Consider the following 230,686-nt stretch of genomic DNA (forward strand, 5'->3'; position numbering starts at 1 on the left):
TGTTCGTTTTTTTTTGATCTACCGTTGAAATAGTTTCTACAAATAATTTTGATTTGTTTTTTGGTATTAAAATGGCATTTGAACCATCAAATGAACAAAAAACAAAACCTTGCTCGGTAAATTCCGAAGTAGTGTAGCAAGTAGTATCTTGTTGAAACATCCCAACCATTTGATTTGAAAATGGTTTTTTGTACAATACAAATGGGCGTTTATTTTTGAACTGAATGGCTGCATTTTGCAATAAATGATCCATCCTTTTTATTTTTCATTAAGATATTGTTTTCTTTTTGAAAGTACCATATTAGTTAGTTTGCAAATAGAAATTAATTGATTTTGTTCGTCGGTAATTTTGATTTCCCAAAGGTGAATACTTTTACCTTGATGTATGATGCGGGCAGTTGCAGTAACAAGTCCTTCTTTTTTGGACTTCAAGTGGTTTGCGGCAATTTCTATCCCTCGAACTTCGCTAACCTCTGGATTGACAAAAATCATCGAAGCGGCACTCCCAACACTTTCTGCCAATGCTACGGAGGCACCGCCATGCAAGAGTCCCATGGGTTGGTGTACTTTTGAATTGACGGGCATGGTGGCTACCAAAAAACCTTCGCCTGCATCAATATATTGGATGTTTAGGGTTTCCATTAAGGTGTTTTTAGCATGTTGGTTGCACCAATCGAGTATTTGTTGTTTATTAAACGTCATTATACTTATTTTTAATGCAAATTTACAGTTTTTTTATGAAACAAAATAAAAAACGTCTATTTAAAAATTGCTTTCTAAATAGACGTTCAACCAACTAAAAAAACTTAAAATTATTATCTTTCTCTGTTTCCTCTGTCTAATTTTTTTGATTTTTCCTCGCTAATCAATTTGTTTTCTTTTTCAAAATTGATGTTTTCAAAAGATTCTCCTTCAGAAACGTTGTTGTTATCGGCTTGTTTGTAATAGTACCCTCCGTTGTTTTGGCTTGGTGATTGGTAACCATTTGGTCCATAATAGGTGTTGCTTTGACTATAATTGTTGGCATATCCATGGTTTGGAGCATAGCCGTTGTAAAATGCTCTTGGTTTTATGGTTCCAATTTGACTTACAATATTGCCATATCTGTCATAAATGAGGCGTAAACCACCAATTTGTTCTAGTGCAAAACGGTTGTATCTTAAAAAAATACTTCCAATACGATTGACTCTATCATAAGCATCATAATTGATGAATGTGTTGCCCACTCTTCTTACTCTTCCAAAGTTGTCTTGCTCTATATATACTCCTGCTGGCTCTGGACGAGGGGTTGTAACTCTACGTCCCGCAGATTTGTAATAGTAGCTACCGTTTCCGCAGTTGGCATTGGTGTTGAAATCAAAAGTGCCGTCGGGAAATACATAAAAGTCGATGCCTTTTTCGTTGAATGTAAGGGGTTGTATGCTGTAGCTTGGTGTATTTTGGTTGCATTTTGATATGGTTGGAGCCACATCTGCGGCAAAAATACGGCTATTGGCAAGTAGTAATAATGCTAAAAATGTAAAATTTTTCATGGCTATTTGATTTAATGGTTATTAATTTTAAACAAGTAAGTAGGACTATTTTTATCGTATTACTTGTTTTTTTTGATTGTAAAAAAATCATGCTTACTCTTTCGATTTTCGGCTTGCTCGTATCCAATTGGTTTGCTGATAAGCATCTTTCAAAAGGTGTGCCAAAGTGTGATGTTTGATGACTGTTTTTTTTAATAAAAAATAAATCTTGTTGAAAATCAATGGTTTGCATCAAAAAAAGAATTGTTTTTTTTGAATTCATCAAGTGAAAGGTTTTTGTATTGGCTAAATTTTACATAAAACAACCAATAGCATTACGTTTTTTGGGCATTACCACAAGGGTCGTATCGGTTTCAAACAACGTTCATTGAACTGCAAAAGAAATGAAATATTGTGAAATAATCCTTTAGATTACCATTTTCATAAACTAAATTCGTGCAATACAACACCCCCTTTTTGGGTTGAAAAAAAAAGCTTTGGAATAGGCACGAACCCCGCACCCCGACTTGAACGGAGCTCTTTTTTTCTTGCCGCTATGGGGTTATCATTGTTGCGGCAAGAAAAAAAAGCGGGAGTGGAAGGCGGAATAGGTGCCCAAAAAGAACAATTGAAGCTCTTTTTTTTGGGGGTTATTGGAGGTAACTTATTGATAGGTTGAATTTTTTTTGGAATTTTAGCATGAGTTAAATGGTTGTTTATTGAATATTAATCATTAATTTTGCATCGTTTTAACAATTTTTATAAATTATGGTAAAAGATTTATTTGAAAGAATACAAAATAATAAAGGTCCGTTGGGCAAATGGGCTTCGCAGGCAGAGGGTTATTATGTTTTTCCTAAATTGGAAGGCGAGTTGGGGCCCAGAATGCAGTTTCATGGCAAAAATATATTGAATTGGAGTTTGAATGATTATTTGGGCTTAGCCAATCATCCGGAAGTGCGTAAGGCCGATACCGAGGCTGCAGCGGCTTATGGAGCGGCTTATCCTATGGGAGCAAGGATGATGAGCGGGCACACAAAATACCACGAACAATTGGAGCAAGAATTGGCTGCTTTTGTGATGAAAGAATCGGCTTATTTGTTGAATTTTGGTTACCAAGGGATGGTGTCTATTATAGATGCTTTGGTTACTAGAAACGACGTGATTGTGTATGATGTAGATGCTCATGCTTGTATTATAGATGGTGTTCGATTGCATAGTGGCAAACGTTTTACATACAGACATAATGATGTGGAAAGTATGGAAAAAAACTTGCAACGAGCTACAAAATTAGCCACAGAAACTGGTGGAGGTATTTTGTTTATTACCGAAGGTGTTTTTGGGATGCGAGGACAGCAAGGCAAGTTGAAGGAAATTGTGGCTATGAAAGACAAGTACAATTTTAGATTGCTGGTTGATGATGCACACGGATTTGGAACACTTGGCAAAACAGGAGCTGGAGCAGGCGAGGAGCAAGGGTGCCAAGAGGGTATAGATGTTTATTTTTCGACTTTTGCAAAATCGATGGCCAATATTGGTGCTTTTGTAGCGGCAGACAAAGATATAATTGATTATTTGAAATACAATTTACGTTCGCAAATGTTTGCCAAAGCCTTGCCTATGATTCAAACAATTGGATCGTTGAAACGATTGGAATTGTTGAGAAATTCGTCGGAATTGAAAGATAAATTATGGGTAAATGTAAATGCACTTCAAAACGGATTGAAAGCCAAAGGATTTAATATTGGCGATACCAACACGTGTGTTACTCCTGTATATTTGGAAGGCTCTATACCAGAAGCTATGGTTATGGTGAACGATTTGAGAGAAAATTACGGTATATTTTTGTCGATAGTAGTGTATCCTGTAATACCAAAAGGGATGATCTTATTGCGAATGATTCCTACGGCCACACATACATTGGAAGATATTGCAGAAACCTTGTTTGCATTTGAAGCTATAAGGGAAAAATTAGAAAACGGCACTTACAAAAAAATTGCAGAACAAACAACGGTAGATGTATCGTAAACAAGATATTTAAGTATCAATAAACCATTTTCTGAAACGGAAAATGGTTTTTGTTTTTTATAAAAATTGAGGCAGCATTGGCACCCGAAAACAATAGAAAAATCAATCAAAACACAACGCATACTATGGATAAGTTGATCCCTTTTTCAACAGCAGATTTGGCAAAAGTTACCCATTTTAGAATAGGCGAAGTAAAATTTGGCGAAAAAATGTTGGTTGTTCCAAAAGGAGCTGATGTATATGAATTTATAAAAAAATCTGAGGCAAAATTTGTGATAATTGGCATTCCAGAAGACATTGGCGTTAGGGCCAATTATGGCAGGCCAGGAGCCGCCTCGGCATGGAGTAGTGCCATTAGCAGCATAGCCAATATTCAACACAATCGATTTTGTAAAGGGAGTTCTCTATTGGTTTTAGGTCAGTTGGACGTAATGGAAGAAATGAAAGCCGTAGAAGGCTTGGATTATAATCAAAGTGCCGACAGAAAAACTTTGAACCAATTGGTAGAAAAAATAGACAAAGAAGTGGCCCATATCATATCAAAAATAGTCAAAGCCAATAAAATACCCATCATCATTGGTGGCGGACACAACAATGCTTATGGCAACATCAAAGGGACGGCGCTAGCAAAGGGCAAACCTATCAATGCCATTAATTTTGATGCCCATTCCGATTTTAGAATCCTTGAAGGCAGACACAGCGGCAATGGTTTTCATTATGCGTATGACGAAGGATTTTTGAAAAAATATTTTATCTTTGGACTACATGAAAATTATACATCCAAAAATGTTTTAGACATTTTGAAAAAACTTGAAAACAGAGTGCGTTTTAATACGTATGATGAAATCAACATCAGAAAAGTTAAAAATTTTGAGCAAGAAATGCAGTTGGCCCTCAATTTTATAAAAGACGATACTTTTGGACTTGAAATAGATTTAGATGCCTTGCCCAATATTGCTTCGAGTGCCATGACGCTGAGTGGTTTTTCTGTTGAAGAGTTGAGACGATTTGTAACTTATTTTGGACAAAATCAAAATGTAGCTTATTTGCACATTTGCGAAGGGGCACCAGATTTGGGTGAAGCCAAAAACAACCACTTGATAGGTAAATTAATAGGCTATTTGATAACCGATTTTGTTAAAGCATACCAATCTATTTTAAACAAATAATATGGCACAGCTGATATACGACCAAACATTTAACAAACAAACCACATCAACTGTAGCATTTGAACAAACCGAATTTGAATGTTGTGTGTTTGAACATTGCGATTTTTCTGAAGCACAATGGACACAAACAACCTTTGTCGATTGTGATTTTATCCACTGCAATTTGTCGATGGTAGGTATCCATCAAACGAGTTTGAAAAACGTTCGATTTGAAACGTGCAAAATGCTGGGATTTGCTTTTCATCGGTGTCAAGATTTTTTGTTTGAGGTGTCGTTTGCCAATTGTATTTTGGATTTTTCCAATTTTACTAACAAAAAAATGCCCAAAACCCGCTTTATATCTTGTACACTCAAAGAAGCAACCTTTGACCACACCGTGCTTACAGGTGCTTTGTTTGAATCGTGTATATTGACCAACGCCCTATTTTACAACACCCAATTGGATGCGGCCAACTTTGTAACCGCCCAAGATTTTAAGATTGATCCCGCCATCAATAGTTTGAAAAAAGCCCAATTTGCCGCCTACGGTTTGATAGGTTTGTTGGACAAATATGATATTAAGGTGGTTTGAGAGGGGGGAAATAACCTAATTATAAAAAAATCTTAATAATATTTATTAAATTAAATATTATATTTACAATCCAATGTCGTTTAGATAAGCATTAATTTTACGACATTTAATCTTATACCAAATATACATATAAAATAGTCCAATCTACTTGTTCTTTTTTGCTAAAATGAGTCAAAAAAAATAGTTCCGTAGCCCAGCTATGCAACGATTTTTCTTGAAAATTTTTTTTAAAAAATAACTACGCATCTTTGGACTATTTTATAAATATATTTGGTATAAATTAAAAATTTAAAACAATGAATTTTCAAATAGAAAATAGTAATAGTAACGACATTGACGAAATTTTCCGTTTGTATCAAATGGCAACGAATTTTCAAAAAACAAGGTTTACTGTTCATTGGCCTGATTTTGACAGAAAAATTATAGAAAGTGAGATTTCAGAAAACAAACAATGGAAAATAATTATTGATGGAAAAATGGCTTGTGTTTGGGCAACTACATTTAATGATCCACAAATTTGGGAAGAAAAAAATGAAGATCCAGCAGTTTATATTCATAGAATAGCAGCAAACCCTGAATTTAGAGGACAGAATTTTGTATTACAAATTGTAGAATGGGCAAAAAGGTATGCCGAAGAAAATCATAAACAGTTTGTTAGAATGGATACAGTGGGTAACAATCTGGGATTAATTACTTATTACACCAAATGTGGTTTTGAATTTTTAGGATTGTTAAAACTTAAAAATACGGAAGGACTTCCTGCACATTATGACAACGCAACTGTAAGTTTATTTGAATTGAAAATATAACCACAATAGTACATGTTTCTTAAAATTGATATGATTTAAAATCACAAAATTTGATTTTTTATTTATAAAATTAGATATTATGTGTAAAAAATTAAACTATAAATCCATCTGAAAGATTAGAATTACCTATAACTCTTAGAATTGCATTGCCAAACGAAGTACCAATGGACGAAACGATATTAAAAAATATTGAAAGAAGTACAACTGCAAATTTAATTGAAGGCTATACCCTTACATTGAATGAAGGAAATCCTGAACATGTAAACTTGGGTTTTGATTTTTTTTCTGAAATTAATATTGACAATTCTAAACTATGGATGCTTTTTGTGGAACTTGCTTCCCTTTTGCCTGATGAGGTTATATTTATTGTAGCCTCTATAGATGATGATGAAATGTATTATAGTAAATATAAAAATAATATTTTAAAATTTTTAGGTAAATATAAAAAAGAACTAACAAAAGATACTTTTTTAAAATTTGGCTTGTTATATCATTCAGATAATGAACTTATCGAAGTGTTTATAGACGAATCAAAATACATTAAATTTTGGGGCACAAACAGCAAACAATTTGAAACGGTTATACAAAAATTGGGATTGTCAAAAATAGCAGCATTGGCATTTATTGATGAATTTCCATTGGTAAGACTACCTTTATGTAGTTTAGACCATTCGATGCTTGAAACAGAAAAATTGTTAGAAATATTAAAAAATAATTTTCAATAAATGTTATGTGTAAAGTATGTAATACTATTATATAATTTTAAATAGGATTGTAAATATAGATTATAACGTTTAAAAAAATATTAATAAATGATTTTTAATGTTAAAATTATATTAAATAACGAATGTAATTTATTTTGAATGTTTTTATTTATTAATTTTGAAAAAAAAGGAATCAGTTATTTTTTATTATAAATAATTATTTTTAAATATTTATGATGATAAATACTATTTTTAAATCATTATAAATTTAAAAAATATTATGAAAAAATTATTTTTTATTGCTATAACAATAGCATTTGCCTCTTGCAAAACCATCAAAGTAAGTGAAAAATCAGCTTTTCAAGAATCAAAATATAAATTAGAAGCATCTTCAAGTTATATCAAGCTGTCCAACAAATCTGAAAACGAAAAAAATAGGCTCATATAAAATAATTGGGGAGAATTTGTAAATTTGCAATAAAAAAGCAATGGATTTTTCATTTTTTTCACACTTTCTACCTGATGGTTTATTAGATCATTTTGATGTTTTGGATTTTAAAGAATTAGGGGATATAGCAACCAAAAAGGATTGTTTTTATATTTATTTAGATGAGAAGAATATACTTCCAAATGGCTATGAAAGTGAACAATATGAATCAAAAGGATTTTATAATCGAACCATAATTCAAGATTTTCCTATTCGAGGAAAAGCCGTTTATTTAGGTATTCGTCGTAGGCGATGGCGGAGTAAAACAGATAAATCTGTTGAAATTAAAAGCGATTATTCGTTCATCACTGAAGGTTCAAAACTAACTATTGAATTGGCAGCTTTTTTAAAATCTACAGGTTTCGACCCGAGAAGATACGATAAGTAATATTGCTAGTTATTATGGTGTTAAGGCGGATTTAGTGAGAAGACATTATAAAAAGACAAGTGGTTTTAAAATTTGGAATCAATACTCTCATGCTGAAGATTATTTGATATACCAAGAAAACATAGGTGAAAATTTAAGTATTGATGAAGTAAGTTTGTCAAAAGGAGAGCTTTACACATTTGTTACTAATAAATCAGGAAAAGGTAAAAAACGAACATTAGTTGCTAGTATAAAAGGCACTAAGAGTCAGGATATTATTGATGTTTTACAAAAAATACCGTTAGAAAAACGCAAATTAGTTAAGACAATTACTCAAGACATGGCAAACAACATGCAACTAGCATCAAAGATGTGTTTTCCAGAGAGTTATTTGATTACGGATCGTTTTCACGTTGTAAAAATGGTTATGGAATGTTTGCAACATCTTCGAATAAAATATCGTTGGGAGGAAATTGAAAAAGAAAATCAAGCCATAAAATTAGCCAAAGAACAAGGTATAAAGTATATTCCATTTGTTTTTGAAAATGATGATTCTCCCAAGCAATTACTTGCTCGAAGCAGATACATTATCGCTAAAAAACAAAGTGAATGGACAGAAAATCAAAAACAAAGAGCCGAAATTTTATTTAAAAATTATCCGCTTTTACACGATGCTTATAAACATACAATGGAATTTAGAAATATTTATGAAGAACAATCAAAAGAGTTAGCAAGAGAAAAATTTTTAAACTGGATTGAGAAAACAAAATTATTAAAATTAACCACTTTTAATACCGCAGCAAATAGTCTAAAATATCATTTAGAAACAATATTAAATTTCTTTACTCAAAGACTCACAAATGCAAATGCAGAATCTTTTAATTCCAAAATAAAACTATTTAGAGCTAACCAAAGAGGTGTTATAGATGTGAAGTTCTTTCTGTTCAGGATGGAAAAATTATTTGCTTAATCCCCATAAAATTCATGTGAACCTGTTATAGATGTGAAGTTCTTTCTGTTCAGAATGGAAAAATTATTTGCTTAATCCCCATAAAATTCATGTGAACCAAAAAATACCGCAATTCAAGCATTGAATAAAGTAATTGAAACTCAAGATACTTTAATTTTTAATAAAAATGAAGTCGAATTATTACGAAATTTTATAAACCATGATAACATAAATATGGAATATTTTGTTTTTAAACCAAAAAACATTCAAAAAATAGGAATTTATTTTTTAGGAAACACCACCAATATTCTCAATGTTACTGATTACTTGATTGAGTTGAGTGCTCAAACAAATGCTAAAATTTATGTATTGCATTATCGAGGCTACGGCAAATCAGAGGGTACACCTTCATTTAAAACACAATTTGACGACAACAATTATTTTTTTAAAACGCTTTTGGCATCTAATCAACAAATTGATTTTGTATTGGGATATTCTTTAGGAAGTGTATTTGCAACTTATGCAGCAATAGATAATAATATTCATAATATATTTTTATTGTCTCCATTTTCTGAAACAAAAGATTATTTTACCCATTTTAAAAATCAAAGTATGAAAGGGGGCAAATCTTTATTGAAACCTTTTGTAAAAATTACAGCAGATGATTACCTACTTACTATATCAAATATTAATAAATTAAAAAGTTTTAAAGGCAAACTTGTAATATTTCACGGAAAATCTGATAATATACTGCCTTATAGTATGGGCAAAAAAATATACAACAGTTACATATCTAATACTAAAAAATTATATACAATTGAAGGAGGTAATCATAGCGCTGCATTTCAACAAGACCAATGGGAACAATTGATAAATGAAATTAATACACTATAATTAAAATACAATTCTAAATGAAAATTAAGTAATTAAATTATGTAATTTTATTAATTTTAGATTATCAAATTCGATTGGAGTAAACTAATAAAATGGATTGTTTTTTATTAATTAAAAATATAATATGTAAATAAATTATTGTTTAATGCTGTCTTTATTTATTTTTATAAAAAAAAACTAATTTTACAGAGTATTTTAATGCCCCCTTATAATTATGATGCACAACATCAAACAAAAAGCCTCAAAAATCGTTAAAATTTTTGAGGCTTTTTTAATTTTAGACTCCTTTTTATTTTACTATTAAAAATTCAGATCGTCTGTTTTGTGCATGGTCTTCTTCGGTGCAGGTGTCTTTGCAATCTACTTTTGGTTCTGATTCGCCAAATCCTTTGCCCGATATACGGCTTTCGGCTATGCCTTTAGACAATACATATTGCACAGTGGCTTTGGCTCGTCTATCTGATAAATTCATATTAAATACATCGCCACCTCGGTTGTCGGTGTGCGATTTTACAAATACCACCAATTTGTCGTTGCTTTTCATGGCTTCGACAAGTTTGTCTAACTCAAATGCTCCTTCTTGTGTAATATTACTTTTGTTGTATTCAAAAAAGATGGGGTTCAAGACTACTTCCGTTGGAGTAATGATGTGCTCGATAGGGTTCAAGGCGGCATCAATTCTAGCTTTGCTGGCTTTGCTAACTTTGGCTACTGCAAATGTATTGCTTTCAAAGCCTTCTTTGCTGGCTTGTATTACATAAGCTTTTTCGCACTCTACCTTATAGCTTACCTCTCCTTTTTCGTTGGTGGTTTGGGTAGCAATGATGTTTTTGCGATCGTCCAAAATGGCTACTTTAGCATTGGCCAATACATCGCCTGTTTTGGTATTGCTTACAATTGTGGTTACATCCAAAGCACATACTGGGGTAATGCCATAAATATCATCGTTGCCAGAGCGGTTGCTCGATAGGAATCCAGTGTTTTTTTGAACATGAAAGGTTAATGCAAAATCGTCTTTTTCAGTATTTACGGGTTTGCCCAAATTGACTGCTGGCCCTGGATTGTTCAAATCGATTTGAAAAACATCTAATCCACCAAATCCTTGACGACCGTTTGAAGCAAAATACAAAATGTTGTCGTCGCTTACAAACGGAAATTGTTCTTTGCCTTCTGTATTGACGTTTGGCCCCATGTTTTCTGGGGTTCCATAGCTACCGTCTGGTTTTATGGTCACCTTCCAAATGTCTGAATCGCCTTTGCTACCAGGCATATTGGAGGTAAAATAAAGGGTTTTTCCGTCTTTTGAAAGGCTCGAACTACTGTTTGAATAGGCCGTACTGTTAAACGGAACAGCACTAATGTTGCTCCATTTGCCATTTTCGTTATTGGCTTTATATAGGTTTACTTGTCCAAATTTGGCATTCAAACTTTTATCTTTTTCAAAACTGTTTTCGTCATGACTGTCTTTGGCAAAATACATAGTGGTGCCATCTGCCGAAATACTCACAGGGCCATCGTGCCATTTGGTATTAAGCTCCGTTACGGGTTCTGGTTTTGTATAACTGCCGTCGGCATTGCGTTGGGTTCTATAAATATCCAAAAAAGCCTCTTTGTTCCAGCCATCTGTGCGTCTGGATTTGTTGCTAGCACTTACAAAGTAAACTTGGTCGTTTTGAGTTAAAACAGCAGCAAAATCGGCAGCTTCAGAGTTGAAATCGAGTTTTTGTACGTCAAACGATTTTTGTTGCGATGCCAATTTTGGCAAATAATTTGGATCGGCCAAAAAGGCTTTGGCTCTTTGATCATTTGGTGCTAATTTGGCAAATTCTTGCATTTGTTTGTTGGCCAATTCATATTTGCCCGTGGCTTTTAGCATTTGTGCATAGTGGTAGTACACCTCGGCAGGTTGTTTTTCGGCAACGGCTTTGGCATACCAATTCACTGCCTCTGGAGCGTCAAATACGTTGTAGTAACTCTCGGCCAATTGTTTGTAAACATAAGCATCGGCTTTTTCCTGATCGACTAATTTTAAATAATTTTTTGCAGCTGCCACATATTCAAATCGGTTAAACAATTTGTCGGCCGTTTTGGTTTGCTGATTTTGAGCAAACATACCACTAGCCAATAGGGCAACCCCCATCGAAATATATATTTTTTTCATAAATGTAATATTAATTTTTTACAAGCATATATGTTGTCGTTGTTTATCAATTGGTGTTTTAAACCAAGTCGTAATGAAGCTCCTTGTCATATATGTCAAATTTGATGTTGTTTTTATAGAATTGTATAAAAGAGTTGGATTTTATTTTTGATTTTTTAAATTTTTCAATCTTTCAATCTTTCAATCTTTCAATCTTTCAATCTTTCAATCTTTCAATTTTTAAATCTTTTCAATCTTTTCAATCTCTTCTATTTATACTATGCTAGAAATATCTTGGCGAACGAGAAATCTTTTTTGGAAAATTCAAGTCGAATAACAATATAACCTCGTGCGACGACGGTGTGCTGATTTTTAAGTCAGATACAATATGGTCGTAAGCATAACCCACTCTTAATGAAGGACTTATTACAAAATTTACCATCGCTCCAAAGCTGTCTTGAAGGCGGTATGTAGCTCCTAATTCTAATTTGTCGTGGATTAAGAAATTGGTCGAAAAATCTACCGAAACTGGGGCATTCAAAGCAGATTTGATCATTGTAAAAGGTTTGAATTTTACATTTGGCGACAAATCAAATACATACCCTCCCGTTAAAAAATAGTGCATTACCTCTGTTCCATAAGCCCTGCCATTGTAGTCTAAATATTTGGTTTTTAACATATTTGGTACAGAAAAGGCAACATAATATTTGTTTGTATAATAAAACAATCCCGATCCAATGTTCATCCGGCTGCTGCTCGGGTTGCTTTGTGCAAATGTAGGGTCGGATTGGATAGGCAAAGTGGGTCTGATGACATTAAAGTCTATTTTGTGCATTGTAATTCCTCCTTTTACCCCAAAGGCCAAGCGGTGATCGCCTCCTAAATTTAGGGTATATGAAAAATCGGCATAGGCATTGGTTTCTTCTACGGGGCCAATTTTGTCGTTGAGCAACGAGAGTCCTACACCCACGTTTTTGCCAACAGGCATAGAGCCAGAAAGCGAAAATGTTGTGGGAGCATCCTCTATTTCTACCCATTGCTTACGGTACAACAATCCAAAGGATAAGTTCTCTTTTGAGCCTGCATACGCTGGATTGATGATGTTCATGTTATACATGTATTGCGTATAATGTGGGTCTTGTTGTGCCGTGGCATCAACAATTCCTAAAAATAAGGTCAAGGCTACTAGGTATATTTTTTTCATTTATCTGAAATTTATGGGTTAGCGGTCATATCTTTATGGTTGCTTTTTTTGCAAATTATCAATTTAATTTTGATTGATTCACAACAATGGTTTTATTTCAAATTTGAAGCGGTATTGCTGCAATTTTGCAAGATCTCCTCTTCAATTTCGGTTTAATTTTTTCTAAAAGATATGCTGTTTGTGATTGTTTTTTTGTTTTTAAAATAAATTCAAAATACCAAAAAACAACCTATTTACTGTTTTATTCTGTTTTTTAAAAAATGAAGCTGTCGTATTTCAAACAGCTTCATTTGTAAGGTAAATGGATATATTATTTGTTTTCTCTATTAATATATACCCATCCTGTTTTGGTTTCTTTACCATCACTTTCTATTACATAATAGTAAGCACCATCTGGCAATTCTTCGCCTGCATCTGATTGTCCAAACCACTCTTTTTTGTAATTGGTTCGGCTATATACTTTGATGCCATATCTGTTAAAAATGCCTAATTCTTTTACATTCAAGCCCGTTAAATCAAAGAAATCGTTTTGATCGTCGTTGTTAGGCGAAATCCCTTTTTGAATGATACATTGGGTACTGGTAATTGTAATGTTGCTTTGTACAATACAACCACTCGCATCGGTAATGGACACGTTGTAAACACCCGCTTGAGTAATAATTGGCGTTTGAACCCCCATTTGATTGGTAGCAATGCCCGGACCACTCCAACTGTATTGAGCTGTTGTTGGGTTGAAAGAATTATTTACTGGTTCTGCTTTTAATTTAAAGGTATTGCCCTCGCATCCACCAGATAATACAACGTTAAATGGTGCTGTTATGGTAACAGGAGTTGTTTTTTCTAACAACGGACATCCACCTGCGGCGGCAATCGTATATTTTACAGTATAAGTGCCTGGTGTACTGGTACTTGGTGTAATACCTCCTGTTGTTGCATTAAGGGTTAGTCCCGTTGGGCTAGCGCTAAAACTACCTCCTGTAGTACCCGTAAAGGTTACAGCTTGTACATTACTTTCAGATGAACAGAAAGGAGTTCCATAGGCAATACTAGCTTGTGGTGCTGCCGTAATAACAATAGTTGCTGTTTTGATAGAAGCCGCACAGCCGCCTGTAGCTGCAATAGTATTGGTAACTGTATAAGTACCTGGGGTACTTGACGCTAAATTAACAAGTCCTGTACTAGAATTGATGCTCAAACCTGTTGTACTACTAAATACTCCTGCACTTGAACCCGTTGCCAATGTAGGGCTTGGATTGGCCGCATTTTGACAATATGGTGTTCCTGTATAGCTAAAAGTAGCGTCTTGAGGTGCCGTAATGGTTAAATCAAATGTGGCACTAACTGCCAAACAACCTCCCGCAGCAGCAATACTATTGGTAATCGTGTAGGAACCCACACTACTAGCCGATAAATTGATAGCACCAGTACTTGCATTGATGCTTAAGCCTGTTGGAGAAGCGCTAAATGTACCCGCAACACCACCATTGGTATAACTCAATACAGGATTGGTTCCTGTTTTGCAATAACTTGTTGCATTGTATGCAAATGTAGCAACTGGTAAAGTAGTTACTGTAACTGTTATTGAGGCAGTTGCAATACATCCTGTTCTATTTACAGACACTTGATATGTTCCTGCTTGTGTAACATTTATAGAATTTGAATTACTATTTGCAATTGCATTTCCATTCAATGTCCAAGAATAAGTAACTTCAGAATCAGTGTAATTTGTAGGTGTTACAGTAATTGTACCTGTACCACCTGCACAAATAGCTACATTTTGAATTACAGTAAATGTTGGCATATTATTTTGAACAGAAATGGTAAAACTTTTTACAACAAAACATCCTGTTGATGTGTTTTGCACTCTAGCCCAAATAGTTTGAGGATTGGAAGTATTTGTATAATTTGAAGGTGATGCTATCGCATTAGTATTACTATTTGCGTTAGCCGATGATGTAAAATAACTTACAGTATAACCTGTTAAACTACCTAAAAGAGTGGTGTTGTTTTGAGTCAGATCAAAGTTGGCAACTCCTGTTGTATTGCAAGCTACTAAATTGTTTGGTGTACCAGCCGAAATTGGTGGATAAAATTCAATAGTTACACTGTCTGTTCCAACACAACTTGAATTATTATAAGTTGCAGAAACAGTATATGTTCCAGAATCGGTTACAGTTAAAGATGGTCCTGTTTGACCAGCAATGACAACATTATTTTTTTTCCAAACAAACGTATATAATGACGCATCAAGGCCAGTATTGATTGTTTGGCTCGATCCTGCACAAATGGCATTTCCAGTAGCTTGTAAAAGGTCGTTTCCTAATTCTAAGTTTCCTATACTAAAACTACCCCCTTTTAAAAACACAGCTGAATCATAAAGTGAATCACTTCTATCTGCAACTACTAATTTAATGTGGTATAACGTATTGCTTGTTACAGGCGAAGAAGCAGTCATTACAACAGTTTGCCCATTGAAATTTAAGGCCGAACCCAAAGGGTTAATACCTGTTGGTAAATTATTAAATTGTGCAAAATAATTTGGATTTACTGAGGTACAGCTATTATTATACAATTGATTTCTAACTGTTACAACAGAAATTGGATCTGTCGTATTTGGAACAACAGCTAAATTAGTAGTAACTCCTGTTGCAGTGTTAGTTAGTAAAAATGCAAAAGCGTCAGAATATTCACACTGAAAAGTACCGTACTCTTCTGAAGCGAAGATAAAATCAAAACTAATACTATTAGATATTGGAATAAAGTCAAATTCTAATTTAGTTGCATTACGTGATGTCATTGGATTTCCTGTAGCACTTAAAATTATACTTTCCAAATCAGTATCACCCGTCCATGCAGTATTACCATCGCTCAAAGTGGTTGTATTAGGCCCTTTTGCTTTTAAGGCATCGCCTGTTGAAAGTACTATACCATTTGCAAATGGAAATCCTGATCCGTTTTGAGTAAATGAAGCCAATCCATTAACAGATCCAAAGTTGGAACCTGTGGACGATGTAATATTAGAAACTGTTGCACAAGTTGAATTTAATAACACATCTTGAACTAATTGTTGTGTTGTATATTGTGTATTGTTAGTTTGAATTGCTGGTGGAATTGTACCTATACAAAGATTGAAAGCTGTATTTTGACCAGGCGTGGCTGTAGCTGAAAATATTCTAACAAAATATGTTTGCCCTACAATTAATCCATTTGCAACACCGCTTCCTGCAGTATTACAAAGTACTTGAGTAAGGCCCGTGCAAGTACCACTGTAAACACCAAAATTTAGAGCTGTAGTTGACCCAGTTACATTGGTTAAACTAACCGCATGTGTAGTGGCAGTAGCTACAAATTGGAACCAAACATCATCATCTGCTGTGCCACCACAACCATTGGTTTGGCTAGATGCTGTGGCGCCAATTAATATTCCCGCTCCAAAATTGGTACATGTCATGTTTGAATTGGTTAATATTGTAGTTGCATTTGCACATTCATCGTTTGCAATTGCGGTACAAAATGTTTTTGGTCCTGCCCAAAAACTAGAATCTGTTGTACTACAAACCGCTCTAACATAATAATCATAGCAAGTTGCAGATGTTAATCCGCTTGCAATATATTGATTTGAAGAGGCACTCAATGCTCCTGTTGTTGTAGCTGTTGGAGCTGGAGAACCTGCTGGCAATATGAGAACCTCCCAAGCTGTAGCAACAGTATTATTGGGGTTTGGTAATTGTGTCCAACCTAAAGTTGCTCCTGTTAAGTTGATTGATGTTGCTGTTAAGGCATTTGGTTTTTTACAAGTAGGAGCTGGAGCGCAAGTTACATTGGCCACCCATCCTGGTCTGTTTACAGAGGCATCACTTCTAAATCTAAAAGTCAAACAGCCATCGGTACTACTAGAGGTGAATGGTCCAGGAATGGTAGTACCCCAGAAGGCACCAGCCAAACCACCAGGTACGTTACCCGCAGGATTGGTACTTGCAATTTGTGGTGCTGTTGTACTATTTCCATCAAAAACATACAATCCGTCCCATGAAGCTTCTACATCAAAGGCAGTAAAAGTTACGGTAACCAAATCACCAGGTGTTGTTGGACAAATGGTATAGGTAGTATTGGAACTATTTGGATAATTATTGGTAGCTCCTCCAGCATCTACAAATGTACCCCCGCAAACTGGTGGTGCTATTAAGGTAGTAGCCGTTTTTGGCCCTGCCCAAGTACTCATATCGGTAGTAGAACATACCCCTCTAACATAAAAATTATAACAAGTATCAGGTGTTAATCCTGTGATATTCAAAGAATTGGCAGTAGCCGAAACCCATCCTGTACTTGTAGCCGTTGGTGCTGGAGCCGTACATGGCAATGCCAATACTTGCCAAGAAGTAGATGGTGTTACTGTGTTCCAAGCAAGAGTCAAAGTTGTCGAAGTGATGGCCGAAGTAACCAATCCTGTTGGTGCAGGACAAGTTGGTGGCAAGGCACAAGTTACGTTGGCCACCCACCCTGGTCTGTTTACAGAGGCATCACTTCTAAATCTGAATGTCAAACAGCCATCGGCACTGGTAGAGGTAAAAGGGCCAGGAATTGTAGTACCCCAGAAGGCACCAGCCAAACCACCAGGTACATTTCCTGCGGGGTTGGCACTAGCAATTTGTGGAGCTGTTGTACTATTTCCATCAAAAACATACAATCCGTCCCAAGAAGCCTCAACGTCAAATGCTGTAAAAGTAACAGTTACTTTTTCGCCAGCAACGGTTGGGCATATCGTTGTTACGCTATTAGAACTATTTGGGTAATTAGCTGTTCCGCCCGCATCTACAAAATTGCCACCACAACCTGGTGGTATAGCGGTTGTAGTATAGGCAAAAGGCCCAGCCCAAGTGCTGTAATCAGAGCCACAAACCGTGCGAACATAAAACTTATAATTGGTCAATCCCGCTAAACCTGTTTGGGAAAAACTTGTAGTAGTAGCTGTTCCAGTAGCCACACCTGTTGGGGTAGCAGTAGCCAGCATATTTTCCACTTCATAACTGCTCGCACCTCCAGGACTTGTCCAGCCTAAAGTAGCCGTAGTTCCTGCAATAGCAGTAGCTGTAAGCGCAGTTGGGGGCAAACATTGGGCAATAATTCGAGCATTATCTACCAACCAACGATCGCCAGGAACGGTTCCGGTAGCAGGTTGGGTATATTTCATTACAAAAGCCACATATACTTGTTGGCCCGAATAAGCACTCAAATCTACCGTTTTTTCTTCGTAAATATTAAAAGTTGTATTTAGCGTAGTTTCGTCCCATTGTTGCACTTGGGTATAACCCGTAGTAACATTTTGGGCACCAGCACTTACTAATTTGACTTTGATTTGATACAGTGTACCTAAATTAGTAGAAGTAAAAGATCTAGTAAAAAACTTCAACTGACCATTTGAAGGAATCGTTACGGCAGGCGTAGCCAAATAGTCCTCGGAAGTGTTTCCAGCTCCAATGTTTTCTCTTGTCATATAAGCCGAATTGGTGCCAGCATAAACAAAAGGTGGAGTAGAAACCGAGCTGTTGATGTTCCAACGTTCTGCGGTACCCACTCCATTATCAAAAACGGCCCAGCTGCCTGTGCCTAAAGTCCAATTTGTAGCTGGTAAAGCATCAGGACCCGTGGTGTTTTCAAATCCTTCGAGGGCCATTTGTGAGTAGCCCAACATCGAACTTAAAAACAATAATAGTAAGATAATTTTTTTCATAAAATGAAAATTAAAAGTTGATAAATAATAACAATTAGTTTTTTTGTTGCATCAAAATTACTAAAAAATAGTTAAAATTCATAAAATATCAAAAAATATTTTATTTTACATGATAATTAATTAAATTTGTCGTAGATTTAATATTATGTTAGAGAAAGAAATAATAACTTTTGAGAAAACAGTTTTAGTAGGAATTGTTACTCAAAAACAAGATGAAGAAAAGTTAAAGGAATATTTAGATGAACTAGAATTTCTAACTTATACTGCGGGAGGCGAGGTTGTCAAAAGATTTTTTCAAAAAATGGATAAACCAAATCCTAAAACATTTTTAGGAACAGGAAAAATAGATGAAATTAATTTATATGTCAAAGAAAATAATGTTTCAACCATTGTTTTTGATGATGAACTATCTCCATCACAACAAAAAAACATTTCAAGAATTATTGATTGTAAAATTTTAGATCGCACCCATTTGATATTGGATATTTTTGCACAAAGAGCCGAAACTTCTTATGCAAGAACTCAAGTTGAATTGGCACAATGTATCTATTTATTGCCGAGACTTTCTGGTATGTGGACGCATCTTGAACGCCAAAAAGGAGGTATTGGGATGAGAGGTCCTGGTGAAACCGAAATTGAAACAGACAGACGAATTGTAAGAGATCGAATTGCTTTATTGAAAGATAAAATTAAAATTATCGACAAACAAATGTCGGTTCAAAGAAGCAATAGAGGAGCCATGGTAAGGGTTGCTCTTGTGGGTTATACCAATGTAGGCAAATCTACTTTGATGAATACTGTAGGAAAAAGCGATGTTTTTGTCGAAAACAAACTTTTTGCAACATTAGACACTACTGTAAGAAAAATAGTTATTAAAAACTTGCCGTTTCTTTTGTCTGATACGGTTGGTTTTATTAGAAAATTACCTACTCAATTGATTGATTCTTTCAAAAGTACTTTAGATGAAGTTCGTGAGGCTGATTTGTTATTACACGTGGTTGATATTGCCCATCCCGATTTTGAAGACCACATAGCATCTGTAAATCAAATTTTAGCCGAAATTAAATGCGATGACAAGCCCGTGATTATGGTTTTTAATAAAATTGATGCCTATCGGTTTTTGACTATAGAGGATGACGATTTGATTACAGAAAAAACATCGAAACATTATACACTAGAGGAATGGAAACAAACGTGGATGAATAGGGTAGGAGTTTCAAATGCTTTGTTTATTTCGGCTACAAATAAAGAAAATTTTGAAGATTTTAGAGCTTGTGTTTATCAAGCTGTACGAGAAATTCATATTACCCGATTTCCTTATAATAATTTTTTGTATCCAGATTACAAAGATGCTGTAGAAGATTAAATGATAAAAGCCACAAATTTTATTTAAAAATTGTGGCTTTTGAATTGGTAATTATTCTGAAATTTTATCCTCTTTTTTCTGGGCTACATCGTCCTTTGCGGCATTTTTAAATTCTTTAACACCGCTTCCAAGACCTTTCATGAGTTCTGGAATTTTTTTACCTCCAAATAGTAATAAGATTACTGCCAATACCAAAATGATTTCCGTTGGGCCAAATTCACCTAAAAATATTGCAAATGCTGTCATGCGTATAATATTTTAATTTATGTTGTTATTTGCTTGATTTATCTTCTTTATTATCGGTATCATCTTCCCCTTTTGCAGCATTTTTAAACTCTTTCACACCACTACCTAAACCTCTCATTAATTCAGGAATTTTCTTACCTCCAAAAAGCAATAAAATAATTGCTAATACCAAAATAATTTGCATTGGTCCCACTTCGCCCAAAAATATTGTTAATGCTTTCATGATTTTTAAATTTTATGTTGCAAATATAATAACAAATTCACAAAACATGACTTAAATTTAGTTTAAATTTATATATTTGTCTGTAAATTTTATATCATGTCCGAAAAAAAGCTCAAAAGACAAATTCTTAAAAAGAAATTGTACACTAAAAGTCGTTTGATAATCCTTAATGAAGATACCTTTGAGGAAACATTTTCGATGCGTTTGACATTGATGAACGTATTTGTTGTAGCTACTTTGAGTGCCATTGTTATCATTACGTTTACTACTTTTATTATAGCTTTTACACCATTGAGAGAATTTATTCCAGGTTATGCCTCCTCTGAACTTAGAAAAAATGCAACGGAATTAGCATTAAAATCAGATTCATTGTCTAATGCTTTGAAAAAAAATGACATTTACTTACAATCTGTTTTGAAAGTTATGAAAGGTGAATTGGAATTTGAAAAAGTGAATAAAGATTCTATTTTGGCAAAACCCTTAGAAGTTCCTAAATTAGAACATGTAAATCCTAGTGAAGCAGAATTGAATTTAAGAAAAGAGGTACAAAAATCGGAAAAAAAACCAAAATAACGTTGTCAAACTTACATAAAATCATGTCGTTTAAATCAATTGCAGCACAGATATTGGCACAAATTGTTCATATCAAAACACAAAAATGGGCACAAAACCCTGTTGAAACACAACAAAAAGTTTTTAAAAGTTTAATTAAAGAAGCAACAAACACAACATTTGGTAAAAAACATCATTTTAGCAACATTAAAAACTACGATGATTTTGTAAATCAAGTGCCTATAAACGATTACGAAGAAATAAAACCTTACATAGAAAAGATAATTGCGGGTCAAAAAGATGTTTTATGGAAAGGAAAGCCGTTATATTTTGCCAAAACATCGGGTACAACATCAGGAGCAAAATACATTCCGCTTACAAAAGAATCATTGCCCTACCACATTCAGGCAGCTCGGAATGCGATTTTGAGTTACATTTATCATACAAAAAAAAGTAAATTTGTAGATGGTAAAATGATATTTTTGCAAGGAAGCCCCGAGTTACATCAAAAAAACGGCATAAATTTTGGTAGATTATCAGGTATTGTTGCACATTATGTACCAAAATATTTACAAAATAATAGAATGCCATCGTGGGAAACCAATTGCATTGACGATTGGGAAACTAAAGTAAATCAGATTGTAAAGGAAACAGTAAACCAAGACATGACGGTAATTTCAGGAATACCGTCGTGGGTTCAAATGTATTTTGAAAAAATAAATGAAAAAACTGATAAAAATATTTCAGAGGTATTTAAAAACTTTGATTTATTTATATATGGTGGTGTTAATTTTGAACCTTATAAGCATAAATTTGAAAAATTAATTGGCAAAAAAGTCGATTCGATTGAATTGTTTCCGGCTTCAGAAGGATTTTTTGCATACCAAGATAATCCTTCAGATGATGGGATGTTGCTATTGTTAAATTCAGGTATTTTTTATGAATTTATCAAATTAAATGAATTTTATGATAAAAAACCCAAAAGGTACCCAATTGGAACCGTTGAAATAGGAGTGGATTATGTATTAATTATTTCTACTAATGCGGGGCTTTGGGCCTATAATATGGGAGACACCGTTCGATTTACATCGCTTTCCCCCCATCGGGTGGTGGTTTCGGGAAGAGTCAAACATTTTATTTCGGCTTTTGGCGAGCATGTTATTGGAAAAGAAGTCGAATGTGCTTTAAACGAAGCGCTTTTACATTCAAATATTAGTATCAACGAATTTACTGTTGCCCCTCAAATTACTCCAGATCAAGGACTTCCGTATCATGAATGGCTTATTGAATTTGAAAATATACCCGAAGATATAGTAGAATTTGCTTTACATATTGATACTGCTCTGCGTAAGCAAAATATATATTATGATGATTTAATTACAGGAAAAGTTTTAAGAAAATTAATAGTTACACCAGTGCCCAAAAACGGATTTCAACATTATATGAAATCTATCGGAAAATTGGGTGGACAAAATAAAATACCCAGATTATCTAACGATAGAAAAATTGCTGATATGATTTATATGCAAAATAATATTCAAAAGGCAACTCCAATTTAGATATAATGCTTATTTTTGAATATTATTTTAATTTTATATCAAATACCAATGTTAAGAAGAATTCTATATGCTGTTGTAGGAATTTTAATAATAATTTTATTATTTAAATTTTGCGAATTTAAAAAAACAGATAGTAGCACTTTTGATGATAGTGCAAAATTGTTGCAACAAAAAATTGTAAATGTAGGGAAATTAGTTGTTACAGAAGGCCATTTTTCGGAAGTGATAACCTATAAGGATCAAAAAAAATACCTTATGGATTTGGTTTCATTTGAAAAAAAAGCTTTAATTGTTGTTAATGCAGATGTTACAGTTTCCTATGATTTACATTTGATGAAATACGACATTAACAATGAAACCAAAACCATAACGATTGTATCTATTCCAAAAGAAGAGATTAAAATCAACCCCAATATTCAATTTTATGATGTGGATCAAAGTACTTTAAATCCATTTTCGGGCGATGATTATAATAAAATTAGCGAATCGGTAAAAGCCAGTTTAAGTAAGAAAGTAGCTCAATCTACATTGAAATCTAATGCACAAAACAGACTGATAAGCGAATTATCTAAAATTTTAATCATGTCCAATGCTATGGGCTGGAAGTTGCAATATCAAGGCAACACCATCAACGAAAACACCCTACAAAAAGTGATTAACTAATAGTAAACTATTTTGGATAGAAAATCAGAAATTATACAAGTAGCCTCAAAATTGTTTCACGAAAAAGGTTATAGTGCTGTTACCGTAAGGGATATTGCACAATATATGGGCATAAAAGCCTCTAGTTTATACAATCATATCAAATCTAAACAAGAAATCTTAGTAGAAATTATTATTCAAACGGCTCAAAAATTTACTTTTGGTATGCAATCGATTATAGCATCTGAATCAAATGCAATACAAAAGTTAGAGCAAATTATAGCTTTACACATCGAAATAAGTGTGGAAAATTCTGATTATTTGGCTTGCCTTAACAACGATTGGATGCATTTGCATGATCATGATTTGCAAGAATTTATAAAAATGCGAAATTTGTATGAACAAAATTTACGACAAATTATAAAAAACGGAATCGAAAAGGGTGAAATTCAAAACTTAGATGTAGAAGTGATATTATTCAGTATATTATCTACATTAAGAAGTATTTATTTATGGTATTACAAAAATAATTCCATAGATACTCTTATATTAACTCAAAATATTACAAAAATATTGTTAAAAGGAATAGTATAATGTTTCAACATTTATTTAAACCATTATTTTTTATTCGGTTGATGTATTTGACATTGGCAATTGCTATCAATTATCAAGCTATTTATATATTAAATGTATATTTGTTTGTATTTATTGTATCTTTAGAATATTTAAATCATCAAAACATATATATACATGATCAAAGTAGCCAATATGCTAACATTTTTTTTGTGTCCTATTTTGTATTTATTTTTTTAGTTCGATCTCATGCCATTAATGACCAATGGTTTTCTCGTTTTTGGCAAAATATATGCGAACATCTACTATTTTCAATTTTTGTATGTATGCAGCTGCATTACGTTTTACAAATTTTCAACATTTTAAGCAATAAAACAGTTTTAAAAAGTATTTTAATCTTTCTGATATTCAATATTTTAGGAATAATAAACGAACTTTTTCAAAACAAATTTCAGCATTTGCCTATAAGTACATGTAGTGCAGACAGTCAAAAAGATGTATTGATAAATATGATTGGAGCATTTTTGTTTTTAGGTTATGTAAATTTTTGGAACATTGCTAAAAGTGTACAAATTAAAAATTTGATTTTTTTCAAAAAATAATTTCCAAAAAGGCATCACTTTTTTTTTAAAAATCAACTATATTTGTAACATCAAAAAATTAATAATCAAATGATATGTCAGACGATAAAAAAGTAATATTTTCGATGCAAAAATTGAGTAAAACTTACTCAAGTAGCGACAAACAAGTACTCAAAAACATTTATTTAAGTTTTTTTTATGGAGCTAAAATTGGTATTTTAGGACTTAATGGCTCTGGAAAATCTAGTTTATTACGAATAATTGCAGGTGTAGATAAAAATTATCAGGGAGATATAGTGTTTCAGCCTGGTTATTCTGTGGGCTATTTAGAACAAGAACCACAATTGGATGAATCCAAAACTGTAATTGAAATTGTAAGGGAAGGTGTTGCCGAAACAATGGCTATATTAGATGAGTTTAATACTATAAACGATAGTTTTGGACTTCCAGAAGTATATGAAAATGCAGATAAAATGCAACAATTGATGGACAGACAAGCCGATTTGCAAGATAAAATTGATGCTCTTGGGGCTTGGGAAATTGATACCAAACTCGAAATAGCTATGGATGCTTTGCGAACTCCTGATGCCGACACCCCTATAAAAAACCTTTCTGGTGGCGAGCGTAGAAGGGTAGCATTGTGTAGATTGTTGTTGCAACAACCTGATATATTGCTACTTGACGAACCTACAAACCACCTTGATGCAGAAAGTGTTTTGTGGTTGGAGCAACATTTGGCTCAATATTCGGGTACAGTAATTGCCGTAACACACGATAGGTACTTCCTTGATAATGTTGCAGGTTGGATTTTAGAATTGGATAGAGGAGAGGGCATTCCTTGGAAAGGAAATTATTCTTCGTGGCTCGATCAAAAATCAAATCGGATGGCAATGGAAGAAAAAGTAGCTTCTAAACGTAGAAAAACGCTTGAAAGGGAGTTAGAATGGGTAAAACAAGGTGCAAAAGGCCGCCAAACTAAACAAAAAGCCCGTTTGCAAAATTATGATAAATTGCTTAATGAAGATCAAAAACAATTAGATGAAAAACTGGAGATTTATATTCCAAATGGCCCTCGATTGGGTACAAATGTTATTGAAGCTCAAGGAGTTGCAAAATCTTTTGATGATAAATTATTGTATGACAATTTAAACTTTACTTTGCCCCAAGCAGGAATTGTGGGTATCATTGGGCCTAACGGTGCAGGAAAATCAACCATTTTCAAAATGATAATGAACGAAGAAAAACCTGATAACGGTAGTTTTGCCATTGGCGACACGGTAAAAATAGCTTATGTAGATCAATCTCACAGCAATATTGATCCTAATAAATCTATTTGGGAAAATTTCGCAGACGGTCAGGAACTTATCATGATGGGCGGCAAACAAGTCAATTCTAGAGCTTATTTGAGTCGTTTTAACTTTGGTGGAAGCGACCAAAATAAGAAAGTATCCATGCTTTCTGGTGGCGAAAGAAATCGTTTGCATTTGGCCATGACGCTAAAGGAAGAAGGTAATGTATTGTTGCTAGATGAGCCTACAAATGATTTGGATATCAATACCTTACGAGCTTTAGAAGAAGGATTAGAAAATTTTGCGGGCTGTGCTGTTGTTATTTCTCACGACAGATGGTTTTTAGACAGGATTTGCACACATATTTTAGCATTTGAAGGCAATTCTGAAGTGTATTTCTTTGAAGGCAGTTTTTCAGAGTATGAAGAAAATAAAAAGAAACGTCTTGGGGGTGATTTAACTCCTAAACGTATCAAATACAGAAAGTTAATTAGAGATTAACCTATAAAAAAAGCCTCAAATGTCTAAGCATTTGAGGCTTTTTTTTAATCCTTTTTCTGGTAAGTTGTTACAAATAAATCCACTTGATCTGGACTGATCAAAATTTTTGAATTGGAAATAGTTGTAATCATGATCATGGCATTTCTGCGGGTCAAATACCAGGTCATTGTGCCATATTTTTTATTCCAAAATGCACCATAATAACCAAAAAATCCACCAATTCCAAAGGTTCTAACACTCCATTTTAGGTCATTTTTTTTTAATATTTGAATCGATGTAATGTTGGTTCGTTTTAATATTACATTTCCAATTGGTCTTTTGATAATGATTTCGTTGTCATGAATTGCTATTGCTTTGGGTTTATAATATAGCGTTGCAATAGTCATTACGGTTAGGATAAATAAAAGTATAATTGCGGGTACTATTTCAAATGTATCAAAAAAAAGTGTAAAACAAATAAGGCCCAAAAACAAGGCATATACCCCCGCAGTTATCCATTTGGTTTGATTATCTAACGTTGTATGAAAATCCATAATACTTATAATTTATTAATAAATGTAATGATAGTTTTTGCTAATTCTGTGTCAATAGGCAAATCGGAGTTGGAATAAGAGGCTATATTTTCGGCATCATCGCCTTTGATGTGTCTAAATATGTGGTTCATGTTGTCAATAATTGCCAATTGAGCGTCGGGTTTTGAGGCCTTTAACAAATTTGCATCGGTGCTATTTACTTGAATATCTTTTGTTCCATTAATTATTAATGTAGGAATATTTAATTTTTTTATTTCATGTTGTGGGTTGTATTTGATCCACGAAATCATATACGGCTGAAAACTTTCTCTAAATAGCGAGGCCAACATTTGATTTTTCAGTTCAAATGTTTTACCTTGTTTCAATATATCTAAACATTGTCTCACTTCGTTTTTCATGCTAGGGGCCTGTTTGTCTATTTGTTCTACTATAATATCGTCTATTGTGCGTCCAGCACCAGCAATAGAAATATAAGCTTGTGCCAATTTAGGTGCCGCTAACATCCCAATCAAAGCCCCTTCGCTATGGCCGGCAAGGATTATTTTGCTGTATTTTTTTTGCTGTATAAAATATTGGCATACGTCTTTTGTATCTGCAACAAAAGTATCAATGCTCAATTCTTTTTCGTTTATAGTTCCATTTTTCATTTGGGCAATAATCCGTTTGTCAAAACTAAAACAAGCTATTTTATTTTTTGCCAATTCTTGGGCTACATATTTCAATGAATTATTAGTCATGCCTGGAGCATTGCCGTTTCTATCGGTTGGTCCAGAGCCTGCAATTACTATAACTAGCGGTGTTTGACTAGTTATTTGGCTCGGCTCAAATAAGGTACCATTTATCAATGGATTGATTGATATTTCAACTGTTTTAAGGTCTTGTGCATGTGTGTTTTTTACAACAAAAAGCAGTATAATTAGTATAATTTTTTTCATTTTTTTAAGTTTTATATGTAATTATTAAATATTTTGAAATTATTTCGGATATAAAAATTGCAATTATATAATAGATAATATGTAATTTATTTTTCAAATTTGTAGCTATTTTAAAACCATTATAAGATAAAACAAAAAACCAAATCAAACTCAAAATGACTAAAAACGATACAACCAACAATACAGCAGCGTCGTTTGAAGTCAAAGTATTAGTATTGCCTTTGGTAATTAATTTTTGAGATATAGTATAAAAACGATTGTTAAAATTACACATGGTGAGCAAATAAAATGGAAATCGAGCAATAAGGCAACCTATAAATACATCTAAAATTCGTGTTTTTTTGTTAATTATTTTGCCAAATATATATAAAAATAAAGTAATTACACCAATATCGATTATCAAATCAAGACCAGTGGTTTTTAGATTGGTTTGTCCAACAAAATGCAAATCAATAGCACCATCGTATCTGATATTAAAATAATTGCCTAATATAATACCAATAAACGTAGCAATAAAACCAAATAAAAGTAGTTTATTGTCTGTAAATTTGGTATAAGGATTGATTAAAGTAAGAAACATTTTTTTGGTTGTATTTAAATTTATAATTTTGATATTTTTTCAATAATATCATCTAATTTATTTCGTACTGTTGGGTAACTAATCGACATTTTTGCAGCCATTTCTTTTAAACTGCCACTCGAAATCAAAAATTGTAAAATAAACTGTTGCTCCTCTTCCGTCAACTTCAAAAAAACAGGCAGCATATAGCGTCCAGAAACGGTTGTATCGCAGTTTTCGCATATCAGTTGTCTAACCAACAGCACGTTTTCGCAACTCGGACATTGTATGGGAAGTTTCGGAATCATATTTGAATATTATTTATACAAAGTTAAACAATATTCAAATACAAATTAATATAATGTATAATTATTTTAAAAAAAATCACTTTCAAGCACAAAAAAACTCCCAAAGTAGGGAGTTTCGTTTAATCAAATTTATTTTTGATATAGTATTTACCGTCTAGTTCATCATCAAAATCGTCAATTTTTATTGGTTTTGGTTTTGGTTTAGCAGCGTTTGCCTTTTTTTTCCAAACTTCAAATTTATCAGCTGGCAATTTTTTCTTCATGATTTCCAAAACATCTTTTTCTTGAACACCAAGTTCTTTTTTGATAATCTCGAAAGGGTTTCTTTCTTCTAATGCCAATGAAATCAATTTTTCTTTTTGATCCCAGGTCAATTCTATGGTTTTACTCTTTTTCATTTTGAAAGTTAATTCAGGATATTTCTTTTTTTTTAGGGGTTATAAATTCAATTCAATATTAAGAAAAAAAATAATAGGTTCTTTAAAATTGTTTAAAAAAAATTAAATTAATTTATTTTTTGTTAAAAAACGGCATTTTTAACAAATAAATTATGCTATTATTGTTGTTTTTATCCATATCTGTATCAATTCCAAACACAATTGCACCACCCTCAAGCTCACTAAAAGTTCCAAAAAGCCTGTCCCAAACCGAAAAAATATTACCATAATTAGAATCGGTGTAAGGCATTTGATAATGATGGTGAACTTTGTGCATATTGGGTGTAACGATAAAATAACTCAAAAACTGATCTATTTTGTCTGGCAATGCCACATTGGCATGATTAAATTGGGTGGCTACAACAGACAGCGTTTGATACAAAAACACCATCCAAATAGGGCTTCCAACCACAATCACAGCCATTGTTGTAAACACAAATCGCACCACACTTTCGCCAGGATGGTGTCGGTTTGCCGTTGTCGTATCTACCCATGGATCAGAATGATGGATCAGGTGCAAACGCCATAAAACAGGAACTTTATGCTCTATATAATGCACTAAATAAGCACCAATAAAATCCATCAGCAGCAGTCCCATCACGGTATAAACCCATATATTTTCAATTCCAAGTACTGCCAACAACCCCAAATGCTGTTGGGTTACCCAACTCGATGCCATAATTAATATAAATGCTAATATAAAATTAACAACAATTGTAGTTATTGTAAAAAATATATTAACTAACCCGTGCGACCATTTCAAATAATCAAAGGCTTGAAATGGCTTTATATTTTCAATAATCCAAAAAATAGCTATACCAAATGCAAGTATAAATCCTCTATGACTCGACGGTATGCTTGAAAAATAGTGTATAATTTCATTCATGTTTTTTATTTCAAAAATAATAAAAATTTAATTATATACACCTTTTTTTCTCAAAAATAATATAATCAATAAAAAATAATCCCTTTTAATATCAATCATTCTAATAGTACGCATACCTCAAAAAAAGTCAAACCTAAAATCAACTTTTTGCAAAGGACTCATTTTCAGTTTTCTTTTTTTGAAAAAATAATTGACTAATCAAAACCATCAAATAAATAAATTGGGTATTAGAAGCCAATCCAGCTCATATCTTTGCATCCGATAATAATTTACGAAAAAATTGTATTTTTGAAAATTAAAAATTGATAATAGATAACAAAACAAAGTTGCATAATTGTTTGCGGGCTAAATACATTTAATGATATTCATGTGAAAGGAAAATCCACTTTGTTTTTATTACAAAATAACCACAATTAGTACTTAAGCACTATACTATTTAGTTTAGATGTTGTATAAAAAATGAGCAAAGGTAAATGTAATATTTTGTTATCCTAAAAAGAAATAATTATGAGCATTAAGTATTCAGTAGGATTGGATGTTGCAAGTAAAAAAATTGATATTTGCATGTCTGTAATTGATTGTAATCAAAAGGTAACTGTAGTAGCAAGTACTTCATTTCCAAATACTTTGAAAGGATTTCAGAGCATGGACGAATGGATTGTCAAAAAGAAAAAGTTGCAAGAAATTCCCTTGGTTATGTGCATGGAGGCTACAGGTGTTTATCACGAAAATTGTGCCCTTTATTTTTCAGAAAAAAAATATGCCGTTTCTATTATTTTGCCAAATAAGGCAAAGCATTACTTAATTTCTTTGGGATTAAAATCAAAAAACGACAGCATTGATGCCAAAGGATTGTCAAAAATGGGAGCAGAACAATGTTTGGAACTTTGGCAACCCATGGGTAAGTTGTATTATGAATTGCGACAATACACAAGACAGTATCAAAATTTACAAGATCAAAAAACAGTCATTAACAATCAACTCCATGCTTTAGAAAACAGCATGTATATGAGTGAAATGATGATAAACCAACAAAAGGCAATCATTGAATTGATCGAAGAACAGCTTAAGGAGCTTGAAAAATTAATGAAAAATTTGATTAATTCAGACCAGGTTCTAAAACAAAAAGTGGACAACATTTGCAAAATAAAAGGGATTGCATTGCTTAGTGTATCAACCATTATAGCTGAGACAAATGGCTTTGAATTGTTCAAAAATTACAAGCAATTAGTGTCGTATGCTGGATTTGATGTTGTAGAAAGGGAGTCTGGAACAAGTGTTGGTAAGACAAAAATTTCTAAAAAAGGAAATAGTCGTATTCGTAGGGCTTTGTTTATGCCAGCATTTCTAGCTATAAAATATAAAGAGAAACCATTGGTGGATTTATATGAAAGGACATTTGCAAAACATGGCATAAAGATGAAAAGCTATGTAGCAGTTCAAAAAAAACTATTGGTTTTAATATATCATATTTGGAAGAAAAACGAACTTTATAATCCTGATTATAAAAAAGATAGCCCCGAAATGAATTCCGAGGCTATACAAGATAACAGCTTAAAAAGCGGTTTCTCTGAGTTGCAAAATTATGAAAAAAAAGAAGATAATGAAACAAAAGATAAAAAAAAAGAAAAAATACATAGCCATTGTGAAGTTGCGTAACAACGCTGATGGAACAGCAAAATGTCTAAAATACAGGTTCGATGATTTAATAAAATTCACACTATTTTTAGACACAAATTGGTCAGAGTGGAAGTGGTTTAATTTATATTCAAATAAAGAAGAAAACAAAGGAATGCAGATTGGCAATTATACAAAAAATAACAAACCGACAACAAGAAATGTCTAATTCTTTTTTAAACTTTTATAAAAAAAAACTGCCCAATTAATAAATTAAAGGGGCAGTAAAATGAATTTCATTTTTGCATGGCAAAAGTACAAAAAAATAGAAAGTATGACCTGAAATGATTCAATTAATGACATTCATTTTTGCACCATCCATCAAAAAAACAATATTAAAAACGAATTAAATGAAAATAAAAAAAAGTCAATTTTTTATGAAAATTATGGAAAAAAAATTTGGATTTTAAGATAGTACCTTTTCGTTTCAAATCCTCGGTTCCAAAAGGTTTTTTGTTTGCTACAAAAGGAGCTTCCGCTGGTCGCTCTTTTGTAGCAACAAAAAATCCATTTGGAACCTCCGGGTTTTCCACTTCAATCTGGGCTACAATCCGTTTTCAAATATTGTTTTTCTTAAAATTTCATCAACCAAGTGCCATTTTAAAGTTTAAAATTCAGTTCAAACTAAAACCCAAACGGTAGCAAACAGCTGAAATAATACCAAATATATTTATAAAATAGTCCAAAGATGCGTAGTTATTTTTTAGAAAAAATTTTCAAAAAAAATCGTTGCATAGCTGGGCTACGGAACTATTTTTTATGAATAATTTTAGCAAAAAAGAACAAGTAGATTGGACTATTTTATATGTATATTTGGTATAAGTTTTCTTGAAAAAATAATTAACATGGATTTAAAATAAAGTTTTTTGTACTAATTTTATAAAAAAATATTATATTATCTTAAATTTGAATGTGTATTATTGCTATTTTTGGTCTAAAATGTCATTTGAATACAATATCCTAAATGTCAAATTGACTCTGTCGGCAACAGGTTTTGACGTTTTCGGAATTTGATGCTTCCAAAAATGTTGGGTAGTACCTTTCATAACCAATAAGCTCCCATGTTCTAAATTCAATTGACATTTTGCATCCTTAATGGTATGGTGTTTTAGTTGAAAAACCCTAGTGGCTCCAAAACTTACCGAAGCAATAATGGGGTTTTTGCCCAACTCTTTTTCATTATCTGCATGCCATCCATTGCTGTCTTTTCCATTGCGATACCAATTGAGCAATACAGAGGTAAATGCAGTATCTAATAGATTATCAATCCGTTGTTTGATAGAAAGCAATACAGCATCCCAGGCGTTGGGCTGCATTTCAATAGTCGAATACCGATAGGTTTTATCCAAATCACCATAAAAAGCAGTCAATCTAGGCTGCCAATGGGTTTTGTTAAAAACCCTTATGGTATCTTGTTGCCATGCTATATTTTTTAGCAAATAAGCCATCAAAAAATCGGATTCTTCTGCCGAAAAAAAATGAGGATAATAGGTAACATCTGCATCTGGAAGCTCAAATTTCATTGGGGTATCGTCAATAAAAAGCATCCGATTTTTATTTTTTTAAGTTAATATTCATCCCAATTATGGCTACAATTATCAATAAAATGCCTATCCATTGAAGCAAAAATACATTTTCATGCAACAAAAAATAAGCCATTAATACCGAAACAGGCAGCTCTAATGCTGCAACTATACTACCCAATCCAATACCTGTCAATGGAAATCCTACGTTCATTAATAATGGTGGTATGATGGTTCCAAATAGCGCTAATAAAATGCCCCATTTTGTAAAAATTGTATAATTAAACGGAGTATTTTGTGTTATGATTAAAAAAAACAGGATTACAATACCGCCTCCAACAAGCATATATAAACTTCTTTTTGCAGAGGGTAAGTGATTGGCTATCCTATTGGCCGTAAACATTGTAGTAGAAAAGGATAGGGCAGAGAGCAATCCCCAAAACAAGCCACGCCAATCTAATGCAATAGAATGGTTTAACACGTTGGTTGCCAGCACTGTACCTATTAAGACCAAAACCACAGCAGCTATTTTTTGATTAGATGGCCGTTTTTTTTCTACAATCATTTCTACCAAAACACCTATCCAAACGGTTTGCATTAGCAAAATAATAGCTATGGAAACATTAATATATTTGACGCACAAATAATAAAACACACTTGTCATACCTAGTGATGTGCCTGCAAGAAGGAGTTTGAGCCGATCAGTTGTATGTACTACAACTGTATTTGAACCATTTTTGATGTTTTGAAATGCCACAACAAGCCAAACGCCAAGAAGCCCATAAACGAATTGAGATGTAGTAATTTCTGCTGTTGTATAGCCTTCTTGGTATGCTAATTTTACAAATGTAGCCAACATGCCATAACTTGCCGCTCCAATTCCTACTAAAAAAACGCCTTTAAGTAAACTTTTATTGTGCATATTTTGATATTTATTGGGAACAAAGATAATGGAATTGCAAGTGTATTGATGCAAAAAAACCTTCAAATATGAAGGCTATTTTGTTTTATAAAAAAAAATTAATATCAGGACTGTTTTGTTTTAGAGTTTGAAAATACCACCAAAAGCAATGATTCTTTGCAAAAACCAAAAATGCTGCGAGGCTTTGTCTTCGTTTTCAAAAGTTGTTTTAACATCGGGCATGTTGATATAGCCTCCTTTTAATTCTGCTTGTATAAAGAAATGCTTGTAAAAAGTTAAATTAATACCCGCTTTTGCTGATAATCCGTAACCAGATATATGAAAATCATCATGTCTGGCTTTGCCCATAAGCATAGTATTGGTTTTTGGATATAAAACACCAGCCCCAACGCCTTCTGTTATATTGACTTGAAATGTATCTGTGTTTGTAAGATGTAAATATTTTGATACATCATCAACTCTCGAAAATTCAGTATTTACATAGTTCAATCCGTCTGTATGTTCAAAGGTTAAGAATTTTTCATCTGCCAAATTAACGATACCGTTATTGATTTGATTTCCGTTGAAACTTGCTGGATATGTACCGTTTATGGCCACACTTTGGTTTTGTTCCATTACATATTTCATGTGATCTACACCAATAGAAATGTTATAATGATCGTTGATAAAATAGCCCATTCTAAAATTGGTTTGTGGAATGGTCATTCTACCTGGGTTGATATAATCAACATGCCACCCTTTGGGTTTGTCTATGGCGGCCACATTTGACAGGGTAAAATCATAATCTTTACCTGTAAAATGTATGTCAGATTTGGAGTAACTTTCTCTATTTCCTCCCCAAAATATAAAAAATTTACCTTTATTGTGAGCAGTGTATGTGTTTGATTTTACATCCTGTGCATAAATATTACATATCTCTAAAAACAAAAGAGATATAGCTGCTATTTTTTTCATTATTTTTTTTAAAATTGATTAATAGTTTGTCTGATGGCGACTAATTTTTTCATTAAGTCTTCAAAATAGTCCAAGTGCAACATATTGGCACCATCGCTTTTTGCATTTGCTGGATCAAAATGGGTTTCTATAAAAATGCCATCTACACCAACCGCTATACCCGCTTTTGCAATAGTTTCTATCATGTCTGGTCGCCCTCCTGTAACACCAGCCATCTGATTGGGTTGTTGTAAGGAATGGGTTACATCTAAAACAGTAGTTGCATATTTTTGCATGGTAGGGATGCCTCTAAAATCGACAATCATATCCTGATAGCCAAACATACTACCTCTGTCTGTAACCATAATATTATCATTGTGGCAATCTAATACTTTTTGAACGGCATGTTTCATGCTCTCGGGGCTCATAAATTGCCCTTTTTTCAAATTGACGGTTTTACCTGTTTGAGCGGCAGCAACCACAAGGTCGGTTTGTCTTACTAAAAATGCGGGTATTTGCAACACATCTACATAGGCAGCTGCTTTTGCAGCATCTTCATTGGTGTGGATGTCTGTAATGGTTGGAACTTGAAAACTTTCCGATACTTTCCGAAGAATTTTAAGTGCTTTTTCGTCACCAATGCCAGAAAAACTATCAATTCTTGAACGATTGGCTTTTTTGAAAGATCCTTTAAAAACAAATGGAATTTGTAAATTATTAGTTATAGTAACTAATCTTTCTGCAATTTTCATTGCCATTTCCTCTCCTTCGATAGCACACGGACCGGCCAATACAAAAAACTGTCCGCTTTCTGTATGTTTGATTTGGGGGATATTATTTATATTCATCTTTTATGCAATTAGTTGAATTTTTTTGGCAAAGGTAAGCATCCCTTTTTTATTATTAATGACTTTTGTCATTTTTTAGAAAATATTGTAGGAGTTTTATTTTATTGAAATTTAGAAGCAATGTTTAATCCTTTTGGTGCCAAAAGTGCCCCTTTTTCATAATGATTGAGGTATAAAATGAGGGGTTTTTTGATACCTTCATAAGTAATTTCATATACACTTATAAATCCAGCTCCTGTTTTATCGTTTTTTGTTGGAAATGGACAGCAAATTCCTGTTTTTGTATAGTTTATTTTTTCGCCATTGGGTCCACATAAAGCGTTCAAATACCTTTTATGATTCAATTCTTCGTTGTTGGTGTTTTGGTAAAATACATTGATTGGAAAATCTTTGTCATAACCATACCTATCATCATTACTTACAGCGGTTAATTCAAAAACGTATTGTTTCGTAATTTTAGGTTTCATGGCATTTGAATCTACATTTTTCAATGTTGATTTGGTACTTATACAAGAAAGTATGCTAAAATTTATAATTATTAATAAAAAGTATTTAATTTTATTCATTTATGTAATATATAATGGTTATAATTATTGTGTATTTACGTTTTTTGTTTATTGCTATTGGTTTGCAAAAAACAAGTTGTTCTAGCTGATGTCAAAAATTAAAATTAGAAAGGGTTGCAAAATTATTAATAAAAATAGGTTTTTAGTAACTAAATTTAATACTTTTGGCTCAAAAAACAATATGAATTTACTTTTTGAAACATGGCATTGGGCTATATCGGGTTTTTTGATAGCAATAATCATGCTACTTTTAAATTATTTTGGAAAAGTTTTTGGTATGTCGTCCAATTTAAGGACGTTATGTTCTATGGCTGGAGCTGGTAGATGTGCCGATTTTTTTAAATTTGATTGGAAAACTCAAAAATGGAATTTGGTTGTACTTATTGGTACTATGTTTGGAGGATTTTTTGCTACTCATTTTATGCAAAGTCCCAACAATGTAACGCTCAATCCTAAAACCATTTCGCAATTAACTGCTATGGGAATAGAGGCTCCAAACGGCAAGTTGCTACCAGAGGCACTTTTTTCTGAATCTTTTTCAAATAACCCAAAACAAGTTTTAATATTATTACTAGGCGGTTTACTCATTGGTTTTGGATCTCGTTATGCAGGCGGTTGTACTTCGGGTCATGCCATTGCTGGTTTAAGCAATTTGCAAATTCAATCTTTAAAAGCTGTAATTGGTTTTTTTGTTGGTGGTTTGATCATGTCGCATTTTATCCTCCCTTTAATTTTCACTAAATCATGATGAGTAACATACCTTTTCAAATTATTGATTGGTCTCAAATTCAAGAGACTTTTCATCCTGGTTTTACGGGTACTTCAGATTGGAAAACAATCCAGTTTGATGGATTTAAGGTACGAATTGTAAAGTATAGTGCTGGTTATTTGGCCGATCATTGGTGTCAAAAAGGACATATTGTTTATTGTTTGGATGGTGAATTTGAAAGCGAATTAGAAACAGGCGAAATATTTCGTCTATCAAAAGGAATGTCTTATATTGTTTCAGACGATAGCAGTTCTCATCGTTCAATTTCCAAAAATGGCGTTAGTTTATTAATTATTGATGGCGATTTTTTAAAATAAATAGTGTTTTTTATGAAATATATAAAGTTTTTGCTAGTAGGTTTTGTTTTTGGAATTGTTTTAACAAAGTCTGAAGCCGTTTCTTGGTACAGAATTTATGAAATGTTTCAGTTTCAATCATTTCACATGTTTGGTATCATTGGAGTTGCCGTTATTACAGGCATCATTGGAGTGCAATGGATCAAAAAAAGTGGTGTCAACGCTATAGATGGTGAAGCCATTAGTATTCCAAATAAAGAAAAAGGACTATACCGATATTGGATAGGCGGAGGCATCTTTGGTTTAGGTTGGGCTTTAGTAGGATCTTGCCCAGGCCCCATATTTATTTTGCTTGGTGCGGGTTTTAAAGCGGTTGGGTTTGTACTTTTAGGAGCACTTTTAGGTACTTTTTTATATGGTATTATCAAAGATAAATTGCCACATTAATGTTTGTTTTGTTTTATAATTCCTGATATTAATAAATATTGTGCTAAAATATATGACAACATGATGATGAAATTGCCATTCTGAATTGGTGTGGCAAATTTATTGATAGCTAAAATTGAATCTGAAAATACAAATAATACAGCTCCAATAGTAATATTAAAATGATCGTTTTTGTAAACATACAAACTGATTTTTAAGCCAAAAAATCCCATAAAAGTTATAACCATAGCGTACACAATTACGGGAATTTTTAAAGTGCCTAAATAGGGATATAAAATAGACAAAATGTAAAAGAAATATATTGTAAAGCAAATGGCAACCATTAATTGTAATTTTAATGGTAGTACAGCAGCATTTTTTTGTTGAATAAATGTAAGGCAATAGAAAACATGGGAAATTAAAAAACCTACTAAACCAAAAATAAAAAACAATGCTGATTTAGTATTAAAAATTAATAAAACATCGCCCAACCACGAGAAAAACAAGGCATATAACACTATTTTTTTTGTAGGGAATGGCTCTTGAAAAACTACTTTTGCCATTAATATCAATACAATCAAAGCTTTAAAAAATGGTGCAAATGGACATTCAATAGATAGCAATATCAAATAGACAACGGCATTTATAAAAAATAATTTTTGAATCAGGTTAATAGTTTTCATCATTTGGTTTTTCAAAGTTATTCCAAACAAAATATAAGGTTGCACCTAATGAAATTATTAAATACAAATACATGAATTGAGTTGCATATTCAAAATATTTTTCAGCAGCAAACCAACTTTTGTTTAGGATTAAAACGTATATACCTAATACAAATTTTAATATTTCAGGAAATAGTACCCTTTTGTTACAATTTAATAATTCTGTATAGCTGTAAATACTTATAAAAATAAATATACCATAAATATAGATATTAGTATGACCAATTTCTGAAATAAAATAATATAAATAGCTCGAAAGAGACAAGATGAAAATAATTTGCAAAAAACTCCATACAACCAATTTATTAGAATAATAAGTGTTGTATTTTTTGAAATTATAAATATCATTTATTTTTTGAATAGGATATAATTCATCAAAGTTTGCTGGTCTCCAACCTGTGGGTTTAAACCAAATCAAAAATGTATCTTTCCAGCTGGGTGCCCTCCAAGCATCTTGTATCAATAACCACAAATGTTGAAAATTTATCCAAAATGGATTCCAAGTATTTGCGGGCCTAGTAATGCCATAAACAGCTGGAACATGGTCTAATTCTTCCTGAAACGTACCAAAAAATTTATCCCAAACAATAAAAATCTGTGCAAAATTTTTGTCCATATACTCCGGATTTATGGCATGATGAACCCTATGATGTGAGGGGGTAACAAGGATGTGTTCCAAAACACCCATTTTTTGAATGTGTCTGGTATGATACCAAAATTGCAGAAACAAATGAATAGGCATAGTGGTAGCTATTACTTTTGGATCTATGCCTAAAAGAGCCACTGGTAACAACAAAAAGGAATAAAACTTGAAAATAACCGCAAAAGGCTGTCGCAAGGCACATGCCAAATTAAACTCTTCACTACTATGATGTATGGCATGAGAATTCCACAAAATATTGATTTTATGAGCCCAGCGATGCGAACAATATCCGTAAAAATCTATTACTATAAATGTAATAATATAGGTATAAATATTGGTTTTCAGATGTGTAATTGCTAGTTGATGAACTAAAAATTCATACGACAAAACAGTAATAGACATTCCTAAAATATCTTTTAATGTATTTATTAATCCTGAACTTAAACTAGATAAGGTATCAATTAACGGTACAGTATCATTTTTAATTATCAGGCCATAAATTTTTTCAATAAAAATTAAAGTTAAAAAAATGGGCATTGCAATTACTAATATTTTACCATATTCTGCCATATTCTTATATTTTTTTAATGAAATTTATTGCATTTTCAAAAATAACATTTGTTTTTTAAATAAACTAAAATTATTCAAATAATTTCAGCACTTAATCCTGCTTCTAATAATTGTAAACATTGTGGTTTTAGTTCTTTTAAACTGCCTGTTTTTACAGTACATTTTCCTTTATAATGTACTAAAATAGCACATTGTTCAGCTTGTTCGGCAGTATGTTTACAAACCGCAATTAGTGTATCTATTACATGATCAAATGTGTTCACATCATCATTATACAATACTATTTCATTATGTGCCGCTAATTGTTCTGAAACAGCTTTCTTTTCTTTAACTTTTTCAATCGTGGACATAAACAAATTTTAATTTAATTTTTAATATACTTCAACGAAACCCAATTGTTTCTTTTTAATTGATTTACAAATTGCAATCCATTTGCAATACAGGCAGCGTCTATATATGGAATATCCTCTTCATAAAACCCACTAAATAAAATGATGCCTTTGGAATGTAAACTGTTGCAATAGGCTTCCATATCGTTCAAAAGGATGTTTCTATTGATGTTGGCTATTATCAAATCATATTTTTTATCTGCTAATAGGGCGGCATCTCCTTCATAAACACTAATGTGTTGGCAATCATTTCGCTCTGCATTTTCAATAGAGTTCAAGTAGCACCAGTTGTCTATATCTATGGCATCAATGGGTTTTGCTCCTTTCATTTCGGCCAAAATAGCCAAAATGGCAGTGCCACATCCCATATCTAAAGTTTTCAATCCAACTACTTCCATGGCTAACAAATGCTGAATCATCATGTGAGTCGTTTCATGATGTCCTGTCCCAAAACTCATTTTGGGCTCTATTACTATATCATATTTAGCCTCCGTTTTAGGATGAAAGGGGGCTCTTACATGACACATTCCATCCACTTCAATTGGCTCAAAATTTTTCTCCCATTCTTCATTCCAATTTACTTGTGCAATTTCTTCTAACGTATAGGAAATGGTAAAGTCTTCGTTTTTCAATACCATGACCTCATCCAAAATTTGTTCATTCCAAAACGATTTCTGAATATAAGCCGTCATGCCAGCCTCTGTTTCTATAAAACTTTCAAATGGCAGTTCGCCCAATTCGGCTATTAATATTTCCGATCCCAATGCTTTTGGGCTCACCTCAAAATGATAACCCATATAAATATTTGACATACAAATGTGATTTATTATTTAATAATTAAAAAAAAAGAAAAGCGACAATTTTCATTACCGCTTTTCTTTTAAGCTGGCTTTTATGGCCTAAATGCCATTTACAATAGCCACAAAATCCGAAGCTTTCAAAGCAGCACCACCAATCAAACCACCATCAACATCGGGTTTAGAAAATATTTCTTTGGCATTATCTGGCTTTACACTGCCTCCATACAATATCGAAACACCCTCTGCAATATCTGCTCCAAATCCTTTTCTAATTGTTGCTCGTATAAACTCGTGCATTTCTTGTGCCTGTTCCGGACTGGCCGTTTCTCCTGTACCAATGGCCCATACGGGCTCATAAGCCAAAATAATATGTTCCCACGATGATTTTTCTATATGAAACAAGCCATCTCTTAATTGATTTTCTACCACATTAAAGTGTTGCTTGTCTTGACGGTCTTTCAACTCCTCTCCAAAACAAAAAATCACATCCATTTCATGCTTCAGTGCCGTATCTACTTTATTGGCCAACAACGCATCGGTTTCATGACAATAGGCTCTTCTTTCAGAATGACCCAATATCACGGTGTTCACGCCAATACTTTTTAGCATATCTGCCGAAATTTCTCCCGTAAATGCCCCGCCCTCGGCTTGGTGCATGTTTTGTGCCGCAACCGTAATGTTTGTAAAATTCAAATGCTCAACTGCCGATGACAAATTTACAAATGTCGGAGCCACTATAATTTTTACTTCTTTGTCCGATGGCAATTGGTCTATCAATTCATTCAACAAATCTTCCGTTTGCTCGGCATTTTTGTTCATTTTCCAGTTTCCTGCTACAATTTTTGTTCTCATGTTTAGTGTATAGTTTTTAGAATAGTACTCATCTTTTCAAAATCAGTCTCTACAGCGCGATACAATACTACTTTTCCCGTTTTGTCCACTATAATATACCTCGGAATCCAATCCAAATCTATCATCTGTCCAAAAACACCTTTCATACCATCGTTTGCCATATAATGATCGCCAACCAATTCATGTTTGTCAATCCCTTGCTTCCATTTTTCAACCGTTTTGTCCATAGACAAAAACACAAACGAAACCTCAGGATTTGCAGCTTGCAACGTTTTTACTTTTGGCATGGCTTTCACACAATCAGAGCACCATGAAGCCCAAACCTCTATAACCAAAGTCTTTCCTTGATGTTTTTTTAAAATATCCGAAAACTTTACTTGTTTTTCAGCACTGTTCATCAGTGTCGCTTCTAAAGCTCCCGCCGCAAATTCTTCTTTCTGTGCCTGGCATCCCCATGCTAAAACACCACACAATAGCATTAATATTTTTTTCATAATTGATAGTTTTTTGGTTTATTTTTTCAATCTACTTTACATTGCAAACGCAAAAATAATTATTTTAATTTTGAAATCACATTTTTTTTCAATTATCTTACCCTTTTATTTGCAACCACCATTCACAAAAAAACAACAACGCCCTTTTTTTCTCAAAGCACAACACCCCGTTTTCAATCTACACCCGTCCCGCTATCCATTACAATCTTTTGTTTTTTTGTCGTTTTCAAAACAAACTAATTCACAAATAAGGATGACGCCACTTCCAATTGAAGTCCATCCCAAAAAAACAAAAGGATTTCCATTACTATCGGGGCTATACAAACAACTTCAATCTTTCAAAAAACACTTCAATAAAATCAAAAAAAAAGCCATTTATCCCTAAAAAACAACCTTTCAACCTTAATTAATCTATTTTTGATCCAACAAAATGTATTTTCAATTCATTTTTTTTCTTATCTTCGCCTCCTAATTAACTCTAAATTAAAAAACTATGGGATTTTTTGCAGATTTTAAAGCCTCTCTTATGAAAGGCGATATTGTAAGCCTTTCAACAGCCGTTGTTATTGGCGGCGCTTTTGGCAAAGTGATAACCTCTGCCGTAGAAGATAACATCATGCCAATTATTGGTTTAATAACTGGTGGTGTTGATTTTACTCAAAAATTTATTTCACTCGACGGCAATGTTTACGAAAATTTAGAAGCCGCCAAAAAAGCAGGAGCTGCCGTAATAACTTATGGCAATTTACTTCAAGCACTTCTTAATTTTATCATTATTGCTTTCTTTATTTTTGTATTATTAAGAGCCGCTGATAAAGCCAAAAAGAAAGAAGAAGCTGCTGCACCAGCACCAACTGGTCCAACTCAAGAACAACTTTTAACCGAAATTCGCGATTTATTAAAAAAATAATTTAATTTTAAAAGCCCACATTTCAAAAGGCTGAACCCATTTTTTGGGGCAGCCTTTTTTATTTGAACATTTTTTAATTACACAAAATGTTTTAAATATAACATTTTGTTATTTTTTGTTAATCCCCTTGTTACTCTAATTTTATTATTTACTTTTGTACCATCAAATAGTAAAATAAAAAACAAAACATAAATTATCATGAGAATAGCAGTTGTAGGGGCAACCGGAATGGTTGGCGAGGTAATGCTACAAGTTTTAGCAGAAAGAAATTTTCCAGTAACAGAATTAATTCCAGTAGCATCTGAAAAATCCGTTGGAAAAGAAATTGAGTTCAAAGGCACAAAATACAAAGTAGTTGGCATGCAAACAGCCGTAGAGATGAAAGCCGATATTGCAGTTTTTTCAGCAGGAGGCGATACCTCCTTGGAGTGGGCTCCAAAATTTGCAGCAGCGGGCACAACTGTTATAGACAACTCGTCGGCTTGGAGAATGGATCCTACAAAAAAATTAATCGTTCCAGAAATTAATGCCAACCAATTAACCAAGGAAGATAAAATTATTGCCAATCCCAATTGCTCTACAATTCAAATGGTTATGGCATTAGCACCATTGCATCAAAAATACGACATAAAAAGAATCATTGTTTCTACATACCAGTCCATTACAGGAACTGGCGTAAAAGCTGTAAAACAATTAGAAAACGAATATGCGGGTATTCAAGGCGATATGGCTTACAAATACCAAATACACCGTAATGCAATTCCTCACTGCGACAGTTTTGAACCCAACGGTTATACTAAAGAAGAAATGAAACTGGTTCGTGAAACTCAAAAAATTTTGAGCGACAATACGATTGCTGTTACTGCAACTGCCGTGCGAGTTCCAATCGTTGGAGGACATAGCGAAGCCGTAAATGTTGAATTTACAAACGATTTCGATGTTGCAGAAGTACGATCTATCTTGAGCCAAACCGATGGCGTAATAGTTCAAGACGATTTGGATGCTTTTTCGTACCCAATGCCATTGTTTGCCCAAGGGAAAAACGAAGTTTTTGTAGGTAGAATCCGTAGAGACGAAAGCCAACCCAACACATTAAATTTATGGATAGTTGCAGACAACTTACGTAAAGGGGCAGCTACCAACACCATTCAAATTGCAGAATATTTGATCGCTCATCAACTGGTTTAATAAAAATGATTAATTTGTATTAGGAGGGGCTAATATTAATAGCGTATTTATTTATAAAAAGCTATTTTTTAAATACCAAATATATTTATAAAATAGTCCAAAGATTCGTAGTTATTTTTTAGAAAAAATTTTCAAAAAAAATCGCTGCATAGCTGGGCTACGGAACTATTTTTTTTGAATAATTTTAGCAAAAAAAAACAAGTAGATTGGACTGTTTTATATGTATATTTGGTATAATATCTATTTTTTCTAAATACATCACGAAAATTTTTTTTGAATAAAAAAGGCTGTCCAAAAATAATTGGACAGCCTTTTTTAATTATAAAAAAAATTAAAAGCAATAGCTATTTTCGGCAACCAATTTGGCTGTAATTTGCTCTCTTAATCCAACAATATTTGGCATGTTGGTGTATTTTGTAAATCGGCGTAAGCCCATCAACATCATACGTTGTTCGTCTCCTTCGGCAAAAGAAATAATACTTTCTTTTCCTCTTTGAGCTACAATATCAACTGCTTTGTACAAATAGAGTTTTGCCATTGCAATTTGCTCTTTTACAGCTGCTTCGCCTTGTTTTTTAGCCATTTTTTCTGTTCTCAAAATGGTGCTTTCTGCCATATAAATTTCAATCAAAATATCGGCAGCAGCCATCAATAATTGTTGGTGAGCGTCAAGATCCATTCCATATTTTTGAACGGCACCACCAGCAACCATCAAGAAGGCTTTTTTCAATTTGCCAATCATTTCTTTTTCTTCAGAGAATAATTCAGAATAATCAGGGGTGTCAAAAGATGGAATCCCCATTAATTCTTCTTGAACTTTGGAAGCAGGACCTAATAAGTCTATATGGCCTTTCATGGCTTTTTTGATTAACATTCCAACAGAAAGCATTCGGTTGATTTCGTTAGTCCCTTCATAAATACGGGCAATTCGAGCATCTCTCCAAGCCGATTCCATCGGAGTATCTTCTGAGAATCCCATTCCGCCATAAATTTGAATTCCTTCGTCAGAGCAATTTTGAACATCTTCTGAAACGGCTACTTTCAAAATGGAACACTCAATAGCAAATTCTTCTACGCCTTTCAATTCGGCTTCTTGATGCGAAGTGCCCTCTGCTTCTCTAATTTTGATTCTATTTTCAATGTCTTTTGCAGCTCTATACGTGGCACTTTCTCCAGCATAAGTTGATGTTGCCATTTCGGCCAATTTGTATCTGATAGCACCAAAAGAAGCAATTGGAGTATTAAATTGAATTCTTTCATTGGCATAGTGAATTGCATTAGATGTTACTCGACGTTGTGCATCCAAACAAGCAGCTGCCAATTTGATACGACCTACATTCAAGGCATTCATCGCAATTTTGAAACCGTTTCCTCTTTCAGACAGCATATTTTCAACAGGTATTTTAGTTTCATTAAAGAAAACCTGACGAGTTGATGAAGCACGAATTCCTAATTTGTGTTCTTCTTCTCCAAAAGAAATTCCGTTGTCAGCTGTGTTTTCTAGGATGAAACCGGTAATATTTTTGTCGTCTTCAATTCTAGCAAAAACGATAAATAGCGAACAAAATCCTGCATTTGAAATCCACATTTTTTGTCCTGTGATTTTGTAATGTGTTCCATCTTCAGACAAAACCGCTTTTGTTTTCCCTGAATTTGCATCACTTCCTGCTCCTGGTTCAGTTAAACAATAAGCTCCAAACCATTCGCCTGATGCTAATTTCGGAACGTATTTTTGTTTTTGTTCTTCTGTTCCATATAAAGTAATTGGCATGGTTCCAATTCCGGTATGTGCACCAAAAGCAGTTGAAAATGAGCCTGTTGCTCCTGAAATATAGTCGCAAACCAAACAAGTATCCACAAATCCCATTCCCATTCCGCCATAAGCTTCAGGAACCGAAATGCTCAAGAAACCCATTTCGCCTGCTTTACGCATGGTTTCCTCAGTTAAGGCATAATCTTTCTTTTCAAAACGATCTTTGTACGGCCAAATTTCTTTGTCCACGAATTCTTTAACAGAATCACGCATCATGATTTGTTCTTCAGAAAAATCTTCAGGTGTGAATACATTTTCACATTTTGTTTCTTTTACAAGGAATTGTCCTCCTCTTGTGATGTCTTCCATATAGTTTTTTTTAGATAAAAGAAGAAAGAAATTAGAAAAAAGATAAAACTTAAAGTTTATTAATGAATCCCACTGTCATTTTTTGGAATTCAATAATCTTGTTTTCAATTTCATTCGACTTTTCATTTGATAAATATTTATTTTGATTAGCTATTAATAATTGTGTTTGCAATTCGAACGATGACCCTAAACTGATATTCAAATAATGTTTAAAATGAACATTTTCTCTATTTGAACCTTCTGCAATATTAGAAGGCATAGAGACCGCAGCGCGATTCATTTGACTTACAAGTCCATAGGTTTCACTTTTAGGAAAATCAAGACATATTTTATGAATATCTGAAGTTATTTCCAATGATAAAATCCAAATTTTAAGATTTTTAAAATTGTGTTTCATTACTTAAATTTTCTTCTTTAAATGAACTTGAATCTCACATCTTTTTTCTTGCCTCTTTTTTCTTGCCTTACAATACCTCGTAAATCCCCGCACTTCCTTGACCTGTTCCAACACACATACTTACGATACCATATTTGCTACCTCTTCTTTTCATTTCGTCAAATAATTGCACCGATAATTTAGCACCTGTACAACCTAGTGGGTGACCTAAAGCAATAGCACCACCGTTCACGTTTACGATTTCAGGATTTAAGCCTAATTCTCGAACAACCGCTAATGATTGTGATGCAAAAGCTTCGTTTAACTCAATTAAGTCAATATCGTTTAAAGTCAATCCTGCTTGTTTCAACGCTTTCGGAATGGCTTTTACAGGGCCAATACCCATAATACGTGGTTCAACTCCTGCTGAAGCATAATTAACCAGGCGTGCAATTGGAGTAACGCCCAATTCTTTAACCATTTCTTCACTCATAATTAAGACAAAAGCAGCTCCATCACTCATTTGTGAAGAGTTACCAGCAGTAACACTACCATCCGCAGAAAACACAGGCTTCAATTTGCCTAATGCAGCTATGTTCGTATCGGCTCTTGGTCCTTCATCTTTCGATATGGTATAAGTTTTAGTTTCTTTTTTACCGTTTTCGTTTATAAATGTTTGCTCTACATTAATAGGAACAATTTGTTTGTCAAATTTACCTTCAGTTTGAGCTTTCAAAGCCTTTTGGTGTGAGTTGAAAGCAAATTCATCTTGGTCTTCACGAGAAATTGAATATTGTTTAGCAACAGCTTCAGCAGTCAATCCCATACCCCAATAGTAATCCTCGTTTCCTGCAGCCGCTACAGCATAATCAGGAGTAGGTTTGTAACCTCCCATCGGAATAAAAGACATACTTTCAGCTCCACCAGCAATGATACAATCCGCCATGCCACTTTGAATTTTGGCTGTAGCCATTCCAATAGTTTCCAAGCCTGAGGCACAATATCTATTTACGGTTACGCCAGGAACATCCGTCACTTTTAATCCCATCAAAGAAATTAATCGACCTACGTTTAATCCTTGTTCGGCTTCGGGCATGGCATTACCTACCATCACATCGTCTATTCGTGTTTTGTCAAAATCAGGCAATTCATTCATCATAAATTGAATGGTTTCTGCTGCCAACTCATCCGGTCTTTTGAATCGAAAAACCCCTTTTGGCGCTTTGCCTACGGCAGTTCTGTATGCTTTTACTATGTATGCTGTTTTCATATAAATCCCCTAAATTTCCTATTAGGGGTCAATAGGTTTTATTGGTTGTTATTCATTAATTTTTTAATTGATAAGTTCTGTTATTCCAGTTGCATGCTACACTTTCATTCAAATAATACCATTTTTTGTCCTCTGACTCAATGCGGGAAAGCAAGCGATAATGCGTCCAACTCAATTCGGTACGCAATGCGTTCCAAATTGGAAAGCTTTTATAAAAAGCCCTCATATTGTTTAAATTTCTCTCGTCAAACCCTTTACCAAATTCAAGAGTCAATTCGTTTGCCAAGTTTTTTAACGTTGCTTTTCCATAAACAGCCTTTGAATTGCCTTGTTGTTCATCTTCAACAATTAATTGACCTATTTTCCAATACGTTTCCAGCAAAGCTGCATTAACCATTCGGTAAACCCGTTGTCGAGATTCCTGAATAATTTCTTTGACGGATTGAAATAATAGAGTGTTTGTTGGTTGCATTTTTCTTAAATTTTTCTGTCTATTTTTTAATTACTAAAACTTTTCATTAAATTTCTAAAACCTCGTAGAGGTTTACTGTTTGTAGCCCCAATCGTTTTTGCGTTCTTTTTAGCTCCGTAGGAGCCGACCTGTTTGTTATAAATTATTCTATCCAATCAAATAGATATTTTTCATTATATTCAATTTCAAATTTTTTTAAAAAATCTATATATTCCTCTTTAAATGTTCTTTTTTTATGATGTTCCTCTTGATTTAAAATGTATTTTATTACATTATCTAAATTGCTTTTGGAATATGAAAATGCTCCAAATCCTTCTTGCCAATTAAATTTCCCGTTAATCCATTTACTATCATTGATAAATTTAGACGAGCCTGCTTTTATATCTCTAACTAAATCAGAAATTGAAATGTTTGGTTTTAAACCTACTAAAATATGTACATGATCGGGCATTGCAAATATTGATAACAATTTTTGTTCTCTATTTGTTACAATCCCAGTGATGAATTTATGTAATTCTTCACGATTTTCTTTCATTATCAAATTCTGCCTGCCTTTTACCGCAAAAACAATTTGAATATATATTTGAGAATAGGTATTTGCCATTTTCACAAACAATAATCTGGTTTATAATTTAATTAAACAATCTACAATCAGGTCGCTCCTAAGGAGCTATATTGTTTTTTTTTTACATTTCTACAATCAGGTCGCTCCTACGGAGCTATATTGTTTTTTTTTACATTTCTACAATCAGGTCGCTCCTACGGAGCTATATTGTTTTTTTTTACATTTCTACAATCAGGTCGCTCCTACGGAGCTATATTGTTTTTTTTTTACATTTCTACAATCAGGTCGCTCCTACGGAGCTATATTGTTTTTTTTACATTTCTACAAATAGGTCGCTCCTAAGGAGCTTCTAATTTCTCAAAGGCTTCCCTTTAGTCAACATAAACTGAATTCTTTCCAATGTTTTTCTTTCTGTACAAAGTGATAAAAATGCTTCACGTTCAATATCTAATAAATATTGTTCGCTCACCAAGGTTGGTTCGGATAAATCGCCACCAGCCATTACATAAGCCAATTTGTTTGCAATTTTTCTATCGTGTTCAGAAATGTATTTACCAGCCTGCATTTGGTCAGTACCTACTAAGAACATTCCCAAGGCTTGTTTTCCAAGCACTTTTACGTCTTTTCTTTGAATTGGTTGCGTATAACCTTGCTCAGCCATTTGTAATGCCACTTGTTTTGCAACTGCAATTTGTCGGTCTTTATTGACTACCACAATATCTTTTCCTTTTTGTAAAACGCCCATATCAAAAGCTTCATAAGCAGATGTTGCTACTTTTGCCATTCCAACGGTTAAGAAATATTCTTGCAATACATTCAATTCAACATCATTTTTGTGGAATAAATCAGAAGCACGCAATGCCATTTCTTTAGAACCTCCACCGCCTGGAATAACTCCAACGCCAAATTCTACTAATCCAATATAGGTTTCAGCTGCTGCTACTACTCGGTCGGCGTGCATGGTCATTTCGCAACCACCTCCTAATGTCATGCCGTGTGGAGCAACAATTACAGGTGTTGCCGAGTAACGCACACGCATCATAGTATCTTGAAACATTTTAATAGCCATGTTCAATTCTTCATATTCTTGCTCCACAGCCATCATAAAAATCATTCCGATGTTGGCACCCACAGAGAAATTTGCCCCTTGATTTCCAATAACCAAACCGTTGTATTCTTTTTCGGCTAAGTCAATGGCTTTGTTGATAGCTTGTAGCACATCACCACCAATGGTATTCATTTTGGATTGGAATTCTAGATTCAAAATTCCATCACCCAAATGCTGAATCACAGCACCGCTATTACTCCATACTTTTTTGCTTTCGCGAATGTTATTTAAAATGATAAAAGCATCTTGTCCAGGAACCTTAGTTTGTGATTTTGATGGAATATTGTAATAATAAGTAGCACCTTCTTTTACAGAATAAAAACTGCTACTTCCAGAAGCAAGCATTTCGCTTACCCATGTTGCTGGTTCATATCCTTCGGCTTTCATTAGTTCGATTCCTTTGGCAACACCTATGGCATCCCAAATTTCGAAAGGCCCATTTTCCCAGCCAAAGCCAGCTTTCATAGCATCATCAATTTTATAAAAATCATCTGAAATCTCAGGAATTCTATTGGAACAATAGGCAAACATGGCTGCGAAATTTTTTCTGTAAAATTCTCCCGCTTTGTCTTTTCCTTTTACCAATACTTTGAAACGATCAATAGGTTTATCGATGGTTTTAGTTAATTCTAATGTAGCAAACGAAGCTTTTTTTGATGCTCTGTACTCTAATGTATTTAGGTCTAAAGATAAAATTTCTTTACCTTCTTTTTTATAAAAACCTTGCCCAGTTTTGCTTCCCAACCATTTATTTTCCATCATTTTGGAAATAAAATCTGGAAGTTGGAACAAATCATGTGCTTCATCATTCGGGCAGTTGTCATAAATTCCGTTGGCAACATGAACTAAAGTATCTAAACCAACCACATCCACCGTTCTGAATGTAGCCGATTTTGGGCGACCAATAACAGGTCCAGTTAATTTATCTACTTCTTCAATAGTTAGTCCCATTTCTTTTACCAAGTGGAATAAACTTTGAATACCGAAAATTCCAATACGGTTTCCAATAAAAGCAGGAGTGTCTTTGGCAACAACCGATGTTTTTCCTAAAAATTTAGAACCATATTCCGTTAAGAAATCCAATACTTCAGGATTGGTTTTTGGACCAGGAATGATTTCGAATAATTTTAGATAACGTGCCGGATTAAAAAAGTGTGTTCCACAAAAATGAGCTTGAAAATCCTCAGAACGACCTTCACTCATAAACTGAATAGGAATTCCAGAGGTATTCGAAGTCACTAATGTACCTGGTTTTCTATACTTGTCGATTTGTTCAAAGACTAATTTTTTAATATCTAAACGTTCTACAACCACTTCAATAACCCAGTCGCAAGAAGCGATTTTAGACATATCGTCTGTGGTGTTGCCGGTTGTAATTCGGTTGGCAAATTTCTGACTATAAATAGGAGAGGGGTTCGATTTTAAGGCATTCGCCAAATGGTCATTAACAATTCTATTTCTAACCACTTTACTTTCTAAAGTTAATCCTTTTTTCTCTTCAGCTTCGGTCAATGTATTTGGCAAAATGTCAAGAAGCAAAACCTCTAAGCCAATATTGGCAAAATGGCATGCAATTCCAGACCCCATGATGCCTGAGCCCACAACGGCAACTTTTTTAATTATTCGTTTCATTGTTTTAGTTATTTTGTTATTTTTTTAATTGTTATTTTAAAATATCTTTTTTTCACTAATCAAATGGTTGATTTCTTCAGTTACTTCTATAAAATGTCTTAATTTTTCTTCAGAAATATGTTGTTTAATAATGTCATTAAATTTTAAAACTGTTTGTTTTGACAATTCACGTTTTTGTTTTCCAAAATCGGTTAAATAAATCAACACCCCTCTTCCATCTTTTGGATTTCGTTTTTTGTAAATGAGTCCCTTTTCTTCCATCGATTTTAATGTACGTGTCAAACTTGTAGCTTCTACCCCAATTTTTGGCCCTAAGGCTGTTGATGGTGTTCCTTTTTCTTTATCTAAACTTAAAAGTAAAAAACCTACGGACATAGTTGCATCATACTTAGAGGCTTCCTCGTTATACATTCTCGAAACGGCTTGCCATGTAGTTCGAAGTATATAGTCAATTGTTTTTTCTTTTAGTGTATTCATTGTTGTTTTGATTTCGAATTCAAAGATAGTAAAAAAATATTATGCAAGCATAGTATTTTTTAATTTTTTTTCAAAAAAAAAAGAAACTTCAAAAAATGAAAGTTTCTTTTTAAAAAATTATGCTCTGCGATGTTTCCATCTTTTATGTGTCCATAAATAAAATTCGGGAGCTTCATATATTTGATGTTCTACTTTTTTTATAAATAAATCAGAAATTTGATAATCTGGAGTACCAAGAATGGTATCAGATAAGCGTTCAAAAGTAGCTACATAATGGCCTCTTTTTACTTTTATTGTTTTCAAAAAAAGAATATTCAAATCATATTTTTTTGCTAAAGATTCGGCACCAACATGAATGGGCACCTCTACACCTAAAAATTTGGTCCAATGCACTGCATTGTGTAAAGTAGGCGATTGATCACTTGCAAAACCATAAAGAGACAATACATTGTTATTTACATTCTCTATAATTGTAGGAATAGTTTCTTTTGTAGAAATTAATGTAGCGCCAAAACGGGCTCTTATTTTTTTTACCAATTGGTCAAAATAAGGATTGTTTATTTTTTTGTAAACTCCAAATCCTTTAAAAGCTACTTGCTGATTTAAAGAAACCAACCATTCATAACTGGCATAGTGTCCGCACATTAAAATGATGCTTTTTTTTTCGGCTTCAATTGATTTATAAAAATCTAAATTGGCAAAATAATAGCGTTTGTAAATCTCATTTTTAGAAATAGTCATGGTTTTTATCATTTCTAAAAACATATCGCACAAGTGGCTATAGGATTTTTTTTCAATGATTTTTCGCTCTGCTTGTGATAGATGAGGTAGTGTAAGTGCTAAATTGTCTCTAACAACATTTTTTCTATAACCAATGATATAATAAACAATTATATATAATAAATCTGATAAGATATATAGTATTCTAAATGGTAATATAGATACCAGTATCAAAATCGGGTATATAATAATATAAATGAGGAATTGCATTTTATATAAAAATTTGTCATGCAAATATAGTTTATTTTTTTGTGAATAAAAATATACTATGTAAATTAAATTCCAAATATTAATTTGTTAGCAAAATGATTACACTTTATTTTTTTTGTTTCAAATTGGGTAAGAAATAACAAATGACACCAATTAATGGCAAGAATGAACAAATTTGATACACAAAACCCACCGAAGTTTTATCGGCTAATATGCCTAACAATGCCGATCCTAAAGCACCCATTCCGAATGCAAAACCATAAAATAATCCTGAAATCATACCTAATTTTTTGGGTAATAATTCTTGTGCATAAACAATAATGGCTGGAAATGCCGACGAAATAATCAAGCCAATGATTACCATCAAAATATCGGTATAAAATAAATTTGCATAAGGCAACAGCAATGCAAAAGGGGTTACGCCAAAGACAGAAAACCAAATGACGTATTTTCTGCCAAATTTATCACCCAACGGCCCTCCTGAAATAGTACCAATGGCATAAGCAATTAAATAAATAAACATGTGAAATTGTGCATCTTGAACTTTGAGATGGAATTTTTCGATTACATAAAAAGTATAATATGTTGATAGACAAGCGGTATAGAAAAATTTAGAAAATATGACGGTTAATAAAATTCCTATAGCAATTGTTACTTGTTTTGAAGTAAGTTGGTGGTTTTCTGAAAAAACTTTCGCTTTTTGCTGGCGTAATGCCAACTGTTTGCTATACCAAAAAGCGATTCTGGACAAAATAGCAAGTCCAATTACGGCCGCAATTACAAAATATAAAAGGTGTTTTTGTGAGTTTGGCACAACAATCAATGCAACCAACAAAGGCCCTAAAGCGGTACCAAAATTGCCTCCAACTTGAAAAATAGATTGTGCCAATCCTCTTCTTCCTCCAGATGCCATATTGGATATTCGAGCAGACTCGGGGTGAAATATTGACGAGCCCGTGCCAATAAGCATTACAGCAATGACTATGCTATAAAAATGAGATGCATAAGCCAAAACGATTATTCCTGTTAATGAAAACAACATCCCATAAATTTGCGAAAATGGTTTTGGATATTTATCGGTATAATAACCTACAAAAGGTTGAAAAATAGAAGCGGTAAGTTGAAATGCAAATGTTATAAGCCCAATTTGAGAAAAACTCAAATGATAATTTTCTTTTAAAATAGGATACACGGAAGGTATCATGGATTGAATCAAATCGTTTAATAGATGAGCAAAACTAATCGAAAAAAGGATCAAAAAAATGGGTTTTTGAAGTGTATTTGAATTGTTTTGATCGGAATTTGAAGTGGTATTCATGGATTTTAATTTGCTGCAAAAATACAAAAATCAATACTATAAAGAGATGTAAAAGTACTTAAAATTTTAATTTACCATAAAATTGCTAACAAACGACGAATTTTTTTGATCATTTTTGAAAAAAAGTTTAAATTTGTGAGACCTAAAATAAACCAAAATTGGAATCAAAATCCCATGAACCAACCGCACTACACGAAGTGCCTGGAATCAATCAACCCGACACTTTAAGCCTCAAAGTGGTTTCGACTATACAACAATTTAGAAAAAAACAACCCACGGCTAATGAACTGATAGAAGGCATTTTAGCTCAAAATATTACCGCTTTGAGTAGGGCCATTACCCTGGTAGAAAGTACCAATAGTTCCCATTTAGAAAAAGCAAATGAAGTAATACATGCTTGTTTGCCGTATGCCAATCAATCTGTACGAATAGGTATAACTGGTGTGCCTGGCGTAGGAAAAAGTACTTTTATTGAGGCATTTGGAAAATATTTGACTGGTATTGGAAAAAAAGTAGCTGTTTTAGCTGTCGATCCTAGTAGTTCGATGAGTTTTGGAAGTATTTTGGGTGATAAAACACGAATGGAAGAACTTGTCAAGGATCCAAATGCTTACATAAGACCCAGCCCGTCTGGAGATACACTTGGCGGTGTTGCAAGAAAAACAAGAGAAACTATTACACTTTGTGAGGCTTTTGGCTATGATACCATAATAATAGAAACTGTAGGGGTTGGTCAAAGCGAAACTGCGGTGCACAGTATGGTGGACTTTTTTTTATTGTTAAAAATAGCTGGTGCTGGCGACGAGTTACAAGGCATTAAACGAGGCATAATGGAAATGGCCGATGCCATAGTGATTAATAAAGCCGATGGTGATAATATTAAAAAAGCCCAAATGGCAAAAGTAGCATTTAATAGGGCGTTGCATCTTTTTCCTGCCAAAAAATCGGGGTGGATACCCACAACGGCCACTTGTAGTGCATTGGTTCAGGATGGAATTTCGGAGGTTTGGGACAGCATTTTGAATTATTTGGACCTTACACAAAGTAATGGCTATTTTGAAGAAAAACGTCGTGATCAAAATCAATATTGGATGCTTGAAACCATTAACGAAAGTTTGAAAAATAGTTTTTTTAATAAAGAAAATATTAAAAATTTACTTACTATTAATAAAAAAGCCGTGCAAGATGGCACAATATCTCCTTTTGCTGCAGCTCAAATTTTATTGCAAGCTTATTTTGAATGAAAAAAAAATTGAAAGATTGAAAAATTGAAAAGGATTGAAAGATTGAAAAATTGAAAAATTGAAAGATTGAAAAATTGAAAGATTGAAAGATTGAAGTGAAGATATTAAAAGATAAATATTATAAAATTAAAAAAAATTAAACACAAACGAAATATTATAAAAAAAATGACCAATTCACATGATATTTTTAATCGGATGTTGACAGGTGGTACTATTAGTAGTACTGATCCGGAATGGGTTAAAGTTTGGGAAATGGTAGCTGATACCAAAAAACTATCAGTTATTTTGCAAAATACCCAAACGATCGATGAGGCTCGGCAGGTATTGAGTTCTATTTTTGGATATGAAATAGACCAATCTACCACAATATTTACGCCTTTTGATACAAATTTTGGGAAACATACCCGAATTGGGAAACGAGTTTTTATCAATCATGGATGTAGTTTTTTGGATTTAGGAGGTATTACCATTGAAGATGATGTGCTTATTGGGCCAAAAGTAAATTTGATAACCGAAAACCATCCTACCGCTCCAGAAGAACGTAAGTCGTTGATATTGAGTAGTATAACTATTCAAAAAAAGGCTTGGATTGGAGCTGGTTCCATCCTTTTGCCAGGAGTTACTGTGGGCCAAAATGCTATTGTAGCAGCTGGAAGTGTGGTAACTAAAAATGTAGCTTCAAATACCATTGTGGGCGGTGTTCCTGCAAGGTTTATTAAAAATATTGAATAAAAAACATAAAAAATTATAATTTTTTTAAGGTTTCTAGTACATAAGAATGCATTACTTCTCTGTAATCCAAATGGGTAACCATTCTTAGTTTGCCGCTTCCCATGGCACTTATGAGGATGTTTTTTTGTTTTAATTTTTCTATTACGATTTGTTCGTTTATGGCTGGTTTTACAGAAAAAATAAGGATATTTGTTTCAACAGGCTCTACTTTGTCTATCCAAACTAATTTTTCTAAAACGTTGGCAATTTCTTTGGCACGGCGATGGTCGTTTTCTAATCGGGCTACATGGTGGTCTAAGGCATATATGCCGGCAGCAGCTAAATAGCCTACTTGTCGCATACCGCCGCCTAAAATTTTTCTTATACGTAATGCCTTTTTAATGCTTTTTTGGTCGCTTAATAGCACAGACCCTACGGGAGCTCCCAACCCTTTTGACAAACAAACAGAGATGGTATCAAATATTTTGCCAAATTCTTTAGGGTTTTGTTTTTTGGCTATTAATGCATTCCAAATTCGGGCTCCGTCTAAATGAAATTTCAATTGATTTTTTTTGCAAACTTTGCTTATTTCGATTAAATTTTCTAGTTCGTAGCAGGCACCTCCTCCTTTGTTTGTTGTGTTTTCTACACAAACTAAACTGGTGAGTGGGCTGTGGTAAAACTCTGGGTCGTTGATGGCATTTTCTACTTGGTTGGCGGTAATCATCCCTCGGTTACCGTCTAGCAAACAACAAGATACACCGCTATTGAAGGCTACTCCACCGCCTTCATAATGATATACATGTGCCCATTTGTCGGCAATGAGTTGTTCGCCTGGTTGGGTGTGCAATTTGATGGCTGTTTGGTTGGCCATGGTGCCTGATGGAAAAAAAAGACCCGCTTCCATTCCAAACATTTTGGCAATTCGATTTTCGAGTTCGATAACAGTTGGGTCTTGTTTGTACACATCGTCGCCCACTTGTGCTTCAAACATATATTGTAGCATTTCGGGCGTTGGTTTTGTTACCGTATCGCTTATCAAATTGATTTCCATGGTTTTATATTTTGATGAAAAAAATATTTTAATTGATTACAACAAGTAATTCTTTTTATTGAAAAATAAATTACTTATTGATTTCCTTATTTTAAGGGTACTATCTGCAAAATTAAGTAATTAAATTTTAATTCAGTTTAAAATTGGTTGTAAGTCTGTTCTTTTTTTTTGAAAAGTTATTTGAAAGCAGGTTTTTTGTTGAATAGCCCCGATAGTAATGGAAATCCTTTTGTTTTTTTGAGAAAAAAGCTGCTTAATATAACGAAATTTTGTGGTGAAGAGATGGTTTGTTTTGAAAACGAAAAAAAACAAAAGATTGTAATGGATAGCGGGACAAGTGTTGTTTGAAAGGGTGGTGTAGTGCTACAAAAAAAAAAGACTATCTGTTGCGGAACGATAGTCTTTTTATTTATATGTAAAAAATGAGCTACTAACTGTTGATCATAACAGGCATTACGAGCATGGTTACGGCTTCGCCATCTTCTAAACCATCTACGGGTGTTAAAATTCCGGCACGGTTTGGTAAAGACATTTCTAACAAAATCATGTCGGATTGTAAGCTATTTAGCATTTCGAGTAGGAACCTTGAGTTGAAACCAATTTGCATGTCTTCTCCTTGGTAGTCGCAAGTTAATCTTTCTTCGGCTTTGTTTGAATAATCAATATCTTCGGCAGAAATATTTAATTCAGATCCTGCAATTTTGAGTTTGATTTGGTGTGTAGTTTTGTTTGAAAATATTGACACACGACGTACAGAGCTTAAAAATAAAGATCTATCAATCATTAATTTGTTTGGATTTTCTTTTGGAATTACGGTTTCGTAATTAGGATATTTTCCATCGATTAATCTACAAGTCAACACGTAATTATCAAACGAGAAGGTGGCATTGGATTTGTTATACTCAATTTTTACTTCGGTGTCTATGGCTCCTAAATTGTTTTTGAGGATGTTGAGTGGTTTTTTTGGCATGATAAAATCGGCCACTTCGGTTGCTTTTACGTCTTGGCGGGCATATTTTACTAATTTGTGAGCATCTGTAGCTACAAATGTAAGGCCTTCTGGCGAAAATTGAAAGAAAACGCCTGACATAACAGGTCTTAAATCATCGTTTCCTGCTGCAAAAATGGTTTTGCTAACTGCTGTTGACAATACATGCGAGGGAACAAGCGTAATGGAAGGATCCTCGAGCACAACAGATTTTGGGTACTCTTCGCCAGGCAAATAGGCTACGGAGTAATTACCGTTGTTTGAGCTCAACTCGATGGTGTTGTTGTCTTGTACAGAAAAAGTTAGCGGCTGTTCTGGAAAAGTTTTAAGGATTTCGAGCAATAATTTTGCGGGTACTGCTACGCTGCCTTGGCTGTCAGAATCTATTTGTAATGTGGCCGACATTTTTGTTTCTAAATCCGAAGACGAAACGGTTAGTTTGTTGGCTTCTATTTCAAACAAAAAGTTATCTAAAATTGGCAAGGTATTGCTGCTGTTGATGACACTACCTAATACTTGCAATTGTTTTAATAAATACGAACTTGATACAATAAATTTCATTTTTTTTTATTTTAATCCAAAATCATTTTTGGCATTGACTTTGATTTTGTTATTTTCTTTTTGAGCGTACAAATATATCTTAATTGTTTGAATAAAAAAACATTTTTTTTTGAACTCTTTTATTTTGCATATTTTCTTTTTCGTAAATAGCTGAATAACAGCCCAAATAGGGCTAAAATAAGCAATGGCAATCCTAGAATTAGGACTTGTAGGCTGGTATAATTGCTGTAAACTTTTTCTTTGTCTAATAATGGCAAATGAACTTCTTTGCTACGGATATTGATGAGTCCGTTGTCGTCTAGGAGGTAGTTTACGGTATTCATCATCAGTTCTTTATTGCCATACAATTTGTTGGTCCATTTGTCAAAACCCAGTTCGAGTGGCATGCCGTCTTTGTCCAATTGATTTTTGATAACGTCGCCATCTGCAATCACAATGATTTTGGATGTTTTGTTGCTTTTGGCAATAAACGTTTTGTCGTCAAAGGGCAACACTCGGTTTTCAAAAACCGATTGAAAAGTACCTTCAATTAATACAGCTACCGGCAGCGATCCTTTGTTTAAATACGCTCTCATATCGGTTTGTTCTTCAACCATTTTGAGGTTAATTTCTGTTGGTGTACCAATAGCGGTAGAGTAGGGTGAGGAGCGGAGTAAGATGGTTTTTTGTAAATTATTTTTTAAAATTTCTATAGGATTTGCAAATTCAAATTTAATTCCTTCCATATTTTTTACAATAGGATGGTTGGTTTCTGGATAAATGTAAGGCGACAGTTTCCATAAATATTCTTGAAACTGTGTGCCACTTCCGGCTGTTCCTGTTGCTAGTTTGATTGGAATACTTTGTTCGTCTTTGAGGAGTACGGGTTGAATTCTGATGCCATATTTGAAAAAAAGTTCCGAAAGTCCTAAATCGTTTGGAAAAGCAAAGGTGCTACCGTTTTCAGTTAGGGCTTGCATTTCGGCTTTTACTTGGTCGATAAGGAAAATGGCTTTTCCTCCATTTAATATAAATTGATCTAAAACTTGTTTTTCTTCGTCAGAAAAAGTTTCTTCGGGTTTGGCTACAATTGCCAAATCATATTTTTTTAGATAGGCTAAACTTTCTTGGGGTTTTTTGGCAACAGAATCCAAAGTAAACGGTCCAATGTAATAATTGTTTCGAACCTCTTTGATAAAATCGGCTATATATACATCGTCCAATTCGCCATTTCCTTTTATAATGGCTATTTTTTTTTCTTTGTCTTTAGAAATGGTGTTGATGCCGTTTGCAAAAGCATATTCAAGATGTTGAACAGAACTTACAATTTTTTCTTCAGTTGATTGCGTCATCGTGTTTTTTAACAAAGGAATTTTTATTTCTTTGTTTTTATATCGTGCTATTGCCCACGGAAAAACCATTTCTTGCGATTGTTTGCCTTTGTCGTCCACGGTTATGCTAATGGGAGTAAGCCCTTTGCCAAATAATTCTTTGGCCTTGCCCATCCCCTGATTTTCAGCATCTAATGGATTTATAAACTGAAAAATAATGTTGGAATTATAAGCTTTGAACTCTTCGAGTAGTTGCTGGGTTTCTGTTTGCAATTTTTTAAATTCGCCAGGAAAATCACCTTCTAAATATACATCTATATACAAGGGTTCTTGTACTTGCTGAATGATTTGCATCGAAGTTTTGGATAGGGTATAGCGTTGGTCTTGAGTCATGTCAAAACGATGAAAAAATTGGTATCCTAACAAATTGACAATCAATACGATCAGTAAGGTAAATGCTACTTTTTGAAAATTTTTATTTTTCATTACAATGTATAATTAATAAATATAATTGATGATAAATTTTGTTTAATGATGACTGTTTTTTAGTTGATTTACACTAAAAAATAAAAACAGATAGGTAATACTTACAAAATACAATACGTCTCGAGAATCAATAACGCCACGTCCAATACTTTTAAAATGTGCTTCCATGCCCAATGCTACTATAAAAGATTCAATATAGGGAATGTAGGAAGCTATACCTTGAAATCCAAAGTACAATACAAAACACAAAAACACCGAAATAATAAATGCAACTATTTGATTTTCAGTAAGTGTAGATGAAAAAATTCCAATGGAGGCATAAGCGGCTATTAAAAACATGAGACCAAAATAAGAACCAAAAGTACTGCCTAGATCCAAATTTCCTTCTGTTTGTCCCATTAAATAAACTACATATACATATAACAAAGTAGGAATAAGTGCCATAAGTATCAACAAAACCGAAGCTAAAAACTTGCCAGATACAATTTGCCACACACTCAATGGTTTTGTAAGTAACAATTCGAGCGTACCCATTTTTATTTCGTCAGAAAAACTTTTCATGGTTACGGCTGGTATCAAAAAAATCAAAATCCAAGGGGCCAATGTAAAAAATGGGCCTAAGTCTGCAAAACCACTATTCAATATATTGTATTGTCCTTCAAAAACCCATAACATCAACCCGTTGATAATCAAGAATAAGGCTATGACCAAATAGCCAATGGGAGAACCAAAAAAAGATTTAATTTCTCTTATTAATATTGCTTTCATTTATAATTATTGTAAAATATTTTAAAAAAAAAAAGTTTATTTGTCTAATATATCAGGTCGTCTTTGTAAGGTATGTTGGTATGCCATGTCTTCTCGCCATTGGTCTATTTTTGCAAAATGACCGCTCAACAACACCTCTGGAACTTTCCACCCTTTGTAATCGGCTGGGCGGGTATAAATGGGTGCCGAGAGTAAATTGTCTTGAAAGGAATCCGTTAGTGCCGATGTTTCATCGCTCAAAACACCAGGTATCAACCGAATTAAAGCGTCAGAAAGTACTAATGCTCCTAGTTCGCCGCCAGACAATACATAATCGCCAATAGAAATTTCTTTGGTTATAAATTGGTCTCTAACCCGCTGATCCACTCCTTTGTAATGCCCACACAAAATGATGATGTTATCATACATCGACATCGAATTGGCCATTTGTTGGTGTAAAGTTTCGCCATCGGGCGACATATAAATGATTTCATCATATTGCCTTTCCGATTTCAAATGCGAAATACAAGCATCAATGGGCTGAATCATCATTACCATGCCAGCCCCACCACCATAAGGATAATCATCTACACTTTTTTGTTTATTACTCGTGTAGTCCCTCAAATTATGAATGTGAACCGTTACCAAACCTTTGTCTATGGCTCGTTTCATGATAGAGGCCTCAAAAGGACTCCTTAATAATTCGGGCAGTAATGTTATAATATCTATACGCATTTTATTATAAAAATTATAATATTTAATTTATTTTCTTAATTAATTATGATCTGATTTGAGCTATTTAAAACAACCTATTAAAGAGTTTGTTTTTGGGCGTTCCCCAAGGGTCGGGCTATCCGTTACAATCTTTTTTGAGGCAGAAAAAGCCTCAAAAAAGGATTTCCACTGCTATCCCTAACGCAAAATATCTAACTAACAACATTCGGATACAATATTTAAACACCAAATTGTGTCAAATGATGGTTCAAATGTTTCCACATTAAAACATCCCATTCGTCATAAGTCATGTTGCCCCAAAACGGATGTTGCAAATCTTTTATGGCATGAGGCCCTTTGATAGCAAACTGTTGGAATTTCTCTATCAATTCTTGCTTAGAGGCATCAAAGTCATATTGGCCTGTAAACACAAATTCTTTGGCTGTTGCTACATTTTTTTTAAAATTTGGAGCGTTTAAAACTATTTTTCTCATCATCGAACCTAAAAATCTCAAAACAAAATTAATTTTCAAATCCTTATTGCCCAAAGCAACATCAATAGCCGCAGCACAATGTTTAAACATTTGATTAACAGTCATTTTGCCCCACAAAGCACTACTATTTGATGACAATTGTTGGATACGATCAATCATTTTTTGGTTGTCCGCTTGATTAAAAATGGAAGGAGTCATTATATTATTTTTAAGATGTCAAAGATACAAACTTAATTCTATTTTTTTTATTAAAAATTTATTATTCTAATATAACTCAAATCAGATATTAGAATTTTTTTACAATCTAAAAATTTTAAAAACAAGCACTTACTTCCTTTCTAAAATGTTATAATTTTAATTGATGCTATATTTTTTAAACGTCTGTGAGTACTTATTTTTATTTTTTAGATAGGGTTTATGAAGTACTTTGCCTTTGGATTTTGAAGTTTCATAACGAAGTATAGCTTATTATTGGAGTTTAATTAACATAAAACACTCTTGATATAAATTAGTTTTTTTATTAATTTTAAATATAAATATCTAAAAAAAATATTATATATGTAGATTATAATTAAAAATAAAAGAGAATTTTTTTTCAATTATTTCAATTAATAAAAAACAGTACAAATAAAACAACATTGCCATAGTAATTTTACAAGTATTTGATTATCTTTGCTTTAGTTTTGAAAATGAAAACAACATCATTACATTTGTTTTTTTTTGTTACATAAAAAAATCAAAATGCAATAGTTGTAATACAATAAGGAATCCATGAAATCTAAAAATACGACAGACAAAGTACCCATGCATCCACGAAATAAACACCGAGACGGTTATGATTTTGAGTTGCTTATGTCTCAATGCCCAATGCTCAAAAAATTTGTGTTTGTCAATGAATTCAATACCAAAACCATCGATTTTGCCAATCCAGAGGCCGTAAAGTGTTTGAATCAATCGTTACTAATTACCTATTATGATTTGCAATACTGGGACATACCCCCATTCAATTTGTGTCCACCCATACCTGGACGGGCAGATTATATCCATCATTTGGCCGATTTTTTAGGCCAACATTGTGGTGGCACCATTCCCACTGGCGATGGTGTTTTGGGGCTCGATATTGGTATTGGTGCCAATTGTATATACCCAATTTTAGGACATCATTTGTACCAATGGAGCTTCGTTGGCACCGATATTAACGAAGAAGCCTTACAAAATTGCAAACGAATTATTTCTAAAAATCCCAATTTAGTAGATTATATTAGCCTTCAATTGCAAACTAATATAAAATATATTTTCAAAAACATTATTTTGCCCGAGGATAAGTTTACGTTTAGTATTTGTAATCCACCTTTTCACAGTTCAGAAGACGAGGTTTTGCAACACAACAACCGTAAAACTACCCATTTGAATACAGCAAAAGGTCAGAATTTTAGTGGCAATCAAAACGAACTTTGGTGCGAAGGTGGCGAGCTAACTTTTATCAATCAAATGATTTATGAAAGTGCCAAATACCCTATGCAATGCTTGTGGTTTACTACTTTAGTGTCTAAAAAAGTCCATCTAAAAACCATCTACAACACCCTAAACCGCGTGAATGTTGCCCAACACCACACCATTTCCATGGCCCAAGGCCAAAAAAACAGCCGTTTCATAGCTTGGACATTTCAAACCCCACAGCAAATTAAGGATTGGAAGTTTGAGTAGGGTGTAGGTATTGGAAATATCCAAAATTGATGTTTTGTTTATAAAGGTGTTAAAATATTTAACATATTGCAATCCAAATATTTAAATTGTAAAGATAATTCTTTTTTAAGTGATTTTGTTTTAAAAAAAAGTATCAGTAAATATATTTTTTAATTATAGAATTATTTGTGTAATTTTGTAAACTAATTTTAAACAAAAATAAAATGAAGAAAATGATTTTACTTATTACTTTACTTTTTACTGCAATCAATTTTGCTCAGGAAATTAAAGTAAGTGGTGTAGTGTCTGATGAGTCAAACACTCCTTTAATTGGAGTTTCTGTGGCAGTAAAAGGCACTACAAAAGGCACTACAACCGATTTAGATGGGAAATATGTCATAATGGCCAAAGTGGGCGATGAATTAAAAATGTCTTATGTTGGGCTAGAAACAGTCCTAATTAAAGTTACGGGAGCCACACAAAACGTAACCCTAAAAAATTCGGGAGTTTTGCAAGATGTTGTAGTTTTAGGTTCTAGAAGCCCTGCCCGTACTGTAACAGAATCGGCCGTGCCTATTGATGTAATTGGGATGAAAGACATTGCCTCTCAGGGGCCACAAGTCAATTTGAACCAAATCATGAACATGGTAGCTCCATCATTTACATCAAACACTCAAACTGTAGCCGATGGAACCGACCACATAGACCCTGCACAATTAAGAGGTTTAGGGCCCGATCAAGTTTTAGTTTTAATCAATGGAAAACGACGTCATACGTCTTCATTAGTTAATATCAATGGAACTCCAGGTAGAGGGGCTGTGGGTACCGACTTGAATGCCATTCCTGCTTTTGCCATCGAAAAAATCGAAGTATTAAGAGATGGTGCTTCTGCTCAATATGGTTCAGACGCTATTGCGGGAGTTATTAACTTGAACTTGAAAAAAAACACCAACAAATTTGATATTGCCATGTTTGCGGGCAGTAATTATTCCAAAAATGCCAATGACCACCGTGGCGGACACGATGGAAACAATTACCAATTGGATATGAACTGGGGATCCCGTTTAGGCAAAGAAAAAGGATTTATCAACATGACGGCTAGTTTTCAGTTAAGAGACGCTACAAGTCGAGCTAATAATGAGAATAATACAATTTATAATGCCTATAATGCAGTAGAATTTAGAGCAGCTCAAAATGGTTTTAACATCAACAGCTTGTTTGGAAACATCAACAATACTCCAAATACCGCTCAAATTATTAGTGCTATTCATACTTATGCTCCACAAGTAGCCTATTTTACGCCTACACAACAAGCCGCAATTGCGGGTGCTAGTACTATTGCGGGATTACAAACTGCATTAAACTTTGATGTAACAGATAATGAGTTGGTATTTAGAGGCAAAGAAAGAAAAGATTTTAATATGAGAGTAGGGCAATCTTCTTTGCAAAGTGCTCAATATTTTTTGAACGCAGCTTATCCTTTAACAGATAAATTAGAGCTTTACACCTTTGGTGGTGCCAGCTTTAGAGATGGAGAATCTGCGGGATTTTATAGAAAACCAAATCAAAGCCGTTCTTATACAGGCTTGTATTTGGATGGGTTTTTGCCAGAAATACACTCGACCATTCACGATGGATCTATTGCAGGCGGTTTGAGAGGTAAAATTTTTGACAAATGGAACTTTGATTTGAGTAATACCTCTGGGATGAACTACTTTGGATACAGTATCGAAAATACGGTAAATTCAACTTTAAGAGAAAATTCTAAAACCAGTTTCAATGCGGGTGGTTTGCGATTTTTTCAAAATACCTCAAATTTTGATGTAAACCGAAAATTGGGTGCTTTGAATGTGGCTTTTGGTGCCGAATATCGAGTAGAAAATTTCAAAATCATTGCTGGAGAACCAGATTCGTATAACAAATACGATATCAATGGTGGAATTGTAACAGGGACAACCCCAAGTTTACTTCAAGTTTCTGACTTTTTTGGTTCATTACGTCCAGGCGGTTCACAAGTATTTCCAGGTTACAAACCAGCAAATGCAGTGGACAAAGGAAGAAACAGCTATGCATTTTATACCGATTTAGAATATGATGTTACCGACAAATGGATGGTAGATGCAGCAGTTCGATATGAAAATTATTCGGATTTTGGAAACACTACCAATTTTAAAGTAGCTTCAAGATTCAAAATTACAGACAAAATCAATTTAAGAGGGGCTGTATCTACTGGATTCAGAGCACCATCGTTACATCAAATTTACTTTAATTCAACTGCAACTCAATTTGTTGGAGGTGTACCATTTGAAGTAGGGACTTTTGCAAACGATTCGCAAGCCGCACAACTTTTAGGGATTCCAAAATTGAAACAAGAAGAATCTCAAAGTGCTAGTTTAGGTTTTACGGCCAAAATTCCTTCGGTAAACATCACCCTTTCTGCCGATGCTTATTATGTTAAAATCAAAGACAGAGTAGTGCTAACAGACCAATTTTCTCGACCTGGCGGAACACCAGCGGCAGGAACCCCAGCAGCTACTTTGAACGCTTTGTTTGACAGTGCCAATGCTACCGCTGCAACTTTTTTTGCCAATGGTATCGATACTCAAACTAAAGGAATTGATGTAGTTTTGAGCCACAAAGCTCATTTTGGCGATTTAACTTTGAAATCAGATTTGGCCGCCACTTTTTCAAAAACAAACCGAATTGGAGATATTCATGCTTCATCAATTTTGGAAGCAAATGGACAAATCAACCGTTATTATTCTGAATCAAGTAGAGTATATTTGGAAGAAGCCGTTCCAAGAGTTAAAGCCAATTTAACGAACACCATGACTGTTCATCAATTTGATTTCTTTTTAAGAAACGTATATTTTGGACAAGTTACAGATCCAAATACTGCCGACGTTAATGGCGATGGCAAAATTGATGGTGCCATCATCAATGGTCAGGTAGTGGAAACCGAACATCCTATTTGGGGTGCCAGAATTATTACTGATTTTTCTGTTGGATACAATGTAAACAAACATGCTAAAATTGTTTTGGGAGCCAATAACTTATTAGACATTTATCCAGATTTGAATTTAACAACTCAAAAAGCCATTAAACCTTCGTTATCTGGCGGAAATATTGTTTATACAAACGCTCCTGCAACTATCGATTTGTCTAACAACAATCAATTTGCTTATTCAAGAAACGTGTCGCAATTTGGTCAAAATGGCCGATTTGTATTTGTAAGATTGAGCTACAAATTTTAATATTAAAGGTAGCATACCATTATTTAAAGTTGTTGCGTTAGGGATAGTAGTGGAAATCATTTTAGAAGCCCCCCAGCCCCCAAAAGGGGTGTTGTCTTGCACGAATATAGTTTCTGAATGTGGTAATCAAGAAAGTTTATTTCACAATATGATATTTCTTTTGGAGTTCAATGAACGTTGATTGCAACGGATAGCCCGACCCTTGGGGAACGCCCAAAAATAATATAGTACTATTGGGCTGATTTATGTAGCCATCCTTAACAAAGAATATTTTAAAAAGACTTTTGCTTGTTTTGCAAAAGTCTTTTTTTATACATTATAATTTTTTGTAGGACAGTATCAAAATTAAAAAACAAGTCAATAAAAATGTGTTTCGTAAACAAAAAACCGATATATTTGATACAAACAAGCAGACTATGAATTTTTTGGCTCATATTTATTTATCAAACAACAACGATTTGATTAAAATTGGCAATTTTATGGCCGATGGTATTCGTGGCAAACATTTTGAAACCTATCCAAAAGACATACAAATTGGGATTGTATTGCACAGAGCCATAGATACTTATACAGATGCTCACCCCGTGTTTAGACAAAGCAAACACCGACTGCATCAAGACTTTGGGCATTATTCGGGCATTATTGTCGATATATTTTACGATCATTTTTTGGCAAAAAATTGGTCGCAATTTTCCGATGAAAAACTCAGCGATTATGTACAAAATTTCTATCAATCGCTCTATACACATTGGGATTTTTTGAATGATAAAACAAAACATTTGTTGCCCTATATGAAAGTTCAAAACTGGCTCGAAAGCTACCAATCCCTCGAAGGTTTGCATCAAATTTTAGTTCAAATGGACAAACGAATGCAAAACGAATCCAATATGAGTGCTGCAATTGCAGTGTTAAAAAAATATTATAACGAATTTGAAACTGAATTTTTTGAATTTTTTATAAATTTGCAATCATTTTCTAATGAAAAATTAAATTTACTATGTCTAGAATTTCAAAAATCATAATAGTTTTATTGTTTGTAAGTAAAGCTGTATATGCTCAAAAAGGGCTACAAACGTCAAAAGCAATGGTAGTTGCTGCCCGAGAAGAAGCCTCCAAAATTGGAGTCCAAATCATGCAACAAGGCGGCAATGCCTTTGATGCTATGGTAGCAACCGAGTTGGCACTTGCCGTGGCCTATCCGCAGGCAGGCAATATTGGCGGGGGCGGTTTTATGGTATATCGAAAAGCCAATGGCGAAACTGGGGCTTTGGATTATAGAGAAAAAGCCACTTTATTGGCAGACAAAGACATGTTTTTAGACGAAAATTGCAATGTAGTGCCAGGCAAAAGTACCGAAACCGCCTACGCAGTGGGTGTTCCAGGAACCATAGCAGGGCTTTTTGCCGTACACGAAAAATGGGGTACATTACCCATCAAGCAAATCATGGAACCCGTAATCCAACTAGCCGAAAGGGGAGTGGTTGTTACCGCTTTTCAGGCCGAAAGTTTAAACGAATACCACGACAAGTTGATAGAAATTAATGGCAATCAGAGCCTTTTTTCTAAAAAATACAAGCAAAACGATACCATCAAATATGCAGCACTTGCCAAAACACTCAAACGAATAGCACAAAACGGAAAAAAAGAATTTTATGAAGGAGAAACGGCTATAAAATTAATCAATTTCCTACATAAAAAAGGAGGCAATATGACTTTTAGCGACCTAGCCAAATACCAAGCCGTTTGGCGAAAACCTATTACTTTTTCTTATAAAAATTTAAAAATAACCTCCATGTCTCCACCCAGTAGCGGTGGCATTTGTTTGAACCAAATCATGAAAATGATTGAGCCTTATCCTGTGGCCGAAATGGGACACAACAGTTTGAAAACCATTCAGTTACTTACCGAAGCCGAAAGAAGGGCTTATGCAGATAGAAACCACTTTTTGGGCGACCCCGATTTTGTACAAATCCCCCTCGACCAACTGCTCAACAACACCTATATTGCCCAACGGATGCACGATTTTTCATTTGACAAAGCCACTAAATCTTCAGAAATTGCTGCTGGTCGAACCCAAAATACCGAAAGCAAACAAACCACACATTATTCCATTGTAGATCCCTTTGGCAATGCCGTTGCCGTAACCACAACCCTCAACGACAATTATGGCTCCAAAATATATTGCGAAGAATTAGGTTTTTTCTTAAATAATCAAATGGACGATTTTAGTGCAAAACCCGGAATACCCAATTTATATGGGCTTACAGGCTCGGAGGCCAACAGCATTGCACCACAAAAAAGGATGCTCAGCTCCATGTCGCCAACTATTGTAGAAAAAAATGACAAATTGTATATGGTAGTAGGAACTCCAGGCGGTTCTACCATCATTACGTCGGTTTTGCAAACAATCCTAAACGTGTATGAACACCAAATGACCATGCAACAAGCCGTAGATGCCCCTCGTTTTCACCACCAATGGCTGCCCGATGTGGTAACATTTGAGCCCAATAGCTTCAATCCTCAACTGCTAATTGACTTAAAATCAAAAGGATATAACATCAACGAAAAAGAAAACCCCATCATTGGCGAGGTCGATGCTATTTTGGTGCAACCCAACGGCACACTCGAAGGCGGTGCCGACAAGCGTGGCGATAATGCAGCCGTAGGATTCTAAATTAGTCTAACACCAAAATGGATACTTTAGTCCACTGTTGCCACCCGAGCAATAGTAAACTAGCGTAGCCCATTATATTTAACAAAAAAACAAGAAAAAAAGTATTAATATTATATTTTAATAAAAAATAAAACAAAAAATAAACCAATAAATATGACTAATGTATAAATATAAGTAGCACAACACCCCGTTTTCAATCAACACTTGTCCCGCTATCCATTGCAATCTTTTGTTTTTTGCCCATTTCTATTAGAGGCCCATGCACAAAAACAGCCCTTATGGAACAAACAACCCCACGAAACAAAAAACAAAAGGATTTCCATTGCTATCGGGGCTAAACAAGTCAATACCAACTTTCAAATATTCGATCAAAAAAAAACAGCATTTATTTACAAATTTTCATAAAAAAAGAGGCACCAAATCCTCTTGAAATACTAACAAAAAACTTTTCGATAACACCATAAGGGGTGTGCATATAATCGGTTCCGTACAACTGGAGTTTCATTGCTAGGCTTTCAGCCGCAACGAAACCCTAGCTGTTGGTGGCTGGCAGTATTGAGTTTTTCATTATTCCAGTCCGATTTATTGATTCTGAAAATGTTTACTTTGCTATTATTATAAGACGTTGTTTTGTCAAGTCTCATTCCATTTTTTATCGCAACTGTTTCAGATTCTTTATTGTCAATATGAATTATTGAGATTAAAGAGTCTGATAGGTCGTTCGCAAAAGCATAGTCTTTACACTTATTTGCTGCTTCAAGTGCAAAACCTTTGCCTCTATATTCAGGCATTAATGAATAACCTATTTCAAGTTCTTCAACAGCGTCAACAGTATGAATAAGAATTCCACATTGTCCGACAAATTCATTGTTGTCTTTTTTAATAAGAGCATTCATTCCGCCTAAATGATTATTATATCTGTTAAAAACCCTGTCAAACCAAACTTTACATTTTTCATTGGCAGAGTCATTGTCTGTTAACCAAATGTATTTTAATGAATTTGGGTCTTCACAAAATTTCAACCATTCATCAAAATCACTTTGTTCAAGTCGACGAAAAGTGAGCCTTTCAGAGCTTTGCCCGAACATTAGTAATTTTGTATTGTCTTTCGATATTTTCATTTTCTTAATTGTTGTTATCCCACGAATAAAAGTTGTGTTCCTTATCTAATGAAAATCCAGCTTTAGGATAAAGTTTATTTCCAATTTCATTTGATTTGGCTGTTTCTAAAATAAGTCCGCAAGCATTGGTTTCTATACATAATTTTTTAGATTCTTCAATAAGCAAAACCGAAACGCCTTTTCCTCTTTGATTTTCTTCTACAAATAAGTCATTTAGTAGCCAAAGTTTTTGCATTTTTGTTGAAGAAAAAATTGGATATAACTGAACAAATCCAACTAATTTTTCATTATAATTTTCAGCAACAAAAATTTCAGATTCATTATATTTAACTCTTTCATATAAAAATTTTTCAGAACCCTGTAAGTCAGATTTCTTTCCGTAAAAAACCCGATAATTATCAAAAAGTTTCGATAAATTCTTTATGTCTTTTGTTTTGATTTTTCTTATTTTCATTTTTAAGCGTTTTGTTTGTCAATACTTACCGCTAACGTCAGTCTGTTAAAAAACTGTTGTTAAATATTTTTCAAAAATAATAAAAACCATTGAAATAAAAAAGCATTTATTTACAAATTTTTCAAAAAAAGAGAAACCAAATCCTCTTAAAATGCTAACAAAAACTTTTCAATAAACCCATAAGGGGCGTGAATGTAATCGGTTTAGGTTATGGATTATTATAAGCATTAGTTGATTTTAATTCATTGCTCGGCTTTCAGCCTCTGGAAACTCTAGCTGTTGGTGGCAGGTGTTCTTCCGACTGTTTTCAAAATCTTTCTTTCGAGTTTCCCAAATCCCAAACCTTACCTTTAAGTTCAAATTCTCCGAATATTCGTTTCGCTTCTTCAACAGTCCATTTTGTCCATTCTGGATTCAGATGGTTACCATACCACTTTTTTGAAAATGTCCAAATTTTCTCGATGGGTTGAATGTCTCCTTTTGGAATGTTGTGTCGTTTTGTCCAACTGTCTATTTGTTCTTCATTTTCAAACACTAACATATTGCTACAAGTGTAAATTACATTGTCCCATGCATTTTTCATTGGTATTGGGAAGTGAATGAAATATTGTTTCTCTTGAATTTGTCCATTTACAATATTGATTTCAACTTGTTTTGTTTCTGCTCCGATTGTGGTCGTTATTTTTACGTCTTCATTAAGTAATGCAGCTACTCCTAATGAACACCAAGCACAATTTCCCCACCATTGTCCTTTTTTTGTCTGAACATAAAAATTTGTAGGAGCAAGTGAAAATGGATGTATTACCCAAACTTTCGGTTCATTTGGATGTAACACTACACCATGATAGTCTTGCAGTTCGTAAAGTCCCTTTGTTACTTGTTCTTTGTCTGCTTGCAAAAGGTTAGCAAGGTCGTCAACATTAGGTGCGAAACCATTGTCAATAATTTCTTTAATTATTTGATAATGTAGATTTGAATTTGTTACCATACTTGTTTTGATTATCGTTTTAAACATTTGCCACTAACGTCAGTATGTGAAAAAACTTGCCGTAAATATTTTTCAAAAATAATAAAATAAGAAAAAATACATAAAAAAGAATATTGTAAAAAAATATTTTTTTTATTGTTAAAATTCATAAAAAAAAATTTTAAATTTAAAAAAAATTTAGTACTTAATTTATTATTCATTGGCTATAGTTTCATAATAAACACTATTGAAATGTCTAGTATATTGATCAAACAATTTTTTATTTTCGTTATATAATTTTAATGCTATTTCTTTATGTTTTTTATATTCTGCTACGTTTTTTAGTAATTTATAGATTTTACATTTATAATATTCGTTGTCAGCAAATTCGTTTATTTTGCTTTGTTTATCAAAATATTTTAAAGCATTTTTCACATCGTTTGTTTCATAATAAGTTACTCCGAGTTGAAAATAATCATACAAACCAGCGGAATAACCTTTTGTATTCAATTGGTCATGGAATATTTTTATTGCTTTTTGCTTTTGATTAATTGCACTATAACACATTCCTTTTGCAAAATTCAAATGATAATCGCCATTTATTGAATATCCTATATCATAATTAACTAAACTGTCAAGTTTTTCAATGTCTTTAATTGCTCCTTTATAATCTCGAAAAAATTGATAACGACACCAAGCACGATATCCTAAATTTAAACCAAAATCTAATGCTACGGCTTTGTCTATTAAGTTTTTCCAAGTTAAAAAATCGCCACTTTTTAAATATGCTGTTGATTTTTCTCTATAAGCGTATGCAAAATTAGGGCAAATTTTAATGGAATTATCTAAAATTTCATGAAATTCTTTTTGAAATTGATAAAAATTTTCAATTTTTTCTGCTTCAATACAGGCTTTGTATTGTAAGGTATCTCCTTTGTATAAAAAGGCATTACAATTGGGTTGAGAAAACAAATAAATGGGGAAGAATATTAGTAAACAAATTAATTTTTTCATGGTAATATTTCTTTTAATTGTCCATTTTCAATTTTAAAAATCAAATATTGATAATAATCTATATCTTTTCCTTTGTATTTTTTTCCTTTCCAACCGTTTAGGTTTTTTGTAATACGCATCAATTGATCAGTTATAGTTGGAGCAAAAAATTTTTCTTCATAATTTTCGTCCATTGATATCAATCGAAATCGGTCTGTTTTTCCTTTACAATTAACAACAAAATTAATTCTTATTAACCCCGTTTCATTTATAACTATTTCAGATTTGTATTTTTCAGTAAACTCTTTTTCAATCGCCAATTTTTCTCCTTCGTATTCTAAACCACCAGAATTATTAAAGTATTGAAAAATATGTTTTGAATTGCATAATTCAAAATCTTTATTGTCAATTGTTGCATTAAATTCGATATCTCCAACATAATTTGGATAAACAGATTTATGCTCGCTTTTTTCTTGAGCTAATGAAATTAATGGAATAAATAAAAGAAAATTTAATAATTTAGTCATTGTAATTTTATTTCTTAATATGTAATTTTTTTGGTAAAATTATTATAAATATCAGTTGGTTATTCGGATGTAGTAAATTATTCTTCAAAAATAATAAAAAACTATGAAATAAAAAGCATTTATTTACAAATTTTCATAAAAAAATAGGACCAAATCCTCTTGAAATACTAACAAAAACCCTTTCGATAACTCCATAAAGTGTTTACGGTATGTAATCGGTTTAACTCATGTATTTTTATTTTTTATAGGTATTCGTTGATTACAATTCATTGCTCGGCTTGCAGCCGCAACGAAAGGCTAGCTGTTAGCAGATGGTGCTTTATTTAGTTTCAATTGATTTCAATATTTCTACAATCTTTTTTAATTCCATTTCAATTTCGCTTTTTCCATTAAGATTTCCAATAGTAAAAGAGCAAATGTAAAGTTTGTTCTTTTCTATTAAACACCAATAATTTATTTCTTCATTTTTTACATTTTCAACATAGTAAACTCCTTGTATATTTTTCCAATCTATATTTTGGCCGTTTTCTTCTCTTAATATTTCTCTTAAAAATCCCTTTGCATTTTTGATTTCATAATTCATTGGAGTTATTCTTAAATTTCCTGTCCATTGAGCTGTGTCAAAAAAAGCATTTGTGTTTTTTTCATCAGTTTCATATTCACTCCAATTTTCAGGAATGTTTACTGAATAATTATATTCGGAATTGAATTTTTTCATTTTTATATTTTTTCCGCAATTACTAAAAGAAACAAGAATTATAAGAGTTAAAATTTGCTTCATTTCTGTTTTGTTTTTCTTTTTCTACTGATTTTTTCTGCACTATCTGCTAACGTCAGTCAGTGAAAAAACAGCCGTTAAATATTTTCAAAAATAATAAAAAAATTAAATAAAATTGTGTTTTTTATTATTATTTTTTTACCCAAACCCACCTCAAAACATCGTTTTACAGCCCACATTATTTGGCAACAAAATAATGCTGCTTAAAAATAACCCTTTCGCAAATGGCTTCTATTACATTCAAAAACCAGCGTTTTTTTGGTTTTTTGGATAATAAACAGGGTTTTTTCACAGCCTGACGTTTTTCGGCTTGGCGATGTGGCGGATTTTTATCACAAAAATTCAATAGAATTACTGTTGTTGAACCTTGTACAAATGTTTCATAGAAGCAGTTAAACCCTGCTTTTGGCAATATCTTGTTGTGAGTTCGTGCTTTTGGTTTTATGGATTTTTATTTCAGAAATGCGTTTTTTGTCGGCTTTGATAAATTCACTGATTTCTTTTTTTTGTTTGTCTGTTAAGGGTTTTCCGTTTATCACGAAGTCAACTCCTTCAGGTTCTTTAATATATCCCATAACTATTCGTTTTTAAAATATTTATCAATTAATGTATTGGCTGACAAGGTGTTAATTATCATTAATTGTCCACCAATGTTTATTGCATTTAATGATTTTTGATAATGCTCAATGAGTTGCGTTTTTGCAGTAAATGAAACGTACCCTTCAAATCCTTTTTGAAAAGAAATTTTACAAGCATAAGCAACTAAATTTCCAGCAACACCTTCATAGAGTTTGTTTCGTCCCAAATTAAATGGTGCATTTTCAAGCAAGTCCATATAAACATGGTCTGAATTTTTTGTTAAACTCACTAAACCTTGAACAATATTTGGGTTACCAACTATTGTAAGCTTATAAACTTCTTTGATATTGTTCTCTAACTCGGTTTTCCAATTGAAGTTCCAACCATTCTTTTTAGTAATTTGCTTCAAATCGTTTTTTGTCAAACGTAAAACTTCTGTTCGGAAACTGTCTCCCGAAATCGTATTTCTGATTGAGTTTGTTAAAGCATCAACCACAAAATCAAGTTCTATTTTTTTTTGTTCTATCACTTTACAAATTTACTAAAATATTTGTTGTTTTACAAATGTTTCTTTGGTTTTGAGTATTCTGACAGGATGACCTACAACGGCAGCCTGTAAAAAAACTGCCGTTAAATATCTTTTAAAAATAATAAAAAACTATGAAATAAAATAGTGTTTTTTATTATTATTTTTTGTACAATTAACCATGCAACATATTAAAGGAATTTCTGATAAGCATGCGAAGGGATTTGTGTGGGAGTGGCGAACTACATTATCCCACCTGCAAGGTTTCCAAAACCTTGTAGGTGTAAATAAATAGATATAAAAAAGAGTAACTAAATCCTCTTGAAATCCTAACAAAAAACTTTTCGGAAAACCCATAAGGGGTTTGAATATAATCAGTTTAACTCATGGATTTTTATTTTTTATAGGTATTCGTTTTCTTTCAGTTCGTTCAACATGAGTTTAACTCATTAACTATATTTTTTATAGGTATTCGTTGATTACAATTCATTGCTCGGCTTTCAGCCGCAACGAAACTCTAGATGTTGTACGCAGTATTTTTTATCTTCCATACATTTCATACATCGTATTTAAACATAATCCATTATTATCATGTTCTGTCCAAAAATCACTTATTGTATATATAATTTCTGTTTTCCCACGTTCTGGACCAAATTGATAGTCAGTTAGAAAACATATTTTTTTAATTGGGGAATTGTCAAGTGCGATTTTCAATATTTTGTCTATGTCTATTTTATACTTGTCTAAAAACTTAAATAAGTATTGTTGATTCGCACCCCAATTGTCAGTCGGGTCATTTGGGTCTATTTGCGGAATTTCAATATCACAAGGTTCAAAATCCCAGTCAATTATTTGACCAGCGAAAAAACCACCATCTTTATCGTTTTTCATGTCTGGATTTCCAATATGTATTATTACACCTCTTTGTTTTTTTAATTCAGCATAAAAAAGTCCACGATGGCTTCTAAGTTTTTTTTCTTCAATGAATGCAATATCAAATTCGTATTGGTTTAATCCAAGTCCTGTTGAGTTCATTGAAGTTATTTCTATTGTCGGCATGGTTGTCTTTTAAGGTTGCACACAACGGGCGGGTATTGCCGAAGGCGGGGTTAAATTTGCACTATCGCTTGGCTAAAGTACAAAAGTTTTTAGAACTACCAAAACTTTGTTTAAATACCGAAGCCCCGCTTTTGGCAATACCATGTGTGTGCCCTGCATCCGCAGGGCACATCCCGTAAGCATTAGAAAAAACTCAAAAATACAAATTTTTGATTAAAATACAAATTTTTTTCTAATAAATTATGGGGTGTGTCCGAATTTTTCCAGAGGGTGCAAGTCCCTTACGAGCGGTTGAAACCCGAATCGTTAGCACGTGGCAAAGTGGTTTATCGTGAGGTATGCACTGAAGGAAGCCAAATGCGAAGCATTCATGAACTCCAAAAAAAAAAATGAAAACTTCCTGAATAAACGGCAAAAGTCTGTACCGACGAACAGAATTTAGCGAAGCGATATCACGAACACCAAAAAAATAATAAAAACTTGTGAGTAAATTGCATACGAGGCATTTAGTAGGGGATGATCGTCCACAGCAACGTAAAGTCCGAAGAATACAAAATCTACTAGATGTAGATGCAGCGGGGATAGACGGAAGGAAAAAGCGTTTACCAGGGGAGGTCTTGGCAACCACGAGCTGGTTAGGTCAAGAAGTCAGCAGAGGTCATAGTACTTGTGGCAAACGAGGTGCAAAAGAAATGCACAGGTCTCACAAGCAAGGAAGGACTGAACGTAAATCTCCAAGAAATTCGACTAGGAAAGTTATCTTAGCCTAGTCTTAAAGTAAATTATGGATAGCTCAAAAAGTGTAAAGAGCTTTTGATTGATGATTTGCGAACCGCCGAGTACGTGACCCGTATGCTCGGTGGTGTACTCAAAGTTTTATTTGTTTTTTAAAGGATTTCGTGAATGTAAACATTTGAGAGGCTCTCCCTGCTAGTTTCTGGCAGGGTAGTCTACTCGATTATGGGCTGCCCTTCTTTCCATCAAGTTAAAATTTGTCTTTATTTTTCCTTACAAATTCAATATTCAGCGTGTTCAAGTCGTCTTCGTAACTAAAAAACTTTTGGTCAAGTGTTTCCCAAACAAGGTCTGCCGTTTCTTGTATTTGCTCTAAAATATCTTGTCGTTCTGTTCTGTCTTCTGGAACAATACTATTCGGAAATTGGTCAATTGCTTTTTGCAAAATGGCAGCCGTTTTGTTTGCACCTATTGTCTGCAAGGACTGAACTGTCTTATGAGCAAAGTCGCCACTTGAGTTAAAAAAATATTGGTTAAACCCACCATTGTTTATTTCTCTTTCCAAACATTGATTATAATAAAATTGCTTCTGTTGTTCCGTTAGCTTGTCCATTTCATCTCCGTATAAGCAAAGGTCACCGATGTAATTGTCAACTTCGATTATGCTACCGTTTAAGTCGTCAGAAGATAGCAGTTTTTCAAGGTCGAGTTTTTTGTTCTCGGAGTTGCAGTCTGATTTGTCAGAACCACCAAATAGTTTTTTAAATATACTCATTGTATGGTGTCGGTTTTAGGGTTGCCCATAACGTTGATGGTATGGTGTCGTGCGGGAGAACGAAGCGATTTCCTATCAATTTACACCGACCTTTTTTACGAGCCACAAACGCTCGAATACCTCTAAAACCCGCATGCACTATACCATGTGTTAGGCAAAGTAGTTTTTTATGTATTCATCTTATTTTCAAAATCTTTAATCACTTTATCAAGACTATCACCGAAAACTAATTTCGCATTTTCATAAGTCTGATTACCAAAAAACTCAATGAATTTTTCCTTACCAAATTTATCAAGCAATTCTTTTACAAATAATCCAGAAAGCGGATATGTTAAATCCTCAGGATAATTTTTCCAGTTGACCCAAATCTCTCCTATTGAAATTTTTTTGTCGTTTGCTTTTATCCAATCCTTAACAATTTGCTCTTTATTCTGATTTGTTTGGTCAAAACATACTGCCGTACCTTCATTTATCAATCCAGTTTTATTAATAATCTTGGTCGAATAGTTTGATATAACATGGGTCATTTCATGTCCTTTTGTTTGCTGATAATGAGAATGTACAATACAAAATCCAGGGTCAGCGAATCCTAAATTAGCTTTTAACAGGTTCTTTGCATCCTCTCTTGATTCCCAAACGAAAAAATCAATCTTTTTTGGCAATTTGCTATTAAAGAATTGATTTATTTTCAAAAAAGTCTCTTCTCTTGATGATACATAGCTTTTTATGTCAGAATCACTCATGTTCTGAAAATGAAATCTAAAACTATCCGATTCAACAATTTTCCAATTCTTGTAAAAATCGTCAAATCCAAACAACAAGATTCTTTTGTACGCATATTGTGTTACATTTTTAGTAACATTTAAATCAAAACATTCTTTAGTAGTTTTTTTTGAATTGGCATAATCTTGGAGCATAAAATAACAAGTACCTAAATATCCAAGTGCCCAAGCTTTGCACCAAGAATTGTTATTATCATTTTTTACTGTCGATTCAAGATAAGGTATCGCATTTTTATAATCTGTTTGGTCAGTGTATGAACGCCCCATTAATAAATTTAAGTCAATATTATTAGGGTCATTTTCAAGAAGTGGTTTCGCTTGTTCAATTACCGATTTTAAATCTTGTGAGTTGTACAATTTCCATAAATCGTCAATTGCAGAATTTTGTCCAAATGAAATCAGACTTGAAAGAATAAAAATCGATGTGAAAATTTTGCTCATAGTTTAATGTATTATATGGTTGAAGGTGTCTTTTTTAATATTTTGCCTAACGTCAGACTGTGAAAAAACTCAAAATGAGTCCTTGAGAATTGGCTGTATGGAATTTTTCTCCGGCAGGTATCCGAATTCTTTCTCTTTTTGAGTTGGTTTTTTCACAGACTGACGTTTGGCAGCTTCAAGAAGGCTGGGTTAAATTTGCCTTAACTTTCGGTTAATCACTTAACATTCAAGTACAAAATAAACATTAAATTTAGCCTTTTGCCCAGCTTTCTTGAAACTGCGGTTGTGCGATTGTGCTTCATTCGTTATCATATTTCAACACAAATTAGTTTTGGTAAATTTTCTTTTTTGTCAAATACTCGTGCAAAAATTTTATTCCCATCAACTAATATTGGTGAATAATATGATATTTTATTTTTTAGTTTCAGTTCTTCAATTGTTTCTCCACTTTTAGCGTTTATTTTTGCTAAATTTCCTTTAATGTCTTTGATTATTATATTTTCCTTAAACCAAGAAAATTCAGAAGCATCTCCATTAATATATTCAGTTAGTTTTTCTCCTTTGTCTAAACTTATGCAGTAAAATGCTCCGCCCTTTCCAGCTGTTCCAAAAAAAATAAAATTTTCCCATTGTTCAATTTCGGTATAAATATAACCCTTAATTTTTTGTTCCCAAATTAGTTTTTTTGATGATTTGTCATAACACTCTAATTTTGAGCGTTGATTATATTTCAACACTTTATTCTCAAATTGATATTCAGATTTAACTTTAAATTCTTCCAATTTTGTTTGTTCATAATCTGGTATAATTTCATTATCGGAAATGTTTAACATAATTCCAATGTCTAACTTTAAAGTGGTTTCTGATATAATATATTTCCAATTTTCTGAACTATAAATTTTTACTTTTTTAATAATGTGTGAAATTGAAAATTCTTTATAATTGGTTTCAGTATTTTTTAAGTTGACTTCCAAAATACAAATTTTTGTTGTATAAAGTCCGTTTAAGTCAATTTTACTTTTATCGATAGTTTTAAATGTATAAAACAATTTATTCTTCCAAATTACAGGTTTTAAATTGTGATTTGGTGGAAAATAATCTTGGTCATTAATATTAATTGTCCATAATGTTTTCATTCTATACACTTTCGATTTAGCATATCGCACAACGAGTTTCGGCTTGGCGATGTGGCGGATTTTTAGCACAAAAGTTCAATAGAATTACTGCTGATGAACCTTGCACAAATGTTTCATAGAAGCACTTCAGCCGCCATATTGCCAAACTGCTGTGTGTGCCCTGCATCCGCAGGGCATACCCCGTAAGCATTAGAAAAAACTCAAAAATACAAATTTTTGATTAAAACACAAATTTTTTTCTAATAAATTTTGGGGTGTGTCCGAATTTTTCCAGAGGGTGCAAGTCCCTTACGAGCGGTTGAAACCCGAATCGTTAGCACGTGGCAAGGTGGTTTATCGTGAGGTATGCACTGAAGGAAGCCAAATGCGAAGCATTCATGAACTCCCAAAAAAAAAGAAAATGAAAACTTCGTGAATAAACGGCAAAAGTCTGTACCGACGAACAGAATTTAGCGAAGCGATATCACGAACACCAAAAAAATAATAAAAACTTGTGAGTAAATTGCATAAGAGGCATTTAGTAGGGGATAAGCGTCCACAGCAACGTAAAGTCCGAAGAATACAAAACCTATTAGATGTAGATGTACCAGCGATAGACGGAAGGAAAAAGCGTTTACCAGGGGAGGTCTTGAAAACCACGAGTTGGTTAGGTCAAGAAGTCAGCAGAGGTCATAGTACTTGTGGCAAACGAGGTGCAAAAGAAATGCACAGGTCTCACAAGCAAGGAAGGACTGAACGTAAATCTCCAAGAAATTCGACTAGGAAAGTTATCTTAGCCTAGTCTTAAAGTAAATTATGGATAGCTCAAAAGGTCTAAAGAGCTTTTGATTGATGATTTGCGAACCGCCGAGTACGTGACCCGTATGCTCGGTGGTGTACTCAAAGTTTTATTTGTTTTTTTAGGATTTCGTGAATGTGAACATTTGAGAGGCTCTCCCTGCTAGTTTCTGGCAGGGCAGTCTACTCGATTGGTGGCAGTTTTTTATTTTTTGTAATCTATTTTAAACAAATTTAGGTAGTTTGTTGGGATGTTCAATTTGGGATTTTTATTATCTAATAGAGATATTATCTTATTGTTATTATCATCCATTATTTCGATTTGGTATCTAATAATTCCTTTGTTCTTTCTGTCATATTGTTTTACTTTATAAGGCGTTTTAAACATAAAAACATAATTATTATTGTCTAGGTAGCTTACAACATTTAGCCCTTCTATATTTTCAATCAATAAAAATTCCTTTCTTTCTTGTCTTTCTGAATAAGCCATTGGACTTATTGTATATTCTGCCAATTCTACATCTATTGTTTTACTGCTTATTTTTAATTTTTTTTCTATGGCATCTTCTAACTCCTGAGAAAATCCTTCTCTATTTTTAGTATAATTGAATGAATTTTTGCTTTTGAATTGACTGTCAAATAGAGAAATAGCAGGTTCGATAAAATACCAATCATCACATAAAACCAAATAATCAAAATTTTCATATAAAAAATGATCCCAAGGGTTTATATTTTCATAATTTTCTTGTGAATTATAGGCTATGCTGTCATAAGTTTTTTTATTTTCTTTTGTTACAATTTTATATACTTTCGCTAAACTACTTTCTGCATTTAATTCTTTTATGAATTGTAGCTTTTTTGAATTTGTGTATATAAAGAAATTTTTGCGATATGTTATATTCTTTATTTCTTTTTTTATCACTTTATTGTACGCAATTGGGTTTTTTTTAGGATCTGGTGGAGGTAATGGATACCCTTTTTTATCCTTACTAGAAACATAACCCTTTTTCAACTCAAATTTTTCTACATTAACAGTTGTTTTCTTTGTGACATCAGTGTCAGATGTTACTATAACATAATTGGGACCTAAATTTTTAATAGACGTGAAATTTTTATCTAAACTAATAATTGTGTTTGTTTTTTCACCTTTCAAAAATTGTTTTCCATTATTTTTTATTAATGAGAAATACTCATTTTCTAAATACACTTCATTTGTTGAGATCTGGTCATATTCTTCAAATGTGCCATTAAATAAATGAAACAATAGTGTCTTTCCTTTTTCATTTTTAAGAATTGCCAAGCTATCTATCGTCTTATAATCTTCTAATTCCTTATATTTTGAATCAATGATACTAGTTCCATCATTAGAAACAATCCCATATTGTTTATTATATTCATAAATGAAATATTTCTGTTGGGAAAATACTAAAAATGGAGAAAGGAATAGGTATGTTAAAATATATTTCATAAATGTATTAATTATTTATATTTTGGTTTTTAAAATTCTAACTAACGTTTTATTAATGTTTTGTAAATCAATCATTTACAATATTTATTTTTTTATTATTCCTCTTAATTTTTTCGCTTTCGTACCGTTAGCTTACGGGGTCAGGGCGTGAGTCTAGGGGGAATTACCACCAACGTTTCGCATATTTATGTAGTGGCGGCTTTTGAAAACGGATTTTTCTTTTTAGCACTTAACTTACTTTGATGCACAAAGTTTACTTTTAGCACTAAACCCGCCATTTTCATAAATATGCTGTGTGTGCCCTGCATCCGCAGGGCACACCCCGTAAGCATTAGAAAAAACTCAAAAATACAAATTTTTGATTAAAATACAAACTTTTTCTAATAAATTTTGGGGTGTGTCCGAATTTTTCCAGAGGGTGTAAGTCCCTTACGAGCGGTTGAAACCCGAATCGTTAGCACGTGGCAAGGTGGTTTATCGTGAGGTATGCACTGAAGGAAGCTAAATGCGAAGCATTCATGAACTCCAAAAAAAAAGAAAATGAAAACTTCGTGAATAAACGGCAAAAGTCTGTACCGACGAACAGAATTTAGCGAAGCGATATCACGAACACCAAAAAAATAATAAAAACTTGTGAGTAAATTGCATAAGAGGCATTTAGTAGGGGATAAGCGTCCACAGCAACGTAAAGTCCGAAGAATACAAAATCTACTAGATGTTGATGCAGCGGGGATAGACGGAAGGAAAAAGCGTTTACCAGGGGAGGTCTTGAAAACCACGAGTTGGTTAGGTAAAGAAGTCAGCAGAGGTCATAGTACTTGTGGCAAACGAGGTGCAAAAGAAATGTACAGGTCTCACAAACAAAGAAGGACTGAACGTAAATCTCCAAGAAATTCGACTAGGAAAGTTATCTTAGCCTAGTCTTAAAGTAAATTATGGATAGCTCAAAAGGTGTAAAGAGCTTTTGATTGATGATTTGCGAACCGCCGAGTACGTGACCCGTATGCTCGGTGGTGTACTCAAAGTTTTATTTGTTTTTTTAGGATTTCGTGAATGTGAACATTTGAGAGGCTCTCCCTGCTAGTTTCTGGCAGGGCAGTCTACTCGATTGTATGATGTGCTTTATTCTATTTTGATTGTCAATTTATTTGATTTGATTTTCAATGTTGTTGAACTATTTTCAGTTATCTTATAACTTCCTTTGTCATTAGGAACAAATTTATTGAAATAGTCAGTATTACTTTTGTTAATAGAAAAATCGTAATCACTTGGACCTACATCAAATGCATCCTTTGTTTTTGGTAGAAGACTTAATTCTAAAATTAATGTTTTAATATAAAGTTCATTTTCTACTTTTTCCATTGATTGTCTGTTGTTAAACATATTCCAATCAACATTTAAAATTTCAAATTTTTGGTCTATCATTTTTTCAAAATCATCTATTCCTGCAATATTGTCGATGGTTTCTTCAACACTTACATTTATTTGGTTTTCCTTTCCTGTTAGCGAAAGGTTTTTTGCAGATGAATGTGTTCTTTTTGTTTGTGAAAATTTTGAATATTCATAAAGACTGATTTTTATAGTATCTGTTTCTTTATATGTCGTTTTTTCTGTCGACCAAATTACTTTTATAGCATCTTGGTTGACTTTAATTTTCTCCACAACATTAATTGAAAATGGCAAAGTCTTATATACTTTTCCTTTATATTTTACCGACAAAATCGGGAACTCTATTTTACCAAGTTTTGTAGGTGTAGCATAGGTGTAGAAAGAATAAAATGTTTTAATGACTTTATGGTTATCATCTGTCATTTCACTTTCTTTTATATTATTTAATGTTTCGTCTAATTTGTCGGTTAACTCCAAGCCATTAATTTCGACATTACTACTCCAAATACTGTCTGGTTTTTCCTCAAAATGAATGCTAAAGTCAATAGATTTTCCAATCTCTACTTCGGGTTGCACAACAAACTGAACAAATTCTTTTTCATTTTTGCTTTGACAAGAAACAGATGTAAAAGGGATAATTATAATTATTAGATAAAGAAAAAAAGTATTTTTTATTTTAGTCATTTGTTTATTTTTTTTGTGTTTTTTCGTTTCGGTTTGGCAGCATAGCATACAACGTTTGTGGCTTTGCGTTCGGGCGGGATTTCGAAGCACAAAAGCTGGTTTTATTACTAAAGTTCAATTGAAAAACTGCTGTTGAATTTTGCACTTCAGCCCGCCTGACGAAAAACCTTGTTAGCAGCTGGCATTTTTTCAAACTTCTGATTTAACTATAAAATCATAGGCATGTTCGGTAAAATAAATTGGAATATTTCCCCAATCTAGTTTTCGTTGTTTCGCAGTTTCGTGAGCTTTCTTCATTAATTCCATAAACCTTGAAATTATAATTTGTTCACACCAATCTCTTGCATCTTGCATTTCATCTGTCCATTCGTCATTTTCTTCCTTTTCTTCAATCGTTTCAAATAACCCTTGAAATTTTTCGTAACCTGTCAACACAAATTCTTTTGTTGTCATTAAATCTCTTTTACAATCTGAAAGCCATTCCATATCTTCAAGGTCTAGACCGCCGTCTTCTTTATAAGCTATTCCGTCTATATACCAAACATCAGTATTTATGTCAAATTCGTTCATTTCAAAGTACATTGTTTTGATTTCAATTTTCTTCGAAATTTCTTTGTAAAAACTGTCAATCCAATTTACTAAATCGTCGATAGGATTTGCAAATGTTTTACCAATAATGTCGTGAAACTCTGTCTTAGTAATTTCGCTAAGCTCTTTTTCCGCTAAATTAATTGCTTTTTCAAAGTCAAGATTTTCAAGGTTCAAATTTATTTTTTCTGCAAAGTCAAAATTCATTCTTATTAGTTTTTATACGTTAATATTTAATTTGTTATGTAAATATTTTATGTTAATTTATAATAGAAAAATATAATTAAACTCAATATCAATGCAATTGCTGATATTACGGTAACATACAGTCTCACTAGTTTTTCTCCAAAAATATTTACCCAAAATCCTGTTCTTCGCTCATAATATTTTCCACTTTTGTTAATAATCCAATCCCATTTTCTAATACTTCCAATAAAAAACAAAAGCGAAATAGCAGAAATAATCAGATAAAAATATTCTGGGTTTTGTTTTATGAAGTTTGTGAAAATGTTACTATACTTTGTTAGAAATTCATTCATTTTTAAATTCTAAATTTTATTATCGTTCGTTTATGCTTGCTGCTAACGTTTGTGGCTTTGCGTTCGGGCGGGTTTTCGAAGCACAAAAGCTGGTTTTATTACTAAAGTTCAATTGAAAAACTACCGTTGAATTTTGCACTTCAGCCCGCCTGACGCAAAACCCTTGTTGGCTGCAGGCTTTTTTGTGTTTAATCGAATAAGTTTAAATCGGATTTCATTCTGTCGAGTACGTAAAGATTATATTCAAATTCTTCAACATCTTCTTGTTCCGCAACTTTATTCTTTATGTTGTCAAGTTGAAATTGGGTTATAATTTTTTGCCTGTCAATCGCAATTAATGTAAGACGTTTAAATTCTGGATTTAGTTCTCCTGAAATTTTATATTGTGCAAATGAGACCGCTATTAAAACATTGTCCATAACCAGAATAGTGTCTTTTTTATCGTTTTTGAAAATTTTCAAAATTTCAGCTCTGTCTGTTACTTCCATATGCTCTGTTTCGTAATCCATTTCCGTCTCAATAACATATTTTAAAAAGTCTATTGGCTCATCACAATTTTCATTACTGTAATACCATTCTTCTAAAAGTGTTAATGTGTCTGCACCTTCTGCATTAGCAAATGGTGAATACCCATCTTCAAGGTCAAAATAAAATTCGTCTTCTCCACAATATTTTAGAAACTTAGGGTGAGAAGTTTCTCTTGCGGGTACTTCTGTATCTTCATCGTCATAATAATATTTTTTTTCTAACATATTTTTTAAGTTTTAATTTAGTACTGTTTTGTCAGCTTGCAGCCAACTAGTAGATATACGAAAGTTTTTTCGTTTTTAACATTCTATATCCACATCACAAAAGTACAATCAAAAAAACATTTTGCAACTTTTTTTATTAAAAAAAATTACAAGAATAAAAATGAGAAGCAAGAAATTAGAGGCAAGAGGTTAGAAACAAGAGGTTAGAAGCAAGAAATTAGAATCAAGAAATTTGAAGTGGGAGAACGAAAAGCAAGAAGTTTAAAAAAAATCTTTGGTGAGTGGAAACTGCCTATTGGAGGTTGCCCGCATGAGGGATAGAGCAAGGCACCATGTGCTCGTGATAGCCCGACGCCAAAAAAAGGAAGCCCCGCCTGAAGGGTTTGGGGCGTGGGGGCTTTCTTTTTTTTGGCGGCATGCCCTAATGGTTTTGGTGTTTGTTGTTGTATTGGATTTTGTACTTTTTATCTATTGTTTGGCTTTTGGCTGTATGAATTACTTCGGAATTCAAATAATTAAATGTTGTTACAGCATCACGATACCTTATCTTTTGTGAAATGGTTATTTGTTTATGAATATTACTATTTGGTACTTAATTTTTTATTTTTTATAAAAATATAATAAATAATATATGGTATAGTGTGTGAAAATTATAATACTACACCACTGTATGCTGCTAAATCCAAGCCCTAAAACTTCGTGTGGCTTGAGGTATTCTATTACAAATCGATACAAAAAATACAAACTCATCCATAATTTGAATACATTTCCGTGTGGCCATTGGTTGAAACGATAGGTACTAAAAAAGAGTAATAAGAGGAGTAAATAAATAATTTCGTATAATGAAGTGGGGTGTCGCAGTATGCCATCTCCTAAATTTAAACCCATAAAAAAAGTGGTTTTGTTGCCAAATGTGGGTTCTGCGACACCCATGGAAAAACAGCCTATTCTGCCAATAATGAGGGCCACAATCATGGGAATGACATATAAATCGCCTGAATTTTGTTTTTCGTTTATGATTTTTTTTACCAATTCTACGCCAAATATGCCTCCCAAAAAACCTCCTGCCACTGTTTTGTTTTGGTAAAATGTAAGCCATGTTTGCTGGCCAATTGTGGAGGGATTTTCTAACAATGCCACAACTCTGGATCCTATTAGTGCTCCTATCATGGCTCCAATGAGTATCCAAAGCCGGTGTTGGTTTGATATTTGATCGGTAATTTTGCTTTTTTTGTAGTAATATATTCTCATTCCTACAAAAAAAGCAAGAAATTCTAGGACGTTGTGCAAATAAAAGTTTGTTCCTAAAAATGAAAACTGAACGGGGAATTGTATCATAAATAATTTAAAAGTGATTGAACAAAAAAATAAAACAAATTCTAGCAAAACACTAAACTCTTTTAATTACTTTTGCACCAAATATAATAAAAATTATTTCATGTTAACAGTTAATAATTTATCCGTTCAGTTTGGCAAACGCATTTTGTTTGACGAAGTAAACACTGTTTTTACTCACGGCAACGTATATGGTGTAATTGGTGCCAACGGAGCAGGAAAATCTACTTTTTTGAAAATCATTTCGGGCGAAATGGATCCTACGTCTGGCCATGTTCATCTTGAGGTGGGCAAACGAATGTCGGTTTTAAATCAGAACCATAATATGTTTGACGAACACACTGTTTTGGAAACCGTGATTATGGGTAACAAAATTTTGTATGCTGTAAAGAAAGAAATGGATGCCCTATATTTGGATTATACAGATGAAAATGCTGACAGAATAGGCGAGCTACAGGTGCAGTTTGAAGAGATGAATGGTTGGAATGCAGATTCTGATGCAGCGTCTTTATTGTCAAATTTGGGTATTTCAGAGGATAATCATTATACTTTAATGTCTGATTTGGAAGGAAAACTGAAAGTAAGGGTGTTGCTTGCCCAAGCTCTTTTTGGAAATCCTGATTTGCTTATAATGGATGAGCCAACAAACGATTTGGATTTTGAAACTATTGCATGGCTCGAGAATTTCTTGGCAAATTATGAAAATACAGTAATTGTTGTGTCTCATGACAGGCACTTTTTGGATGCTGTTTGCACCCATATTTCTGATATTGATTTTGGAAAAATCAATCATTATTCTGGAAATTATACATTTTGGTATGAATCGAGTCAGTTAGCCGCAAAACAACGAGCCCAACAAAATAAAAAGGCAGAAGAAAAGAAACAAGAATTAGAAGAATTTATTCGACGATTTTCTGCCAATGTAGCTAAATCCAAACAAGCTACATCTCGTAAAAAAATGATTTCAAAATTAAATATTTCTGAAATTAAGCCTTCAAGTAGAAGGTATCCAGCCATTATTTTTGATCAAGAGCGTGAAGCTGGTGATCAAATTTTGAATGTTCAAAATTTAAGTGCTTCGGTAGATGGAGATGTTTTGTTTACAAACGTGGATTTGAACATGGCCAAAGGCGATAAAATTGTACTTTTTTCTAAAGATTCTAGGGCTACAACCGCTTTTTACGACATATTAAATGGCAAAATTCAAGCAGCAGCTGGTCAATTTGATTGGGGAATTACTACAAATCAAGCTTATTTGCCAGTGGATAATCACGATTTTTTTGAAAGCGATTACAATCTTGTCGATTGGTTAAGACAATGGGTAAAAACGGAAGAAGAACGGGATGAGGTGTATATTAGAGGGTTTTTGGGTAAAATGATTTTTTCTGGCGAAGAAGCGCTCAAAACGTGTAGGGTATTGTCTGGAGGCGAAAAAGTGCGTTGCATGTTATCGAGAATGATGATGCAACGGGCCAATGTATTGATGATAGATGAGCCAACAAACCACCTTGATTTAGAGTCGATTACGGCGTTTAACAATTCTTTGAAAAACTTTAAAGGCTCGGTTATTTTTACAACACATGACCACGAGTTTTCGCAAACGGTTGGGAATCGTATTATCGAATTAACTCCAAAGGGTGCCATTGATCGATACATGACTTTTGATGATTATTTGGACGATCCTAAAATTCAAGAACTCAGACAAAAAATGTATTCTTAATAGGTTAAAAAAAAGCGTAAAACAAATAGTTATTACGCTTTTTTTATATTCTAATAATAAAATGCTCTTTGGCCTGTTCTTTTCTAAAAAAAACGATGCCCCATTGGAATGTATCTATTGTAACTTGTACTTCGGGGTGTTTTTGTATCGATTTCCAAGCTTCTGTCATGTCTTTGCTCCAATAAATATCGTCAAAAATCCAAACAGAATCATTGGATTTATAGGGCAATAACAAGTCGACATATTTTAAGGTAGCGTCTTTGGAATGGTTGCCATCAAAATAAATAAAATCATATTTTTTTGTATTATTTTGTTCTAAAAATGCTGCAAATTCTTGCTGAATAGCCTCAACGTGGGGTTTATCTTTTTGAAAAAAATAGTTGCAAAAGTGCTTGTATGTAGCTTCGCAACCTTCTACAGTTGTGATTTTATGGCAATTATTTTCTGACAATGCCAAGGTCGAAAGCCCTAAAGAGCTTCCAAGTTCTAATGTATTTTGTGGATTGAAATATTGTACCATCCGCCACAATAGTTGGGCTCTTTTTTTTGAAATCCCTGCATTTTCTGCCATTTGTCGGACACTTCTTTTATTATCTTTAAAAATTTTGGAGCCTGCACCAAAATCGGTAATTTCTATAATGTTATTATTATTATATAACTGTTGTCTATAATTATTGAATATTTTATAAAAAGGATACTTTTTTTTATCATAAAAACATTGGGTAACCAAATTAAAAACAAAAGGCGAATGTACGGCATGTTCGTTTTTTGATTGCCATAAAAAATGGATGTAAGATAAAAAAAAATAATGCATAATTTATTCCATTTTGCTTGATAATTCTAGCCATCTTTCTTCTTTCACTTCAATTTTTTCAATTATTACTTGAAGTTCTTTAGCTTTTTGTGCAATTTCCGTTTCTTTTATTTGATTGTCTGAAAAAAGTTGTTCGATTTTGGCTTTTTCTATTTCCAAATCTTTCAAATCTCTTTCAATTTTTTGAAACTCTTTTTGTTCATTAAAAGTTAAATTGCCTTTTGGATTGTTTTGTTTCCATTCTTTCTTTTCGGTTTTGTTTTCTTCTTTTAAAACTACATCAGCACTGTCTTCATAAGCCCTAAAATCAGAATAATTACCTGGAAAATCTTCTACTTCTCCTTGTCCTCTAAATACAAATAAATGATCGACAATTTTATCCATAAAATACCTATCGTGAGATACTACCAACAAACAACCTGGATAATCCAATAAAAAACTTTCTAATACGTTGAGAGTTACAATATCTAAATCGTTTGTTGGTTCATCTAGTATTAAAAAATTTGGATTTTGAATTAAAACTGTACATAAATACAAACGTTTTAATTCTCCGCCACTTAATTTTTCTACAAAATCATATTGCTTTTTTCTGTCAAATAAAAATCGTTCTAATAATTGACCAGCCGATATCATCCTGCCTTTGGCAAGCGGTATGTATTCGCCATATTCTTTGATAATGTCTATCACTTTTTGACCAGGCTTTGGATTGATGCCACTTTGTGTATAATATCCTATTTTTATGGTATCGCCCACGACCACTTTGCCCGCATCTAGGGGTAATGTTCCTGTAAGTAAGTTTAAGAAAGTAGATTTTCCTGTTCCGTTTTTTCCTATAATTCCTATTCGTTCGCCACGTTGAAAATCATAACTAAAATTGTTTAAAATAATCAAATCTTTAAATTGTTTTGATATTTTGTGCAATTCAATAATTTTGCTACCCATCCTTTCCATGTTGATTTCCAGTTCCACTTGGTTGTCTCTTCTTCTGCTTTGGGCCTTTTCCTTAATTATATAAAAATCATCTTGTCTGGATTTCGATTTTGTAGTTCTTGCCTTGGGTTGCCGCCTCATCCATTCAAGTTCTTTTACAAATAAATTTTGAGCTTTATCTACACTGGCATTTTCAGAGGCAATTCGTTCTTCTTTTTTCTCTAAATAATAAGAATAATTACCTTTGTATTGATACAGTTTGCCATTGTCCAATTCGATGATTTCGTTGCATACACGCTCTAAAAAAAAGCGGTCGTGTGTAACCATAAATAAGGTTATATTTTCTTTTGCAAAATAGCTTTCTAGCCATTCAATCATTTCTAAATCTAAATGATTGGTTGGTTCGTCAAGAATCAATAAATCGGGTCTGTTAATTAGAATGATAGCTAAAGAGAGCCTTTTTTTCTGACCTCCAGATAAATTTTTTACTTTAAGTTTGAAGTTTTCTAGTTTAAGCTTAAATAAAATCTGTTTGTATTGAGTTTCAAAATCCCAAGCATTCAATTGGTCCATTCGGTCAAATGCTTTTTGATAAGCTTCGGCATCTTCGGGGGTTTCTAGGGCTTTTTCATAAGCTTCTATTACTTTGAGGGTTTCATTATCAGACGCAAATATACTTTCTTCTATAGTTAATTCTTCTTGAAGATTATAATCTTGTGAGAGAAAAGCCATTTTGATATCTTTTCTAACTACTACTTGCCCAGAATCGGGTTCGTCTTCGCCATTAATAATTTTCATAATACAGGTTTTTCCTGAACCATTTTTGGCTATAAATGCGATTTTTTGGTCTTTATTGATGCCAAACGAAATATTTTCGAATAAAGTTCGTTCGCCAAATGATTTTGAAATGTTTTCTACTGAAAGATAATTCACGATATAATTATTTTTGATGCAAAAATAGACTTTTGTTTGCCTATTTGACGTATTTATGCCATCAAATTTAAAAAAAATCAAATGGCACACATTATTTTTTATAAATACTCAACCTAATGTTGATTAGTTTAATCTTATTATTTTAAAAATCAATAAATTTTGAACTCCTATTAATGATTTTGAATTTCCAAAACTAAAATATTAGTTTTTCCATTTTTATTATTAAATGTACAGCTCGTTTTTAGAATATTTATTGCATTTTTGCGTTATAAAATGGAATTTTAATATAATGAAAATATCTGTCGTCATTCTTAACTATAATGTTAGCTTTTTTTTGCAACAATGTATATTAAGTGTAAAAAAAGCATTGCAAAATATAGATTCTGAAATCATTGTGGTCGATAATCACTCTCAAGATGATAGTTGTTTGATGGTCAAATCTCGATTTCCTGATGTGATTTTAATTGAAAACACTACTAATTATGGTTTTCCAAAAGGAAATAATATGGGGGTAGCCCTTGCAAAAGGAGACTATATTTGTATTTTGAACCCAGATACTGTGGTTGCCGAAGACACTTTTGAGAAAATATATCATTTTGCTAATTCTAAAGCAAATTTGGGCATTGTAGGATGTAAACTATTAGATGGTACTGGGCATTTTTTGCCCGAAAGTAAACGAGAAGTTCCTACACCATGGGTTGCTTTTACAAAAATGGCGGGACTTTATAAAATATTTCCTCATATACAATGGTTTAATCAATATTATGCTGGTCATTTGAAGGACAATCAAACAGGAAAAGTGTCGATTTTAGTTGGTGCGTTCTTGTTTATGAAAAAAGAATTATATGAAAAAGTTGCAGGATTTGATGAACAATGTTTTATGTATGCAGATGATATAGACTTGAGTTACAGGGTTTTATTAGAACAAAAAGACAATTACTATTTTCATGATACCGCTATTATACATTACAAAGGTGAAAGTACAATAAAAGACATGACATATATGAAAAGATTTCAAGAGGCTATGCTTTTTTTTTACAAAAAACATTTTAAGGTAAATTATATATTTAATATTTTTACTACTTTTGCAATATCTTTTTTTGCAATATATAAAACGTATTTCTATCAAAAAAAAATATTAAGTAAGGCAAATCATTTTATAATAGTAAGCCAAAATAGGGCATTAATAGAAAAAATGTCTCAGAAATATCAAAAAAAATTTCAAATTACTTCTTTTGAAAATATTAATAATGTAATTTCGCAGTTAAAGGATGCAGAGGCCGTTTTTGAAATTGTGTTTGATGCCGATTCGATTGATTTTAAAAGTATTATTGATTTTATGAACACACCAAAAAGCAACAAAGTGTTTTATAAAATAATACCACCAGAAAGTCCTTTTGCAATTGGTTCCAATTCCAGTTCGGATAGGGGAGAAGTAATCCAATTTTGAAACAAAATAAATTTAAAAAAATTAGCAAATTAATTATTTTAGGTAATAATTTTTATTAATTTTGTAAAATAAAAATAGATACCACCTTATAAGTTATCAATATGGCAAAATTTGAATTGAAACTTCCAAAAATGGGAGAAAGTGTTGCAGAGGCAACCATTACAAATTGGTTAAAACAAATTGGCGATACCATTGAAGCCGATGAAGCCGTACTCGAAATTGCCACAGACAAAGTGGATAGCGAAGTGCCAAGCGAAGTTTCGGGTATATTAATAGAACAATTATTTCAAAAGGACGATTTGGTACAAGTGGGACAAACCATTGCTATTATTGAAGTTCCGGGTGATGAAGTGGCAGATTCCGATAATGTAAAGCCAGAAATTGTTGCCACACTCGAAAAAAACATTGAAACTGTAATTGAGCAAAAATCAGCTTTTACAAACCCCGTTGTATCAGATAAATTTTATTCGCCATTGGTCAAAAATATTGCCAAACAAGAAAATGTTAGTTTAGCAGCATTAGATCTTATAGTGGGTTCTGGCAAAGATGGTCGGGTTACAAAAGAAGATATCTTGACTTATGTTGCCCAACGAGGCATTAATAATCAAAATATTGAAAATGAAGCTGTTATACATGATCTTGTTTCAAAACCGATACAACAATCGATACAAAATGATGCCATTCAATCAGCTGTTGTTCCTCCTTCAGTAAACGGAGGAGACGAAATTGTTGAAATGGATCGCATGCGAAAGTTAATTTCAGGTTATATGGTTGCCTCTGTGCAAACTTCTGCACATGTTCAATCATTCATAGAAGTTGATGTTACTAATATTGTAAAATGGCGAGACAAAAACAAAGCCAGTTTTGAAAAAAGAGAAGGCGAAAAACTTACTTTTACGCCAATTTTTATGGAAGCTGTAGCCAAAGCATTGAAAGATTTTCCTGGTATGAATATATCTGTGGAAGGAACATATATTATCAAAAAGAAAAACATCAATTTGGGTATGGCAGCAGCATTGCCTAATGGCAATTTGATTGTTCCTGTTATTAAAAATGCCGATCAATTGAATTTAGTAGGTATGGCTAAAGCGGTTAACGATTTGGGTAATCGTGCCAAAATGGGCAAACTGAAACCAGATGATACCCAAGGCGGCACCTATACAGTTACAAATGTTGGTACCTTTGGCAGCGTTTTTGGCACTCCAATTATCAATCAACCACAAGTGGGCATTTTAGCTTTAGGTGCCATTAGAAAAGTGCCTGCGGTAATAGAAACTCCAGAGGGCGATTTTATAGGCATTCGTCAAAAAATGTTCCTATCACACAGCTACGACCACCGTGTTGTAGATGGTGCTTTAGGTGGTAGTTTTGTAAAAAGAGTTGCAGATTATTTAGAAGCTTTTGACATCAACAGAACGGTTTAAATCATTTTGATTATATTTCAAAAAACACTCTTTTTTAAGAGTGTTTTTTTTTTATTTAAATCCAAGCTTTTGTTAGATATCTAACAATTTTTTATAATATTGAAACCTATTTTTGCTTCATAATTATTTAATTTAACAATCATGACTAGTAGAAATTTAGTTTTAGTATTTAATAGTATTGTATTTACATTATTATTGATGGGGTGTAACAAGGATAGCGACCCAGTAGCCGAAAAAGTGTACGAAGAAAAAGTAGTTGTTGCAAACAGAGGCAATGGAACAATTAGTTTAATTGATGCCAATACAAATGCTGTTTCTAGTACAATCGCTATAGCAGGTTCCGAGCCCATGTATGCAGTTTATGTGCCTACGAAAGATAAAATATATGTAGGTGATAGATTGGGAAAAAAAGTGCATATTGTAAATCCACAGTCAAAAGCGGTTGAAGGTTTTGTAAATGTGGGTAATGGTGTTTTTCACATGTGGGCCGATGGATTAGGCAAACAACTTTGGGTTAATAATGATGTGGATAACACGATTTCTGTTATCGATTTGGCAACACACACCGTTGTACAAACGATAAATGTAGGGGCAAAACCACATGATGTGTTTTTGACAAAAGACGGAACAAAAGCTTATGTTTCTATTATTACATCTAGTACAACAAATGACAAAGTTTATCTGTACAATAGTTCTAATTACACCAAAACTGCCGAAGTAAATGTTGGTAAAGATCCTCATTTATTCCACCTGCAAGGGTCAAACAGATTATTTGTACCCTGCCAATCAGGCCAGATATATACTTTGAACGGTACAGATTTGACAGTAATTTTCAATTCAAATTTTGTAGGAGCACACGGTATTTTTGCAACTAATGATCAGAATTATATTTTTGCTACAAACATTGCTGCTGGGCAATTGTATGGACTAAATGCTTCTAATTCAAGTCAAATAGGAGCAGCAACTGCTACACCAACAGGAACTCCACACAATATTACGATTAATGAATCGGGAACAAAATTATTTATCTCACATTCTGGTGCTGCCGCAACTGCCGTTACAATTTACAACTTAAATGCAGGTGCCGCTACTTATAGCAGCACAACTACCGCAGGAACCAATCCGTTTGGCATCACATATTACAAACGTGAAGTTAAATAAAAAATGAAAATAATACCAAATATATTTATAAAATAGTCCAAAGATGCGTAGTTATTTTTTAGAAAAAATTTTCAAAAAAAATCGTTGCATAGCTGAGCTACGGAACTATTTTTTTTTGAATAATTTTAGCAAAAAAGAACAAGTAGATTGGACTATTTTATATGTATATTTGGTATAAGTTCCTGAAATTTATTTTTTAATAATTTAAAAATATTTGTTTAAAAAAAAAATGGTTTATCAAAACAGAAATGTTTATTGATATTCCATTTTTTATTTTTATTTGTTTTTTTATCAATAATAGAAATATTTTAGAATAAAAAAATGAAATTGGAAATTTTGTGCTATTTTTTGAATGAAAAATGCTATTGTATATAGAATTTTGCAACTAGTTTTGTCCAAACTAAAAATGAATTTAATATGAGTAATGTAGCACAAAGACCTGAATTTAAGGCAAAGTATGATAATTATATTGGTGGACAATTTGTAGCACCTGTAGGAGGTGAATATTTTGAAAATATTTCGCCTGTAGATGGAAAAGTATTTACTCAAGCCGCACGATCTACAAAAGCAGATGTAGAGCTGGCATTGGATGCCGCTCACGAAGCTTTCAAAACATGGGGTAAAACATCGCCCACATACCGAAGCAGTGTTTTGAATAAAATTGCCGATAGAATTGAGGCTAATTTAGAATACCTAGCCGTGGTAGAGGCTATCGATAACGGTAAAGCCATAAGAGAAACCCGTGCAGCAGATTTGCCTTTGGTAATAGATCATTTTAGATATTTTGCAAGTGTAATCCGTGCCGAAGAAGGAACAATTTCAGAGCATGACGAAGATACTGTAAGCATCTGTTTGAGCGAACCATTGGGAGTAGTTGGTCAAATTATACCTTGGAATTTCCCGCTCTTGATGGCCACTTGGAAAATAGCTCCAGCCCTTGCCGCAGGAAACTGTTGTGTGGTAAAACCTGCAGAACAAACCCCAACCTCCATTATGATTTTATTAGAAATTATTCATGATTTGTTGCCTCCTGGTGTTTTAAATGTTGTAACGGGTTTTGGATTAGAAGCGGGTAAACCATTGGCACAATCAGAACGAGTTGCAAAAGTTTCTTTTACGGGCGAAACCACTACTGGGAGACTTATCATGCAATATGCTTCAGAAAATTTAGTTCCTGTAACGATGGAATTAGGAGGAAAATCACCAAATATTTTCTTCAGCTCGGTAGCCGATGCCGATGATGCTTTTTTTGACAAAGCTGTAGAAGGAGCTGTATTGTTTGCACTCAACCAAGGAGAAGTGTGTACATGTCCCTCTAGAATATTAGTACAAGAAGATATTTACGAAAAATTTATGGAACGTGTTATTCAGCGAACCAATGCCATAAAAACAGGTCATCCTTTAGATGGAACTGTCATGATGGGGGCACAAGCTTCTAATGATCAATACGAAAAAATACAATCTTATTTGAAACTTGGCCGAGAAGAAGGAGCCGAAGTTTTATGTGGAGGTGCTGTAAATCAGCTCGATGGTGAGTTGCAAGGCGGTTATTACATCCAGCCAACCATTTTTAAGGGGCATAATAAAATGCGTATATTTCAAGAAGAAATTTTTGGACCAGTAACATGTGTTACCACTTTCAAAACGGTAGAAGAGGCTATTGAAATTGCTAACGACACCCTTTACGGCCTTGGAGCAGGAGTGTGGACACGAGATGCACATCAAATTTATCAGGTACCAAGAGCCATTAAGGCAGGAAGAGTTTGGGTAAATAATTATCATGCTTACCCAGCTCATGCTCCTTTTGGTGGTTATAAAAAATCAGGTTTTGGTAGAGAAAATCACAAAATGATGTTGGATCACTACCGTCAAACTAAAAATATGTTAATTTCGTATAACAAAAACAAACTAGGTTTCTTTTAACAAATAACAGTTTTTTTAAGAAAAAATCCATAATTACGATTATGGATTTTTTTTATCAAATAAAATCAATGTTTCCTTTGCCTTCTCTCAAAATTACTGGTTCAAAACCCGATAAATCCACAATAGTAGAAGCCACATTGCTGCCATAACCTCCATCTATTACCAAATCTACTTTATTTTGCCATTTTTCAAATATCAATTCGGGGTCTGTGGTATATTCTATCAGTTCATCTTCATCTCGAATAGAAGTTGAAACAATTGGATTTCCTAATGTTTTAACAATTTGACGGGCAATATTATTATCAGGAACTCTAATTCCAACCGTTTTCTTTTTTTTAAATTCTTTGGGCAAATTATTATTGCCAGGCAAAATAAAGGTATAGGCACCAGGCAAAGCCCTTTTCAAAATTTTGAAAGTAGCAGTATCTATTTGACGAATATAATCTGACAAATTACTCAAATCATGACATATAAACGAAAAAGGAGCTTTTTCCAGTTTGATTCCTTTTATTTTAGCAATTTTTTCTAATGCCTTTGAATTTGTAATATCGCAACCCAATCCATAAACGGTGTCGGTTGGATAAATAATCAAACCACCATTTTGAAGTACTTTAACTACTTTTTGAATTGCCGCCTCGTTGGGATTGTCCTCGTATATTTTTATTAATTCACTCATTTTGAAGTTTTTTGTATTCAAAAGTACCATTTTTTTTCAATAAATTTGAAAAACAAACTAATTTTTTAAATTTACCTCAATTCATGGAATGTTTTTTAAAGAAAATATAATTGTAATATTCTCATGTTCTATTATAATTTTAATAGCAATACATGTATAATATAATATAATTTAAAAAAAATACTAAAGTAAATTAATTTATTTTAAACTAATATATATTGTTACATATTTTTTTAATAATTAATTTACAAAAAAATAATTTATTGCAACTCTAAATAATCGATTGAAAAACATCATTTGTATCGATAAATAATTCATTGATGGTGTACCGTGCAAAACAACATGCTAGCATTCGACGGTTGTTCTTTTTTTAAACCCATTTTTCTATTCCTTGACTATTCAATATTGATCTTAATACACAATACAGAACATAAGTATTCCAATCGTTTAAATAACTATAACCTCTATTTATTTTGCTAGGATCTTCTGCAGAATATATTGAGAAATAAGATATATAATCTTTAGTTCTAATATTATTCCACGCAATCATTTTTTCAGAATGGTTTATAATTCCGCTAACTTGTATTGTAACGCCATCAACACTAAATTTAACTTCACCAATTGTAAATGCTTCTTTGTTTTCGTACCTTTTGATATATTCGACTACTCTATTATCAAAATAAAATTTTATGATGTTTTGAATTATGTTACCATACAGGTTGTGATATTCTGTTTTTTTTCTACCAAAATATGTTCTGAAATTTATTTTAATTATTTTGTTTTGATTGTTTTTTATATAAATAAAATATTCTCTTCCAAAAGTTAATTTAAAAGTAATCCATTTCATTCCATATCGGAATTCTAAAATTTCATTACTTTTGAAAGTTGTGTAAGGATTTGAAACCCTATCGTTACTTTCAAATTGAATGAATTCTTGTTTTAAAATTAATTTTCTTTGAGCATTATCTATTATACCACGTATTATTGTAAACTCTAATGCGTCTTTTTCCATTTTATTCATGATTTTTTTTAAAATACACCCAACGGTACTATGTAAAAAAAGGGCAGTCAATATTTTTCAAAAATAATAAAAAACTATGAAATAAAAAAGCATTTATTTACAAATTTTCATAAAAAAAAGAGGCACTAAATCCTCTTAAAATGCTAACAAAAAACTTTTCGATAAACCCATAAGGGGCGTGAATGTATTCGGTTTAACTCATTTTATTTTTATAGGTTTTAATTCATTGCTCGGCTTTCAGGTGCAAGGAAAGGCTAGCTGTTATATGCTGTGAGTTTTTACTAGATTTTAGTCTATTTTCTGTTTTTTAATTCATTTTTGTCAATTACTACATATATTGTGTCTACAACTCTACCTCCAGATTTGTCATTATTTGAATTATGAATATTACTTCCAATTCCGTTTCTGTCTAATACTTCAATAGATTTTATGAAGTAGTTTGTTTCACCTCTGTTTTGTAGCCAATTTTTAAAGTATGTTTCGTGATATGAGACTTTTATTTTCCACCCGTTATTTACTGCTGAATCAATCATAGTTACTAAATAGTTTGATTCTTTGTCGTTGTCAATAGAAAATTCAAAAAGTGAGCTTGTATTCATTCCTGTTTGAGTAAGATTTAGTTCTCCCTCCCAAGATTTCCAAAATCTACCTTTTTTTGAAAATTTAGTTAAATAACCAATTCTCTCACCTTCAGAATAAGTTTCAGTTGAATTTATAATGCCAAAAATAAAGAATATAATTAGTCCAATAATCCAAAAATTATTTTTTAGTGATTCAATTGAAAATTTTGATTTGTTTGCGTTGTTTTGGTTAAAATTTCTACTCATGATTTTGATTTAAGGTTTTTGTTTTAATGTCATTTCTGTCTAAATTTTTGAGTGTGCGGTCTCATAGCATATAACGTCAGTCTGTAAAAAAACTGCCGTTAAATATTTTTCAAAAATAATAAAAAACATTGAAATAAAATAGCATTTATTTACAAAATTTCATAAAAAAAGAGGAACCAAATCCACTTAAAATGCTAACAAAAACTTTTCGATAAACCCATAAAGAGGGTTAATGTAATCGGATTAACTCATGGATTTTATTTTAATAGGTTTTAATTCATTGCTCGGCTTTCAGGTGCAAGGAAAGGCAACTGACATTCTTTTCGTTCGTTCGTTACTCATTTATTTTTCTTTACTGTCACACCAAATATAACTCCAAAATTACCGTCTGTTTGTGTCCAATTTTTTTCTGGTAAATACGTCCTTGAAACAAAACCGTCAAGATACAAAGCGTTTTTACAACCCAAGCTTTGGAAGTATTTTGCGAAGTCATAAAAGTTAATTTCTGTCTTGGACATTGCAAACACAACTCTGTTGTCAGGCAAAATGCCAACACCGTTTCTTATGTTTAAATTTGTTGAGCCGTCTTTAAAAGCAGAGTGAACTTGTCCGTCAATAATAAGCATTGGTCCTGATTGCGTGGCATATTTTATTTTACCGTTGTAATTAAAGTTTGTAGTCTTGCAAACAAATGGTTTGTTGTCTGTCGTAATGTAAAAAATGCCGTTGGGTTTTAAATAAAAATTTCCGTTTCCGTCCGCTGTGTCCAAAATCATACGTATTTTTTTGTTTTGTATGAAAAGTCCTTGGGGTGAAAAATCTTTATTAAACATTCCTCCATTCATTGCAAAAGTCAAGGTTAAAGTTTTACTCTCAACATAATTTTTTAGATTTTGAATACTTTTAAAGGTTTCGCCTTTGTCGTTTTTCCAAAAGAGTTGCAAATCTTGTGTTTTAGTGTCAACCGTATAAGTTAAAATTTGGTCGTCAATTGCATTTTGGTTTGTTTTAAAAGCAATTAGTCCAGCAGTCAGCAGAAGTAACAAACCCATTAATAATATTATTCCATTACGTTTCAATTTCTGTTGTTTATTGTTTGCAGTTTAGTATGTTTGGAGCTAACGACAGTCTGTGAAAAAACTGCCGTTAAATATTTTTCAAAAAGAATAAAAAACTATGAAATAAAATAGTTTTTTTTACCCAAACCCACCTCAAATCATCGTTTTACAGCCCATGTTTTTTGGCAACAAAATAATGCTGCTTAAAAATAACCCTTTCGCAAATGGCTTCTATTACATTCAAAAACCAGCGTTTTTTTGGTTTTTTGGATAATAAACAGGGTTTTTTCACAGCCTGACGCATTCTAATATGTCTTTAAAAAAGCTTATCGTTGTGCTATCAACTATTTTGACCTTTTTCCTAAAGCTATCTCAATTCGACTGTTCGACAAAACAAAGCTATATTTCTTGAGTAGGTTGTTATATATTTCTTCAAAAAATTCTACTTTCCTTCCCTTGCTTGTATCTGCCAAAGTACTCTTTTTTGGAAAATGATTGATTCTGACGGTTTCCTCTTTGCCTGATAAACCTAATATTCCTACCGAAACTTCACGCAATGAATTACATTTTTCTAGACAGCAAAAAACCATGCTAAACAAATGAACTTGACATTTGAAATGTTTGACATACCTATCCGAATCATGCTTTTTACGGCTTTCTGAATCATAGAATCATCTAATAAATAAATCAACTGTCCGAAAACAGTTTTTGTTGAAAAATACTTATTATTGCCCATCGATATTTTAGTTTTGCAACACAAAAATACGATGTTTTTTAAGTAGCCATTAATTTGTCTTCTTTTTTATCGGACAACAATGTTATAAAATAAAGTTTATTTTAAATTTGAAAAAATATATTATCTTATTTTTTAAATTTTTATTCCAAAGTTTGTTTTACATTCTAATGCACTAGCCCAGACAGCAATGAAAAGGTACTATCTTAAAATCCAAATTTTTTTTCCATAATTTTCATAAAAAATTGACTTTTTTTTATTTTCATTTAATTCGTTTTTAATATTGTTTTTTTGATGGATGGTGCAAAAATGAATGTCATTAATTGAATCATTTCAGGTCATACTTTCTATTTTTTTGTACTTTTGCCATGCAAAAATGAAATTCATTTTACTGCTCCTTTAATTTATTAATTGGGCAGTTTTTTTATAAGAGTTTAAAAAAGAATTAGACATTTCTTGTTGTTGGTTTGTTATTTTTTGTATAATTGCCAATCTGCATTCCTTTGTTTTCTTCTTTATTTGAATATAAATTAAACCACTTCCACTCTGACCAATTTGTGTCTAAAAATAGTGTGAATTTTATTAAATCATCGAACCTGTATTTTAGACATTTTGCTGTTCCATCAGCGTTGTTACGCAACTTCACAATGGCTATGTATTTTTTCTTTTTTTTTATCTTTTGTTTCATTATCTTCTTTTTTTTCATAATTTTGCACCTCTGAGAAACCGCTTTTTAAGCTGTTATCTTGTATAGCCTCGGAATTCATTTCGGGGCTATCTTTTTTATAATCAGGATTATAGGGTTCATTTTTCTTCCAAATATGATATATTAAAACCAATTGTTTTTTTTGAACTGCTACATAGCTTTTCATCTTTATGCCATGTTTTGCAAATGTCCTTTCATATAAACTCACCAATGGTTTTTCTTTATATTTTATAGCTACAAATGCTGGCATAAACAAAGCCCTACGAATACGACTATTTCCTTTTTTAGAAATTTTTGTCTTTCCAACACTCATCCCAGATTCTCTTTCAACAACATCAAATCCAGCATACGACACTAATTGCTTGTAATTTTTGAACAATTCAAAGCCATTTGTCTCAGCTATAATGGTTGATACACTAAGCAATGCAATCCCTTTTATTTTGCAAATGTTGTCCACTTTTTGTTTTAGAACCTGGTCTGAATTAATCAAATTTTTCATTAATTTTTCAAGCTCTTTAAGCTGTTCGTTGAACAATTCAATGATTGCCTTTTGTTGGTTTATCATCATTTCACTCATATACATGCTGTTTTCTAAAGCATGGAGTTGATTGTTAATGACTGTTTTTTGATCTTGTAAATTTTGATACTGTCTTGTGTATTGTCGCAATTCATAATACAACTTACCCATGGGTTGCCAAAGTTCCAAACATTGTTCTGCTCCCATTTTTGACAATCCTTTGGCATCAATGCTGTCGTTTTTAGATTTTAATCCTAAAGAAATTAAATAATGCTTTGCCTTATTTGGCAAAATAATGGAAACGGCATACTTTTTTTCTGAAAAATAAAGGGCACAATTTTCGTGATAAACACCTGTAGCCTCCATGCACATAACCAAGGGAATTTCTTGCAACTTTTTCTTTTTGACAATCCATTCGTCCATGCTCTGAAATCCTTTCAAAGTGTTTGGAAATGAAGTACTTGCTACTACAGTTACTTTTTGATTACAATCAATTACAGACATGCAAATATCAATTTTTTTACTTGCAACGTCCAATCCTACTGAATACTTAATGCTCATAATTATTTCTTTTTAGGATAACAAAATATTACATTTACCTTTGCTCATTTTTTATACAACATCTAAACTAAATAGTATAGTGCTTAAGTACTAATTGTGGTTATTTTGTAATAAAAACAAAGTTGATTTTCCTTTCGCATGAATATCATTAAATGTATTTAGCCCGCAAACAATTATGCAACTTTGTTTTGTTATCTATTATCAATTTTTAATTTTCAAAAATACATTTTTTTTGTAAATTATTATCAGATGCAAAGATATGAGCCCGGAGGCCCAAAAAGTAGTTTTTCTTGGTATAAAAAAGCGACCAACGGAAGCTCTTTTTATACCATAGAAAAACACTTTTTTGGGGTGAGGACTTGTAATGGATGGCTGGAAATAGCTTCTAGAAAGGAACAGCTTATTTAATATATATATTTTTTTATTAAAATAAGAAAAAAAATAAATGCAATTCAAATTTTTGCTGTATTTTTGTCTAATGTTTTTAGATAAAGATTAAACACATGGTAAGTAGGACAACAAGGCAATGGAATGAAGTTGCCCAAGATAGGATTATAGAAATGGCTTGGGAGGACAGAACACCCTTTGAGGCTATTGAATTTCAATTTGGTTTGAAAGAATCCGATGTTAAAATATTGATGAAAAAATCATTAACATGGAAGAGTTATGTGCTATGGCGGCAAAGGGTAGAAAATTGTAAAACCAAGCATGCAAGCAAACGCAATGGAGCCATTTGCAGATTCAAATGCAGTCGTCAAAAAGCGATATCAAATAATACAATATCCAAACGGTAAATGGATTGTAATTTATATAAAATATTAAAAAAATCATTATGAATAAGAAATTACCTGATCAAGTTGTATATGATACTGCATTAGGGTATCATGCCAATAGGTTGTCTTATCCGACTCAAGTGGGGGCACCCGTCATTCAAATAGATGATGTGGCGGCATGGAAAACAAGGGGAGTAAGACAAGTAAATAAAGAATTTGAACAAAAGTTTAGTGAGCTCAAATTGCAATTTGAAAAGCTCATGATGGAGTTTGAGTGGAATGAAGTTATATATAAATCTAAGTTTTCGTTTGAACCCGTTATTGGCGAAATATATCATTTGTATGAAAACAAACATGGCGAACATTTTTTGTCATTAATAGGACCAAAGGATTGGAATAAGGAACATGTAGGGAGTTTTCAATTAAATAGCGAAAAAAAATGGATCAAAATAGATTGATACCCCAAAAATACCTTTCTCAAAAAATGCTTTTAGACATGGAGCAGCAACAAAAGGTACAGTTTATAAATAGTGTTATTGGTTTTAAAAGTGTATGTTTAATAGGTACACAGAACAAAGCACAACAAACAAATGTAGCTATTTTTAGTTCGTTGATACACATTGGCAGTAATCCGCCATTGTTTGGCATTGTTTTTCGACCAAACACCGTTGAACGGCATACACTTGAAAATATTTTGAACACGGGGTGTTATACCATAAATCATATTCATGAACAGATGCACCAACAAGCCCATCAAACAGCTGCACGATATGATAGAAATACATCTGAATTTGATGCAACAGGATTGACACCCGAATACAAAAACGATTTTTTTGCTCCTTTTGTTCAAGAAAGTAGGGTGCAGCTGGCAATGGAATTGCGAGACAAAATAACCTTATCGATAAACAACACCGAGTTGATCATTGGAGAAATCAAAGAGATGTATTTTCCAGAAGCAGGATTGCAAAAAGATGGATTTTTGGATATCGAACAATTAGGCACTATCACTTGCTCTGGATTGGATAGTTATCATAAAACCACACAAATTGCAAGATGGAGTTATGCAAAACCCGACAAACCAATTTCATTAAAATAACCCATGATAGGTACAAAGCACAATTTAGTTACCTTTACAATACATTTGAGCCATTTTTTATAACAATTTGGCTTACTATAACTTAGCGTTTTGGTATTTTTTAATGGAGTTTTTGATTATTACCAAAAAAAATAATTAATAGAATAATAAACAGTATTTTATTTTGATAAAAAAATGATTATGTAGTTAATAAAAGTAAGTATTATATGGTAATTTTTCATAATATGTAATTTGAAATTTATTAAATAAAAAGTTATAAAAAAACTAAATTTATCAAAAAAAAGATTGAAAGATTGAAAAATTTAAAGATTTAATAAATTTAAATTATAATTTTAACCTCTAACCTCTAACCTCTAACCTCTAACCTCTAACCTCTAACCTCTAACCTCAAACCTTTAACCTCTAACTTCTAACCTCTAACCTCTAACCTCTAACCTCTAACCTCTAACCTTTAACCTCTACCCTCTAACCTCTAACCTCTACCTTCATACTTCATACTTCATACTTCATACTTCAAACCTTCTCCCCCCTCAAGTTTTGAATTTTAATTTTTTAGATGTACCTTGCCAAAAAATTATTCACTATTTAAAAATCCATGATGAAATTCAAAGTGCTTTTCCTTTTTTTATTGCTAACACATTTATTATCAGCCCAAATGAAATCTGTTATAGGGCAAACACAATATCCGTTTTGGATCCATTTGCCAACTGCAGAAGTTGTAAACAACAAGCCACCATTGTTGGTTTTTTTGCATGGGCGTAGCCTTTCTGGAACAAATTTGAATCGGGTAAAAAGATATGGAGTGCTAAATGCTATCGAAAAAGGGCTTCAAATTCCTGCCATCGTTATTGCACCACAAGTAGCTTCTGGCTCGTGGAATCCCGACAAGGTTTTGGAATTGATCAATTACATCAAAAAAAATTACGACATCAACGAAAACAAAATATATGTTTGTGGCATGAGCCTAGGGGGTTATGGCACGTTGCATTTTGCGGGCAAATATCCAGATAAAATCACGGCAGGAGTAGCCATTTGTGGTGGGGGCAATGTGCCAGATGGATGTAGATTGTCCAAAGTTCCCCTTTGGATAGAACACGGCACCAATGATAGGGCGGTGCCACTTTCTGAATCGCAAAAAGTAGTCAATGCTATCAAAAAATGCAATCCAGAGGCCGAATTAAAATTTATAGTCGTTCCAGGTGGCACACACGGCAGCGTCGAACGTATTTTTCATCGATCGGAGATGTATGATTGGCTATTGAGCCACGAAAAAAAATAATACCAAATATATTTATAAAATAGTCCAAAGATGCGTAGTTATTTTTTAGAAAAAATTTTCAAAAAAAATCGTTGCATAGCTGGGCTACGGAACTATTTTTTTTGACTCATTTTAGCAAAAAAGAACCAATAGATTGGACTATTTTATATGTATATTTGGTATAAGTTATAAAGCCAAAAAAAACTCAAAAGATATTCTTTTGAGTTTTTTTTATTCCAAATATATTTTATAAGTATATTTGGTATTAATCCTAATGTTTTGTAGTTTGGGTTGTGTCAAGATGCTTTTTCCAAGTATTGTACCAAGGTTTCTAAATCAACCAAAACTTGATCGCCTGTAATTAAATTTTTCAAAGCATATTGATTATGAGCCATTTCGCTTTCGCCCACAATTACCGCATACGGTATTTGACGTTTGTCGGCATACATAAATTGCTTGCCCACTTTTACTTTATCTGGATACAAATCTACTTTTATACCCTTAGCCCTCAAGGCTTTAATGGCTTTCATGGCATACAAAGCTTCTGTTTCGCCATAATTTACAAACAAAGCCACAACAGACGAGGTAACCGTTTCTGGAAACAATTGCAACTCATCTAAAACCAAATAAATACGGTCTAAACCAAATGAAATTCCAACGCCACCAACGTTTTTTAAACCAAAAATACCCGTCAAATCGTCATATCTGCCACCACCTCCAATAGAGCCCATCGAAACCGTTTTTGGAGCCGCAACTTCAAAAATGGCACCCGTATAATAGTTTAAACCTCTTGCCAAAGTAACGTCCAACTCTAATGTAGCGGCCGATAATCCAAGAGCAGCTATTTGATTGCCAATAAAAGTCAATTCGTCAATTCCTTTCATTCCAATTTCAGATTCTTGCAAAAGTAAAGAAAGTTGGGCCACTTTTTCATTAAAATTTCCCGAAAAAGCAAACAATGGTTGCACTTTATCTAGGCTTTTGGGTTCTATACCTTTTTCAAGCATCTCTTTTTTTACACCTTCTTCGCCAATTTTGTCTAATTTGTCCAATGCAACAGTAAAATCAATCAATTTCTCCGAGGCTCCAATAACTTCAGCAATGCCCGACAAAATTTTTCGGTTATTCATCTTAATTGTAACACCATGTAGCCCCAAGTCAGCAAATACTTGATCATATAACTGTATCAATTCTACTTCTTGCCAAAGCGAATTGGAACCAACAACATCGGCATCACACTGAAAAAACTCTCTGAACCGTCCTTTTTGAGGTCGATCTGCCCGCCAAACTGGCTGAATTTGATACCTTTTAAACGGAAATTCAATATCATTTTGGTGTTGCACCACATACCTTGCAAAAGGAACTGTCAAATCATATCGAAGGGCTTTTTCAGAAATTTTAGGCGTCAGTTGTTTGGCATTCATGGTTGGCAACGTTGCGGCATCTATTTTACTCAAATAATCACCACTATCCAAAATCTTAAAAATCAACCTGTCGCCTTCTTCCCCATATTTCCCCATCAACGTGTCCGAATTTTCAAACGAAGGAGTTTCTATAGGTTGAAAACCAAAACGCTCAAATTGGGCTTTGATTTTTGAAATAATATATTGCCGTTTCAAAACTTCCGACGGCGAAAAATCTCTTGTGCCTTTTGGAATGCTCGGTTTTGTTGCCATTTTACTAAAATTTATTTTTCTATTTTTAAAATGCAAATATCTAAATTTTTAAAATAAAAAAATCAAATTTTAATTGTTATCTTGTAACAATTTGTGTAATTTCGTGACAAATCTAGTATGATGCTAAAATTATTCAAAGAAAATATCAAAATCGCCTTGGGTTCCATTCGAACTCAAGTATTACGTACCGTACTAACGGTATTTATTATTGCCATTGGAATTATGGCTCTAGTAGGAATTCTTACTGTAGTAGCCGCTCTCGAAAACAAAATTTCTACAAATTTTGCCTCAATGGGTTCTAATACTTTCAATTTTACACAATACGATTTTGCACAACGCAACAGAGGCTCCAACGAAACCGAAACCATCAACCCCATCATCAGCTATTCAGATGTGGTAGAATTTAAACGAAAATACAACTACCCCCTTACACAAACCGCCATTTATTTTACAGCAACTACAAATGCCAAAGTAAAATTTGAATCACAAAAAACAGATCCAGAAATAGCCGTACTAGGAGTAGATGAAAATTACATGCAAAATTCAGGACTTATTGTCGATAAAGGACGTAATTTTGCTCCTTTCGACATTCAAAATAATACCTATTCAGTAGTAATTGGCTCCGATTTTTTGAAAGGAATTTTCAAAGATGTACCCAATCCTCTCGATAAAATTATAGCCATACGTGGGGCAAAATTTAAAGTAATTGGAATATTGAAAGAAAAAGGTTCTACTTTTGGACGCAGTCAAGATTTGAGAGTTTTCATCCCCATTCAATTAGCCCGCTCCTTGTTTACAAAACCCAACATCAACTACTCCGTAAGTTCGATGGTTCAAAAACACGAAATTTTAGACCAAGCCGTAGATAATGCCACCATCACCATGCGAAAAGTACGTGGTCTCAACCCAACCCAAGACAATAATTTTGCCATTTCTCGCAGCGACGATTTATTACACAAAATTGCCGACATGACGGGCTATCTCAATGTAGCAGCCATCGTTATCGGATTAATCACCATTTTTGGTTCCTCTATCGCCCTAATGAACATCATGTTCGTTTCTGTAACCGAACGCACCCGCGAAATAGGTGTAAGAAAAGCACTTGGTGCCAAACGTTCCACCATTGCCACTCAATTTTTTATGGAAACCATCATCATCGGACAGCTCGGAGGCATTTTAGGCACTATTCTTGGAATCCTCATTGGCTTTGCCTTTGCAAAAGCCCTCGATTTTACCTTCGTAACCCCCTGGAAAGCCATCTTCGGGGCCTTTGGTATCAGCTTTTTAGTAGCCATCATTTCTGGTTTAATACCCGCCCTAAAAGCAGCAAAACTCGATCCAATAGAATCCTTGCGATACGAATAAAAAAGAAAATTATTTTTATTTGGGCACCTTTTCCGCCCTCCGTTCCCGCTTTTTTTTCTTGCCGCAAACCTATCTAGCCGTTCAGCGGCAAGAAAAAAAGAGCTCCACTCAGGTCGGGGTGCAAAACTTGTGCACATTGGCAACACCTCGTTTTTATAGTAGGTATTGACGTGTTTTATATATTTGAGGTATAAATATTTTTTTATTTCAAATAATTCTAAATGGTATTAGACTATTTTTATATGTCTAAATGGTATTATATTGAAATCAAATCATAAAAATAAGTATTAGTAAATAGGTTTTTTATATTTTAACCAAAAGGCAATAAAACCCATTCCAATAAAGTTGGATATCAAAAAGAAAAGTGCATTGTCCAATAATTCGGGCGATTTCAGTTCGTCCCAATTGGTATCATATCCATAAGTGTAGCCTAAAAATTTTTCAAGTAAATAACCAACTACTATCAATACAATACACGGAATTAAGGCTGCATATAAAATTTTTTCAACTAAAATTAATTTATTTGTAAAATAAATATTAATAAATAAAATAAAAAAATTTATTTTAAAATATATAAAATAAGAAGGTTCCGCATAATAGTTCACATGGTAAGGTGATGGCATATAAAAAACAGATAATAATATCAGTAATACACTAATATAAATTTTATATTTAAATATTTTATTGCATATCATAAAAGTATGTTTATCAAATGGTTTACAATAATTAATTCAAAAATCGTTGTTTTATACCAAATATATTTATAAAATAGTCCAAAGATGCGTAGTTATTTTTTAGAAAAAAAAATTTCAAAAAAAATCGTTGCATAGCTGGGCTACGGAACTATTTTTTTAGAATAATTTTAGCATAAAAGTACAAGTAGATTGGACTATTTTATAGGTATATTTGGTATTAGTCAATATCTAATAATTTTAAAAATAAAAATAAAAAAACCTACCATATAATAAAATACAGCAGGTAAGTTTTAAAAATAGATGTTCCCATCTGCTAACAGAAATGATATAGCGATTAATCAAATTCTATTTTACACACAAATATTCAAAAAATATTTACGTTGCTGATCGACAAAATATTTTTTTATATTTTATTTTCAGCAAAAAAAACACTGTAGATTGGCTATATGAGATCCTCTTATTTTATTCCCATTCTATAGTTGCTGGGGGTTTAGAGCTTATGTCATATACCACTCTATTAACACCTTTAACTTTATTAATAATATCATTTGATATTTTCATCAAAAAATCATAAGGCAAGTGTACCCAGTCGGCAGTCATTCCGTCAGTAGATTCTACAGCTCTTAGTGCAACTACTTTTTCATAAGTTCGTTCATCGCCCATAACTCCAACACTGTTTACTGGTAGTAAAATAGCACCCGCTTGCCATACTTTATCATATAATCCCCACGATTTTAAACCTTCAATAAATACGGCATCAACTTCTTGTAAAATAGAAACTTTTTCGGGAGTAATATCTCCTAAAATTCTTATAGAAAGTCCTGGACCTGGAAACGGATGACGCCCCAAAAGCTCTGGATCTATTCCTAAAGTGGCCCCTACTCTTCTTACTTCGTCTTTAAACAACATACGAAGGGGTTCTACTATTTTCAACTTCATATAATCAGGCAAACCACCCACATTGTGATGCGATTTGATTGTTGCCGATGGGCCTTTTACCGAAACAGATTCAATAACATCTGGATAAATGGTTCCTTGTGCGAGCCATTTTACATCTTCAATAATTTTTGATTCGTCGTCAAAAACTTCTACAAAAACCCTTCCAATGATTTTGCGTTTGGTTTCAGGGTCACTTACACCCGCTAACTCATTCAAAAATCTGCTGCCTGCATCAACTCCTTTTACATTGAGCCCCATGCCTTTATATTGGTCTAGAACTTTTTGAAATTCATTTTTGCGAAGTAAACCATTATTTACAAATATACAATACAAATTTTTGCCAATTGCTTGGTGCAACAAAACAGCTGCCACCGTAGAATCTACACCACCCGATAGCCCTAAAACCACTTTGTCATTTTGAAGTTTTTCTTTCAATTCTGCAACCATATCGGTTACAAAAGCATTTGGTGTAAAATTTTGCGGTACTTCTGCAATTTTAACCAAAAAATTCTCTAACATTTTAGTTCCTTCTGTAGAATGATATACCTCTGGATGAAATTGTATGGCATAAGTCATTTCGCCTTCTATACGAAAAGCTACATTTTCTACGTCATGAGTACTGGCCAGTTTTATAGCATTTGTAGGCAACGATTTAATAGTATCTGAATGACTCATCCAAACTTGAGAATTTTCAGAAATTCCTTCAAAAAACAATTCGTTTTCTTTGATATAATGCAAATGGGCTCTACCATATTCTCTAATATTGGATGCAGCCACTTCGCCACCACTAAAATGAGCCAAATATTGTGCTCCATAACACACAGCTAACAAAGGCAAATGTCCTCTTATTTGAGACAAATCGGGGTGCAAAGCATCTGCTGCTCGAACAGAAAAGGGGCTTCCGCCTAATATTACTGCTTTGTAGGAAGACAAATCACTTGGTATTTTGTCATAAGGAAATATTTCGCAGAATATGTTTAATTCGCGAACTCGTCGGGCAATCAATTGGGTATATTGCGACCCGAAATCTAGGATAAGTACGTTTTCTTGCATGGTCGCAAAATTACTTTTATTTTTATTTAATTAAAAAAATGAACCCTTTTTTTTATCATTTTTTTTCAAAATTTGTTACAAAAATCCAAGAACAATCGATTTAGAGGTATTATTTGCATTTTTAATCCATAAAATAGGTTGGGTTTAGCATTTTTTTTATTCATTTGCACAAAATTAAAAAATACATTAAAAATGAAAAAAATTATATTACTAACCTTTGGTTTGTTTTTATTTTGGGCTTGCAACGAAAAAAAATCTGATACTAATTTACATATTACAGGTAAAATAAAAGGATTGAAAAATGGAACTTTATACATTCAAAAAGTAGTAGATACCAGCTTGGTTGTTTTAGATACCATTAAAATAGATGGAAATGATACATTTGAAAGCCATTTAAAAATTGACTCGCCAGAAATGTATTACTTATTTTTAGACAGAGGCGTTACCAATTCAAAAGATAATAATTTGTTGTTTTTTGCAGAACCAGGCAACATTACTATCGAAACTACTCTCGACAAATTTTTGTATGATGCCCAAGTAACGGGGTCTAAAAACAATGATTTATTTGTTGAACATAAAAAAATAACATCAAAATACAATGAAGAACATTTGAATTTGTTAGAAGAAAAATTTTTTGCTACCAAAACAAAAAATACCAAAAAAGTGGACAGTATCAATGCAGTTCAAAATGCAAACCTGATTAGAAAATATTTATATACCGTAAATTTTGCCATCAATCATCGTGATTATGAGGTAGCACCTTATATAGCACTTTCTGAAATTTATGACGTCAATATGAAATATTTGGACACCATTCAAAAATCGATGACACCAAAAGTTGCCCAATCTACTTACGGAAAAAAATTAACTCAATTTGTAGCAGACCGCAAAAAGCAAGAACAAGGACAGTAATCTTATCCAAAATAGCAAGAAATACATCCTGTTTCTGCCATTTTTTTTAACTTAAATTAAGCGTTAGACCTCATAATGAAATCTAAAATTTACAATAAATTTTAAATTGTATGTATTGATAACGCTTAATTTGTGTTTTAAATCTTTTTATTACATCTTACACAATAATATAATATTGGTATTTTGGAATGATATTTAAAATAATAATATATTTAATTACAATTCCATTTAAAATTAGAAATTTTTTCTGAAAATCCAGTTTCCAAATTGTAATGCCACCATTCCGATTCAAAAATTTTGAAACCGTGTAATTCCATCCCTTTTTTCAACATTTTTCTGTTACACAACGCTTCTTCTGTCAATAATTGATAATCATGTGCCGCTTCTGGACCAAAAAAATCGAAAGCTGTACCCATTTCTAACTCGTTTCCACAAAAATCTACCAAAGTCAAATCAACTGCTGCACCTCTATTGTGCACAGAACCTCGAGCTGGATTGGCAACATAATTGGAATTTGGTACAATTTTCCACATTTTTTTTTGAATATCCAAAGGTCTGTAACAATCAAAAAGTTTGATTTTATAGCCTCGTTCCATAAAATAACGTTGTGCTTGGAGCAAGGCAACAACTGTTTTATATCTCAATAAACAAACTTCACAATCATATACTTGTTGTTTTAAAAAATTATCATGGGTAGCATATTTCATTTCCAACACAAAATCTTTGCTAAAGTCCCATATATTGACAAAAGTAGAATCGTTTTTTGGAATTTTAAGTAGCTTTTCTGCCGATTTAGTTTTGGAATTTGATTTTTTGATTTGAGAAAGCACCAAAAAAGGCAGCATAATAAGGGATATCAGTAAAAAAGATTTGATTTTTTTTAACATATATAAGCTTGTAAATGAGTAAGTTCGTTTGAATAAAGAACAAAATTACAAAAAAAAATGATTTTTTTGTTGTTTCAAACAAAAAAAGTATATATATTTGCAACCGCTTAAAAGAATTACGATCATTGAGTTTGGAGAGTTGCCTGAGAGGCCGAAAGGACATGTTTGCTAAACATGCGTATGGGAAACTGTACCAAGGGTTCGAATCCCTTACTCTCCGCAAAAAATTAATATTCGGGGTGTAGCGTAGCTCGGTTATCGCGCCTGCTTTGGGAGCAGGAGGCCGCAGGTTCGAATCCTGCCACCCCGACTTTTTTTAAACTAAATGGAGGCATAGCTCAGCTGGATAGAGCACCTGCCTTCTAAGCAGGCGGTCGAAGGTTCGAATCCTTCTGCCTTCACAAAAACCTTCTCATTTTGAGAAGGTTTTTTTGTTATGGGTGGTCTTTATATTTTACCAATAAAAAATTCCTATCATTCTAGGTTAAATTGATGTTTTTTTTATTAAATTCGCAATTCAAATAACCAAAAAATTGCATTATGATACTATTAACAGTATTGTAAATAACCTATAACATTAAATTAGAACATGATGAGTAAAAAAATTGTAATCGTTTCAGCAGTAAGAACACCAATTGGTAGTTTTATGGGGGCTTTATCAACAGTTTCGGCACCACAATTAGGAGCAGTAGCTATAAAAGGAGCTTTAGACAAAATCCAATTAGACCCACAATTGGTAGATGAAGTTTTGATGGGCAACGTAGTGCAAGCAGGTGTTGGACAAGCTCCAGCCCGACAAGCGGCACTTTTAGCTGGGCTTCCAAATACAGTGGTTGCTACAACCATCAACAAAGTGTGTGCTTCTGGAATGAAAGCTGTCATGCAAGGTGCACAAGCCATTTTAGCTGGCGATGCCGACATCATTGTGGCGGGGGGCATGGAAAATATGAGTCTTATACCACATTATGTTGCTATGCGAAATGGAGTGAAATTTGGCCCTACATCAATGGTCGATGGCATGCAAAAAGATGGATTAACAGATGCTTATGATCAACAGGCTATGGGGGTTCATGCGGATAGTTGTGCAACTGAATACCAAATTAGCCGACAAGATCAAGACGATTTTGCTATTACATCATACAAACGGTCGGCAGCAGCCTGGGAAGCTGGTAAGTTTGACAATGAAATTGTTCCTGTCAGTATTCCACAACGCAAAGGGGAACCCATCATTTTTGCAAAAGACGAAGAGTTTACCAACGTAAAACTTGATAAAATTCCGCAGTTAAATCCTGTTTTCACAAAAGACGGTACTGTTACAGCGGCCAATGCTTCGACTATTAATGATGGTGCAGCAGCCGTTATTTTGATGACAGAAGAAAAAGCTTTAGCATTAGGCTTAAAACCTTTGGCCTATATCAAAGGCTATGCAGATGCAGCACAAGAACCAAAATGGTTTACTACTGCTCCTGCAAAAGCACTTCCAAAAGCCTTAGAAAAAGCAGGTATTACAATGAACGAAGTAGAATATTTTGAATTTAACGAAGCTTTTTCTGTTGTTGGACTTGTAAATGCTAAAATTTTAGGCCTTCAAGCCGATACTATCAACGTAAATGGTGGGGCAGTATCATTAGGTCATCCGCTGGGCTGTTCTGGTGTACGAATTATTGTAACTTTATTGCATGTTTTAGAACAAAATAATGCAAAAATTGGTGCAGCAGCCATTTGTAACGGTGGTGGTGGTGCTTCGGCAATTGTTATTGAAAGATATTAAATGTTTAAATAAAAATTTTATGTAATGTTTGGAATTTGTAATTTATCAAACGTCCCATTAAGATGTGAACCCAACGACAGAAGCGAAATGGTTTCGCAAGTGTTGTTTGGCGAACATTTTAAAGTATTAGATATTCAAAATCAATGGGTTAAAATTCATTTGGCCTTTGATGATTATGAAGGATGGATAGACCTAAAACAATTCCAAATCATTACAGAATTAGAATATAAAACATTAACCAAAAAAAAATTAATACTAAACGCAGATTTGGTCGAATATATTTCTAGCAATAATGGATTTTTGACACCGATAACTTTAGGAGCTTCATTATCTTTTTTAGACGAACCTTCGATTAATACGGATCAATATGAATTTACAGGCAATAAAATTTTCGGTAAAAAAGCTAAAAAAAATATCATCAAAACTGCGTATATGTATTTGAATGCCCCTTATTTGTGGGGAGGCAAAACACCTTTTGGCATAGATTGTTCTGGATTTACTCAAATGGTATATAAACTCAATGGACATAAGTTAAAAAGAGACGCTTCGCAACAAGCCAAACAAGGCGAAGCTTTAAGTTTTATAGAAGAGAGTCAAGCAGGTGATTTGGCTTTTTTTGATAACGATGAAGGAAATATTATCCATGTTGGCATCATCATGGAGGGCAATTATATCATTCATGCTAGTGGCAAAGTAAGAATTGATCGTCTTGATCATCTTGGTATTTTTAATGCTCAACAAAACAGACATACACATAAATTAAGGGTCATCAAAAAAATAATTTAAAATTACATTATTTTTATTTATAATGAATTAATAATAAAACTTCATTATTTTTTTAGTTTGTTTACTTAAAATACATAACTTACTATATGAAATATTTTACAACTTTTTGTTTATTAATCCTTTTAGCGTGTAGTAATGAAAATAATCCAGAAGTTACACAAGCAGAAGAGTCATTATATTTTCCGCCAATAGGCGAAAATAATTGGGAAACCAAATCTTTAACCTCATTAGGTTGGAATACCCAAGCCGTAGTGCCTTTGTTGGATTATTTACAAAGTAAAAATACCAAATCATTTATCATTTTAGTTAACGGACGTATCGTTTTAGAACAATATTTTGATGGCCATACCTCAAGTTCATTATGGTATTGGGCTAGTGCTGGCAAAACACTCACGAGTACCCTAACGGGTATAGCCCAACAAGAAGGCTATATCAACATCAACAACAAGGTGTCTCAATATTTGGGTGTAGGATGGACCGCTGCACCTGTTGCCAAAGAAAATTTAATCACTTGCAAGCACCTGCTGAATATGACATCTGGGCTAGATGACAGCTTAGGAGATGTGGTTTTGCCAGCCAATTTGCAATATGTTGCAGATGCTGGAAGCCGGTGGGCATACCATAATGTGTATGTAAAACTGCAAGATGTTGTAAGTAATGCAACAAATACCAGTTGGAATAATTATTTTAATATAAAATTACGGAATAAAATTGGAATGAGTACCACTGGCTTATGGAATAATACAGCCGATGGATTAAGAATATATTGGAGTGATACCCGAAGTATGGCCCGTTTTGGCTTGTTGATGTATAATCATGGTAAATGGCAAAATGAAACCATTGTCCATGAATCTTTTTGGTCTGAAGCCATCCAACCATCTCAAAATATCAATTTGTCTTATGGTTATTTGTGGTGGCTCAATGGCAAACCAAGTTACCATTTACCACAAACCCAATGGCAGTTTACGGGAAGTTTAATACCAACAGCACCAACCGATTTATACATGGCTTTGGGCAAAAATGACCAAAAAATATATATTGTGCCAAGTAAAAAAATGGTAGTGATAAGAATGGGAAATGCTGCAGACAATGTGAATGCAGCACTTTCTGATTTTGATGCTGTATTATGGCAAAAAATCAATACATTATTTCCATAAACATACAAATTTTTATAAATTTGCAAGTTCTAATGCATCTATCTCACTATGAGATGCGTTGAAAATGGCTTTTCCGTTTTCAATCAATATAATTTGCGGTGATTGATGTTCTACGGAGTAATCTTCAGCAATTTGATTAGAAATGTGACGGTTTGCTATCAAATCCAAAAAATAAGGTGTAATGCTGTTGTCTAAGTTAAAATCTTTTTCAAATTGTTTTAAAGCCATTTTACTAACGATACAACGTGTACTATGCTTAAAAACAAGCATTTTTTTTTCAAATGATTCTTGTTTAATTTGCTCTAACTGAGTTAAATTTTCTAAAATATTCCAATTCATTTTGTATTTATTTATATATTGTATTTTATTATTATTTAGAAATATAAGACTATTTATAATAAATTAAATTCAGAATTTATTTATTTATTTTACATCTAAATTCTACACAAAAATACATTTTAAATAATAAAGTAAATAATATTAAATGTTAAATAAAAAATTTAATTACTTTGCCGTTTTTTTCAATAACCAATGCGAGTAGAACAACTAACCTTTACTAGATTTTTAGCAGCCATTTCAATAGTGATATACCATTATGGTAAAAATGTATATCCATACAATATTCCGTGGGTTTGGCAAGTCTTAGGTCAAGCTAATGTAGGCGTTAGCTATTTTTTTATCCTATCGGGTTTTGTTTTGATTATTGCCTATCAAAACAAGAATAATATCGGTTATTTCAAATTTTATAAAAATAGATTTGCTAGAATTTTTCCGATTTTTTTTATAGGAATATTATTGCTTTTAACATATAAAGCTATAAAAAAACATCCCATTTTTTGGGACGAAGTAGCTTATAATGTTCTAGGAATTCAAGCCTGGATACCGTCTAAAGCATTGTGTTTTAATTCGCCAAGCTGGTCAATTACAGTAGAAATATTGTTTTATTTCCTATTTCCATTTGCTTTCAATCGTTTTTATACTAAAACAAAATATTTACATAAAATAGCAATTGTTGCCTTTATCTTTTTTGTAGTAAGCCAAATATTTTTTCATTTATACGTAACTTCTACCTATTACAAAGGCTATCCTTCTATAAGTCATTATTTTGGGTTTTATTGGCCTCCTTTTCATTTGAATGAATTTTTAATGGGTAATGTTGCAGGTTTATATTTTATCAAATACCTACATCGATTACCGAAAAATGGGGATTTAAAATTGATGTTATTAGTTTTGGTTTTGGTACTTTTTTTATACTACAATACTTATTTTCATCTACATAACGGATTTTTAACGGTCCTATTTGTCCCTATAATCATTTTAATGGCCAATAATAAAGGTAGTTTGACAAGTATTTTTTATAATAAAATTTTTATTGTTTTAGGTGAAATTAGTTTTAGTATTTACATATTACAACAACCTATTTTCAAGTTTTGTGACTATTATTTTGATATGCAACAAATTAGCAATACAAATTTGCGGTTTCACTTTTCGGTATTGGTATTGATTTTGGTTGCCTTTTTAAGTTACTATGGAATAGAAAAACCATTAAAAACAAAAATAAGCAACATAAAAATAACAAAATAAGAACCTATTTTATATGAATTTATAATTTTACAACTCAAATAAAGATAATTTAATAAAATCATATAACAATTCTTAAAAAAAACAAATTAAAAAATAATTTAATAAAAGTAGTCCATTGAATTGATTTGAATATTCAAAAGCTAACATTCCATTCTGTTAATTTTTTAATTATTTTACAATAAATATGTTTGGTTTTTAGTAACAATACAGTCAAACTAGCTGTTTAGGTTGTGAATTGACTAGAAAAAGCAAAATTAAAAACTAAAAAATTAAATTATTTCAACAAATTTAGTTTAAAATATAATTTATTGAATAAAAAATCGACAAATAGATTAAAATAAACGTTCATTAAACAATTATCAATCATTTGCAGAAATTATTAAACAATTATTAAATAATTGAAGTTATTTTATTCTGTTTTAGATTTAATTCATATTTTTTGCATTTTAACTTATATATATATCATTTTATCGATTAAAACAAATTATTAAATACCATTTATAGCTTGTATTTTATATTAAAATCATAAATAATGAACAAGATTATTTATATTTGTTTTTCATTTTTAACTAAAATATTGAAAACAATGATTTTAATAATGGGAGGAGGCATTGCAGGTTTGACCATGGCAAATTTGTTACAAAAATCTGGTATTGATTTTAGAGTGTATGAAAAAGCACCATTAAATAATGAGAAGGGACATGGATTTATCATTCCTAATGATGGTTTAAAAATTTTATCTACCATAATAGATTCAGACAAACTGGTAGATAAAGGCAACTTTTTAACCCATTTTACAGCCTATAATCATGAAGGAATAGCCATTAAAACGCAGCAAATGAACGAGGATTTTGTAATATCAAGGCGAGATTTAGTTGCTTTATTAGAAGAAAATATTTCAATAACATCTATTGTACATCATAAAAAAGTAAAAGATATTACAATTTCTGATAAAGGAATTGAAACCATCTTATTTTGCGACGGAGAAACCATAAATCCACCATCGTTGGTGCTTTGTTGCGACGGTATTTACAGCACAATAAGACGAAAATTAATGCCCGAAAAAAAATTAGAGGCCAGTAGAGTACAAGAAATTGTTACTATATTCAAGTCGGAACTTCTTTTGAAAAGTTTGGGGCATCAATTCAAAAAATTCAAACATCAAGACGGCGGATTGGCATTTGGTATATTCAAATTAAATGAAAGTGAAGTCCTGTGTTATGCTCAATTTGACACCCATAAACACCCCCTGTTAGACGAATCTATTGGCGGAATAGTTTCGTTTATGCAACAACATTTTGGTACGTGGGTTACTGAAGAGACTGATTTTTTTAATGTTTTGAATTTTCAAAATGCCCATTATTGGAAAGTCAATGAATTGGATCCATTAGACGCTTACTACTATAAAAATGCTGTTTTTGTGGGAGATGCCGCTCATTCATTATTACCTTTTACAAGTCAAGGTGTTTGTGCTGCAATAAATGATGCTCATATTTTAACAGATTGTTTGTTGGCCAACGAAAATAATTACGATAAAGCCTTACAAATGTATTCAGACATACGAAAATTAGATATTGCTATACACAAAAAAAATGGTTCCATATTAAGAACAGAATTTTTAATGCCTATACACAAACAAAAAAACCAATCTATTCCCATATCTGTAAAATCATGATGTTTTCTAATGAATCCATTAATATCGATGCCTTAAAGCATAAAGCTTTTAATGGCAGATGGGCCACTGTTTTAGATGGCGTTATTCCATTGACCGCTGCCGACCCAGACTTTCCAATTGCATCAGAAATTACCGAAGGTGTTATTAAATACTTACAAGATGGCTATTTGAGTTATGGCCCGTTTTCAGGTTTAGAAGTTTTTAAACTGCAGGTTGCTGCTTTTTTCAATGCCCGAAAAAATGGTTGTTTTGAGCCTGAAAATGTAGTAGCCATTAACAGTGCCGCACAAGGTATGTATTTGATTGCTAAGTATTTATTAAAACCAGGAGACGAAGTCATTATTTTTGATCCTGTTGATTTTTTGTTTAAAAAAACAGTTGAAATTTGTGGTGCAAAAGTGCAATGCTGCCCCATTGACTACCAAACTGGTCAAATAGATTTTGATCATTTGCAATCATGCATCAATCCAAAAACCAAACTCATTAGTATTTGTAATCCGCATAATCCTTATGGCAAAATTTTAGGTTACGCTGAATTGAAAAAAATAGCCTCAATAGCAGAAAAACACGACTTATGGGTTATGAGTGATGAAATTTGGAGTGATATTTTGTATGAAAAAGCACCATTTACTACCTTTTCGAGTGTATCAGATTATGCTGCCCAAAAAAGTTTTACGGTATATGGTTTTTCGAAAAGTTTTGGACTTGCGGGGTTACGAATTGGAGCGGTATTGTGTAAAAATCAAGTGGTTTTGGATGATTTTATCGAAAAATCGCAATTTAATAGTACTATCGAAGGAGTGGCTACTTTGAGTCAAATTGCGGCAAGTGTGGCATTGGACAAAGGATTGGATTGGTTAGCCTTATTTTTGAAACATTTAGAATCCAATAGAGACTTTGCTGTTGCAAGTATCAATCGATCGGCTTTATTACAAACCACAATTCCCGAAGCAACTTATGTTATCTTTCCTGAAATAAAAAATGAATACACGAGTGAATCATTTGTACATCAAGCACTTGATGTTGGAAAAGTAGCATTGGTTCCAGGATCTGAAAGATGGTTTGGGACAAGGGCTTCTGGCCACGTAAGAATATGTTTTGCTACATCAAGAGCCATTTTAGAAGAAGGATTAGAAAGAATTTATAAAAGTTTTTAGATATTTATTTATACAAATAATAATTAATTTAAAAATAAACTTTTTATTTATTAATTTTAAAATTATTCATTTATAAAAAATACAAAAAATACATTTGATGGTTAAAATATTGCCAAATACAAATAAGACCATATTTGTTTTGTGTATATTTGCGAACTGAAAAATGTATATATGAAGTTTGATTTATTAAAAACAGACCCTCAATCTAAGGCACGTGCGGGCAGTATTACTACCGATCATGGTATGATTGAAACACCTATTTTTATGCCAGTGGGCACCGTTGCATCAGTAAAAGGGGTGCACCAGCGGGAGTTGAAAGAAGAAATCAACCCCGATATTATTTTAGGAAATACCTATCATTTGTATTTAAGACCACAAACTGCTATTTTAGAAAAAGCGGGAGGATTACATAAATTTATGAATTGGGACAGAAATATACTAACCGATTCAGGAGGTTATCAAGTATATTCGTTATCGGCAAACCGAAAAATTAAAGAAGAAGGTGTAAAGTTCAAAAGTCATATAGATGGTTCCTACCATTTTTTTACGCCCGAAAATGTAATGGAAATTCAACGTACAATTGGTGCCGATATCATAATGGCATTTGATGAATGTACCCCATACCCTTGCGATTATCGGTATGCACAACGATCGATGCACATGACCCATAGATGGTTAGACAGGTGCATCCTACATTTGGAAAAACTACCTTTTAAATATGGCTATGAGCAAACTTTTTTTCCGATAGTTCAGGGCAGTACTTACAAAGATTTGCGAAAACAATCTGCCGAATATATTGCCAATTCAAACCAGCAAGGCAATGCCATTGGAGGCCTATCTGTGGGCGAGCCAGCCGAAGAAATGTATGCCATGACCGAAGTGGTGTGCAATATATTGCCCGAAGACAAGCCCCGCTATTTGATGGGAGTTGGAACACCTATTAACATCCTTGAAAATATTGCATTAGGAATAGACATGTTTGACTGTGTGATGCCCACCAGAAATGCCCGAAATGGCATGTTATTTACGGCATACGGTACTATAAATATTAAAAACAAAAAATGGGAAGCCGATTTTAGTCCAATAGATCCAATGGGCATTACATTTGTAGATACAGAATATACCAAGGCATATTTGCGACATTTGTTTGCTGCCAATGAATATTTAGGCAAACAAATTGCCACTATTCATAATTTAGGGTTTTATATGTGGTTGGTACGTGAGGCCCGAAAACACATTATAGAAGGCGATTTTAGATCCTGGAAAGACAAAATGGTGGTTCAAATGAGCCAAAGACTTTAACTGTTTTAATTTGAAAAGTAGTTTTATTTATTGCTAAAAATATACTATATACTATTAAAAATCTTTAAAAAAAGTAAAATAAAAATATGCTTACAATTTTAGATAAATATATTTTAAAAAGGTATTTAACCAATTTTTCGGTAATGCTTTTGTTATTTATTCCAATTGGGATTATAATAGACGTGTCTGAAAAAGTCAATAAAATGCTGGCCAACAAAGTGCCATTTGCGGCAATTGCAAAATATTATTTTTATTTTACCATTCATTTTGCCAATTTTTTATTTCCCATTTTTTTATTTTTGTCTATTATATGGTTTACTTCAAAACTGGCCAACAACACCGAGATTATTGCCATGCTAAGCTCTGGTATTTCATTCAATCGTTTTTTAAAACCCTATTTAGTTGGTGCTACGATTGTGTGTGTTTTGGCACTGGTAATGGGATTTTTTTTAGCACCAAAAGCCAATGATGAATACAATAATTTTCGATACATGTATTTGATTGGGAATGGACAAAATGAAATGAGGCAAAACAGCGATGTATATAGACAAATATCTGATGACGAATATATATACGTAAGCAATTTCAACACCATTTCGCAAATGGCATTTAATTTTTCGCTAGAAAAATTCAATAAAGACAAAACACTCGATTATAAAATAACAGCTTCGAGAATCAAGTTTAACCCAAAAGACAGTAGTTATACGATGTATGATTACGTTCATAGAAAAGTGGGGCCGTTGAACGATATTATTGAAAAAGCTGATAAAAAAGAAGCTCATTTTGATTTTGAATTAGAAGATTTAACTCCCGTTGTTTACATTGCAGAAACATTGCCCCTTTTGGATTTGATCGAATTTATAGACAAAGAAAAAGCACGAGGAAATGCCAATATTAATATCTATTTGGTTGTTTTATACAAAAAATTTAGCGTACCCGTTTCTGCTTTTATTCTTACAATTATTGCGGTAGCTGTGTCCTCTATGAAACGTAGGGGCGGCATGGGCATGAACCTAACAATAGGAATTTTACTTGCTTTTTCGTTTGTTTTTTTTGACAAAATATTTGGTGTTTTGGCCGAAAAATCAAGCTTTCCTGCCATCATTGCCGTTTGGATTCCAAACATTGTATTTGGAATACTGGCTATATACTTATTAAAAAATGCAAAACGATAATTTAAAAAACTACCTCCACCTTCATTTTATAGTGTTTATTTGGGGGTTTACTGCTATTTTGGGGCAATTAATTTCATTGCAAGCCATTGATTTGGTTTGGTATAGGGTTTTATTTGCTTTGATATTATTAGTTATATACACGTTGGTGTATAAAAAACCTTTAAAAATTAAAGGTAAATTATTACAAAATCTTTTGTTTTTAGGTGGCTTAATCAGTATCCATTGGATAACTTTTTATGAAGCCATTAAGGTTTCAAATATTTCTATAACGTTGGCCTGTTTATCTACGGGAGCTTTTTTTGCCGCTTTTTTAGAACCATTGTTTTATAAAACCAAAATAGTTTGGTATGAAATGGTTTTAGGGTTGATTGTAATTTGTGGTTTATCAATTATTTTTAATGTAGAAACCCGATACAAAACTGGCATTGTTTTAGGAATTATAACGGCTTTTTTATCTGCATTATTTTCTGTGTTAAATGGTAGATTTGCAAAAAAATATGACGCAAGCTATATTGCAATTTATGAACTTGCTGGCGGTTTGGGATTTATGACATTGTATATGATAGTTACTCAAAAATTTAGTCCTGCATTTTTTCATATTTCTATTAGGGATTTCATTTTATTGTTCCTTTTGGCCTCCTTTTGCACTGCTTATGCTTTTGCTGCATCGATAAAAGTTATGAAAGTTTTGTCTCCTTATACGGTGATGCTAACCATCAATTTGGAACCTATTTATGGCATTGTTTTGGCCTATTTAATTTTTCAAGACAAAGAAAAAATGAGTACCGAATTTTATTTTGGTGCAGGAATTATCTTGCTAACGGTGGTAGCCAATGGAATAATAAAAAACAAGTTAAAGAAAATAAAAAAATAAAAGTTTTTTCAGTAAAAAAATGGTTCATAGGGCAAATAATTTGTCATAGTGAATCTGGTACTAATCAAAGAGGTGGGTGCGTTAGGGATAGTAGTGGAAATCCTTTTTTGTTTTTTTTTTAAAAACAAAAAAGATTGAAACGAATAGCCCGACCCTTGGGGAACGCCCAAAAAAAGAAATGAAAACAGGGGCTAATTTGTAGAAAATTGGCAATTTTAATTAAAAATATTTTCAAAATTAAAATTTAAAACTATCTTTGCTTTTCAATCCAAACAAAAACCAATACACATGGAATATTTAGATTTTGAACTTCCAATCAAAGAATTAGAAGAGCAATTAACCAAATGTCAAATCATTGGAAAAGAATCAGATGTAGATGTTTCTACAACATGTAAACAAATTTCTAAAAAATTAGAAGATACTAAAAAAGACATTTACAAAAACCTAACTGCTTGGCAACGGGTACAATTGTCCAGGCATCCAAGCAGGCCCTATACGTTAGAACACATTACGGCCCTTTGTGGCGATACTTTTTTAGAATTGTTTGGCGATAGAAATTTCAAAGACGACAAAGCCATGATTGGTGGATTGGGCAAAATAGACGGCCAATCGTTTATGATAATTGGCCAACAAAAAGGAATAAATACTAAAATGCGACAGTACCGCAACTTTGGAATGGCCAACCCAGAAGGGTATAGAAAAGCCTTACGACTGATGAAAATGGCCGAAAAATTTGGCATACCTGTACTGACACTTATTGATACTCCGGGAGCTTATCCAGGGCTAGAAGCCGAAGAAAGAGGACAAGGAGAAGCCATTGCCCGAAACATTTTTGAAATGGTACGTCTTAAAACCCCAATAATATCAGTAATTATTGGCGAGGGAGCCTCGGGGGGTGCCTTAGGAATTGGGGTTGGAGATAGAGTTTATATGATGGAAAACACTTGGTATTCTGTTATTTCGCCAGAATCTTGCTCGTCTATACTTTGGAAAAGTTGGGAATACAAAGCACAAGCTGCCGAAGCACTCAAACTGACATCGGCCGATATGAAAAAACAAAAATTAGTAGATGACATTATTCCAGAACCACTTGGTGGCATCCATTTTGACAAGCCAACTGGTTTTAAAAACGTCAAACAATACATTTTGAAAGGATTTAGCGAACTCAAAGATTTGTCTCACACCGAACTTGTGATGCAAAGAATGGATAAATACTCTAAAATGGGAGAATTTAAAGAGTAATTCCCTACATAATTATGGTAGTTAAAAAATCCGAAACATTAAGTTTCGGATTTTTTTTGACTTATCAACAATTGGCACCCAGTTATAAACAAATCTATTGTAAAACTAAAATTTTTTATTTTTTTATTATTTCATACCTTCGCACCTATGGAGAATATCAAGAATTTAGCACCCGTAAAACCCGAAAAAACACCCATTATTGGACTCGAAAAAGGCAAAATACCACCACAGGCATTAGACCTAGAAGAAGCTGTATTGGGTGCCATGATGATAGACAAAAAAGGAGTTGATGAAGTGATCGACATCCTGCAACCCGATGCTTTTTATAAAGACAGTAACAAATACATTTTTGAAGCCATTTTTCAGCTCTTTACAGACTCGCAACCGATAGATTTACTGACCGTTTCTGCCCAATTGAAAAAAAATGCCAAACTCGATTTGGCAGGCGGCGATATGTATTTGATACAACTTACCCAAAAAATTTCATCGTCTGCACACATCGAATTTCATTCCAGAATTATACTTCAAAAATACATTCAAAGAAGTTTAATTCGTATATCATCTGAAATTATAGAAGAATCTTATGACGAAACTACCGACGTTTTTGACCTTTTAGACAAAGCCGAATCCAAGCTTTATGAAGTAACACAAGGCAACATCAAGCGAAGTTCCGAAACGGCACAAAGCCTTGTAACACAAGCCAAAAGACGTATCGAAGAAATAGCAGGAAAAGAAGGATTGAGCGGAGTGGCCACAGGATTTGACAAATTGGACAAGCTCACCTCGGGCTGGCAGCCCTCCGATTTGATTATCATAGCAGCCAGACCTGGTATGGGTAAAACCGCATTTGTACTGTCAATGGCACGAAATATTTCTATAGATTTTGGTCATCCTGTAGCTTTATTCTCACTAGAAATGTCATCTGTACAATTAATTACCCGTTTAATATCGTCCGAAACAGGTTTGTCATCAGAGAAATTACGTACAGGAAAACTCGAAAAACACGAGTGGGAACAACTTTCTATCAAAGTCAAAAACCTCGAAAAAGCCCCATTATATATAGACGACACCCCATCGCTTTCTATTTTCGACCTTAGAGCCAAATCCAGACGGTTGGCATCCCAATACGGCATCAAATTAATCATAGTCGATTACTTACAATTAATGACCGCAGGAGGCTCAAATGGCAAAGCGGGAGGCAATAGAGAGCAAGAAATTTCTACCATTTCCAGAAACTTAAAAGCCCTTGCCAAAGAGCTCGAAGTACCCGTAATAGCCCTTTCGCAGCTTTCACGTGCCGTAGAAACCCGTGGCACCAGCAAGCGACCATTGCTGTCGGACCTTCGTGAATCGGGAGCCATTGAGCAAGATGCCGATATTGTGTCGTTTATATACCGTCCAGAATATTACAAAATCGAAGAATGGGACGACGACGAAGCCTCGCCAACCGCTGGGCAAGCCGAATTTATTATAGCCAAACACCGTAATGGATCGTTAGAAAACATCCGACTAAAATTTATAGGAAATTTAGGAAAATTCGACAATCTCGACGATTTTAGTGGTGGCTACGACGATTTGCCCTCCAAAATGAACAACGACAACCCCTTTATAACCAAAAACCTCCCCTCGGCAAACGAAGCCTTTGGAGCTCCAACAAGTCGCTATACATCAGACAGCGAAGACGAAGAAGTGCCGTTTTAAACCCCACCTACAAAACCCAACACACCAAAAACACTACAACACAACCCTTTGTATGAATCAAAATGACCAACAAAGAGTTCGTAAAAAAACATATTGGCTTACAAAAAAACTCCTATAAAACACCAAAACCATTAGGGCATGCCGCCAAAAAAAAGAAAGCCCCCACCAAGCCAAACCCTTCAGGCGGGGCTTCCTTTTTTTGCCGTCGGGCTATCACGAGCACATGGTGCCTTGCTCTATCCCTCATGCGGGCAACCCCCAACAGACAGTCTCCACTCACCAAAGTTTTTTTCAAACTTCTTATTTTTCGTTTTCCTACTTCAAATTTCTTGTTTCTAACTTCTTGCTTCTAACTTCTTGCTTCTAACCTCTTACTTCTCATTTTTATTCTTGCAATTTTTTTTATAAAAAAAGTTGCAAAATGTTTTTTTGTTTGTACTTTTGTGAAGTGGATATAGAATGTTAAAAACGCAATAACTTTCGTATATCTACTAGTTGGCAGAAATCTTTGAGCAACTAAACGCTTAAATTTTAATAACGTTCGCCATATGAAATTACTAAAAAAAATGCTATTGCAAGAAAATAGCCCACCAAAAAGAAAACAGAATTATCATCATTTAACAATTTTTAAACCTTATTCAATTATGAAAACAATTAAATTATTTTTTATCGCTACCATTTTATTTACACTTTCTGCAAATGCCCAAATTACAAAAGGTAATTGGATGGTTGGAGGCAGTGGAAACTTTACTAATTACAAAAGTACAATTGAAAACAATAATACAGAAACAACTCAAACTGGTAGTGCATTAACTATTGCTCCAAATTTAGGGTATTTTGTTGTAGAAAATGTTGCACTTGGAACTATTGTGAGTTTTAGCTTTTCAAACCCTTCTGGTGACAACAATAATAGTCAAGGTTATGGTGTATCACCTTTTATTAGATATTACTTTAGAAAATCTGATAAAATGATTAATCCTTTTTTACAAACGAGTTATAATTTTAGTGAAGGTAAAAGCGATTCAGGGGGAACAAATAAAAGTACTGGATATACTATTAAAGGAGGTTTAGCTATTTTTTTTAATAGTAGCGTTGCACTCGAACTTTCGCTTAATTATGATTCATCAAAGTTTAATTCAAATGTAAAATCTAATAATTTTATAGTTGGAATTGGTTTTCAAATACATTTAGTAAAAAAATAAAAATCATTTAAAAATAATTAAGATGAAAAATAAAATACAGTTTTTACAATTTGTTGCAATACTATTTATTAGTTTTAGCTCATATTCTCAAGTATCCGTAAATGTACAAAATTTGCAATACACAAATAATGGTCAATCAACAATTTCGCCAGCAAATTGCGGAAACATAGATTTAGCATCAAGTACCAGTACTTCAATAAATTTAGGAATAAACTTAAGCAAGCCAAATGCTCAAGTTGTTGGTTTAAGTGATTTGCGTGTTTATACTCAAAAATCTTCCTCAGATTCGAGAGTACAAAGAAGTTGGGTACAGATTCAAGAATCATTTTGGACTCAACCTTCAAGTGGTAATGGCACATATTCAACAACAGCAAGTTTCTCGATAAATTCTTCCGAATTTAATGTTTCAGGAGGTACTTTATTTGTAGTTTTTAAGTCTAGCGGAGGAGTAGAATATCAAACAAATTGTAGTTTTACAATATCCAAAACCCCACCACCAAGTTTCACATTCTCACCAACAAGTTTAAGGGCATCTCTAAAAACTCAACATTCTAATCTAAATCAATTTCTTTGATTTTTTAAAATTTTAATATTGATTTTTGATTATTTCATTTTTTTTAAAATAATTTTTAATATGTTGATATTCAGTTATTTATATTTTTAATTATTAGCAACAAGATGCACGTTCTCTACTTAAATTGCTTGCAATTGAATTTTTCTAAACATATTGTAAGTCAAATTCATTAAACCAACAATACCCTCAATTCTTTTTATACCAATGGCACATAAATTCATTCCATTCATACTTCCTTCCATAAAACCAAAAATGTGTTCCACTCGTGATCTAACTCTCGATTTTTCTTTATTAATTTCCTTGACTTGATCTGTTAAAGGACTATTTTTATAACCCTTTTTACAGGTTTTGTCAATCATTTCTTTATTCGAAAATATGTCTTGTTGGGTTTGACCACTATAAACTGAATCTCCATAAAAATCTTCATATGTATCCTTGTCATCTAACAGACTATCAAGTATTTGAGAATCATGAACAGAAGCATCTGTTACTTTATATTTTACTATTAGTTTACTTTTCGCATCAGCTTTTATGTGGTTTTTGTAACCATAATGGCTCACATTATTTTTTTTTGTCCATCTTGCATCTAAATCTTTTTGCTCTTTTTTATTAGGATTCTCTTCAAATGATTTTGGAGTTTCCCCCTCTTTTATTTGTTTATTTTCGTCTCTTGAATTACGTTGATTTGGAACTTCTATAAAGCTTGCATCAATAATTTTGCCTTCATTTACAACTAATCCTAACTGCTCTAATTCTTTTAAAAATAAAGCAAAAACAACATCAACTAGTTCTAAATTAACCATTTGCTCTCTAAAATTCCAAACGGTTTTACTATTAGGAATATCGTCAGCAATAGATAAATTTAAAAATCGCATAAAGCTCATTCTGTCATTAATTTGATATTCTATTTGGTCATCAGACAGATTATAATAACGTTGAAGTATCAATATTTTGAACATCATCATGTAATCAAAAGGGCGACGACCGCCCTTGCCTTTTGCCACTTTTTCAAACCCATTTTCTAAAACTGTTCTAAATACCTCAAAATCAATACCTTGATTGAGTTTCTCTAATGGATCGCCTAATTTACTCAACTTTGAAAGTCGAATATCTTGGTCAAAAAATCCGTAATCTCTATGTCGTTTAAATGCTTTCATAATGGCCACAATATACTGATTTTTAATTTGTTTCACAAATTATTAACGAGATTTTTTTTAATAAATTAGTTTTTAGAGGTTACCTTATGTTTGTAGTGGATATACGAGTGATAAAAGCAAAAGCAAATTTTACATTTAAAATGAATTAAAGTTAGCAAACCATTTTTAACAAACCCTATTCAAGCAGCTTTTTTTTCAAAAACAAGATGACCTACAAAAAATGTAGCGACCTTTCATCCATAGCCCAAGGGCGACCTTCAGTTAGACTCCACAAGAGTAACCCTGAACATACAGCAACAAACTGCAGGCACTTTTTTGAAAAAAATATGTTGTAATGATACGTTTGTTTTACGATAATATTTATTCATGTGGCTTTTTTATAAAAAAGTTGTATAGTATTTTTTTTTTTTGTACTTTTGTGAAGTGGATATAGAATGTTAAAAACGCAACAACTTTCGTATATCTACTAGTTGTGTGAAATGCCTTGCGAGACGCTGAAAAAACTGCATCTAATAAAATAATCTTAAAAAAAATTGTTTCTAAAATTAATTTGACTATTTTTGTCAAAACAAATTTTGTCTTATGGAAACATTTGGAGATATTATTAAAAACGAAAGAGAAAGCAAAAGTTTAATATTGCGACAAGTTGCTTCTGCACTTGACATTGATCAAGCTATTGTTAGTAAATTTGAACGTGGAGAAAGAAAACCATCAAAAGAACAAGTTGAAAAATTTGCTGAATTTTACGATTTAGACAAAAACAAATTAATTACAAGTTGGTTAAGCGATCAAATTGCAAATACAATTCTTTATGAAGAAAATATCGGAGAAGTTCTAAAAGTAGCAGAAGAAAAAGCAATTTACTTAAAAACTATTCACGATGGAAAATAAAATAAAAGTAGTAGAATTGTTTGCAGGTGTTGGAGGTTTCAGACTTGGTTTAGAAGGTTGGAATAATAAATCCGCATCGTCAAATTACAAAGAAGATTTTGAAAGTCCATATGAAATAGTTTGGAGCAATCAATGGGAACCATCTACAAAAGTACAACACGCTTCAATGGTTTACGAAAGCCGTTGGGATAAAAAAAGTCATTGTAATCAAGATATTTCAACTGTTGAAATATCACAAATTCCTGATCACGATTTATTAGTTGGCGGTTTTCCGTGTCAAGATTATTCAGTTGCAACAACGCTAAAAAACTCAAAAGGATTAATTGGAAAAAAAGGTGTTTTGTGGTGGTCAATTCATAAAATATTAAGTGAAAAAGAAAATAAACCAAAATATTTATTTTTAGAAAATGTTGACAGACTTTTAATTTCTCCATCAGGACAACGTGGAAGAGATTTTGCAATTATTCTAAAGAGTTTAAATGATTTAGGTTATGCAGTTGAATGGCGAGTTGTAAACGCTGCTGAATATGGAATGCCACAAAGAAGAAGAAGAATTTTCATTTTGGCATATTCCCAAAATTCAACAATTTATAACGAAATAAAAGAAACTAATTCAACAGATTGGTTGCTTAAAGATGGAACTTTAGCAAATGCTTTTCCTGTTCAATCTGATTACATTTTATTTCCAAATGAATTCAAACTCAATGGCGATATTGTTGAAATTTCAGAAAATTTCAACAAAAATGGAAAAACAGGAATGTTTGAAAATACAGGAATTATGATTGATGGAATTGTAACGACAATCAAAACAAAACCAAGTTATGAAGATAAATTCACAATTCTAAAAGACATTATTCAAAACGGAGAAGTTACCGACGAATTCTACATTAATGAGGAAGATTTAGATAAATGGTTTTATTTAAAAGGTGCAAAAAAAGAAATGAGGAAAAATTCTCAAGGTTTTGAATACAATTACAGCGAAGGCGGAATGATTTTTCCTGATCCATTAGATAAACCATCAAGAACAATCATAACAGGCGAAGGCGGAAAATCTGCATCAAGATTTAAACACGTAATAAAAACTGCAAAAGGTTATCGTAGATTATCGCCAGTTGAACTTGAACGGTTAAATATGTTTCCAGATAATCACACAAAATTTGACGGAATTACTGACACAAAACGTGCTTTCTTTATGGGAAATGCATTGGTTGTTGGAGTTATAGAAAAAATTGGTGTTGCATTAACTCAAAAAATAAACAATGAAATTAACGTATAATCCAAGCGATAAAAACTCTGTAATAGATTACGCAAAAAAGTTAAAAGGAAAATCATTAAGACAAGTTTGCGATCCAAAAGTTTTGGAGCATTCTTATTCGGGAAAAGGAAACTTTGGGCAAGTTTTGGAGAAGTTTTATTTTGGTTATGAACCTAATTCTAATTCTGAAGCAGATTTTGCACAAATTGGAATGGAATTAAAATCCTCACCATTAAAGCAACTAAAAAATGACGAATTTCGCTCTAAAGAGCGATTGGTTTTAAACATCATTAACTACGTTAATGTTGTCAATCAGAATTTTGAAAATAGTGATTTTTTTAAAAAGAATGCAAGCATTCTTTTAATTTTCTATCTTCATAATGCAGGTTTTGAAATTTTGGATTACTTGATAAAATTGGTTGATGAGTGGAGTTTTCCATCAACAGATTTAGAAATAATCAAAAAAGATTGGCAGACAATTAATGAAAAAATTGCAAACGGAAAAGCTCACGAACTTTCGGAAGGCGACACTTTTTATCTTGGTGCTTGTACTAAAGGTGCAAACGCTTTATCAATCAGAAAACAACCATTTTCAGAAATTCCAGCAAAACAAAGAGCATATTCTTTTAAGCAAGGCTATGTAAATCATATCATTGCATCGATTGCAAACGAAAGCAAAGGAATTTACGGAAAATTAATTCCAAATTCACAAGTTGCTAAAAAACAAACAATTGAAGAAATAGTAGTTTCAAAATTCAAACCATTTTACGGGAAAACTGAACAAGAAATCGTAAAAATTTTGAAAATCGAAATCAATACTAAAGCAAAAAGTTTTTACGCAAATTTGACAAAAGCAATTCTTGGAATTGAACTTGATAAAGAAATTGAGGAATTTGAAAAAGCAGAAATAATTGTAAAAACAGTTCGTCTAAAAGAAAATGATTTGCCAAAAGAAGATATTTCGTTTCCTAATTTCAAGTATCAAGAAATTGTAAATGAAGATTGGGAAAACTCTGATTTTAAAGATATTTTAGAACATAAATTTCTTTTTGTCTTTTTCCAATTTGAAAACGAAAAACTTATCTTGAGAAAAGTTAAGTTTTGGAATATGCCCTATTTAGACTTAATTGAAGTTGAAAAAGTTTGGGCAAAAACAAAACAAATTATTGCAAAAGGCGAAATTGTAAAAGAAATAAAAACTAATAAAAAAGGCAAGGAAATTCGTTTCACGAATTTTCCTAGCAAGAAATTTAGTTCTATTTCTCACGTTCGTCCGCACGCAACAAACTCATTAGACACTTATGAGTTGCCTAAAAAAGACAAATTAACCAAGCAAAACGAATACACTAAACATTGTTTTTGGCTAAATAATACTTACGTTAAAAATGAAATTTATCTGAAATAATGGCACTTCACACAACAGCGGTTTTAAGAAATTGGGGTTTTCGGGCTTAATTTAAAGTTGGTTTTGTACTTTTGGAGTTCGGTGTTTAATCGAAAGTTTTGGGTTTACAAATCCCCAACTTCATAAATATGCAAAACGTTGTACGTCATTCCCCCTAGACTCACGCCCTGACCCCGTAAGCTAACGGTACGAAAGCGAAAAAATTAAGAGGAATAATAAATAATAATTATTGTAATTAATTGATTTACAAAACATTAATAAAACGTTAGTTAGAAATTTACAACAGAAATCCAAATAGAAACATAAATGAAAAAATACTTTTGGTTAATAATTATACTTTTTACTTTTGATTTATATTCTCAAGAAACATTAACTAAAGAAGATGTTTACACGGAAAATAATTTAGTATATAAAGTTGAGAACAATCAACTTTTTACAGGGAAAATCCAATACTTTAAGCACAAAAATCATTTGCTTTCAGAATTTGAATTTATCGAAGGTGTTTTTGTAAAAAGCATAGTTTATTTTAATGGAAAGGAAAAAATAGTTGCTGAAGAAAGGTATTACTTCAAAAGTAACAGAAAAGTTGAACGAAAAATAAAATATTCTTTTGACCACAAAATAATTTGGACTGAATATTTTGACGAAAATGGAAATAAAAAACTTGAAGAAGATTTCAAAGATGGAATAATGATTTATAGTTGTCCATATAAAAACAACAAAAAGCACGGTAAAGTATTTTCAATATATATAAAAGGAGAAAGAAATGAATGTATTTTTGAAAATGGAAAATTAATAAAACCAGAAAAAGAAAAACCGAACGGCTAACAGCTAGAGTTTCGTTGCAGCTGCAAGCCGAGCAATGAATTAAAATCAACGAATACTTATAAATAATATAGTTAATGAGTTAAAATCCTGTTTAACGAACTGAAAGAAAACGAATACTTATAAAAAATAAAATCTATTTATTTTTATCGGACAACAACGCTTAAAATAAATGAAATTGCAAAAGAATTAATTACTGAAAATTTTATCAAAAGTCTATGCGAATTTGACTATTTTTTTACTTTATTTAGACTATTTTATATATCTAAATGGTATCAAAAAAACTTTAGGATAATAAGGTAAAAATAACGATTTGATACATATTTAACTTATATTTTCCTTACTTTAAGTAACTAAAAAAAACTTACATTTTTTATAAAATATTAACTTCGGCCTCTATAAAAATACCAAACGTTTCCAAAATGGTAGCTTGTATTTTTTGAGACAGTTCCAAAATGTCTTTTCCTGATGCACCACCATAATTTACCAATACTAAAGCCTGATTTTGATGTACTCCAGCATCACCAATTCTTTTACCTTTAAATCCAGCTTGTTCTATAAGCCAACCAGCAGGCACTTTTACTTCAGTAGCTGATATATCAAAATATTTGATATTTGGAAATTTTGCTTGAATTTGACTAAAACGGGCTTTGGATATAATCGGATTTTTAAAAAAACTACCACTGTTGCCAAGGTCTTTCGGATTAGGTAATTTAGATTTTCTAATATTGATAATGGCTTGGCTAACCTCTTTGATTGTAGGTGTGTTGATGGCAAACTTTTGGAGTTCGAGTGCAATGTCGCCATAAGCCACATGTAGGGTGTGGTTTTTTTTAGTCAATTTAAAAACTACTGATGTAATAATATACTTGTTTTTAGCTTCGTTTTTGAAGATACTTTCTCTATATCCAAACTGACATGCTGCATTTGAAAACGTTTCAAACTCTTGATTATCAATTGAAATGGCTGTACAACTTTCCAACACATCTTGTACTTCTACACCATAAGCTCCAATGTTTTGAACAGGCGTTGTACCTACATTTCCTGGAATCAACGACATGTTTTCGATGCCTCCATATTCATTTTCAATACACCATAATACAAAGTCGTGCCAGTTTTCGCCAGCTTGAGCCGCCACCCAAACATGTTCCTCCGTTTCTTTTATTATTGAAATGCCTTTCAAATTGATTTGCAAAACTACTGCTTCAATATTTTGTGTCAATAATAAATTGCTTCCACCACCTAAAATTAATTTTGGTTCGTCTTTATAGGTGTCCAAAGCCGTTTTCAAAGCATCAATGGAATCAATTATTACTAGTTTTTTTGCTAACACATCAATTCCAAATGTGTTGTATGGTTTCAATGAAACATTTGAATATACTTTCATTATTGTTTTATGGGTTTAATTTATTAATTATCAGTAGTTAAGGCTCTTGTTAAAAAATCGTTTAATGGTTTTAAAACCAATAATTGAGGTACAATAATCGAAGCAAAATTGGGATCTAAAAACAAGTCATCTGCAATAGGGGTAGAGGCAGTAAAACTTTTTAATTTTAAAAATGCTATTGCTTCATGGTTAGGATCAAATCCCTTTGGAGCTTTTTTTAGTAAAACAGCATCTGATTTGTCAAAATCACCATAAATGGATTTAAAATCGGCATGGTTTGTAATTTGGGTCAAATCGTCATGAAAAAAAGCTATTTCTTTGCGTATATTTTTCAGTTCATCCACCTCTGGACACCAAACACCTCCCGCCAAAAACGAAGCTCCTTTTTCATAATGCACATAATAGCCAGGGGCATTTTTTCTGTTTTTGTTGGTACTAAACCAAAACCCCATATTGGTTTTATATGGTGATTTGTCCTTTGAAAATCGTATATCGCGATTAATTCTAAATGTACAATTTTTGACTTCCAATGGCGCTAATCGAGTGTCCAATGGTTTCATCAATTCTAAAACTTGAGCTATCATTTGATGGTACCCTTGCTTATAATGCTCAAAGGCTTTTTTGTTGTCGTGAAACCACTCTTTATGATTGTTATTTTTTAAATCTTCTAAAAATTGAAGTTGAACTGTTGTCATTTTATAATTGTTTTTTTAAGTCTATTTCCGAAATATATCCTGAATGTTTCCAAATTAACTTATTGTTTTCATACAATATCAATGTTGGCAATTCTGAAATGTTCAATTCCTTTATCATGGTTGGATGTTCATCAGCATTAAGTCTTATTATTTTCACTTGTTTGGTATCGTTTTTTTCCATCTTTGTTAAAAAGCCTTTCATTTTTTGACATGGAGCACACCACTCTGCATAAAAATCAATCAGAACTTTAGTATTGGAAGCGGTTAATTCGGCATATTCTTGTGGACAAATTCCAATAATTTTGGATGTTTTTTGGTTTAGTCCAGCGGCATTCCATTTCATAATTCCTCCCGACAGTTCTATAATGTTTTGAAAACCCATTGTTGCCATTTTCAACGCTGCCTTGTGGCTTCTGCCGCCGCTCATACAATACACAAATACTGGTTTTGTATGGTCCAATTTTGAAATCTCGGACTCAAATTGGTCTCCATTCCAATTGATATTTGCTGCCCCTTCAATATGTTGATTTTGAAATTCTTCCAAAGTTCTTACATCAACTAATTGTGGTTTCGCCATGTTGTGCAACTGATTTGAAAAAGCCAATGCTTCAATAGTATGCACATTTTCAGCATTTTGTCCTTTACAATTTATTTGCAACATCAAACTCATTAACAATAAATAGTATTTTAATTTCATAATTGATAAATTTTGTAACGTAGTTATTTAATTATATTATTTTTATTAATAATAGGACTATTTTTTTAATTATTCAATACTTATTTTTTATGTCATTCAATTATATTGATTCCTAATCAGTACAGATTCAATTTAATAGCATACAAATTAGTTTTCAACTTTTTGAATTATACGACATTCATGCCATTCTTTGCATTTGTATCTTCCATTTCATTCAAAGTTGATGCAGCACTTTAACAATTAGGAATGCGTTACGAAAAGTCAACTAATGCTATACAATTATCATTCATGCACCAATAATTTGCAAAATTTGTATCTTTCACATCAATATAGTAAAACGGCAAGATTTAACTAAATAACGAGATGGCATAATTAATAAAATCTATTTAATTTCTTTAAAAAAGAATTGGGGTAAAATTACAAATATTACTTCAATAACAAAATCAAATTACCAAGACATTTTTTATTAAATTAATTGCCATTACATAGCGAGGCTATTTTATACATCATAGTTGATGTTAAATGGCTAGTTTATTGATTTTAAAGTTTTTAAATTTAATTTTCAGGAAAATTATTAAATTAATGATGCAAATAAAAATAAATCGAATTATGAATTGCAACTAAAATACCTATACAATACCTATACAAAATGCAATTTAGCAACCAAGTATTGGACAAAAAAAATGTTATAAATTTCATTTAATATAATGATAATGAGTGATATATGGTAATAAACAACCTGTTGCTAATGGTATGGTTTTAATCATCAATATTCATGATGAAATTTTTAATAGGTATGTATATTTGTAATCTAACCCATAAATTTTTTTATTATGAAAAAAATTACTTTTTTATCAATGATGCTATTTTCAGCATTAGGATTCTCACAAACGTTGCCATTAGATTTTGAATCTAGTTCAACAACTTATACTTTTACAGATTTTGATGGAGGAGTGGTTACTAAAATTGCCAATCCACAAAGTAGTGGTATCAATACCAGTGCTACTGTTTGTAAAATGGTTAAAAATGCTGGTCAGGTTTGGGGCGGAAGCTTTATTACATTATCATCGACTATGGATTTTACTACCACAAAATTATTCAAATTAAAGGTTTACTCACCCCGTACTGGAGCCAAATTACTATTGAAAGTAGAAAATCCAGCCAGTACTATTTCTTACGAAAAAGAAGTTACCATCAACACGGCCAATGCTTGGACAGAATTATCTGTAGATTATAGTTTAATTCCTTCAAACGCTTTGACGGTTTGTAATAAATTGGTTTTTATTTTTGATTTGGGTACCATGGGCAATGGCACAGCAGATTATACTTTTTTGTTTGATGACATTTCACTTACTACTGCACCTGTTAGTACTTTAACACAAATGGATTTGCCTACTACTTTTGAAGGTACCACGGTAGATTATGGAGTAATTGGTTTTGAAGGGGCAGAAAGCTCTTCAATAGTTACAGATCCAACATTGTCCACCAACAAAGTGGTTAAAGTAATTAAATCTGCTACGGCACAACCATGGGCAGGTACAACCGTTTCTGCAGCAGCAGGATTGGGGTTTGCCACCAATATTCCATTTACAGCTTCAAACAAAAAAATGAATGTTAGAGTATGGTCGCCAAATGCGGGAATTCCTGTTCGTTTGAAAGTTGAGGATCGTTCAGATGCTACACATTCTTGCGAAACGGAGGCTACCGTAACAACCGCTTCGGGCTGGCAAACTTTAGAATTTGATTTTGCCAATCAGGCCACTGGAACGGCTGCAATGAATTTAGCTTATAACTACAATAAAGCTTCAATTTTCTTCAATTTTGGAACCAATGGAGCAACTGCAGGCGAAAAAACATATTATTTTGATGATGTGAAGTTTGGTGCTGCTGTATTGAATACCAATGTTTTTGACAAAACAGCAATTGAAATGTATCCGAATCCTGCAAGCCATGTATTGTACTTGAATGCAAAAGAAATGATACAATCTGTAGAAATTTTCAATGCTTTGGGACAAAAAGTTAAAGCGGTTTCTTTGAACCAAATGGCCGCTGCTGTTGATGTAGCTGGATTGGAAAAAGGTGTATATTTTTTACAAGCTAAAACGGCTTCTGCAAGTCAAGCCATTCGTTTTGTGAAAGAATAAATTTTTAAATTTTTTTAAGAAAGCACGACTTTATGTATTTAAAGTCGTGCTTTTTTGTGTTTTATTAAAAAAATAGTACCTTTAGCTTCAAATTTTGATTTTTTTTTATTTTAACATTAAATATTGCTGTTACTTTTTTTGAATAGGAGCTGTTTGATACCGTTTTTTGCGTGAGGGATAGCAGTGGAAATCCTTTTTTGCCCCTCTTTTTGGGGCAAAAAAGATTGCAACGGATAGCCCGACCCGAAGTTTTTACGGAGGGGCACGCCCATAAAAAACAGCTGTTTGTTGTATTTGATGGTATTGTTTTGAAATTAAAATTTACAAAAAATATATTAATAATTGTTAAAATAGTTTATATTATTGATACATGTAAAAATTTATTTGTATTTATTTTGGTTTGTCTTCTATTTGATGTTAGCGTGGCACAAGAATTGCCTCCCATTATTCAATTCAATACCAGCACGTATGGTGCGGGCAATCAGAGCTGGATGATTACGCAGGATCGTAATCATTATATGTATTTTGCTAATAATGAAGGGCTTATGGAATTTAATGGAGCCAATTGGACTTTGTACCCTTCGCCAAACGAAACCATTATCCGGTCTGTTAAAGTTGTGGATGACAAAATTTTTATGGGTTGTTATATGGAGTTTGGGTATTGGAAAAGGCAAACAAATGGCAAATTAGTATATACGTCGTTGAGTAGTGCGATAAAAAAACAATTGATAGAAGACGAACATTTTTGGAACATTTTAAGTTTGGATCAATATATCTTATTTCAATCATTTAATAGGATTTATGTGTATAACACAAAAAGTAAAAGCTTTCAAATAATTAAAAATCATCCGTATATATTTAGATGTTATAAGGTAAATAATTCGATTTATTTTCAAGCGATTGGCGAAGGTATTTTTGAAATAGTAAATGGCAAAAGCCAACTGATTACCAATGATGAACAAATAAAAAACAACCGTATAGTAGAAATTTTTAAAACCGATTTGGGTTTATTACTTCAAACGGAGCGTGCAGGAGTTTTTAAACTGGAGGGCGATCAAATAATGCCCTTTCATTTTGAATCAGAGGCTGAATTGAAGCCGAATTCTATTTTTTGTGCCCAAAAATTGTCCGATGGAGGCTTTGCGTTGGGTACTATTTCAAATGGTATTTACATTCTTAACCATGTAGGAAAAATCAAATACCACATTACACAAAATATGGGTTTGAGTAACAATACGGTTTTGTGTTTGAACGAAGATTCTGATAATAATTTGTGGTTGGGTTTGGATAACGGTATTAATTGTATCAATTTGCAATCGCCAATAAAAAATTATAAAGACGATATTGGTTTTTTAGGAACGGTGTATGCCTCGGCTAAATTTGAAGACAACATTTATATAGGTACAAATCAAGGTTTGTATTATAAAAAATGGAATTCTAATGAAGCTTTTCGGTTTATTGCAGGCACAAAAGGACAAGTTTGGACGTTGTTTCCATATAAAAATCAATTGTTTTGTGGCCACGATATGGGAACATTTTTAATACAAAAAAATTCGATTCAAATAATATACAAACAATCGGGCACCTGGAAATTTAACGTATTGCCCCATGCACCACATTTAATTTTGCAAGGCAATTATAATGGGTTGTCGGTTTTAGAAGAGCAAAATGGCAGTTGGGTTTTTAGAAATAAGTTGCAAGGATATGATATTTCGTCAAGATATTTTGAAGTATCAAATAAAAATGACATCTATGTTGGACATGAATACAAAGGAATATTGAAGATAATTCCTGATCAAGATTTTTCTAAAGTCAAGCATTTTAGCATTTTAAACCATCCAATCAAAGGAAAGCACATTAGTTTGGCACAATATAATGGTCAAATTTTTTATGCTGGAAAACAAGGCATTTTCAGATTGAATAATCAAACCAATCAGTTTGAAAAAGAAGTTTCGATGAGTCAAATATTTATGAATAACGAATACATTTCTGGAAAAATGAATATAGACAATACCAATAAAATGTGGTTTTTTACAAAACATTATATGTATTATTTTACTTCGGGTAATTTTGATTCCAATTTAAAGAAACATAAAATTCCAATTCCATTTTCAACCATTTTTCCAATGATTGGTTACGAAAATATAGCTCAAATTGCCAATAACGAATATTTAGTGGGAAAAACAGACGGCTATTTTATCATCAATTTGTATGATTTTAAAGTAAAACCACAACGAATTTATATAACTAACATTACGGTAAATAAACTCAATAGTTCCAACGATAATTTATCTATAACAGAAACAGGTACTTTGTCGCATGATGCTAATAATTTGGTTTTTAATTTTACGGTGCCACAATACAATAAATTTTTGGATGTAGAATACCAATATGTTTTGGTTGGTTTGCAAAATGAATGGAGCGAATGGAGTTCTAAAACAACAGTAAATTTTAAAAATTTAGAGCCAGGAGACTATGTTTTTAAGGTGAAGGCAAAAATTGCTAACACTAACAGCGAAAACGAGGCCATGTATCGATTTACTATAAAAAAACCTTGGTACGCATCAACTTTGGCCTTGCTAATTTACTTTGTTGTATTTGGAGTAATGGCCTATTACATCAATAAATTTTATAAAATATATTATCAAAAACAAGAACAAAAATTGATAGCAGAGAATAATCGTTTGTTAGAAATAGCGGCATTGGAAAATGAGCAACAATTGATGAAACTTAAAAACGAACAATTGTCGCAGGATGTTGATGCAAAAAGCAAAGAATTGGCCGTTTCGACCATGAGTTTGATAAAGAAAAATGAATTATTGGAACTGATTAAAGAAGATTTGAAGAAAACATCAAAAGAAAGCGAGAACAGAAGTATCAAATCGATGATTTCGACGATAAATAAAAACATCACCGAAGAGGACAATTGGAACAAGTTTAGAGAAGCTTACGATACTACTGATAAAGATTTTTTAAAGAAAATGAAAACGGCCCACCCGAGTTTAACTCCAAGCGACTTGAAACTATGTGCCTATTTGCGATTGAATTTATCGTCGAAAGAAATAGCACCAATGTTGCACATATCCATTAGGAGTGTAGAAGTGAAAAGATACCGATTGCGAAAAAAATTAAATTTAGAGCATGATGCGGGACTTGTTAATTATATATTGGGCATTTAACTATACAAGTTTGAATCAAAAAAACACAACATTACCACAACATTAACCTTTTCGTTTTTTTTAATTATAAAAAAAATCGTAAAAAATATAATTTTCAAAAATGCTAAAGGGCTTGATTTATTGATAGTTTATGAAAAATATAAAAAAAATATAAAAAAAATTCATAATGTATATTTTTTGTTGAGGTTCTTAATATTAATGGAATAGAAATTACAAATACTTTTACAAAACTTTAACATTAATATTATTAACAAATTAAAAATGATCAGCTTATGAATTTAAAGCTATTTTCAGAAAGTTTTAGGAAATTCTTTTTTTTGGCCTCTATTTTTTTAATATTTGTTGCAACAGCAACGGCTCAAAAAAAGGTTTCAGGAGTGGTGTTGTCTAACGGCATACCGCTTCCAAGTGCCAATGTGGTAGTAAAAGGAACAAAGGTAACAGCATCGACAGATTTTGATGGAAAATTTACTTTGAATGCTCCGTCTAATGCCCAAACCTTAGTAATTTCGTATTTAGGATACGTTACAAAAGAAGTAACCATTTCTGATACTCCAATGACTATCAATTTGTCTGAGGAAAAAAATACACTTGAAGAAGTTGTAGTGAATGTGGGTTATGGCACACAAAAGAAAAGTGTAAATACGGGAGCCATTTCAAAAGTGAGTGCCAAAGATTTAGAAAAAGTGCCAAATGGTCGTGTAGAACAAGCGCTTCAAGGACGTGTATCTGGGGTAACAATTGCCTCAAATTCGGGTTCGCCTGGATCGGCTTCAACCATTCGAGTACGTGGTATTACTACTTTTGGAGCAGGAAATAATCCTTTATGGGTAATTGATGGTGTGGTAGTAACAGGAGATGCTATGGGATTTTTGAATCAATCAGACATCGAATCGATGGAAGTTTTGAAAGACGCCGCTTCGGCAGCTATCTATGGAACTCGTGCAGCTAGTGGCGTTATTTTGATTACTACTAAAAAAGGTAAAAAAGGTAAAATAACAGTAAATTATTCAGGTTTTACTGGAGTAGCAGGGCCAGCCAAAACATTGCAAATGTTAAATGCTACTCAATATGGTGCCTTGATGAACGAAAAATCAGTGGCTAGTGGTGGCAATGTATTGTTTCCAAATTTAAGTGCTTTAGGTGTTGGCACTGATTGGCAAAAACAAATTTTTAACAATGGAGCCAAAAGGTATAACCACGAGTTGAGTTTTAATGGTGGAAACGATGTGTCTAATTTTTATGTTTCTATCGGATTGCAAAACCAAGAAGGAATTGTAACAACTGAAGTGGTCTAACTATGAGAAAAAGAATTTTAGGTTAAATTCAAATCATAAAATATCAAAAACTTTTTCTATTGGTCAAACATTGGCATATACCCATCAAAAACAAGTAGGTATAGGAACTCTGAATAGTGAATTTGGTGGTGTTTTGAGTTCGGCTGTCAATTTGGATCCTATTACCCCATTGGTAGTTACAGATCCTACAGTTGCTTTGTCTATGGGATTTTTGTCTCCGTATATTATTAAAGATACTAATGGCAATCCTTATGGTATTTCATCTTTGGTGGGGCAAGAAATTGTAAATCCTGTAGCTTATTCTAAAACCCAATTGGGTAATTTTGGTTGGTCAGACGATTTAGTAGCCAGTGCCTTTTTGGAGGCTAATATTTTGCCAGGTTTGAAGTTTAAAACAACTTTTAGTGGTAAAAAATCGTTTTGGGGCAACGAATATTTCACTCCAAAATATTATTTGAATGCCTCTGCCAATAGTGTGGTACAAAACACCCTTACCAGAACAAGCAATACAGGATTTGATTGGATAATCAACAACGCTTTGACGTATGCTAAAAAAGTAGCTGACCATAATTTCTTGTTTTTAGTTTCGCAAGAAGCAAGTGTTTTTGGTAACGGATACGTTTCGGGTGTTACTCATGCCGATTTGCCAACGAATAATTATCAAGAAGCCTCTTTTAACTTTGTTTTGCCTGCGGCTAACAAAACAGGTTATTCGGTTACATTTACACCATTGAAATTGTCTTCTATTTTTGCTAGGTTGAATTATGACTATAAAGAGAAATACCTTTTTACGGGTATTATCAGACGTGATGGAGCTTCACGATTTGGATCGGATAAAAAATATGATAATTTTCCTTCAGCATCGTTAGGTTGGATTGTATCTAAAGAAGATTTTTGGAAAGACAACAAATATGTCAATTCCTTAAAAATACGTGGTGGCTATGGAGTTACTGGAAATGTTGGTAGTTTATCAGATTTTCAATATTTATCATTAATTAATGGAGGTGCTAATTATACATTTGGTCAAACGGGTGGCATTACTACTGGTTATGCCCCTGTAACATTGGATAATCCGGAGTTGCATTGGGAAGAGACCGCACAAACAAATTTTGGATTTGATGCCAAAATATTAAATGATTTTACTTTGACGGTTGAATATTATAAAAAGAAAACATCGGGTATTTTACAACAAAAAGTAGTGCCTGGATATGTTGGGGTAATCCAAAATCCGTGGGCAAATGTGGCCGATATGGAAAATAAAGGTTTAGAAATAGAATTGGGCTATAAAAAATCGATCAGAAGTTTGAATTTGTCAGCCAATTTGAATTTTTCTACCTTAAAAAACACAGTTACAAATATTGGAACAGGTGTAGATTTTCTAACTCAAGATGCCCCAGGCTTTCAATCGATGGGTATTGTAACCCGTACACAAGTAGGGCAAGCTTACAATTCTTTTTATGGGTTTCAAACCGCTGGTATTTTTCAGAACCAAGCCGAAATCAATGCTTATGCAGTCAATGGTACTCCTATTCAACCTACAGCAAAACCAGGAGATTTCCGTTGGGTAGATGCTAATGGTGATGGAAAAATTACAAATGACGACAAAACTTTTTTAGGAAGTCCTATTCCTAAATATACTTTTGGATTTACATTTAATGCTGATTATAAAGGGTTTGATTTGATGGTTTTTACTCAAGGTGTTGCGGGTAATAAAATATTCCAAGGTTTGAGACGATTAGATATTGCCAACAGCAATTATCAAACAGTAGCCTTGTCTCGTTGGCATGGCGAAGGTACATCTAATGATTTCCCTCGATTGACTAATGATGATACCAATGGCAATTTTACCAATATGTCTGATTTTTATTTGCAAAAAGGCGATTACATCCGTTTAAAAGTGGTGCAATTGGGTTATGCCATTCCAAATAAATATTTGGACAGAATAGGAGCAAGTAAAGTAAGGTTTTTTGTAACTGGTGAAAATCTATTAACTTTAACAAAATATACAGGTTTCGATCCAGAAATTGGAGGTACTGTAATGGGAGTTGATAGAGGATTTTATCCACAAGCCAGAACCTTTATGTTTGGTGCCAATGTTCAATTTTAATCACTTTAGATTTAATTTATAATGTTACATTATTAATATTAACTACTATGAAAATCAAAAATTTAAAATATTTTGTCATCGCAGAATTATCTGTAACCGCTTTGACTTCTTGTACCAAAGATTTTTTGGAACAAACCCCAACTGGGCAATATTTGTCTGCCAATTATTATCAAAATAGAGATCAAGCTTTTTCGGGTTTGGTAGCCGTATATGATGGATTAAGAAAAAATTCAGGAGGTTTTGAAAACATGATCACCATGATGAACGCCGGATCAGACGATCATGTTGCTGGCGGGGGTGGTTCATCCGATGGTATTGGTATCCAAGCTTTTTCAAATTATACTGCCTCGGGTACAACTATGCCCGCTAGTTTTTGGAACGACCATTTTCAGGGTATAGCCAATGCTAATATTTTATTGCAAAAGTTGCCAAATACACAAATGGACAACAACGAAAAAGTTCGATTTGTAGCAGAAACAAAAGCTTTGAGGGCTTTGTATTATTTTAATTTGGTAAGAATGTTCAAAAACATTCCATTGATATTAGAACCAGTTACTACCGAAAACATGTACAATATTCCGCAAGCAACTCCAGCCGCAGTATATACTCAAATAGAAAATGACTTGTTAAGTGCTATCAACGATTTGCCTACCAGCATCCCTTCGTCCGAGTCTGGACGTATTTCAAAAGGGGCTGCTAAAGCCATTTTAGGAAAAGTATATTTGTATAATGGAAAAAATGCGTTGGCGGCTGCACAATTGGCAGAGGTAAACGGAACACCAGGAAGTACAAGTGCTTTTGGTTATAAATTATTATCTAATTTTAGCGATTTATGGAATACTTCCAATAAATTTAACTCTGAATCTATTTTAGAAGTGGCCCACACCAGTGCAGGAAATTCTTACTGGGGCATTTGGGGTTCTGGAAAAGACGAAGGAAATTCTGTAAATGTGATGGTTGGCCCTCGTGGATATGTTAAAATAAGTCCTTCGGCACCAAGTTTGCCTTCGGGTTGGAGTTTTAATATGATTACACAAGATTTGTATGATGCCATAAAACTCGACCCTCGTTTTGGAGCTACCGTTTTAGATTTAAAAGCCATGAAACTAGCAGGAACAGCAGACTATATTGCTGGTTATCAGGATACAGGTTATTTTTTAAATAAATTTGTACCAAGACAATCAGATGTTACTACTGGACAAGGAGATGCCGTTTTAAATTACAAACAAGATACTTATGTAATACGATTGGCAGATACTTATTTGCTTGAAGCAGAAGCACTTGGAGGAACAGGAGCAAGAGCCCAAGCCCTTTTAGACGCCGTTAGAGCTAGAGTAGGATTAGCATCTGTGCCAGTTTCATTGACTGCAATCAAAAATGAAAGACGATTGGAATTGGCTGGAGAAGGACACCGGTTTTTTGATTTGGTACGTTGGGGAGATGCCGCTACTAAACTGGCAAGTAGAGGATTTGTAGCTGGAAAACATGAAATTTTTCCTATTCCTTATAAAGAATTAGAAAATACTAAATTGGTTCAAAATCCTGGTTATAATTAAGAATTTATTTGAGTTATAAAACAGGATCAATAATCAAAAAATATTTATATTTATGAAAAAATTAAAATTATTTTACAGTATAGCTTTTTTTGCCGCTATACTTGTAAGTTGCGAAACTCCAGAAGGAGTTGATAAAGATGTATCTTTTTTGAATAGTGCCACATCAAGCGATTATGCAAAAATTTTTGATATAAGTACTGATAATTCAGGAAAAGTTCGTATTACACCCCTTGCCAATGGGGGGAGTAGTTTTTTGATTGCCTTTGGACACGGCACTGGTGCGGCTGCAACAGCCACAGTAGCCGCTGGAACAAGTGCCATTCATACCTACCCAGAAGGCAATTATACCGTGTCGATTACAACATACAGTATTTCGGGAAATGCCACTACTACTACCTATCCTTTGGTAGTTACTTATAGAGCTCCAGAAAATTTGAATGTAACTGTAAATAGCGATATGGCCCTTACAGCTACTGCCAATTACACTTCTGGTTTCAAAGTTTATTATGGCGATGTAGCAAATGAAACTGGTACTTTGATGACTACTACCGTAAATAGCAGTTTGTTGGCTACGGGTACTTTGCCAGCCCATATTTATCCAGCTGGAGGCCCTTATCAATTGAAAGTTGTTGCGCTTAGCGGTGGTGCTGCCACTACAGTTTATACTAAAACATTGTTTGGTTTTCCTTTAGATTTTGAAAGTCCTACTATGGATTATTTCTTTGGAACATTTGGAAATGTAAACTTTTCAAAAGTTGCCAATCCTAGTGCCACGGGTTTAAACACAAGTGCCACTGTTGGTAAATACGAAAAAACTACAGGTGCAGCATCATGGAGTGGCACTTATAGTCCGTTAAATATTCCAATTAATTTTGCTCATGGTAAAAAAGTAAAAATGTTAGTTTATAATCCTGTTGCGGCTAATATAGGAAAAAAAGTAAATGTAGAGTTAGAAGCAGCAGTATCAGGAACTGGAGCAACTGCTAATGGAGTTGCCGTTTTAAAAACAGCTTTCACCACATCTGGAGCTTGGGAAGAATTGGTATTTGATTTTAGTACCATTACTGCTATTCCAGCAACAGCTCGTTTTGGTCAGTTGGTGCTACGTTTTGATGATGGCAATGCGGGTACAGGCGAAGTTTTTTATGTGGACAACATTCGAATAACAAATTAAAATGATACAAATTATGAACAAGAATTTAATCAAAATTATAGGATTATTTTCGGGATTGGCACTTTTTTTTACGAGTTGTGCCTCCGAAGATTATACACTTGGCGATTTGACCAATCCAAGTAACTTGTCTATTACTGCCGATGTTGTAGGCAAAACAACTGCAAATCCAAATGGCGATGGCACTGGAGTTGTAAATATAGTAGCTACGGCCAACAATGTTTTGGCTTATAAAATTGCTTATAAAGATGTAACAAACTTTACTGATACAGAAGAGTTTGTAGCATTGCCAAATGGTAAAGTATCCAAAACTTTTACTTCACTAGGTACACATACTTATCGCATTACAGTAGTAGCTTATGGTGCAGGTGGTACATCAACCTCGGCAACCAAAGAAGTAACAGTTTTTAGTTCTTTTAACCCAGAAACTTCAGTTGTTACTTTTTTAACCAACGATTCAAGTAAAACTTGGGTTGTAGATAAATCCATTCCTGGACATTTTGGCGTTGGACCTTGGAATACAAGTTCTGTTACTCCAGAATGGTGGTCTGCAGCCATCAATGAAAAAGTAAATTGTTGTAATTGTTTTTATACTACAACTTTCAAATTCACCAAAGTTTCTGCAACAAATTATACCTTGCAAGTTACCAATCCAGATGGTGCCTTTACAAAAACGGGTTCGTTGGCTTCTATTCCAGGTATTCCAGCCTCTGGCGACGAAGGCTGTTATAGCTACAGCGGCGGCACTACAAACTTTAGTTTTATTCCACCAAGTTCTGGAGTATCTTTTTCAACTATGAATTTACAAACCAGTATTCAATTAGCAGGCAATACTACTTATATTGGATATGGTTCTTTGAAAAAAGAATACCAAATTATTTCCATTTCGGCTACAGCCATGTATCTAAGAGTACAAGGAACCGAAACAGGTAATGCTTGGTACATCAAATTAAAATCAATTTAATTTTTTACTTCAACATAAAGCTGTTCTAATCAGTTGTTTTAGAACAGCTTTTTTATATCATTACAACACAATAAAGAATTATAGTCAATTAATATAAAAAACTAATAAAAATGAAAATCAAATATACCATAATGTTATTTATCATGAGCATTTTGTTTTGTTTTGGATGCAGTTCTGGAAGTTCAGGAGGCGAAAACAACAATTCAACACCAGCACCTACAAATTTGGTTATCAATACCGATATTGTGGGCAGTAGTACTACTTTTCCAAATGGAGATGGTACAGGAGTTGTCAATTTTACGCTTACTGCAACCAATGCAACGTCTTATAAAATTTTGATTGGCAACGAAACCATCAACTCCACTACGGGTATTTTTAGCTATACGTTTACAAATATGGGAACAAGTACATATACAGTTTATGTATCGGCATACAATGGTACTCAATTTATTTCTGGAAACAAAACCCTTACTGTTCTAAAAAATGCTGGAATCTTATGGCAAGATGAATTTAACGTCGATGGAGCTCCCGATGGTTCCAAATGGGGTTATGATATTGGAAATAGTGGTTGGGGTAATAATGAAATACAATATTATACTAATAGATTAGATAATTCTGTCGTTTCAAACGGAACACTAAAAATTATAACAAAAAAAGAAGCCTTTGGTGGCAGTGCCTATACCTCTGCACGACTCCTTTCAAAAGGTAAATTTTCTTTCAAATATGGCAGGGTAGATATCAAAGCCAAATTGCCTTCGGGGGCGGGAACTTGGCCTGCACTATGGATGCTTGGCGATAATATTACAACTGTCAATTGGCCTTCTTGTGGCGAAATTGATATAATGGAACATTTAGGTAGCGAGCCAAATAAAATTCATGGTTCTTTGCATAGCCCCAATAATTATGGTGGCAATGCTAATACAGGCGTTACCACTATTTCAAATGCAACGACAGAATTTCATATTTATTCGTTAGTTTGGAATGCCACAGAAATCAAGTTTTTGGTAGATAATGTACAGTTTTATGCCCTTGCCAATAACAGTACTTTGCCTTTTAATAACAATTTCTTTTTTATTTTGAATACCGCTATGGGCGGCTGGGGTGGTACTGTAGATCCAAATTTTGTTGGAACTACTTTTGAAATAGATTATATTAGAGTTTATCAATAGTTGTTTGTATTTGTTATTTCTATAAATGGCTTCTGTTATTTTTTAGCAGAAGCATTTGTAGAATTTAAAATTTAATTGAAAGATTGAAAGATTGAAAGATTGAAAGATTGAAAAGATTGAAAAGATTGAAAGATTAAAAGATTGAAAAGATTAAAAGATTAAAAGATTGAAAGATTCAAAAGATTGAAAAGATTGAAAGATTAAAAGATTAAAAGATTAAAAGATTAAAAGATTAAAAGATTAAAAGATTGAAAGATTAAAAGATTAAAAGATTGAAAGATTGAAAGATTGAAAAGATTAAAAGATTAAAAGATTGAAAGATTGAAAAGATTAAAAGATTGAAAGATTGAAAGATTGAAAGATTGAAAGATAGAAAGATAGAAAAGATTGAAAGATTGAAAGATTAAAAGATAGAAAAGATAGAAAAGATTGAAAGATTGAAAGATTGAAAAGATTGAAAGATTAAAAGATTGAAAGATTAAAAGATTGAAAGATTGAAAAGATTGAAAAGATTAAAAGATTGAAAAGATTAATATTACCAATAACCAATAACCAATAACCATCAACAATTAATACTTAATGAAGGACAAAATTACCATTTTATTGCTATTTTCTGTTTTGTTTTTTCAAAAAAGCAACGCACAATCATTGAAAATGATGACCTACAATATTAGGTTAGATATAGCATCAGATGGCGAAAATAGTTGGGAAAACAGGAAATCATTTTTTTGTTCCCAATTACAGTTTTATGAACCAGATATTTTTGGTGTTCAAGAGGCAAAACCAAATCAAGTACAAGATATTAGAAGTTCACTCGTGCAATATGCTGCTGCTGGTACAGGCAGAGATGGCAATGGGCAAGGCGAATCTTCTCATATTTTTTATCATAAAAAAAGGTTTAAATTACTCAAACAACATACTTTTTGGCTTTCAGAAACACCTGATACAGTATCAAAAGGCTGGGATGCAGCTTGCAATAGGGTTTGTACGTATGTTTTATTAAATGATATGGTCTCTCAAAAATCCTTTTGGGTTTTCAACACCCATTTGGACCATCTTGGCGAAGAAGCCCGAACAAAAGGTTTAGCCCTCATTTTAAACCAAATACAAGTTTTAAATGTTGCTAAGTTACCTGTTTTTTTGATGGGAGATTTCAATTTGGATCCCAGTTCACCAAGAATACAGCATGTAAAGTCTTTGCTAAACGATGCTAGAGATATAAGTATAAACAAACCTTACGGACCCAGTGGCACTTTTAATAATTTTAAACATAACGAACCTGTAACCTTATTGATTGATTATATATTTTTATCTAAAGAGAATCCTTTTTTTGTTCAAAAATATGCCATTTTAAGCGATGCCATAAACCTTAAATATCCTTCTGATCATTTACCTGTTTTTGTTGAATTAATTTTAAAAAAATGAAAATAAAAATTCTTACTCTATTGTGTGGGTTGTTACTTGCCAGTTGCTCCACTTCTTCAGATGTTGTGCAGCCTGAGACCACTACATCTCCTATACCAACATCAAGCGATATTGAATTTTGGATAACCAAATCGGATGCCTCTGTACTTTTAGAAAAACAAAATACAGTATTAAATTTTGGCAATACTTTTAATAATTTTGCAAATATCGAAATCAATGATACCCAAACTTTTCAATCGATAGACGGTTTTGGATATACACTAACAGGCGGCAGCGTTTCTGTAATTAACCAATTGACAAGTGCCAAAAAACAAGAATTGTTACAAAATCTGTTTGGAAATTCAAATACTTCCATTGGTATCAATTACCTCCGAATAAGTATTGGTGCTTCTGATTTGAATAGCAGTGTATTTTCTTATAACGATTTGCCTCAAGGTCAAACCGATAACAACCTTTCTCAATTCAGCTTATCACCAGACAATGAGTTGATTCAAATGTTACAATCTATATTGGCCATCAATCCCAATATTAAAATTATTGCAACACCTTGGTCTCCACCAGTTTGGATGAAAGACAACGGTCAAACGGTAGGAGGGAGCCTTCAACCACAATATTATGCTGTATATGCACAATATTTTGTCAAATATATCAAACAAATGCAACAACAAGGAATTGCTATTCAGGCAGTTACACCTCAAAATGAACCTTTGCACCCTGGTAACAATCCAAGTATGCTCATGACGGCTAGTCAGCAAGCAGATTTTATAAAAAATCATTTAGGCCCAGCCTTTGTTGCTGCAGGTATTACAACAAAAATTATTGTGTATGACCACAATTGCGACAAACCCGAATACCCTTTGTCTATATTAAATGATGCTGCTGCAAACCCATTTGTAGAAGGGTCTGCTTTTCATTTATATGCAGGGGATATTAGTGTTTTAACAAATATTCATAATTCATTTCCTAATAAAAATATTTATTTTACAGAACAATGGACGGGGTCGTCTGGGTCATTTAGTGGTGATTTAAAATGGCACCTCAAAAATGTTGTTATTGGTTCCATGCGTAATTGGAGTAAGACAGCATTAGAATGGAATTTGGCCAATGATGCTCTTTATCAGCCACATACACCTGGTGGTTGTACAGAATGTAAAGGTGCCATTACCATAAATAGTGCCGAAAGTTATACTAAAAACGTAGCTTATTACATTGTGGCCCACGCTTCAAAATTTGTTCCTGCAAATAGTGTTAGAATTGCTTCTAATATAACTGGAAATTTGTATAATGTTGCTTTCAAAACACCCTCGGGAAAAATCGTTCTAGTTGTTGTAAATGATAGCAATAATACGGAGGTTTTTAATATTAAATTTAACGGAAAATGGGCAACCGCTACTTTGCAAGGGGGTAGTGTTGCTTCATATATTTTTTAATAAAATTAATTATAATGAAAAAAATAACTATTTTTGTACATTTATTAACAACTTTTTTTGTTTTTTCTCAAAATAAAAAAAACACCAATCCCTCTACTTTTTCTGTAAATAATAGAACTGTTGAGGTATATACATCTGCAGACAACAGTCTATTACGATTGTCAAAAGATGACAAAATTTACCATTTTGAAACAATGAAGCAACCTTTGGAAACTCAAATTTGTATTTTTGTTAATCCTGAAAAAAAGTTTCAAAAATTTTTAGGAATTGGTGGCGCCATAACCGATGCCAGTGCTGAGGTTTTTGCTCGTTTGAATCCAGATAAACAACAAGAATTGCTAGAGGCATATTTCTCTAAAACAAAAGGTATTGGTTATACAGTTGTAAGAACCAACATGCACAGTTGCGATTTTAGCTCTCATTCCTATACTTATGTTCAAGAAGGAGACAAAGATTTAAAAACTTTTAGCCTAGCACCCGACCAAAAATTCAGGCTGCCTTTGCTCAAAAGAGCCTTACAAACCATTGGCAATTCCTATACTTTTTATGTAAGTCCGTGGTCGCCACCAGCATTTATGAAAGACAATCAAAGCATGTTAGAGGGAGGTAAATTATTGCCAGAATATTATCAAACGTGGGCAAATTATTATGTAAAATACATCAATGCCCTTCAAAATGAGGGTTTAAATGTATGGGGTTTAACTATTCAGAATGAGCCAATGGCCAAACAACGATGGGAATCATGTATATATTCCGCTGAAGAGGAACGTGATTTTTTGAAAAATTATTTGGGGCCAACGCTAAAAAAAGCAGGCTTAGGACAAAAGAAAATCATTGTTTGGGATCATAATCGAGATTTGATTTCACAAAGAGCTCATGTAATTTTAAGCGATAGTAAAGCCAGCCAATATGCGTGGGGTGTTGGTTTTCATTGGTACGAAAATTGGAGTGGGGGCAACCCAATGTTCGAAAACATTAAGCATGTAAACGACTTGTATCCAAACAAAAATTTAATGTTTACGGAAGGTTGTGTGGAGCGTTTTGATCCATCAAAGTACCAATTGTGGGCAAATGGTGAACGGTATGGCAGGTCTATGATTCATGATTTTAACAATGGAACGGTGGGCTGGACAGATTGGAATATTTTATTAGACGAAAATGGGGGGCCAAATCATGTTCAAAATTTTTGTTTTGCTCCAATCCATGCCGATAGTCAGTCTGGCAATTTAATTTATACACCAAGTTATTATTTTTTGGGACATTTTTCAAAATTTATTGATAAAAATGCTCATAGAGTAAGCAGTGTTGCTAGTAGAAGCCAACTGCTTACAACCTCATTTTTGAATCCAAACGGCAAATTGACTACCATTATAATGAATGAAACCAATCAAAATGTACAGTATTATTTGTGTATTGGTGCAAGTGCTGTGGCTCTCGATATTTTGCCCCATAGTATTCAAACGGTAGTTTTTTAAAAAAATAAGGTTTAAATATTAAAATATTAAAATTCAAAGTTTTAAATTAGTATTAATAATAGAAATTGCAATAAAATAAACTAAAAAACAATAAATAAAATGAAGAAAACGGCTGTTCTTTCGTTATTTTTTGCTACAATGGCAACTTTTTCGCAACAAAAAAGTATTGATCAACGTGTAGCAGATCTGATGAACAAAATGACTCTCGAGGAGAAAATTGGTCAATTGAATCAATATACGGGCGATAATACGCTAACAGGCCCTTTAACAATAAATCCTAATAAAAAGGAGGAAATCAAGGCTGGAAAAATAGGTTCGATGCTTAATATATTAGGGGCACAATATACCCGACAATATCAAGAACTGGCCATGCAATCTCGATTGAAAATTCCATTACTTTTTGGGTTAGATGTCATTCATGGTTATAAAACTACATTTCCAATTCCGTTGGCCGAAGCGGCAAGTTGGGATGTAGAAGCCATCGAAAAGTCGGCTAGGGTAGCAGCCACAGAAGCCGCATCAAGTGGTATTCATTGGACGTTTGCTCCTATGGTAGATATTTCTCGAGACCCTCGATGGGGGCGTGTTATGGAAGGTGCTGGCGAAGATACTTATTTAGGTTCCAAAATTGCGTTTGCAAGAGTCAAAGGATTTCAAGCCAATTTGGGCGATGTTCATTCGGTTATGGCCTGTGTCAAACATTTTGCAGCTTATGGGGCTGCCGTTGGCGGACGTGATTATAATTCTGTAGATATAAGCGAACGCATGTTGTGGGAAACCTATTTACCTCCCTTTAAAGCTGCTTTAGATGCTGGAGCCGCTACATTTATGAATGCTTTTAATGATATAAATGGAATTCCAGCTACTGCAAACAAGCATATTCAAAGAGATATTTTGAAAGGAAAATGGCAGTTTCAAGGTTTTGTAGTTTCAGATTGGGGGTCTATTGGCGAAATGGTGGCTCATGGATATGCCAAAGATTATAAACAAGCAGCTGAAAAAGCCCTGTTAGCCGGTAGCGATATGGATATGGAAAGTAGTGCCTACATTGGCCATTTGGCCACTTTAGTCAAAGAAAACAAAGTGCCAATAGCACTTATTGATGATGCTGTTAGACGTATATTGCGAAAAAAAATGGAACTTGGTTTGTTTGAAGATCCTTTTAAATTTTGTAATCCAGAACGACAAAATAAAGCACTCAATAATCCAGAACATACAAAAATAGCTAGAGAAGTGGCTGCTAAAAGTATTGTTTTATTGAAAAATGATAAACAAGTTTTGCCTTTGTCCAAAGATTTAAAAACCATTGCTTTTATTGGCCCAATGGTACAATCCAAAAGGGATAATCATGGTTTTTGGGCTGTTGATTTGAAAGATGTAGATTCTACCTATATTGTGTCGCAATGGGAAGGATTGCAACGAAAAGTTGGTAAAAACACCAAACTTTTGTATGCAAAAGGTTGTGATGTTTTATCCACTAACAAATCTGGGTTTGAAGAGGCCATTGCCGTTGCCCATCAAGCCGATGTAGTAGTGGTGAGTGTGGGCGAAAAACACAATATGAGTGGCGAAGCCAAAAGCAGAAGCAGTTTGCAACTGCCTGGTGTACAGGAAGATTTGATTATGGAATTGCAAAAAACGGGTAAACCCATAGTAGTGTTGATCAATGCAGGCAGACCGTTAATTTTTAATTGGACTGCAGACAATATGCCAACCATTTTATATACTTGGTGGCTTGGTTCCGAAGCTGGAAATGCCATTGCCGATGTCCTTTTTGGCGATTATAATCCTTCTGCAAAATTACCCATAACTTTTCCTAGATCGGAAGGGCAAGTGCCGATTTATTACAACCATTTCAGTACCGGAAGACCTGCTAAATCGGATGACGATAAGATATATAAATCAGCTTACATAGATTTACAAAATTCGCCAAAGTTTCCATTTGGTTATGGCTTGAGTTATACTACGTTTGAATATAGCGATTTGAAATTATCTACCCAAAAAATTACAACAAATGACCGCATCATGGTTCAGGCTACCATCAAAAATACAGGAAAATATGCTGGAACCGAAATCGTGCAATTGTATATCAAAGATCAATTTGGGTCTGTGGTAAGGCCAGTTTTGGAACTTAAAGATTTTCAAAAAATCACCTTGGAAGCTGGAGCTTCTAAAACAATCTCTTTTGTAATAGATAAAGAAAAATTATCTTTTTATAATGCTGATTTACAATATGTTGCAGAACCAGGCACTTTTGAAATCATGATAGGTGCATCTGCAGCTGATTTGCGTTTGAAAAGTACATTTGAACTCTTGCCATAAAACGAGTTCTCTTTTTTTTTAAAACACATAAAAACCTAAAATGTATTTTTCATTTTTAGGTTTTTATGTTTATAATATGTTGAAAAAAACACAAGAATAATTGTATTATTTATTTTATACCAAATTACGAAGTCTATAATATGGGTTAAATATTAAAAACAACATAGTATTTTTTTTGGATAAAAAAGGGACAAACACACGTGGTGATTGTCCCTTTTTGTAGTTTGTAATAGTGTGTTTTATTCTTTTGTAAACACAAATGATTTTCCGTTATATACAAAGGTTACTTCGGTTTTGGTGGCATTAAAATTAAATTCAATTCCTGGTGCCTCTGCTGCTTTAAAATGATCTGGAGTTGTAGCTTCAAGTACCAAGTCGGGTTGCCCAGTTACTTTAGCTACAAGTTGGTCATTTTCTTCTACAAATGTAAATTTGATTGGAATTTGTTTGTTAGAAAATGTTCCAAAAAAGGGATCCAAAACTACAACTTTTTCTACGGTTGCTGTAGCAGCTGTCCACACGTTGTTATTAGGATTTACATCGGGTAAGTTGTGGTCTGGATCAATGGTTATCGACTCAATTTCCTCGTTAGATGGGTGCTTAAAAGCCCATGAGGTATTGCGTTGCCAAATTTCAACTGGTAGTTTTACACGGTTTGTTTTACCATCCTTTGTTTTAATATCGAGGGTAACTGGCATTGGCATTTTTTCAAAATTCTCAATATGAATGATGGCTCCTTTTTTAGGATCGTTTTTCACGTAGCTTACTTTGTTTATTCCTTGGTCTAGTTTCCATTTGTTGATAATCCAACCTCTCCAAAACCAGTTCAAATCTTCGCCCGAAACATTTTCGATGGTTCTAAAAAAGTCGTCTGGTGTTGGATGTTTGAAAGCCCATCTTGCTATATAGGTTTTGAAAGCAGTATCAAAACGGTTTTCGCCCAAAACTTCTTCTCTCAACATCGTAAGGCCTCTAGCAGGTTTCATATAGGCCAAAATGCCTAAATTGGCTTCTTTCAAATTGTCTGGTGCACTAAAAATGGGTTCAATTTGATCGTTTGTATATACACTTGCCATTTGTTGTACATCTTCTTTTGCAGCTTTGTATTCGCCTTTATTAAAATCTACAGACGAAATAGAGTTGATAAAAGTATTAAATCCTTCGTCCATCCATGCAAATAGTCTTTCATTTGACCCCACAATCATAGGAAACCATATATGTCCAAACTCATGATCGGTAACTCCCCAAAGACTTTCTCCTTTTGATTCCCAACCACAAAAAACAATGCCAGGATATTCCATACCACCTTCATTACCCGCCACATTTGTTGCTGCTGGATAAGGGTATTCGAACCAACGTTTAGAATAATTTTCTATAGAAGTTTTGGTGTATTCCGTAGAGCGACTCCAGGCATCTTTGCCATTACTTTCTATTGGGTATGCCGATATGGCCAATGATTTTTTGCCACTTGGCAAATTGATTTTTGCTGCATCTATAATAAATGCCGCAGACGAAGCCCAAGAAAAATCTCTTGAATTTTTAATTTTAAAATGCCAAGTCAAATTGGTTTTTCCAGCTGGACGAGAGTTTGTATTGGTAACCTCATCGGCTGTTCTAATCATCACGGTTTCATCACTTTGTGCTGCTTTTGCCCATCTTTTTTGTTGTTCTGATGTATATACTTCATTTGCGTTTATCAATTCTCCAGATCCTACTACAATATGATTGGCGGGTGCTGTTATCATTACATCAAAATCGCCATATTCTAAATAAAATTCTCCTTGACCTAAATAGGGTAGGGAGTTCCAGCCTTTTACATCGTCATATACACACATTCTAGGATACCATTGGGCAATGGTAAAAACCTTTCCGTTTTTGGTGTCTAAAACCCCCATTCTGTCCGACCCGTAAATTGGAGAAATAAACGAAAATTCCATTTTCAATTTGATAGTTCCTCCGTTTGCAGCCAATTCTTGAGGTAAATTTACTTTCATTCGGGTATCGGTAATTTCAAATGTAGCCTCTTTTTCTACTGTTTTCCCGTTTTGAGAATAGGAAATTTTTAAGGATTTAATCCGATGGCCGCCTTCAAAATTTTGTCCTTTGTCGCCATTTCTACTACCTGTTGTTGGAATTACCGCCTCGCCTCGTGAATCAGATTTAAATAAATTCTGATCGACATTGAGCCACAAAAACGAAATCTTGTCTGGGCTGTTGTTGGTGTAAGTCAAAACTTCGGTTCCTGTTATTTCGTTGGTTTGGTCATTCAATACAGCTGTAAGCTGATAATCAGCACGGTTTTGCCAATATTTTGGACCAGGTTGTCCGCTTGCCGAGCGGGTATCGGTTCCGTTTTTAGAATAAAAATACGGTGCAAATGCATCGTTATAATTGTATTTATTTGTTGTAGTTACTTTATTTTCAGTACTCTGAGCTAATAAACTACTACTCGAAAAACCAAATACAAGGGCTGATGCCAACAAGATTTTGATTGTTTTGTTTTTCATCTTAAAATGTTTAAATTAGGTTGTCTTTTTTTTAAATTTTGTGAAATAAATACAAATTTAAAGGTTATTTTATAATTTTAGTTGTTTGTCTTCAAAAAAATGAAAATGTTACAATACGTAGCTCAAAAAAAGATGATAAACTACTATGTATTTTTTCTAAAAATGGATTATGAGTATCTGCAACTGCTATTATTTGATCAATGATAAGTTAGTTTTTAATTATTTTTATCAAGCTTGATTCTTTCTTTATTTTTCGGCACTGCGTCGTTACCAGTTCTATTTCATGCAAAGCTCAGAAAGGTAAAGTAATACCAAATATACATATAAAATAGTCCAATATACTTGTTATTTTTTGCTAAAATGAGTCAATAAAAAATAGTTCCGTAGCCCAGCTATGCAACGATTTTTTTTGAAAATTTTTTCTAAAAAATAACTACGCATCTTTAGACTATTTTATAAATATATTTGGTATAAATATTTTATCTATTTTGGTATGCGTTATGGACAGTCATAAAATGGATCAACTAACTTTTTTCAAATTTTTGTTAATATGAATTAAAAACATCATAAGCATAATTCATTTTACTTCTAATTTTATTTGCATTTCCATTTTATTGTTTACTTTTGAAATCAATTAAAAGTTTTCAATCAATGAATATTACAATCAAGAATGACTATATTTCGGCTGCTTTATTAAGTAAAGGTGCAGAGCTGTGCGGTTTGTATTACAAAGAACGTAATTATATATGGGAGGGTAATCCAAAATTTTGGGCAAAACATGCACCTGTGTTGTTCCCAATAGTGGGTACTTTAAAAAACAATACTTATACAATTGATAATCAAGAATTCAAATTACCAAGACATGGTTTTGCTCGTGATTATGTTTTTGATATCAAATCACACGCATCAGATTGTATTGTGTTTGTGCTGCAAGCCAATGAGGTAACCCAACAAATGTATCCATTTCAATTTTTGTTTGAAATCTCATATCAATTAATAGTTACCAAATTGGTTGTAAGCTATCATGTTTTAAATAATGATGTAACACCAATGCCTTTTTGTATTGGGGGGCATCCTGCTTTTGCATTGCCTTTGGATTTTGAAAATTATAGTCTGGATTTTCAGCAAAATACAAGTTTAACAACTTTTTTATTAGACAACGATTTGCTTTCAAATACTACTAAAACTTTGCAGCTGGATCAAGGAAAACTGCCTTTGAATTATAATTTATTTGAAAATGATGCCTTGGTAATTAAAAATATACCTTCAAAAAGTGTTCAAATTACTGAAAATGGCACTCCATTTTTAAAATTGGATTACACTGATTTTCCAGATTTAGGCATTTGGACCAAAGTTGATGCTCCATTTATATGTATCGAACCTTGGTTTGGCTATGCCGATACACCAAATTGTACCGGCAACTTGTTTGAAAAAGAAGGTATAATTATTTTAAAACCCAACCAAGCTTTTAAGGCTTCATTTGAAGTGGAGGTGTTATAGAGTTGGATTTTTTTAGTTGAAAAGATTGAAAGATTGGAAGATTGAAAGATTGAAAGATTGAAAGATTGAAAGATTGAAAGATTGAAAGATTGAAAGATTGAAAGATTGAATAGATTGAAAGATTGAAAGATTGAAAGATTGAAAAGATTGAAAGATTGAAAAGATTGAAAGATTGAAAAGATTGAATAGATTGAAAGATTGAAAGATTGAAAGATTGAAAAGATTGAAAGATTGAAAAGATTGAAAGATTGAAAAGATTGAAAGATTGAAAAGATTGAAAAAGATTGAGCAAAATAATGAGCTACAAATTAGATAAATTAATACACGATTCAAATAATGATTTTAGAATTTTTGCCATTTCCCGAAATTTATACTAAACGATTGCATTTGCGAAGGCTTACTTCTGATGATGCAGCGGGTATTTTAGCCCTACGAAGCAATCCTGTTTTGATGCAGTACATTCCAAGGCCGTTGCTTCAAAACTTGGATGAAGCAAGGGCACATATTCAATTGATAGACGACAGAATCAAGGCCAATGAAGGGATCAATTGGGGTATTACCTTACGTGAGTCTTCGGATGTAATAGGCATTATTGGCCATTATACCATCAAAACAGAAAGCCGAAGGGCAGAAATTGGTTACATGCTTTTAGAAGATTTTGCTAGAAAGGGTTTGATGTCCGAGGCCGTAAAAGCGGTTGTTGATTATGGTTTTGATGTCATGCAATTGCATTCGATAGAAGCGATTATTGCCCCAGATAATTTGGCATCTGAAAAAGTATTGCAAAAAAATGGTTTTGTAAAAGAGGCTCATTTATTGGAAAACGAATTTTATAATGGACAATTTTTGGACACGGTTATTTATTCATTATTGAAAAAAAATAGAATTTAATTTGTTTTATTTCAATTAATTAAACAATATTTATAAATTTGGCAATTGTTCTGAAGTTTCTATCATTTCATCACTTAGTTTAATTAGGTATTGGAATGGTTTTGAAACATTTTTTTTATTCGTTGAATCCAATTATATAATTTTACATGATGTATCAAATCAAATCTTTTTGGCAGCAAACTATAAAATCGAGCCTCGTACTGATTGTATTGTTTGGCACTCTCAATGTTTTTTCTCAATTTAGCAAAACACATTATATTCCGCCAGTTTCCAATTCAGATTCTCAAGTACCCCAAGGGCAATCGATGTATATTTCTTGTCCTAGTACAACGCCAATTGCATTTACAATTACTAAAATTGGTGGTCAAGTCATTTCAGGTACTACAAGTAGAGACAACCCATTTGTTTACAATTTAGGTTCGGGAATAGATACCCAAATGCTGATCAAATCTGATGATGTGGGTAGTATCAAACACAACAAAGGGTTTATCATCGAGGCCGAAGATTTGGTGTATGTTACCGTCCGATTGACCTCTACTCCACAAAATTATCAAGCGGGAAGCATTGTTTCAAAAGGGCTTGCGGCACTTGGAACCCATTACCGCATAGGGGCTTTTATCAATACGGGAGTTGCAAATACGTCAGACAATCATTATACTTTTGCCACTATATTAGCCACCGAAAACAATACCACGGTATCATTTGCCGACATCAAGCAAGGGGTTGTTTTGATCAATAATGCCGCTGCGGGTAGCAACCCTGCTCCTGTGGTTTTGAATAGAGGCGACAGTTTTGCTATTGCTGTAAAAGGGCCTACACAAGCCAACAAAGATGGTTTGATAGGAGCTTCTATTACCTCCGACAAGCCGATTGCTGTGAATTGTGGCTCATTTGCAGGGAGTAATGGTAACTCGTCTAACATGGATTTAGGAATGGATCAAATAGTATCTGCCGAACGCACGGGGCAGGAATATATTTTTATCAAAGGGAATGGACTAGATGTGATGGAACGCCCCCTTATTGTGGCACACGAAGACAATACCGAGGTGCGGCTGCATGGGGTTGCTACGCCCGTGGCAACACTAAATGCTGGGCAATATTTGGCCCTTAGCGGTACCAATTTTTCTTCCAATGGCAATTTGTACGTGCAAACGTCTAAAAATGTTTTTGCTTATCAAGGTATTGGAGGAACAAACCAGCAAGCCAACCAAAACATGCACTTTGTACCGCCATTGTCTTGTCAAACCCCCAAAATCATCAATAATATTCCTAAAATAAATGAAGTAAGCGATTTGACGGATTTTACTGCTTCTATTTTTATAGTAACTGAAACCAATGCCGATTTGAGTTTTATCATCGATGGTGTCAGTTATACTTTTGCCAATTTGCCTTATACAAAATTGGGACCTTTTCCAGTAATGGGAAACAGTAATTTTGTTACCTATAAAATTGAAGGATTAACGGGAAATGTATCAGCTATTTCTACAAAACAAGTATATTTGTCTTATTTTGGCTCTAGTGGTGCCGCTACTTATGGTGGGTTTTATTCGGGTTTTACTTTTACGCCCGAGGTGGCTTTAAACAAAATTAGTATTACCCAATCCAATTGTATTCCTAATGTACTTTTGAATGTAAATTCTTTATCGCCTTTTGATAATTTTCAATGGTATCAAAACAATGTTGCCTTGCCAAACGAAACCAACCCTAGCTACCAACCCACCACTCCAGGCTATTATCATGTGAGTGCCGTGATAGACGGTTGCAACGTGCCTAATTTGGTTTCGGACGATATTCCTGTAAGCAATTGTGCCGATGATAGCGATGCCGATGGCACAAACGACAATATCGATTTAGACTTGGATCAAGATGGAATTACCAATTGTATGGAATCCTTTGGCGATTTGAATTTGGATTTATCCCAATTGAACACACCAATTACCATCAATCAAAATACTTTTTCAAACACTTATACCACCACTATTGCTACTTTTAATAATACAGGCACTCCTGGCAATTTAGTAGGTAACAATCAGGGTACCTTTGTTAGTCATGTGGCTATGGGCAAAGGCAACAGCCTGACTTATACCATTCAAAACATGACACAACCCATGTCTGTATCATTAGAATATGTTAATAATGCCAATACCAATGATTTATTAAACGATGGTGCCGAATTTAGATTGATTTCGCCTACCAATAAAACCATTACCGTTTTAAATCCTACCGATCAATTACTTATTGATACTAATTATGATGGCATTTACGACAGTGGTATTACCCAATTTTCGTCGTTTGAAATTCGATTCAAACTCAATAGTAACGTGCCACTCGCTCCTGGAACGGGTACTTTTAGTTTCAAAACAAATCAAACCGATTCGTTGATTTTCAAACACATCAATCTATCAGACACACAAGACAACAAGGCAACATTTGTAATCAAAGCCACATGTGTACCAAAAGATACCGATGCAGACGGCATAGCAGATGCACTAGACTTCGACAGCGACAATGATGGTATTACAGATTTTATAGAAGCCCAAGGCGAAACTTCCTTAACATTAACTCACTTGGATACCAACCAAGATGGCATTGACAATGTTTTTGGAAATGGATTAATTCCTGCCAATACAGATGCAGATGCAGTAATAGATGCCCTTGATTTGGATGCTGATAACGACGGTATTTATGATTTGGTCGAATCGGGAAGTACAGCAATAGACGCCAATCTAAATGGGATTATCGACGGAAATGCAGCCTCTTTTGGAGCAAATGGTTTGTCCAACAGCGTAGAAACTGCATCCGAAAGCGGATTACTCAATTATACACTTGCCAATATTGATGCAGACAATTTATGGAATTTTATCGATTTAGATGCAGATGCCGATGGTTGTTTTGATGTAGTCGAAGCGGGTTTTGCCGATCCCAACCACGATGGTTTATTAGGCAATACCGCCCCACCCATTGTATCTGGACAGGGAGTTGTTACCAGCGGCACTGGCTATACCACACCACAAGCAAACTATGCTATTGCTGCTCCTATTACTATTACCACACAACCTCTAGCTTTTACATCTTGCGAAATGCAAGAAGCTACATTTAGTGTAGTTACCAATGCTGTAACGTCCTATCAATGGGAGGTTTCTACCAATGGTGGCATCAGCTGGACGGCTGTTGCAAATAGCACTTCTATATCTGGAGCCAACACCAATACCTTGCACCTCAATCCTGTATTGCCCTCGATGAGCGGTTGGAAATACCGTGTTTTTATTAATAAAAATGGCAACACCTGCGGATTGTATTCCAACGAAGTTTTACTAACTACGTATAGCATGCCCGTTTTAACATCGCCGATAGAATTGAAACAATGTGATAATGATACACCCGATGGTTTTGCTCCGTTTAATTTGACTGAAATCAATTCCCTTATTTCGGCTAATGCCAATAACGAAACTTTTAGTTACTTTACCACATTTGATGGAGCCAATACCAACGATGCAAGCGTACAAATCAACAATCCAACGGCTTATATAAGTAGCAATAACGGAGTGGTATTTGTAAGGGTTCAAAATGCCAACTTATGCTATAAGATTGCCGAACTGCATTTGACAGTAACGGTAACTCAAATCAATATTGCTACTGGACATCAGGATTTTACCAAATGCGACGACGAAGTAGCAGGAGTATCAACTGCCATAGATGGATTTGCCATGTTCGATTTTTCGGCTCACAAAACTTTTATCGAAGGCCAACTGCCCACACCTCTTAGCCATTACATTATTAAATATTATGCATCCGAGGCCGATGCTTCGGCAGAGCAAAACCCTATAACAGACATCAGTCATTTTAGAAATACAATGGCCCATTTGCAGCAAATTTATCTTCGTGTTGATAGTATTATTGACAATGGTTGTTTTGCCTTTGGCCCATTTGTAACCTTGCACGTAGAAGCCCTTCCTGTAGTGCATCCGCTAAATGCAACCAACACCATCAGACAATGCGATAACAACAACGATGGAGCTGAAAATTTTGACATCACTCATTTAGAATCCACCATTTTGGCAGGACAAACTAATAAAACGTTCACCTATTTTGATGCTGCCAACAACCCCATTACCCTTACCAATCCACTGTTGGTAAATGGCAGCAAAACCATCAAAGTCCATTTGGCCAATACCAATAGTGAAGCATCAGATGGCCCCTGTTTTGATGAAGCATTAATTACTTTTATTGTCGATCAAAAACCAATAATCAACCCTTTGAATTGGTCTGATTTTGAAAAATGCGATAACGAAACAGACCCTTTGAGTCAAAACGGTACTTATCCCTTTGATCTTTCAAATGTAGCCAATACCATTTTAGGAAATCAAACAGGCATGAGCATTCAGTTGTTTGATGCTAATAACCAGTTGATTACCAATCTCAATAGCCCATTTGAATCGGGTACACAAAATATCAAAATCGTTGTTACAAATAATTTGAATCCCATTTGCATGGCAACATCCATTTTGCCATTAAAAGTCTATTCAAAACCTAAAATCAAAACTACCGATTATGCCAAAATTTGTTTGAACAGACCCAACGATGTAGCCTTAATAAATGCAGGATTGCAAGACGGCAGCCCAGAAAGTAATTATACCTACAAATGGTATTACAACAACACCTTGTTGCCCAATACAACTTACAGTATCAACGCAAGCCTAACGGGCGAATACCGAGTAGAAGTAAGCTCCACGCATTGCAACAGTACCCGAACCATTTATATAGACGCTTCGGACATAGCTCATATCCAATTGATTAACATTACTGATTTGACCGATACCAACACAGTTGAGGTTGTAGTTACAGGAGTAGGAAGTTATTTATATGCACTAGACAACGAAAATAATTATCAAGTGTTGCCATTTTTTAGTCCCGTGGCCAGTGGCCCTCATATTGTTTATATCAAAGACATTAAAAATGATTGTGGTGTAGTAAAAAAAGACATTACGGTGTTAGAAATACCAAAATTCTTTTCGCCAAATGGCGATGGCATCAACGATACTTGGCAAATCAAAGGCATTAGTTCCAAATATTATCCACATGCCATGATTTATATTTTTGATAGATATGGCAAGTTGATATACCAAGTTTTGCCCAATGCAATAGGCTGGGACGGCACCTTCAACGGGCAACCATTGCCTGCCGACGACTATTGGTTTACCATTCAATTAGACGATGGCAGACAAACTAAAGGACATTTTTCAATAATTCGATGATATTTTTTTTGTAAATTTATAAAAAACATATATATTTGCAGTTCTCATAAGTAAATAAATTGTAAACCTCGCAGTTTTTATAACATTTGCGGGGTTTATTTTTTTTTAACAAAAACCTTAATATCAAAAAAAAATGTATAAAGCTTTAGAAAAAATCATTGTCCAAGATAAATTTACATTCCAATTGACAGATGATTTAGAAAATGTATGCAATTGTTCTGAAAATCATAATGGTATTTTTATAGTCTATGACATGTCAAACGACAACAAAGAGTTGATCATGGTGGGTTCTACGGGTACTATTCAAAACGACGGAAGCCTCAAAAGCAAAAATGGAGGCTTGTATGACAAAATTGTAAACGGACATCAATTTGCCAAAACGGGTCGAAAATATACCTGGCCAACCCAAATGAAAAAAGAAAACATCACGGCATTAGAAGTTTTTTGGTATGACACTTTTAACAGCAACAATCGTGTGATTCCAACTTTTTTAGAAGCACAAATACTTCAAGAGTTTTTTGAAGTACATGGCAAATTACCCCGATGGAATGTAGCCTTTTAACACACACCGCCTTAGAGCGGTTTTTTTTGTGCCAAATGGAAAGGGTTGAAGTTAGAAGTTAGAGGCTAGAAGTTAGAAGTTAGAGGTTAGAGGTTAGAGGTTAGAAGTTAGAGATTAGAAGTTAGAGATTAGAAGTTAGAGATTAGAAGTTAGAGATTAGAAGTTTGATGATAGAAGTTAGAAGTTATTTCAACCAATATTTGTGTGGGTTAAACCATCATTAGTATAGGTTAAACCTGCATTAATAAAGGTTAAACCTATATTAATAAAAGTTAAACCTATATTAATAAAGGTTAAACCTGTATAAGTAAAGGTTAAACCTGTATCGGTAAAGGTTAAACCTGTATTAGTAAAGGTTAAACCTGTATCGGTAAAGGTTAAACCTATATTAGTAAAGGTTAAACCTTTAATAGTATAGTTTACACAATCTAAAGACTACTCCCGATTAAAGAAAGAAAATTTGAATTTGGTTTAATTTTTTTTAACAAAACTCAAAACATTAGTACATATTGAGAACAAGGGCATAATGAAACCATGTTTATAGGTTTAAAAACAAGAGGTTTTAATATTGAGCATACTTAAATTTATATGATCACTTTTTTTTCGGCAAAAGCCTTTTGATAAGGCAACAATAGTACCCTTTGGCTCAAGCCAAAGGCTATTGATTGCAAGAATATATTTAAAACATTTTTTTACGTTCGTTTTTCAGCGGGTATAATATACGCTAACTTTTAACCTTTGCCTTCCAACTTTAGAATAAGTTCTCTCAAAAACGAGACCTCGTTTTCCAAATGATGGATGCGGTCTTCATAGCTTTTTTTGAGTTCTTCGGGGAAATAGTTATTGTTAAAAACATGAGCTTTTCCAGAACTGGTACAATTATTAAAAATCAAACTATCGTCGAAAGAAACCAAGTCGATAGGCTCAATTTGAAGGATTTTAGCAATATTTTCAATTCTATTCCAATCGAGTTTGATGTCGTTGTTTTCGAGTTTGCTATAAGCCCGTTGCGACATTTTGAGTTCGGCAGCCATAAAATCTTGAGTAAAACCTTTAAGTTCTCTTACTTTTCTAATTTTGTCTCCAACATTTGATTTCATTTTTTTCTTATTTAGTTCCAAATTAGAACCAAAATTAAATATTTTAGAACTTAAAACCAAATAATAAGGTCGTTTTTTTTCAAGTAATTTGCAAATAAAAAAGAACAAGTTTGGATTGGAAAAAAGTGGAGGCTAGAAACCACTATAATCAACGGGGCGAAACTGAAAAGTATAAATAATAAATTAATAATATGGTAGAACATGAAATATATATAGGTCTAATTGTTGGACTTATATTTGCAACCACTGTATATGTATGGGAGTCAAAAGATTTTAGTCAGAATCAAAAAATATTTTTAACAATATGTGCTATTTGTGCTCCAATACAATGGTTTCTTATATTAATTTTTTCAATTTCAAACTCTAATAATTATAAAAATTCTGCTGAATATAATGCAAAAAAAATAAATAACGAATATAATTTAAGTTTAGATACTTCTCAAAAAAATTTAGTTGAATTAAAAGAAAAAGGTTTAATTACTGAATTAGAATTTAGTGAAAAAAATGATAAAATAGTTAAAGATAAAATAAAAAATTTACTTATAAATTCAATTGAGTATAAACAATTAAAATCATTATTTGATAATAATCTTTTAACTCAAATAGAGTTTGAAAATAAAAAAAATATATTAGAAGAAAAAGTTAATAAGGAATATTTTACTCAAAATAATGAGGGTGAAATTATTATTTATAGAGACACAATTGATGATAAAAAAATTAAAATAGTTGGAAGTTTAAATTCAACTATTGGCTCAAAAGTATTTATAGATGATGTTCTTATATTAGATGATGTCTTTATATACAAATCATTAACACATAAGCTAATAGTAAAAAATGGAGAAATAGTTAATCGATTTTTTTTAGAAAAAAAGGATAATTTGATTTTTGAAAAATCTAGTAATGATTTACAGCCAAAAGTTGGTGATAAAGTATATCTATTAAACTTTGAAGCTGTAACAAATGGATATTATAGATATTCTTTGTTTACATCTTTTTTAGTTGAAAATGGAGTAATTATTAAGTAATAAAAATAATAAACAAGTAGTAATGGAAGAAAATAATTTTGAAATGCCAAGTGTGTATTCTGCTCATTTGGATATTTATGATAACATACCAATTGTAGAAGATGTAGATAAAGGTATTCAGGCTAAAACACCGCCTCCAGTATCTCTTAATATGCCTCCTGTTCCTTCTTTCCGTAAAAAAAAGGATATTATACCAGACCCATTTGAATTGGTAGAAAGAGATGCTGACAGAAGAAAAAGCGTTTATGAAAAAGCGTCTATAAATGAATATTATAATAAATTAGAAGATGGTAGTTACGAACTTAAAAAAGATAACGACATTACAATTCATCCAAAGGAAAGTTCAACAATATCTACACTGTACCCTAAGGTAGAAAGTAATAATTATTCAACTAATGATTCAAAACTGTACCCTATGGTAGAAAGTAATAATTATTCAACTAATGATTCAAATAAAAGTATATATCAAGACCAAAATATATTTATAGATTTATTATTTTTTTTCTCATTTATTATATTTTTATTGTTAGTAATTTATTTTATAAATAAATATCTTAGTAAAATAATAAATAAAAATAATTTGACTTCTCATTAATTATTTTTATAGAGTTATCCGTTTAGGTACTTACTATAATCTCACTATATTTAAGGGGTTTAGTAATTACCATCCTTTTAATTAAGTTATCAAATATAGTTTGTTTGCTATTTGATCTATTTAATCTGTAGCTGTACTCGTCCAAATATTTTTCAATATGTTCTTCATGCATCCATGAGAAAGTGCTTCTTAACCAAGCCTTAACTTGATGTATAATTGTATTTATCTCAAAAAAATCAGAACTATTACTCTTAATTTGGGTTATATCATACATCTCTTTTAATGGTTTGTATCCTGTCCATTCATCAGTTATTATTTTTGCCTCAGTGGATATATGTGCATCAAATATTTTTTCTAGTGATACCGAAGAATAATCATTTATTAGCTTAAAATAGGCTCTTTTTACACCACCGTTTTTATCTATTTCAACTGCAGCCACAATTTTCTTTTTCTTACTATCTGTACTTCTTCCTTGCTTGAGTGTTTCTTTACCACCAAAAACGAATTCATCAACGATTGCAGTACCTTTAATGGGATAACACTCGCTACTTTTCATTGCTTTTCTAACCTTACTCATAAACAACCAAGCCGTAGATTGCCTTATATTTAATCGCTTTGCCATCTGATTTGAAGAAATACCTTTTGTGGTTGCACTCATTTCAAAAACGATTGTAAAAGCTTTTCTCATACCAAATTTAACTTTATGGAACATAGTGTTAGCCGATGGACTTTCGATGTGATGACAGTTATTACAGTCTCTTGCAAAATTTGCTTTTCTAACATTATATTTACTATTGCCACATTTTACACACTTATAACCGTTTGACCATTTCCGATCTGCTAGATATTCTAGACAATCTAAATCTGTTTTGAATTTATCAAAATACTCTATTATTCCTTGACCTAAGAATTGTTCCATAGCCTATTGTTTTAGTTATTACAAATATAAGTATTTAAATGGATAACTCTATATTTTTATTTTGTAATTTATACCAAATAATAAAATAAATATATTAGTATCAATATTGTTTAGTTAACTGTAATATAGAAATAATTGCACTTAAGCTTTGTAAAACTTAAAACTTTGACAAAGATTTTTTTAGATTATAAGGGGCTGATGAAAAGTTAAAAGTAGTAGTAATAACAATCCACTTGGAAACTTTTATAAAATGTATTGTATGTAATTTTAGTAAAAAATTTTAAAAAGAAGTGTTAATATTAAAATTGAGGTAATAAATGAATAGTCATTGGCTTTAGCCAAATTTGCGTCTTTTTTTCGGCTAAAGCCTTTTGATAATGCAACAATAGTACCCTTTGGCTCAAGCCAAAGGCTATTGATTGAAAGAATATATTTAAAATATTTTTTTTCAGAGAGCCTAATAAACGCTAACTTCAAAACTTATAACCTCTAACTTCTAACCTCAAACCTCAAACCTCAAACTTCTAACTTCTAACCTCTAACCTCTAACCTCTAACCTCTAACCTCTAACCTCTAACCTCTAACCTCTAACCTCTAACCTCTAACCTCTAACCTCTAACCTCTAACCTCTAACTTCTAACCTCTAACCTCTAACTTCTAACCTCTAACCTCTAACCTCTAACCTCTAACCTCTAACCTCTAACCTCTAACCTCTAATCTCTAATCTCTAATCTCTAACTTCTAACCTCTAACCTCTAACCTCTAACCTCTAACCTCTAACCTCTAACCTCTAACCTCTAACCTCTAACCTCTAACTTCTAACCTCTAACCTCTAACCTCTAACCTCTAACCTCTAATCTCTAACCTCTAACCTCTAACCTCTAACTTCTAACTTCTAACCTCTAACCTCTAACCTCTAACCTCTAACTTCTAACCTCTAACTTCATACTTCATACTTCTAACCTCTATTAAATTCAATTATTTTATTATAAATAGTAAAAATGAATATAAATATTATAGGATTTGAATTTTGACAAATATTAAAGAAAGGTATGGTTGGTGAAATATTTTGTTAAGAAATACTAATTTGTTTGATAATTAAAATTAATTAACCTACTTTTGATATTCGTTAATTGATTTAAAAATTATAAGATGTTTAGAAAATTTGCCCTTACTATTGGCTTACTTATTAGCCTTTTAACCTCTGCACAAAACATTGTAAAACATAAGGTATTACAAGGTGAAACCATTACTCAAATAGCACAAAAATATCATGTAACTCCTTTTGATATTTACAAGTTAAACCCTGATGCACAAAAAGGATTACAGGCCGATGCCCTATTGTTAATCCCAAACTCGTCTGCAAATATCAAGGCGGCACTTGAAAAACCTGGAAAAAATGAGGTTATTCCCGTTAAAACGACGTATCAAACGCATACCGTTTTATCTAAAGAAACCATTTTTGGAATTGCAAAACAATATGAAATTTCGGAAGAAGATCTGTATAAAGTAAATACAAATTTAGAAAAAGAAGGATTGAAAATTGGTTCTATAATTAATATTCCAAAAAAAAATAGTAAGACTAGTACGGTAAAAAGTCCCAAAACCAATGATGAAAAACCGGTATATCATGAAGTATTAGAAAAAGAAACCAAATATTCTATTGCCAAAAAATATGGTATAACGGTAGAAGCCCTAGAAGCCAAAAATCCAGAAATTGTATCTGGACTTCAAATGGGATACAAACTTTTGATTAAAGGTACTTTGCCAAAAATTCAAGAAACGGTTAAAGAAATTAATGTAAAAAAAAAACCAACTGAAACTATAAAATGGGTAAATTATGAAGTTAAATCGAAAGAAACTTTATATAGTTTGTCCAAAAAATTTAGTGTCAAACAAGATGATTTAACACTTTGGAACCCTGATTTGGCCAATGGATTGAAAGAAGGAATGATATTGAAAATACCTGCTACGGCTACCCTTGCAAACGAAATTAAGAAAAATAAAACGGATTTAAAAGCAACGCTAAAAAATCTGGATAAGAAAAAATTAGTGATGTTACTGCCTTTTAATAGTAGCAAAATAAAAACAGATTCTGTAGCGGTTCTTCAAAAAAAGTTTAAAGAGGATCAATTTTTAAACCTCACTATGGATTTTTATTCTGGTGCTTTGATGGCTATCGACTCGGCTAAATCATTAGGAATCAATGTAGATGTAACCATTTTGGACTCAGAGGAAAACAAAAACAGTTCTAATGTTGACAATTTAGCCAATAAAAGCAGTGTCAAAACGGCACATGCCATTATTGGCCCTTTTTATCAAGCACATGCCGAAAAGTTAGCATCCATTTTAGAAAAAGACAATATTCCAGTTATTTCGCCTTTATCAAAAGAAATGATAGGTACTTACAAAAACATGTATGCTTCCATGCCAACACCTACATTTATAAAAGATGCCATGTATGATTATATGGAACAAAAAAATGGCAATATTTTGGCAGTAATTGATCCTAAAAAAGCAGGTTTGAAAAAATATATTGTTGAAAATCAAAAGGAAACTAAAATAGTAGCTTTGTCAGATAAAGGAGCAGTTGTGTCTGATAATATCAAAGCACTGTTGGTAAAAGACAAACTCAATTTTGTAGTAATGGCTTCAGATAATAGCGGTATGATATTGACATTAGTCAATCAATTGATAAAATTTCAAACAGAATATCAAATACGTTTAGTGATGTTAGAACAATCAAAAGCATTGAATTTTGAAGAAATTGCCATGAGTAAACTTACAAAATTGCAACTAACTTATCCGTCTTTGACAAGGGAAAATGAAACTGCAGATGCAAAGAAATTTGAAAGAGCATACAAAAAATTAAATAAAACTTTTCCTAATCAATATGCCACACGAGGATTTGACATTACGTTTGACACCCTTTTAAGATTATCTCAAGAAAAAGATTTTGAAACCTCTATTAATGATGATGCTACGGTTCAGATAGATAATAAATTTGATTATGAAAAAATAATTTCAGGAGGCTATATCAACAAAGGCGTTTTCATTTTACAATACAACAATGATTTAACAATTACAGAAGCACCATAAAAAATGACATCAAAAGTAACTTATTTGGGCGATTTGCGAACATCCTCAACGCATTTGCAATCTGGAACAACTATACTGTCGGATGCCCCAACAGACAATCATGGAAAAGGAGAGGCTTTTTCGCCTACGGATTTGTTAGCCAATGCTTTGGGCAGTTGTATGCTATCTATTATGGCCATCAAATCGAAGGATTTGAATGTAGATTTGAAAGACGCCACTGCCGATGTTACCAAAATAATGCAAGCCGAACCCAGAAAAATAAGCAAAATAATTATTGTATTGACTATGCCCATAACTCCAACGGAAAAGGAACGTACAATTTTAGAACGGGTGGCTCTGAATTGTCCTGTTTTGTTGAGTTTACATCCAGATATTGAAAAAGAGCTAACATTTAATTGGCAATAAATCATTTTTCAAATGGATGATAATCAAAAAAAATTGATACAATTGGCACATACCAAAATGCCTTTTGGCAAATATGAAGGTCGTTTTTTGATTGATATTCCGGAGTATTATATTGTTTGGTACCACAATAAAGGCTTTCCAAAAGGAACACTAGGCGAACAATTACAGCTTATTTATGAGTTGAAATTAAACGGATTGGAAGACCTGATTAGAAATATCAAAAAAAAATATCCTAAACCCAATGGATAAAATGTTACACGGCAAAAATTTCAAATTTTAAAGTTAAAAAAATTTGTTGTATTTTTGCCGTGTTTTTTATGTAAAATTTAAAAAACGAAACAACATAACGTATTTAAAAAATGAATCAAACAAAATATATTTTTGTAACAGGAGGAGTTACCTCTTCATTAGGAAAAGGTATTATTGCCGCTTCTTTAGCAAAATTGCTACAAGCCAGAGGTTATAGTACAACAATTCAGAAATTTGACCCATATTTGAACGTAGATCCAGGAACATTAAACCCTTATGAACACGGTGAATGTTATGTAACCGATGACGGAGCAGAAACGGATTTGGATTTAGGACATTATGAAAGATTTTTGAATGTTCCTACCTCACAAGCCAATAATGTTACAACAGGAAGGGTATATTTGTCTGTAATCGAAAAAGAAAGAAGGGGAGAATTTTTAGGTAAAACCGTACAAGTTGTACCACATATTACAAATGAAATCAAAAACAGAATGCAATTGTTAGGCAATTCAGGAAATTTTGATATTGTAATTACTGAAATTGGAGGAACTGTTGGCGATATAGAGTCGCTACCTTATATAGAATCTGTTCGTCAATTGGTTTGGGAATTAGGCGAAAAAAACAGTATCGTGATTCATTTAACCTTAATACCCTATTTGGCTGCCGCAGGCGAGTTGAAAACCAAGCCCACACAACATTCTGTAAAAACCTTGATGGAAAGCGGTATCAAAGCAGATATTTTAGTATGCAGAACAGAACATGAATTATCTGACGAATTACGTCAAAAGTTGGCTTTATTTTGTAATGTAAAACGAGAAGCTGTCATTCAATCTATTGATGCTTCTACTATATATGAAGTGCCCAACCTCATGCTTCAAGAAGGTTTAGACGTTGTAGCTCTAAAAAAATTAGATTTACCTCAAAAAAACACCCCCGATTTAAAAAATTGGAATATCTTTTTACATCGTTTGAAAAACCCAAAACATACCGTAAACATTGGGCTTATTGGCAAATATGTAGAATTACAAGATTCGTACAAATCTATTTTAGAGGCTTTTATCCATGCGGGTGCAGCCAATGAAACCAAAGTAAATGTAGTATCTGTTCATTCCGAATTTATTGACGAAAATAATGTAGCCGAAAAATTATCAGGTTTGGATGGTATATTAGTAGCTCCTGGATTTGGTGAACGAGGTATCGAAGGAAAAATTGAGGCTGTACGATATGCTCGTACCCATCAACTACCGTTTTTTGGTATATGTTTGGGAATGCAAATGGCTGTAATTGAATATTTTAGAAACGTTTTGCAAATCAAAGATGCCAATTCTACCGAAATGAATAACGGTACATCAAACCCAGTTATTAATTTGATGGAAGAGCAAAAAAACATAACCGACAAAGGAGGTACGATGCGTCTTGGGGCATGGAAATGTCAATTGACAAAAGACACATTAGCCTATCAAATATACCAACAAGAAAACATCTTAGAGCGTCATCGCCATCGGTATGAATTTAATAGTGATTATTTACCTAAATTGCAAAATACCAACATGAAAGCATCTGGTATCAATCCAGATACTGGGCTGGTCGAAATCATAGAATTGGACGATCATCCTTTTTTTATAGGGGTACAATACCATCCAGAATATAAAAGTACTGTTGCCAATCCACATCCTTTATTTGTGAATTTTGTGGCAGCAACCGTGAAAAGCAAAAACAAAAAAGCATAAAATTTAAAATTAAAATATAAAAACCAAAATGGAAGAAAAAAAACTAGATTATAATTCAATTATTGGATTTGTATTGATTTTTGCTATTATGGCATGGATGTACATACAAAACCAACCTACAAAAGAGCAAATTGCTGCCGAAAAGGCCAAAAAAGCTATTGAAGCCAAAAAAGCTACAACCCCAACAGCAGCTGCTTTTACTGCACCCGATGTAGCAAAAGATAGTGCTACAAATGCTGCTCAAATACAAAAATGGCAAGCCACTCTTGGAAATTTTGCCTATTCGGCTACATTGCCTTCTGCAAAAGAAACTTTTACTACATTAGAAAATGACGTTTTGACGCTGAAAATTGCCAATAAAGGAGGATATATTGCGGAAGCCCATTTGAAAAAATTTGAAAAGTTCAAAAAAGGTTCTGGACAAATGGTTTCACTTATAAAAGATAATAATTCAAACTTAAACTTACAAATTGTTACTCAAGATAACAAAACCCTTTCTACAAAAGATTTGTTTTTTGAACCAACACTAACCAAAATTGGTAGCAATCAAGTGTTGTCGATGAAATTGAAAACAGGGGCCAACGACTATTTAGAATACCAATATGTTTTAAAACCAAACGACTATATGCTTGATTTTGACATTAAGTCTAAAGGGTTGAACAAAACAATTAATGCCTCAAAACCTATTGATTTGCAATGGGATATGAAAACTTTTCGCAATGAAAAAAGTGTTTCTTATGACAACAGATATACCGAAATTAATTATGAATATGATGGAGGAAAAAACAATTATACAGGACAAGGACACGACAAAGAAGAAACGCCAGAAAAAGTAACATATATTTCTTTTAAACAACACTTTTTTTCGTCGATATTGGTAAGTAAAACACCTTTTGAAACGTCAAAATTAACATCAAATGATTTGGTTTTGGACGAAAAAACAGATACCATTTATACCAAACAATTTAAAGCCAATTTACCTTTGGTAGTAAAAAATGGCGAAGTAGATTATAAAATGAATTGGTATTTTGGACCAACAGATTATGCAGTATTAAAATCATACAATCAAAATTTAGAAAAAACCATTTCTATGGGGTGGGGCATTATTGGTTGGATCAACAAATTGATATTTACCCCATTATTTGGATTTTTAAGCGGTTATATGAATTATGGAATAGCCATTATCATATTTACTATTTTGATAAAATTGGCCATGTCGCCTATCACCTATAAATCTTTTTTATCTCAAGCAAAAATGAAAGTACTCCGTCCAGAATTGACGGAGTTAAATGAAAAATTTGCAAAAGACCCGATGAAAAAACAACAAGAAACTATGAAGTTGTATAACAAAGCGGGGGTAAATCCTATGGCGGGTTGTATTCCAGCATTGATACAAATGCCCTTTTTGATGGCTTCGTTTCAATTTTTTCCTTCAGCATTTGAACTCCGACAAAAAAGTTTCCTTTGGGCAGACGATTTGTCTTCTTTTGACCAAATTTTTAAATTGCCATTTACAATCCCAATGTACGGAGACCACGTCAGTTTGTTTCCAATTCTTGCAGCCATTGCCATTTTCTTTTATATGAAAATGACTTCTGGCGATCAACAAATGGCGGCACCACAACAAGAAGGCATGCCAGATATGGCCAAAATGATGAAAATGATGATTTATATTTCGCCATTAATGATGTTAATATTCTTTAATAGCTATGGTGCAGGTTTGAGTTTGTATAACTTTATTTCAAACTTAATAACCATTGCCATTATGTTTGTTATAAAAAACTATATAGTAGATAGCGACAAAATTCATGCTCAAATTCAAGAAAACAAATCGAAAGAACCCAAAAAAATGGGTAAATTTCAACAAAAATTACAAGAAGTAATGAAACAGGCCGAAGAACAAAAAGCCCAACAACAAAAGAAAAAATAATTTTTTAATCCGCTTTTAAAGCGGATTTTTTTTTGAAAATTTCAAATTACTAAAATTTTTAAAATAAAAAAAAGTATATTTGTATAGTATATATTAGAGTTTAAAATAGATTAATTTATGGATAATTTTGTATCAGTCATCATTCCAAATTACAATCACAGCATTTATTTAAAAAAGCGAATAGAAACTGTTTTACAACAAAGCTATCAGCATTTTGAGGTGATTTTATTAGATGATGCTTCAACAGATGACAGTTTAGCCATTATCAATCAATACAAGCAACATCCTAAAATTAGTAATATTATTCTTAATAAAATAAATTCAGGAAGCCCATTTGTACAATGGAAAAAAGGCATTGATCTTGCAAAAGGAACTTATATATGGATTGCAGAAAGTGATGATTATTCAGACTTGAATTTTTTAGAAAAAGCAATGAATTTATTTGCAAATCATAAAAAGTTGAGTTTGGTTTTTTGTAATAGTATTATTGAAGATTTAATAAAAAACACTTCAAAAAAGTTGATTTCAAATAAAAAATCAGGATTATATTCCAATAACAATTCATTATTTTTGTATGATTGGTTTTTTAATAATAATGAATTTAGAATAGTTAATGCAAGTTCATGTGTTTTTAAAACGGACTGTATCAATCAAAAAATACTTGAAAAAATAACAAACCATCGGTATTCTGGAGATAAATTTTTTTGGGCTAGTATGCTCATAGACTATCCTGATTTTGGATACTTAGAAGAGGTGTTGAATTTTCATACATTTCATGCTCAAACTACTCGTAATTCTACGGGTATAATAATTGATAATATTAGAAATAACGAACTTTTAGAGATTTATAATTACTGTAATTTTACACAGAATATAGATTCAAATGTAAAAAGAAAAAATGAAATTGGTATTAGATTCATTAGGTTTTCATTGTATCAGTTCTTAATTTATAAAAAAATAAAAATCAGTCCATTTTTAAAAGGCATGAAACTAATAACATGGGATAAAAAAAGGTTTGGTAAAATTTATCGAACTTTAAAACAACAATAATTTTTAATTCAAATATTGTAATTTTATGAGTTGTATCATTTCCATAATAATACCCTTTTATAATAGCGAAAAATATATAAAAAAAACCTTGAAAAGCATTCAAAATCAGTCGTTTATAAATTTTGAATGTATATTGGTAGATGATGGAAGCACGGATTCTTCTAATGTAATAATTCAAGATTTCACAAGAAAAGATTCAAGATTTAAATTGTTTTTGAGAACTGAAAATGACCCAAAGGGGCCTTCAGGATGCAGGAATTTAGGTTTTCGAGAATCTAACGGTAGTTATATTCAATTTTTTGATAGCGATGATTTGATGCACCCCAAACATTTAGAAAAAAAAATTAATGCTTATCTTAATCAAGAAACGGATTTAGTTATTTGTCAATTAATTGAATTTGATAATGATGATTTTTCAAAAAAATACGGATTAAATAAAATAGATGATTTTGAGAATTTATTGAACCATCTTAACGGAACTACGGATTATTATTTACCTTGTCCGTTATGGAAAAGAAATGTAATAGCAAATGACTTATTTCCTACACAAACAAAAATTTATGAAGATTTGATATTTAACCTGATTAACAGGAAAAAATGCAAAAAAGTTACTTTACTATACGAACCCCTCATTTATTATAGAAGACATATTGATAGCACAACCGGACGTGTAAATGCAAATAAAAATATTTTACAACAAAAGATATTTGCTTGGAACATCATTTATGAGGAACTTAAAACAGATGTAAACATACACCAGTTAAAATCTATTTTATTTCAAAACAGTTATTTGAACTATTATTATTTAACTTTGCAAAAATCCATACCCTTGATGTTTTTTCAATTAAAATATTTATTTTTATTTTCTTCAAAATCGGAAGATTATTTTAACATGATAAAATTATTGATATATACACCTATAACTTTTATATTTTTGAAGGGATATTCATTATATAAACTAAAATCGACACATGAATAAAGCACTTTGTTTATTAAACCACGGTCCAGAATTTAGGTATTTAGATGTTTTAAAACAGTCTAATCAATATGACGAAATATGTATTTTGATTTCAAAAAGAATCCTTGATGTTATAGAACCAAACGAAATAAAAGGGTATAAAATTTTTGTATTACCAGATAAAAAAAATAATTTTAGAATCAAATGGGCTTTGTTTTTAACAAATTTATGTGATGAATTTGCAAAAAAAACGAATCTTAAAAACGGCATACAATCATTTTCATATTCAAAGAAAAACGTAAAATCAAAGCAGCACAAAGTTTTGATTTATAGTAAATTCATTAATATTTTTATTTCATTGTTCATAAAACCGCTATTTTGGATTACCAAAAAAAGCGGGGTATATTTATACCAAGACAATCAATTGTTACAATTGATAAATGAAACCCAATGTCAAACGATGATTGCTTTTGAACATTTGGGAGGTGTTGATTATCAAATGTATAACGGCAAAAATGCTGGTTTAACAATACTATATTATTTGAATAATCAAAAAGATTTAACCATTCGACCTTATGCTCCCTTAATGGCAGACCAATTTTTTATATGGTATGAATCTCAAAAAAAGTTGATGATTGATATTGAAAGGAGTTATTTTAAATCACATGCAATGGGTGTTTTTAGATTACAAAACCATCTAAAAAAACCAAGTATTAATCCTGAAAATAAAATTTTTAATCTACTATATTCTTGCTCAGATCCTCGTAGAAGACCTTATGAATTACAAACTTTAAAAAAATTAGCTCAATTAATTCAGCGAACTAAGTTAGAAATTAAACTTCAAATAAGACTCAATCCTATGTATTCTAGTGGTGTTTTTTTGGAATTGACGGAATTTCCTTTTGTTTCTATTTTAGAAAACAAGTGGCTGTGGAATGAAAAATTGTTTGTAAACATTCCTACAACTCAATCGGATTTGCATTATTTTAATCAAATTAGTAATGCAGATTGCATCATGTCGTTACCTTCAACTACATTAATTGAAGCTGTTTTGTTTAATAAAAAAACGATTTGTTTGATTGATATAAATTCTCCGGATTATTTAATTGAATGTCAAGAACTTAAAATGGTAGTCCCAACCGAAATTTTAGAACATCAAGATTTTCAAATAGTCGAAAATTTGAATCAAACAACATTAAATTCGATAGTATGTACGACATCATCATAGCAGCAGATTATTTGATAAATCCTAATATTTTTGGTGGAATAGACCGTTTTTTTTATCAATTATCTGAAAAATTACGGGTAGAGGGATATCAATTTATTTTTTTGTTTCCAAATAGGAATCATGCAAATCACGATCATTATATTCAAAATAATGTACCATGTTTGTTATTAGAAGGTAATCATTTTATGAAAAGTGTAATTGCGTTTACAAATAAAAATCCGAGCAAGGTTATACACACACATTTTTTTCCAACATTTGCAAGACAATATAAATATTTATCTAAAAATAATAAAGTAATAATTGTAACGGAACACATGTCTAGACCTATTCAAGGATGGTCTATCAAAAAACAAATGACCTCAAAGATCAATAAATTAATTTCATACCGATATATTGACCATATAATCCATGTAAGCAAATATCTAGAAAATGAAAATCGATTCTTTTTTGGAAACAATATTTTAACTAAATCGAAAATTATTTACAATGGTGTTGCCATTAAACCATTGAATAAAAATTATAAACAGAAAGTGGCTATAGATAATAAAATACAATTAATATCAGTGGGACGTTTAGTAAAGGAAAAAGGAATGTCAACTGTATTGAAAGTTTTTGAACATTTATGTAATCAATATGGCGAAAAATTTGAATTAAATATACTTGGCGATGGCTATCAACGAAAAGAATTAGAATGTGAAGCAGGGGCTAGATTGAATGAATCAATTTTTTTGAGAGGCAATGTCAATAATGTATCTGATTGGTTACGTAAAGCGGATGTATATGTTCATTGTGCCTCACAAGAAGCATTTGCGTTTATATTTCTTGAAGCAGCAGAAGCAGGTTTGCCAATTATAACACTTGATGTTGGCGGTAATAGAGAATTTATTATAGATGGATTTAATGGATTTTTAATTCATGATTTAAGTAATTTACTAGAATTTGAAAATAAAATTGTTTATTTTATGAACAATATCGACCAAATCAAAAATATGGGACAAAATTCAAGGGAATTAGTAAAAAATAGTTTTTCAGACGTAAAAATGATTGAAAATTATATTGATATTTACAAAAAATATTTATAAATTATAAGCATGAACATTTCTTTAGTTATCTGCACTTATATGCGGCCAGATTCTTTATTAAAATTATTATATTCATTAGAGGCACAAATAATAAAACCAAACGAAATCATAATTGTTGATGGTTCTACTACTCTTGATACTCAAATAGTTTTAAAAAATTATGACTTTGATGTTACCTATTTTTTAGTAGATGATGATAATAGAGGTTTGACAAAGCAACGCAATTTTGGTGTTTCTAAAACTGATAAAAGCACGGATGTAGTAGCATTTTTAGATGATGATTTAATATTGGAACCCAATTATTTTGAGGAAATCATTAAAACTTATCAACAAAACCCAAAAGCTATTGGAGTTGGTGGTATTGATTTGGTTGAAAATACTTATAGTCTAAAAAATCCAAACCAAATGTACTCAAAGTTTGAATATTTTGAATTGGATGGATGGATAAAAAAGGAAGGAATGAGAAATAAAGTTAGAAAAATATTTGGTTTAATGACAGATTTACAACCCGAATTAATACCATCATTTTCTCACGGACGAACGGGATTGCCTCCAAACGATAAACTTTATGAAGTTGAGCATTTTATGGGAGGTATAGCCACCTATAAAAAAGATTTATTCCATAAAATAGCTTTCTCAAAATATTTTGAAGGTTATGGCCTATACGAGGATTATGATTTTTGTGTTAGGGCTATAAAACATGGCAAACTATACATCAATACAAAAGCAAAAGTACACCACTATCATGCCCCTTCGGGCAGACCAAATCAATATGATTATGGCAAAATGGTGGTTAGAAATGGGTGGTATGTATGGAGGTTAAAAAACCCTCAACCTGATTTACAATCTAAAATAAAATGGCATGCCATTACAATATTATTGATGGTATTGCGTTTTTTTAATGCTTTTACTACAAAAAAAAGCAAACAAGCTTTTACAGAAAGTTTAGGTAGGGGGGTAGCTTGGATTCAATTATTTTTTGACAAACCTACAATTGAATATTAATTTTGATGACTAAAACAAACATGAAGTATTTTATTATATTGGTATCTTTTTTTATAAACGGATTACTGTTTTCTCAAGAGTGTAATACATTAGACCCACAAGGACGCAAGCACGGGTTGTGGAAAGGTTATCATGAAGGCTCCAATCGATTGCGGTATCAGGGTACTTTTGAGCATGGCAAAGAGGTTGGTACTTTTCAATATTTTGATGATACAAAAGCAGGAGATGTGATAGGCATTCGGGTTTTTGATGCACAAAATAATAGTGTTTATACCACTTTTTATGATCAACAAAAAAATATTGTAAGCGAAGGAAAATCTATCAACAAGCTCAAAGAAGGTATTTGGAAATATTATCATTATGCCTCTAAAAAAATCATGACCGAAGAGTTTTATCGGGCAGGAAAGTTAGATGCTGCACGAACGGTTTATTATTTGAATGGCAATATAGCGGAAATCACCACTTATAAAGAGGGTATAAAAGACGGTTTGTATAAAAAATTAACAGAAGAAGGTGTTGTTTTAGAGATAGTTACATTTAAAAATAATGAATATGATGGGCTAGCAGTTTATAGAGATGTAAACAACCAAATAGTTTCTGAAGGTATATTTACAAACGGTAAAAAAACAGGAATTTGGAAGTTTTATGAAAACGGAAAATATATTAGGTCGGAGAATCATAATTTTCAAGGGAAAAAATTTGCCAAGAAAAAGTAATACATAAAAAAGCGGTTTAAATTATTTATTTAAACCGCTTTTTTTGTAAATAAAACAATACTAAGCCAAAGAGCTGATGGCTTTCATATCGGTCATGGCCTCTCTCAATTCGGCACCAATAAGTTCAATTTCATGAAAACGTAAAGCTTCATTTACTTTGATTAAAGTTTTGTTGTCCACACCATGATCTTTACCTTCGTTAAAGTTTTTTCCAATAATATTAGTTTCAACTTTTGTCATAAAATCTGCCAATAATGGTTTGCAAGCATGATCAAATAAATAGCAACCATATTCAGCTGTGTCAGAAATGACGCTATTCATTTCAAATAACTTTCTTCTTGCAATTGTATTCGCAATCAATGGCGTTTCGTGTAACGATTCGTAATAAGCAGATTCTTCTTTGATACCCGCTTCAACCATTGTTTCAAAGGCCAATTCTACACCTGCACGAACCATGGCCACCATCAATAGGCCATTGTCAAAATACTCTTGTTCAGCAATTTTAACATCGCCAGCTGGTGTTTTTTCAAAGGCAGTTTCGCCAGTTGCGGCTCTCCAAGTCAATAAATTTTTGTCGTTATTTGCCCAGTCGGCCATCATGGTTGAAGAAAATTCGCCACTCATAATGTCGTCTTGGTGTTTTTGAAACAACGGACGCATAATGTCTTTTAATTCTTCCGAAATTTCAAAAGCTTTAATTTTTGCTGGATTCGACAAACGGTCAAACATGGCCGTAATACCTCCTTGTTTCAATGCCTCGGTAATGGTTTCCCATCCGTATTGTATTAATTTAGAGGCATATCCAGCCTCTATTCCTTTTTCGATCATTTTATCAAAACATAAAATAGAACCTGTTTGCAACAAACCACACAAAATGGTTTGTTCGCCCATCAAGTCTGATTTTACTTCGGCTACAAACGACGATTTCAAAACTCCAGCTCTGTGGCCACCCGTAGCAGCACAATAAGCTTTGGCATAGTCCCAACCTTTGCCCTCTGGATCGTTTTCTGGATGAACGGCAATAAGTGTTGGAACCCCAAATCCTCGTACATATTCAGCTCTTACTTCGGTTCCAGGGCATTTTGGTGCTACCATAATCACAGTAATGTCCTTACGAATTTGCATCCCTTCTTCTACAATATTAAATCCATGCGAGTAAGATAATGTGGCATTTTGTTTCATCAAAGGCATTACGGCTGCAATAACGGCAGAGTGTTGTTTATCTGGTGTCAAATTGATAACCAAATCAGCCGTTGGGATTAATGTTTCATAAGTGCCAACGGTAAAGTTATGGCTTGTGGCATCTTTCCATGATGGTCTTTGTCCGTCTATTGCTTCCTGACGCAATGCAAATGCAATGTCTAGTCCAGAATCTCTCATATTTAATCCTTGGTTCAACCCCTGAGCGCCACAACCAATAATCACGATTTTTTTGCCTAATAATGCTTCAACTCCTGCGGTAAAATAACTTCCGTCAAGAAATTCGCATACTCCTAACTGGTTCAATTGTTCTCTTAATGGAAGAGAATTAAAATAATTTGCCATTTTGTATTGTATTTATAATAATTAATGTAATGATTTGTAAAAAACTTTACAAAGGTGCATTAATTTTTGAACTTTCAAATGTATATTTGCTGTTTATTTAGGTACTTTTTATGGTATGATTAAAATGTATTTTTTTGATTATTGGCTAATTCTCTGAATCACATCATTTTAAATCAATATCTAATAGGTATAATTATGCTTTTATGTATTTGCAATATGACTAAAATTCCAAAAGACATCCCTGTTTACAGTATCGATACTTTCATTTCAAAAACCGAAAATGCCATTCATTTTCAGGTGGAACCTTTTGATATACATCGCAACTTTAAAGTTACTTATCCGCATCGGCACGACGATTTTTATGAAATTTTATTTATAACAGAAGGCACAGGACAACACATCATCGATTTTCAATCCTACGACATCAAACCTTTTAGCTTGTTTTTTTTATCTCCAGGTCAAGTGCATGAATTAATCCTTTCGCCCGATGTAAAAGGCTATATTTTTTTGTTTACTTCAGGATTTTATCATTTTAATAAAACCAATACTAGTAAAATATTCGAGTTGCCTTTTTTTTATAACCTCGATCAAAAAAATCCTCCCTTATATTTACAAAACCTACAAGATAAAGAAAACCTTATTTTGATGTTTAAAAATGCCATTTTGGAAACTTTGTCGCAAAAAGAAGATTATGAAGAGGTAGTTCGTGCCATTTTGGATTTGATTTTGATACAATGCAAACGCATTTACCCGAAAACAAGTGTTATTTTTCAAACACCAAAAGGGATTATTTTAACCAAAAAGTTCAAGCAAATTATTGAACAAAATTATCAAAACAATTGGTCTATTCAACAATATGCTGCCCAATTGCATATCACTGCCAATCATTTGAGTGAAATTGTCAAACTCCACACAAGTCGGACACCTACCGATTTGGTAAACGACAGAATGATTATAGAAATCAAAAGATTGTTGATACATACTAATTGTAGTGTTTCTGAAATTGCCTATCAATTAAACTTTAGTGATGCGTCCTATTTTTCAAAATATTTCAAAAAACAAACACAAATAGCACCATTAGAATTTAGAAAAGCCCATTTAAAATAACCATCAGCCCATACAAAACCAAGGCATGAATAACATGAGTTTTGATGGACATCATGTATAATACCAAATATACATATAAAATAGTCCAATCTATTGGTTCTTTTTTGCTAAAATCATTCAAAAAAAATAGTTCCGTAGCCCAGCTATGCAACGATTTTTTTTGAAAATTTTCTCTAAAAAATAACTACGTATCTTTGGACTATTTTATAAATATATTTGGTATAACCTTTGGTTTAAACCAACGATATTGTATATGATTTCAAAATGCTTTATCCCAAAAAAGAGCTGCTATTTATTTTGGCTAAAGCCTCTTGGAATCTCAAAACAAAGTACCCTTTGGCTCAAGTATCGATTGTAAGAATGATTTTTATATTATTATTCATTCGTTTTTTAGCGGTTTCCAATCAAAGGATTAAATGAGGATCCTTTGATTCTACAATAATATATAAACACAATTTATAATCGACCTACTAAAAAGGTAGGCGAGCCTACGAAAAGGGTAGGCGGGCCTACGAAAAGGGTAGGCGGGCCTACTAAAAAGGTAGGCGAGCCTACTAAAAAGGTAGGCGGGCCTACGAAAAGGGTATGCGGGCTTACTAAAAAGGTATGCGGGCTTACTAAAAAGGTAGGCGAGCCTACTAAAAAGGTAGGCGAGCCTACGAAAAGGGTAGGCGGGCCTACTAAAAAGGTAGGCGGAGCTACGAAAAGGGTAGGAACTCCGAGCGTAGAAAGAATGACTGTTTTATGTTTAAAAAAATAAACTTAATACATCCTCAAAAAAAAAGAGCCGCTATATTAGCGACTCTTTTATTTTAAAAAATAATATAATTAGAACTTATAGTTTAATGATAAATTAAACATAGTTCCTAATTGACTAAAGTGGTATCCATCATAAGTCATTTGAGAGTAACGACCGTTGAATGTGATAAGATTGAATTGGTTTCTGATTTGAGCTGGATTATTCATAATTGCTTGACCAGCAGCATTTTCTGCTTTAAATTCCCATTTAGGCAATACATTGAAAATATTATTAACATTTAAAGCAATCGTTACACTTTTAGAAGCATTAAAATTAATACCTAAGTCAGTAACTGTTTTAGGAACAAATTCTGTTCTTAAATCTTTACTCATACCATCTTGTTTGAAAGTTGCTTTACCAAAATAAGTGTTATTTAATGAAAAATCAAATTTTCCAATTTTATAATTTGCACCTAAAATGTATTTAGACTCTGGTCTAGATGTAAAAGTCAAAGCTGTTAAAGTAGCTCCAAAAGAATTATTTACGATTGGTGAAATAATTTTGTTGTCAAATGTTTTATTTCCAGATAAAGTGAAAGATAATTTACCTTCTCCAAGCATGATATTGTTATAGTTGAATACTAAATCCAATCCGGTTGTTCTTGAATCAAATGAGTTAGAGAACCAAGCAACATTACCAAATTGAGTATCTACTCTATCACCTAAAACAATTCTATCACTTACTTTAATGTTGTAATAATCTAAAGTAAAGTTGAAGTTTTTAGTTGGTTTAGCACCAACTCCAATTGTAAAGTTAGTTGATTTTTCAGCATCTAATTGAGGGATACCTAACTGACGAGCTTGAGAAGAAACATTGTTGATAATACCACTTACTTGAATACCTTGACCTGCAACAAAAGAATATTGTGCTTTTTGAGTATAAATTTGGTGCAAAGATGGAGCTCTGAAACCAGTTGAAACAGATCCTCTGAAAGTCAATTTGTCATCCATCAATTTGTATCTTGAACTCAATTTCCAAACGGCATTAGTTCCAAAATCACTATAATTTTCAAAACGTAAAGTACCATTAATTAAGAAATCTTTATTAACATCGTAAGCAACATCAAAGTATGCTCCTAAATTGTATCTGTTCCATTTTCCAGAATTTTCAGGTCTATTTCCAGCAAATGAATCCGCACCAAGACCTTCGTAAGATGCTTTATCACCAACTAAAACTTCAAAATTTTCAGATCTAAACTCTGAACCAAACCCAATACTTAATTTATCAGATATTACTTTAGAAACATCGATATTTCCAACGATATGATTAAAAGTAGTCCCTCCTGGTTTAAAATTAATTGGACTATTTTCTCTATAAACATTTTCACCATTATCATCTAAAATCGAAGAACGGTTTTGTGAATTGGATACTGTATAAATCTGTTGGTTTCCACCAATAGTAACACTCGCGTCAGTATTCCATCCGTTTACAGTTGATTTGTAACCTAATGTAGCATTGTAATCGTTCAAATCTCCTTCAAAAGTTGGAACGTACCCTTTATAGGAACCAGCAGATCCACCCGCAAACAAATCAGCTAAATAAGGCATTGAAGCCAAATCTCTCCAATAAGGTGTTCTGTAATTAGCAAAAGAGTTTACTTTTTTGTAAACATAAGCAGCATTGTAATATATTTTTGAATGATCAGTTAAATCACTTCCTCCGTTCATTTCAAATTTGGCCGCTGCAGTTTCTGGCGATCCATTGATATTTCCAGCGTCTGGATATTGAGCCAAAAAGGCATTCACTTCTGAAGGTGATGCACCAAAATCAGCAATTTCACCATCAGCATTTACAGTACCAGGTCTGTTAGCTAAAGTTACTTTTGAGAAATCAACAGTATAGTTGATAAACCCTTTTTCGCCAACAGTTGTTCCGTTGTTGATACTAAAACCTAACATTTTTCCATCACCTTCTCCAGTAATACCAGAACGGAAAGTGGTAGATCCACCTGTAGTACTTTTTTTCAAGATGATGTTCATTACACCAGCAATAGCATCAGAACCGTATTGTGCAGATGCCCCATCTCTTAAAATTTCAACTCTTTCGATAGCGTCTGTTGGAATAGCCGAAATATCAGCTCCTGTTTCACCACGTCCTGGAGACGTTTGAACATATACCAATGAGCTCATGTTTTTACGTTTACCATTTATCAAAACCAAGGTTCTACTAGGTCCCATGTTACGAATTTCATAAGGATCCAATAATGATGTCGCATCATTTACTGGAGTTTGAACCGTGTTGAACGATGGAATTTTGTATTGCAACGCTTTATCAAAAGTGGCCTGACCTGTAGAGTTCAAGTCTTTTGCAGACAATACATCTACTGGCAAAGCCGACGTAGTGTTGCTTCGTGGTGCCGTTCTTGTACCTACTACTACAATTTCGTCCAATGATTGTCCGCCTTCTTCTGAAAGGGTTACATTGATTACTCCGTTTGTTGATTTTCTTTCAACTTTTGCATAGCCTACATAGCTAAATACTAGTGTAGCACCATCTTTTACCTTAATTTTGTAGTTTCCATCCAAGTCGGTAGAAACCCCATTTGTTGCTCCTTTTTCGGTAACATTTACCCCTGGAAGTGCGGCTCCAGATTTGTCTGTAACTTTACCACTTACTTCTTTTTGAGCCATAGCAAAAGAGAAATTAAGTAGCAATAAAAATAAAATAATTTTTTTCATAAAAAAATGTATTAATTAATTAATCGATTTAATTCGGATGCAATATTAATTATTTTTTTAACAATAACTTAACTTTTATTTAAAAATTTGTAAATTTGTTCTACTAAATGATTATTAAACGAATTTTTATACTTTTTGTGAATTAAAATTGAAAAGTATAATAGTTTAATTAAGAATTTTTTAAAAAATGCTAAAATAAAACGATGTTTTAAAATCCAAATTTATTAGTATATATTTGCACAATAAAATTATAAATCACTAACAACTATTTTTTTAAATAGAAAAATTGAAAAAATGAAAGCAGGAATTGTAGGATTACCAAATGTAGGGAAATCAACCTTATTTAATTGTTTGTCAAACGCAAAGGCACAAAGTGCCAATTTTCCATTTTGTACGATAGAACCCAACATTGGAGTAGTAAATGTGCCAGACCCCCGAATAGAAAAATTGGAAGCTCTTGTAAAACCAGAGCGTGTTCAAATGGCCACCGTGGATATTGTAGATATTGCAGGATTGGTAAAAGGAGCTAGCAAAGGCGAAGGCTTGGGCAATCAATTTTTAGGTAATATTAGAGAATGTAATGCTATTATTCATGTTTTGCGTTGTTTTGATAATGACAATATTGTTCATGTGGATGGCAACGTGAATCCTATTAGAGACAAAGAAACTATTGATATAGAATTGCAATTGAAGGATTTGGAAACCATCGAAAAACGATTGGAGAAAGTAAAACGTGCTGCTAAAACAGGTAATAAAGAGGCCCAAGCCGAAGAGGCATTGCTTAATAGAATAAGAGAAGCCCTTTTGCAAGCCAAATCGGCAAGAACCGTAGTGCCTCAAAATGCCGATGAAGAAGTTTTGATGGAAGGATTTCAATTAATTACCAATAAACCGGTGCTGTATGTTTGTAATGTTGATGAAAATTCGGCTGTATCGGGCAATCGATATGTAGATGAAGTAAAAGAGCTAGTAAAAGATGAAGATGCCGAGGTTATCATCCTATCGGTTGGGGCAGAAGCCGATATTACAGAACTTGAAAGTTATGAAGAACGACAAGTTTTTTTGGAAGACATGGGCCTATCAGAACCAGGTTCATCTGTTTTGATAAGAGCAGCATATAAATTACTCAAACAACAAACTTATTTTACAGCAGGTGTGAAAGAAGTTCGGGCCTGGACCATTAATATTGGAGCTACAGCCCCACAAGCTGCGGGTGTTATCCATTCGGATTTTGAAAAAGGATTTATTCGTGCCGAAGTGATTTCGTACGAAGATTTTGTTCATTATGGTTCAGAGGCCAAATGTAAAGAAGCTGGAAAATTTAAAGTTGAAGGCAAAGAATATATTGTAAAAGATGGAGATGTAATGCACTTCCGTTTTAATGTGTAGGTATATTTTATTATTGATGGAAAATATGTTTTTAAAAATCTAAAATGATAAGATATGGTAAAAAAAATCAAAGAAATATTTTCTAATGTATTCAAAGAAAGTAATGTTTATTTTTACTATATTGATAAAAATGGAGATTTTACCAAAACTAATGTAAAAATTATATTGTTTTTTTATTTCTCCATTTCATGTTTTTATTATTTATTAGATTTAAAAAATGCCTATATTGCCTTTTTTGTCAGTTTTTTATTGTTTTTTATCTTAAATTTATTTGAAAAAATCAGTTCACAACATAAATTAATTTTTATAACGATTGTATCAAATACATTATATTGTTATGTTGATTTGTGTTATGGAAAAAAATTCGATTTTTTGGTATATTTTTTTATTACCAATTCTACCGCAATCATATTTTTGCGGTTTTTTAAATTAGCAGGAGCTTTAACTTTATTATTTTGTATAAATTATTTTTTAAAAGAAAAGTTTAATTATTATGGTTTTGATATTTCAGATACAGTAAATTATGAAAAAACATACTATATTTGGAAAAGTATGGTATATTTTATTGTAATGTTTTACTTGTTTACATTAGCCTTTATGGTTACAAATAGAATAGGCCAGGTAATTAATGAATTTGAACTGAATAACAAAGAACTTATCCTTTCAAGAAACAGACAAAAAGAGTTAGAACAGATTAAAGAATCTTTTTTTGCCACCATAAGTCATGAAATTCGAACACCTTTAAATGCCATAAAAGGCATTTCAGATTTGTTAATTAAAGAAGAAAAAATTGCAAGAAGTGATTTAGACTTGTTTGAAATCATGAACAATTCTAGCAATCATTTGTTGTCATTAGTAAATAATTTTTTAGATTTTTCAAAATTAAACGAAGGTAAATTCACTTTAATATATTCAGATTTTGATTTTGAAGAGAATATTAATTTTATTTTTAATATGAATTCAAAGTTGGCATTTGAAAAAAATTTAATTTATGAAATCAAAAAAAATGGTATCTTACCCCAAAGATTTTATGCTGATAAAAACAGATTAAATCAAGTAATATTGAATATTTTAAATAATGCCATCAAATACACGGATAAAGGAAGTGTTACATTACATTATGGTGGTACTTATTCTAAAGATTTTGCTGATATTTTTGATTTAGAAATAAAAATTATGGATACTGGCATTGGAATACATGATATGTATTTAGGTAGTATTTTTGAAACATTTACTAATGTAAACCGAACATCAGAGGATAGCGTTGGTTTAGGATTGTCAATCTCAAAAGGATTAATAGAATTGATGAAAGGCAAAATAAAAGTAGAAAGTATATTGTCTAATGGGTCCACTTTTACTATAAAATTACCTTTAAAAATTTCTAATGAACCTAAATTAAATATTTCAAAAATTGATTTTTCAGATAAATTATTACATAAAAAATTAAAAATACTAATTGTAGATGACAATAAAATAAATGTTATGGTTATTACCAGGCAGTTAGAAAAAGCCATCAAAAAAGCAGAAGTTCATGTAGCAAATAATGGGGTAGAAGCAATAGATCAAGTTGAAAAAAATTATTATGATTTGATACTTATGGATTTGATGATGCCCCTAATGGGCGGAATTGAAGCTACAAAAATTATTAGAAGACATACAGATAATTTCAAAAAACACACTCCTATAATAGCACTAACGGCTAATGTTGAAGAAAAAGCTTTGGAAAAATGTTATCAAATAGGAATGAATGATTATATAACTAAACCATTTGATATTAATGATTTACTTCAAAAAATACATAATATTTTAGATTAATGTAATTTATAGTTTTGATTTTTAATTTGATTTTTTTATGAAGAAGAATACCAATCGTACGCTAGAAATCTCATTAATTTTTATTTATAAATATGTATTTATATTAAAATAATTACACATAAGTCCTATTAGTATTTTATATTTATGAAATAAATAGGATATTATTTATAAAAATAAAATATTTTTATTTAATGTGATTTTTCCATTTTTTTTTAAATTTAAAAAATTAGCATAGCTAATGTGTACGAGTTATTTTAACGGTTTTATACCAATTTAGTAATTTTTGACAAGTATGATTAGGGATTTCATTTAGCTAGTTTCAACTTGTATTGGAACAAAATTTTATGATCATTTACTATAAAAATTTCCATTTATAAAACAATTATTCTTGTAAATTTCCATTTCCCATTTTCTTGATAACTTATTGCGATTTTATTTTTTGTTTTTTTCAAAATTGACTACTTTAGCACAAATTCGGAAATACAAAAAATGGCACAAGAAACACAATACGACGAAGACAATATTCGCTCCCTCGACTGGAAAGAACACATCCGCATGCGTCCCGGAATGTACATTGGGAAACTGGGTGACGGCTCATCGCCAGATGATGGTATCTATATATTACTCAAGGAAGTACTCGACAACTGCATCGACGAATTTGTGATGGGTGCAGGCAAAACGATTGAGGTAAACATCAAAGACAAACTGGTTTCGGTGCGTGATTATGGCCGAGGAATTCCGCTTGGAAAAGTTGTGGATGTGGTATCCAAAATGAATACAGGTGGGAAATATGACTCTAAAGCCTTCAAGAAATCGGTAGGTTTGAATGGTGTGGGTACCAAAGCGGTGAATGCCCTTTCGAATTATTTCCGAGTAGAATCGGTGCGGGATAACCAACAAAAAGCGGCTGAATTTTCGGCTGGAAATCTAACATTAGAAGAAGATTTACAAGAATCGACCAAGCGAAAAGGAACGAAAGTATCCTTTATTGCAGATGAAACCATTTTCAAAAACTACAAATATCGAAATGAGTATATCATTAGAATGCTCAAGAATTATTGTTATTTGAACACGGGTTTGACCATCTATTACAACGGAGAAAAATATTTTTCGGATAATGGATTGAAAGATTTATTGGAAGAAGCCATTCATGCAGATGACATGATTTATTCTACCATTCATCTCAAAGGTGAGGACATAGAAGTGGCGTTAACCCACAGTAAAACGCAATATTCTGAAGAATACCATTCGTTTGTAAATGGACAAAATACGACACAAGGAGGTACCCATTTGGGCGCTTTTCGAGAGGCAATTGTAAAGACCATCAAGGAGTTTTATAACAAACCGTTTGAAGCTTCGGATATTAGAAAATCTATTGTTTCTGCGGTTTCCATCAAGGTAGAAGAGCCCGTTTTTGAGAGTCAGACCAAAACCAAATTGGGTTCTACAGAAATTGGTCCGAATGGGCCATCGGTGCGTTCGTTTGTAAATGACTTTATCAAGAACAAACTAGACAATTTTTTACATAAAAATCCAGATGTAGCCGACGCTTTGTTGCGAAAAATATTGCAAGCAGAAAGAGAGCGAAAAGAACTATCAGGCATACGTAAATTGGCAAAAGACCGTGCTAAAAAAGCGAGTTTGCACAACAAAAAATTGCGTGATTGCAGAGTGCATTTGCCCGATATAAAAAACCCTCGATATTTGGAAAGTACTTTGTTTATTACCGAGGGAGATTCGGCTTCGGGTTCGATTACCAAATCGAGGGATGTGAACACCCAAGCAGTTTTTAGTTTACGAGGTAAACCCTTGAATTCGTATGGGATGACCAAGAAAATTGTTTATGAAAACGAAGAATTTAACTTGCTACAAGCCGCATTGAATATCGAAGAATCGATGGAAGATTTGCGTTACAACAATATCGTAATTGCTACCGATGCCGATGTGGATGGGATGCACATTCGGTTGTTGTTGATCACGTTTTTCTTGCAATTTTTTCCTGAATTGATCAAAGATGGGCATTTGTATATTTTACAAACACCACTATTCCGTGTGCGAAACAAGAAAGAAACCATTTATTGTTACAGCGATGAAGAACGAGTAAATGCCATTGAAAAGCTAAAACCGAAGCCAGAAATCACCCGATTCAAGGGATTGGGAGAGATTTCGCCTGACGAGTTCAAGCATTTTATTGGCGCCGATATTCGTTTGGATCCTGTGATGCTAGACAAAGCCACTTCAATTGAAACCTTATTGGAATTTTATATGGGTAAAAACACACCCGACCGCCAAATGTTCATCATCAATAATTTGAAGGTGGAATTGGATGTGGTGGAGAAGTAAAAGGAATGTATAAAAAAGTAATAAATCTTTGATAAAGAAATAGCACTCATACATTATTGTAGTAAGATGATGAAGAATACGATAATCAAAATTAAAAATACGGATAAATAGTCAACTAATAAAAACAGAATAAAGAGTTTGCAAAGCCTTGAAAACATATCCATTCAAATTGAGAGTATTCATTCTTATTTTGCCGATTATGCCAATAGTCAGGTAAATTATGCCTATACATTACGAAATTGGTTAATAGGAATGTATTTGTTTGAAGTGGAACAAAAAGGGCAAAACAGAGCCGAATACGGCGAAAAATTATACAAAAGTATTGCCGAAAGATTAAAAAATAAAAAAATAAAAGGGATGTCTTTTACATTTTTAAATACTTGCAAGCAATTTTATTTAGTATATCCCCAAATTATTCAGACAGTGTCTGAAAAATCATTTAAAATTGAAAATCAGGTTCTTGAAATTGTTCAGTCATTGTATGAACAATTAAAAAAAGAGCGATTTCATGTTAAAACAGAGCCAAATTTTAAACAAAAAATTTTTTTCTTAAATAAAAAAAATCATGCTATTTGATAACCTTAATGATCAACAAATAGAAGCGGTTAAAGCAGAACAAAAACGCATTTTAGTTTTGGTAGGTGCAGGCTCGGGCAAAACCAAAACCTTGTTGCAAAAAATAAAATATTTGGTCGAAATAAAAAAAGTGCAGCCCTCTGAAATTTTGGCTATTACTTTTACCAAAAATGCGGCCAATGAAATGATTGTTCGTTTGATAATTGAATCAGATAAAACGGGAATTTATGAAAGCATTATTTTTGATAAAAAGATTTCTTTAGAGGAAAAAAACAAACAACGCTTTGTTTATATCAAAAAAATCAAATTGATTGAGAACCTGACCATCAGAACGTTTTTTAAAGGAAATTCCAGATACATTCAAAGTAAATTATCAAGATATTGTACCACAAATAGAAACGTTTCAATTGTGTAAAAAATGTAAAAAACAAGTAGAAAAACAATTTGAATTTTTTTCCTTTTTGTGGGAAGAAGCAAATTAATAAAACAAAATAATTAAATACGAAATACTATGAAATCGACATTAACAAGAAGTTTGCGCAAGCAAACACCTATGAAGATAAAGTGATACCATTTGACAAATGAAAAACAAATAATTATCTACATATGAAATATAAAAACGTATTACAACTAAAAATTAGTCTCAAAAATGCCTATCCATCTATTTATAGAACAATATACATTTCAAATAAATCAAACTTTTTAGAACTGCATGCTGCGATTCAAGAGGCAATGGGGTGGAAAGGTTATCATTTATTTGCATTTCGAAAAGGAAGGGATACAGAAATTAGTTTTGAATATTCAAAAAAAGAATTTGGTGGATTTGTGAATTTCGGCTATCCTTTGAAAACAAAAGTCAGTGCGTTTTTGCAAAAGCCAAAAGATAAAATTCTGTATGTATACGATTTTGGCGACAGTTGGGAGCACGAAATACTTGTTCAAAAAGTATTTGATGAAATAGAAATAGAGCATATACCTTACTGTATTAAAGGAAAAGGTAAATGTCCGCCAGAAGATTGTGGAGGTATTTGGAGTTATGCCATTTTAGTAGAAATTGCTAAAAATCCAAAAAGTAAAGAATACAAGGAATACAAAAATAATTATGATATGAACCAATTCAAGGATATTGAGTTAACCAAAGAAGATATAATAGAAATAAACGAATCTTTTTCGGATTTTGAAAGTGCTGTTGATTATTTTAATGATATTATTGTAGAAATGCAAAGTTCATTTTAAATATTTTTTTTTTTAGAATTTATTTATAATTTTAAATTATATAGAAAACAATTTGAATTTTGTTCTTTTTGTGGGAAGAAAAAAATTAATAAAAATTAAAAATATGGGTAGATATTTAGCTATTGGATTAGTAATTGAACAGACAATTTCCAAAAAAAATTACTCAGAAGAAGATTTTACAAAACAAAATCTAATTTCAGAATTGGAAAAAAGATTCTATTTTAAATCAAATCTTTATGATTTAGAAGAGTACGAAAATGAATACAAATTTACTATAAAACAAGAATTAATTGAATCTGAACTTATTCCTTTTTTAAATGTTTTTTATAAGGAAATTACAAAAAATGATAGTTATTCAGACTATGAGGAAGTAATAAATATATTGGAGGTTAAAAATGATGATTGGTTGGAAATTGCAAAAGAAAAATCACATCAAAATTATCAAATTGATACTTATGGGGATCCAGATATATTAAGGCTTAAATTTGGTCGTAAGATCTATATAGATTATAAAACAATACTTTTATCAATGGAAGGAAAAATTTTAATGGAAGATTATGGAAGGCTATTTAATTTTTTCAAATATTGCATAGATAATACGTATAAAGAATTTGCAATTTCTGGAGCAATAAGGGTTTATATTACGGGTTAATTGAAAATAAAAGATTAATGAAAATAGCATTTGATACTATTATATGAAAGACGAAGAAGACAACATCATTCCAAACGAAGACGAAAACAACGATTCTTTGGAACAAAATGACAACACCAACGAAGGCTTTGAGGACATAGTTTCCTCAGGTGGCAACCATTTTTACGATAATAATGAAAACCCCGAAGACACCATTACCAAAGTAACGGGAATGTACAAAGATTGGTTTTTGGACTATGCTTCCTATGTAATTTTGGAGCGTGCTGTTCCAGCAATTGAAGATGGTTTTAAACCAGTACAACGCCGTATCATGCACTCAATGAAGGAGTTAGATGATGGACGCTATAATAAAGTAGCAAACATCGTTGGGCACACCATGCAGTATCATCCTCACGGAGATGCGAGTATTGGTGATGCCATGGTGCAAATTGGACAAAAAGATTTGATCATCGACATGCAAGGAAACTGGGGAAATATCCTCACAGGCGATAGTGCCGCTGCTTCTCGATATATCGAAGCCAGAATTTCTAAATTTGGACACGATGTGCTATTTTCTCCAAAAATTACGGAATGGGGCGTGTCTTATGACGGTCGTCGTGCGGAGCCAATTAACTTGCCTGTAAAATTCCCATTGTTGCTGGCTCAAGGTGCGGAAGGAATTGCAGTTGGATTGTCCACCAAAATTTTACCTCACAATTTCAATGAATTGATTGATTGTTCTATCAAAGTGTTGAAAGGAAAGCCGTTTACATTATATCCTGATTTCCCTACCGCTGGAATTGCCGATGTATCCAATTATAACGACGGTTTACGTGGTGGAAGAGTTAGGGTGCGTGCAAAAATTGGTCAATTGGATAAACAAACGTTGGTTATTACACAAATTCCTTTTTCGACCAATACGGGAACTTTGATTGACAGTATTTTGAAAGCCAATGAAAAAGGTAAAATAAAAATCAAAAAAATTGAAGACAACACGGCTGCTGAGGTTGAAATAGTAATTCACCTCCCACCTGGTGTTTCTCCTGATAAAACCATTGATGCTTTGTATGCGTTCACGGCTTGCGAAACCTCTGTGGCGCCTTTGGGTTGTGTCATTGAAAACCATAAACCGTTGTTTATCGGTGTTACGGATATGTTGCGAATTTCGACAGAAAGAACCGTTAATTTGCTGAAAAGAGAACTCGAAATTCAGCTAGATGAACTCGAAAACAAATGGCATTTTTCTACTCTAGAAAAGATTTTCATCAGAGAAGAAATGTACATCGATTTTAAATTGTATTCCGATAGAGAATCGTTATACAAATATATGTATGATCGTTTTGAACCTTTCAAAAAATCGTTTGTTCGGGAAATTAATGATGATGATTTGCAAAAATTAACCCAAATTCCAATGATTCGAATCACCCGTTTTGATTCGGATAAAGCGGATGAAGCCATTGCAAAATTGGAAGCCGATATGGAACAAGTGAAGCATCATTTGGATCATATTATTGATTATACAATCGATTTTTTCCAAAAATTAAAAGACAAATACGGAAAAGGTAGAGAACGTCAAACAGAATTGCGAAGTTTTGATACGATTGAAGCAACAAAAGTGGTGCTTAGAAATACCAAATTGTATGTCAATAAAGAGGAAGGTTTTTTTGGAACAGGACTGAAAAAAGACGAATATGTAGCCGATTGCTCCGATATAGATGATGTAATTGTCTTTTTGAGGGATGGAAAAATGATGGTTTCAAAAGTAGATGAGAAAAAATTCGTAGGAAAAGACATTATACATATTGCAGTTTTTGATAAAAACGACAAGCGAACCATTTATAATATGATGTATCGCGATGGCAAAAACGGTTCCACATTCATCAAGCGATTTAATGTTTCTGGAATTACAAGAGATAAATTTTATGATTTAACTCAGGAAAAACCAGGTTCGATGGTGTCCTATTTTTCTGCAAATCCAAATGGTGAAGCTGAAGTAGTTACTATTCTTTTAAGGCAAGTGGGTAGTGTGAAAAAATTGAAATGGGATGTTGATTTCTCTGAAATTGCTATAAAAGGAAGGGCTTCTCGTGGAAATACCATTACCAAATATCCAATTAAAAAAATCGAGTTGAAAGAAAAAGGAATTTCTACTTTATTGCCAAGAAAAGTTTGGTTTGATGAAACGGTGCGTAGATTGAATACAGAAGCACGAGGAGAATTGTTGGGCGAATTTAAGCCCAATGACAAAATATTAATCATCAACCAGTCGGGAAAATTGAAAGTAATTACTCCAGAGTTGACCACTCATTTTGATGACGACATGATAGTTTTGGAAAAATGGCATCCGAAAAAACCCATTTCTGCCATTTATTTTGACGGAGAAAAGGAAAAATATTTTATTAAAAGATTTTTAGTTGATTTTGAAAATAAAGAAGAAACCTTTATTACGGAACACGAAAAATCGAAATTGGAAGTTGTTGCTACAGCGTATAAACCCGTAGCTGAATTGGTTTTTGCCAAAGTAAAAGGCATTCAAAAAGAAAACCAAATCATTAATATGGAAGCATTTATTGCCATAAAAGGTTTTAAAGCTTTAGGAAATCAACTCACTGCAGATAAATTAAAACAAGTGAATTTATTGGACCCTTTGCCTTATGATGAACCAGAAGAAATTGTAATACCAGAAGGATTACCACTTTTTGAAGACGATTCTAAAACTGAATCAGACCTTGATGAAGACGGACAAACCATTTTAAGTTTAGATTAAATAAAAAAGCCACTTTTGAAGTGGCTTTTTAATAAAATTATCTTAATACTGCACCTAATTCATTAATTAAATTAAATTGTATCTTGTCCATTACCTTATCAATTTGTTGATCGGTAAGGGTTTTAGAATTATCTTGTAAAATAAAACTTACAGCATAAGATTTTTTTCCTTCTGGTAAATTCTTTCCTTGATATACATCAAATAAATCAATTTCTTTTAAAAGTATTTTCTCGGACAAACGGGCAATTTTATAAATATGTTCAAAAGCCACTTGCTCGTCTAAGAGTAAAGATAAATCCCTTCTTACTTCAGGATATTTTGGAATTTCAATAAATTTAATTTTATTAGAAATCACTTTTAAAATAGCATTCCAATTAAAATCTGCAAACAATACTTCTTGTTTGATATCAAAATGTTTTACAATAGGTTTTTTTATTGTACCAAATTCCACCAAAACCTCATTTCCTAAAGTATAAGACATTCCTTCGCTAAAGACATCAGAAGTAAGTGTTTTGTTTTGTAATTTTTGAATACCTAATCGGCTAAAAATACTATTGATTATTGATTTGAACATAAAAAAATCTGATTTCATAGATTGATTTGTCCAGTTTTGACTGTTTCTATTACCAGAAACAAACAAGGTCAAATGTTTGTTTTCTTGATAACCTTTGTCAAATTGATGGTAACTTTTACCAAATTCAAATAATTTTAAATCTGTATTTTTTCTGTTGATATTAAATGAAACGGCCTCTAAACCCGAAAAAAGTAAAGATTGTCTCATTGTGGCCAAATCGTTACTTAATGGATTCAATATCGAAACATTATGTGCTTCATTTAAATTTTCTGAAAGTTGTATATAATTGGATGTTGTCAATGAATTGGCCATCATTTCATGAAAACCATTGGCATTTAATTGACTTGCAATAATATTTTGTACTTTATAATCTTCTGTTCTTGCGGCATTAAATGTTGTTGCATGAAGTTTTTTCGAGAATTGAATATTGTTATATCCGTAAACTCTTAATATTTCTTCAATAACATCAACTTCTCTTTGAACATCTACACGATAAGATGGAATAACAAGTCCAAGACCAATTTCAGTTTCACTATTAATTTTTATATCCAGTGAAGCTAATATTTTTTTGATATTTTCTTTTGGCAATGATTGACCTATTAATTTATTGGTTCTTTCAAAGTTTAAAAAAACAGTAAAATCTTCTATTTTTTTTGGATAATTATCAATAATATCAGAAGTTATTTCACCACCAGCAACTTCTTTTATTAATAATGCAGCTCTTTTTAAGGCATAAACAGTAATATTTGGATCTATACCTCGTTCAAATCTAAATGACGCATCGGTATTTAAGCCGTGTCTTTTAGCGGTTTTTCTGATGCTAACAGGATTAAAATAAGCACTTTCTAAAAAAATAGAAGTGGTATTTTCTGTTACGCCTGATTTTATTCCTCCAAAAACACCCGCAATACACAAAGGCCCTTTTTCATCACAAATCATCAAATCTTCTTCATGTAACGTTCTTTCTACTTCGTCTAATGTTGTAAATTTTGAACCTGAATCAACCGTTTTTACCAATATTTTTCCAGAAATTTTATTGGCATCAAATGCGTGTAAGGGTTGCCCTAATTCATGTAAAACATAATTGGTAACATCCACAACATTATTTTTAGGGTTGATTCCTATTGCTTTTAATCGATTTTGAAGCCATTCTGGCGATGGTTTGATGGTTAATCCAGAAAGTGTTACGCCACAATACCTAGGTACTAACTTGGTGTTTAACACATCGGCATCAATTTTTAATATTTTTTTATCTACTCTAAAATTACTTATTGATGGTGTAATGAGTTCGACATGTACACCACTTTGAAGCATACCTGCCCTCAAATCACGTGCTGTTCCCAAATGGCTCATGGCATCGGCTCTATTGGGAGTAAGTCCAATTTCAAACACTTCGTCATTTTCTATCTGAAATACCTTGGCAGCAGGTGTCCCAACTGGCCATTTGTCTTCTAATATCATTATGCCGTCATGACTATCGCCAAGACCCAATTCGTCTTCGGCACAAATCATTCCATGACTTTCCATATTGCGAATTTTACCTTTTTTTATAGTAAATTCCTTACCTTCTTTATCGTATAAAACAGTGCCAATAGTAGCTACCAAAACTTTTTGTCCAATGGCCACATTTGAGGCTCCACAAACAATTTGCAAAGAATTTTCGGCACCAATATCTACAATGGTAACTTTCAGTTTGTCGGCATTGGGGTGTTGTTCAAAAGTTAATATTTGTCCTACAACAACTCCCTCCAATCCGCCTTTTAGGGATTGAAATTTATCTACAGTTTCCACTTCCAATCCTAAATCTGTCAATAAGGCTGCTGTTTCTTCTGATTTCCAATCTATTTTTATAAATTGTTTTAACCAATTGTATGATATTTTCATTTTTTTGTTAATATAAATTATAGTTGTAGTTTTATTTATTATTTTTAGGAATAAATCTCGTTTTTTTAGCCTATTATTAATATTATTTGACTTAATTTTAGCTGCTATTGTAGCATATAAAAACACAAAAAAAAAGATTATTCGTTGTTTTTTGGAATGCAAATATAAAAAAATACCATCAAAAGTAACATGTCAAACGCATACTTTTAAAATAAATTTACAAACAAAATATTTACATGCTATATTTAAGTAAATTTGCCAAACTTAAAACGATTCTTCACTATTATTATATATTACAATGAAAATTATAGCTGTTATTCCTGCTCGATATGCTTCTACACGTTTTCCTGCAAAATTAATGCAGGATTTAGGAGGCAAAACCGTTATAGCCCGAACTTATCAAGCGGCTGTCGATACTCAATTATTTGATGCTGTATTTGTGGTAACGGATTCTGAATTAATTTTTCAAGAAATTGAAATGCAAGGTGGCAAAGCCATTATGAGTCATAAAACACATGAATCGGGTTCAGACAGAATTGCTGAAGCCGTAGCCCATTTGGATGTGGATATTGTCATAAATGTTCAGGGAGATGAACCTTTTATAAGCAAACAGCCACTTGTGGATTTGATTGAAGCTTTTAAAAATGATAAGAAAAATGAAATTGATTTGGCTTCTTTAATGAGAATTATCGATAACGAAGAGGAGATACAAAATCCTAATCATGTCAAAGTGGTAGTAGATCAAAACAATTTTGCATTGTATTTTTCTAGATCGGTAATTCCTTATCCAAGAGAAAAAAATGTAGGTGTTACCTATTTTCAACACATTGGTATTTATGCTTTTCGAAAACAAGCCTTGTTAGATTTTTATCAATTGCCTATGATGTCATTAGAAGCTTCAGAAAAATTAGAGCAATTACGGTATCTTGAATTTGGTAAAAAAATTAAAATGATTACTACAAATCAAGTTAGCATAGGTATTGATACCGAAGAAGATTTAGATAAAGCAAGAAAATATTTGAAATACAATATAAATTCAATGTAACATTACCAAAAAGTTAAGTTTTGGTTAATAGAAATGCTAAATATTAATTTGTTAATACTCTGTTAATGTTTACTTAACATTAGTCCAATACATTTGCCTCAATAAATTAAAAAAAAATTAATATTATGTCATTAAACAGTATTTTTCAGTTTTTAACTCCAAAAGACAAAATGTTCTTTCCTCTTTTTGAAAGTGCTAGTAATAATTTGATAGAATTGGCTACAATTTTACATGAAGCTGTAAATCTACCCGCTGCCGAAAGAGAAAGTTTGTTTAATAAAATTGACGAATTGGAACAAAAAGGTGAAAATATTACACATCAAACAAATTTAGAATTAAGCCGAAATTTCATAACTCCTTTTGATAGAGAAGATATACATGCTCTAATTACTGCAATAGATAATGTAGCAGATAATTTACATGGTGCATCAAGTCGTATGAAATTATATCATATTGATAAAATAACTAAGTCTATTCGTAAATTAACTGAAATTAATTTAGAGGCATGTCAAAATATCAATACTGCAGTAAAAGAATTGAGAAATTTGAAAAATATTCAAAAAATAACCGATGCTTGCGCAAAAATTAACAAACTCGAAAACAAATCAGACAATGTATATGACAAAGCTGTTGCCGAATTGTTTATCAACGAAAATGATGCCAAAAATATTATAAAATATAAGGAAGTACTTTCTGTTTTAGAATCAGCTGCCGATAAATGTAAAGGAGTTGCAAGTGTTTTAGAGTCTATCGCTGTAAAACATTCTTAATAAATAATTATTTTACGAAAAATATTTTTATGGATTTTACTTTACTTTTAATCATCATCGTACTTGCTTTAATATTTGACTACATCAATGGTTTTCATGATGCAGCTAATGCTATAGCAACCGTAGTGGCTACCAAAGTTTTAACGCCTTTTCAAGCGGTACTTTGGGCAGCTTTTTTTAATTTTTTAGCTTTTTGGGTATTTGGTTTTGGTGTTGCCGATACGGTTGCCAAAACGGCTCATACCATGGAAATCAATTTAATTGTAATTTTAGCGGGTGTAATAGCTGCAATTTGCTGGAATTTACTTACTTGGTGGTTGGGTATTCCTTCTAGTTCTTCTCATACTCTTATTGGCGGATTTGCTGGTGCCGCCTTGGCACATGCCATTGCTGTTCACGGATTTGATGCTTATACTGTTGTAGAAAAAGGTGAAACTTTGACTAAACATTGGTATGATATTGTAAGCTGGTACAAGCCTGGAAAAGATGGGGGTATGCCCTCTGGAGTAGCCATTATTATTGCATTTATTGTATTAGCTCCTTTGGTGGGGGCTTTGGTTTCTTACTTTATTTCATTATGGTTGCTTTATGCTTCTAAAAAAACCATTATGCCAAAAGTTTTTACCGTTTTTTTAATGATTGCAACGGTATATTTTATCAACGGTAAATTACATACTTATGCTAAAATTTCAGAAAAGAGCCATCCTCGTTTTGAATCACATTTTTGGAGTGTGGTTTTGGAACCTGAAAATATAAAATGGTTTCTAGTTGCATTTATTATTTTATCAATTAGTGCTTTTTGTTTGGTGTTTAGTAGTTTAAGTTACAGTAAATCAACTGCATATCTCAAAAAAATGCAATTACTTTCATCGGCTGCTTTTAGTTTAGGACATGGAGGAAACGATTCTCAAAAAGTAATGGGAATTATAGCGGCAGCAGTGGCTGTATATATTCATACCACTGGATTAGCTCAAGATTCTTTGCCTGATTGGTTAGATGTAGTTTTGCCAAAAGACGATATAAAAGGTAAAATGCCCGATTGGATTCCGCTTGCTTGTTATAGTGTTATTGCGGCTGGAACTTTAAGTGGAGGTTGGAAAATTGTGAAAACAATGGGGTCAAAAATTACAAAAGTATCTTCATTTGAAGGAGTTGCTGCTGAAACGGCGGGTGCTTTGACCTTATATTTTACCGAACATTTAAAAATACCAGTAAGTACCACACATACCATTACAGGATCTATAATAGGAGTAGGGCTTACCAAGAGGGTATCGGCCGTTCGATGGGGGGTAACTGTAAGTTTACTATGGGCATGGGTGCTCACAATTCCAATTTCTGCAATACTTGCAGCAATATTTTATTTTACATTAAATCTATTTTTATAATATAAAACTTTTGTAAAAAATACCCAAAACGTGTTTTATTTATGAAACACGTTTTGGGTATTTTTAATTGTGTTGAATTTGAAAGGCACTAACTAATTCTTCTGCCTCAACAAGATGGTTTTCACTTGATTGCATGATTTTTAATATATAATCCATACTTTTTGGATTCAATCCCATTCGCAATCCTATGTCATGTATGGCTTGATTTTCCTTAAAATCTACTTTTCCATCACAATGCATCAATAATGCCAATCTATAAAACTGAACTATGCGCTGAAATTCATCTTTTATCGGGATGATGTCATCTCTTTTTCTGAATAAATCTAAAAAAGCGTCTTTTTCAATGCCCAATTCTATCGAAACCATCAACAAAAAATCATATTCTTTGTCATGCAATTCTTCATCTACCAATGCAAAAGCGATTAATTCTGAAAGTAAACTAATTTTTTGTGCCCGTGTACTCATTTATTGTATATTTTTGGCTAAAATAATATTTTTAATTAAATTGTCTATAATGAAACGTTTTTTTATTTGTTATCTATGGATATTTTTTTGGAGCTTTTCTTTTTTCGGACAAGTACAAAATGTTGATTCTAAGGTTTTTACGTTTGATGTACCTGCACCACAATTTCAAAAACTTCGAAAAATTTGGATTTATTTACCTCAAAATTATGAAGCTACATCTCAAAAATATCCTGTAATATACATGCTCGACGGCCAAAATTTGTTTGACAACCAAACGGCTTTTGCTGGCGAGTGGCAGGTAGATGAATCCCTTGACCAACTGAAAGCAAAGGTAATTATCGTTGGAATCGAACACGGAAATGATTTGAGATTATCTGAATTGACCCCATTTTCTAATGACAAATACGGCGGTGGAAATGCCGATTTGTTTTTAGATTTCATCATACAAAATCTTAAACCTCAAATAGATAGCAAATTCAGAACCAAAACAAATTCTAAAAACACGGCCATTTTTGGAAGCTCATTGGGCGGATTATTTGCCTACTATGCAGTTGTAAAACATCCCGAAGTTTTTTCTAAAGCAGGCGTTTTTTCTCCTTCTTTTTGGTTTTCAAATCAAATTTATGAATTAACTGAGCATGCACCCAAAATTAAAGCCAAAATTTATTTATTATGTGGCGATAACGAAAGCCCAGATATGGTTAACGAAGTCAATAAAATGAACTATTTATTGAATGTAAACCGTTGCAGTTGCCTGAAATTGACCAAAAAAGTTATCGTAAAAAACGGCCAACATAATGAAAAATTATGGCGAGAGCAATTTCAAAATGCTTACCTTTGGCTTTTTTAAAAACGAAAACTTTTTCAAATGACAAATAACGATATTTTCAAAAAATTAAGAGTAGCACTGATGTTACGTGACGATCAAATTGTTTCAATATTAGAGCTAGTAGATTTCCGAATAACAAAATCAGAACTTGGTGCTTTTTTTAGAGACGAAAAGCATGAAAATTATATGGAATGTGGCGATCAAGTGTTAAGAAATTTCCTTAATGGTTTGATTATTCATTTGAGAGGAACAAAAGATAATCCTAAAAACCCAAATGAAGTCCTGCAAAATATCAAAAAAGAAGCCACTTTTAAACCAACAAAACCAATCATAAAAAACACGCCAAAGTCCAATTTCAAGAAAAAAAATACTTCAAAAGCAGCACAACCTAAAGTTCAAGTGGTTGAAAATGTAAAATTTAATAACGGTAAAAACAAAAAGAAGTAATATTATCTTAATATTACTTCTTGTACCACCTCTCTTCTCAAGGCTTCATTGAGAAGGGTAATTATTTTGTCTTTACCATAGCTCAATTCAGCTCTCAATGTTGAGGAACTCAGTTTGACATACAATTTACCCGATTTTAAAATTACATCTTCTGTGTAAGCATTAACTCCGTTTCCCATGATGCTTTTCCATGCTTCTCTTACATTTACATCGTCTATGCCCGATTGAAGTTTGTTTTTTTTAATAATTTCTTTTATAACATCGGCCAAACACTCTTCGTTACTCGTTCTTTTATTCATTATTTTTTGCTATATGGTTCTTGTCTATTGTATTGATATTCAAACCCTTTTGCATCTTTCAAAACCAAAAAATGTTCCGATGCTTGCAAAATTTCTTCCTTAACTGTATCTTTTGTTTTGGGATATACCAAATAGCTTTTACCCGATTGTTGAATTACTTTTACATCTTCAAAATCATCACTCACTAAATAAGAACCATCCAGTTGTGGATGAACTTTCTTACGAAAACCCTTGTGGTTTTTTATTTCAAAATAATCAATGGATTCGTTTACTTTGTAGCCTTTTTCGCTACCATCTGGCAATACAACATTTTGTATTTCCCAATAGCCATTAATTTTTGCCTCTTCTATAGGTTTTGATGGTGTACATGAAAAAAATAACATGCCCAAACCTATTAAAAATAAATTTTTAAATGTCATACAAATATATTTTTGGAGCCATTCCAGCTGTTCGCTATATCTTTTGTTTTTTAAAGAAAAAAACAAAAGGATGTCGCTTCCATCTGGGCTAGGGCACCGTTTTTCAAAAGAAACAAATTTAGTATAAAAATGGACTTTTTCAAAATTATAAAAGTTAAAATTCTATTATAAACTCCTATTTATTTGCATAAAAAAACCTCTTGAAATGCAACAAGAGGTTTTAATATTAAAAAATAAAAATATTACATTTTAGCTTTCAAAGCTTTAGCTTTATCGCTCATTTCCAATGTTTTATAAACGCTTAATAAAGTTTTGGCAATATCTTCATTTTTTGGATTTAGCTCATAAGCTTTTTCCAAATAAGGTAAAGTGTCAGTAAACATTTTAGTACGATCCGTTTTCAATACGTTGTATCTTTTAGTATCTTTATCAGAGGTGCCAAGTTTGTTCATTTCTGTAACAATTTTTTCATCGGCACTTAATTTTAACTCTGCCATATTAGCATAAGCATTAACATAAGTAGGGTTGATTTCGATGGCTCTTTTAAAATATTTCTCTGCATCTACAAGTTGATTCGCTTTACGACTAATTACACCTAAATTATAAACTAAATCAACGTCGTTTGGATTTTTTTCCAACGCTTCTGAAATAAGTTTTTTGTAAGTATCCATGTCGTTCAATTTCAAATACAAGTCGGCTTCCGTCATTAACAATGAGGTGTCCTCTGGATTGGCCACTCTAGCCTCACGAATTGCTGTTTTAGCTTCTGCATCTTTTCCATTTGTAACCAAAATTAATGCTATATTTTTCATGATTTCACCTCTTTTGGAAGGTATTTTTTCTTCTCTAGGTTTTTCATGTGTGCCACCTTTTACAAACAAATCACGCTCTGCTTTTGTTGCAAATTGCTCTTCAGCTTTAGAGTCTTTATTTGTTGCATAATAAACGGTGCCTTCTCCAGAATAATTATTATTTTTCAACTCTTGATAATATGTCAAAGCACTGTTATAATCTTTTCCATTGATGGCATAACCTGCTGCATAATACAGTTTTTCCATATCTTTGGTGTCCAAATCATATACGGCTTTCAATAGTTTAGAACCTTCGGCATAATTGTCTTTATTACCCAATTCTACAGCTGCATTTACCAATTTGCCTTTCAAAATATTAATATTTTTCAAGGCTTCTTCAGTAAATTTGGCTTTGCCACTGGCTTTTTCAATAGCTTGTAAAGTAGTATAGGCTTTTGCGGCATCCATCAAGTTTTGAGAAACTTCCATGTTTTTATTGGCCAATTCTAAAGCAATATTTCCTTTTACAAACTGGTATTGGGCTTTGTCAGCATCTGTAGCCAAAAGGGGTTCTGCTGCCATTAACAAAGTTTTTGCTTCAGGAGCATTGCCATTTTTTAAGGCTTTTTCAGCCGCTTTCAATTCGTTTTTTTGAGCCATTGCACCTGTCGAAATCATGACTATCGATGCTAGAATTAAATATCTTTTTTTCATAAAATATTTTTTTAGTTTTAGTTAATTATTTATTGCTGTTATTCTTCTGTTACGGGTTCATTATCAGTTGTTTGCTCTTCGGTTTCAGAGTCTTCATCTGGATTAGCCAATACGTCTTTTGATGTTTCTTCATCTTCATCTTTCATCACTTTTGTTACCGCAGCAATAGAATCTTTACCCTTCAAATTAATCAATTTTACACCCTGTGTTGCTCTGCCCATAACTCTTAAATCTTCTACGGCAAGCCTAATAGTAAGCCCAGATTTGTTAATAATCATCAAATCATCTGCATCAGTTACAGAGTTGATAGAAACAAGATTACCCGTTTTGTCTGTTATATTCAACGTTTTAACACCTTTTCCACCTCTATTTGTAATACGATAATCATCTAAGCTAGAGCGTTTTCCGTATCCATTTTCAGAAACAACTAGTATTTCGCTATTCATATCGTTTACAGCCACCATTCCAATAACTTCATCTTGGTCGTCTTGTAGCGTAATTCCTCTAACTCCAGATGCAGTTCTACCCATCGGACGGGTTTTAATTTCTTCAAATCGAACTAATTTACCAGATTTTACGGCTACTAATATTTGACTTTCACCATTGGTTAATTCTGCTGCCAATAGTTCATCGTCTTCTCTAATTGTTATGGCAGCTACACCATTTACCCTTGGTCGGGAATATTGTTCCAAAAGTGTTTTTTTCATGATTCCTTTTTTAGTAACCATAATCAAATAATTATTTTGAATATATTCTTGATTTTTAAGGTCTTGTGTGCATATATAGGCTTTTACCTTATCGTCGCTTTCTATGTTAATTAAATTCTGAATAGCACGTCCTTTGGCTGTTTTGTTGCCTTCTGGAATTTCATATACCCGCATCCAAAAACATTTCCCTTTTTGTGTAAAAAACAACATATATTGATGGTTTGTAGCCACAAACATGTGTTCTAAGAAATCTTGGTCTCTAGTACCAGCACTTTTTTGGCCAACACCCCCTCTGTTTTGGGTTTTATATTCAGATAAGTTGGTACGTTTTATGTATCCTGCATGAGAAATCGTAATAACTACATTTTCGTCTGCAATCAAATCTTCTATACTCACATCGCCTCCAGAATATTCAATTACAGATCGACGGGCATCACCAAATTTATCTCTAATTTCAATCAACTCCTCTTTGATCAAGTTGGTTCTCAAATCTTTATCGGCAAGTAAGGCTTTCAAGTGAGCAATCAATTTCATGATTTCTTCATATTCGCTTCTCAATTTGTCTTGCTCTAGTCCAGTCAATTGACGCAAACGCATTTCAACAATCGCTCTTGCTTGAATTTCAGATAATTGAAATCTTTCTATCAATCGATCTCTTGCTTCTTCTCCATTTTTAGAGGCTCTAATAATTTTGATTACCTCGTCTATATTGTCCGAAGCTATAATCAAACCTTCTAAAATGTGGGCTCTTTCCTCGGCTTTTCTCAACTCAAATTGAGTACGTCGAACTACTACATCGTGTCGGTGTTCTATAAAATAATGAATCATGTCCTTCAAATTCAACATTTGAGGACGACCACCAACTAACGCAATATTATTGACACTAAACGATGATTGTAATTGTGTAAATTTATATAAAGTATTTAAAACCACATTTGGAGTGGCATCTCTTTTCAAAATATATACAATTCGCATACCATTTCTATCCGATTCGTCTCGAATATTGGCAATGCCTTCAATTTTTTTGTCGTTTACCAAGTCTGCCGTTTTTTTAATCATGTCGGCTTTGTTTACTTGATATGGAATTTCTGTAACTATTATGGATTCTCGTCCATCCACTTCTTCAAAACTGACTTTTGCTCGCAAAACTATGCGTCCTCTACCTGTTTTAAATGCTTCTCTTACACCTTCATATCCATATATAGTTCCCCCTGTTGGAAAATCAGGAGCTTTAATATGGTTCATCAATTCGTCAATTTCAATTTCAGAATTGTCTAAATATGCTAATGTACCGTTGATAACTTCTGTTAAATTATGTGGCGGCATATTGGTAGCCATACCCACAGCTATTCCCGTAGCTCCATTTATTAATAAAGTAGGAACACGTGTTGGCATTACTTTTGGTTCATATAAAGTATCGTCAAAATTCAATTGAAAATCAACAGTTTCTTTTTCAATATCGGCCATAATTTCTTCCGAAATTTTTTGCATTCTTGCCTCGGTATAACGCATGGCTGCTGGACTATCCCCATCGACAGACCCAAAATTTCCTTGTCCGTCCACTAGCAAATACCGCATACTCCATTCTTGTGCCATACGTACCATGGCATCATATACAGAGGTATCTCCGTGAGGATGGTATTTTCCCAATACTTCTCCAACTATTCTTGCTGATTTTTTATGGGCTTTATTCGAAAAAACACCTAATTCATACATGCCATAAAGCACACGTCGATGTACGGGTTTTAAACCGTCTCTAACATCAGGAAGGGCTCTCGATACAATTACAGACATCGAATAATCGATGTAGGCAGATTTCATTTCATCTTCAATGTTAATAGGAATTAACTTATCTCCGTCTGACATATTTTATATAGTTTATTTTAAAATTATTATGTTATAAAAAATCTTGCTAATTTATAGTTTCTATTTGAACATAACAATTTTTTTTAACAAAAAAATAATTAATTTATTAACAATAATATTACTGTAAGTAAAAAATTAAAGTATTTTAGAAAAATCTGGTTTAAAATAATGGGGTCCTTTCATTACTTTTCCGTCGTTTCTATATATAGGTTGTCCTTTGTCATCTAACTTGCTCATGTTGCTTTGATGTATTTCGTCAAATATTTGTTCCATTTGGTCTTGCAAACCGTGTTCGATAATAGTGCCACATAATATATATAGCATATCGCCCAAAGCATCTGCAACATCGTGCAAATTGTTGTTGCTAACGGCCTCTAAATATTCTTCGTTTTCTTCTTTCATCAATTCAAATCGCAGTTTGTTTTTATCAAAACCTAAGCTTGCTTGTGGCCTTTTGGCATATCCTAATTGATAAATTTCATGAAATTTTTTCACTGATTCTAATTGTTTTTTCATACGTTTTATTTAATTTTTAATGAATATATAGGTCTATATTTTTTATTCAATACGGCTACTAAAAAATGATTATAAAGAAACAAACAAAAATACATCATAAACTAATTAAAAAATGTAATTTTGTACTCAAATTTTAGTATCATTATGTTTAGTACAGGGCAACTTATTTTTGCATCACTTTTTTTTGTATCGTTCGTTTTAATTACTATGTATTCTTATAAAAAGGATAAAAATCTTCATAGCTTTTTTTATAAAGGTAATTATAAAGTACTATTGGCTTTTTTGATTTTTATTGGTTTATTATTTGTAATTAAATTTTATTTTAAACATTAATACAAAAATTTGTTAAAATTTAATAGACTTTATTATATTTGCACACTTAATCATATTTAAAATGAAGATTTTAAAATATTTTTTCCTACTCATCATGCTACTTGTAACAGCTGCCTCTATATTTGTGGCAACGTTAAATCCTAACTATGTAGTTGTAAGAACAAAAATAATAAAAACCCCCCGTATAACTGCTTATCAATACATTAACGATTTAAGAAATTGGGAAGAATTTGGTTCTTGGAAAGAGGATAACCCCAACATGCAATTTGATTACTCTGTAAATTCTTCTGGCAAAGGCAGTTATTATAATTGGAAAAACGGGAACGATTTTGGACGCATAGAAACAGTATCGAATAAAGAGGGAATGTTAATTGTTCAAAAAATGAATGATAATGGCGAAATATCTGATGTATTTTGGCAGTTTAAGGATACTTTAGGAAAAACAAAAATTACATTCAAAAACATTGGAAAAATGGGTTTTTCTAATAAAATTTTTACCGGAATACAAGGTGGAATTGATCATGTGGTGGGTACCATTTTTGAAAGAAGCCTTGAAAATGTCAATAGAATTTTAGATTTTGAAGTAAATACTTATAAAGTTAAAATAAACGGTTATATCCAAAAATCTTTTTTTTATTATTTACAAAAAACAATAATCAGCAAAGATGTACATATTAAAAAGAATATTCCTATTTTGATTCACGATATTAATCAGTTTTCACAAAAAAACAATATTCATACGGTTGGAATTCCATTTATCAAATACAATAAAAAAGACCCTAATAGGCAAGTTACAAGTTATACTGTGGGTATTGAATTGAAAGAAATGATTTATACTAGTAAGGAAAGTGAATTTGTAGTAGATAGTTTGCCAGCCACTCATTATATCAAAACAACTTTAACGGGAGATTATTCGCATTTGTATCAAGCAAAAATGAAAACATTAAATTTTATTTATAAAAATAAATTAATGGAAGACTTTGAAAAATCTTATTTGGAGTATTATGTGAAAGACAAATCGATAAGTAACAATCCATCTACTTGGATTACAGAGATTTATGTTCCAATAAAAACAAAAGCCAAGCCTAAAAAATATTACAAACCGAAAGTAGAACAAACGACCGCCACACCAGCTCAAGCACCCGCTACTACTGAAACGGTAACTCCAACTAATACAAATTCAAATTAAAATCAATAGAAGTCTATTTGTTGAATCTTACATTAATTTTTTTTATAATTAAATGACTAGTTAAACCTTTTCTAATTTTGAATGTCTAAAGTTGAAAACAATATTTTGGAAGAGGAGCAAGCATTTATATTGCAATTATTAAATCCAAAAACGCAAAATGTAGCGTTTCAAGAACTCTTACAAAAATACCAACGACCATTGTATAACCACATTCGTAACATTGTTTTAAATCATGATGATACCGATGATGTGTTGCAAAATACATTTGTAAAAGTATATCAAAATTTGAATAAATTTAAAGGAGAAAGCAAACTTTTTTCGTGGATGTACCGCATTGCAACGAATGAAGCTTTGACTTTTTTAAAATCAAAATCCAAAACACAAGGCATTTCAACTGATGTATTGCAAAATAAATTAGTACATAATTTAGAAGCAGATGCTCACTTTGATGGAGATGCTATACAATTAAAATTGCAAAAAGCCATAGCACAATTACCTGAAAAACAACAATTGGTATTCAAAATGAGGTATTTTGAATCACTTAAATACGATGATATTTCAGATATTTTAGGAACATCTGTTGGAGCTTTAAAAGCCTCTTATCATCATGCAGCCAAAAAAATTGAAGATTTTATGCTACACCATTAAACTTTATATCTAAATCAAAGTCCTACTACCATGGAAACATTTAATTTAAACAACCAACACACAAAATCTACTGGTTTTCAAATACCAGAAGGCTATTTTGTGCAATTTTCGGATAAAATCCAAATGAGAATTGCTGCAGAAAAAAAGCCTAAAACTACCCTGTTCAAATTACAAAAAAATACAATTTTCAAAATAGCCGCAGTGTTTACTATTGGTTTTGGAAGTATGTATTATTGGCAAACATCAAACCCATATTCAAATATCGACCCTATTGTTTTAGAAAATTACATTTCCGATTCAAAATCCATGACCGATAATGACTTGGCAGAAATTTTGGATGATAATGAATTAGACAAATTACAAATTGATTTGAACATTACACATCAAGATATAGAGAAAGAGTTGATAGATAATAATGATTTAGAAGAATATTTATTAAATTAATATAAAAATGAAAAATAATATTTTAACAATTTTATTGTTTTTACTTGCAACTACTGTTGGTTTTTCGCAAGGAAAATTTAAAGAAAAAAGAGAAAAAATAAAAGCCTTAAAAATTGCCTATATCACCAATGAATTAGCTTTGACTACGGATGAGGCTACTAAATTTTGGCCACTTTTTAATGCGTTTGAAAAACGGGAAATGGAAATAAGAGGTGGTAAAAGACGAGATTTAAAATTCAAACTAGACGATGTAGATTTGGATAAAATGACGGACAAAGATGCTTTAAATTTAATAAACAATATGGAAAGTTCTGAAGAAGAGCTGTTTCAATTGCGAAAAAAATTCATTTTAAGTTTAAAAGGAGTTTTGCCTCCCGTAAAAATTTTGAAGTTGAAACGTGCAGAAGAGGCATTTCATAAAAAATTATTGAAACAATACAAAGAACAACACAAAGAATAACAAGTAAAAACTTGTTAAATTGTGAAAAATAATATTTATTAAAAATAAAGTAAAAAAAAATGGTGTTTTACATATTATCTTTATATCTTAATAACTAAATTTGCAAGTTCTTAAAAATATTTATAATGAGTACAACACACAAAGACTTACATCATAAATGGACAATTGGAGGTTTATTGGTAAGTTTGGGAATTATTTATGGTGATATTGGAACTTCGCCATTATATGTAATGAAAGCCATTTTGGGGCTAGAATTTGCAATCAATAAAGATTTAGTATTAGGAGGCATTTCGTTGGTTTTTTGGACATTAACGTTACAAACCACTCTAAAGTATGTGTTAATTACCTTAAGTGCAGACAACCATGGCGAAGGAGGTATTTTTGCCTTGTATGCATTAGTGAAAAAAACCAAAATCAAATGGTTAATTATTCCAGCCATTATTGGAGGGAGTGCCCTACTAGCAGATGGCATCATTACGCCTCCCATATCGGTGTCTTCGGCCGTTGAAGGGATTCGGTTGTTTTATCCAAAAATCAATACTATCCCAATTGTAATTGGTATTTTATTTATATTATTTACCATTCAACAATTTGGAACCAAATTAGTTGGTAATTTTTTCTCACCAATAATGTTGGTTTGGTTTTTGATGTTAGGTGTTTTAGGTGCCTATCAAATTGCCCTAAACCCTGAAGTTTTAAAAGCTTTAAATCCTTATTATGCTTATCATATTTTGGTAGCCGAAAAAGGAATCAATCCAGAAGGTTTTTTTGTTCTAGGATTTGTTTTTTTATGTACTACGGGTGCCGAAGCTTTATATTCAGATATGGGACATTGTGGCAGAAAAAACATCAGAATTAGTTGGGTTTTTGTAAAACTAACTTTAGTACTCAATTATTTTGGTCAAGCCGCTTATTTAATTCAACACGAAGGAATTACCTTAAAACAATTGAGTGCTTCAAACCCCAATCCATTTTATTTAATCATGCCCGAATGGTTTCAATTAGCAGGAGTTATTATTGCAACATTGGCTGCCGTTATTGCATCACAAGCTTTAATTAGTGGCTCATTTACCTTGATAAATGAAGCCATGCGTTTGAATTTTTGGCCTAAATTACGTATCAAATATCCTACAGAAGTAAAAGGTCAAATGTATATTCCTTCAATCAATTGGATGTTATTTTTAGGATGCGTTGGTATTGTTTGGCATTTTGAAGAGTCAAGTAATATGGAACATGCTTATGGTTTGGCCATTATTTTATGTATGATCATGACCACAATTTTGCTCAATTTTTATTTGATTTTAAAGCGAGTTCAATGGTATATCATTACCCCTTTAATCGGAACGTATTTGTTGATTGAGTTTAGCTTTTTTGCAGCCAATATTACCAAATTTGCAGATGGTGGTTATGTTACTTTGATTATTGCTATTGTATTGATTATGATATTATGTCCACTTGGTATTTAGCAAAACAAATTAATAAAAATTATACTAAAATAGTAAAAATTGCCGATTATAAAAAGGTTTTAGCCGAATTGAGCGTAGATTTGACCATACCAAAATATGCTACACACTTGGTATATATGACCAATGCCAATAGAATTGACGAAATTGAGGAAAAAGTGATGTATTCCATCTTACAAAAAAGACCCAAAAGAGCTGATGTATATTGGTTTGTTCATGTTAATATTTTAAATGAACCTTACAAAACAGAATATAAAGTAACTGAAATTGTAAAAGATGATTTGTATAGAGTTGATTTTAATTTAGGTTTTAGAGAGCCAACCAAAATCAACTTGATGTTTAAAGAAGTTTTAAAGGATATGGTTAAAAAAGGAGAAGTAGATATTACAAGTAGATATGAATCCTTAAATAAAAACAATATACTTGGTGATTTTAAATTTGTATTGTCTGAAAAATTCCTTTCAAATGATAGTGATTTATTATGGCACGAAAAAGTCATTATGAATACTTATTTTTTAATAAAAAAATTGAGTATTACAGAAGAGGATTCCTTTGGATTGGATAGCAGCTCTGTAAAAATAGAAAAATTTCCAATGGTTATTCACCCTCCAGAAAAAATTTGTTTAACACGGATTAAATAAAAGAAATAGCACTATTGTAAAATAGTGCTTTTTTATCTACAGGAATATACCAATAAATAATTAAAAAGCAATATATTTGTTTTAGAAAAAAAATAAAATGAGATTACACCGAAATTTAGTTTATACCACCATTGATAGTTTGAATGCCATATTTAATGAAGGCGAATATGCCGACAAAGTTGTAGCAAGAGCATTAAAAAAAGACAAACGTTGGGGGAGTCACGACCGTAAATTTGTTGCAGAAACTATTTATGAAATTGTTCGTTGGAAACGACTTTATTGTGAAATTGCTGAAGTAAAAGAACCATTTGATAGAGATAATTTATGGAGGATATTTGCGGTTTGGGCAGTATTAAGGGGGTATCCTATTCCAGATTGGCGACAATTAGAAGGTACACCAGAAAGAAAAATTAAAGGACGTTTTGATGAATTGTCGAAAAAAAGGGTTTTTAAAGAGTCTATACCAGATTGGATGGACGATTTGGGTGTTAAAGAGTTAGGTGAAGCAGTTTGGACAAAAGAGATTGCAGCCCAAAATCAACCCGCAAAAGTAATTTTAAGGGTAAATACACTTAAAACAAGCAAAGAAAAATTGAGAGCCATTTTGATGGATTTGAATATCGAAACTACTTTTTTAAACGATCAACCGGATGCATTAGTACTCAAAGAACGTGCAAATGTATTTTTGACAGATGCTTTCAAAGATGGATTGTTTGAAGTTCAAGATGCCAATTCGCAGTTGGTTGCAGCGTTTTTGGATGTAAAACCAGGAATGAGAGTTGTAGATACTTGTGCGGGTGCTGGCGGCAAAACATTACATATTGCTTCGTTAATGCAAAACAAAGGGCAGCTTATTGCTATGGATTTGTATGAAAGCAAACTCAAACAACTCAAACTTAGAGCCAAAAGAAATGGTGCTTTTAATATTGAGTACCGCATCATTGATTCGACAAAAGTCATTAAAAAATTACAAGAAAAAGCAGATCGGGTTTTGATTGATGCACCATGCAGTGGATTGGGCGTTTTGAAAAGAAATCCAGATGCTAAATGGAAATTGCAACCAGAATTTATTGATAATATTAGAAAAGTACAAGCTGAAGTATTAGAGAGTTATTCAAGAATTGTAAAACCTGGCGGCAAAATGGTATATGCAACTTGCTCTGTTTTGCCATCTGAAAATCAAGAACAAGTCAATAAATTTCTTCAAACCGAAAATGGAAAACAGTTTAGTTTTATTAAAGACGCTAAAATTTTAGCTTCAGAATCTGGTTTTGATGGTTTTTATATGGCTCTTTTAGAACGAAAACTATAATGATATTCATGTAAACAGTAATTTATTTTTTTCAAAGATTACCACAAATTGTAATGGATTGTTCCCCAACATCAACAAATTTAAGTTATTGTTTTATCTAGTCATTTATGATTTTGTATTGAAATCAAAAAAAATGAGCTTAACATATAAAACCAATAATAATTATTAATTAATAATTTACAAATATGAAAAAACTATACATAAAGATTTTAATTTGTTTTACAAGTTTTGGAATGGCACAAATACCAGCAAATTATTATAATAACGCTACGGGAACAGGTTATACCTTGAAAACACAGTTATTTAACACCATCAACAATAATACCAATTCGGCAAGCAGTAGTGCTAATTATGGTGGCTTGTGGACTTTATATACTGAAAATGCTTTTAGAGATTTGTATTATGAAAACGACAATTCCTTGTTAGATGTTTATTCAGAAAAACCTACTGGCCCCGATAGTTATAGCTATACAGGAACAAGCCAACAATGTGGTAATTACAATTCTGAAGGCGATTGTTACAACAGAGAACATACTGTGCCTCAAAGTTATTTTGGGGGTAGTGGTAGTTATCCGATGTATTCAGATGCACATTTTGTACTGCCCTCAGACGGTAAAGTGAATGCTCAACGCAATGATTTTCCGTACGGAAAGGTAAATGTAGCTACTTGGACATCTACTAATGGTTCCAAGTTGGGTTCCAACTTAAATAGTGGTTATTCTGCAGGTTATACCTCGACAGTATTTGAACCTATCGACGAATTTAAAGGAGATGTCGCCAGATGTTTGTTGTATTTTGTAACCCGATACCAAGACCAATTGTCAAATTTTTATAGCAATTCGACTTCTACAGCAAAAGTAATGTTTGACGGCAGTAGCAATCATAGTTTTTCAAATACGTTCCTTAATATTTTACTTACATGGCATGCGTCAGACCCTGTAAGTAATTATGAAATAGCAAAAAATAATGCAGTATATACTTTTCAAGGCAACAGAAATCCATTTATTGATCATCCAGAATGGGTACAAAGCATTTGGGGAAGCCCATTAAAAATATCGGATTTTGATTCTTTAGAAAATATAGTTGTCTATCCAAACCCTACAAATAATAAAACAATTTATATTAATTCTGATATTAGCTTGGATGAAATTGAATTAATAAATCTAAATGGGCAATTGATTCAAGTCATTAAAAACCCTTTATTTATCAATAAATCATTTGATATTCAAAATTTAAACCAAGGATTTTATTTTTTAAAGTTGAAAGCTGAAAACCAAATGATCATAAAAAAAATATTTGTAAACTAATTGATTTTAATCAATCAATGTGGTAAGTATCGGGACTTTTATGCTTATCAAATGAATTTCTTTTAAAAATCATTGTCAAAAAATCTATTTGACAATGATTTTTTTAAAAATTTTCCAAGATAATTAAATTATTTTGTCATTTATCTTTGCTTTATATTACCCGATCCACTTACTTTACTTTCTATTTGTTTTGGGTTTCCTGAATAGGAAATATTTCCAGAACCCGAAATTTTGGCATCAAGAGCGTTGGTACAATTTACATTGATATTTCCAGAACCCGAAATGGCTACAGTTGCATTTTGAGTTGTAAGTAAAGGTGTTTTAATATTACCCGAACCAGATATTTTGCCAATAAAATCTTGACAATTACCTTCTAATAATATATTTCCAGAACCCGAGAGTTGGACTTCTACTTGCTGACTATCAAGCTGTAAGCGAATATCGCCACTTCCTGAAAGGGCAAGTTTAAAATTATTGAGTTTTAAAATTGCTTTACTAAAAATGGTACCAGATCCACTAGATTGTAACGAGTTTATAGACTCGACAGGAATTAATATTTTAATTTTATTTTGGTATTTATAAGGAATATAAATACCGTTTTCAAGACTAATGTGTAAGGTTTCATTTTTTACTTCAGTAATTATATAAGGCAAAATAGCTTCGTCGGCAGTAATGATAATTTGACCTTCGGTGCCTTTTATAATTTCAGTTTCAAAAAAACTACTTATTTTTATGGCTTCATACTGGGGTGTTGTACGGGTTTCTGTTTTGATGATTTTTGTAAAATCAATTTTTTTAGTTCCCCAATTTTGACCAAATACATTTGTTAGTATGAACATACTTACGATTAAAAATTTTGTATTGACTTTCATTTTATTTAATATTAAAGTTTATTTTTTGTTAATTTGATACTTCCGTAATCGGATTGAAGGGTTATTTGATGCAATCCACGTGTTTTATAATATCCAAGATAGTTTGAATGTACTGCAGATTCAGATTTTGTGTTGAAAAATAAATCATTTGGAGCTTTTAAATCGGCATATTTTAAACTGATATTGAAATCAAAAGCATAACTTGGTTTGAATCCTATTTCAATTTGAGTATAAGATCCGTTAATATTTATCAAATTATTAACCTCCATATTTTGTATCTTCACATGTCCATATTTTGTGTTTATGATTGCTTGCTCCACAATTTGTAAGATGTCTATGTCTGTATAAGTACTCCGACTTACAAAATTTTTAATATTTTTTATCGATACATTACCATATTTGGTATGTAATTGAAGCGACCCAATTTGATCTATTTGCAATTGGGTATAATTGGAATCAACCGTTAAAGATAGAGCAGTTTCAATATCTAATTCAGAATATTTAGATGAAATATTTGCTTTTTTTATATAATTTATTTTAGAATTTTCACAATACTCTAAATAAATATTGTTTTTTTCATTGCTTAATCGGTCAATCAAAATTTTACCATATTGACAACTAATATTAGTAAAACCATTGATTTCACCTAAATATATATTTCCATATTTATTTAAAATAGTCAAATTACCATTTTTAGGAATTTTCAATTGATAATGAATTTCAAATGAATTATTTTGATTTTTTGAACTATTAATGCTATTTCCAATAGAAGTAGTGGCCGTTATTTTGGCTTTTAAAGCCTCGATATTTATTGTAATATCGTCTAATTTTTGATCAATCCACTTTTCGTTTTGTCCTAAAACTTTTATAAGGATCTCTAATTCAACTTTATCTTCATCCCATGTTGCCACCGAAATGTTTCCGTAAGTATTGTTGATTACAACATCTACATTTGGATATACAATATATATTTTTTTGATACTTTTTTGCTTAACAATTGGGCCAATAACATTTGAATATGCCAAACAGTATGTTGAAAAAAACAATAAAATAGATAAAAGTTTACAGTATTTTTTCATTATTCTCAATATTTTCATGTTCTTCAATTCTTTTTAATACTTCTTCCAAAAATGAAATTCTAGTTTGGAAATTACTAATTAAAGCTTTGATTAATATTTTATTTTCGCCATTTTTTTCTAATTCAAATAAAATATTTTGATAATCTTTGTCAAATTCTTTCATTTGTTTCAAAGCATCTTCAACCATTTTTTGATTTGCATCAGATTTTTTATCTTGAATTTTATATAACTCTTTTGCAATAAGCACTGTAAATATCGAATCAGTTTGTTGGGTTTCCTTTGAAGCAAATTTCAAGTTTTTTTGCGGATAGCTGTTCAATTGATTAATAAAATACCCAAAACCGATCAATATACATGCTGCAATGGTAGCATACCTCCAATAGTGTTTTTTTGCCTTTTTTGATGTTATTTTTTGCATAAAAACCAAACTATGATGGGTGGGTAGTTCCTTAATATCCCAATTGTCATGATTATTTTGAAACATTACATCTATTTCATCTTTCATTGATTTCATTTTTTTTAAATTTTATTCTTAAACTTTCTTTTGCTCTGCTTAAAGTGGTTCTAAAATTGGCATTTGAAATTTGTAAAATATCGCAAATTTCTTCCTGGTCATAACCTTCTATGTAATATAAGGAAAGTAGGACGTTGTAACTGTCTTTTAAAGATTTCATTGCATTTAGAATTTGTTGTACTTGAAAGTTTTTAACGTCATTCAGTATTACTTCTGTAGGTATTTCAATGTTTTCATGTAATGTTTCCTGCCATTCATCTGTTGAAATTCTTTTTTCTTTTTTACAAAAATCAATGCTGCAATTTACAATAATCCGTTTCAACCAGGCTCCAAAAGCCACCTCGTTTTTAAATTTTTCTAGATTTGAAAATGCTTTTAAAAATCCTTCTTGCATGATGTCTTGTGCAAAATGTTCGTCTTTTATAATTCGAAAAGCCACATTATACATAGCGTTTGCATACAAGTGATACAATTCGTGTTGTGCCTTTGTATTTTTATCGATACATAAAGCTATAAGTCGTGCAATATTTGGACTGTTATTTTTCAAATATTTGATTTAGTTACGTAATTAAAGACCAAGTTTAATTTTATTTGTTACAGTATTAATCTTAAAAATCAAATTTTTTTTTGAAAACAATATGAAATTAAAAAAATATTGTTAATTTTGAAAAATAATTATGAGTTTATTATAAAACAGTCTTTTCTAAATGAAGATACAAATATAATATTATTCTACTAATTTTATTTTAAAAACAATAAAATAAATTCAAAATAATATATTTAACAAACAAATATTACGGAAATGAAAAAAATAAATTTTTTAATGCTATTTTTAGTTTTTATAGGATTGATGACATCTTGCGAAGTTGAACCTATTGATAGTAATTTGAATCCACAATCATTTGACGACAATACAAATAACAATTCAGGTGCTGCTTCATTTAAGGCTAACTTTAGTGGAGCAACTTTTACGGCAACAAGTACTTTAGCATATATATCTGGAGGATCAATTAGATTAGAAGCATTAAGAGGCACAAGTGGTGAAGGATTTGCCTTTTTTTTAGAAGGCACAACAGTTGGTACTTATGCTGCACCCGATAATTTATTAACCTATACACCAGCAAATTCAACAGATAATTTTGGCTATTGGGCTCAAAACCCATTAAGTCCCAATCAAAGTGTTGGGTCTGTAACGGTAACAGCTATTGATTCTGTAAACAAAACAATATCGGGAACATTCAATTTTACGGGATATTGGTCAGATTTTTCAGTAACAAATATAGCACCAATAGTTTTTTCTGGAGGTGTATTTACTAATATTCCTTATTCTACACAAAGCCCTACGGGTGATACCTTTTACACTAAAATAAATGGAACAGAATTTGTGGACAATGATATTGTAGTTGCAACTGTAAATGATGTTATTGGAATAGCGGCAAGAAATGCGGCTCAGGATGTTGTGAATTTAGGCATAAAAGAAACACTTACAGTTGGATCATACACCATAACGGGGGCTTCGACAGATCAAGTGCAAGCAAGTTATAAATTGGCGTCTAATATTTTACCATTGTCTGCCACTGCGGGTACTATTACTATTACAAGCAAAACAACTGACAGAATTGTTGGTACATTTAGTTTTGCAACTACCAATGGTACTTATCAGGCTACTAGTGGAACTTTTGATGTTGCTTACTAAAATAACGTGTTACAAAAATGATCCCGCCTAATTGGCGGTTTTTTTGTTTTTGGCACAATCATTGAATAATAATTGTTCTCATATTTATAATTGATATTTTACTATCATTTCAATTTTAATTGCTTATGAAGTACTTTTTTTTCAATTATACTTAATTTATTAATGCCAAAATGACTTTAAAACAACGATATGTCAGATAATAAAATATTTACAATTGACAATATGTCATTAAACGAAATTGATTCAGATTCAGAATTGATTCCTCTACTATCAAAAGAAGACGAAGAAGAAATGAACAATGAAATTTTGCCAGAAACGCTACCCATATTGCCTTTGAGAAACACCGTTTTGTTTCCAGGTGTTGTAATTCCAATTTCGGCGGGAAGAGATAAATCCATCAAATTATTGAATGATGCCAATGCTGCTGGAAAAATTATTGGAGTTGTAGCACAAAAAGACGAAGCAGAGGAAAACCCAACAGAAGATGGAGTACACAAAATGGGTACTGTTGCTCGAATATTAAGA

General features: G+C 32.6%; 199 protein-coding genes, 3 tRNA genes and 1 pseudogene (2 of these 203 cut by a window edge). 111 read left to right on the plus strand and 92 right to left on the minus strand.

Annotation, left to right across the window (positions count from 1 at the left end; genetic code table 11):
* From FBFL15_RS05940 to FBFL15_RS05950, 3 genes are all read right to left on the minus strand, one after another.
* A protein-coding gene (locus FBFL15_RS05940; RefSeq protein WP_014083731.1) for an isochorismate synthase crosses the window boundary here: on the minus strand, window positions 1-253 show its beginning. The gene continues 809 nt to the left of window position 1, outside the view; 253 of the gene's 1,062 nt are visible here — the first part of the coding sequence; its start codon is at window positions 251-253; its stop codon lies off the left edge, out of view.
* 5 nt (window positions 254-258) lie between these two features.
* On the minus strand, window positions 259-702 hold the full coding sequence (locus tag FBFL15_RS05945; RefSeq protein WP_014083732.1) for a PaaI family thioesterase: 444 nt from the start codon (window positions 700-702) through the stop codon (window positions 259-261).
* A gap of 113 nt (window positions 703-815) precedes the next feature.
* Entirely contained in the window at window positions 816-1,532 is a 717-nt protein-coding gene (locus tag FBFL15_RS05950) for a hypothetical protein (RefSeq protein WP_014083733.1), read from the minus strand.
* 747 nt (window positions 1,533-2,279) lie between these two features.
* On the opposite strand from FBFL15_RS05950, the gene capB reads away from it, so the two are divergent.
* The 9 genes from capB (at window position 2,280) to FBFL15_RS05995 (ending at window position 9,489) form a co-directional block, all read left to right on the plus strand.
* Window positions 2,280-3,539 (plus strand): cysteate-C-fatty acyltransferase, encoded by a 1,260-nt coding sequence (capB, locus tag FBFL15_RS05960; protein WP_014083734.1) that lies wholly within the window; start codon window positions 2,280-2,282, stop codon window positions 3,537-3,539.
* 125 nt (window positions 3,540-3,664) lie between these two features.
* Window positions 3,665-4,708, plus strand: a complete 1,044-nt coding sequence (locus tag FBFL15_RS05965) for a formimidoylglutamase (RefSeq protein ID WP_044032465.1) — start codon at window positions 3,665-3,667, stop codon at window positions 4,706-4,708.
* A 1-nt stretch (window position 4,709) separates the two neighbouring features.
* A complete protein-coding gene (locus tag FBFL15_RS05970) occupies window positions 4,710-5,279 on the plus strand; it encodes a pentapeptide repeat-containing protein (protein WP_014083736.1) in 570 nt (189 codons plus the stop codon).
* A 296-nt stretch (window positions 5,280-5,575) separates the two neighbouring features.
* On the plus strand, window positions 5,576-6,088 hold the full coding sequence (locus FBFL15_RS05975) for a GNAT family N-acetyltransferase (RefSeq protein ID WP_014083737.1): 513 nt from the start codon (window positions 5,576-5,578) through the stop codon (window positions 6,086-6,088).
* A 164-nt stretch (window positions 6,089-6,252) separates the two neighbouring features.
* Window positions 6,253-6,813, plus strand: coding sequence for a hypothetical protein (locus tag FBFL15_RS05980; RefSeq protein WP_050881276.1), 561 nt, complete (start codon window positions 6,253-6,255; stop codon window positions 6,811-6,813).
* A 259-nt stretch (window positions 6,814-7,072) separates the two neighbouring features.
* The gene (locus FBFL15_RS16490) at window positions 7,073-7,240 is read left to right on the plus strand and encodes a hypothetical protein (RefSeq protein WP_014083739.1); all 168 of its coding nucleotides are present in this window, start codon (window positions 7,073-7,075) and stop codon (window positions 7,238-7,240) included.
* A gap of 40 nt (window positions 7,241-7,280) precedes the next feature.
* A complete protein-coding gene (locus tag FBFL15_RS05985) occupies window positions 7,281-7,667 on the plus strand; it encodes an ISAon1 family transposase N-terminal region protein (RefSeq protein WP_014083276.1) in 387 nt (128 codons plus the stop codon).
* Window positions 7,668-7,701: 34 nt separating this feature from the next.
* Window positions 7,702-8,616, plus strand: coding sequence for an ISAon1 family transposase (locus tag FBFL15_RS05990; RefSeq protein WP_014083740.1), 915 nt, complete (start codon window positions 7,702-7,704; stop codon window positions 8,614-8,616).
* Window positions 8,617-8,736: 120 nt separating this feature from the next.
* On the plus strand, window positions 8,737-9,489 hold the full coding sequence (locus FBFL15_RS05995) for an alpha/beta hydrolase (protein WP_014083741.1): 753 nt from the start codon (window positions 8,737-8,739) through the stop codon (window positions 9,487-9,489).
* Window positions 9,490-9,778: 289 nt separating this feature from the next.
* Here FBFL15_RS05995 and FBFL15_RS06000 read toward each other — a convergent pair whose 3' ends face one another.
* The 3 genes from FBFL15_RS06000 to FBFL15_RS06010 all read right to left on the minus strand — a co-directional run bounded on the left by FBFL15_RS06000 (window position 9,779) and on the right by FBFL15_RS06010 (window position 18,564).
* Window positions 9,779-11,650: an OmpA family protein gene (locus FBFL15_RS06000; protein ID WP_014083742.1), complete on the minus strand. Its 1,872-nt coding sequence runs from the start codon at window positions 11,648-11,650 to the stop codon at window positions 9,779-9,781.
* A 262-nt stretch (window positions 11,651-11,912) separates the two neighbouring features.
* Window positions 11,913-12,833 carry a PorP/SprF family type IX secretion system membrane protein gene (locus FBFL15_RS06005; RefSeq protein ID WP_014083043.1) on the minus strand — a complete coding sequence of 307 codons (921 nt, stop codon included), beginning with the start codon at window positions 12,831-12,833 and terminating at the stop codon, window positions 11,913-11,915.
* Window positions 12,834-13,143: 310 nt separating this feature from the next.
* Window positions 13,144-18,564 carry a choice-of-anchor L domain-containing protein gene (locus FBFL15_RS06010; RefSeq protein ID WP_014083743.1) on the minus strand — a complete coding sequence of 1,807 codons (5,421 nt, stop codon included), beginning with the start codon at window positions 18,562-18,564 and terminating at the stop codon, window positions 13,144-13,146.
* Between the two features lie 145 nt (window positions 18,565-18,709).
* Between FBFL15_RS06010 and hflX the strand changes: the two genes are divergently transcribed.
* Window positions 18,710-19,930 (plus strand): GTPase HflX, encoded by a 1,221-nt coding sequence (gene hflX, locus FBFL15_RS06015; RefSeq protein ID WP_014083744.1) that lies wholly within the window; start codon window positions 18,710-18,712, stop codon window positions 19,928-19,930.
* 51 nt (window positions 19,931-19,981) lie between these two features.
* Here hflX and tatA (FBFL15_RS06020) read toward each other — a convergent pair whose 3' ends face one another.
* Together tatA (FBFL15_RS06020) and tatA (FBFL15_RS06025) are read right to left on the minus strand one after the other, a co-directional pair.
* Window positions 19,982-20,176: a twin-arginine translocase TatA/TatE family subunit gene (tatA, locus tag FBFL15_RS06020; RefSeq protein WP_014083745.1), complete on the minus strand. Its 195-nt coding sequence runs from the start codon at window positions 20,174-20,176 to the stop codon at window positions 19,982-19,984.
* A gap of 25 nt (window positions 20,177-20,201) precedes the next feature.
* Window positions 20,202-20,399 carry a twin-arginine translocase TatA/TatE family subunit gene (gene tatA / locus FBFL15_RS06025; protein ID WP_014083746.1) on the minus strand — a complete coding sequence of 66 codons (198 nt, stop codon included), beginning with the start codon at window positions 20,397-20,399 and terminating at the stop codon, window positions 20,202-20,204.
* A gap of 96 nt (window positions 20,400-20,495) precedes the next feature.
* On the opposite strand from tatA (FBFL15_RS06025), the gene FBFL15_RS06030 reads away from it, so the two are divergent.
* The 6 genes from FBFL15_RS06030 to ettA all read left to right on the plus strand — a co-directional run bounded on the left by FBFL15_RS06030 (window position 20,496) and on the right by ettA (window position 26,096).
* Window positions 20,496-20,972 (plus strand): hypothetical protein, encoded by a 477-nt coding sequence (locus FBFL15_RS06030; protein WP_014083747.1) that lies wholly within the window; start codon window positions 20,496-20,498, stop codon window positions 20,970-20,972.
* Between the two features lie 23 nt (window positions 20,973-20,995).
* Entirely contained in the window at window positions 20,996-22,510 is a 1,515-nt protein-coding gene (locus FBFL15_RS06035) for a GH3 auxin-responsive promoter family protein (protein ID WP_014083748.1), read from the plus strand.
* A 48-nt stretch (window positions 22,511-22,558) separates the two neighbouring features.
* Entirely contained in the window at window positions 22,559-23,173 is a 615-nt protein-coding gene (locus FBFL15_RS06040; protein ID WP_014083749.1) for a DUF4230 domain-containing protein, read from the plus strand.
* Window positions 23,174-23,185: 12 nt separating this feature from the next.
* On the plus strand, window positions 23,186-23,746 hold the full coding sequence (locus tag FBFL15_RS06045; RefSeq protein ID WP_014083750.1) for a TetR/AcrR family transcriptional regulator: 561 nt from the start codon (window positions 23,186-23,188) through the stop codon (window positions 23,744-23,746).
* Window positions 23,746-24,327: a hypothetical protein gene (locus FBFL15_RS06050; protein ID WP_014083751.1), complete on the plus strand. Its 582-nt coding sequence runs from the start codon at window positions 23,746-23,748 to the stop codon at window positions 24,325-24,327. Before FBFL15_RS06045 ends, FBFL15_RS06050 begins: the two co-directional genes overlap by 1 nt.
* Window positions 24,328-24,401: 74 nt before the next feature.
* Window positions 24,402-26,096, plus strand: coding sequence for an energy-dependent translational throttle protein EttA (gene ettA / locus FBFL15_RS06055; RefSeq protein ID WP_014083752.1), 1,695 nt, complete (start codon window positions 24,402-24,404; stop codon window positions 26,094-26,096).
* A gap of 44 nt (window positions 26,097-26,140) precedes the next feature.
* On the opposite strand, the gene FBFL15_RS15720 is transcribed toward ettA, so the two are convergent.
* The 6 genes from FBFL15_RS15720 to FBFL15_RS06085 all read right to left on the minus strand — a co-directional run bounded on the left by FBFL15_RS15720 (window position 26,141) and on the right by FBFL15_RS06085 (window position 29,754).
* The gene (locus tag FBFL15_RS15720) at window positions 26,141-26,629 is read right to left on the minus strand and encodes a PH domain-containing protein (protein ID WP_014083753.1); all 489 of its coding nucleotides are present in this window, start codon (window positions 26,627-26,629) and stop codon (window positions 26,141-26,143) included.
* A gap of 5 nt (window positions 26,630-26,634) precedes the next feature.
* Window positions 26,635-27,564 carry an alpha/beta hydrolase gene (locus tag FBFL15_RS06065; RefSeq protein WP_014083754.1) on the minus strand — a complete coding sequence of 310 codons (930 nt, stop codon included), beginning with the start codon at window positions 27,562-27,564 and terminating at the stop codon, window positions 26,635-26,637.
* A 4-nt stretch (window positions 27,565-27,568) separates the two neighbouring features.
* The gene (locus FBFL15_RS06070) at window positions 27,569-28,144 is read right to left on the minus strand and encodes a hypothetical protein (RefSeq protein WP_014083755.1); all 576 of its coding nucleotides are present in this window, start codon (window positions 28,142-28,144) and stop codon (window positions 27,569-27,571) included.
* A gap of 20 nt (window positions 28,145-28,164) precedes the next feature.
* A complete protein-coding gene (locus FBFL15_RS06075; protein WP_014083756.1) occupies window positions 28,165-28,431 on the minus strand; it encodes a DUF2089 family protein in 267 nt (88 codons plus the stop codon).
* A 119-nt stretch (window positions 28,432-28,550) separates the two neighbouring features.
* Entirely contained in the window at window positions 28,551-28,829 is a 279-nt protein-coding gene (locus FBFL15_RS06080) for a DUF2805 domain-containing protein (RefSeq protein WP_014083757.1), read from the minus strand.
* A 112-nt stretch (window positions 28,830-28,941) separates the two neighbouring features.
* A complete protein-coding gene (locus FBFL15_RS06085; RefSeq protein WP_014083758.1) occupies window positions 28,942-29,754 on the minus strand; it encodes a sterol desaturase family protein in 813 nt (270 codons plus the stop codon).
* Window positions 29,755-30,261: 507 nt separating this feature from the next.
* Between FBFL15_RS06085 and FBFL15_RS06090 the strand changes: the two genes are divergently transcribed.
* Window positions 30,262-31,413: an IS110 family RNA-guided transposase gene (locus tag FBFL15_RS06090; protein WP_014082870.1), complete on the plus strand. Its 1,152-nt coding sequence runs from the start codon at window positions 30,262-30,264 to the stop codon at window positions 31,411-31,413.
* Window positions 31,414-32,354: 941 nt separating this feature from the next.
* Here FBFL15_RS06090 and FBFL15_RS06105 read toward each other — a convergent pair.
* From FBFL15_RS06105 to FBFL15_RS06125, 5 genes are all read right to left on the minus strand, one after another.
* Window positions 32,355-32,978, minus strand: a complete 624-nt coding sequence (locus tag FBFL15_RS06105) for an alpha-ketoglutarate-dependent dioxygenase AlkB family protein (protein ID WP_014083759.1) — start codon at window positions 32,976-32,978, stop codon at window positions 32,355-32,357.
* 7 nt (window positions 32,979-32,985) lie between these two features.
* A complete protein-coding gene (locus FBFL15_RS06110; RefSeq protein WP_014083760.1) occupies window positions 32,986-33,876 on the minus strand; it encodes an EamA family transporter in 891 nt (296 codons plus the stop codon).
* Between the two features lie 120 nt (window positions 33,877-33,996).
* Window positions 33,997-34,830 (minus strand): hypothetical protein, encoded by an 834-nt coding sequence (locus FBFL15_RS06115; protein ID WP_014083761.1) that lies wholly within the window; start codon window positions 34,828-34,830, stop codon window positions 33,997-33,999.
* Between the two features lie 8 nt (window positions 34,831-34,838).
* Complete coding sequence (gene kdsA / locus FBFL15_RS06120) at window positions 34,839-35,657, minus strand: 3-deoxy-8-phosphooctulonate synthase (protein WP_014083762.1); 819 nt, start codon at window positions 35,655-35,657, stop codon at window positions 34,839-34,841.
* A gap of 101 nt (window positions 35,658-35,758) precedes the next feature.
* Complete coding sequence (locus tag FBFL15_RS06125; RefSeq protein WP_014083763.1) at window positions 35,759-36,223, minus strand: hypothetical protein; 465 nt, start codon at window positions 36,221-36,223, stop codon at window positions 35,759-35,761.
* A 181-nt stretch (window positions 36,224-36,404) separates the two neighbouring features.
* Between FBFL15_RS06125 and FBFL15_RS06130 the strand changes: the two genes are divergently transcribed.
* Genes FBFL15_RS06130 through FBFL15_RS06140 form a run of 3 tightly spaced genes read left to right on the plus strand, consistent with a single transcriptional unit; the run spans window position 36,405 to window position 37,735 of the window.
* Entirely contained in the window at window positions 36,405-36,971 is a 567-nt protein-coding gene (locus tag FBFL15_RS06130; RefSeq protein WP_014083764.1) for a YeeE/YedE family protein, read from the plus strand.
* Entirely contained in the window at window positions 36,968-37,309 is a 342-nt protein-coding gene (locus tag FBFL15_RS06135; RefSeq protein WP_014083765.1) for a DHCW motif cupin fold protein, read from the plus strand. The genes FBFL15_RS06130 and FBFL15_RS06135 overlap by 4 nt, the downstream gene beginning before the upstream one ends.
* Before the next feature lie 12 nt (window positions 37,310-37,321).
* Window positions 37,322-37,735: a DUF6691 family protein gene (locus FBFL15_RS06140; protein ID WP_014083766.1), complete on the plus strand. Its 414-nt coding sequence runs from the start codon at window positions 37,322-37,324 to the stop codon at window positions 37,733-37,735.
* On the opposite strand, the gene FBFL15_RS06145 is transcribed toward FBFL15_RS06140, so the two are convergent.
* From FBFL15_RS06145 to FBFL15_RS06170, 6 genes are all read right to left on the minus strand, one after another.
* Window positions 37,732-38,400: a lysoplasmalogenase gene (locus FBFL15_RS06145; protein WP_014083767.1), complete on the minus strand. Its 669-nt coding sequence runs from the start codon at window positions 38,398-38,400 to the stop codon at window positions 37,732-37,734. The two genes, FBFL15_RS06140 and FBFL15_RS06145, sit on opposite strands and share 4 nt — an antisense overlap.
* A complete protein-coding gene (locus FBFL15_RS06150; protein ID WP_014083768.1) occupies window positions 38,384-39,649 on the minus strand; it encodes a sterol desaturase family protein in 1,266 nt (421 codons plus the stop codon). The genes FBFL15_RS06145 and FBFL15_RS06150 overlap by 17 nt, the downstream gene beginning before the upstream one ends.
* A gap of 74 nt (window positions 39,650-39,723) precedes the next feature.
* A complete protein-coding gene (locus FBFL15_RS06155) occupies window positions 39,724-39,999 on the minus strand; it encodes an ATP-dependent Clp protease adaptor ClpS (RefSeq protein WP_014083769.1) in 276 nt (91 codons plus the stop codon).
* 14 nt (window positions 40,000-40,013) lie between these two features.
* Window positions 40,014-40,850 (minus strand): 50S ribosomal protein L11 methyltransferase, encoded by an 837-nt coding sequence (prmA, locus tag FBFL15_RS06160; RefSeq protein WP_014083770.1) that lies wholly within the window; start codon window positions 40,848-40,850, stop codon window positions 40,014-40,016.
* Between the two features lie 87 nt (window positions 40,851-40,937).
* A complete protein-coding gene (gene tpiA, locus FBFL15_RS06165) occupies window positions 40,938-41,690 on the minus strand; it encodes a triose-phosphate isomerase (protein ID WP_014083771.1) in 753 nt (250 codons plus the stop codon).
* 2 nt (window positions 41,691-41,692) lie between these two features.
* Window positions 41,693-42,184, minus strand: a complete 492-nt coding sequence (locus FBFL15_RS06170) for a TlpA family protein disulfide reductase (RefSeq protein WP_014083772.1) — start codon at window positions 42,182-42,184, stop codon at window positions 41,693-41,695.
* 493 nt (window positions 42,185-42,677) lie between these two features.
* On the opposite strand from FBFL15_RS06170, the gene mscL reads away from it, so the two are divergent.
* Complete coding sequence (gene mscL / locus FBFL15_RS06180) at window positions 42,678-43,094, plus strand: large conductance mechanosensitive channel protein MscL (RefSeq protein WP_014083773.1); 417 nt, start codon at window positions 42,678-42,680, stop codon at window positions 43,092-43,094.
* Between the two features lie 198 nt (window positions 43,095-43,292).
* Window positions 43,293-44,282, plus strand: a complete 990-nt coding sequence (locus FBFL15_RS06185) for an aspartate-semialdehyde dehydrogenase (protein WP_014083774.1) — start codon at window positions 43,293-43,295, stop codon at window positions 44,280-44,282.
* Between the two features lie 331 nt (window positions 44,283-44,613).
* Here the strand turns inward: FBFL15_RS06185 and FBFL15_RS06195 are convergent, their stop codons facing one another.
* The 9 genes from FBFL15_RS06195 to FBFL15_RS06235 all read right to left on the minus strand — a co-directional run bounded on the left by FBFL15_RS06195 (window position 44,614) and on the right by FBFL15_RS06235 (window position 54,612).
* A complete protein-coding gene (locus FBFL15_RS06195; protein ID WP_014083775.1) occupies window positions 44,614-46,404 on the minus strand; it encodes an acyl-CoA dehydrogenase family protein in 1,791 nt (596 codons plus the stop codon).
* 49 nt (window positions 46,405-46,453) lie between these two features.
* Entirely contained in the window at window positions 46,454-46,801 is a 348-nt protein-coding gene (locus FBFL15_RS06200; protein WP_014083776.1) for a four helix bundle protein, read from the minus strand.
* A gap of 67 nt (window positions 46,802-46,868) precedes the next feature.
* Window positions 46,869-48,050, minus strand: coding sequence for an acetyl-CoA C-acyltransferase (locus FBFL15_RS06205; protein WP_014083777.1), 1,182 nt, complete (start codon window positions 48,048-48,050; stop codon window positions 46,869-46,871).
* A gap of 55 nt (window positions 48,051-48,105) precedes the next feature.
* A complete protein-coding gene (locus tag FBFL15_RS06210) occupies window positions 48,106-48,522 on the minus strand; it encodes a DUF1016 N-terminal domain-containing protein (RefSeq protein WP_050881278.1) in 417 nt (138 codons plus the stop codon).
* Window positions 48,523-48,664: 142 nt separating this feature from the next.
* Window positions 48,665-49,126 carry an IS200/IS605 family transposase gene (gene tnpA, locus FBFL15_RS06215; RefSeq protein ID WP_014083778.1) on the minus strand — a complete coding sequence of 154 codons (462 nt, stop codon included), beginning with the start codon at window positions 49,124-49,126 and terminating at the stop codon, window positions 48,665-48,667.
* Window positions 49,127-49,436: 310 nt separating this feature from the next.
* Window positions 49,437-51,827, minus strand: coding sequence for a 3-hydroxyacyl-CoA dehydrogenase/enoyl-CoA hydratase family protein (locus FBFL15_RS06220; RefSeq protein WP_014083779.1), 2,391 nt, complete (start codon window positions 51,825-51,827; stop codon window positions 49,437-49,439).
* 36 nt (window positions 51,828-51,863) lie between these two features.
* The gene (locus FBFL15_RS06225) at window positions 51,864-52,304 is read right to left on the minus strand and encodes a MarR family winged helix-turn-helix transcriptional regulator (RefSeq protein ID WP_014083780.1); all 441 of its coding nucleotides are present in this window, start codon (window positions 52,302-52,304) and stop codon (window positions 51,864-51,866) included.
* A 117-nt stretch (window positions 52,305-52,421) separates the two neighbouring features.
* On the minus strand, window positions 52,422-53,294 hold the full coding sequence (locus FBFL15_RS06230; RefSeq protein WP_014083781.1) for a lysophospholipid acyltransferase family protein: 873 nt from the start codon (window positions 53,292-53,294) through the stop codon (window positions 52,422-52,424).
* 106 nt (window positions 53,295-53,400) lie between these two features.
* Window positions 53,401-54,612: an MFS transporter gene (locus FBFL15_RS06235; protein WP_014083782.1), complete on the minus strand. Its 1,212-nt coding sequence runs from the start codon at window positions 54,610-54,612 to the stop codon at window positions 53,401-53,403.
* A 158-nt stretch (window positions 54,613-54,770) separates the two neighbouring features.
* Between FBFL15_RS06235 and meaB the strand changes: the two genes are divergently transcribed.
* Entirely contained in the window at window positions 54,771-55,856 is a 1,086-nt protein-coding gene (meaB, locus tag FBFL15_RS06240) for a methylmalonyl Co-A mutase-associated GTPase MeaB (RefSeq protein ID WP_014083783.1), read from the plus strand.
* A gap of 165 nt (window positions 55,857-56,021) precedes the next feature.
* Window positions 56,022-56,588 (plus strand): DapH/DapD/GlmU-related protein, encoded by a 567-nt coding sequence (locus tag FBFL15_RS06245; RefSeq protein WP_014083784.1) that lies wholly within the window; start codon window positions 56,022-56,024, stop codon window positions 56,586-56,588.
* 13 nt (window positions 56,589-56,601) lie between these two features.
* Here FBFL15_RS06245 and FBFL15_RS06250 read toward each other — a convergent pair whose 3' ends face one another.
* From FBFL15_RS06250 to FBFL15_RS06280, 6 genes are all read right to left on the minus strand, one after another.
* A complete protein-coding gene (locus tag FBFL15_RS06250; protein ID WP_014083785.1) occupies window positions 56,602-57,621 on the minus strand; it encodes a threonine aldolase family protein in 1,020 nt (339 codons plus the stop codon).
* Between the two features lie 430 nt (window positions 57,622-58,051).
* A complete protein-coding gene (dnaN, locus tag FBFL15_RS06260) occupies window positions 58,052-59,170 on the minus strand; it encodes a DNA polymerase III subunit beta (RefSeq protein WP_014083786.1) in 1,119 nt (372 codons plus the stop codon).
* Between the two features lie 119 nt (window positions 59,171-59,289).
* Window positions 59,290-60,966: a gliding motility-associated ABC transporter substrate-binding protein GldG gene (gldG, locus tag FBFL15_RS06265; RefSeq protein ID WP_014083787.1), complete on the minus strand. Its 1,677-nt coding sequence runs from the start codon at window positions 60,964-60,966 to the stop codon at window positions 59,290-59,292.
* 42 nt (window positions 60,967-61,008) lie between these two features.
* A complete protein-coding gene (gene gldF / locus FBFL15_RS06270) occupies window positions 61,009-61,734 on the minus strand; it encodes a gliding motility-associated ABC transporter permease subunit GldF (RefSeq protein ID WP_014083788.1) in 726 nt (241 codons plus the stop codon).
* Window positions 61,735-61,770: 36 nt separating this feature from the next.
* Window positions 61,771-62,448, minus strand: coding sequence for a tRNA (guanosine(37)-N1)-methyltransferase TrmD (trmD, locus tag FBFL15_RS06275; RefSeq protein WP_014083789.1), 678 nt, complete (start codon window positions 62,446-62,448; stop codon window positions 61,771-61,773).
* Window positions 62,449-62,666: 218 nt separating this feature from the next.
* The gene (locus tag FBFL15_RS06280; protein ID WP_014083790.1) at window positions 62,667-63,119 is read right to left on the minus strand and encodes a DUF1569 domain-containing protein; all 453 of its coding nucleotides are present in this window, start codon (window positions 63,117-63,119) and stop codon (window positions 62,667-62,669) included.
* 573 nt (window positions 63,120-63,692) lie between these two features.
* Here FBFL15_RS06280 and rlmF point away from each other — a divergent pair.
* From rlmF to ggt, 4 genes are all read left to right on the plus strand, one after another.
* Entirely contained in the window at window positions 63,693-64,628 is a 936-nt protein-coding gene (rlmF, locus tag FBFL15_RS06285) for a 23S rRNA (adenine(1618)-N(6))-methyltransferase RlmF (protein WP_014083791.1), read from the plus strand.
* Window positions 64,629-64,831: 203 nt separating this feature from the next.
* Entirely contained in the window at window positions 64,832-67,861 is a 3,030-nt protein-coding gene (locus FBFL15_RS06290) for a TonB-dependent receptor (RefSeq protein ID WP_014083792.1), read from the plus strand.
* A gap of 416 nt (window positions 67,862-68,277) precedes the next feature.
* Window positions 68,278-68,883: an acyl carrier protein phosphodiesterase gene (locus FBFL15_RS06295; protein ID WP_014083793.1), complete on the plus strand. Its 606-nt coding sequence runs from the start codon at window positions 68,278-68,280 to the stop codon at window positions 68,881-68,883.
* Window positions 68,859-70,535, plus strand: coding sequence for a gamma-glutamyltransferase (gene ggt / locus FBFL15_RS06300; RefSeq protein WP_014083794.1), 1,677 nt, complete (start codon window positions 68,859-68,861; stop codon window positions 70,533-70,535). The genes FBFL15_RS06295 and ggt overlap by 25 nt, the downstream gene beginning before the upstream one ends.
* A gap of 515 nt (window positions 70,536-71,050) precedes the next feature.
* Here ggt and FBFL15_RS06305 read toward each other — a convergent pair.
* From FBFL15_RS06305 to FBFL15_RS06410, 18 genes are all read right to left on the minus strand, one after another.
* A complete protein-coding gene (locus FBFL15_RS06305) occupies window positions 71,051-71,623 on the minus strand; it encodes a GNAT family N-acetyltransferase (protein ID WP_231847491.1) in 573 nt (190 codons plus the stop codon).
* Window positions 71,624-71,660: 37 nt separating this feature from the next.
* Complete coding sequence (locus FBFL15_RS06310) at window positions 71,661-72,110, minus strand: GNAT family N-acetyltransferase (protein WP_014083797.1); 450 nt, start codon at window positions 72,108-72,110, stop codon at window positions 71,661-71,663.
* A 307-nt stretch (window positions 72,111-72,417) separates the two neighbouring features.
* Entirely contained in the window at window positions 72,418-73,098 is a 681-nt protein-coding gene (locus tag FBFL15_RS06315) for an alkylmercury lyase family protein (protein WP_014083798.1), read from the minus strand.
* 192 nt (window positions 73,099-73,290) lie between these two features.
* Window positions 73,291-74,091 carry a hypothetical protein gene (locus tag FBFL15_RS06325; protein WP_014083799.1) on the minus strand — a complete coding sequence of 267 codons (801 nt, stop codon included), beginning with the start codon at window positions 74,089-74,091 and terminating at the stop codon, window positions 73,291-73,293.
* Window positions 74,088-74,597: a hypothetical protein gene (locus FBFL15_RS06330; protein WP_014083800.1), complete on the minus strand. Its 510-nt coding sequence runs from the start codon at window positions 74,595-74,597 to the stop codon at window positions 74,088-74,090. The genes FBFL15_RS06325 and FBFL15_RS06330 overlap by 4 nt, the downstream gene beginning before the upstream one ends.
* A gap of 319 nt (window positions 74,598-74,916) precedes the next feature.
* Complete coding sequence (locus FBFL15_RS06335) at window positions 74,917-75,378, minus strand: DUF3805 domain-containing protein (RefSeq protein ID WP_014083801.1); 462 nt, start codon at window positions 75,376-75,378, stop codon at window positions 74,917-74,919.
* Window positions 75,379-75,767: 389 nt separating this feature from the next.
* Window positions 75,768-75,950, minus strand: coding sequence for a hypothetical protein (locus tag FBFL15_RS06340; RefSeq protein WP_014083802.1), 183 nt, complete (start codon window positions 75,948-75,950; stop codon window positions 75,768-75,770).
* Between the two features lie 2 nt (window positions 75,951-75,952).
* Window positions 75,953-76,483 carry a hypothetical protein gene (locus FBFL15_RS06345; protein ID WP_014083803.1) on the minus strand — a complete coding sequence of 177 codons (531 nt, stop codon included), beginning with the start codon at window positions 76,481-76,483 and terminating at the stop codon, window positions 75,953-75,955.
* Between the two features lie 537 nt (window positions 76,484-77,020).
* Window positions 77,021-77,539 carry a hypothetical protein gene (locus tag FBFL15_RS06350; protein ID WP_014083804.1) on the minus strand — a complete coding sequence of 173 codons (519 nt, stop codon included), beginning with the start codon at window positions 77,537-77,539 and terminating at the stop codon, window positions 77,021-77,023.
* 985 nt (window positions 77,540-78,524) lie between these two features.
* Window positions 78,525-79,049, minus strand: a complete 525-nt coding sequence (locus tag FBFL15_RS06360; RefSeq protein ID WP_014083805.1) for a DMP19 family protein — start codon at window positions 79,047-79,049, stop codon at window positions 78,525-78,527.
* Window positions 79,050-79,216: 167 nt separating this feature from the next.
* Window positions 79,217-80,272 carry a tetratricopeptide repeat protein gene (locus FBFL15_RS06365; RefSeq protein WP_014083806.1) on the minus strand — a complete coding sequence of 352 codons (1,056 nt, stop codon included), beginning with the start codon at window positions 80,270-80,272 and terminating at the stop codon, window positions 79,217-79,219.
* A 308-nt stretch (window positions 80,273-80,580) separates the two neighbouring features.
* Window positions 80,581-81,408, minus strand: coding sequence for a hypothetical protein (locus tag FBFL15_RS06370; RefSeq protein ID WP_014083807.1), 828 nt, complete (start codon window positions 81,406-81,408; stop codon window positions 80,581-80,583).
* 982 nt (window positions 81,409-82,390) lie between these two features.
* Window positions 82,391-83,653: a hypothetical protein gene (locus FBFL15_RS06380; RefSeq protein ID WP_014083808.1), complete on the minus strand. Its 1,263-nt coding sequence runs from the start codon at window positions 83,651-83,653 to the stop codon at window positions 82,391-82,393.
* A 1,122-nt stretch (window positions 83,654-84,775) separates the two neighbouring features.
* Window positions 84,776-85,726, minus strand: a complete 951-nt coding sequence (locus tag FBFL15_RS06390) for a hypothetical protein (RefSeq protein ID WP_014083809.1) — start codon at window positions 85,724-85,726, stop codon at window positions 84,776-84,778.
* A gap of 189 nt (window positions 85,727-85,915) precedes the next feature.
* The gene (locus tag FBFL15_RS06395) at window positions 85,916-86,521 is read right to left on the minus strand and encodes a hypothetical protein (RefSeq protein WP_014083810.1); all 606 of its coding nucleotides are present in this window, start codon (window positions 86,519-86,521) and stop codon (window positions 85,916-85,918) included.
* 47 nt (window positions 86,522-86,568) lie between these two features.
* Entirely contained in the window at window positions 86,569-86,853 is a 285-nt protein-coding gene (locus FBFL15_RS06400; protein ID WP_014083811.1) for an immunity 17 family protein, read from the minus strand.
* Window positions 86,854-87,041: 188 nt separating this feature from the next.
* Window positions 87,042-87,605 carry a hypothetical protein gene (locus FBFL15_RS15725; RefSeq protein WP_014083812.1) on the minus strand — a complete coding sequence of 188 codons (564 nt, stop codon included), beginning with the start codon at window positions 87,603-87,605 and terminating at the stop codon, window positions 87,042-87,044.
* 600 nt (window positions 87,606-88,205) lie between these two features.
* A complete protein-coding gene (locus FBFL15_RS06410; protein WP_014083813.1) occupies window positions 88,206-88,943 on the minus strand; it encodes a prolipoprotein diacylglyceryl transferase in 738 nt (245 codons plus the stop codon).
* Window positions 88,944-89,043: 100 nt separating this feature from the next.
* Between FBFL15_RS06410 and FBFL15_RS06415 the strand changes: the two genes are divergently transcribed.
* Window positions 89,044-90,660: an ABC-F family ATP-binding cassette domain-containing protein gene (locus FBFL15_RS06415; RefSeq protein ID WP_014083814.1), complete on the plus strand. Its 1,617-nt coding sequence runs from the start codon at window positions 89,044-89,046 to the stop codon at window positions 90,658-90,660.
* A gap of 43 nt (window positions 90,661-90,703) precedes the next feature.
* Here FBFL15_RS06415 and FBFL15_RS06420 read toward each other — a convergent pair whose 3' ends face one another.
* Window positions 90,704-91,474: an O-methyltransferase gene (locus FBFL15_RS06420; RefSeq protein ID WP_014083815.1), complete on the minus strand. Its 771-nt coding sequence runs from the start codon at window positions 91,472-91,474 to the stop codon at window positions 90,704-90,706.
* A 3-nt stretch (window positions 91,475-91,477) separates the two neighbouring features.
* Window positions 91,478-93,337, minus strand: coding sequence for an ABC-F family ATP-binding cassette domain-containing protein (locus tag FBFL15_RS06425; protein ID WP_014083816.1), 1,860 nt, complete (start codon window positions 93,335-93,337; stop codon window positions 91,478-91,480).
* 289 nt (window positions 93,338-93,626) lie between these two features.
* Here FBFL15_RS06425 and FBFL15_RS06430 point away from each other — a divergent pair, with 289 nt between their 5' ends.
* The 4 genes from FBFL15_RS06430 to FBFL15_RS06450 all read left to right on the plus strand — a co-directional run bounded on the left by FBFL15_RS06430 (window position 93,627) and on the right by FBFL15_RS06450 (window position 99,295).
* Window positions 93,627-94,787, plus strand: a complete 1,161-nt coding sequence (locus tag FBFL15_RS06430; RefSeq protein WP_014083817.1) for a glycosyltransferase family 2 protein — start codon at window positions 93,627-93,629, stop codon at window positions 94,785-94,787.
* Between the two features lie 101 nt (window positions 94,788-94,888).
* Window positions 94,889-96,211 (plus strand): dihydrolipoamide acetyltransferase family protein, encoded by a 1,323-nt coding sequence (locus FBFL15_RS06435; protein ID WP_014083818.1) that lies wholly within the window; start codon window positions 94,889-94,891, stop codon window positions 96,209-96,211.
* A 141-nt stretch (window positions 96,212-96,352) separates the two neighbouring features.
* Window positions 96,353-97,372, plus strand: coding sequence for a YncE family protein (locus tag FBFL15_RS06440; RefSeq protein ID WP_014083819.1), 1,020 nt, complete (start codon window positions 96,353-96,355; stop codon window positions 97,370-97,372).
* A 417-nt stretch (window positions 97,373-97,789) separates the two neighbouring features.
* Complete coding sequence (locus FBFL15_RS06450; RefSeq protein WP_014083820.1) at window positions 97,790-99,295, plus strand: aldehyde dehydrogenase family protein; 1,506 nt, start codon at window positions 97,790-97,792, stop codon at window positions 99,293-99,295.
* A 55-nt stretch (window positions 99,296-99,350) separates the two neighbouring features.
* On the opposite strand, the gene FBFL15_RS06455 is transcribed toward FBFL15_RS06450, so the two are convergent.
* From FBFL15_RS06455 to FBFL15_RS06485, 7 genes are all read right to left on the minus strand, one after another.
* Complete coding sequence (locus tag FBFL15_RS06455; protein ID WP_014083821.1) at window positions 99,351-99,971, minus strand: L-threonylcarbamoyladenylate synthase; 621 nt, start codon at window positions 99,969-99,971, stop codon at window positions 99,351-99,353.
* 370 nt (window positions 99,972-100,341) lie between these two features.
* Window positions 100,342-100,992 carry a hypothetical protein gene (locus FBFL15_RS06460; RefSeq protein ID WP_148267899.1) on the minus strand — a complete coding sequence of 217 codons (651 nt, stop codon included), beginning with the start codon at window positions 100,990-100,992 and terminating at the stop codon, window positions 100,342-100,344.
* Between the two features lie 293 nt (window positions 100,993-101,285).
* Entirely contained in the window at window positions 101,286-101,819 is a 534-nt protein-coding gene (locus tag FBFL15_RS06465; protein WP_014083823.1) for a hypothetical protein, read from the minus strand.
* Between the two features lie 338 nt (window positions 101,820-102,157).
* Window positions 102,158-102,898: a phosphodiester glycosidase family protein gene (locus FBFL15_RS06470; RefSeq protein ID WP_014083824.1), complete on the minus strand. Its 741-nt coding sequence runs from the start codon at window positions 102,896-102,898 to the stop codon at window positions 102,158-102,160.
* Window positions 102,899-103,221: 323 nt separating this feature from the next.
* Complete coding sequence (locus FBFL15_RS16780; RefSeq protein ID WP_044032188.1) at window positions 103,222-103,434, minus strand: hypothetical protein; 213 nt, start codon at window positions 103,432-103,434, stop codon at window positions 103,222-103,224.
* 621 nt (window positions 103,435-104,055) lie between these two features.
* Complete coding sequence (locus FBFL15_RS16585; protein WP_044032015.1) at window positions 104,056-104,298, minus strand: hypothetical protein; 243 nt, start codon at window positions 104,296-104,298, stop codon at window positions 104,056-104,058.
* The gene (locus FBFL15_RS06485; RefSeq protein ID WP_014083827.1) at window positions 104,243-105,394 is read right to left on the minus strand and encodes an IS110 family RNA-guided transposase; all 1,152 of its coding nucleotides are present in this window, start codon (window positions 105,392-105,394) and stop codon (window positions 104,243-104,245) included. Before FBFL15_RS06485 ends, FBFL15_RS16585 begins: the two co-directional genes overlap by 56 nt.
* Window positions 105,395-105,897: 503 nt before the next feature.
* On the opposite strand from FBFL15_RS06485, the gene FBFL15_RS06490 reads away from it, so the two are divergent.
* The 4 genes from FBFL15_RS06490 (at window position 105,898) to FBFL15_RS06505 (ending at window position 108,542) form a co-directional block, all read left to right on the plus strand.
* Window positions 105,898-106,188 carry a TIGR03643 family protein gene (locus FBFL15_RS06490; protein ID WP_014083828.1) on the plus strand — a complete coding sequence of 97 codons (291 nt, stop codon included), beginning with the start codon at window positions 105,898-105,900 and terminating at the stop codon, window positions 106,186-106,188.
* A 38-nt stretch (window positions 106,189-106,226) separates the two neighbouring features.
* A complete protein-coding gene (locus FBFL15_RS06495; RefSeq protein ID WP_014083829.1) occupies window positions 106,227-106,625 on the plus strand; it encodes a DUF2452 domain-containing protein in 399 nt (132 codons plus the stop codon).
* Window positions 106,607-107,263 carry a flavin reductase family protein gene (locus FBFL15_RS06500; RefSeq protein ID WP_044032189.1) on the plus strand — a complete coding sequence of 219 codons (657 nt, stop codon included), beginning with the start codon at window positions 106,607-106,609 and terminating at the stop codon, window positions 107,261-107,263. Before FBFL15_RS06495 ends, FBFL15_RS06500 begins: the two co-directional genes overlap by 19 nt.
* Window positions 107,264-107,858: 595 nt before the next feature.
* Window positions 107,859-108,542 (plus strand): carboxylesterase family protein, encoded by a 684-nt coding sequence (locus FBFL15_RS06505; RefSeq protein WP_231847492.1) that lies wholly within the window; start codon window positions 107,859-107,861, stop codon window positions 108,540-108,542.
* Window positions 108,543-108,817: 275 nt separating this feature from the next.
* On the opposite strand, the gene hisS is transcribed toward FBFL15_RS06505, so the two are convergent.
* The gene (gene hisS, locus FBFL15_RS06510; RefSeq protein WP_014083832.1) at window positions 108,818-110,197 is read right to left on the minus strand and encodes a histidine--tRNA ligase; all 1,380 of its coding nucleotides are present in this window, start codon (window positions 110,195-110,197) and stop codon (window positions 108,818-108,820) included.
* 120 nt (window positions 110,198-110,317) lie between these two features.
* Here hisS and FBFL15_RS06515 point away from each other — a divergent pair, with 120 nt between their 5' ends.
* Window positions 110,318-111,562: an ABC transporter permease gene (locus FBFL15_RS06515; protein WP_014083833.1), complete on the plus strand. Its 1,245-nt coding sequence runs from the start codon at window positions 110,318-110,320 to the stop codon at window positions 111,560-111,562.
* A gap of 287 nt (window positions 111,563-111,849) precedes the next feature.
* Here the strand turns inward: FBFL15_RS06515 and FBFL15_RS06520 are convergent, their stop codons facing one another.
* Complete coding sequence (locus FBFL15_RS06520) at window positions 111,850-112,185, minus strand: hypothetical protein (protein WP_014083834.1); 336 nt, start codon at window positions 112,183-112,185, stop codon at window positions 111,850-111,852.
* A gap of 534 nt (window positions 112,186-112,719) precedes the next feature.
* The gene (gene guaA, locus FBFL15_RS06525; protein WP_014083835.1) at window positions 112,720-114,249 is read right to left on the minus strand and encodes a glutamine-hydrolyzing GMP synthase; all 1,530 of its coding nucleotides are present in this window, start codon (window positions 114,247-114,249) and stop codon (window positions 112,720-112,722) included.
* 192 nt (window positions 114,250-114,441) lie between these two features.
* Here guaA and FBFL15_RS06530 point away from each other — a divergent pair, with 192 nt between their 5' ends.
* Window positions 114,442-115,161, plus strand: a complete 720-nt coding sequence (locus FBFL15_RS06530; protein ID WP_014083836.1) for a DUF4369 domain-containing protein — start codon at window positions 114,442-114,444, stop codon at window positions 115,159-115,161.
* Between the two features lie 212 nt (window positions 115,162-115,373).
* Here FBFL15_RS06530 and FBFL15_RS06535 read toward each other — a convergent pair whose 3' ends face one another.
* Complete coding sequence (locus FBFL15_RS06535) at window positions 115,374-116,048, minus strand: M15 family metallopeptidase (RefSeq protein WP_231847493.1); 675 nt, start codon at window positions 116,046-116,048, stop codon at window positions 115,374-115,376.
* A gap of 133 nt (window positions 116,049-116,181) precedes the next feature.
* On the opposite strand from FBFL15_RS06535, the gene FBFL15_RS06540 reads away from it, so the two are divergent.
* From FBFL15_RS06540 to FBFL15_RS06565, 6 genes are all read left to right on the plus strand, one after another.
* Window positions 116,182-116,268 (plus strand) — tRNA-Ser (locus tag FBFL15_RS06540).
* 15 nt (window positions 116,269-116,283) lie between these two features.
* Window positions 116,284-116,358 (plus strand) — tRNA-Pro (locus FBFL15_RS06545).
* Window positions 116,359-116,375: 17 nt separating this feature from the next.
* Window positions 116,376-116,449, plus strand: a tRNA-Arg gene (locus FBFL15_RS06550).
* A gap of 191 nt (window positions 116,450-116,640) precedes the next feature.
* Complete coding sequence (locus FBFL15_RS06555; protein WP_014083838.1) at window positions 116,641-117,819, plus strand: acetyl-CoA C-acyltransferase; 1,179 nt, start codon at window positions 116,641-116,643, stop codon at window positions 117,817-117,819.
* A 24-nt stretch (window positions 117,820-117,843) separates the two neighbouring features.
* Window positions 117,844-118,605, plus strand: coding sequence for a C40 family peptidase (locus FBFL15_RS06560; protein ID WP_014083839.1), 762 nt, complete (start codon window positions 117,844-117,846; stop codon window positions 118,603-118,605).
* 86 nt (window positions 118,606-118,691) lie between these two features.
* Window positions 118,692-119,762: a serine hydrolase domain-containing protein gene (locus FBFL15_RS06565; RefSeq protein ID WP_014083840.1), complete on the plus strand. Its 1,071-nt coding sequence runs from the start codon at window positions 118,692-118,694 to the stop codon at window positions 119,760-119,762.
* Window positions 119,763-119,774: 12 nt separating this feature from the next.
* Here FBFL15_RS06565 and ytxJ read toward each other — a convergent pair whose 3' ends face one another.
* On the minus strand, window positions 119,775-120,101 hold the full coding sequence (gene ytxJ / locus FBFL15_RS06570) for a bacillithiol system redox-active protein YtxJ (RefSeq protein ID WP_014083841.1): 327 nt from the start codon (window positions 120,099-120,101) through the stop codon (window positions 119,775-119,777).
* A gap of 192 nt (window positions 120,102-120,293) precedes the next feature.
* Between ytxJ and FBFL15_RS15995 the strand changes: the two genes are divergently transcribed.
* From FBFL15_RS15995 to FBFL15_RS06625, 10 genes are all read left to right on the plus strand, one after another.
* Window positions 120,294-121,346: an acyltransferase family protein gene (locus tag FBFL15_RS15995; protein WP_014083842.1), complete on the plus strand. Its 1,053-nt coding sequence runs from the start codon at window positions 120,294-120,296 to the stop codon at window positions 121,344-121,346.
* 586 nt (window positions 121,347-121,932) lie between these two features.
* Window positions 121,933-123,021, plus strand: a complete 1,089-nt coding sequence (locus FBFL15_RS06580) for an FAD-dependent monooxygenase (protein ID WP_044032191.1) — start codon at window positions 121,933-121,935, stop codon at window positions 123,019-123,021.
* Window positions 123,018-124,178: a pyridoxal phosphate-dependent aminotransferase gene (locus FBFL15_RS06585; RefSeq protein ID WP_014083844.1), complete on the plus strand. Its 1,161-nt coding sequence runs from the start codon at window positions 123,018-123,020 to the stop codon at window positions 124,176-124,178. The genes FBFL15_RS06580 and FBFL15_RS06585 overlap by 4 nt, the downstream gene beginning before the upstream one ends.
* A 171-nt stretch (window positions 124,179-124,349) precedes the next feature.
* Window positions 124,350-125,480 carry a tRNA guanosine(34) transglycosylase Tgt gene (gene tgt / locus FBFL15_RS06590; protein WP_014083845.1) on the plus strand — a complete coding sequence of 377 codons (1,131 nt, stop codon included), beginning with the start codon at window positions 124,350-124,352 and terminating at the stop codon, window positions 125,478-125,480.
* A gap of 86 nt (window positions 125,481-125,566) precedes the next feature.
* The gene (locus tag FBFL15_RS06595) at window positions 125,567-126,655 is read left to right on the plus strand and encodes an LptF/LptG family permease (protein WP_014083846.1); all 1,089 of its coding nucleotides are present in this window, start codon (window positions 125,567-125,569) and stop codon (window positions 126,653-126,655) included.
* Window positions 126,642-127,529: a DMT family transporter gene (locus FBFL15_RS06600; RefSeq protein WP_014083847.1), complete on the plus strand. Its 888-nt coding sequence runs from the start codon at window positions 126,642-126,644 to the stop codon at window positions 127,527-127,529. Before FBFL15_RS06595 ends, FBFL15_RS06600 begins: the two co-directional genes overlap by 14 nt.
* 288 nt (window positions 127,530-127,817) lie before the next feature.
* A complete protein-coding gene (locus tag FBFL15_RS06605; protein ID WP_014083848.1) occupies window positions 127,818-128,771 on the plus strand; it encodes an acetyl-CoA carboxylase carboxyltransferase subunit alpha in 954 nt (317 codons plus the stop codon).
* A gap of 147 nt (window positions 128,772-128,918) precedes the next feature.
* Window positions 128,919-130,472, plus strand: a complete 1,554-nt coding sequence (dnaB, locus tag FBFL15_RS06610) for a replicative DNA helicase (protein WP_014083849.1) — start codon at window positions 128,919-128,921, stop codon at window positions 130,470-130,472.
* Between the two features lie 644 nt (window positions 130,473-131,116).
* Window positions 131,117-131,674, plus strand: coding sequence for an outer membrane beta-barrel protein (locus FBFL15_RS15730; RefSeq protein WP_014083850.1), 558 nt, complete (start codon window positions 131,117-131,119; stop codon window positions 131,672-131,674).
* Between the two features lie 22 nt (window positions 131,675-131,696).
* On the plus strand, window positions 131,697-132,248 hold the full coding sequence (locus tag FBFL15_RS06625) for a hypothetical protein (RefSeq protein ID WP_014083851.1): 552 nt from the start codon (window positions 131,697-131,699) through the stop codon (window positions 132,246-132,248).
* Window positions 132,249-132,367: 119 nt separating this feature from the next.
* Here FBFL15_RS06625 and FBFL15_RS06630 read toward each other — a convergent pair whose 3' ends face one another.
* On the minus strand, window positions 132,368-133,441 hold the full coding sequence (locus FBFL15_RS06630; RefSeq protein ID WP_197535537.1) for an IS5 family transposase: 1,074 nt from the start codon (window positions 133,439-133,441) through the stop codon (window positions 132,368-132,370).
* 546 nt (window positions 133,442-133,987) lie between these two features.
* On the opposite strand from FBFL15_RS06630, the gene FBFL15_RS06635 reads away from it, so the two are divergent.
* The 4 genes from FBFL15_RS06635 (at window position 133,988) to FBFL15_RS06650 (ending at window position 137,784) form a co-directional block, all read left to right on the plus strand.
* On the plus strand, window positions 133,988-134,296 hold the full coding sequence (locus tag FBFL15_RS06635) for a helix-turn-helix domain-containing protein (protein WP_014083853.1): 309 nt from the start codon (window positions 133,988-133,990) through the stop codon (window positions 134,294-134,296).
* Complete coding sequence (dcm, locus tag FBFL15_RS06640; protein ID WP_014083854.1) at window positions 134,286-135,572, plus strand: DNA (cytosine-5-)-methyltransferase; 1,287 nt, start codon at window positions 134,286-134,288, stop codon at window positions 135,570-135,572. The genes FBFL15_RS06635 and dcm overlap by 11 nt, the downstream gene beginning before the upstream one ends.
* Window positions 135,556-136,956, plus strand: a complete 1,401-nt coding sequence (locus FBFL15_RS06645; RefSeq protein WP_014083855.1) for a Sau3AI family type II restriction endonuclease — start codon at window positions 135,556-135,558, stop codon at window positions 136,954-136,956. The genes dcm and FBFL15_RS06645 overlap by 17 nt, the downstream gene beginning before the upstream one ends.
* Before the next feature lie 306 nt (window positions 136,957-137,262).
* Window positions 137,263-137,784, plus strand: a complete 522-nt coding sequence (locus tag FBFL15_RS06650) for a hypothetical protein (protein WP_014083856.1) — start codon at window positions 137,263-137,265, stop codon at window positions 137,782-137,784.
* 370 nt (window positions 137,785-138,154) lie between these two features.
* On the opposite strand, the gene murB is transcribed toward FBFL15_RS06650, so the two are convergent.
* From murB to FBFL15_RS06665, 3 genes are read right to left on the minus strand one after another with little or no spacing between them, the layout of a single operon-like run.
* Entirely contained in the window at window positions 138,155-139,168 is a 1,014-nt protein-coding gene (gene murB / locus FBFL15_RS06655) for a UDP-N-acetylmuramate dehydrogenase (RefSeq protein WP_014083857.1), read from the minus strand.
* A 23-nt stretch (window positions 139,169-139,191) separates the two neighbouring features.
* Window positions 139,192-139,863, minus strand: coding sequence for a DUF2461 domain-containing protein (locus FBFL15_RS06660; protein WP_014083858.1), 672 nt, complete (start codon window positions 139,861-139,863; stop codon window positions 139,192-139,194).
* Window position 139,864: 1 nt separating this feature from the next.
* Window positions 139,865-140,560, minus strand: coding sequence for a thioredoxin domain-containing protein (locus tag FBFL15_RS06665; protein ID WP_014083859.1), 696 nt, complete (start codon window positions 140,558-140,560; stop codon window positions 139,865-139,867).
* Window positions 140,561-141,393: 833 nt separating this feature from the next.
* Here FBFL15_RS06665 and FBFL15_RS06670 point away from each other — a divergent pair.
* The 12 genes from FBFL15_RS06670 to FBFL15_RS06720 all read left to right on the plus strand — a co-directional run bounded on the left by FBFL15_RS06670 (window position 141,394) and on the right by FBFL15_RS06720 (window position 160,800).
* Window positions 141,394-142,704, plus strand: a complete 1,311-nt coding sequence (locus tag FBFL15_RS06670; protein WP_014083860.1) for a T9SS type A sorting domain-containing protein — start codon at window positions 141,394-141,396, stop codon at window positions 142,702-142,704.
* 224 nt (window positions 142,705-142,928) lie between these two features.
* Window positions 142,929-145,883, plus strand: a complete 2,955-nt coding sequence (locus tag FBFL15_RS06675; RefSeq protein WP_276524793.1) for a triple tyrosine motif-containing protein — start codon at window positions 142,929-142,931, stop codon at window positions 145,881-145,883.
* A gap of 272 nt (window positions 145,884-146,155) precedes the next feature.
* Entirely contained in the window at window positions 146,156-147,181 is a 1,026-nt protein-coding gene (locus FBFL15_RS16680; protein WP_197535538.1) for a TonB-dependent receptor plug domain-containing protein, read from the plus strand.
* 40 nt (window positions 147,182-147,221) lie between these two features.
* Window positions 147,222-149,288: a SusC/RagA family TonB-linked outer membrane protein gene (locus FBFL15_RS06680; RefSeq protein WP_231847504.1), complete on the plus strand. Its 2,067-nt coding sequence runs from the start codon at window positions 147,222-147,224 to the stop codon at window positions 149,286-149,288.
* Window positions 149,289-149,335: 47 nt separating this feature from the next.
* Window positions 149,336-150,844, plus strand: a complete 1,509-nt coding sequence (locus FBFL15_RS06685) for a RagB/SusD family nutrient uptake outer membrane protein (RefSeq protein ID WP_014083862.1) — start codon at window positions 149,336-149,338, stop codon at window positions 150,842-150,844.
* Window positions 150,845-150,896: 52 nt separating this feature from the next.
* Window positions 150,897-152,018, plus strand: a complete 1,122-nt coding sequence (locus FBFL15_RS06690; RefSeq protein WP_014083863.1) for a hypothetical protein — start codon at window positions 150,897-150,899, stop codon at window positions 152,016-152,018.
* A 13-nt stretch (window positions 152,019-152,031) separates the two neighbouring features.
* Complete coding sequence (locus FBFL15_RS06695; RefSeq protein WP_143394584.1) at window positions 152,032-152,979, plus strand: hypothetical protein; 948 nt, start codon at window positions 152,032-152,034, stop codon at window positions 152,977-152,979.
* 110 nt (window positions 152,980-153,089) lie between these two features.
* Complete coding sequence (locus tag FBFL15_RS06700) at window positions 153,090-154,148, plus strand: glycoside hydrolase family 16 protein (RefSeq protein WP_014083865.1); 1,059 nt, start codon at window positions 153,090-153,092, stop codon at window positions 154,146-154,148.
* Between the two features lie 579 nt (window positions 154,149-154,727).
* Entirely contained in the window at window positions 154,728-155,573 is an 846-nt protein-coding gene (locus tag FBFL15_RS06705; RefSeq protein ID WP_014083866.1) for an endonuclease/exonuclease/phosphatase family protein, read from the plus strand.
* Window positions 155,570-157,003: a glycoside hydrolase family 30 protein gene (locus tag FBFL15_RS06710; protein WP_014083867.1), complete on the plus strand. Its 1,434-nt coding sequence runs from the start codon at window positions 155,570-155,572 to the stop codon at window positions 157,001-157,003. Before FBFL15_RS06705 ends, FBFL15_RS06710 begins: the two co-directional genes overlap by 4 nt.
* A 14-nt stretch (window positions 157,004-157,017) precedes the next feature.
* The gene (locus FBFL15_RS06715) at window positions 157,018-158,478 is read left to right on the plus strand and encodes a glycoside hydrolase family 30 protein (protein ID WP_014083868.1); all 1,461 of its coding nucleotides are present in this window, start codon (window positions 157,018-157,020) and stop codon (window positions 158,476-158,478) included.
* A gap of 99 nt (window positions 158,479-158,577) precedes the next feature.
* The gene (locus FBFL15_RS06720; RefSeq protein ID WP_014083869.1) at window positions 158,578-160,800 is read left to right on the plus strand and encodes a glycoside hydrolase family 3 N-terminal domain-containing protein; all 2,223 of its coding nucleotides are present in this window, start codon (window positions 158,578-158,580) and stop codon (window positions 160,798-160,800) included.
* Between the two features lie 239 nt (window positions 160,801-161,039).
* Here FBFL15_RS06720 and FBFL15_RS06725 read toward each other — a convergent pair whose 3' ends face one another.
* Window positions 161,040-163,307, minus strand: coding sequence for a M1 family metallopeptidase (locus FBFL15_RS06725; protein ID WP_014083870.1), 2,268 nt, complete (start codon window positions 163,305-163,307; stop codon window positions 161,040-161,042).
* 651 nt (window positions 163,308-163,958) lie between these two features.
* Between FBFL15_RS06725 and FBFL15_RS06730 the strand changes: the two genes are divergently transcribed.
* The 4 genes from FBFL15_RS06730 to FBFL15_RS06745 all read left to right on the plus strand — a co-directional run bounded on the left by FBFL15_RS06730 (window position 163,959) and on the right by FBFL15_RS06745 (window position 171,515).
* Complete coding sequence (locus tag FBFL15_RS06730; protein ID WP_014083871.1) at window positions 163,959-164,807, plus strand: aldose 1-epimerase family protein; 849 nt, start codon at window positions 163,959-163,961, stop codon at window positions 164,805-164,807.
* A 336-nt stretch (window positions 164,808-165,143) separates the two neighbouring features.
* Window positions 165,144-165,698 carry a GNAT family N-acetyltransferase gene (locus tag FBFL15_RS06735; protein WP_014083872.1) on the plus strand — a complete coding sequence of 185 codons (555 nt, stop codon included), beginning with the start codon at window positions 165,144-165,146 and terminating at the stop codon, window positions 165,696-165,698.
* A 146-nt stretch (window positions 165,699-165,844) separates the two neighbouring features.
* Entirely contained in the window at window positions 165,845-170,953 is a 5,109-nt protein-coding gene (locus tag FBFL15_RS06740; RefSeq protein ID WP_083839242.1) for a T9SS type B sorting domain-containing protein, read from the plus strand.
* A 133-nt stretch (window positions 170,954-171,086) separates the two neighbouring features.
* Window positions 171,087-171,515: a hypothetical protein gene (locus FBFL15_RS06745; RefSeq protein WP_014083874.1), complete on the plus strand. Its 429-nt coding sequence runs from the start codon at window positions 171,087-171,089 to the stop codon at window positions 171,513-171,515.
* Between the two features lie 731 nt (window positions 171,516-172,246).
* Here FBFL15_RS06745 and FBFL15_RS06750 read toward each other — a convergent pair.
* The gene (locus tag FBFL15_RS06750; protein ID WP_014083875.1) at window positions 172,247-172,615 is read right to left on the minus strand and encodes a helix-turn-helix domain-containing protein; all 369 of its coding nucleotides are present in this window, start codon (window positions 172,613-172,615) and stop codon (window positions 172,247-172,249) included.
* Between the two features lie 191 nt (window positions 172,616-172,806).
* On the opposite strand from FBFL15_RS06750, the gene FBFL15_RS06755 reads away from it, so the two are divergent.
* Both FBFL15_RS06755 and FBFL15_RS06760 read left to right on the plus strand, forming a co-directional pair.
* The gene (locus FBFL15_RS06755; RefSeq protein WP_014083876.1) at window positions 172,807-173,640 is read left to right on the plus strand and encodes an SHOCT domain-containing protein; all 834 of its coding nucleotides are present in this window, start codon (window positions 172,807-172,809) and stop codon (window positions 173,638-173,640) included.
* Window positions 173,641-173,662: 22 nt separating this feature from the next.
* On the plus strand, window positions 173,663-174,235 hold the full coding sequence (locus FBFL15_RS06760; RefSeq protein WP_014083877.1) for a hypothetical protein: 573 nt from the start codon (window positions 173,663-173,665) through the stop codon (window positions 174,233-174,235).
* 22 nt (window positions 174,236-174,257) lie between these two features.
* Here FBFL15_RS06760 and FBFL15_RS06765 read toward each other — a convergent pair whose 3' ends face one another.
* The gene (locus FBFL15_RS06765; protein ID WP_014083878.1) at window positions 174,258-175,154 is read right to left on the minus strand and encodes an IS1595-like element ISFbr1 family transposase; all 897 of its coding nucleotides are present in this window, start codon (window positions 175,152-175,154) and stop codon (window positions 174,258-174,260) included.
* Window positions 175,155-176,306: 1,152 nt separating this feature from the next.
* Here FBFL15_RS06765 and FBFL15_RS06775 point away from each other — a divergent pair.
* From FBFL15_RS06775 to FBFL15_RS06825, 11 genes are all read left to right on the plus strand, one after another.
* Window positions 176,307-178,253, plus strand: a complete 1,947-nt coding sequence (locus FBFL15_RS06775) for a LysM peptidoglycan-binding domain-containing protein (RefSeq protein ID WP_014083879.1) — start codon at window positions 176,307-176,309, stop codon at window positions 178,251-178,253.
* A gap of 3 nt (window positions 178,254-178,256) precedes the next feature.
* Window positions 178,257-178,658 carry an OsmC family protein gene (locus FBFL15_RS06780; protein ID WP_014083880.1) on the plus strand — a complete coding sequence of 134 codons (402 nt, stop codon included), beginning with the start codon at window positions 178,257-178,259 and terminating at the stop codon, window positions 178,656-178,658.
* A gap of 12 nt (window positions 178,659-178,670) precedes the next feature.
* Complete coding sequence (locus tag FBFL15_RS06785; RefSeq protein WP_014083881.1) at window positions 178,671-178,907, plus strand: DUF3820 family protein; 237 nt, start codon at window positions 178,671-178,673, stop codon at window positions 178,905-178,907.
* Window positions 178,908-179,017: 110 nt separating this feature from the next.
* On the plus strand, window positions 179,018-180,637 hold the full coding sequence (locus FBFL15_RS06790) for a CTP synthase (RefSeq protein ID WP_014083882.1): 1,620 nt from the start codon (window positions 179,018-179,020) through the stop codon (window positions 180,635-180,637).
* A gap of 28 nt (window positions 180,638-180,665) precedes the next feature.
* A complete protein-coding gene (yidC, locus tag FBFL15_RS06795; RefSeq protein ID WP_014083883.1) occupies window positions 180,666-182,567 on the plus strand; it encodes a membrane protein insertase YidC in 1,902 nt (633 codons plus the stop codon).
* Window positions 182,568-182,684: 117 nt separating this feature from the next.
* Window positions 182,685-183,617 carry a glycosyltransferase family 2 protein gene (locus FBFL15_RS06800; protein ID WP_014083884.1) on the plus strand — a complete coding sequence of 311 codons (933 nt, stop codon included), beginning with the start codon at window positions 182,685-182,687 and terminating at the stop codon, window positions 183,615-183,617.
* Between the two features lie 25 nt (window positions 183,618-183,642).
* Window positions 183,643-184,596, plus strand: a complete 954-nt coding sequence (locus tag FBFL15_RS15735) for a glycosyltransferase family 2 protein (protein ID WP_014083885.1) — start codon at window positions 183,643-183,645, stop codon at window positions 184,594-184,596.
* Window positions 184,589-185,803 carry a hypothetical protein gene (locus tag FBFL15_RS06810; RefSeq protein ID WP_014083886.1) on the plus strand — a complete coding sequence of 405 codons (1,215 nt, stop codon included), beginning with the start codon at window positions 184,589-184,591 and terminating at the stop codon, window positions 185,801-185,803. The genes FBFL15_RS15735 and FBFL15_RS06810 overlap by 8 nt, the downstream gene beginning before the upstream one ends.
* On the plus strand, window positions 185,785-186,885 hold the full coding sequence (locus FBFL15_RS06815) for a glycosyltransferase family 4 protein (protein WP_014083887.1): 1,101 nt from the start codon (window positions 185,785-185,787) through the stop codon (window positions 186,883-186,885). Before FBFL15_RS06810 ends, FBFL15_RS06815 begins: the two co-directional genes overlap by 19 nt.
* A gap of 9 nt (window positions 186,886-186,894) precedes the next feature.
* On the plus strand, window positions 186,895-187,890 hold the full coding sequence (locus FBFL15_RS06820; protein WP_014083888.1) for a glycosyltransferase family 2 protein: 996 nt from the start codon (window positions 186,895-186,897) through the stop codon (window positions 187,888-187,890).
* Window positions 187,891-187,910: 20 nt separating this feature from the next.
* The gene (locus FBFL15_RS06825; RefSeq protein WP_148267900.1) at window positions 187,911-188,606 is read left to right on the plus strand and encodes a toxin-antitoxin system YwqK family antitoxin; all 696 of its coding nucleotides are present in this window, start codon (window positions 187,911-187,913) and stop codon (window positions 188,604-188,606) included.
* Window positions 188,607-188,666: 60 nt separating this feature from the next.
* On the opposite strand, the gene ilvC is transcribed toward FBFL15_RS06825, so the two are convergent.
* A complete protein-coding gene (ilvC, locus tag FBFL15_RS06830; protein ID WP_014083890.1) occupies window positions 188,667-190,151 on the minus strand; it encodes a ketol-acid reductoisomerase in 1,485 nt (494 codons plus the stop codon).
* 216 nt (window positions 190,152-190,367) lie between these two features.
* On the opposite strand from ilvC, the gene FBFL15_RS06835 reads away from it, so the two are divergent.
* Window positions 190,368-191,258: an AraC family transcriptional regulator gene (locus FBFL15_RS06835; protein ID WP_014083891.1), complete on the plus strand. Its 891-nt coding sequence runs from the start codon at window positions 190,368-190,370 to the stop codon at window positions 191,256-191,258.
* 828 nt (window positions 191,259-192,086) lie between these two features.
* Here the strand turns inward: FBFL15_RS06835 and FBFL15_RS06840 are convergent.
* Window positions 192,087-194,735, minus strand: coding sequence for a TonB-dependent receptor (locus tag FBFL15_RS06840; protein WP_014083892.1), 2,649 nt, complete (start codon window positions 194,733-194,735; stop codon window positions 192,087-192,089).
* 294 nt (window positions 194,736-195,029) lie between these two features.
* Here FBFL15_RS06840 and ychF point away from each other — a divergent pair, with 294 nt between their 5' ends.
* The 8 genes from ychF to FBFL15_RS06880 all read left to right on the plus strand — a co-directional run bounded on the left by ychF (window position 195,030) and on the right by FBFL15_RS06880 (window position 205,492).
* Window positions 195,030-196,124 (plus strand): redox-regulated ATPase YchF, encoded by a 1,095-nt coding sequence (gene ychF, locus FBFL15_RS06845; protein ID WP_014083893.1) that lies wholly within the window; start codon window positions 195,030-195,032, stop codon window positions 196,122-196,124.
* A 372-nt stretch (window positions 196,125-196,496) separates the two neighbouring features.
* Window positions 196,497-197,939: a hybrid sensor histidine kinase/response regulator gene (locus tag FBFL15_RS06850; RefSeq protein WP_158309089.1), complete on the plus strand. Its 1,443-nt coding sequence runs from the start codon at window positions 196,497-196,499 to the stop codon at window positions 197,937-197,939.
* 489 nt (window positions 197,940-198,428) lie between these two features.
* The gene (locus tag FBFL15_RS06855; protein ID WP_014083895.1) at window positions 198,429-200,282 is read left to right on the plus strand and encodes a DNA topoisomerase IV subunit B; all 1,854 of its coding nucleotides are present in this window, start codon (window positions 198,429-198,431) and stop codon (window positions 200,280-200,282) included.
* Between the two features lie 138 nt (window positions 200,283-200,420).
* On the plus strand, window positions 200,421-200,858 hold the full coding sequence (locus FBFL15_RS06860; RefSeq protein WP_044032197.1) for a DUF1016 N-terminal domain-containing protein: 438 nt from the start codon (window positions 200,421-200,423) through the stop codon (window positions 200,856-200,858).
* Window positions 200,848-201,273: a UvrD-helicase domain-containing protein gene (locus tag FBFL15_RS06865; RefSeq protein WP_044032198.1), complete on the plus strand. Its 426-nt coding sequence runs from the start codon at window positions 200,848-200,850 to the stop codon at window positions 201,271-201,273. Before FBFL15_RS06860 ends, FBFL15_RS06865 begins: the two co-directional genes overlap by 11 nt.
* Before the next feature lie 191 nt (window positions 201,274-201,464).
* A complete protein-coding gene (locus FBFL15_RS06870; protein WP_014083896.1) occupies window positions 201,465-202,094 on the plus strand; it encodes a plasmid pRiA4b ORF-3 family protein in 630 nt (209 codons plus the stop codon).
* Between the two features lie 103 nt (window positions 202,095-202,197).
* Window positions 202,198-202,746 carry a hypothetical protein gene (locus tag FBFL15_RS06875; RefSeq protein WP_014083897.1) on the plus strand — a complete coding sequence of 183 codons (549 nt, stop codon included), beginning with the start codon at window positions 202,198-202,200 and terminating at the stop codon, window positions 202,744-202,746.
* 43 nt (window positions 202,747-202,789) lie between these two features.
* The gene (locus FBFL15_RS06880) at window positions 202,790-205,492 is read left to right on the plus strand and encodes a DNA gyrase/topoisomerase IV subunit A (RefSeq protein ID WP_014083898.1); all 2,703 of its coding nucleotides are present in this window, start codon (window positions 202,790-202,792) and stop codon (window positions 205,490-205,492) included.
* Window positions 205,493-205,529: 37 nt separating this feature from the next.
* Here the strand turns inward: FBFL15_RS06880 and pheT are convergent, their stop codons facing one another.
* Window positions 205,530-207,989, minus strand: a complete 2,460-nt coding sequence (gene pheT / locus FBFL15_RS06885; RefSeq protein WP_338030137.1) for a phenylalanine--tRNA ligase subunit beta — start codon at window positions 207,987-207,989, stop codon at window positions 205,530-205,532.
* 259 nt (window positions 207,990-208,248) lie between these two features.
* On the opposite strand from pheT, the gene kdsB reads away from it, so the two are divergent.
* The 3 genes from kdsB to FBFL15_RS06900 all read left to right on the plus strand — a co-directional run bounded on the left by kdsB (window position 208,249) and on the right by FBFL15_RS06900 (window position 211,150).
* Window positions 208,249-208,995 carry a 3-deoxy-manno-octulosonate cytidylyltransferase gene (kdsB, locus tag FBFL15_RS06890; protein WP_014083900.1) on the plus strand — a complete coding sequence of 249 codons (747 nt, stop codon included), beginning with the start codon at window positions 208,249-208,251 and terminating at the stop codon, window positions 208,993-208,995.
* A gap of 125 nt (window positions 208,996-209,120) precedes the next feature.
* Window positions 209,121-209,765, plus strand: a complete 645-nt coding sequence (locus FBFL15_RS06895; RefSeq protein WP_014083901.1) for a DUF47 domain-containing protein — start codon at window positions 209,121-209,123, stop codon at window positions 209,763-209,765.
* 29 nt (window positions 209,766-209,794) lie between these two features.
* Window positions 209,795-211,150 (plus strand): inorganic phosphate transporter, encoded by a 1,356-nt coding sequence (locus tag FBFL15_RS06900; protein ID WP_014083902.1) that lies wholly within the window; start codon window positions 209,795-209,797, stop codon window positions 211,148-211,150.
* 63 nt (window positions 211,151-211,213) lie between these two features.
* On the opposite strand, the gene FBFL15_RS06905 is transcribed toward FBFL15_RS06900, so the two are convergent.
* The gene (locus FBFL15_RS06905) at window positions 211,214-211,615 is read right to left on the minus strand and encodes an excinuclease ABC subunit B (protein ID WP_014083903.1); all 402 of its coding nucleotides are present in this window, start codon (window positions 211,613-211,615) and stop codon (window positions 211,214-211,216) included.
* A 49-nt stretch (window positions 211,616-211,664) separates the two neighbouring features.
* Between FBFL15_RS06905 and FBFL15_RS06910 the strand changes: the two genes are divergently transcribed.
* A complete protein-coding gene (locus tag FBFL15_RS06910; RefSeq protein ID WP_014083904.1) occupies window positions 211,665-212,465 on the plus strand; it encodes an alpha/beta hydrolase in 801 nt (266 codons plus the stop codon).
* An 18-nt stretch (window positions 212,466-212,483) separates the two neighbouring features.
* Window positions 212,484-212,891 carry a DUF1456 family protein gene (locus FBFL15_RS06915; protein WP_014083905.1) on the plus strand — a complete coding sequence of 136 codons (408 nt, stop codon included), beginning with the start codon at window positions 212,484-212,486 and terminating at the stop codon, window positions 212,889-212,891.
* 2 nt (window positions 212,892-212,893) lie between these two features.
* On the opposite strand, the gene FBFL15_RS06920 is transcribed toward FBFL15_RS06915, so the two are convergent.
* The 5 genes from FBFL15_RS06920 to FBFL15_RS06940 all read right to left on the minus strand — a co-directional run bounded on the left by FBFL15_RS06920 (window position 212,894) and on the right by FBFL15_RS06940 (window position 218,203).
* Window positions 212,894-213,190 (minus strand): DciA family protein, encoded by a 297-nt coding sequence (locus FBFL15_RS06920; RefSeq protein ID WP_014083906.1) that lies wholly within the window; start codon window positions 213,188-213,190, stop codon window positions 212,894-212,896.
* Window positions 213,190-213,609 carry a hypothetical protein gene (locus tag FBFL15_RS06925; RefSeq protein WP_014083907.1) on the minus strand — a complete coding sequence of 140 codons (420 nt, stop codon included), beginning with the start codon at window positions 213,607-213,609 and terminating at the stop codon, window positions 213,190-213,192. The genes FBFL15_RS06920 and FBFL15_RS06925 overlap by 1 nt, the downstream gene beginning before the upstream one ends.
* 242 nt (window positions 213,610-213,851) lie before the next feature.
* Window positions 213,852-215,114, minus strand: coding sequence for a tetratricopeptide repeat protein (locus FBFL15_RS06930; protein ID WP_014083908.1), 1,263 nt, complete (start codon window positions 215,112-215,114; stop codon window positions 213,852-213,854).
* Window positions 215,115-215,152: 38 nt separating this feature from the next.
* A complete protein-coding gene (gene gyrA / locus FBFL15_RS06935) occupies window positions 215,153-217,687 on the minus strand; it encodes a DNA gyrase subunit A (RefSeq protein WP_014083909.1) in 2,535 nt (844 codons plus the stop codon).
* Between the two features lie 135 nt (window positions 217,688-217,822).
* Window positions 217,823-218,203: a pyrophosphohydrolase domain-containing protein gene (locus tag FBFL15_RS06940; RefSeq protein WP_014083910.1), complete on the minus strand. Its 381-nt coding sequence runs from the start codon at window positions 218,201-218,203 to the stop codon at window positions 217,823-217,825.
* Between the two features lie 394 nt (window positions 218,204-218,597).
* Here FBFL15_RS06940 and FBFL15_RS06950 point away from each other — a divergent pair, with 394 nt between their 5' ends.
* The 7 genes and pseudogenes from FBFL15_RS06950 (at window position 218,598) to FBFL15_RS06980 (ending at window position 226,000) form a co-directional block, all read left to right on the plus strand.
* Window positions 218,598-219,725 carry a GyrI-like domain-containing protein gene (locus FBFL15_RS06950; RefSeq protein WP_014083911.1) on the plus strand — a complete coding sequence of 376 codons (1,128 nt, stop codon included), beginning with the start codon at window positions 218,598-218,600 and terminating at the stop codon, window positions 219,723-219,725.
* Between the two features lie 105 nt (window positions 219,726-219,830).
* Entirely contained in the window at window positions 219,831-220,373 is a 543-nt protein-coding gene (locus FBFL15_RS06955; protein ID WP_014083912.1) for an RNA polymerase sigma factor, read from the plus strand.
* A gap of 30 nt (window positions 220,374-220,403) precedes the next feature.
* A complete protein-coding gene (locus FBFL15_RS06960) occupies window positions 220,404-220,817 on the plus strand; it encodes a hypothetical protein (RefSeq protein ID WP_014083913.1) in 414 nt (137 codons plus the stop codon).
* Window positions 220,818-220,824: 7 nt separating this feature from the next.
* Complete coding sequence (locus FBFL15_RS06965; protein ID WP_014083914.1) at window positions 220,825-221,277, plus strand: hypothetical protein; 453 nt, start codon at window positions 220,825-220,827, stop codon at window positions 221,275-221,277.
* Between the two features lie 125 nt (window positions 221,278-221,402).
* Window positions 221,403-223,381, plus strand: a pseudogene (locus tag FBFL15_RS06970) (KUP/HAK/KT family potassium transporter).
* 97 nt (window positions 223,382-223,478) lie between these two features.
* Complete coding sequence (locus FBFL15_RS06975; protein ID WP_014083915.1) at window positions 223,479-224,693, plus strand: RsmB/NOP family class I SAM-dependent RNA methyltransferase; 1,215 nt, start codon at window positions 223,479-223,481, stop codon at window positions 224,691-224,693.
* A 185-nt stretch (window positions 224,694-224,878) separates the two neighbouring features.
* On the plus strand, window positions 224,879-226,000 hold the full coding sequence (locus FBFL15_RS06980; RefSeq protein ID WP_014083916.1) for an endonuclease: 1,122 nt from the start codon (window positions 224,879-224,881) through the stop codon (window positions 225,998-226,000).
* Window positions 226,001-226,140: 140 nt separating this feature from the next.
* Here the strand turns inward: FBFL15_RS06980 and FBFL15_RS06985 are convergent, their stop codons facing one another.
* From FBFL15_RS06985 to FBFL15_RS07000, 4 genes are read right to left on the minus strand one after another with little or no spacing between them, the layout of a single operon-like run.
* Window positions 226,141-226,872 (minus strand): head GIN domain-containing protein, encoded by a 732-nt coding sequence (locus tag FBFL15_RS06985; protein ID WP_014083917.1) that lies wholly within the window; start codon window positions 226,870-226,872, stop codon window positions 226,141-226,143.
* An 11-nt stretch (window positions 226,873-226,883) separates the two neighbouring features.
* A complete protein-coding gene (locus FBFL15_RS06990; RefSeq protein WP_014083918.1) occupies window positions 226,884-227,951 on the minus strand; it encodes a DUF4097 family beta strand repeat-containing protein in 1,068 nt (355 codons plus the stop codon).
* Window positions 227,935-228,456 carry a hypothetical protein gene (locus tag FBFL15_RS06995; protein ID WP_014083919.1) on the minus strand — a complete coding sequence of 174 codons (522 nt, stop codon included), beginning with the start codon at window positions 228,454-228,456 and terminating at the stop codon, window positions 227,935-227,937. Before FBFL15_RS06995 ends, FBFL15_RS06990 begins: the two co-directional genes overlap by 17 nt.
* The gene (locus FBFL15_RS07000) at window positions 228,446-229,012 is read right to left on the minus strand and encodes an RNA polymerase sigma factor (protein WP_014083920.1); all 567 of its coding nucleotides are present in this window, start codon (window positions 229,010-229,012) and stop codon (window positions 228,446-228,448) included. The genes FBFL15_RS06995 and FBFL15_RS07000 overlap by 11 nt, the downstream gene beginning before the upstream one ends.
* Before the next feature lie 255 nt (window positions 229,013-229,267).
* On the opposite strand from FBFL15_RS07000, the gene FBFL15_RS07005 reads away from it, so the two are divergent.
* Window positions 229,268-230,161, plus strand: coding sequence for a DUF6252 domain-containing protein (locus tag FBFL15_RS07005; protein ID WP_014083921.1), 894 nt, complete (start codon window positions 229,268-229,270; stop codon window positions 230,159-230,161).
* A 189-nt stretch (window positions 230,162-230,350) separates the two neighbouring features.
* A protein-coding gene (lon, locus tag FBFL15_RS07010; RefSeq protein WP_014083922.1) for an endopeptidase La crosses the window boundary here: on the plus strand, window positions 230,351-230,686 show its start. The gene runs 2,118 nt beyond the window's last position; only the first 336 of its 2,454 coding nucleotides appear in the window; the start codon lies at window positions 230,351-230,353; the stop codon falls past the right edge of the window.

The organism is Flavobacterium branchiophilum FL-15 (assembly GCF_000253275.1).
In the GTDB taxonomy this organism is placed as follows: Bacteria; Bacteroidota; Bacteroidia; order Flavobacteriales; family Flavobacteriaceae; genus Flavobacterium; species Flavobacterium branchiophilum.

Coding starts and splice junctions, on each gene's coding strand:
- FBFL15_RS05945 (WP_014083732.1), bottom strand. CDS start 702: ATGACGTTTAATAAACAACAAATACTCGATTGGTGCAACCAACATGCT.
- FBFL15_RS05950 (WP_014083733.1), bottom strand. CDS start 1,532: ATGAAAAATTTTACATTTTTAGCATTATTACTACTTGCCAATAGCCGT.
- capB (WP_014083734.1), top strand. CDS start 2,280: ATGGTAAAAGATTTATTTGAAAGAATACAAAATAATAAAGGTCCGTTG.
- FBFL15_RS05965 (WP_044032465.1), top strand. CDS start 3,665: ATGGATAAGTTGATCCCTTTTTCAACAGCAGATTTGGCAAAAGTTACC.
- FBFL15_RS05970 (WP_014083736.1), top strand. CDS start 4,710: ATGGCACAGCTGATATACGACCAAACATTTAACAAACAAACCACATCA.
- FBFL15_RS05975 (WP_014083737.1), top strand. CDS start 5,576: ATGAATTTTCAAATAGAAAATAGTAATAGTAACGACATTGACGAAATT.
- FBFL15_RS05980 (WP_050881276.1), top strand. CDS start 6,253: ATGGACGAAACGATATTAAAAAATATTGAAAGAAGTACAACTGCAAAT.
- FBFL15_RS16490 (WP_014083739.1), top strand. CDS start 7,073: ATGAAAAAATTATTTTTTATTGCTATAACAATAGCATTTGCCTCTTGC.
- FBFL15_RS05985 (WP_014083276.1), top strand. CDS start 7,281: ATGGATTTTTCATTTTTTTCACACTTTCTACCTGATGGTTTATTAGAT.
- FBFL15_RS06000 (WP_014083742.1), bottom strand. CDS start 11,650: ATGAAAAAAATATATATTTCGATGGGGGTTGCCCTATTGGCTAGTGGT.
- FBFL15_RS06005 (WP_014083043.1), bottom strand. CDS start 12,833: ATGAAAAAAATATACCTAGTAGCCTTGACCTTATTTTTAGGAATTGTT.
- FBFL15_RS06010 (WP_014083743.1), bottom strand. CDS start 18,564: ATGAAAAAAATTATCTTACTATTATTGTTTTTAAGTTCGATGTTGGGC.
- hflX (WP_014083744.1), top strand. CDS start 18,710: ATGTTAGAGAAAGAAATAATAACTTTTGAGAAAACAGTTTTAGTAGGA.
- tatA (WP_014083745.1), bottom strand. CDS start 20,176: ATGACAGCATTTGCAATATTTTTAGGTGAATTTGGCCCAACGGAAATC.
- tatA (WP_014083746.1), bottom strand. CDS start 20,399: ATGAAAGCATTAACAATATTTTTGGGCGAAGTGGGACCAATGCAAATT.
- FBFL15_RS06030 (WP_014083747.1), top strand. CDS start 20,496: ATGTCCGAAAAAAAGCTCAAAAGACAAATTCTTAAAAAGAAATTGTAC.
- FBFL15_RS06035 (WP_014083748.1), top strand. CDS start 20,996: ATGTCGTTTAAATCAATTGCAGCACAGATATTGGCACAAATTGTTCAT.
- FBFL15_RS06040 (WP_014083749.1), top strand. CDS start 22,559: ATGTTAAGAAGAATTCTATATGCTGTTGTAGGAATTTTAATAATAATT.
- FBFL15_RS06050 (WP_014083751.1), top strand. CDS start 23,746: ATGTTTCAACATTTATTTAAACCATTATTTTTTATTCGGTTGATGTAT.
- ettA (WP_014083752.1), top strand. CDS start 24,402: ATGTCAGACGATAAAAAAGTAATATTTTCGATGCAAAAATTGAGTAAA.
- FBFL15_RS15720 (WP_014083753.1), bottom strand. CDS start 26,629: ATGGATTTTCATACAACGTTAGATAATCAAACCAAATGGATAACTGCG.
- FBFL15_RS06065 (WP_014083754.1), bottom strand. CDS start 27,564: ATGAAAAAAATTATACTAATTATACTGCTTTTTGTTGTAAAAAACACA.
- FBFL15_RS06070 (WP_014083755.1), bottom strand. CDS start 28,144: ATGTTTCTTACTTTAATCAATCCTTATACCAAATTTACAGACAATAAA.
- FBFL15_RS06075 (WP_014083756.1), bottom strand. CDS start 28,431: ATGATTCCGAAACTTCCCATACAATGTCCGAGTTGCGAAAACGTGCTG.
- FBFL15_RS06080 (WP_014083757.1), bottom strand. CDS start 28,829: ATGAAAAAGAGTAAAACCATAGAATTGACCTGGGATCAAAAAGAAAAA.
- FBFL15_RS06085 (WP_014083758.1), bottom strand. CDS start 29,754: ATGAATGAAATTATACACTATTTTTCAAGCATACCGTCGAGTCATAGA.
- FBFL15_RS06090 (WP_014082870.1), top strand. CDS start 30,262: ATGAGCATTAAGTATTCAGTAGGATTGGATGTTGCAAGTAAAAAAATT.
- FBFL15_RS06105 (WP_014083759.1), bottom strand. CDS start 32,978: ATGCTTTTTATTGACGATACCCCAATGAAATTTGAGCTTCCAGATGCA.
- FBFL15_RS06110 (WP_014083760.1), bottom strand. CDS start 33,876: ATGCACAATAAAAGTTTACTTAAAGGCGTTTTTTTAGTAGGAATTGGA.
- FBFL15_RS06115 (WP_014083761.1), bottom strand. CDS start 34,830: ATGAAAAAAATAGCAGCTATATCTCTTTTGTTTTTAGAGATATGTAAT.
- kdsA (WP_014083762.1), bottom strand. CDS start 35,657: ATGAATATAAATAATATCCCCCAAATCAAACATACAGAAAGCGGACAG.
- FBFL15_RS06125 (WP_014083763.1), bottom strand. CDS start 36,223: ATGAATAAAATTAAATACTTTTTATTAATAATTATAAATTTTAGCATA.
- FBFL15_RS06130 (WP_014083764.1), top strand. CDS start 36,405: ATGAATTTACTTTTTGAAACATGGCATTGGGCTATATCGGGTTTTTTG.
- FBFL15_RS06135 (WP_014083765.1), top strand. CDS start 36,968: ATGATGAGTAACATACCTTTTCAAATTATTGATTGGTCTCAAATTCAA.
- FBFL15_RS06140 (WP_014083766.1), top strand. CDS start 37,322: ATGAAATATATAAAGTTTTTGCTAGTAGGTTTTGTTTTTGGAATTGTT.
- FBFL15_RS06145 (WP_014083767.1), bottom strand. CDS start 38,400: ATGATGAAAACTATTAACCTGATTCAAAAATTATTTTTTATAAATGCC.
- FBFL15_RS06150 (WP_014083768.1), bottom strand. CDS start 39,649: ATGGCAGAATATGGTAAAATATTAGTAATTGCAATGCCCATTTTTTTA.
- FBFL15_RS06155 (WP_014083769.1), bottom strand. CDS start 39,999: ATGTCCACGATTGAAAAAGTTAAAGAAAAGAAAGCTGTTTCAGAACAA.
- prmA (WP_014083770.1), bottom strand. CDS start 40,850: ATGTCAAATATTTATATGGGTTATCATTTTGAGGTGAGCCCAAAAGCA.
- tpiA (WP_014083771.1), bottom strand. CDS start 41,690: ATGAGAACAAAAATTGTAGCAGGAAACTGGAAAATGAACAAAAATGCC.
- FBFL15_RS06170 (WP_014083772.1), bottom strand. CDS start 42,184: ATGAAAAAAATATTAATGCTATTGTGTGGTGTTTTAGCATGGGGATGC.
- mscL (WP_014083773.1), top strand. CDS start 42,678: ATGGGATTTTTTGCAGATTTTAAAGCCTCTCTTATGAAAGGCGATATT.
- FBFL15_RS06185 (WP_014083774.1), top strand. CDS start 43,293: ATGAGAATAGCAGTTGTAGGGGCAACCGGAATGGTTGGCGAGGTAATG.
- FBFL15_RS06195 (WP_014083775.1), bottom strand. CDS start 46,404: ATGGAAGACATCACAAGAGGAGGACAATTCCTTGTAAAAGAAACAAAA.
- FBFL15_RS06200 (WP_014083776.1), bottom strand. CDS start 46,801: ATGAAACACAATTTTAAAAATCTTAAAATTTGGATTTTATCATTGGAA.
- FBFL15_RS06205 (WP_014083777.1), bottom strand. CDS start 48,050: ATGAAAACAGCATACATAGTAAAAGCATACAGAACTGCCGTAGGCAAA.
- FBFL15_RS06210 (WP_050881278.1), bottom strand. CDS start 48,522: ATGCAACCAACAAACACTCTATTATTTCAATCCGTCAAAGAAATTATT.
- tnpA (WP_014083778.1), bottom strand. CDS start 49,126: ATGGCAAATACCTATTCTCAAATATATATTCAAATTGTTTTTGCGGTA.
- FBFL15_RS06220 (WP_014083779.1), bottom strand. CDS start 51,827: ATGAAACGAATAATTAAAAAAGTTGCCGTTGTGGGCTCAGGCATCATG.
- FBFL15_RS06225 (WP_014083780.1), bottom strand. CDS start 52,304: ATGAATACACTAAAAGAAAAAACAATTGACTATATACTTCGAACTACA.
- FBFL15_RS06230 (WP_014083781.1), bottom strand. CDS start 53,294: ATGCAATTCCTCATTTATATTATTATATACCCGATTTTGATACTGGTA.
- FBFL15_RS06235 (WP_014083782.1), bottom strand. CDS start 54,612: ATGAATACCACTTCAAATTCCGATCAAAACAATTCAAATACACTTCAA.
- FBFL15_RS06245 (WP_014083784.1), top strand. CDS start 56,022: ATGACCAATTCACATGATATTTTTAATCGGATGTTGACAGGTGGTACT.
- FBFL15_RS06250 (WP_014083785.1), bottom strand. CDS start 57,621: ATGGAAATCAATTTGATAAGCGATACGGTAACAAAACCAACGCCCGAA.
- dnaN (WP_014083786.1), bottom strand. CDS start 59,170: ATGAAATTTATTGTATCAAGTTCGTATTTATTAAAACAATTGCAAGTA.
- gldG (WP_014083787.1), bottom strand. CDS start 60,966: ATGAAAAATAAAAATTTTCAAAAAGTAGCATTTACCTTACTGATCGTA.
- gldF (WP_014083788.1), bottom strand. CDS start 61,734: ATGAAAGCAATATTAATAAGAGAAATTAAATCTTTTTTTGGTTCTCCC.
- trmD (WP_014083789.1), bottom strand. CDS start 62,448: ATGCGTATAGATATTATAACATTACTGCCCGAATTATTAAGGAGTCCT.
- FBFL15_RS06280 (WP_014083790.1), bottom strand. CDS start 63,119: ATGACTCCTTCCATTTTTAATCAAGCGGACAACCAAAAAATGATTGAT.
- rlmF (WP_014083791.1), top strand. CDS start 63,693: ATGAAATCTAAAAATACGACAGACAAAGTACCCATGCATCCACGAAAT.
- FBFL15_RS06290 (WP_014083792.1), top strand. CDS start 64,832: ATGAAGAAAATGATTTTACTTATTACTTTACTTTTTACTGCAATCAAT.
- FBFL15_RS06295 (WP_014083793.1), top strand. CDS start 68,278: ATGAATTTTTTGGCTCATATTTATTTATCAAACAACAACGATTTGATT.
- ggt (WP_014083794.1), top strand. CDS start 68,859: ATGTCTAGAATTTCAAAAATCATAATAGTTTTATTGTTTGTAAGTAAA.
- FBFL15_RS06305 (WP_231847491.1), bottom strand. CDS start 71,623: ATGTTCGGGCAAAGCTCTGAAAGGCTCACTTTTCGTCGACTTGAACAA.
- FBFL15_RS06310 (WP_014083797.1), bottom strand. CDS start 72,110: ATGAAAATAAGAAAAATCAAAACAAAAGACATAAAGAATTTATCGAAA.
- FBFL15_RS06315 (WP_014083798.1), bottom strand. CDS start 73,098: ATGGTAACAAATTCAAATCTACATTATCAAATAATTAAAGAAATTATT.
- FBFL15_RS06325 (WP_014083799.1), bottom strand. CDS start 74,091: ATGAAAAAATTAATTTGTTTACTAATATTCTTCCCCATTTATTTGTTT.
- FBFL15_RS06330 (WP_014083800.1), bottom strand. CDS start 74,597: ATGACTAAATTATTAAATTTTCTTTTATTTATTCCATTAATTTCATTA.
- FBFL15_RS06335 (WP_014083801.1), bottom strand. CDS start 75,378: ATGAAGCAAATTTTAACTCTTATAATTCTTGTTTCTTTTAGTAATTGC.
- FBFL15_RS06340 (WP_014083802.1), bottom strand. CDS start 75,950: ATGGGATATATTAAAGAACCTGAAGGAGTTGACTTCGTGATAAACGGA.
- FBFL15_RS06350 (WP_014083804.1), bottom strand. CDS start 77,539: ATGCCGACAATAGAAATAACTTCAATGAACTCAACAGGACTTGGATTA.
- FBFL15_RS06360 (WP_014083805.1), bottom strand. CDS start 79,049: ATGAGTATATTTAAAAAACTATTTGGTGGTTCTGACAAATCAGACTGC.
- FBFL15_RS06365 (WP_014083806.1), bottom strand. CDS start 80,272: ATGAGCAAAATTTTCACATCGATTTTTATTCTTTCAAGTCTGATTTCA.
- FBFL15_RS06370 (WP_014083807.1), bottom strand. CDS start 81,408: ATGAAAACATTATGGACAATTAATATTAATGACCAAGATTATTTTCCA.
- FBFL15_RS06380 (WP_014083808.1), bottom strand. CDS start 83,653: ATGAAATATATTTTAACATACCTATTCCTTTCTCCATTTTTAGTATTT.
- FBFL15_RS06390 (WP_014083809.1), bottom strand. CDS start 85,726: ATGACTAAAATAAAAAATACTTTTTTTCTTTATCTAATAATTATAATT.
- FBFL15_RS06395 (WP_014083810.1), bottom strand. CDS start 86,521: ATGAATTTTGACTTTGCAGAAAAAATAAATTTGAACCTTGAAAATCTT.
- FBFL15_RS06400 (WP_014083811.1), bottom strand. CDS start 86,853: ATGAATGAATTTCTAACAAAGTATAGTAACATTTTCACAAACTTCATA.
- FBFL15_RS15725 (WP_014083812.1), bottom strand. CDS start 87,605: ATGTTAGAAAAAAAATATTATTATGACGATGAAGATACAGAAGTACCC.
- FBFL15_RS06410 (WP_014083813.1), bottom strand. CDS start 88,943: ATGATACAATTCCCCGTTCAGTTTTCATTTTTAGGAACAAACTTTTAT.
- FBFL15_RS06415 (WP_014083814.1), top strand. CDS start 89,044: ATGTTAACAGTTAATAATTTATCCGTTCAGTTTGGCAAACGCATTTTG.
- FBFL15_RS06420 (WP_014083815.1), bottom strand. CDS start 91,474: ATGCATTATTTTTTTTTATCTTACATCCATTTTTTATGGCAATCAAAA.
- FBFL15_RS06430 (WP_014083817.1), top strand. CDS start 93,627: ATGAAAATATCTGTCGTCATTCTTAACTATAATGTTAGCTTTTTTTTG.
- FBFL15_RS06435 (WP_014083818.1), top strand. CDS start 94,889: ATGGCAAAATTTGAATTGAAACTTCCAAAAATGGGAGAAAGTGTTGCA.
- FBFL15_RS06440 (WP_014083819.1), top strand. CDS start 96,353: ATGACTAGTAGAAATTTAGTTTTAGTATTTAATAGTATTGTATTTACA.
- FBFL15_RS06450 (WP_014083820.1), top strand. CDS start 97,790: ATGAGTAATGTAGCACAAAGACCTGAATTTAAGGCAAAGTATGATAAT.
- FBFL15_RS06455 (WP_014083821.1), bottom strand. CDS start 99,971: ATGAGTGAATTAATAAAAATATACGAGGACAATCCCAACGAGGCGGCA.
- FBFL15_RS06460 (WP_148267899.1), bottom strand. CDS start 100,992: ATGAATAAAATGGAAAAAGACGCATTAGAGTTTACAATAATACGTGGT.
- FBFL15_RS06465 (WP_014083823.1), bottom strand. CDS start 101,819: ATGAGTAGAAATTTTAACCAAAACAACGCAAACAAATCAAAATTTTCA.
- FBFL15_RS16585 (WP_044032015.1), bottom strand. CDS start 104,298: ATGAAACAAAAGATAAAAAAAAAGAAAAAATACATAGCCATTGTGAAG.
- FBFL15_RS06485 (WP_014083827.1), bottom strand. CDS start 105,394: ATGAGCATTAAGTATTCAGTAGGATTGGACGTTGCAAGTAAAAAAATT.
- FBFL15_RS06490 (WP_014083828.1), top strand. CDS start 105,898: ATGGTAAGTAGGACAACAAGGCAATGGAATGAAGTTGCCCAAGATAGG.
- FBFL15_RS06495 (WP_014083829.1), top strand. CDS start 106,227: ATGAATAAGAAATTACCTGATCAAGTTGTATATGATACTGCATTAGGG.
- FBFL15_RS06500 (WP_044032189.1), top strand. CDS start 106,607: ATGGATCAAAATAGATTGATACCCCAAAAATACCTTTCTCAAAAAATG.
- FBFL15_RS06505 (WP_231847492.1), top strand. CDS start 107,859: ATGATGAAATTCAAAGTGCTTTTCCTTTTTTTATTGCTAACACATTTA.
- hisS (WP_014083832.1), bottom strand. CDS start 110,197: ATGGCAACAAAACCGAGCATTCCAAAAGGCACAAGAGATTTTTCGCCG.
- FBFL15_RS06515 (WP_014083833.1), top strand. CDS start 110,318: ATGCTAAAATTATTCAAAGAAAATATCAAAATCGCCTTGGGTTCCATT.
- FBFL15_RS06520 (WP_014083834.1), bottom strand. CDS start 112,185: ATGCCATCACCTTACCATGTGAACTATTATGCGGAACCTTCTTATTTT.
- guaA (WP_014083835.1), bottom strand. CDS start 114,249: ATGCAAGAAAACGTACTTATCCTAGATTTCGGGTCGCAATATACCCAA.
- FBFL15_RS06530 (WP_014083836.1), top strand. CDS start 114,442: ATGAAAAAAATTATATTACTAACCTTTGGTTTGTTTTTATTTTGGGCT.
- FBFL15_RS06535 (WP_231847493.1), bottom strand. CDS start 116,048: ATGTTAAAAAAAATCAAATCTTTTTTACTGATATCCCTTATTATGCTG.
- FBFL15_RS06555 (WP_014083838.1), top strand. CDS start 116,641: ATGAGTAAAAAAATTGTAATCGTTTCAGCAGTAAGAACACCAATTGGT.
- FBFL15_RS06560 (WP_014083839.1), top strand. CDS start 117,844: ATGTTTGGAATTTGTAATTTATCAAACGTCCCATTAAGATGTGAACCC.
- FBFL15_RS06565 (WP_014083840.1), top strand. CDS start 118,692: ATGAAATATTTTACAACTTTTTGTTTATTAATCCTTTTAGCGTGTAGT.
- ytxJ (WP_014083841.1), bottom strand. CDS start 120,101: ATGAATTGGAATATTTTAGAAAATTTAACTCAGTTAGAGCAAATTAAA.
- FBFL15_RS15995 (WP_014083842.1), top strand. CDS start 120,294: ATGCGAGTAGAACAACTAACCTTTACTAGATTTTTAGCAGCCATTTCA.
- FBFL15_RS06580 (WP_044032191.1), top strand. CDS start 121,933: ATGATTTTAATAATGGGAGGAGGCATTGCAGGTTTGACCATGGCAAAT.
- FBFL15_RS06585 (WP_014083844.1), top strand. CDS start 123,018: ATGATGTTTTCTAATGAATCCATTAATATCGATGCCTTAAAGCATAAA.
- tgt (WP_014083845.1), top strand. CDS start 124,350: ATGAAGTTTGATTTATTAAAAACAGACCCTCAATCTAAGGCACGTGCG.
- FBFL15_RS06595 (WP_014083846.1), top strand. CDS start 125,567: ATGCTTACAATTTTAGATAAATATATTTTAAAAAGGTATTTAACCAAT.
- FBFL15_RS06600 (WP_014083847.1), top strand. CDS start 126,642: ATGCAAAACGATAATTTAAAAAACTACCTCCACCTTCATTTTATAGTG.
- FBFL15_RS06605 (WP_014083848.1), top strand. CDS start 127,818: ATGGAATATTTAGATTTTGAACTTCCAATCAAAGAATTAGAAGAGCAA.
- dnaB (WP_014083849.1), top strand. CDS start 128,919: ATGGAGAATATCAAGAATTTAGCACCCGTAAAACCCGAAAAAACACCC.
- FBFL15_RS15730 (WP_014083850.1), top strand. CDS start 131,117: ATGAAAACAATTAAATTATTTTTTATCGCTACCATTTTATTTACACTT.
- FBFL15_RS06625 (WP_014083851.1), top strand. CDS start 131,697: ATGAAAAATAAAATACAGTTTTTACAATTTGTTGCAATACTATTTATT.
- FBFL15_RS06635 (WP_014083853.1), top strand. CDS start 133,988: ATGGAAACATTTGGAGATATTATTAAAAACGAAAGAGAAAGCAAAAGT.
- dcm (WP_014083854.1), top strand. CDS start 134,286: ATGGAAAATAAAATAAAAGTAGTAGAATTGTTTGCAGGTGTTGGAGGT.
- FBFL15_RS06645 (WP_014083855.1), top strand. CDS start 135,556: ATGAAATTAACGTATAATCCAAGCGATAAAAACTCTGTAATAGATTAC.
- FBFL15_RS06650 (WP_014083856.1), top strand. CDS start 137,263: ATGAAAAAATACTTTTGGTTAATAATTATACTTTTTACTTTTGATTTA.
- murB (WP_014083857.1), bottom strand. CDS start 139,168: ATGAAAGTATATTCAAATGTTTCATTGAAACCATACAACACATTTGGA.
- FBFL15_RS06660 (WP_014083858.1), bottom strand. CDS start 139,863: ATGACAACAGTTCAACTTCAATTTTTAGAAGATTTAAAAAATAACAAT.
- FBFL15_RS06665 (WP_014083859.1), bottom strand. CDS start 140,560: ATGAAATTAAAATACTATTTATTGTTAATGAGTTTGATGTTGCAAATA.
- FBFL15_RS06670 (WP_014083860.1), top strand. CDS start 141,394: ATGAAAAAAATTACTTTTTTATCAATGATGCTATTTTCAGCATTAGGA.
- FBFL15_RS16680 (WP_197535538.1), top strand. CDS start 146,156: ATGAATTTAAAGCTATTTTCAGAAAGTTTTAGGAAATTCTTTTTTTTG.
- FBFL15_RS06685 (WP_014083862.1), top strand. CDS start 149,336: ATGAAAATCAAAAATTTAAAATATTTTGTCATCGCAGAATTATCTGTA.
- FBFL15_RS06690 (WP_014083863.1), top strand. CDS start 150,897: ATGAAAAAATTAAAATTATTTTACAGTATAGCTTTTTTTGCCGCTATA.
- FBFL15_RS06695 (WP_143394584.1), top strand. CDS start 152,032: ATGAACAAGAATTTAATCAAAATTATAGGATTATTTTCGGGATTGGCA.
- FBFL15_RS06700 (WP_014083865.1), top strand. CDS start 153,090: ATGAAAATCAAATATACCATAATGTTATTTATCATGAGCATTTTGTTT.
- FBFL15_RS06705 (WP_014083866.1), top strand. CDS start 154,728: ATGAAGGACAAAATTACCATTTTATTGCTATTTTCTGTTTTGTTTTTT.
- FBFL15_RS06710 (WP_014083867.1), top strand. CDS start 155,570: ATGAAAATAAAAATTCTTACTCTATTGTGTGGGTTGTTACTTGCCAGT.
- FBFL15_RS06715 (WP_014083868.1), top strand. CDS start 157,018: ATGAAAAAAATAACTATTTTTGTACATTTATTAACAACTTTTTTTGTT.
- FBFL15_RS06720 (WP_014083869.1), top strand. CDS start 158,578: ATGAAGAAAACGGCTGTTCTTTCGTTATTTTTTGCTACAATGGCAACT.
- FBFL15_RS06725 (WP_014083870.1), bottom strand. CDS start 163,307: ATGAAAAACAAAACAATCAAAATCTTGTTGGCATCAGCCCTTGTATTT.
- FBFL15_RS06730 (WP_014083871.1), top strand. CDS start 163,959: ATGAATATTACAATCAAGAATGACTATATTTCGGCTGCTTTATTAAGT.
- FBFL15_RS06735 (WP_014083872.1), top strand. CDS start 165,144: ATGATTTTAGAATTTTTGCCATTTCCCGAAATTTATACTAAACGATTG.
- FBFL15_RS06740 (WP_083839242.1), top strand. CDS start 165,845: ATGATGTATCAAATCAAATCTTTTTGGCAGCAAACTATAAAATCGAGC.
- FBFL15_RS06745 (WP_014083874.1), top strand. CDS start 171,087: ATGTATAAAGCTTTAGAAAAAATCATTGTCCAAGATAAATTTACATTC.
- FBFL15_RS06750 (WP_014083875.1), bottom strand. CDS start 172,615: ATGAAATCAAATGTTGGAGACAAAATTAGAAAAGTAAGAGAACTTAAA.
- FBFL15_RS06755 (WP_014083876.1), top strand. CDS start 172,807: ATGGTAGAACATGAAATATATATAGGTCTAATTGTTGGACTTATATTT.
- FBFL15_RS06760 (WP_014083877.1), top strand. CDS start 173,663: ATGGAAGAAAATAATTTTGAAATGCCAAGTGTGTATTCTGCTCATTTG.
- FBFL15_RS06765 (WP_014083878.1), bottom strand. CDS start 175,154: ATGGAACAATTCTTAGGTCAAGGAATAATAGAGTATTTTGATAAATTC.
- FBFL15_RS06775 (WP_014083879.1), top strand. CDS start 176,307: ATGTTTAGAAAATTTGCCCTTACTATTGGCTTACTTATTAGCCTTTTA.
- FBFL15_RS06780 (WP_014083880.1), top strand. CDS start 178,257: ATGACATCAAAAGTAACTTATTTGGGCGATTTGCGAACATCCTCAACG.
- FBFL15_RS06785 (WP_014083881.1), top strand. CDS start 178,671: ATGGATGATAATCAAAAAAAATTGATACAATTGGCACATACCAAAATG.
- FBFL15_RS06790 (WP_014083882.1), top strand. CDS start 179,018: ATGAATCAAACAAAATATATTTTTGTAACAGGAGGAGTTACCTCTTCA.
- yidC (WP_014083883.1), top strand. CDS start 180,666: ATGGAAGAAAAAAAACTAGATTATAATTCAATTATTGGATTTGTATTG.
- FBFL15_RS06800 (WP_014083884.1), top strand. CDS start 182,685: ATGGATAATTTTGTATCAGTCATCATTCCAAATTACAATCACAGCATT.
- FBFL15_RS15735 (WP_014083885.1), top strand. CDS start 183,643: ATGAGTTGTATCATTTCCATAATAATACCCTTTTATAATAGCGAAAAA.
- FBFL15_RS06810 (WP_014083886.1), top strand. CDS start 184,589: ATGAATAAAGCACTTTGTTTATTAAACCACGGTCCAGAATTTAGGTAT.
- FBFL15_RS06815 (WP_014083887.1), top strand. CDS start 185,785: ATGTACGACATCATCATAGCAGCAGATTATTTGATAAATCCTAATATT.
- FBFL15_RS06820 (WP_014083888.1), top strand. CDS start 186,895: ATGAACATTTCTTTAGTTATCTGCACTTATATGCGGCCAGATTCTTTA.
- FBFL15_RS06825 (WP_148267900.1), top strand. CDS start 187,911: ATGAAGTATTTTATTATATTGGTATCTTTTTTTATAAACGGATTACTG.
- ilvC (WP_014083890.1), bottom strand. CDS start 190,151: ATGGCAAATTATTTTAATTCTCTTCCATTAAGAGAACAATTGAACCAG.
- FBFL15_RS06835 (WP_014083891.1), top strand. CDS start 190,368: ATGACTAAAATTCCAAAAGACATCCCTGTTTACAGTATCGATACTTTC.
- FBFL15_RS06840 (WP_014083892.1), bottom strand. CDS start 194,735: ATGAAAAAAATTATTTTATTTTTATTGCTACTTAATTTCTCTTTTGCT.
- ychF (WP_014083893.1), top strand. CDS start 195,030: ATGAAAGCAGGAATTGTAGGATTACCAAATGTAGGGAAATCAACCTTA.
- FBFL15_RS06855 (WP_014083895.1), top strand. CDS start 198,429: ATGGCACAAGAAACACAATACGACGAAGACAATATTCGCTCCCTCGAC.
- FBFL15_RS06865 (WP_044032198.1), top strand. CDS start 200,848: ATGCTATTTGATAACCTTAATGATCAACAAATAGAAGCGGTTAAAGCA.
- FBFL15_RS06870 (WP_014083896.1), top strand. CDS start 201,465: ATGAAATATAAAAACGTATTACAACTAAAAATTAGTCTCAAAAATGCC.
- FBFL15_RS06875 (WP_014083897.1), top strand. CDS start 202,198: ATGGGTAGATATTTAGCTATTGGATTAGTAATTGAACAGACAATTTCC.
- FBFL15_RS06880 (WP_014083898.1), top strand. CDS start 202,790: ATGAAAGACGAAGAAGACAACATCATTCCAAACGAAGACGAAAACAAC.
- kdsB (WP_014083900.1), top strand. CDS start 208,249: ATGAAAATTATAGCTGTTATTCCTGCTCGATATGCTTCTACACGTTTT.
- FBFL15_RS06895 (WP_014083901.1), top strand. CDS start 209,121: ATGTCATTAAACAGTATTTTTCAGTTTTTAACTCCAAAAGACAAAATG.
- FBFL15_RS06900 (WP_014083902.1), top strand. CDS start 209,795: ATGGATTTTACTTTACTTTTAATCATCATCGTACTTGCTTTAATATTT.
- FBFL15_RS06905 (WP_014083903.1), bottom strand. CDS start 211,615: ATGAGTACACGGGCACAAAAAATTAGTTTACTTTCAGAATTAATCGCT.
- FBFL15_RS06910 (WP_014083904.1), top strand. CDS start 211,665: ATGAAACGTTTTTTTATTTGTTATCTATGGATATTTTTTTGGAGCTTT.
- FBFL15_RS06915 (WP_014083905.1), top strand. CDS start 212,484: ATGACAAATAACGATATTTTCAAAAAATTAAGAGTAGCACTGATGTTA.
- FBFL15_RS06920 (WP_014083906.1), bottom strand. CDS start 213,190: ATGAATAAAAGAACGAGTAACGAAGAGTGTTTGGCCGATGTTATAAAA.
- FBFL15_RS06925 (WP_014083907.1), bottom strand. CDS start 213,609: ATGACATTTAAAAATTTATTTTTAATAGGTTTGGGCATGTTATTTTTT.
- FBFL15_RS06930 (WP_014083908.1), bottom strand. CDS start 215,114: ATGAAAAAAAGATATTTAATTCTAGCATCGATAGTCATGATTTCGACA.
- gyrA (WP_014083909.1), bottom strand. CDS start 217,687: ATGTCAGACGGAGATAAGTTAATTCCTATTAACATTGAAGATGAAATG.
- FBFL15_RS06940 (WP_014083910.1), bottom strand. CDS start 218,203: ATGAAAAAACAATTAGAATCAGTGAAAAAATTTCATGAAATTTATCAA.
- FBFL15_RS06950 (WP_014083911.1), top strand. CDS start 218,598: ATGAAGATTTTAAAATATTTTTTCCTACTCATCATGCTACTTGTAACA.
- FBFL15_RS06960 (WP_014083913.1), top strand. CDS start 220,404: ATGGAAACATTTAATTTAAACAACCAACACACAAAATCTACTGGTTTT.
- FBFL15_RS06965 (WP_014083914.1), top strand. CDS start 220,825: ATGAAAAATAATATTTTAACAATTTTATTGTTTTTACTTGCAACTACT.
- FBFL15_RS06975 (WP_014083915.1), top strand. CDS start 223,479: ATGAGATTACACCGAAATTTAGTTTATACCACCATTGATAGTTTGAAT.
- FBFL15_RS06980 (WP_014083916.1), top strand. CDS start 224,879: ATGAAAAAACTATACATAAAGATTTTAATTTGTTTTACAAGTTTTGGA.
- FBFL15_RS06985 (WP_014083917.1), bottom strand. CDS start 226,872: ATGAAAGTCAATACAAAATTTTTAATCGTAAGTATGTTCATACTAACA.
- FBFL15_RS06990 (WP_014083918.1), bottom strand. CDS start 227,951: ATGAAAAAATACTGTAAACTTTTATCTATTTTATTGTTTTTTTCAACA.
- FBFL15_RS06995 (WP_014083919.1), bottom strand. CDS start 228,456: ATGAAAGATGAAATAGATGTAATGTTTCAAAATAATCATGACAATTGG.
- FBFL15_RS07005 (WP_014083921.1), top strand. CDS start 229,268: ATGAAAAAAATAAATTTTTTAATGCTATTTTTAGTTTTTATAGGATTG.